Below are 229,950 nucleotides of genomic sequence, written 5' to 3'. Positions count from 1 at the left end.
GTAGATGTTGTGGTCGGTACCCACCCGCGCCGCTGCGGCACGGGCCAGGCTCATGTGCTCTTCCGAACGCTCCACCTGCTTGTTCCGCACCGCGGCGCTTCCCGCTCGGAGCATCAGGATTCCCCACACCGCCAGCTGTTCCGCCGAACCGCGGACGAAGTCGGGTCCGAGCTGTTCGGCCTTGCGCAGCGCCGCGGTTTCCGCGTCCGCAAGGCGCCCCTGCTTGAAGAACACCCACGACAGCGCGGAGACGTTCATCGCCTGCAACAGCTCGTCACCGGACTGCTCCGCGGCTTCCTGCGCCCGGATCAGCCCGATGTAACCGATGTCCGGCTTGCCGAGCGCTGTCAGCATGGTCGAAGCGATCTGGATGACCTCGGACAGCAGACCGTAGGCGGCCACCCGGTCGTCACCCTCCAGTTCGCGTATGGCCGCGCGTGCCTCGGCCACGAGGCCTGGCAGCATCACACCGAGCTGGGCGAACGAACCGTGTTGCCGGATGGACTCGGCATGCGCCAGGGCCATGCGCAGCCCGGCCACGGTGGGCGGTTCGTCGTTGAAGACCTCTTGGTCCGCCAGCCCGGGGAAGTAGGACAACGAGGTCAGCTCATCCCGGATCGCCAGGATGCCGACCGCCTCTTCGTCCACCATCGGTTCGATGGTCGACTTCTGCCCGAGGAGCTGCGGCACGTCGACATCGAGAGCGCGGGCGATGCGGGTCAACGAACTCATGCTCGCGGTGTGCCGGATCTCCTGCTCCAGCTTGCGCACCAGGTCGACGCTGACCTCTGCCTTCTCCGCGAGCTGTTCCTGGGTGAGTTGCCGGCGCTTGCGGGCGCGCTTGATGCGCAGGCCAAGGCTTTGGTCGCTCGTCATGGAGCTGTCCACCTCCTGCCACCGGGTGAGGCCGAGAGCCGTCACCAGGATACGCAGGGTCTGACCTCGGCAAATGGGTGATGGTGACCAGGACGTGGCGTCCTGGTCGCGATGCACCCGAACGAGCACGGCTCATCTCGGGTCGTTCTCGACATCACTCATTCGATCTGTGGGGAACGAGGACCAACGCGGAGCGCCGTGCCGTCGGTCAGCAGCCCACGCGGCGCGACCCCAGCGCGATGTCGTCGACCCACAGGTCGTAGGCGCCGTCGTTGGGCTGGTAGAGCTGCCACCCGATCTTCACCGTGTCGAACGCCGGGAACACGAAGTCCACCGGGTTGCCGCCGTGCGAGCGGGTCGAGACGGTCAGGTCGGGTTGCGGCTTGCCGTCGAACCACAGCTCGACGCGGTTGTCGGAGGCGTCCATCCGCCACTCGACGCACTGCCACACGTCCTCGCGCGAGGGCGCGGACTCCCGCCAGTTCGTCCAGTCACCGGTCGGGCCGCCGTCGGCACCGACGCCCCACAGCGCGCGGCCGGACGTGGGCACGTACTGGCCGCCCAGCGGTCGCACGACCTCCGCGCTGCCCTGGCCGGTGGCCTCGACGAGGGTGTAGTGCGCCCAGTCGGGCTTCTTCGGGAAGGCGTCCACCTTCAGCCGCATCCGGCCGTAGAAGCTGTTGCCCGGTGCGGAGAAGTCGTCGACCCGCAGGAACGCGCGGCCGTTGGCCTCGGTGTGCACGTGCAGCACCCGCTGGCCGCGGGCCGCCTTCTCCACGGTCAGCGTGCCGTGCCGGGTGTCGACGCCCCACCGCAGGCTGGTCGCGCCGCCCAGCGGCACGGACTGGAAGTCCTCGCAGAACAGCAGGTCCGCGCGGGCGCACGAGCGGGTGTGCGCGGTCGCGGACGGCAGGCCCGCCAGCAGGAGGGGGAGGACCAGGACCACGGACATCGCTTTCCGCAAAGGCATGCCCGGCAATCTACGAGATCGGCCGCAAACGGTGCCAGCAAAGGACTTCCGGCCCGCGATCTTCGAGTCGAATTCGACGGGGGCGGCCGGGCGAGCCATACGCGGACGTGACCGGCAGATTCGTGAATGCGGGCGGTTTGCCCGGTTCAGCGCTGCCGCCGGGGGTGTCCGGCCCGCTACCGTGCGGCACGTGGGCGGACGTGGCGAGGTCCGGATCCTCGGGCCGGTGGAGGTGTGCGGCCCGCTCGGCCGGGCCGAGCTGAACGGCGTCCGCCAGCGCAGCGTCGTGGCGGTGCTCGCCCTCCGCGCCGGCACACCGGTTTCCGTCGACCGCCTGGTGGACGTGCTGTGGGGGGACGATCCGCCGCGCACGGCCGTGCGGTCGTTGCACAGCCACGTCGCACGGGTGCGGCAGGCGCTCGCGGACTGCGGGATGCCCGGCGCGCTCGTCACCGGTCCCGGCGGCTACCGGCTGGACGCCTCCGTGGACGCCGACCGGTTCGAGCGGACCAGGGACCTGGCGCTGTGGCGGGGCGAACCGCTGGGCGGCACCGAGCTGTTCGGGTGGGGCCGCGCGGAGATCGGCCGGTTGCGCGAGCAGCGGCTCACCGCCCTGGAGGCGCACTGGGCGCAGCGGCTCGACCGCCAGGACGCGATCAGCGAGCTGGAACGGCTGGTGGTGAGCCACCCGACCAGGGAACGGCTCGTCGGCCTGCTGATGCGGGCGCTGCACCTGGACGGGAGGCACGCGGACGCGCTCGAAGCGTTCCAGCGCCTCAGATCCCGGCTCGCCGACGAGCTCGGCGCCGACCCCGGTCCCGAGCTGAGCGCCCTGCACACCGCCGTTCTGCGGCGCGACCCCTCCCTGCACAGCGCGAAACCCGTCACGCGCACCGCGAGACCGGCCCAGCTGCCCGCCCGTGCCGGGCACTTCACCGGCCGGGCCGCCGAGCTCGCCGCACTGGCCGGTCTGCCGCCGATCGTCGTGGTCTCCGGTGTCGCCGGCGTCGGCAAGACCACCTTCGCGGTCGAGTGGGCGCACCGGGTCGCCGACCGGTTCCCCGACGGGCAGGTGTTCCTGGACCTGCAACGGCTCACGCCCGCCCAGGCGCTGGCCGAGGTGCTGCACGCGCTCGGTGTCCCCGCTGACCGGACACCCGCCGACCCGGCCGCGCTGTACCGGACGCTCACCCACGGCAAACGGCTGCTGATCGTGCTCGACGACGTCCGCCGCGCGCGGGACGTGCTGCCGCTCGTGCCCGGCGACCAGGGCAACCTGCTGCTGGTCACGAGCCGCGACACGCTCTCCGCGCTCGGCACGCACCACGCCGTGCACACGGTGCGCCTCGGCCTGCTGAGCGAACCGGAGGCGCACGACCTGCTCGCCGACATCCTCGGCGCGCAGCGGGTGCACGCGGAGTCCGACGCGACCTCGGCCCTCGCCGTCCACTGCGGACGGTTGCCGCTCGCGCTGCGGATCGCGGCGGCGCGGCTCGCGGTGCGACCCGGCAGGCGGATCGCCGACCTGGTGCGGGAGCTGACCCGCAACGACCCGCTCGACGTGCTGGCGGTCGAGGGCGACGACCGCACCGTCCGCACGGTGTTCGCGAGCGCGCACCGCACGCTCAGCCCGCAGGCGGCCCGCCTGTTCCGCGTGCTCGGCGAGCACCCGGGGGCCAGCTTCCCCGCCGACCTCGCCGACGCGCTGGGACCGGGGCTCGACGAGCTGGTCGCGTCGCACCTCGTCAGCGAGGTCGGCGCCGGCCGGTACGCGCTGCACGACCTGGTCCGGCTGTTCGCCCGGCAGAGCGGTGACCTCGGCGACGGGCTGGAACGCCTGCTCGACCGGTACCTGACGATCGCGCACGCGGCCAACGCGGTGCTCAACCCGCGCCACGACCTCGTGACCCGCCCGCCGTGCGACGACCTGCCGTTCGCGGCCGACCGCGTCGAGGTGCTGGCCCACCTCGACGCCGAGCGCGACAACCTGCTGCACGTCATCCGGCTGGCCGCGAACGCCGGTCTGCGGCGGGAGACCTGGCAGCTGGCGTACCTGCTGACGAGCTACTTCGAGGCGCGCGGCAACTGGGCGGCGCGCGTGGAGCAGTGCGAGCACGCCGTCGCGGCCGCCCGCGCGCTCGGTGACCGGCGGGCGGAGGCGGAGATGTTGCGCGGCCTGGGGATCGCGTTGCAGATGACCTCGCGCATCGCGGAGGCCATGGTGGTGCAGCGGCAGGCGCTCGCGCTCGTCCAGGAGGCCGGTGACCTGCGCGGGGAGGCCCGGCTGCACAACAACATCGGCAACGCGCACTCCGAGCTGCGCGAGTTCGACCGGGCGCTGGAGTCTTACGAGGCCGCCATGCGGGTGCACGGCGCGGCGGGTGACGCGGTGGGCGTGGCGCTGGCGCGGCGCAACCTCGGCTACACCTGCGTGCGGATGGGCCGGGCGGACCGCGCGGTCGGGCCGTTGTTCGCGGCGCTGGAGACCTTCCGCGCGGAGGGGAACTCCCGGCTGGAGGCGGCGACCCTGATGTCGCTGGGCAACGCCTTCCACCAGCTCGCCGACCGGGCACCGGCGCTGCGCTACTTCGGGGACGCGCTGCGGATCAGCCGCGAGGTCACCGACCACCGCTTCGAGGCCGACGCGCTCACCCACCTCGGCGTCACGCAGCTCGCACTCGGCGATCCGGCGGTGGCGAGGGAGCACCTGACCGGTGCGTTGTCGATCTGCCGGGCACTGGGCGACCGCCACCGCGAGGCCTACGCGCTGCACCAGCTCGGCGAGACCGCGCTCGCCCTGGGCGACCTCGCCGCCGCCCGCGACCACCTCGTGGCCGCGCTGACCGCCCGCGCCCAGGCGCCGGACGCCTTCGAGGAGGCCTCGGTCCACCGCTCGTGCGCCGACCTGGAGGGCCGGTGCGGGCGGTGGACCGAGGCCCTGCGCCACTGGGCTCAGGCGCTCAGGCTGTTCACCTCGTGCCGCCGATCGTGAACACCGCGACCGCCTTGCCGACCTGACCCGGTCTCACCGCGGTGATCTGCAGGGTGAACTGCTTCTGCTGGGCACCGACCCGCAACACCGTGTAGGGCACCTGGGCGTAGCTCTGGCCGGCCTTGATCGTGACCGTTCCGCCCTGCGCGGACCGGTAGTCCTCGCCCTGCTTCGCGGTGCCGTCCACGAACCGGTACGACACCTCGACGTTCTCCTGCGTGGCGCCGTAGCGCAGTGCCAGCGTCGCCGCGTACGGACCCGTCTTCTCGTGCACCGGCCCGTCCTGCGCGTCCACCACCACCGGGCAGTCGGGCGGGTTGCAGTCCGGTGCTCCGTGTGCGGGCACGACTCCCAGCAACAGGAGCAACAACACCATGATCGTCTTCATTGACCACCCCTTCGGCGGGTCCGTCTCCGTTCAACGGAGTCGGACCCGCCGGGGCTGATACTCACTCCTTGTCGTTGATCCGGTACTGCGCACCACCGAGGTCGAGGCCCTGCGCGTCGATCTGGTGCACCTCCAGCACCGCCGGTGCGGCCTCCACGTCGGTCGCGAAGGTCACGCCGATCTGAATCCGCTCCTCCGCCTTGAGCGTGAGCCCTTCGAAGCGGGCGAGCTTCGGCTCGACGACCTGGAACTGCGTCTCACCGACCTGCCGCACACCGGTGCCCCGCTGACCGGTCGCCTTCCACCTGGCGGCGAGGTCAGGGCCGAGGTCGACCGTCACCGTGCCGGTGAACTGCCGCTCCGGCTGCTCCAGCACCAGCGCCTGCCTGGTGTCGAACGCCTCCGGGTTGCCGATCGTGTACGGCCGGGTGATCGGCCGGCCGGGGAGGACCCGCACCGAGTCGACGTTGCGCCACGCGATGTTGTTGTTGCGCTGGGCGTTGAGCTGCGTGTTGGACCCCTCGGCGAACGTCATCGGGTCGGCGCTGGACACCCAGCGGGCGAGCAGGCAGAAGTGCGCGGGACCGGGCACGTTCCAGCCGGGCCAGGTGATCATCACGGTCGAGCCGCTGACCGGCACGCTCGCGCCCACGCCGCCGATGTAGGTCCAGCCGCCCGGCCACGCCGTGCCGCCGCCGAGGTTGCTGCGGTACAGGTGCAGGGCGCCGTCCACGTTGCCGAGGCCGTTCGGCTTGCGGCGCAGGTTGACGAACACGTAGTTGGTCGCGCCCACGATCGGCTGCTGCGAGGTCGCGCACGGCGTCGGCGTGTAGCAGACCCGGATGTCGGGGCTGTGGTAGATGCTGCCGCTGCTGGGTTCGTTGCCGATGTCGCTGCCGTTGTCGCGGATGTAGACGTCGCGGTAGGCCGGTGTGGCGTTCGCCGTCGGCACGACGGCGAGCCCCACGATCGAGAGAAGTGCGACCACCATCGCGGCCAGCTTGGTTCTCACCATGTCCTCCTCGGTTGTGCTCTGCTACCGAAGGAGTACCGGCGCGCTGTTGTGGAGCGGTTGTCGTGCTGTTGTCAGCCGGCCGGCGCTGCCTGTCCGCCGGGGCCGGAGAGGTGCCACACCTCCCGCATCGGCACCCACCAGTGCCCGGAGTCCGGCTCCGCCAGCGACTCCTGGCACGGGTCGGTGAACGTCCACCACCGTTGCGTCTCCGGGTCCGCCGCGATGCGGGCCTGGTCGGCGTCGTGGTCGTCGCCGACGTACTCGTAGTAGCCGAACAGCAGGTCGCCGTGCAGGAAGATCGTGAAGTTGCGCATGTTCGCGTCGAGCAGCGTCTGCTCGACCGCGGGCCAGACGGCCGAGTGCAGCTCCAGGTACTCCTCGCGCTTCTCCGGGCGCAGCCGGATCAGCATGCCGAAGCGCTGTGGTTCCATGCGGGGGAGCTCTCCTTCGCGGGCGGCGGGGTCTTCGTTCTACGCGTTGAGCACGGGACTTTCCACGTCCTGCCCGACCTCCACCGCGTGCAGGCGGTGCCCGGCGCGTTCGGGCCGGATGTGCGGGCCACCGGACAGGGCAGCGGGCAGCAGGTCACCGGCCGCGGCGATCCTCTCCTCGTCGACGCGCAGCCCGAGGCCGGGGGTCTCGCTCAGGACGTACGCCCCGTCCGCCACGGTCAGGTCGATCTCCACGCCCACCGGCGGGCGGAGGTCCTGCAGTTCGCTCACCAGGTGGTTGGGCACGGACGCGGCGGCGTGCAGCAGCCCCACCGGGCTCGTGCCGATCGGGCTCACCGGCAGGTCGTGGGCGTGGGCCAGCGCGGCGACCCGCAGGAAGTGCGTGATCCCCCAGACGGCGGCGGTCTGCACGACGTCGACGGCACCGGCGGCGATCAGCGGGCGGTGCTGTTCGAGTCCGGTGAGGTTCTCGCCGGTGGCGACCGACGCGCGGATGCCGCGCCCGACCGCCGCGTGGCCCTCGACGTCCCAGCGCCGCACCGGTTCCTCGACCCAGGTCAGGTCGAAGGTGCGTTCCAGCTCGCTGACGTAGCGGACCGCCTGCTTGCGCGTCCAGGTCTCGTTGACGTCCAGCATCAGGCTGGGCCGGGCGCCGCCGCCCGCCTCGGTGAGGACGTCGCGGACCAGGGCGAGGCGGTGCCGGTCGCGGTCCACGTCGAGGCCGCCCTTGAGCTTCGCCGCGCGCAGCCCGTGCGCGGCGTACTCCTGGTACACCGCGACCAGCTCGTCATCGGGCAGCGCGACGCACAGCCCGGAGGCGTAGGCGGGCACACGGCGGTCACGGCCCCCGAGCAGCCGCCACAGCGGTTCGCCCGCCGCCTGCGCCTTGATGTCCCACAACGCGGTGTCGACCGCGCCGATCGTGCCGAAGACCGCGCCGGCGTGGCCCGCCTTGAACACCCGGCGCAGCATCCGGTCGTAGAGGGCGGTGACCGAACGCGGGTCCTCGCCCTCGATGGCGGCGAAGACGGTGTCGGCCTCCACGTGCGGGCCGAGCCCGACCCCGGTCAGGCCGGTGTCGGTCTCCACGACGACGACGGGGACCCGGACCAGGCCGTCGGGGTGGACGCCGTTGGCGTCCCCGACCGGGCGGCCCCAGTCCTGGACCGTGGTGAGGGTCCGCAGACCAGTGATGCGCATGTCAGCCCTTCGTCGACCCGGCGGTGACCCCGTCGGCGATCTGTCGTTGCAGGAAGAGGTAGACGAGCAGGACGGGGACCGCGGCGATGAGCACGCCGGAGGCGAACGTGGGGATGTCGTCGGAGTACTGCCCGCGCAACGACGTCACGCCCACCATCAGCGTGCGGTGCTCGGCCGACGGCATCACCAGCAGCGCGATGAGCACGTCGTTCCAGCAGAAGAGCGCGTTGAGCACCCCGACCGACAGCAGCGCGGGCGCGCCTATCGGCAGCATGATCCGCCAGTAGACGCCGTAGACGGAGTTCCCGTCGATCCGCGCGGCGTCCACGATCTCCGCCGGCACGGTCGAGTAGTAGCTCGTCAGCAGGAAGATCGTGAACGGCAGGAACTGCGCCACGTAGGCCAGCACCAGCCCCGGGTAGGTGTCGACGAGCCCGGTGTCGGCCATGATCCGCGCCAGCGGCACCATGATCACCTGGAACGGGATGAACAACGCCGCCAGCACGCCCAGGAACAGCGCGGAGGAACCGCGGAACCGCAGCCGGGCCAACGCGAAGCCCGCCATCGACCCGAGCAGCAGCAGCAGCGCGACCGAACAGGTCACGACGACCACCGAGTTGAGGAAGTAGCGCGACATCCCGACGCTGGTCCACGCCTTGACGACGTTGTCGAGGCTGAAGGAGCCGGCGGGGGAGAACCGGTCGAGCACGTACTCGCGCCGCGTCTTCACCGCCACGTTGGCCGTGAACACCAGCGGGTAGACCGTGGCCAGCGCGAGCAGCGCCATCGGGACCGCGACCACCCACCTGCTCAGCCGGGAACCGGTCATCAGTCGTCCCTCCCGGTGCGCCGCAGGACCGCGACCTGGGCCAGCCCCACCACGAGCATGATCAGGAACAGCGCCGTGGAGGCCGCGGAGGCGAGCGCGGGCTGGTTCAGCTGCCCCTGCTGGATCCACACGTAGTACTCGGGCAGGTAGGTCGACCCCTCCGGGCCACCGCTCGTCATCACGTACACCAGGCCGAACATCGACGTCAGCAGCCCGATCATCGTCGTGACGAAGACGAACTGGATCGTGCGGGACAGGCCGGGCACGACCACGTGCCGGATCCGCTGCACCAGCGACGCGCCGTCCACCTCGGCGGCGTCGAGCAGCGAGCGGTCGAGGGTCGCGAACCCGGCCAGGAACACCACCAGCCCCATGCCGAACGTCGCCCACACGTGCACACCGACGACCGCGAAGATCGCCACGCCGGGGTCGCCCAGCCAGTCCACCGGCCCGAGGCCCGCGAGGCCGAGCAGCGCGTTGACCGGGCCGTCGAACGCCAGCAGCAGCGTGAAGATCGCGCCGACGATCACCGGGGACAGCACGGCGGGGAAGAAGTACACGCCGCGGTAGACGCGGTGGCCGGGCACCTTCAGGAAGATGAACGTCGCGAGCAGCCCGGGGACCGCTACGGCCACCGGCAGCAGCAGCACGAGCAGGCCCACGTTGCGCAGCGCCGTGCGGAACAGCGGGTCGTCGAGCAACGCCAGGTAGTTGGCGAACCCGACGGCCTGGCCGTTGCGGTCGCCGTCGCCGGTGAAGGAGAAGTTGATCCCCAGCACCAGCGGCCACAGCCGCAGCCCGACGATCACCAGGACGGCCGGGGCCAGCAGCACCAGGGGAGCCAGGCGCTCGGACCGCGGGCCACCGCGGCGTCGCCGGGTGGGCGGGGCAGCGGGCCGGACGGGCCCGGTGGTGGCCGGGCCCGCGGGCGAGAGGGAGGGTGCCGTCACGCCGTCAGCCCGTCTTGTCGGAGGCCGCGAGCTGCTGCAGCACCTCGTCCACCGTGGCCGAGCCGCTGAGCAGCTGCTGCGAGAGCCGGCCCATGAGGTCGACCGTCTTGGACGACAACGCCACGTGCAGGGCGGGCTTGCCCGACTTCACCTCGCCGACGATGGTCTTGACCGCGGGGCCGCCGGCTGCGGTGTCGATCGTCGTGTCGGCCGCGATCGCGCCGCCGTCGAGGTAGAACGCCTTCAGCGCCTCGGTGGAGGTCAGCGACCGGACGAGGTCGGCGGCGACCCCCTGGTCCTTCGTCCACTTCGCGACGGCGTAGCCGATGCCGCCGTCGTAGGCCAGGCTCGGCTGCGCGGCCGGGTTGACCAGGGGTGCGGGCCGGACGCCGACCTTCTCCGGGGTGAGGAACTCGGCGAAGTCCTTCCAGTGCCCCACGTCCGACATCAGGCCGATGACGTTGGCGGCCTTGGCGGCGTTGAAGGCGGCGAACGCGTCGTTGAACATGGCGGTCGAGTTGGCGCCGTCGGTGTTCAGCCCGCTGTCGCCGGTCTGCTTCCACAGCTCGAAGACCTTCTTGACGTCCGGTGAGGACCAGTCGCGCTTGCCGGCGATCCAGGCGTCGTACTCCTGCGGCGTCAGGACGGCCGATCCCATGGCGGATAGGAAGAACTGGATCCCGATGCCCTCCTTGTTGCCCAGCGCGAAGCACTTCGCGCCGGTCTTCTGGGTGATGACGCCGCAGTCGCGCACGAAGTCGTCCCAGGTCTTCGCGGGGGAGTCGGGGTTGAGCCCGGCCTTCTGGTAGAGGTCCCTGTTGTAGTAGATCGGGTGGCCCTGCAGGGTCACCGGTGCGGCGTAGACCTTGCCCTTGTCGGTGAACGCGTCCCAGCCCGCTAAGCGGCCGCGGTCCTCGGAGACGAAGGAGTCGAGCGGGGCGAGCGCGTCGGAGCGGTCGCGGATCTGGCCGCCGCCGTTGAACAGGACCACGTCCGGTCCCTTGCCCGCCTGGATGGCCGCGCCGAGCAGCGTGTAGTACTGGTCGAACGGCTGCGCCACGAACTCGACCTGCACGCCGGGGTGCTTCTTCGCGAAGTCGGCCTTGGCCTTCTCGACGTAGCCGCGCGTCTTGGCGTCACCGGACTTCCAGTCCCACACCACGAGCTTGTCGCTCGCACCGCCGGAGGACGTGCCCGGCCCGGAGGCGCTCCCGCAGCCCGCTGTCAACGCGAGACCCACCACCAGGGCGGCCGACCACAGTGTGCGCTGCTTCATCGCTGCTCACTTCCCGAGACGGTTGGCCGGGGGAGACCGGCCCGACGAGGTCTGCCTGAACGTAAGTCGTATGACGTATTACGTCAACGGGTCATTCGGGGTACGCTCCGCAGCGCGCTCCAGCGCATCGGCGGAGCGCGACCGGAGGAACGGATGACGGCATCAGGCCAGCGGCCGGGCGCGGCCGTGGGCGCGCACCCCGCCCCGGGCTGGGTGCGCGGACCGGCGAACCTGGCCAGGGCGATCACGACCGAGTTCGTGGAGCGGATCGTGCGCGGCGACCACCCGCCGGGCACGTCGCTGCCGCCGGAGCCGGTGCTGTGCGAGACGTTCTCGGTGAGCCGCACGGTGGTCCGCGAGGCCGTGAAGGTGTTGCAGGAGAAGGGTCTCGTCCAGGTGCGACAGGGAGCGGGCACGCTGGTCACGCCGCCGTCGATGTGGAACATGCTCGACGAGCTCGTGCTGGGCGCCGTCGTCGCCGAGGACGAGACGCTGGGGGTCCTCGACGACCTGGTGGTCACCCGCAGGCTGCTGGAGTCCGACATGGCCCTGGTCGCCGCGCGGGTCGCGGACGACGCCACCGTGGCCGCACTGCGCGACCTCGTGGACCTGATGGACCGGCTGGTGGACGACCCCACCGCCTACCGCGAACAGGACCACGTCTTCCACGACACGATCATGCGCGCGTCCGGCAACCGCATTGCCAGAGGCGTCGTGCGGTCGTTGGAGAGCCAGGTGTTCAACACCGCCCGCTACACGGGCAGGACCGACAGCGAGCTGTGCGCGGCCTCGAACCGGGGACACCGCCGCATCTGCGAGCGCATCGCGGCGCACGACCCGGAAGGCGCCGCCGAGGCCATGTTCACCCACATCACCGAGGCCTGGCTCGTGCGCCGCACGGACGTGGGCGAGCCGGGCCGCCTGGACCGCTGATCTTCTCGCACCTCCTGGCGCACACCGGTTCCGCCGCCGCCGTGCGCCGCTCCTCCCACAGGCATTCGACGAACGGAGCGACTGGGCCATGGGTGACTTCGACGGGAGCACGGCGGAGCTGCCGGCCGGAAGGGCGGGCACGCCCGCACCACGCCGGATCGACGCCCACCACCACCTGTGGGACCTCTCCGCACGCCCGCAGGGCTGGCTCGACGCGCCGGAGGTCGCGCGGATCCGCCGCGACTTCGGGCTCGCGGACCTCGCGGAGGTGACCGGACCGGCCGGGGTGGACGCCACCGTGCTGGTCCAGGTGCTCGCCGACACCGGCGAGACGGCCGAGTTCCTCGCACTGGCAGCGGAGTCCGGGCTCGTCGCCGGTGTCGTCGGCTGGGTCGACCTCACCGCGCCCGACGTCGCCGAGCAGCTCGACCGGCTGCGGTCGGGACCGGGTGGCGACCGGCTGGTGGGCGTGCGGCACCTCGTGCAGTCCGAACCCGACCCGGACTGGCTCCTGCGGCCGGAGGTGCTGACCGGGCTGCGGGCGGTGCGCGACGCCGGGCTGGCCTACGACCTGCTGACCCGCCCGCACCAGCTGCCCGCGGCGCTGGTGGCCGTGAGATCGGTGCCGGACATGGTGTTCGTGGTGGACCACCTGTCCAAACCGGACATCGCGCGCCGGGCGTACCAGCCGTGGGCGACCCACCTGTCGGCGCTGGCGGCCGAGCCGAACGTGACCGCCAAGGTGTCCGGGCTCGTGACGGAGGCCGGTCCTGACTGGACGGTCGAGGACCTGCGGCCGTGCGTCGACCTGGTGCTGGAGGTGTTCGGGCCGGACCGGCTGATGGTCGGCTCCGACTGGCCGGTGTGCCTGCTCGCCGCCGAGTACGGGGAGGTGCTGTCCGCCGCCGACGCGCTGCTGTGCGGGCTGTCCGCTGCCGAGCGCGCCGACGTCCTCGCCGGCACGGCCACCCGCGTCTACCGGCTGGGGGAGCGGTGATGGACGTCGTGCGGCTGGCCTACGGGGAGACCGGACTGGACCTGCGCGTCGACCCGGCGGTGACCACCGTCGTGACCCCGCGGCACCACCCGGTGCCGGAGCCGGCGGAGCAGGTGCTGCGGCGGGCGTTGCGCTCGCCGGTCGCGGGGCCGCCGTTGCGCGAGCGGGTGCGGCGCGGCCAGACCGTGGCGATCTCCGCCTGCGACGGCACCCGCCCGCAGCCACGACACCTGATGATCCCGGCGGTGCTGGCGGAGCTCGACGGGCTGGTCGACCTCGACGACGTCGTGGTGCTGGTCGCGACCGGCACCCACCGCGGCAACACGGACGCGGAGCTGCGGGCGATGTTCGGCGACGAGGTGGTCGACTCGGTGCGGATCGTCAACCACGACGCCCGCGACCGGACCGGCCTGACGTGGCTGGGGAAGCTCGCCGCGGACGTCCCGGTGTGGCTCAACAGCGAGTGGGTGGCCGCGGACGTGCGCATCACCACCGGGTTCGTCGAACCGCACTTCTTCGCCGGGTTCTCCGGCGGGCCCAAGCTCGTCGCACCCGGTCTCGCCGCGCTGGAGACGGTGCTGGTGCTGCACGACGCGCGCCGGATCGGCCACCCGCGGGCGACGTGGGGCGTCATCGAGGGCAACCCGGTGCACGACGACGTGCGCGCCATCGCGGCCGCGACCGGGGTGACGTTCGGGTTCGACGTGGTGCTGAACCAGGACAAGGAGGTCGTCGCCGCGTTCGGCGGGGACCTGCCGGAGATGCACGCGGCGGCCGTGCGCACCGCCCGCGAGGTCGCGATGCGGCCGGTGCCGCGGCCGTTCGACGTGGTGGTGACGACGAACTCCGGCTTCCCGCTCGACCAGAACCTCTACCAGGCGGTGAAGGGCATGTCGGCGGCCTACCAGGTGGTGCGGCCGGGCGGCACGATCGTGTGCGCAGCCGAGTGCCGCGACGGGTTCCCCGACCACGGCTCGTACCGCGAGGTGCTGGCCTCGGCCGGTTCGCCGGCAGAGCTGTTCGCGGAGATCTCCGCGCGCGAGGTCACCGTGCCCGACCAGTGGCAGGTGCAGATCCAGGCCCGCATCCAGGCCGACTGCCGGGTCGTCGTGCACACCTCGCACCTGACCGACGCGGAGCTGGCCACCGCGCACCTGGAGCAGACCGCGGACATCTCCGCGACGGTCGCGGAGGCGCTGGCGTCCGCCGGTCCCGGTGCCCGCCTGTGCGTGCTGCCGGAGGGTCCGCAGACCATCCCGTACGTGACGGGGGAGGGGCGATGAGCGGCACGGTGCTGGTCTGCCTCGACAAGTTCCGCGGCAGCCTGACCGCCGAGCAGGCCTGCGCCGCCGTCGTCTCGGGCGTCGTCGGCGCGGGCGGCACGGCGGTGGCGATGCCGGTGGCGGACGGCGGCGAGGGCACGCTCGCCGCACTGGCGCGGGCCGGGTACCGCGAGGTGCACGCCGACGTCACCGGTCCCACCGGACGGCCGGTGCGGGCGGCGTTCGCGGTGCGCGGCACGCGTGCGGTGGTCGAGCTGGCGCTCGCGAGCGGCCTGGGCGTGCTGCCGGACGGGGTGGCGGCGCCGCTGGTGGCCGACACCCACGGCACCGGCGAGCTCATCCGCGCGGCGCTCGACCACGGGTGCCTGGACATCGTGCTGGCGGTGGGCGGCAGCGCCACCACCGACGGGGGAGCGGGCCTGCTGCGCGCCCTCGGTGCCCGCATCACGGACGCGCGCGGCGTGCCGGTCGGTCCCGGCGGTGCGGCGTTGACCGGGGTCGCGCACGTGGACCTGTCCGGCCTGGACTTCCGGCTGCGGCTGGCGCGCGTGACGCTGGTGTCCGATGTGGACAACCCGCTGACCGGCCCGTCCGGTGCCGCCGCGGTGTTCGGCCCGCAGAAGGGCGCCTCACCGCGTGACGTCGAGGTGCTGGAGCGGGGCCTGGAGCGGTTCGCGGCCGTCGTGGAACGCGAGGTCGGCCGCGACCTGAGCGGTGCGCCGGGCGCGGGCGCGGCGGGTGGCACGGGGTTCGCCGCGCTGGCCGCCCTCGGTGCGCGGCGCAGCTCCGGCGCGGACTTCGTGCTGGGTGAGATCGGCCTGGAGGACGCGCTGCGCACGGCGGCGCTCGTCGTGGTCGGCGAGGGCCGGTTCGACGAGCAGAGCCTGCGCGGCAAGGCACCCGTCGGCGTGGCGGAGGCGGCCAGGCGCCACGGCGTGCCGGTCGTCGTGGTCGCCGGTGACGTCCGGCTCTCCGCGGACCAGCTGCGCGCGGCCGGGGTGAGCGCGGCGTGGTCGTTGCTCGACCGCGCGGGCGACGTCGCGACGGCGATGGCGCGGGCACCGGAGCTGCTGGCGCAGGTCGGCCGCGAGCTGCCGTCCGTCGTGGCCAGGGGAGGAGCCGCATGACCAGTCCCTCCGACGGCGTCTGCAAGTACCCCCAACTCAAGATCAACGAGCACTTTTCCGCTACCGACAGCGAGGCCGTGGACCTCGGCTTCGCCAGGGTCGACGTCGGCCGCGAGGCCCGCCAGGGGGTGCCGGAGGTCGTCTACGGCACCGGCAAGACCGCGGCCCAGGTCGTGGCGATCGTCCGGACCCTGCTGCGGCACAACGACGGCCCGGTGCTCGTCACCCGCGTGACCCCCGACACCGCCGGCGTCGTGCTGGACGCCGTTCCGGACGGCACCTACGACAGCGATGCCCGTCTGCTCACGTGGCGCCCGGCCCGGCCCACCGCGTTCACCGTCGTGGTCGCCGCCGCCGGCACCGCCGACCTGCCCGTGGCCCGCGAGGCCGCCGCGATCGCCGCTGCCGTCGGCTTGGACGTCACCTCGGTGACCGACGTCGGCGTGGCCGGCCTGCACCGCCTGCTGGCCGAACAGCACCGGCTGCGCGCCGCCGACACCGTGATCGTCGTTGCGGGCATGGAGGGCGCGCTGGCAAGCGCGATCGGTGGCCTGGTCGCCTGCCCGGTGGTCGCGGTGCCCACCTCCACCGGCTACGGCGCCGGTCTGGAGGGCATCACCGCGCTGCTGGCGATGCACGCCTCCTGCGCGGCCGGCATCACCGTGGTGAACATCGACTCCGGCTTTGGCGCCGCGATGGCCGCCTTCCGCCTGTCCGCGGTCCTGCGCAGGAGCACGCCGTGAACCGCATCTGCGTGATCACGCCGTTCACCGGCCTGGCCGGCGACATGCTGCTCGCCGCCCTCGTCGACGCGGGCGCACCACTCGACGCCATCCGCGCCGCCGTGGCCGAGACGGGCCTGACCGGGTGGGACCTGACCGTTCCCGCCGCGTCCACGCACGGCCTGGCCGTGCGCCGCGCCGTGGTGTCGGTGACGGACGGTGCGGCGAGCCGCAAGGCCGGCGAGCTGATCGCCATGGCCCGCCGGGTGTCGCCGGCGCCGGTCGCGGCACTGGCGGTCGCCGCGGTGCAGGCCATCGCCGAGGTCGAGGGGCGGCTGCACGGCGAGGACCCCGCCGAGGTGCACCTGCACGAGCTGGGCGGCCACGACACCCTCGTGGACGTCGTGGGTGTGGCCGCCGCCCTGCACGCCCTGGGGGTCAGCACCGTCCACTGTGAACCGTTGCCACTCGGTGCCGGTTCGGTCCGGACGGCCCACGGCGTCCTGCCGTGCCCGGCACCGGCGACCGCGGCGTTGCTGGAGGGGGCGGTGGTGACCGGTACGGCTTTGACCGGCGAGACCGTGACGCCGACCGCGGCGGCACTGCTGCGGGCGATGGCGGCGGACTACGGGGTCGCGCCCGCGATGCGGTTGGTGGCCACGGGGTACGGGGCGGGAACCCGGGTGTTGCCGGACCGGCCGAACGTCGCCGTCGTGCGGCTCGGCGAGCCGGTGGGGAGCTCCGCCGACCTCGTCGTGCTGGAGACGAACCTCGACGACGTCACCGGCGAGGTCCTCGGCCACGTCGTCGGCCTCCTGATCGACCGCGGCGCCCTCGACAGCTGGACCACCCCCGCGGTGATGAAGAAGGGCCGCCCCGCCCACGTGCTGCACGCCCTCGCCACCCCGGCCACCGCCGACGAGCTCGAACGGCTGATGCTCGCCGAAACCGGCACCCTCGGCGTCCGCCGCACCGCGGTCCGCCGCACCGCCGCCGCCCGCACCACCGACGTGGTCCACGTGCACGGCATGCCGGTGCGCCGCAAGCACGGCCCGCACCACGGCAAACCCGAGTACGACGACGCCGCCGCCGTGGCCCGGCAGACGGGACTGCCGTTGCGCACGGTGCTCGCCCTGGCCGCGGAACAGCCGAGGGAGCGCTGATGGCCGCCACCTGCGTCGCCACCACCCCACCCGCGCACCAGCCGAAGGAGTGCTGATGCACCCCGCCACCACCGCCACCCGCCTGGTCACGCACCTCGCCGACCTCGGCCCGGTCGCCGTCGCCTTCTCCGGCGGTGTGGACTCCGCCCTGGTCCTGGCCGCGGCCGTGCGCGCGAGTGGCCCGGACGCGGTGCTCGCGGTCACCGGCGACTCCGCCAGCCTCGCCGCGGCCGAACGAACGGCAGCGGCCGCGTTCGCCCAAAGCCTCGGCGTCCGCCACCTCACCCCCGGCACCACCGAGCTCGACCACCCCGGCTACGCCGCCAACGGGCGCGACCGCTGCTACTTCTGCAAGTCCACGGTCCTCACCGCGATCACCGAGGTCGCCCGCGAGCACGGCTTCACCGCCGTCGCGACCGGCACCAACGCCGACGACGCGCGCGACCGGTTCCGGCCCGGCATCCGCGCGGGGGACGAGATCGGCGTGCACACCCCGTTGCGGGAGCTGCGGATGACCAAGGCCGACGTGCGCGCGGTCAGCCTGCACTGGGGGCTGGGCACGTGGGACAAGCCGGCGCAGCCGTGCCTGGCGAGCCGGGTGCGGTACGGGCTCGCGATCACGCCCGCGCGGCTGGCCAGGGTGGAACGGGCCGAGGTGGCGGTGCGCGCCTGGCTCGCCGGTGCCGGTACGCCGTCGCGGGACCTGCGGGTGCGCGACCTCGGTGGGGTCGGGCGGGTCGAGCTCGATCCGACGCTGGTCGAGCTGCCGCAGGTCAGGGCGGGGGTGGCCGAGGTGGTGAAGGACGCGGGGTTCGACGGTGCCGAGGTCGCGGAGTTCCGGTCGGGGGTGCTCAACCTCGAGTGAGCAGCCGGTCGACCAGGTCGTGCCAGCCCGCCTCCACCCGCTCCACCGCCGTGCCGTGCACGCGGACCAGGTGGTCGACCAGCACCAGGTCCACGGAGGCCAGCAGCGTGTGGGCGAGCAGTTCGGCGTCGGCCTCCGGGAGCAACGTGCGCACCAGCGCCACGACGTGGGCGTGCCGCAGCCGCTTGGCCGGAACCGCGTACCGGCGGCCAGCGGTGGGTTCCGCGGCCAGGTAGAGGTCGAGGTGGGTGCGTTCGTGGCGGAGCAGGGCCGGGCCGAACGCGTGCAACCGGTCGGCTGCGGGCGCGCCGGAGCCCAGTGGTGGCCGGCCGGTCAGGAACTCCTCCTGGAACTGCCGCTCCGCGTGGTCGAGCAGGGCCAGCAGCAGGCCACCGCGGTCGCCGAAGCGCCGTGACACCGTGCCCTTGCCGACGCCGGCCGCCGCCGCGACCGCCTCCATCGTGAGCGCCGCCGCGCCGCGTTCGGCCGCCAGCCGCGCCGCCGCCTCCAGCAGCCGCGCCTGGTTGCGCACCGCGTCCGCACGCAGGGGTTTTCCCGCCCCGACGAGGGGCAGGGGTGTGCTGTCGATCACCTCCGCAGCCTAACCCGGAAGATAACCGGGACGCGTCCCGTTTAATCGGGTGACCCTGTACGACCTGCACCCCCAGGAGCTCTTGATGGCCGTTCGCATCCTCACCCTCGTCGGCAGCCTCCGCGCCGGATCGCACAACCGCAGGCTCGCCGAGGCCGCCGTGCAGATCGCGCCGGAGCACGTCGAGGTCGAGCTGTTCAACGGGCTGGACGCGGTGCCGTTCTACAACGAGGACATCGACGTCGAGGGCACCGTGCCCGCGCAGGCCGCGAAGCTGCGCCAGGCCGCCCAGGACGCCGACGCCCTGCTGCTGGTCTCGCCCGAGTACAACGGCACCATCCCCGCGGTGCTGAAGAACGCCATCGACTGGCTGTCCCGCCCCTACGGCGCGGGCGCGCTGGCCGGCAAGCCGGTCGCCGTCGTCGGCACCGCGTTCGGCCAGTACGGCGGCGTGTGGGCGCAGGACGAGGCCCGCAAGGCCGTCCGGATCGCCGGCGCCGAGGTCGCCGAGGACCTGACGCTGTCCATCCCGGGCTCCGTGGTCCGCTTCGCCGAGCTGCACCCGGTCGACGACCCCGAGGTCACCGAGAAGCTCGGCGCGGTCATCGAGGGTCTGGCCGCCCGCACCGGCGTCACCGTCTGACGAACCCACCTCGGCCGCGGTACCCCTCACGAGGTACCGCGGCCGAGTCGTGTCACGCGCAGGCGGACCGGTTGAGCGCGACCGCCGTGGGCGCGCTCGCCGTGCCGTTGGCGGTGAAACCGAGCGACACGGCCGCTCCCGCCGCCAGCGACGGGCTGTGCGCCGGCGCCGTCACGGTGACCGTGGTGCCGCTCTGGCTGAAGGTGCCGTTCCAGCCGTTCACGATCGTGGTCCCCGCGGGCAACGAGAACGTGACCGTCCACGGGTTCGCGGCGCTCGAAGCCGTGTTGGTCACGGTCAACGCGCCCTGGAACCCGCCCTGCCACGAGTTGTCGAGCTTCCACGCGCTCCGGCAGCCGCCCGTGCCGCCACCGGTGGTGGTCGTCGTGGTGGTCGTGACCGGCCCGCTGGCCGGCGGGACCAGGTACGGCTGCAGGACGCTCTGCTTCGCCTGGTTGACCGTGGTCCAGTCGTCGCCGACGATGCCGCCCGTGTCACCGCTGTTCGGGTTCCACGACCAGTACGTGAACGACATGCCGGTGACGCCGGTCCCGGTGTGGGCCATGAGGTTCTCCAGCCACACCTTGTCGACCGGGTTGGCGAGCGTGGTGCCGAACTCGCCCATCATGATCGGCGCGATGTCCTGCTTGTACAGGTAACCCCAGTACCTGTCCCAGATCGCCGGCATGTTCGCCGGGTAGTCCGGAGCGCTGAACCACGGCTGGTCGTAGACCGAGGTGGCGTACTCGTGCGGGGAGTAGACGAGCCGGCCGGGAACGGACAGCCGCACCGGGAACTGGCCCGCCCTCGACAGGTTCCCGCCCCACCAGCCGCAGTCCTCGTCGTTGGTCGGGTCGCCGTCCCACACGTTCGACAGCCCGCCGCTCGGGCAGCTCACGCCCTCGACGAAGATCAGCCAGTTCGGCTGCACGGCGAGGATCGCGTTGCCCGCGCGTTCCGCGGCCAGCCGCCAGTCGCGGGCGGTGTCACCACAGCCCCAGCACGCGCCGGTCGCCGCCGGGTTCGTGCCCTCGGCGTGCGGCTCGTTGTGCAGGTCCGCGCCGATGACCGTGGTGTTGCCCGCGTAGCGCTGGGCGAGCATCTTCCAGTCGTTGATCCAGGTGCTCTCCGGGACGCCCGCCGTGTACCAGAGGGCGGTCTGCCCCGCGCTCGTCGGCCGGTGCCGGTCGAGGATGACGCGCATCCCCTTCTGCCCCACGTGGTCGATGACCTTGTCGAGGATCTGCAGCGGGGACAGGCCGATGAGGTCGGGGTTGGTGTAGTCGTTGATGCCGGTCGCCTTGGCGTCGGCCTTCAGCGCGTCGTTGGAGAACGGGATCCGCAGCGTGTTGTAGCCCAGCTGCGCCATCTGGTCGAGCTGCTGGCGCCACGTCCGGCTGGCCCACAGGCCGTGGAAGGTCTTGTTGTCGGTCTCCATCCCGAACCAGTTGATGCCGGTCAGCCGGACCGTCGCACCCGTGCTGTCGAGGATCTTGCTGCCGCTGGTGTGCAGGTAACCCGTGCCCGTGCCGCCCGCCGCCGCGGCCGTGACCTGTCCGGCGGCGCCGGCGGCGACCACCCCGCTCACGGCCACCGCGGCGGCGAGCACCGCGCCGGCGATCCTGTTGTGCCGCTTCATCCGTTCTCCTCCGAGCAACCGCGCGTGGCTCATGCCGCGGTGCGGCAGAGCGTTCCGTTGAGGGTGAAGGCCGTCGGCAGGACGTTCGGGCCGGTGTAGGCGCCCACGAAGCCCGTCGAGACGGTCGCTCCCGGTTCGATCCGGGAGGTGCCGGTGACCGTGACCGCGGTCCCGGTCTGGTTCCACGTCGCGTTCCAGCTCGACGACACCTGCTGCAACGCCGTGGGCCAGCGGAACGTCAGCGTCCAGTCGGCCACCGGTGCCGTGCCGTCGTTGGTGATGTCGACGGAACCGACGAACCCGCTGCTCCAGTCCGTCACGTTGCCCATCCGCACCGAGCAGGTGCTCGTGGCCGGGCTGCCGGTGGTGATCGTGAGCGGGGGAGAGGACCACGACAACCGCCCGGCCCCGTCGCGCGCCAGCACGTTCACCGCGTAGCGGCTGCCGGGGTCGAGGTTCCGCACGGTCAGCTCGGTCCCGGTCGTCTCGCCCCACTGCTCGCTGGTCGTGCCGAGCTGGCGGTGGACCTCGTACTTCACGCCACCGGGCACCGCGGGCCAGCTGATCGTGGCGGTCCGGTCGGTGACCGCGCTCGCCACCGGCTGTCCCGGTGCCGGCGGCAGCGCGCTCGCCGCCGCCGGCTTCAGGACGAGGGTCGTGAGCGAGAACGGCGGCAGCGTCCGGCTGGTCGCGGTGCCGTCGGCGGTGGTCACGACACCGTTGGCGCCGTTGGTGAACGTGTGCACGGTGGGCGTGCTCGCGGACGGCGTGTACCCGGCGTAGTCGATCGCGACCGTGCGCGCGTTGTCCGGGTCGGCGTTGAGCAGCAACACGGCGAGGTCGCCGTTGGGCCTGCGGACCGCGTGCGCCCGGACCGACGGGTCACCGGAGCCGGCGCGGACGAGCTGGTCGCCGGGCCGTGCGAACAACCCGAGCACCTTGAGCGCGTGGTAGGGCGCGAACGGCGTGTTGAGCGGTGGTTCGCAGGCGCCACCGGGCAGGCAGGTGCCGCTGGAGAGCAGGCCGAAGTCGTGGAAGTCGGGTTGACCGGCCACAGTGGACGCCGTCTCCGCCCCGTTGTGGGTGTTCCACCAGTCGACGGTGAAGACACCGTTCTCCAGCAACGAGGTGTAGGCCTCCGCGGCGAACAGCGCGCCCGGCTGGGTGTTGCGGCCGTAGGTGGTGTTGAGCTCGGTCATGGCGATGCCCAGCCGGTCCGGGTCCGGTCCCGCGTACCTGGTGATCTGCTGGCGCAGCAGGTAGGTCATGTCGGCGATCTGGTCGGTGCTCGCGAGGGTCTGCGCGGCCGTCGACCCGCTCGGGTACCAGTGCACGACCACGAAGTCCACGTGCGGTCCCGCGATCGAGAGCACCGTCTGGTTCCAGCTCGCCGCGTCCCCGGTGCCGACGATGCCGTCCGGCCAGTTCGCGGGCGTGGTCAGCACGGCACCGACCTTGACCGTGGGGTCGACCGCCTTCATGGCCTGCGCGAACGCGACCGTCTCCCGCGCGTACCCGGCCGGGCTCTTGTCGGGGTGGTCGTCGGCCTCCCACGCGGAGCCGTAGTGCCCGTTGCCGTAGAGCTCGTTGCCGATCTCCCAGTACTTCACGCCGTAGCCCTTGGTGACGTTGGCGTAGCGCACCCAGTCCGCGGCCTCCTGCGGAGAACCGGTGCCGTAGTTGGCGATGACGATCGGCTGCGCCCCCGCGCGGCGGACACCGGCCATGAACGTGTCGAAGTCGGTGTTCGGCGCGACGTACCCGCCGGGCGCCGTGTGGCTCTCCCAGTGGTAGATGTCGCCGTAGGAACCGCCGGGATAGCGCATCATCCGCACGCCCGCGTCGCCGAGCAGGCCGGACACCTCGGGAGTGCCGAGCTGGCTGTCCCAGATGGCGTGGTTCACGCCGAGCGCGGTCTCGGGAACGGTGGCGAGACCGGCCTTGGCGTTCACGACGACCGTCGCGTCCGCGGGTGGGCCGGTCGGCGGTGGCGCCGCGGTGGCCACCGCGGGCAGGCAGGCCGCGACGAGCGCGGAAACCAGGAGGAGCCGGCGTCTTGCCATGCGCATCACGTCCTCGGCGACGGATCTGGGAGCGCTCCCAGGTTCGTTGTCCGAACGGCCGGGGACAAGACGGCGTTCGGAGTCTTCGCCGGAGGGCTACCGCCGCTCAGTCCACATTCGACGGTCGATTCGACTCGAAGGCGGCCCGAGCGGTCCCAGGTCGCGAATCCCGCTCACGGCACGTCACTGCTCCGGTTCCGACGCGTCCCGGCCCGGCCGGTTCTCCTGCTACCAGGCCATGATTCACCGCCGGCCCTCGTCGGTGACGTGGTGGCCGAGGTGGTCGCCCACCGGTGCCCGGAGCAGCTCTGCGGAGTCGTCCCCCGAGCCGTTCGCCACCCGGGCGGATCAGGCGCTCGACCTGCGCACGAGCGAGGTGGGCAGCAACATCGAGAGGGGGAGCTTCTCCTCGCCCGCCAGTTCGGCGAGCAGCCGCCAGGTCATGGTGCGGCCGAACTGCTCCAGGTCCTGGCGCACGGTGGTGAGCGGCGGCACCGCGGTCGAGGCGAGCACCGAGTCGTCGAACCCGACCACCGCCACGTCGGTGGGGATGCGGTAGCCGCGGGCCTGGAGGACGCGCAGGGCACCCAGCGCCATGATGTCCGCCGCCACGAACACCGCGTCGAGGTCGGGTGCCCTGCGCAGCAGCTCCTCCATCGCCAGTGCACCGGCCTCCGGCGTGAAGTCGCTGTGCACCACCAGCGAGACGGCCATGCCGTGTTCGGCGAGCCCGCACCGCCACCCGCTGAGCCGGTCCATGCCGACCGCCATGTCGCGCGGGCCGGCGATCGTGGCGATCTTCTCGCGGCCCAGCGAGACGAGGAACCGCACGGCCTCCAGCGAGCCGTTGAAGTTGTCCGAGTCGACGAACGGGACGGTGCCGCCCGCGAGGGGGCGGCCGCCCACCACGATGGGCAGCCCCGCCTCGTGCAACGTCCGCGGCAACGGGTCCTCGCCGTGCAGGCTCACGACGAGCGCCCCGTCCACGTGCCCACCGGTGAGGTAGGCCACCTGGTCCTGGCCGTCCAGCGGCTGGTTCATCATCAGCAGCAGCTGGACGTGCCGTCCCGCGAGCTCGGCGTGCACCCCGCGCAGCACGCCGGCGAAGAACGGGTCCGCGAGGACCCGGCTGCCCTGCTCGGAGATCACCAGCGCGATCGCGTTGGCCTTCGAGCCCGCCAGCGTGCGCGCGGCGTGGTTGGGGCTGTAACCGAGCAGGGCGATCGCGCGGTGCACGGACTGGCGCGATCGCTCGCTCACGTACTTCTCGCCGTTGATGACCCGCGAGACGGTGGACTTCGACACCCCGGCCACGCGCGCCACTTCCTCGATGCGCGGGCCGGGGCGACGGGTCCGTTCGGTCATGAGACGGCGACCAGCGCGTTGTCGCGGGCCACTCGGGAGAACCACCTCGCACTCATCTTCGGCGTGCGGATCTGCGTCGCGTAGTCGACGTGGACGATGCCGAACCGCTTCGCGTACCCCTCTGCCCACTCGAAGTTGTCCAGCAGCGACCAGCAGAAGTAGCCGCGCAGGTCGACCCCCGCCTCGATGGCCGCGTGCGCCGCGCGCAGGTGCGACGCGATGAACCCGGTGCGGTCGACGTCGTCGATGGCGCCGTTGCCGGAGAAGTCGTCGCGGAACGCCGCACCGTTCTCGGTGATGTAGAGCGGCAGGCGCGGGTAGTCGTGGTGCAGCCGCAGCAGGACGGCGGTGAGACCGTCCGGGTGCACCTCCCAGTCCATGTCGGTGCGCGGGGCGTCCCGGCGGGGGAACGACGCGTGCTGCACGCCGACCCACGGCGACGGCGCGCTGTCACTGCCGTTCGGCGACGCGCTGACGTAGTGCTCGGAGTAGTAGTTCACGCCGAGCATGGCCATCGGTGCCGAGATCACGGCGAGGTCGCCGTCGCGCACGTGGTCGCTGAACCCGAACGGTTCGAGGTCCGCGACGATGTCGGCCGGGTACTCGCCGCGCAGCAACGGGTCCAGGAAGATCCGCTGCTGCAGCCCGTCGAGCCGGCGCGCGACGTCGAGGTCGGCCGGGTCGCTCGGGTCGACGGGGATGATCGGGTACATGTTGAGCGTGATGCCCACCTTGGCGTCCGGCACCGCGGTGCGGATCGCCTCGGCCGCGAGCCCGTGGCCGAGCAGCAGGTGGTGCACCGCGGCGACCGCGGCCTTCGGGTCGGTGATGCCGGGGGCGTGGACACCCGAGGCGTACCCGAGGAAGGCCGAGCACCAGGGCTCGTTCAGCGTCGTCCAGGTGCCGACCCGGTCACCGAGCGCCTCCACGGTGGCGGCGGCGTAGTCGGCGAACCGGTACGCGGTGTCGCGGTTGGTCCAGCCGCCCGCGTCCTCCAGCGTCTGCGGCAGGTCCCAGTGGTACAGCGTCGGCCACGGGGTGATGTCGTGCGCGAGCAGCGTGTCCACGAGCCGCTGGTAGAAGTCGAGGCCCTTCTGGTTCACGTCGCCGCCGTCCGGCCGCACCCGCGGCCAGGCGATCGAGAACCGGTAGGCCTTCAGGCCGAGCTCGGCCATCATGGCCACGTCCTGCTCGAACCGCCGGTAGTGATCGGCAGCGGGTTCACCGCAGTCGCCGCCGACGACCTTGCCGGGTACCCGGCAGAAGGTGTCCCAGATGGAGTCGGTGCGGCCGTCGACGGCCGTGGCACCCTCCACCTGGAACGCCGCGGTCGCAGCGCCCCACAGAAAACCCTGCGGGAAAACAATGTTCTCCATTTTCACCCCTTGACGGCGCCCTGCATCACACCGGCGACGATCTGCCGCCCGAGCACGAGGAAGACGATGAGCACCGGAACCGTCGCGAGCGTGGTCCCGGCGAGGACGAGCGAGTAGTCGACGTAGTAGCCGCTCTGCAGCTTCTCCAGTGCGACCTGGAGCGTCGGGTTGTCGGCGTTGAGCACGACGAGCGGCCAGAGGAAGTCGTTCCACGACTGCATGAACGTGAACACGCCCAGCATCGCGGCGGCCGGCCGGGCCGCGGGCAGTGCGACGTGCCAGAACGTGCGCCACAGGCTGCAGCCGTCCATCCGCGCCGCCTCGACGAGCTCGTCGGGGATGGCGTCGAGGAGGAACTGCCGCATCCAGAACACGCCGAACGCGGTGACCAGGTTCGGCACGATCACGGCCTCCAGCTCACCGGCCCAGCCGAACTCGGCCATCGCCATGTAGAGCGGGATGATGCCGAGCTGGGTCGGCACTGCCAACGTTGCCACCACGAACAGGAACAGCACGCCCCGGCCGCGGAACCGCAGCTTGGCGAACGCGAAACCGGCGAGCGTCGACAGCAGCACCACCGACAGCGTCACGGTCCCGGACACGATGAAGCTGTTGGCCAGCGCCTTCCAGAACGGGACCGTGTCGAACACCCGCACGGCGTTGGACCAGAAGTTCCCGCCGGGCACCAGCGTGAAGTCACCGGTCAGCACCGAGTTGTCGCGGCTCGCGACGAGGAACGACCAGTAGAACGGGAACGCGGAGCCGAGCACGAACGCGGCGAGGATGCCGTAGATCGCGAAGGACGGTCGCTTCGTCATTTGACGGCCCTCCTGGTGAGGAAGAAGTTGAGGACCGCGACACCGATCACGACCAGGAACAGCACCCACGCGATGGCGGAGGCGTAGCCGAGGTCGAGCCCCTGGAAGGCCGACTGGTAGAGGTAGAGCACGACGGTCTGGTACTGGTGCTCCGAACCGCCGCCGCTGCCGCCGGAGGGCTCGAACAGCTTCGGCTCGGTGAAGATCTGCAGGCCACCGATCGTCGAGGTGACGATCACGAAGATCAGCGTGGGCTTCAGCATCGGGAGCGTGATGCTGAAGAACCGCCGCAACGCGCTCGCGCCGTCCACCAGTGCCGCCTCGTACACGTCGCGCGGGATCGCCTGCATCGCGGCGAGGATGATCAGCGCGTTGTAGCCGGTCCACCGCCAGTTGACCATCGAGGCGATCGCGACGTGGCTGCCGAAGGTGCTGGCCTGCCAGTCGATCGGGCTGATGCCCAGCAGGCCGAGCACGTCGTTCACCAGGCCGTACTGCGGGCCGAACAGGTTGCCGAAGATGATCGTCAGCGCCACGAGGCTCGCCACGTAGGGCAGCAGCACGCCCATCCGCCAGCCGGTGCGGGCGCGCAGGTTGGCGTTGAGCAGCGCGGCGATCACCACCGCGACGACGATCTGCGGGACGCTCGAGAGCAGGAAGATGCTGAACGTGTTGAACAGCGCGTTCCAGAACTGGTCGTCCTCGAACAGCGTCCGGTAGTTCTCCAGGCCGATGAACAGCGGCTCGTCGGCGCCCACCTCCCAGTCGAACAGGGAGACGTAGGCGGTGTAGAGCAGCGGGAACAGCCCGATGGCGCCGAAGAGCACGAAGAACGGTGCTACGAACAGGTAGGGCGAGACCTTGGCGTCCAGGTTGGACAGCCGGTACCGCCGCGGAGGCCGCGGGCCAGCCTCCTGCGCTGGCCCGCGGTCCACCTCGGAGAGAGTGGCGGTCACTACTTGGCCGCCTTCTGAGCGCCTTCGACGGCGGCCTTCCAGGCCTCCTCGGCGTTCTTGCCCTGCTCGACCGACTGCAGCGCCGGGCTGAACACGGTCTCCTGGATCTGACCGTCGGCCGGGCCCTTGTACTGCGCGGCCTTGATCTTCTTGGCCTGGGTCGCGAACAGCGCGCCGGCCTTCACGTCACCGAAGTAGGCGTTGGTCTGCTCCAGCAGCTCCGGCGCGTCGAGCGCCTTGACCTGGCTGGGGAAGGTGCCCTTGGCCTTGAACGCCTTGATCTGCTGCTCCGGCGCGGTCAGCCACGCGGCGAGCTCGGCGGCCTTCTTGGCGTTCTTGCTCTGCTTCGGCACGGTCAGGTACGAACCGCCCCAGTTGCCGCCACCGTTCGGGAACGCGTCGGTGACCGCCCACTTGCCCTTGTTCTCCGGACCGGCCTGGGTCTCGACGACGCCGAGCATCCACGACGGGCAGGTCTTGGTGGCGAACTTGCCGAGCTTGAAGCCGGTGTTCCACTCGGGGCTGAACGCCCCGAGCCGCGCCGACTGCCCCTTCGCGACGGCAGCGGTCACCGTCGTCCAGTCCTTCTTGATGTCGGCGTTGGTGTCCACGACGAGCTTGTCGGACTTGTCGTAGTAGCCGGTCTCGAGCTGGTTGTGCATGGCGTTGTAGACCTGGGCCGCGCTGTCGAACCACGCGACGCCCGGGACCTTCGCGATGAAGGTGTCACCGGCGGCGAAGTAGCTGTCCCACGTGGCGAAGAGCGCCTTGACGCCCTCGGGGTCGGACGGCAGACCGGCCTGCTCGAACAGGTCCTTGCGGTAGCACATGGCCAGCGGACCGATGTCGGTCCCGTAGCCCATGAGCTTGCCGTCCTTGGTGGTGATCGCCTCGGTCTTCCACTTCAGCCAGCGGTCGTCCTCGATCTTCGGGCCGATCTCCTTGAGATCGTTGAACTGCCCGGCCTTCGACATGAACTGGCTCAGGTAGCCCTCTTCGACGCCCTCGATGTCCGCGAGGCCAGACCCGGCACCCAGCTTGGTGAACAGGTTCTGGTGGTGCGGCTGACCCTGACCGGTCTTGCGCTGCGTGATCTTGACGTCCGGGTGGGCTGCTTCGTACTCCTTGAACAGCTCCTCGTACCCGAACTCGTTGAACGTGGCGATCGTCAGCTCGGTCTTGCCGTCTGCGGACTGAGTGGCGCCGCCGGAACCGCAGGCGGTTGTGGCGGCGGCGGACACGGCGGCACAGATCAGCACGCTGACCCAACGGTGTCGCACGGGAGAACTCCTCTGGTCTCGGCGGGCGGATTCTGGGAGCGCTCCCAGGTGCCGAGGAGTGTCGTACTGGTGTCGAGAGTGTGTCAAGACACACTCCGGCCCGGATCAGGCAGTTCCGGCCCTGTGGAGGGGGATGACCTCGGGGTTCGGGGCGCAGGTCACAATCGGGAAAACTGGGAGCGTTCCCGGAAAAATGTCGTTTGGGTTAACGCTCCGTGCGGGTACAGGTACGGACCGCTTCAACCGGCCCGCGACCGGTTGGCGCAGCAGGGGTTGCGGCGGGTGGTGCAGGCGGCGTGGGCCGGGGTGGAGCGGGGGTCGCTCGAATGCGCGGCGTGCCGTCCGGTCCGCGAACGTCCGGTGCGCGCTCACGGCTCGGACCGCGCCGCCGCTCGCGTCAGGCGCTCACGGCTCAGGCCGCGCCGCTGTTCGCGTCAGGCGCTCGCGCCGGCCGTGACTCCTCAGCCGCCCCTGCGGCCCGTCGGCCTACGCGCTCGCCCGCCGCACCAGCGACGTCGGCAGCAACAGCGACGGCGGCAACCCCGCCTCCCCGGCCAGCTCCCCGAGCAACCGCCACGTCAGCGTCCGTCCCAGCTGCTCCACGTCCTGCCGCACCGTCGTGAGCGGCGGGGTGGCCGTGGACGCCAGCAGCGAGTCGTCGAACCCCACCACGGCCACGTCCTGCGGCACCCGGCGGCCACGCGCGTGCAGCACCCGCAACGCGCCCACCGCGATGATGTCCGCCGCCACGAACACCGCGTCGAGGTCCGGTGCGCGGTCGAGCAGGTCGGCCATGGCGGTCGCGCCGCTCTCCGGCGTGAAGTCCGCCTCCGCCACCAGGTCCGCGGGCAGCCGCGCCTCGCCCAGGCCGCGGCGCCACCCGCTCAGGCGGTCCTGGCCGGCCGCCATGTCGCGGGGGCCGGTGACCGTCGCGATGCGGCCGCGCCCGAGCGACACCAGGTGGCGGGCGGCCTCCAGGCCGCCGGTGAAGTTGTCCGAGTCGACGAACGGGACGCCCGCCGAGCCGAGGGGGCGGCCACCGACGACCACGGGCAGGCCCAGCTCGTGCAGGCGGTGGGGGAGCGGGTCGTCGCCGTGCAGGCTCACCAGCAGCGCGCCGTCGACGTGGCCGCCCGCGAGGTAGGTGACGAGGTCGTCGTGGTCCTGCGGGCGGCTCAGCATCAGCAACAGCTGGACGTGGCGGCCGGCGAGCTCGGCGTGCACACCCCGCAGGACGCCCGCGAAGAACGGGTCGCCGAGCACGCGGCTGCCCTGTTCGGAGACGATCAGCGCGATGGCGTTGGCCCGGTTGCCCGCGAGGGTCCGCGCAGCCTGGTTCGGGCTGTAGCGCAGGCGGGTGATCGCGTCCTGCACGGCGTCGCGGGACTTCGCCGACACGTACGGCTCGTCGTTGATCACGCGGGAGACCGTCGACTTGGACACCCCTGCCAGTCGCGCGACCTCCTCGATGCGCGGGCCCGGTCGGCGCTGCCGGTCGATCTCCGTCATGCGCTCATCGTAGGAGTGGGCACGTGCCAGTTCGAAAACGGGCGAAACACCCGTGGGAGCGCGTCCCCGGCACGACGTTGTGCCGGGGACGCGGCGGGAGCCGGCCGGAGGCCGGGGTTGGGATCGGCGCGGAACGCCTGGGCGCGCAGAACGCCCCGCACCGAAGCTCGGTCAGGGTTCGGCACCCCACGACAGCGCGCCGCCCGAGTAGCCGGTGACCCGGTCGAAGTCCGACAGCGCGCTGCTGACCCGGTAGCTGTGGTCGTCGCTCTGGTCGAAACCGGACCAGTCGGACTTCGCCACCCGCACCTGGATCTCACCGGTGCCCGCACCGGCGGCGAGGCTCCCGGACGCGAACGACACCTCGACGTAGGCGTCCGCACCCGGCCGGGCCGTCGCCAGCTTCACCACGCGCAGCGTGACGTTGGCGCACCCGATCTGCGCCCAGTCGCACCACACCTGGTAGCCGGCCGCCGCCGAGTCGCCCGTGAACCAGTACCGCGCGGTCGTCGTGCCCAGGCCCACGGCGGTCGTGCCGCGGTTCGTCAGCTGCAGCGCGGCGGTGATCTGGTTGGACCGGGCGGCGCTCGAACCCTTGTGCTGCACGGTCAGCGTGCTGCGAACACCGGGCAACGTCCTGGTGCTCACCGGCGTGCTCGCCGCGGAGACGTTGCCCGCCGCGTCCCTGGCCCGCACCGCGAACGAGTACGCCGTGTCCGGCGTGAGGCCGGTGAGCAGCAGGCTCGTCGTGCTGCTCGACCCCACGACCGTGGTGCCGTCGAGCACCTCGTAGCCGGTGACGCCGACGTTGTCGGTCGAGGCGGTCCAGCTCAGCGTCACGCTGGAGCTGCCGGCACCGGACGCGGTCAGTCCACCCGGGACGGATGGCGCCTCGCTGTCCTCGACACCGCCGCCGCCGGGCTCCTGGCCCCACACGATCCGGCCGTCCTGGCGCAGCACGAGCCGGTCGGTCTGCGCGACCGTGTTGCCGCTGCCGAGGCCGACGTGGGACCAGTCGTTCGCCGGGTCCCACGTGCCGGCGCTGGTGATCCGGAACTGGACCTCCTTGCGGAACGCGGACTGCCCGGCCGGTGCCACACCGGTGCACGCGATCTCCACGTAGTACACCGCGCCCCGGTACTGCGCGGGCGGGCTCGCGGCACCGCACTGGTTGTAGTTCGTGGTGACGCTGATCTGGCTCGGCGTCGTGGCGCCGTCGAGCGTGAAGTAGTAGCGCAGCGAGCCGTTGAACGTCCTGGCCGGCCACGCGGTCTTGTTCAGGATGAACGCCTTGACCTCGGTGAACTGGGTCGCGGCCTGGTTCACCGACGCCTGCACGGTCAGCTCGGGACCGTCGGGCGTCTCGGTCACCGGGAAGTTCGCCAGCGGGGTGCCGCCGTACTCCTGGTACAGCCGGGCCAGCGCCCCGGTGAAGCCCGCGTTGTAGTCGAGCGCGACCTCGTTCATCACGTAGTCGCTGCGGCTGTCGGTGTAGGCGTCGTTGTTCGTGCTGGGCCCGCCGACCAGCGCGCCGTAGAGCACGTGCCGGCTGACGGCCGGCTCCTGGATGGTGTCGGCCCACGACCCGTGCGCGGTGCGGTGGTGCGGGTTGCGCGGCGGATTGGTGCCGAAGCCGACGACGTAGCTCGCGTTGCGCGGGTTGTCGCCCAAGGCGTAGTTCACCTGCCGCACGCCGAAGTCGTGGTAGGTCTTGGCGCGCGTGCTGTCGCGAGTGGACAGCCAGTCCGAGTAGACCAGGGCGGCGAACGCCGTGTTGGCGGCGTAGCGCAGCGAACCCCAGCTGTCGAGCACCGCCTGGCCGCCGGGGGAGTAGCGCACTCGGTTGCCGTTGTAGCCGGTGGTCCAGAAGTCCAGCCACCGGTTGGCGTCGGTGACGTAGACCTGCTCGCCGGTCAGCTTCGCCATCAGCACGTACGCGCCGTAGGACTTGTCGTCCCACGCGATCGTCCACTTGTAGGAGCGCTCGGTGCTCTGCTGCTCCGTGCTGAGCTTCAGGTACTCGGTCTTCGCCTTGGCCAGGTAGCTCGCGTCACCGGTCGCGCGGTGCAGCCAGATCGCACCCCACACCAGCTCGTCCTGGTAGCCGCTCCACGAGTTGTAGAAGCTCGCCGCGTCCGTGATGCAGGAGCTGTACTTGCCGCGGTAGGTGTCGGCGAACGAGTACAGCTGCTTGGCGTGCGTCAGCAGGGTCGCCGCGTAGGCCGGGTCGGTGTCCTTGAAGACCATCGACGCCGACGCCGTGGCCGCCGCGTACTCGCCGGCCAGGTCGGAGCCGGGGCAGGAGGCGTCGACCTTGTAGGAGGGCCGTGCCATCGTCATGACCTCAGCCGAGCCCCACCACGCGTGGTCGGGGTTGCCCGCGCCGACCTGGCCGTAGACGACGTTGGGCGACGGGTGCGCCTTGATGATCCAGTCGGTGCCCCAGCGGAGGTTCGACATCAGGTGCTGCAGCTGGCCGGAGCTCGCGTAGGCGGCGCGGTTCTCCACGGCGCCCCAGGCGAGCATCGACATGCTGAACGCGAACGGCAGCCCGAACTTCACGTGGTCGCCCGCGTCGTAGAAGCCACCGGACAGGTCGAGGCCCACGTCGGAGCCGTCGCGCAGCGCCGAGTCCGCGCGCCAGCTCACCCGGTTGTCCTGCGGCAGCTTGCCCGACCGCTGGGCGTCGTAGAACCAGACCGACTTCTGCAGCGCCTCGGCGTAGTTGAACGCGGGGGCGGCCGTCGCGCCCGGCACCAGCGGACCGGTCAGCGCCACGAGCAGGGCGACGAGCGCGGCTGTCGCAGCTCTCGACATGCGACCGTGCATGTGAGCCTCCGTTGGCAGGGGGAGAGATTCTGGGAGCGCTCCCAGGTCCGGGACTGTAACGGTCACGAAACCGCTCCGACAGACCTCCGGTGCTGATTTCTTCACACATTCGGCCGTTTGCCGCAACTTTCGCTTAACGCCCGCGTGCTCATTTCGATCATGATTGCTAAGGCCGTCCCTGAAATGGCTCAGTGGCAACAAAAATCCGGCGACCAAGCGTGACCGGAACTCGTCGTCGCAGCTCCGCCGCTGCTCGCATCGCGTGAACGAACGGCATTTCGCCGATCACGCGAAGTGCAATGTGAGGTTCGCTTTCGTATCGACCACAGTTCGACAGGTCTTCCCGACCGGCGGTTGGCGTGGTTACAGTCCGGCCACCGACTGGGAGCGCTCCCAGTCCATGATCCAGGGGTCGAACAGGGCGCGGATCGCCACGGTGCGGCGTCGTGGCGGGCTGCGACGGCCCCTTTCGAGCACTCCCTCCGAGCGTGCGGTTCGGAGGGGGTGCTCCTGGACCGCGCCGCCGAGCCCGGGAGGTGTGCCATGAGCGGATTCCGCGATCGGCTGCAGGCGATCCGCCGTGGAGGTGCGGCGCTGGCGGCGGCACTCGTGGCGGTGGCCGGCACGGCGGGGCTGGCGGCGGTCACCCCCGCGGCGGCGGCACCCGGCTGCGAGGTCGACTACACCGTCCCCAGCCAGTGGTCCGGCGGCTTCACCGCGAACGTGGCGATCACGAACGTCGGCGACCGGGTCGACGGCTGGCGGCTGACCTGGACGTGGCCGTCCGGGCAGCAGGTCAGCCAGGCCTGGAACGCGACCGTCACCTCGACGGGCAGCCAGGTCACGGCCGTGAACGCGGGCTACAACGCGGTGATCGAGCCGAACGCCAAGGTGTCCTTCGGGTTCAACGCCAGCTCGTCCGGGGCGAACACCCCGCCCGCGTCGTTCGCGCTCAACGGCGTCACCTGCACCGGCGCCCCCGTCACCACGACGACCACGACCACGACGACGACCACCGGGAACCCCGTGCCCGGCGACGCGATGGCCCAGGTGGCCGCGATGCAGCCGGGCTGGAACCTCGGCAACACGCTCGACTCGACCGGCGCCGACGAGACGTCGTGGGGCAACCCGCGGGTCACGGAGGCGTTGCTGGACAACGTGAAGGCGCAGGGCTTCAAGAGCATCCGCATCCCGGTGACGTGGGGCCAGCACCTGGGCGCCGCGCCGGGGTACACCATCGAGGCCGCGTACCTGGCCCGCGTCAAGGAGGTCGTCGGCTGGGCGCTGGCCGACGGCTTCCACGTGCTGATCAACATCCACCACGACTCGTGGCAGTGGATCAACACCATGCCCGCGGACCGCACCGGGGTGCTGGCGAAGTACAACGCGATCTGGACGCAGCTCGCGACCGCGTTCAGGGACTCCCCGGCGCGGCTGGTGTTCGAGAGCGTGAACGAGCCGCAGTTCACCGGCAGCTCCGGTGACGCGCAGAACGCCCAGCTGCTGCACGAGCTGAACGCCTCGTTCCGCGACATCGTCCGGCGCTCCGGCGGCGGCAACACCGCCCGCCTGCTCGTCCTGCCCACCCTGCACACCTCGTCCGAGCAGGCCCGGCTCGACGAGCTGACCGCGTCGCTGACGACCTTCAACGACCCCAACATCGCCGCGACCGTGCACTACTACGGCTACTGGCCGTTCAGCGTGAACGTCGCCGGCGGCACGCACTTCGACGCCACCGCCCAGAAAGACCTGACGGACTCGTTCGACCGCGTCCACAGCACGTTCATCGCACGCGGCATCCCGGTGATCCTCGGCGAGTACGGCCTGCTCGGCTTCGACCGCCACATCGGCACGATCGAACAGGGCGAGAAGCTCAAGTTCTTCGAGTACTTCGGCCACTACGCCCGTGCCAAGAAGATCACCACCATGCTCTGGGACAACGGCCAGCACCTCGGCCGCACGTCGTTCCAGTGGAGCGACCCCGAGCTGGTCGCGCAGATCAAGTCGAGCTGGACCACGCGGTCCGGCACGGCCTCCACGGACCAGGTGTTCAGCGCGAAGTCGAGTGCGATCAGCGCCAAGACGATCACGCTGAACCTCAACGGGACCACGTTCAGCGGCCTGCGCCAGGGCACCACCGAGCTGGTGCGCGGCACCGACTACACCGTCTCCGGCGACCAGCTCACCCTGACCGCGTCCGCGCTGACCCGGCTGAGCGGCTCCCGCGCCTACGGCACCAACGCGACGATCACCGCGCACTTCTCCCAGGGCGTGCCGTGGCGGATCAACCTGGTCACCTACGACCCGCCGGTGCTGCGGAACGCGACCGGCACGACCGCCGCGTTCGCCGTCCCGACCGCGTTCCGCGGCGACCTGCTCGCCACCATGGAGGCCAAGTACGACGACGGCTCGAACGCGGGCCCGCACAACTGGACCTCCTTCAAGGAGTTCGACCGGACGTTCGCGCCGGACTACACCGCGGGCACCACCACGTTCACGCCGGAGTTCTTCGCCGAGGTCACCGACAACCGCCGCGTCACGCTGACGTTCCACTACTGGAGCGGCGCGAAGGTGACCTACTACGTGACGAAGTCCGGCAGCGCGGTCATCGGCACTGCCGCGTGACCCCGGCCGCCCGGGCCGCGCGGCGCGACAACGCGGCGAACGCGTCGCGCAGCTCGGGCGGGCCGACTACCTCGACCTCGGTGTCGAACCGCAGCAGCCGCGCGGCGAGGGCGGCCCACGACCAGGACCCGGTGACCAGCCGGGTCCGGCCGTCGCCGAGCTCCTCCGCGGTGTCGTCCCCGGCGAACGGCGCGACCTCGGCGACCGGCAGGTCCAGCACGACCTCGCCGCGGCACGGCCAGCCGGGCGCGTCCGACCCCTTGAACCGCGCCGACAGGAACGCGCCGACGTCACCGCCGGGCACCTCCCGCGGTGTGAACCGCGGCCCGTTCGGCACCCGCAGCACCATCCGGTCGGCCCGGTAGGTCCGCCAGTCCTCCCGCTCCGCGCTCCACCCGACGACGTACCACCGCCCCGCCCGGCTCACCAGGTGGTGCGGCTGCACCCGCCGCGGCGGCCCGCCGGCGTCCGGACGGCCCGGTGCGCGGTAGTCGAACCGCAGCTCCTCCCGCGCCCTGATCGCACTGCTCACGGCGAGCAGCACCCCGATGTCCACCTGCGGTCCGGCGCCGGCCGTCCCGACCTCCAGCACGTCGACCCGCCGCCGCAACCGGGACGGCAGCACCTGCCGCACCGTGACCAGCGCCCGTGCCGCGGCCTCCTCGATGCCCGCACCCGTCCCGACCGCGATCCGCAGCGCCACGGCCAGCGCGACCGCCTGCTCCTCGTCGAACAGCAACGGCGGCACCTCGCTGCCCGCCTCCAGCCGGTACCCGCCGTCGGGTCCCTTGACCGCGTGCACGAGGTACCCCAGCTCCCTCAACCGGTCGACGTCACGCCGCACGGTCCGTTCGCTGACGCCCAACCGGCCGGCGAGCAACCCGCCCGGCCAGTCGCGGCGGACCTGCAGCAGCGACAGCAACGACAGCAGGCGCGCGGACGTCGTCGTCGAGGGGGAAGTCGGCATGAATCCACTCTCGCACAAGTAGCGGACGTTCCCTGTCCGCTACTACCGGCATTGTCGTCCTCAACGCCGGAGACCTCCGGCACGGAACCACTCGCACAGGGGACGTCGATGTCGCTCAACGCAGTCACCCACCTGAACTTCCGCGGCCAGGCGCGGGAGGCCCTGGAGTTCTACGCCTCCGTGTTCGGCGGCAAGGCCACCATCGCCACCTACGGCGACTTCGGCATGCCCGCCGACCTGCCCGGCGCGGACAGGGTGGTGTTCGGCCAGGTGGTCGCGGACAACGGCTTCCGCGTCATGGCCTACGACGTGCCCGGTGCGGACGAGCCGGTGTCCGGTGCGGGCACGACCCGCCGTGAGAACGGCACCACGATCACCACCGAGCCGTTCTTCCTGTCGGTGCGCGGCGAGACCGTCGAGGAGGTCCGCGGCCACTGGGACGCGCTGGCCGACGGCGCCACCGTGGTGGAGGAGTTCGGGCCCGCGCAGTGGGCGCCGGCGTTCGGGATGCTGACCGACCGGTTCGGCGTCACCTGGATCGTGGACGTCGCAGCCACCTACTGACCGCCCCGCATCTGCAAGTACCACCAATCCATGATCAAACCGCCGCCGACCACACCCAACCTGTTCGCCGTCCGTCGAACCACGTGTGCGGGACGGCGAGTTGGTGGTGGAAAAGTGCTTGTTGACGTTGAGTTGGTGGTACTTGCAGACGCCGGTGAGCGGTCTCCGGCGAGAACCGTGCGGCTAGGCGCGGGGGACGGGGTCACTTCTCCTCGGACTGCTCCTTGCCGCTGCCGCGCAGCGAACCGGGGTGCGCCTTGACCGACGGGTCGTTGCGCGTCTTGACCAGGCTGGCCACGGTGACGACCACCAGGATCGAGATGATCACGCCCAGGCTGAGCGGAGTGGGCACCTCGGGCACGCGCGGGTCGATGTCGACGTGCGCCCAGTGCAGGATCAGCTTCACGCCGATGAACGCGAGGATGATCGCGAGACCGGCCGACAGGTACACCAGGCGGTCGAGCAGGCCCTTGACGAGGAAGAACAACGCGCGCAGGCCGAGCAGTGCGAACGCGTTGGCGGTGAAGACGATGTAGGGCTCCTCGGTCACGCCGAACACCGCGGGGATCGAGTCGAGCGCGAACAGCAGGTCCACGCCACCGATCGCGACCAGCACGACGAACAGGGGAGTGGCCATCCTGCGGCCGTCGACGCGGGTGAAGATCTTGCCGCCCACGTAGTCGTCGGTGACCGGCAGCAGCTTGCGGGCCGTGGTGACGACGACGTTGTTCTCGACGTCGGGGTCCTCGTTGCGGTGCCGGAACAGCTGGATCGCCGTGTAGATCAACAACAGGCCGAACAGCAGGAACATGAACGAGAACAGCGAGAGCAGCGTGGCGCCGACCGCGATGAAGATGCCGCGCATGATCAACGCCAGCACGATGCCGAACGTCAGCACCTTGTGCTGGTGCTCCTCGGGCACCAGGAACGTGGTCATGATGATCACGAACACGAAGAGGTTGTCGACCGACAGGCTCTTCTCGACGATGTAGCCGGCGAAGTACTCCGTGCCGGGGCCACCGCCGTGCGTGAGCATGAACCAGACGCCGAAGCCGACCGCGACCAGGATGTAGAACACCGACCACAGGCTGGCCTCGCGGAACCCGACCTTGTGCGGGCGGGCGGCGGCGAGCACGAGGTCGACCGCCAGCAGGACGACGATCACCCCGATCGTGACCGCCCACGTCAGTCCGCTGATCTCAAGCACAGGTGCCCTCTCCTCTGGTGGTCGATTTGTCTGAATTGGACGTTACCGGATCGTGCGTATCCTCGGCTGGTGGACTTGGTGAACGTGCTCACGAACAGGGTCGTCGTGCTCGACGGCGGGCTGTCGACCGCGCTGGAGCAGGCCGGTCACGACCTGTCCGACGAGCTCTGGACGGCCCGTCTGCTGCTCTCCGACCCCGACGCGGTCAGGGCGGCGCACGCCGGCTACCTCCGCGCGGGCGCGGACGTCGTGATCACCTCCAGCTACCAGGCCTCGTTCGAGGGGTTCGCCCGCCGCAGTCTGACCGATGAGCAGACCGTCGGCTTGATGAAGGCCAGCGTGTCGATCGCCCGATCCGCCGCGTCCGAAGTGGACGGCCCCCGCTGGGTCGCCGCGTCGGTGGGCCCGTACGGCGCGGTGCTGGCCGACGGCTCGGAGTACCGCGGCCGCTACGGCAGGACCACCGACGAGCTGGAACGGTTCCACCGCCGCCGCATCGAGGTGCTCGCCGACGCCGGACCGGACCTGCTCGCGGTCGAGACGATCCCGGACGCGCAGGAGGCGGAGGCGGTCCTGCGGGTGGTCGTGGGCAGCGGCGTGCCGGCGTGGCTGTCCTACAGCGTGCGCGACGGGAAGACGTGCGCGGGCCAGTCGCTGGAGGAAGCGTTCGGCCTGGTCAAGGGCATCGACGAGGTCGTGGCCGTGGGCCTCAACTGCTCAGCGCCCGAGGAGGTCGCCGGAGCCGTCGCCACCGCCCGCGCGGTGACCGGGCTGCCGGTCGTGGTTTACCCGAACACCGGCGAGCAGTGGAACGCCGCCGCACGCGCGTGGTCCGGCGGCGTGGAGTCGTTCGCGGTGACGGAGTGGGCCGAACAGGGCGCACGCCTCATCGGCGGCTGCTGCCGCGTCGGCCCGGCGGGCATCGCCGAGATCGCCCGCGCTCTCCGCTGAAACCGCATCAACGGGCATGGGCGGTCGTGTAGGGAAAATGTAGACCTGCTCGGAAAGCTGATGAGCGTTGTGCGAGCAAATCAGTGAAGTGACCTTCGGTATCTGGTTGCGGGAAACGGAATGGCAATGCGTTCTCCTGTTGTCTCATTCTGTTGCCCGCGGTGACACGAACACCAGAGATGGGATGGTTCAGCCGTCATGCAGAAGGACCAACGAAAAGGCCTGCTCCGCAGGACGTGGCGCATCACGGGCGGGACCGCGAAATCTTCGCCGCGGTTCGTCCAGCGGGTTTTCTCCCTCCTCGTGATCGCGCTGCTGGCCGCCGCGACCCCCGCCGCGGTCCCCGCCGCCGCGGCCGGTGAGCTTCCCGGTGGGCGGGCCAACTTCGTGGTGTCAACCGGAAGCCTCACCACCGGCTCGACCGCCAACTGGTTCCGGCTGGGCACCTACGCGTTCGACGCGGCCACCGGGAAGGTGTCAGCGAGCATGTACGTGTGGGAGCAGACGAAGCCCACTCAGCGGACCGGTATCGGGGTCACACCGGACTCGTCGTGCTCGTCCACCGATCCGAAGGCGACCGACAAGGTCCGCCCGTGCGAGATCATGACGGCGGGTGGGTTCACCGGCGCTCCTGACGACGTCCGGCAGGGCACCTACGTGCTGGGCACCCAAGATGGCAAGCAGACCGTCACGATCACCTGGTCGCCGACCTGGACGGACAAGTGGTCAGTGGACACCCAGCAGGCGCTGGCGCGGTTGAACTTCGTGAGTTCCACGCGGGTCAACAGCGGTTATGGCTACGGCAGCAACGCGGCGCTGACCGACCGTCGTGCGATGTCGAGCGTGCAATCGCACCAGGGTGGTCTCCGTTATGTCGGAAAGGGCTGGACGGCTGGTACGGCGAGCGATGTGACCAGTTCGTTCGCGGTCGGCTCCTTCACCGCCTGCACGACGGTGACCTGGTGCCTGACCTATTTCCAGCCTTCGTCGACGAAGGTGTGCCAGGCGGCCGGTGGCTGCCCGCATTACGGCGGCGGCACCCCGGCGAACGTCAGCTCCCTGCAGTACTACCTCGGCCGGGTGAACTCAGGCGACCGCCGCGACGCGCTGTGGCACTGGTGCACTTGCCTGGCGATGGAACGCGACGAGCCGTGCTACACCGGTAATTCGCACGTGAAGCCGTTGTTGCAGATCCTCGACGACAGCGGCACGTTCCGCGGCTGGGTGGGCGTCGAGGGCTCCTTCTCGACCAACGGCGTCCGCAACAGCGACATGCTCGCCGTCTTCGTCCAAGCCGACTGGGTCGCTTGACCGGTGCCTGGGGGGGTCTCGGACGAGTGCCCCGGCCGCAGCGGCCGGGGCACTCGGTCATCCGTTCGTCACGGGCAGTTCGTGCTGCGCGCGAGGTCGCGCGTGCCCCAGTAGGTCGGGTTGCCGTCCCGGAACGTCACCCGCTGCACGGAGCCGTTGAGCTTCTGCTCGTAGTGCAGGTGCGGGCCGGTGGAACCACCGGTGTTGCCGACCCGGCCGATCATCGTCTTCTCGGACACCGACTGGCCGACGGACACGTCCTGCGAGCTGAGGTGCGCGTACAGGGTCTGCCAGCCGCCCGCGTGGTCGATCACGATGTAGCGCCCGTAGGAGGTGCTGCCCAGGTTCGCGACCTTCGACACCGTGCCCGGCGCGGACGAGTAGACCTTGTAGCCGTTGTCCTCGGGGTAGTGGTTGAAGTCGACGGCGTTGGCCGGGCTGTGGCCGGAGCGGGTGCTCGCCGCCCAGGTCTCCCCGCAGGGGAACGGCAGCCAGAAGCGGCCGGTCGTGCCGGGGTTGAACTGGTGCGAGGCGTTGTTGTTCTTCAGCGTCGAGTTCAGGTTGGTCTTCGCGCCGGACGCGAAGTCCTGGGTGGCGCCGGCGTAGCCGGAGTTGAAGTACACCCGGACCGTGCCGCCGGTGCGGTTCCACACCGACGCGGCGTTGTTCTTGACGCACAGCCCCTGCCCGGCGCCCGCGCTCTTGAAGTCGTAGCAGGAGGGCTGGGTGGAACCGTAGTCGGAGATCGACCCCGCGAAGTCGGAGACCGAGCCCGCGTGGTCGCTGTTGTAGAAGTAGCAGAACTCGCCGCTGTCGCAGACGCCGTCCCTGGCCGCCGCGGCCGCCGGGGTCACCGTCAACGCGGTGAGGCTCGCGGCGGCGAGCACCGCGGCAGCCGCGGCGAGGGCCATTCGTGTCCATGTCCGTGGTCTGGGCATGTGCTTCCTCACTGGTGCGGGGATTCTCGAGCGGTCAGGCGGCGCGGAGGTACTGCTCCCACGTCACCTTCGTCACCTGGGGCCCGTCGTCCTGGCCGTTGCCGGCCAGCCCGTCGCGCCCGAGGTAGTACTGGCCGACCTGTTTCTGCGCGGGTGTCGACAGGTCGGTGTCGTTCACCGCGATGCCGTGGACGTGCAGCGGCCAGTTGCCCTGGCTCGGTCGCCGCAGCCACGCCGCGAACCCCACCCGCCGCAACGCCGTCACGAGCGCGGTGCGCTGCGCCGAGGTCAACGCCTCGGCGTCCAGGTCGACGGCGCCACCTCCGTCGTGCGTGCCGGCGGAGGTGGGGTCCTCGCCGGGGGAGTAGGAGCCCTGTTCCACGACGAGCGGAACTCCGCAGAGCCGCTGCGCCTCCCGCAGCATCGCGACCGTGCGCGCGTTGAACGGGAAGCCCTGGAACGTGGTGCGCGCGCCCGGCGTGAGGGTGCGGGTGAGGGTGAACCGCCCGTTGGCGAGCGCGGTGAGCGATGCCCGGCCGGGAAACCCGTTGGCGGCGGCGCCCGCGTACCCGAGCGACTCCTGCCACCGCCCGTAGGCGGTGCGGGTGACCGTGCCGAAGTGCCCGTCGACGTACTGCGCGGCGAGCAGCCCCTCGGCGACGAGCGCCTGCTCGACGAGCCGCACGCTCGCCCCGGCACCCGGCGTGAGCCCGGTGTCGGGCTTGACGGGGTCGCACTGCGCGGCCAGGACCACGAGCTCCATGTCCGCGGTTCCCGCGGCGGCCGCCACCCCGGGGACCAGCACACCCCCTGCGGCGATCCCGCCCAGAACGGCCAGGAACCCACGACGTCCAAGACGATCCGACATGCCGGACATCCTCGGCCAGGCACATATAAAACCGATATATTTTCGACCGGCCCCCGGTTCGATCAAGCCGTTCACCTGGAACGATGCCGGTCGCGCGGGGTTGGCAGACCGCTCGTGCGGGGACCGGGGACGTCTGCGGACTTGTGCACGGCGAACCGACAGCGGCCGCCGGATCGGTGGTGCCAGACCCCGCCCTCACCGGAGCCTTCCGGCCAGATGAACATCCGGCCGCCGAGCCCGGGCAGGGTGCGGTCGGCAAGGCTACCGGCGTGGGTCACTCCCGAAGTCGGTCACGGGGTGTGCGAACCGGGGGCACCCACGCCGTCTGCGACCCGTTCACCTGGGCGGCAGTGCCTCGTCCACCGTGGTCACGGTGCCGGTTCGGGCGATCAGTCGCAGCGCCGCCTCGTGCAGGTCGGAGGTGGCGGAGGCGGTGGCGTCCGCCAGCACCTGCACGGCGTAGTCGCGGTCGTGGGCATCTCGTGCTGTGGCCAGCACGACCAGATCGGTGGAGACGCCGGTGAGCAGCAACGTGTTCACGCCTCGCGTGCGCAGCACCAGGTCCAGCTCCGTGCCGAAGAAAGGGCTGATGCGCCTTTTGACGACCACGGCGTCGCCTTCGGCGGGTTTCACGGCGTCGTGCACTTCGGTCGCCCAGGTACCGATGACCAGCTTTCCCGCGTCCTTCGCTTCGGCGAAGACCGGGGAGTTCGACGGCCATTCCGAGAAGTCGGGGGAGAATCCCACCACCACGTAGATGACCGGGATGTTCTCCGCTCGTGCGCGGGCTATCGCGGTGGCGGCCCGTTCGAGCACGCCCCGGCTGGCGACCTGCTGCTCGTAGCCGTGGGAGGCGTACTGGCCGTCGGGGTGCACGATGTCGTTCAGCAGATCGAGCACGAGAAGTGCCGGTGAACTGGTCATGCCGCCCAACCTATTCGCGTGCCGGACACCGGCGGGAAATCTGTCGGCGCATCTTGCATGAGCGAACCAGATGGCTGCATGAACGAGTTCTTCTTCCCGGTGCCCGCCTGCCGGTCATAGCTTTCTCGGCGGTTGCAGGACTCGGGGAAGGTGTGTCCATGGAGGCGTTCGGACCGCTTCGGATCGCCGTGGTCGGCAGCGGGCCCCGCGGGCTCGCGGTGCTGGAACGGCTCGTCGCCAGGATGAACGAGCAGGCGCCGGCGGTGCCGGTCACGGTGTACCTGGTGGACGCGGTCGAGGTCGGCTGCGGCCGCATCTGGCAGTCGGGACAGCCCGAGTGGTTCCTCATGAACACCCCCTGCGGTGAGGTGACCATGTTCTCCGGGCCTCCGGACGAGGGGCGTGCGCGGCCGGGTGCGGGGCCGTCGCTCGCCGAGTGGTGGAGTGCGCATGCCCCGGGGTTCGAGGGACGTACGGGCTATGCGCCGAGGGCCTTGCACGGCAAGTACATGCGGTGGGTCACGGACGTGATCGAGGCTTCGCTGCCGGCCACGGTGCGCTTGCACCGGGTGACGGCGGCGGTCGAGGACCTGGAGCCCACGTCGCTCGGGTACCGCCTCGACCTGTCCACCGGCGATCACCTGCTGGTCGACAAGGTCGTGCTGACGACCGGGCACCCGAGGCTCCACCAGGTGGGGATGTTCCGCGAGTTCGAGGAGTTCGCCGCCACACGACCGGACCTGCGCTACTTCGCCGCCGACTCCGCGGTCACGATGCCGCTCGACACCATCCCCGACGGCTCCGCGGTGGGGCTGCTCGGGCTCGGGCTCACCTTCTACGACCTCATGCTCGCCCTGACGGTCGGCAGGGGTGGGCGGTTCGTCGAGGAAGGCGACGGTCTGCGGTACCTGGCCAGCGGCCGGGAACCGCTGCTGGCCGGCGGTTCCCGCAGCGGGATCGCCCTGTCCGCGCGCGGCATCAACCAGAAGCCCGCGACGCTCAAGTTCCGGCCGACGCTCTTCACCACCGAGAACGTCTGTCGCGGCCGGGTGTTCGGCGAGATCGACTTCGGTGCGCACGTGCTGCCGTGGATCCTCGGCGAGATCGAGTACGTCTACTACCTGACCGAGGTGCGCGAAACCCTCGGAGCCGAGGCGGCCGCGGAGTTCACGGCGGCCGTCGTGGCGGCGACCGGCGCGCGACCGCCGGACATCAGGCCGATCGCCCTCGCTCAGGGCCTCGGGCACCTGACGCCGTTCGACTTCGAGGGCCTGGCCCGTCCGTTCGCGGGCCGGACCTTCGCGTCGCGGGCCGAGTTCGAACGTGCGCTGGACGACCACGTCCGCGCCGACATCGAGCACGCCGTGCGCGGCAACTACGCCTCGCCGCTGAAGGCCGCGCTGGACGTGCTGCGCGACACGCGCTGGGTGGTGCGCGAGATCACCGACTTCGGCGGGCTCACGCCGGACACGCACCGCGACTTCCTCACCTGGTTCTCGCCGCGCAGCTCGCTGCTGGCGGCCGGCCCGCCGCTGGTGCGGATCAGGCAGGCGGAAGCGCTGCGCAAGGCCGGAATCCTGAGGTTGGTCGGGCCCGACGCGGAGTTCTCGGTGGACCGCGGGCGGAACGCGTTCGTACTGTCCTCGCCCGCCGTCGCCGGATCGAGGGTCGAGGTGCGGACGCTGATCGACGCCCGCATCGCCAATCCCAACGTGTACCTGGACAGCTCGCCGCTGACGCGGGCACTCGTGCGCCGCGGAATCTGGAACGGCTTCACCAACGGCAAGGGCGACAACGCGTTCCACACCGGTGGCGTCGCGGTCACGCGCAGCCCGTTCCACCCGCTGGACCGCCACGGCAGGCCCGACACCGATCTCTACGTGCTGGGCGTGCCGGCCGAGCACACGCGCTGGTTCACGTTCGTCGGCAGCGGCAGGCCCGGTCCGTGGAACGAGTTCACCAGGGACGCAGACGCGATCGCCCGGCACGCGCTGACCGCCGTCCACGCCATGACATCACCGGTTCCGGCCGGCTGACGAGGAGGAACACCATGACCGACACCCAGCTCCGATCGGTCCGCGTCCTGCGGGACGTCCTGTCCGCCGGTCTCGACACCGTGCAGTGGACCCGCTGGGAACAACCAGGTCGCGCCGGGGTGGAGATCCACCCGCTGTTCACCACCGGCGATCCCCAGAACGCCACGGCCTTTCTCACGAGGATGGAGCCGGGCGCTCACGGGGACCTGCACGAACACCTCGGCTACGAGCTGATGTTCGTGCTGCAGGGCGAACTCGTCAACGACAACGGCGACCGCTACGGAGTCGGTGACCTGATCGTCGAGGAGCCCGGCAGCGTGCACCAGGTGACCAGCGTCGCCGGCTGCACGGTGCTCGGGGTGCGCACCGCTGCAACCCGGCCGCTGGGCTGACCGGACGCGTGAACCGGTCGGTGCGGACCGGTTCACGCGCTCAGCGGCTCGTCCACGGCTCGCCGGGCGAGCTCGCGGACGAGCCGCACGAACGCCGAGACCGCCGGAGTGCTCCTCGCGGTCTCCCGGACGCCGAGCGCGACCGTCCTCGTCAGCGCCGGCGTCAGCGGGACGACCGCCACCCCGGACATCCCGCCGGGCAGCAACGACATCGGCAGCACCGTCGGTCCGACGCCGGCGGAGACCATGGCGAGCAGTGCGTGCAGGTCGCGGATGCGGTACGCCACAGCGGGTTCTGCGCCCTCCGCCAGCAGGACCGCTCGCAGCAGGGGTTCCACCCCGCCGACCGGTAGCACCAGGGGCTCGCCCGCCAGCTGGCCGGCCCGCACCGCGGTCTGCCCGCAGAGGCGGTGCCCCGCGGGCAGCACCGCGCACAGCTCGTCCCGCCACAACGGGGTCGTGACCAGGTCCGGTTTCGGCAACGTCACCACGCCGACGTCCACGGCACCGGACCGCAACCACGCCGCGATCTGCTGGTCGGTGCCCTCGCGCAGCACGATCTCCCCTGAGGGGAACCGGGTGCGGAACTCCTCCAGGAGCACGGGCAGCAGTCTGCCGGCGAAGGTCTGGCTGGTGGCGAACCGCACGGTCCCGCGCAGTCCCGTGACGACCGCCGAGGCGGTCAGCCGGATCTGCTCGGCGTGCGTCACGATGGCCCTGGCGTGGACGACCACGTCGCGTCCGGCATCGGTCAGCCGCACGCCCGCGCGACCGCGCAGCACCAGCTCGCACCGGAGGTCCGACTCCAGTCCCGCGATCGCGTGGCTGACGGCGGACTGCGAGACGCCCAACGCCTTGGCGGCCTTGGTGAAGCTGCCTTCGTCGGCGACCGCGACGAAGGCAGCGCACTGGGTGAACCTCACCGCGTGCCCCCGGTGACGGGCAGCGTGGGGCGGCGGTTCGCTTCGTAGGTCTCGATGTCGCCGGCGTGCGTCAGCGTGGCGCCGATCAAGTCGGTGCCGGTGAGCAGCCGCTCCCTGGCGCGCGCGTCGACGCTGAACGACTCGGCCAGCGGTCCGCACCGCACCTCGAGCCGTTCCAGGTCGACGGTGACGGGCACCGCGGGATCGGTTTCCACGGCCTGCCACAGCCGCTCGACCACCGCGGCCGGCAGCACGACCGGGAGCAGGCCGTTGAGCAGCGCGTTGCCGCGGAAGATGTCACCGAACCGCGGGGCGATCACCGCACGGAAGCCGTAGTCGAGCAACGCCCACACGGCGTACTCACGTGACGATCCCGTGCCGAAGTCGTTGCCCGCGACCAGGATCGTCGATCCCCGGTGGACGGGCCGGTTGAGCACGAACCCGGGATCCTCCCGCCAGTCGGCGAACAGCGAGTCGGCGTGACCGGTGCGCTCGGAGAGCGTGAGGAAGCGGACGGGGATGATCTGGTCGGTGTCCACGTCGCTGCGCCGCAACGGAACCGCGGTTCCGGTGTGGACGGTGAACTGCTGCACGGGTGCGCTCCTGGAGGCGTGGGAAGGCGGTCAGAGGTCGGCGGGGGCGGCGATCCGGCCGCGCACGGCCGTGGCGGCGGCAACGGGCGGCGACACGATGTGCGTGCGCGATCCCTTGCCCTGCCTGCCCTCGTAGTTGCGGTTGTTGGTGGACGCCGCCCGCTGACCCGGTCGCAGGCGGTCCTCGTTCAGCGCCGCGCACATCGAACACCCTGCTGCCGCACGGAAGTCCGCGCCGGCCGCGGCGAACACCTCGTCCAGCCCCTCCTCGCAGGCCTGGCGGCGGACCGCGGCCGAGCCGGGCACGATGATCATCTCCACGGAGTCGGCGACGCGCCGTCCCCGCAGCACCTCCGCGGCCGCGCGCAGGTCCTCGATCCGGCTGTTCGTGCACGAGCCGATGAACACCGCGTCCACCGCCACGTCCCGCAACGCCGTGCCCGGCTTGAGATCCATGTACTCCAGCGCCCGCTCGGCCGCTGCCTGCTCCTGCGCGCCGGCGAACTCGTGCGGATGCGGCACGTGCGCGTCGATCGGCACGCTCTGGCCGGGGTTCGTGCCCCAGGAGACGTGCGGGCGCAGCGAGCTCGCGTCCAGCACGATCTCCTTGTCGAACACCGCGTCGGCGTCGGTGCACAGCGTGCGCCAGTGGGCGACCTCGGCGTCGAAGTCGGCCGGCATGCCGGGACGGAGCCGCAGGTAGTCGAACGTCGTCTGGTCCGGCGCGACCATTCCGGCGCGCGCACCGGCCTCCACCGCCATGTTGCACAACGTCATCCGTCCCTCCATCGACAGCGCCCGCACGGCCTCGCCGCGGAACTCCACGAGGTGGCCCTGTGCCCCGGCCGTGCCGATCCTGGCGATCAGCGCGAGCACCAGGTCCTTCGCCGTGCACCCGAAGGGCAGCTGTCCGGTGATGGTGACGGCCATGTCCCGAGGCCGTGACATCGGCAGCGTCTGCGTGGCCAGCACGTGTTCCACCTGGCTCGTCCCGATGCCGAACGCCAGCGCGCCGAACGCGCCCTGCGTGGTGGTGTGCGAGTCGCAGCACACGATCGTCATGCCCGGCCGGGAGAGTCCCAGCTCCGGCCCGATCACGTGCACGATGCCCTGCTGTTCGCTTCCCAGGCGGTGCAACGGGATCCCGAACTCGGCGCAGTTGGCCCGCATGAGCTCGGCCTGCCTGCGCGCGGCGGGGTCGAGAATTCCGCGCGTCAGGGACGTCGTCGGCGTGTTGTGGTCCTCCGTGCCCACGGTCAGGTCGGGGCGGCGCACCGTGCGGCCCGCAGCCCTCAGCCCGTCGAACGCCTGCGGTGTGTTCACCTCGTGCAGCAGGTGGAGGTCGATGTAGAGCAGGTCCTCGCCCGACGAGTCACTGCGCACCACGTGTCCGGCCCAGATCTTCTGCGCCATCGTCGTACCCATGCGATTTCCCCCGCGCATCCGGTGTGTCGATTCACGTCGAGGCAACCACACGACCTTCGCGAGCAGCAAGACAATGCACCGAAGGGGAATCCGGCTCCACCGGCGGACTAGGCGGTGTACCTCGTTTCCACCGGACTCCACCTCCTGCACCTAAGGCAAGACGCGGAGGATCCCGATTCCTCCGGCGGCCGATGACTCGCCCGTCCCCGGTGGCGAAGCTTGTTCTCAGGATCTCCGCCAGAGCAGGGAAGGAACCATGAAGCCGATCCACATCTTCACCGACGAGCAGTACGAGGAGCTCTACCGCGCTCTCGGAGACGTCGACAAGAACCCCTACGACGACTACGAGGCGTTCTCGCAGGCCGTGGCCGACCTGGTGGACAGGGGCGACGTGCCGGCGTTCTTCCTCGAGGTCTGCGCCCGGATCCGCGCGGACCGGGAGAGCGGGACCGTCGACGCGCACGTCCTGCGCAACGTCCCGATCGACGCGGAACTGCCGGACCTCGGCAACGAGGACCCGGTGTCGGTCAAGCACGCCGAGAAGAAGACGTTCATCGGGGAGACGCTGCTGGAGCTGTTCGGCAAGCTCATGGGCAACCCGCTGCTGGCCTACGCCCGAAACCGCGGCGACTTCTTCACCGACGTGGTCGCGTTCGACAAGTACAGCGGAAAGCTCACCGGCTACAGCGACAGCGAGCTCTACTTCCACAACGACCGCACGGCGCACGAGGTCCGCGCCGACTACATCGCGTTGCTCGGCATGCGCTGCCCGGAGGGCGAGCTGATCTACACCGGTTTCATCGACGGCCGGGAGATGCTCGTCCACCTCGGCGAGCAGGAGCAGCGACTCCTCCGCGAACCGTTCTACATCACGCCGTTCGACGTGTTCTCCAAGGACAAGAACGCGAGCCTGACCGACTCCGGAGCGCACCCGATCCTCGAGAACGACCACAGCTTCCGCTACCTCGACACCGCGACCACGACCGCGCCGGGCAGCCCGGTGGAGGCCAAGGACGCGCTGATCGCCATGAAGAACGCGCTGGCGAAGGCGAGCAAGGTCCGGCACCGCATCCTGGAGCGCGACCTCTTCGTCCTGTCCAACCAGGACGGTCTGCACAGCCGCGAGAAGATCGAGATCAACGACCCGGCGCAGGCCCGCAAGCGGTGGCTGCTCAAGACCTACGCGTTCCGCGACGACGCCGCGGCGGACCGCCACGGCGACAAGTGGCTGGACGGCGTGCGAGGACGGGTCGCGGACTAGGGCCTGTGTCGAAGTCCATGTTCGCGATAGCCGGGCCTGAGGCGGCCCCAGGAACCACCTCAGGCGCGACTCTCATCGAACGGGACCCCGACACAGGCCCTAGGTCTGGTCACTCCTGCAACGCGGACACGGTGGAAGGAAGAGTCATGCCCAGGGTGGCGACGCGGTTCGACCACATCCAGAAATCAGCGACCTACGCGGTGCTCGACCTCGTGCGCGAGCTCCGCGCACAGGGCGCCGACGTGCTCGACCTCGGCGGAGGGGAGCCGGACTTCGACACCCCGGAGCACATCTCGGACGCGGCCGTGTCCGCGCTGCGCGAGGGGTTCACGCACTACACGCCCAGCCGGGGGACACCGGAGCTGCTGGAGGCCATCGCCGAGAAGCTCGCCAAGGACAACGACCTGCTGGTGGACCCGATGCGGGACGTCGTCGTCACACCGTCGGCCAAGCACGCGCTGTCCAGTGCGGTGCTGACCGTCGCAGGACCCGGTGACGAGCTGATCGTCCCGACACCGAGCTGGGTCAGCTACGCGGCGATGGCGCACCTCGCGGGGGCCCGTCCCGTGCCGGCGCCGTTGAGCGCGCGGGACGGGTTCCGGCTCACCGCCGGCGCACTGGAACAGGCGCTGACCAGGAGGACGAGGGCGGTGCTGGTCAACACCCCCAACAACCCGACCGGCCGGCTGCTCGACGCCGACGAACTGACCACCCTCGTCCGGTTCGCGCGGGAGCACGACCTCGTCATCATCTCCGACGAGATCTACGAGAAGATCACCTATGCCGACCGGCCGCACCTGAGCCCGGCCGCGCTGCCCGGTGGCGCCGAGCGGACGCTCACCGTCAACGGGTTCTCCAAGGGGTACGCGATGACCGGCTGGCGGCTGGGGTACGTGGCCGGTCCGACCGAGATCATCGCCGAGCTGCTCAAGGTGCAGCAGCACACCGTCGGCTGCGCGAGCTCGTTCGCCCAGCGCGGCGCGGTCGTGGCGCTGACCGGGCCCCAGGAACCGATCACGGCGATGACCACCGAGTACGCCGCACGGCGCGACCTGCTCGTGGCCGGCCTCAACGGTCTGCCCGGGGTGACGTGCGCGGTGCCGGACGGTGCGCTGTACGTGTTCCCCGACATCCGCGGGACCGGCCGCGGCGACTCGGCGCGGTTCACCGAGTGGCTCCTGCGCGAGGCGGGCGTCGCGGTGACGCCGGGGTCGGCGTTCGGAGAGGGCGGCGAAGGCCACGTCCGGCTGTCGTTCGCCACGTCCCGCGAGGTGCTGGCCGACGCCGTCGGCCGGATCGGCACCGCGCTCGGGGCAGACCGATGACCCGCCCCGCCACCGCGTCCGGGGAGACCCCGATCGCGGCACACCGCACGCCGCAGCGCCCGTCCGGAATGCCCTTCCGCCGCTACGTCCCCGCCCAGCGGGTTGACCTGCCCGGCAGGGCCTGGCCGAACCGGACCATCACGGCCGCGCCCCGGTGGCTGTCCACCGACCTGAGGGACGGCAACCAGGCCCTGATCGACCCGATGGCGCCCGGACGCAAACGTGCGTTGTTCGACCTGCTGGTCAGCATGGGCTACAAGGAGATCGAGGTCGGCTTCCCGGCGGCGTCGCAGGCCGAGTTCGACTTCGTCCGGTCGATCATCACCGACCGGCTGGTCCCCGCCGACGTGACGATCTCGGTGCTGACCCAGGCCAGGGACGACCTCATCGAACGCACCCTGCAGTCGCTGCGGGGCGCGCCGAAGGCCACGGTGCACCTGTACAACGCCACGGCCCCGCTGTTCCGGCGGGTCGTGTTCCGCGCGGACCGCGAACAGGTCAAGGACATCGCCGTCTCCGGTACCAGGACCGTCCTCAAGCACGCGGACCAGATCCTCGACGACGGGATCGCGCTCGGGTTCGAGTACTCGCCGGAGATCTTCACCGACACCGAGCTCGACTTCGCGCTCGAGGTCTGCGAGGCGGTGATGGACGTCTGGCAGCCGGAACGCGACCGGGAGATCATCCTCAACCTGCCCGCCACCGTGGAGCGGTCGACGCCGAACGTCTACGCGGACCGGATCGAGTGGATGTCGCGCAACCTGTCACGCCGCGAGTCGGTGTGCCTGTCCGCGCACCCGCACAACGACAGGGGCACCGCGGTCGCCGCCGCCGAGCTCGCGATCATGGCCGGCGCGGACCGCGTCGAGGGCTGTCTGTTCGGCCAGGGCGAGCGCACGGGCAACGTCGACCTGGTGACGCTGGGGCTGAACCTGTTCGCGCAGGGCGTCGACCCGATGATCGACTTCTCGGACATCGACGAGGTGAGGCGGGTCTACACCTACTGCAACCAGATGACGGTGCCCGAACGCCACCCGTACGCGGGCGACCTGGTGTTCACGTCGTTCTCCGGGTCGCACCAGGACGCGATCAAGAAGGGCTTCGAGGCGCAACGCGCGAACGCCGCGCTCACGGGTGTACCGGCCGAGCACGGCCCGTGGGAGATGCCCTACCTGCCGATCGACCCGCACGACGTCGGACGCACCTACCAGGAGGTGGTCCGGGTCAACAGCCAGTCGGGCAAGGGCGGTGTGGCCTTCCTGATGAAGGAGCACCACGGGTTCGACCTGCCCAGGCGGATGCAGATCGACTTCTCGGCCGTGGTCCAGGCCAGGACCGACGCGGTGGGCGGAGAGGTCACGCCCGAGCTGATCCGCGAGCTGTTCGACCGGGAGTACGGGCTGGGGCTCGATCCCGCCGTCGTCCTCGGTGTGCCGGACGTGACCGGTCAGGCCGAAGCGCTCGCCGCACTCGCGGCACGCGGCCGGCCCTGCCGCGTGCTGGACAGGGTCGAGCACGCGATGGGAGCACGCACGGCCGTCTACCTGGAGGTGTCGCTGGGCGACTCGGTGCACTGGGGTGCCGGCGTCGCGGAACACGCTGACCACGCCGCGCTCTCGGCGCTGGCCAGCGCCGTCGCCCGGTACGGTCGCCGATGACCGCACCCGGTGCGGAGCGGGCGGGTCACGCGGTCCGCGAGTTCCGCGCCGGGTGGTACGGCCTCGTGCTGTTGCGGATCAGGAGAACGGCTTCGAGCCGGTTGCGCGCTCCCAGCTTGGGCAGCGCGTGGGAGACGTGGCTCTTGATCGTCGCCGGGGAGACGCCCAGCGACCGCGCCGCCTCGACGGTGCTCATCCCGTCGGCCAGGAGGCTGAGGACCTCGTGTTCCCGGTCGGTGAGGCCGGCGTTGGGCTGCTGGAGCAGGACGGGCGGCGCGACACCCATCGGCCCGCGGTGTGCGGCCAGCTCCGGTGAGAACAGCAGATAGCCACCCGCCACCGCGTGCACGGCGTCGGTGAGGCCCCCCATTTCCGTGTCTTTCACGACGCATCCGGTGGCGCCGATCGACAACGCCCATTCGACCGATTGCCGGTCGACCCTCGAGACCAGGAGAAGAATCCGAATTCCACGTGAGGAGAGTTCGAGGACCGTCCGCTCGACGTCCTCACGCGAATACACCGACATGACGACGACGGTCTTTTCGGTCAATCGCGGCCAGTGCGACACCGGAACCAGGCTGTCCACGCTTCCGATCAGCTTCATCCGGTTGCAGCAGGTCCTGAGCCTGGCAGCGAGCACGTGCCGGGAGATGGGATCGTGATCGGCCAGCAGCACGGAGCACGTGGATGAATCGGATAAGACGTCGGTTCTCGTGTACAATTCAGACACTTCTCGATTCCCCCCGCGAAGGTTTTCCCCACCACTGCCCGAATCGATTCTGAAGTTACCACGGGTAGCACTTCGAGTGCTCTCCGGAACCGAAGTGTGAGCTACCGCACAAGAGTGCGCTCGGGCTGGTCGGGCAATTCTGCGGGCACCATCTCGAAAGGCCGTCCGAAAGTCCGGGAAAGACCGCTGGCGCCCGCCTTGGTGAGGTGCACGACCCGCGGGCTCACGCCGTGCCGAACCCATTCGAGGGTGAACAGCCTGTGTGCGATGGCCGCTCCGAGGGCCCCCGACAGGTGGTGGCGTTCCTCGCTCCAGTCCACGCAGTAGCGGACCAGTGGTCGCCGCCGAGCGTGTTCCCGCACGTCGATCCCCAGTGTCTGCAACGTGTCCGCGCCCTCGTCGGTGAGCTCGTACCGGTGGTCGCGGCCGTAGGAGGCCGCGCGGTCGTGTGCCGCGGTGGCCGGGTGGTGCGTGCCGTCCGCGCCGTCCGCGCCGACGAGGACCTTCGTCTCCAGCAGGACGCCCATGAGGTGGACGCCGAGCTGGCCGGCGAGGTGGTCGTAGCAGGTGCGCGACCTGCGCAGAGCGTCCGCGCGGACGCTCTGCTTGAGCGACCTGACCCGCAGCGGCGGTGCGATCACCGCGAGTGCCTCCAACGCCTCGGCGACCTCGGCGCGGGCCAGCCGGTAGCGGCGGTTGCGGCCGTCGCGGTGGGAGGTGACCAGACCCGCGTCGACGAGCTTCGCCAGGTGGGCGCTCGCCGTGGGGCCGCTGACACCCGCTTCGTCGGCCAGCACGGTCGCGGTGATCGCCCTGCCGTCGCACAGCGCCTTGAGGATCCGCGCACGAGAACCGTCCGCGATGAGCGCCGCCGCTCGCGCGATGTCAGGGTCGGACTTCGTGTCTTCGGAGTGCACACCTCGACGGTACGACATCGATACTTAGACGGGCGACGAAGTGTTTTCGTCACAGACTGGCCGCATGAGCATCCGCGTCCCGCAGCGCACGGAGCCGCCCGCGCTGGCACTGCCCCCACTCATCGCGCTGAGCCTCGGCTACTTCCTCGTGATGCTGGACGTCACCGTGGTCACCGTCGCGGTGCCGGACCTCCAGCGGTCGTTGCAGGCGGGCCCGTCGGCGTTGCAGTGGGCGGTCGACGGCTACAGCGTCGTCTTCGCCGCGTTGCTGCTCCTCGGTGGCGGCCTCGGGGACCGGCTGGGCCACCGGAGGATCTTCCTCGTGGGTCTCGCCGGGTTCACCGCGGCGTCGGTGGTCTGCGCCCTCGCGGCGTCACCGGGCGCGCTGATCGCGGGAAGGCTCCTGCAGGGAGCGGGTGCCGCGCTGCTCGTGCCGACCTCGCTCGCCCTGCTCGCCGCCGCCTACCCCGACCGCGCCGTCCGGGCCCGCGCGCTCGGCTTCTGGGCCGGTGTCGCCGGGGTGGCGTTCGCCGCGGGACCGGTGCTGGGCGGCCTGCTCGTGTCGGGCCTGAGCTGGCGCGCGGTGTTCTGGCTCAACGTCCCGGTGGCCGCGCTGGCGGTCGTGCTGACCCTGCGGCACGTGCCGTCCCCCGCGACCTCCGGCACCGCCCGGCGGATGGACGTCCTCGGCCAGGTGCTCGCCGTCATCGGCCTCACGGGCATCGCCGGAGCCCTCAACGAGGCGAGCACGTCCGGCTGGACGTCCACCGTCGTCGTGGTCTCCTTCGTCATCGGCGCCGCGGCCGTCGTGGCGTTCGTGCTCACCGAATGGCGTCTCGACCGCAACGACGCCTCGCCGCTGCTGCCGCCGTCGTTGTTCGCCGACGGCGGTTTCGCCGCTACGGCAGCGATCGGGGTGCTGCTGAACCTCGGCTACTACGGCATGTTGTTCGTCTCCACGCTGTACTTCCAGCAGCAGCGGGGCTACGACGCCATGACCACCGGCCTCATGCTGCTGCCCACGGTCTGCATGGCGCTGGTCGCCGGTCCTGTCTCGGGGAGGCTCACCGCCCGCTACGGGCCCTACAAACCCATGGCCGCCGCGATGCTGCTCGGCTCCGCGGGGTTCCTCGGCTGGCTCGTCGCCGGGCCCGACACCCCGTACGTCGCGCTGCTGTTCGCCTTGGTGGCGACCGGTCTGGCCACACCGTCCACGGTGCCCGCCGCCACCGCCGCGATCATCGAGTCCGCGCCGAGCGAGAAGGCCGGTGTCGCCTCGGCGGTCTTCAACGTGTCCCGCCAGATCGGCAACGCCGTCGGTGTCGCCCTGTTCGGCACGCTGACCGTCGCCTCGGCGAGCATGTACGACGGCCTGCACACCTCGGCGTTGATCGCCTCGGTGGCGTTCTTCACCGGCGCGGTGCTCGCACTGCTCGCCGGTCGGCGCCGGTCCGTCCGCACCTCCACGGCGCCGGCGACCGCGCGCCCCTGATTTCTTCTCCGCACCAGTGAACTCGAAGGGACAGTCGCTTGACTCGCATCGCCATCAACGGGTTCGGCCGGATCGGGCGCAACGTGCTGCGCGCCTTGCTGGAACGCGACAGCGTCCTCGAGGTGGTGGCCGTCAACGACCTGACCGAACCCGCCGCCCTGGCGCGGCTGCTGAAGTTCGACACCACCTCCGGCCGTCTCGGACGGCCGGTGGAGGTCGACGGCGACACCCTCGTCGTCGGCGACCGCCGGATCCAGGTCCTCGCCGAACGGGACCCGGCACAGCTGCCGTGGAAGGAGCTGGCCGTCGACATCGCGCTGGAGTCGACCGGCCGCTTCACCGCGGCGAAGGCCGCCACCGCCCACGTCGACGCCGGTGCCCGCAAGGTCCTGGTCAGCGCGCCCTCGGAAGGCGCGGACATCACCCTCGCCTACGGCGTGAACAGCGACCTGTACGACCCGGAGTCGCACGTGATCGTGTCGAACGCCTCGTGCACCACCAACGCCCTGGCACCGCTCGCCGCCGTCCTGGACGACCTCGCCGGCATCGAACACGGCTTCATGACCACCGTGCACGCCTACACCCAGGAGCAGAACCTCCAGGACGGCCCGCACCGCGACGCCCGCCGTGCCCGCGCCGCGGCCGTCAACATCGCACCGACCACCACGGGCGCGGCCAAGGCGATCGGACTGGTCCTGCCGAACCTGGACGGCAAGCTGTCCGGCGACGCGATCCGCGTTCCCGTCCCGGTGGGCTCGATCGTGGAGCTGAACACCACGGTGACCCGCGACGTCACCCGGGACGACGTGCTCGCCGCCTACCGAGCCGCGGCCGAGGGCGACCTCGCCGGAGTCCTCGAATACTCCGAGGACGACCTCGTGTCGTCCGACATCACCGGCAACCCGGCCTCCTCGATCTTCGACTCGAAACTGACCCGCGTCGACGGCCGTCACGTCAAGGTGGTCGCCTGGTACGACAACGAATGGGGCTTCTCCCACCGCGTGGTCGACACGCTGGAGCTGCTCGCTCGTCGATGAGGTGGGACGGACGTCGTGGAGCGGCTGACCGCGCCAGGGGACGGCCGCGTGGAACAGGTGTGAGCGGGCTGTCCCACGCGGCCCTTTGGTAGAAATGCGGCCATGATCGATGTGGTCGCGACGCTGCGTGCGGCGGGGTGCGTGTTCGCGGAGGACGAGGCGCGCCTGCTGCTCGACGCCGCCGCCACGCCCGCCGAGCTGGACGGGCTGGTGCGCCGCCGGGTGGCGGGCGAGCCACTGGAGGTGATCGTCGGCTGGGCCGAGTTCCGGGGCCACCGGGTGCTGGTCGACGCCGGGGTGTTCGTACCGCGGCAGCGGTCGGTGTTCCTGGTCGAGAACGCCGTGGCGCTGGCCGGGCCAGGAGCGGTGGTGCTCGACCTGTGCTGCGGCGCCGGGGCGCTGGGGCTGGCGGTCGCCGCCGAGGTCGAGGGCGCGCAGCTGCACGCGGCCGACATCGAGCCCGCGGCCGTCGCCTGCGCCCGCCGCAACCTCGCCGGGCGGGGCCGGGTCTACGAGGGTGATCTGTTCGGCCCGGTGCCGGAGACTTTGCGCGGCACGGTGGACGTCCTCGTGGTGAACGCGCCGTACGTGCCGACCGACGAGATCGCGCTGATGCCTCCCGAGGCCCGCGACCACGAGCCGCTGGTCGCCCTGGACGGCGGTTCCGACGGCGTGGACGTGCACCGGCGGGTCGCCGCCGCCGCACCGGGGTGGCTGGCGCCCGGTGGTCACCTGCTGATCGAGACCAGCGAGCACCAGGCACCGCTCACCGCCGCGGCGATGACCGAGCACGGGCTGGTGGCGCGTGTGACGACGTCGGATGACTACTACTGCACGGTGGTGATCGGGACAAAGCCCGTGTGAGAGCGGCGGAAGTGTGATGAGCAAGACCTACCTCGGCACCGCCGAGGCCGCCTGGCGGTGGGTGCTGGACCAGGTCCGGTACGACGAGGGCACCGCGGCCGTCCCGCCGTCGCCGGGCGCCGAGGCCGACCCGGACCACCGCGACGGCATGTACGACGGCGTCGGCGGACTGGCGCTGACCCTGGCGGAGGTCAGGGCCGTGCGGGCGTGGACGGCGGAGGAGCAGCGGCTGGCCGACGCGATTCGCGCCCAGGTCACCGCGGGCATCGCGACGAGCGCGGACTGCAGCCTGTTCCACGGCCTGGTCAGCACGATCGGCACGCTGACCGCACTGGGCGAGCCGGCCCCGGACGCCGCCGTGGCGCGGCTGCTGGCGCTCGTCACGCCGGACGGCTGGCCGCAGACCGCCATCGGGCCGCCGCGCTACCTCGACGGCGCACGGGTCAGCGACGTCGTGCTCGGCACCGCCGGGGTGCTGCTCGGCGCGGTGTGGGCGCGGCGGCACGGCGCGGAGGCGGACGAGCTGGCCGAGGTCGCGGCCGGAATCCTGCTGGCCGAACGCGAGGAGGTGCCGTCCGGGCTGAACTGGCGCATGGTGCCGCCGCGGTTCTCCCCGGTCGAACGGCAGATGCCGAACTTCTCCCACGGGCTGGCGGGCGTGGCGACGGCGCTGGCACTGGCCGGGGCCGAGCTCGGCCGGCCGGAGTGGGTCGCTGCCGCCCTCGACGGTGCCCGGCACCTCGTGGCGCTCGCCGACCTCACCGGCGGCGGGTTCCGGGTGCCGCTGCGGATCCCGCGGCTCGGCGACGACTTCGAGGAGTACAGCTACGGCTGGTGCCACGGACCGGCCGGGACGGCGTTGCTGTGGAACGCCCTGGAGCACGCCGGGGTGTCCGAGGTGGCCGGTCGGACGACCGCGGAGCTGCGGCGGCGGTGCACGCGCACCGTGCGCACCTGCGGGTTGCCCGAACGGCTGCGGCCCGGCTTCTGGGACAACGACGGGCGGTGCTGCGGCACGGCGGGCGTGGGGGCGCTGCTGCTCGACGCGGGGGAGCGGGACTTCGCGCTGCACCTCGCCGACGTGCTGGTCGACCGCGCGGTGCCGGACGGGGGCGGCGTCTGCTGGCGGTTCACCGAGCACCGCGCGCAGGAGCCGCTGCTGCCGCCCGGCGTCGGCTGGATGCAGGGCGCGGCCGGGATCGCCGGGTTCCTGTTCCAGGCGGGCCGGGGCGGCACCGCCGTGCCCGGCATGACCAACTGGTGGGCCCTCACCGGCCCTGACCAGCCCTGACAGTCGCTGACAGCTCGTTACCAGCGCGCTGACAGCGCGCGGGCGCACAGTTGCTCCCGACACAGGGAGGAACGCGAGATGTCACTGGCGATCAGGGCAGAGGGCCTGGTCAAGCACTACGGGGAGACCAAAGCCCTCGACGGGGTGGACCTGGAGGTGCCGGAGGGGAAGGTCGTGGGCGTGCTCGGGCCGAACGGCGCGGGCAAGACCACGGCGGTGCGGGTGCTGGCCACGTTGCTGCGCCCGGACGCGGGACACGCCACGGTCGGCGGGCACGACGTGCTGAAGGACCCGGTGGCGGTGCGCAGGCTGATCGGGCTGACCGGGCAGTACGCGTCGGTGGACGAGGACCTCTCCGGCACGGAGAACCTGGTCCTGCTGGCGAGGCTGATGGACTACTCCCGAGCGGGGGCACGGGCGCGGGCGGCCGAGCTGCTGGAGCAGTTCGAGCTCACCGGCGCGGCGGGACGGGCCGCCAAGACGTACTCGGGTGGCATGCGCCGGCGGCTCGACCTGGCGGCGAGCCTGGTCGGCGACCCGGCGGTGCTGTACCTCGACGAGCCGACCACCGGCCTGGACCCGCACGCGCGCAACGAGGTGTGGGCGGTCGTGCGGCGGCTCGTCGCGAACGGCACGACGGTGCTGCTGACGACGCAGTACCTGGAGGAGGCCGACCAGCTGGCGGACACGATCACGGTGTTCGACCACGGCCGGGTGGTCGCGGAGGGACGTCCGGACGAGCTGAAGCGCCGAGTCGGCAGCCAGACGCTGCAGGTGCGGCCGACGTCGGTGCACGACCTCGACGTGGTGCAGCGAATCCTCGGCGACCTGACCGGCACGCGGCCGTCGCGCGACGACGACACCGGGCTGCTCACCGCGCCGGTCGACGACCCGGTGCTGCTGTCGACGCTGGTCCGCAAGCTCGACGAGGCCGGCATCACCGCGGACGAGCTGGCGCTGCGGCTGCCGTCGCTCGACGAGGTGTTCCTGGCGCTGACCGGCAAGAAGACCGACGCCGCCGGCACCGCCGCGCCGGAAGGGAGCCTGGTGTGAGCACGATCGCGTTCGACAAGGGCGTGCGCCACGGGTTCTCCCTGGCGTGGCGGGGGATTCTCAAGATCCGCAAGAACCCGGAGCAGCTGATGGACGTGACGCTCGCGCCCATCATCTTCCTGCTGATGTTCACCTACCTGTTCGGCGGGGCGCTGGCCGGCAGCACCGACGCGTACCTGCAGGTGCTCGTGCCGGGCATCATGGTGATGAACCTGTTGCAGGGCAGCATGACCGCGGGCGTGCAGCTCAACACCGACGCGTCCAAGGGCGTGTTCGACCGGTTCCGCGCCATGCCGATCGCGCGGTCCGCGCCGCTGATCGGCGCGGTGCTGGCCGACGTCGTGCGGTACGTCGTGTGCGTCGTGGTGCTGCTGGTGGTCGCCACGATCATGGGCTACCGGGTGCAGACCGGCCCGGTGGAGCTGCTGGTCGCGGTGGCGCTGGGCATCCTGTTCGCCCTGTGCTTCTGCTGGGCGTCGGTGTTCGTCGGCATGCTGCTCAAGACGCCGCAGGCCGTGCAGGGCATGATGTTCGTGCTGATCATGCCGTTGACGTTCGGCAGCAACGTGTTCGTCGGCACCGCCACGATGCCGGGCTGGCTCAAGGCGTGGGCCGACATCAGCCCGGTGACGCTGATGGCCGACGCGCTGCGCGGGCTGCTCAACGGCGGGCCGATCGCGGGGCCGCTGACCGGGTCGCTGATCTGGATGGTCGGCGTGGTGGCGGTGTTCTTCCCCGCGGCGATGTGGGCCTACCGCAGGCGGGTCTGAGCGGAGGAGGGGCGGGCCGCTCAGCCGGGCAGGCCCGCCTCCTTGCGGATCTCCCGCAGCGCGTCGTCCTTCGGCACCTGCGCCGCGTCCGGTTCCCCGAGCTCGGCGATCAGGCCCCGCACGCCGGGGTCGCCGAGGTCGAGGCCGCCGCGGAGGAGCTTCACGAGCGCGAGCAGCCGCAGCGCCACGTCGCCTGCGCCCTGGCCGTGCCGCACCTGGGCGAGGATCTCGGTGACCGCGGCGAGGTCGGGCATGTCGCTGCGCGCCGACGTCGTCTCCACCGCCACCGCGACGCCCTGCTCGGCGTCGGCGAAGCGGTGCTCGGCCAGCGCGATGCGGGCCTCCAGCATCGCCGACCACTCCTCGCCGAACGCGCCGAGCGCCGCCGCGGTGCCGCGCACGCGGAAGCTCTCGGCCAGCTCGCGGGCCTCGGTGACGGCACCGCACCGCAACCGGATCTCCGCCTTGGCGTAGAGGATCATCGCGGACATCTGCTCGTTGCCAGTCTCCTGCACGAACCGCTCGGCCTCGGCGAGCTGCCGCTGGGCCGCGCCGAGGTCGCCCAGGCGCGCGTACTCGACGGCGAGCCGCCAGTGCTGCTGCACGGCGTCCTCCGTGGACCGCAGCTCCTGCGCCAGTGCGAGACCCCGTTCGTACAACGCGATCGCGCCGAGGTTGTCGCCGGTCTGGGAGACGAACGCGGCCTTCATCCCGAGCGACATCGCCGTGCCCCACCGGTCGCCGGTGGCGCTGAACAGCTCGTAGGCCCGCTCGCGGGCGGCCGCCGCGCCGTGCAGGTCGCCGTCGTCGACCAGCAGGAAGCTGCGCGCCCACTCCGCGCCCGCCCGTGCCCACGGGTCGGAGCTGCCCGCCGCCCGCTGGACCTCCCGGTGCGCGAGGTCCTTGTTCTTGCTGACGAACGCGAGCATCGGCAGGGCGATCGCCAGCGCGGGGAACCTCTCGATGGACTCGGCGCGCACGCAGTCCTCGATGACCGCCGCCGTCTCCGCCGCGTCCGGCACTCCCGGCATCACCCGCATCATCAGCCGCATCGCGGTCAGCGCCGCCCGGACGTCGGCGGGCAGCCGGTCGCCGAACGCGAGCACGTCGTCCACCGCCGTGTCCGCCCGCTTGCTGTCGCCCTTCACCATCCAGTACCAGAAGACCGCGGTGAGCAGGCCCGCGGCCGCGTCGGCGTCCTGGTCCTCGACCGCCCCGCGCAACGCGGCCACGATGTTGTCGTGCTCGGCCTCGTAGCCGGCGATGACCTCCAGCTGCCGGGCGGTGCGGGTGAGCGGCTCCCAGTCCTCGGTCAGCCTCCGGTAGTGGTCGCGGAACCGGGCGACCACCTCGGCGGTCTCGCCGGACGCGGCGAGCTGCTCGGCCGCGTACACCCGGATCGTCTCCAGCATCCGGTAGCGCGGCTCGTCGTGGTCGAGCACGTCCACGATGGACTTCTCGACCAGCGACGTGAGCACGTACAGGTCGTGCCGGCAGATCTGCTCGATCGCGGCGAGGTCGGCGCCTGCGGGGAACACCGACAGCCGCCGCGCCAGCTCCCGTTCCTGCTCGGTCAGCAGGTCCCAGCTCCACTCGACGACCGCGCGCAGCGTCCGCTGGCGGGGGAGCGCGGTGCGGCTGCCGGAGGTGAGCAGCCGGAACCGGTCGTCGAGCCGCTGGGTGATCTGGTGCACGGTCATCGACCGCAGCCGTGCGGCGGCCAGCTCCAGCGCGAGCGGCATGCCGTCGAGGCGGCGGCAGATCTGCGCGACGGCGTCCGCGGTGGACTCGTCGAGCCGGAAGCCGGGCTTCACCGCGGTCGCCCGGTCCAGGAAGAGCCGCACCGAGCCGTACCCGGAGAGGTCGGCGCGGCCGTCCGGCACGGCGAGCGGTCCCACCGGGCACAGCGACTCGCCCTCGATGGCCAGCGGTTCGCGGCTGGTGGCGAGCACCCGCACGGACGGCACGAGCCGCAGCAGCCGGCCGGTGAACTCGGCGGCCGCCTCGACCAGGTGCTCGCAGTTGTCGAGCACCAGCAGCGACTCACCCGCCGCGAGCGCCTCGGCGATGCGGTCCATGCCGTCGCTGCCCCTGCGCAACGGGTCGCCGGTGGTGAAGTTCGGGTCGAACGCGCTGAGCACCGCGCCGACCAGGTCGTCGGCCGCCCGCACGCCGGCCAGCGGCAGGAACCAGACCCGGCCCCTGGCGTGCAGCCGGTGCCGCACCGCCGCCTCGGTCGCGAGCCGCGTCTTGCCCGCACCGCCGGGCCCGACCAGCGTGACGAGCCGCGCCCGGTCGAGCTGGTCGCCGACGCGGCGCAGCTCCTCGTCCCGTCCCACGAAGCTGGTGAGCCGCACCGGCAACCGGTCGGCGACCGGCTTGGGCGCGAGCTCGCCCCGCAACGCGGCGAGGTGCACGTCCCGCAGCTCCCGCGACGGGTCGACACCGAGCTCGTCGGCGAGCGTGCGGCGCACGTCCTCGTAGACCTGCAACGCCTCGGACTGCCGCTGGTCGGCGCACAGCGCCCTGATCAGCAGCCCGGCGAGCCGCTCGCGCAACGGGTACCGCTCGTGCAGCGCGGCGAGCTTCGCGACGTCCAGCTCACCGCGGTCGAACCGGTCCTCCTCGGCGCTCAGCCGCGCCTCGTCCAGCTCGGCCGCCGCGATCCGCGCGAACGGCGCCTCCCGCACGTCCGCCAGCGCCTCGCCCCGCCACAGCCCGAGCGCCTCGTCGAGCCGCCCGGCCGCGCGCAGCCGTTCGAACCGGACGACGTCCACGTCCTCCGCCGCGACCGCGAGCCGGTACCCACCGGGCTCCAGCGCCACGTCCGGGCAGACCTTCCGCAGCCGCGAGACCAGCGACTGCAGCGCGTTCGTGGCGTCCGCGGGCGGCTGCTCACCCCAGAGGTCGTCGATGAGCGTGGCCGGCGAGACCGGCCGGCCGGGGTCGAGCGCCAGCCGGGCGAGGAGCATCCTGACCCTGGCACCACCGATGTCGACCGGTGTGCCGTCGTCCTCCTCGACCCTGAGCGGTCCCAGCAACGCCACGCGCACACGTCAAGCTTCCCAGATCCGCTCCGCGCGCCGGGGCGGGCCGATCTTGCCGGTGCTACCCGAGCTCGCGGACGGCCGCGTCGAGCGCTTCGGCGATCACGCGCTCGAACCCGTCGTCGGTGCTGCCGCGCGGGACCCGTTCGGTGAGCATGATCGCGTAGAGGTACGCCCGGTAGGCCGCGAGGCGCACGTGCTCGCTGTCGGTCAGCGCCCGCCCGTACCCCTTCAGGAAGCTCTCGCCGACGGTCCCGAACAGCGCCGGCGACACGAGGTCGGCCACCGGGTCACCCCAGAACGCGCGTTCGCCGTCCACGATCCCGGTCAGCCCGCGGTCGACGAGCACGTTGCCGTCCCAGAGGTCGAAGTGCACCAGCACCGGTGTCCGCACCTCGTCGAACAGCCGCCGGTCGACCGGGATGCGGGGCAACGCGACGCCGTAGCGCTCCGCGTCGGCCTGCACGGCCTCGACCATGGCGGTGAACGCCTGCGACCACGTCTCGTGCAGCCCGAGCTGCGGGTAGCCGAACCCCGGTCCCTCGACCGTGTGCAACGCCCGCGCGGCCGCACCGAGCTGTTCCTGGACGGCATCGCGGTCCACACCGGACCGTCCGAACAGGGGAGTCCCTTCGAGCTTCGTCGTCACCAGCACGTCGCCGTCGACGTGGGAGCGCGAGAAGTCGGTGCGCACGACCTGCGGCACCGGCGCGACCCGCGCCCCGAGCGCGCAGAACAGCGCCTCGGTGCGCACCAGGTCCCGCTCGTAGGTCAACCCCGGCTGCTCACCCGGACTGATCTTGACCACGAGCTCGCCCTCGGCCGCCGTGACGAGGAAGACCCGGTTGTAGGTGCCGCCGCCGAGCGCCTCGACGCGGTGGACGGTGGCTTGCGTGATCTGCTCTATTACTTCAGTGTTGACCAAAACCAATGCCTCATCTGTCGGTCACCTTCGTGCAGGTCACCGCCTGTCCGGGAGCAGCAGTGGCGCTCGCCCACACCCGTTCGCCGTCGAGCAGGATGCGGCACGTCAACGCCTCGTTCCCGGACGGCGTGGCGGTCACCTCCGCCTTCTGCCCCGAGTTGATCACAACGTCCGTCGTCCACGGAACCACCCCGGTGGCGTCGACGGTCCGCGGTGCGTCCCGTTTGCGGGTGTCGGGGTTCTCGGTGTAGCGGAGGGCGACGGGCGCGGACCCCGGCCCGGTCACCTCGTAGGTGACGGACCAGGCCTTGCCGGTGATCTCCGACCAGCCGAAGTAGCGGATCGCGACCACGAACCCCGCGCCGACGAGGACGAGGGCCGCGACCACTGCGAGCGTCTTCACGGCTTCCCACGGTATGGGGTGCGGCGTTCGGCGGCATCGTTCGGTGGGCTGAACGGCCGTCATCCCGCGGTGTCAGGCGGGGGATGACGGCCGTCGGAGCGTCCTAGGCCGGAACGGTCCAGCGCTGGTTGGCCCCTCCCGTGCAGGTCCAGATCTGCAGCTTCGCGCCGTTGGCCGTGTTGTTGCCGGTGACGTCGAGGCACTTGTTGCTGCCGGCGTTCACGAGGGTGCCGCCGGAGGCGGTCCACCGCTGGTTGGGTCCGCCGAAGCAGTCCCACAGCTGGACGGGGGCGCCGTCGGCGGTGGAGTTGCCGGTGACGTCGAGGCACTTGCCGAGGCCGCGGACGGTGCCGTCGGTGGCGAGGGTCCAGGTCTGGTTGGAGCCGGGGGAGCAGGTCCACAGCTGGGGCTGGTTGCCGTTGGCGGTGGAGCCGTCGGTGACGTCGAGGCACTTGCCGCCCAGGCCGGTGATGGTGCCGGTGCGGGTGCCGGGTTGGCCGGGGTCGAGGGTGCCGGGCCAGGTGAAGGTGGCCATGGCGCCGGCGGGGAGGCGGTAGCCGAAGGTCTGGCCGCCGTAGGAGACCTGGAAGTTCTGGTCGGCGCCGGTGTTGAGGGCGACCAGGGCGATGGAGCCGTCGGGGTTGCGGAAGGCGACGTTCTGGATGCCGCCGTCGCCGTAGCCGGTGGAGTCGATGCGGACGGCGCCGGGTTTGACGAACTTGGCGAGGTGGCCGAGGACGTAGTACTCGGCGTTGTAGGCGGTGGTGGAGCCGTTGGTGGTCACGACGCCGGTGCAGTTGGTGCAGCTGCCGATGACGGGGCCGTTGTTCTGGTCGAGTGCCATGTTCCAGAGGGCGACGGTGCGGGCGTGGTTGCGGGTGGCGCCGATGGCGAGGTTGGTGCCTTGCCAGCGCAGGGTGTCGCGGAAGGTGGCGGCGTCGGTGGCGGAGCGGGTGCCGGAGCACTCGGTGAAGAAGATGTCCTTGCCGGGTTGGTTGTTCTTGACGACGGACTGGCCGCCGGGGTTGCCGCCGTAGCAGTGCCAGGCGGAGCCGATGACGTTGGTGCCGGCGCCGTTGTTGACGGTTTGGGGGTAGGTGGTGTCGTCCCAGTTGTGGTCGTAGCCGAGCAGGCGGGGCTGTTGGCCGGCTGCGCGCAGTTTGGGGGCGAGGGTGTTGATGACGGTGACCTGTTGCTGGGCGGACATGCGCATGCCGGGGTAGCCGGGGGGTTCGAAGTTGGGTTCGTTCTGGACGCTGAGGTAGTCGATCGGTACGCCTGCTGCCCGGTAGGCCTGGGTGAACTTGACGAGGTAGTCGGCGTAGGTGCTGATCTGGCTGTCGTTGAGGGAGCCCTGGATGAGGCTGTTGTTGTTCTTCATCCACGCGGGGGCGCTCCACGGTGTGGCCATGGTGCTGATCTGCGGGTTGAGTGCTTTGGCCTGGCGCAGGAGCGGGAGGACGTAGGCGTTGTCGCGTGCGGTGGAGAACCGGGACAGCGTCGGGTCGGGTGCGCCGTCGTCGTAGGTGTAGAAGCTGCGGGAGAAGTCGGAGGCGCCGATCGGCTGGCGCAGGAAGCTCAGGCCGATGCCGGTGTTCGGGTGGAACAGGTTGGTCATGATCTCGTCGCGGCGTGGTGAGTTCCAGATGTTCCACGCGGCCGAGTCGGTGAAGGAGGCTCCGAACCCGATCATGGACTGGTGGGTGGAGTTGGGGTTGACGGTGATGACCGGTCCGCTGCCGCCGTTGCCGAATGCGACTCCTGCTTGCTGGCGCAGGAGGTTGGAGCGGTCGGCGGTGGTCAGCCAGACGTTGGCGGTGGTGGCTGCTGTTGCCGGGGTGGCGAGGTGGGTGCCTGCCGTGACGGCCAGGACGGCGGAGATCAGCGCGGCGCTGTGCCAGCGGTGTTTTTCTCGGGACATGAGCGCTCCTTGCAGGGGTTCGGGCGCTGGTGGGTGTTATCGGTAGAGCCGGATGTCGGCGATGCTCCACCAGTTGTTCGCGGTGCCGGTGGAGGTGATCCGCAGGAATCGGGCGTTCCCGCGGACGTCGATGTTCGTCAGCTGGCCGGTGCTCTGTCCTTTTGCGACGGTGTGCCAGGTGGTGCCGTCGCGGCTCACGTCCAGTTGCCAGGTGCGGACGTGGTCGCCGAGGTTGGCGCCGCTGTCGACGGCGACGCGGCGGAAGTCGCGGTTGCGGCCGAGGTCGATCTGCAGGTACTGGCCGGGTGCCTGGGTGGTTTCGGTGGTCCAGCGGGTGGAGGCGTCGTCGTCGACGGCGAGTGCGGCGTTCTCGCCGGTGGAGGAGGTGGCGGTGGCGCCGGTGAGCGGGACGGGGTCGTGGTTGCCGCGGAGTCGGTGGTGTGCGGGCCAGGTGAACGTGGCCAGTGCGCCGCCGGGCAGGGTGTACTCGAAGGTGCGGTCGCCGGTGTTGACGGCGAAGGTGCGGGGGTCGTCGTTCTGGTTGTGCACGACCAGTGCGGTGGAGCCGTCGGGGTTGCGGAAGGCGGTGTCCATGATCTGGCCGTTCCAGCCGGTGGTGCCGAAGGAGGTGCTGGCGATGCGGCGGGCGCCGGGGCGGACGAACTTCGCGAGGTGGCCGATCGTGTAGTACTCGGCGTCGGTGGTCACGGTGCCGTCGGGGTGTGCGGTGACCAGGGCGGTGCAGGTGGTGCAGCCGCCGTTGTGGGGGCCGCCGGTGCTGTCGAGGGCGATGTTCCAGGTGACGGCGCTGCGGGCCCAGTTGCGGGTGGTGCCGAGGACGACGTTGCGGGCGTGCCAGCGCAGCGTGTCGCTGAAGACCTTGGCGGGTGGGTCGGTGGCGTTCTTGGAGCCGGAGCACTCGGTGAACCAGATGCCCTTGTGCGGGAAGGCGTTGTGCAGTGCGGTCTGGGCGCTGGGGTCGCCGTAGTAGCAGTGGTAGGCGGTGCCGGCGACCCACCTGGCGGCTTTGGCGCGCAGGACCTGGTGGGGGTAGTCGGCTTCGGCGGTGCCGTCGTTGGGGTGGGTGGCCCAGTTGTGGTCGAAGGCGAGGATCTTCGTGCGGGGGCTGGCGGCCCGCAGTTGTGGTCCGAGGGCTTCGATGACCTTGAGCTGGTCGGCGACGGGCATGTCGGTGCCGGGGTAGGCGTCCGGTGTGCGGTTCTGCGGTTCGTTCTGCACGGAGAGGAAGTCGATCGGCACGCCGGCGCGGGTGTAGGCCTGGACGAACTTGACCAGGTAGCGGGCGTAGGCGTCGTGGATGCGCGGGTCGTCCTTGAGGCGGCCGCCGATGAGCGAGTCGCCGGTCTTCATCCACGCGGGCGGGCTCCAGGGCGTGGCCATGACCTTGAGCTGTGGGTTGAGGCGTTTCGCCTCGCGCAGCAAGGGGAGGATCTTCGCTTCGTCGTGGCGGATGGTGAAGTGCCGGAGGGGGAAGTCGGTCTGCCCGGGCGGTACGTCGTCGTAGGTGTGGTGCTCGGGGGCGGCGGTGAAGTCGGAGGAGCCGATGGGCTGGCGCAGGAAGCTGATGCCGATGCCGGTGTGGGGGTCGAAGAGCTTGCGCATGGTGTCCGCGCGCAGGGCGGGGGTGAGGCCGTGGAGGACTTCGGCGCTGGAGTCGGTGATGGACGCGCCGAAGCCGTCGACCGCTTGGTGGTCGCGGCCGGGGTCGACCACGATCGTCGGGTGGTCCGACGGCGTGGTGCCGAATGCGACGCGGGGGCGTTCGTGCAGGAGTTCGGCGCGGTCCGGGGTGGTGACCCAGACGCGTGCTTCCGGCGTGCTGGAGGCTTCCGCCGCAGGTGCGGCGGTGAGGCCGAGGACCAGGGCCACGATCGCGGTAGTTCTCATCGCCGTCCTTGTAACAGAGGTTCATCACTGTGAAACAAAGTCTTTCCAGGATGAAACACCCCGGCGTGGCGACGGTCAATGGCCTGCCCCAGTTCCGGTACAGTGACCAGGTGGAACGTGCTTCCGGTTCGATGAAACAACGGGCCAGTCTCCGGGCCATCGCCGCCGAGACCGGTGTCTCGGTCGCGACCGTCTCGCGGGTGCTCAACGACCACGTCAACGTCGCCCCGCGCACCCGTGACCTGGTGTTGCAGGCCCTCGAACGGCGCGACCAGCCGCCGGGGCAGCGGACGGTGTACGTGCGGTGCCCGTACGTCCTCACGGACTACTTCGGCCTGATCGTCTCGTCGGTCGCGGAGACGCTGAAGCTGCACGGTGTGCGCCTGCTGCTCGACGCGGGGGAGTCGGCGCAGCACAGCGAGGCGGTGCGCGGCCTGCCCGGTCAGCAGGACGTCAACGGCGCGATCCTCATCCTGCCGCCGGAGGAGGGTGACGAGCTGGTGGCGTTGGCGCAGGCCGGTTTCCCGTTCGTCGTCGTCGACCCGCGCACGCCACCGCCGCCGGACATCGCCTCGGTGTCGGCCGCGCACTCCACCGGTGCCCGCGCGGTCGCGGACCACCTGATCGCGCTGGGGCACCGCGACATCGCGGTGATCGCGGGCCCGTCGGAGTGGCTGGCCGGTGACGCGCGGCTGGCCGGGCACCGCTCCGCGCTGGCCCAGGCGGGGGTGCTGCTGAGCGCGGACCGGGTGCGGTGCATCGAACCCACGACCGCCGAGGGCCGTCGTGCGGCGCTGGACCTGCTGGCGGCGGACCCGCGGCCGAGTGCCGTCGTGTGCTTCAACGACAAGGTCGCGGTCGGCACGATGCAGGCCGCGCGGTCACTCGGGCTGCGGGTGCCCGAGGACCTGTCGGTGGCGGGCTTCGACGACATCGACCTGAGCGAGGCGACCGATCCGCCGCTGACGACCGTGCGGCAGCCGTTGCAGGAGATGGGCAGCATCGCCGTCACGCAGCTCATGCGGATGCTCGACGGTCACCGGTCCGAGGCGTTGCACATCGAGCTCGCGACCTCGTTGGTGGTGCGCGGGTCGACCGCTAGTGCACAACGCCCCACACGCGCGTGACCGGGTCGACGAGTACCGGCAGTTGCTGCTCACCGTCGTAGCGGTGGCACCAGTGGCCGACCTCGAACCCGCCGCCGGGCACCGGGACCCACAGCGTCAGCAGGTGTGAGGTGCTCTCCCCGTCGTCGTGCGCCTCGCTGCCCAGGACGTCGGCGAGCACCGTCGTGCCCGTGGCGCGCAACGCCGTGGTCTGCTTGGCGTCCTCCGCCGCCGACGACCAGATCGCCATCATGATCAGGGCGATGAGCACCACGCCCAGCTCGGTCAGCGCGATGCCCCACCACGGCAGGTCGGACAGGGCGACCACGACGCCGATCGCCGCGATGCCGACGAGCGAGGCGCCGGCGATCACGCGCTGGGCGGTGGCCGAACCGCGGCTGGTGAGGACGACTTCGGCGGGGTTCGTGGTCACCGGCTGATCTTAGGTGCGCATCCCGCCCCTGTGCGGGGTTGCGGGGTCTTGGCCGGCCGCACGGGTCAGGCCAGCAGCAGCCGCACGGTCAGCTCCAGCCGGTTCGCCACGTCGGTGGCCGTGGCCCGCCGGGTCACCCACGCGACGAGGTTCGACAGCCACACGTCGCTGATCACCCGCGCGATGGCCTTCTGCTCCTCCGTCGGCTCCTCGTCGGTCATCGCGCGCGTGAACATCGTCTCCATCAGCAGCGCGACGCGGTCGATCTCGGCACCGGCCGAGGCGTCGGCGAAGGTGAAGGCGCGGGTCATGGCCTCGGTCAGGTGCGGGTTGCGCTGCAGGCCGCGGGTGATGCGGCCGAGCACGAACAGCACGCGGTCGTAGGCGGTGTCGCCGGGGACGGCGGCGCGGTCCATCTTCTCCTGCGCGCGTTCGAGCTCGACGGCGAGGCTGGAGACGAGGAGGTGGATCTTCGAGGGGAAGTAGCGGTAGAGGGTGCCGAGTGCGACGTCCGCCCGGTCGGCCACCGCCCGCATCTGGACGGCGTCGAACCCGCCCTTGGACGCCAGCGCGATGGTCGCGTCGACGATCCTCTTGCGCCGCTCGCGCTGGGCGGCCGAGCTCAGCTCCTCGCCCGCCATCAGGGCGTCCGCGCGCGACTTCGAAGGTGACACGGAGATGGTCCTCCTGGAACGTGTTGCAGCAGCCTCCACATCGTACCGGAGTGGGTTTCCCGGCCATGATCTCTTGCCGGAATTAGAACACGTTCTATAAAGTTCCTCATGTATTGGAGGAGGCCGCATGCCGATCGCCACGACCGACGAGCACCGGGCACTCAGGAACAGCGTCAGCGCGGCCCGCGGGACGTGGGAGGACCTGGTCCGCGTCGGGTTCTTCGACGTGCTGCGCGACGGCGGCACGACCCTCGACCTCGCGGTGATGCTCGAGCAGGCCGCCGAGCACCTCGTACCGGGCCCGCTGCTGCCCACGGCACTGGCCTGCGCCCTCGTCCCGGACTTCGACGGGATCGCCGGGTTCGGGTTCGGCACCGGGCACGTCCTGGGCGCCACCGAGGCCACCCACCTGCTCGTCAAGGACCAGGACTGGATGTTCGTCCCCGCCGGGCACACGACCGTCACCGCGCTGGACGCCGTCGACCTGACCCGGTCACTCGGGGCGGTCACCGTCCACACACCGGGCGAGACGATCGCCGACCCGACGGACCTCGCCGTCACGCTCATGGCCGCCGAAGCGAGCGGCATCGCCCAGTGGTGCCTGCGGACCGCGGTCGAGCACGCGCGCCGCCGCGAGCAGTTCGGCCGGGCCATCGGGTCCTTCCAGGCCGTGAAGCACCTGTGCGTGGAGATGCTGTGCCGGGCGGAACAGGCCGCGAGCGTCGCGTGGGACGCGGCACGGGCGGCCGGCCACGCCGAACACCCGTTCGCGGCGGCGGTCGCGGCGGCCGTGGCGTTCGACGCGGCGGTGCGCAACGCCAAGGACTGCATCCAGGTGCTCGGCGGCATCGGGTTCACCTGGGAGCACGACGCCCACCGCTACCTGCGGCGTGCCCTGGCGCTGCAACAGCTCGCGGGCGGCCGGGAGCGGTGGCGCAGGACGACGGCCGAGCTCGCGCTGCGCGGTGCGCGGCGGCACCACACCGTCGAGGTCGAGGGCGACCCGGAGGTGCGCCGGTTCGCCGCGGAGGTCGCCGCCCTCGAACCGGACGAGCAGCGGGCACGGCTGGCGGACAGCGGATACCTCGTCCCGCACTGGCCACGGCCCTACGGCCAGGACGCCGGCCCCGCGCGGCAGCTCGTGATCGACGACGCGCTCGCCACGGCCGGGGTGCGCAGACCGGACCTGGTCATCGGGGCCTGGGCCGCGCCGGCGATCCTGCGCCACGGCACCCCGCAGCAGCAGGAGCGGTTCGTGTGGCCGACCCTGCGCGGCGAGCTGACCTGGTGCCAGCTGTTCAGCGAACCCGAGGCCGGTTCGGACCTGGCGTCGTTGCGCACCAGGGCGCGCAGGGTCGAGGGCGGGTGGCGGCTGACCGGCCAGAAGGTCTGGACGTCGCTCGCCCACCAGGCCGACTGGGCGATCTGCCTGGCCCGCACCGACAGCGACGTCCCCAAGCACAAGGGCATCACCTACTTCCTCGTCGACATGCGGTCCGCGGGCATCGACGTGCGGCCACTGCGGGAGATCACCGGCGAGGCCCGGTTCAACGAGGTCTTCCTCGACGACGTCCTCGTGCCCGACGACTGCGTGGTCGGCGCGGTGAACGACGGCTGGCGCCTGGCCCGCACCACCCTGGCCGACGAACGCGTCGCCCTGGGCCGCGGCTCGTCACTCGGCGAGGCACTGGAACAGGTTCTGGCCACCGGCCCCGCACCGTCGGAACGGCTCGGCGAACTGGTCGCCCGGGGGCTCGCCGTGTCGCTGCTCGACCTGCGCGCCGGACTGCGCCGCCTTGACGGACAGGAACCGGGCGCGGAGTCCAGCGTGCGCAAGCTCGTCGGCGTGCGGCACCGGCAAGACGTCGCCGAGTTCGCCGTGGAGCTGGACGGCGGGCTGGTGCACGGCGACGCCGTCCACGAGTTCCTGCTGACCCGCTGCCTGAGCATCGCGGGCGGCACCACCCAGGTCCTGATGAACCTCGCGGGCGAACGGATCCTCGGCCTACCCAGGGAGAGTTGATGGACTTCACCCTCGACGACACCCAGCAGGAGATCGTGCGCCTCGCCGCCGACGTGCTGGGCCGGGAGAGCACGACGCCCTGGAAAGCCCTGGGGGAGGCCGGGTTGCTGGCCCTCGCCGTTCCGCAACGGCTCGGTGGCCACGGCCTCGGCGTGCTGGAGACGGCACTGCTGCTCACCGAGGTCGGCCGCAGCGCCGCGGACGTGCCGGCGTTCGCCACCCTCGCCCTGGGCGTCCTGCCGATCGCCCGGCACGGCACCCCGCACCAGCAGGACGAACTGCTCCCCCTGGTCACCGAACAGCACGCCGTCTTCACCGCCGCACTCAGCGAACCCTCCACCCCGCTGCCGGCCACGCCGTCCACCAGGGCCAACCCCGACGGCACCGGGCTGACCGGCCTCAAGGTCCACGTCCCGCGCGCCGCCGAGGCCGGCAGAATCCTCGTCAGCGCCCTGCTGGGCGACCGGCCGGGCACCCTGGTCGTCGACCCCGCCCAACCCGGGGTGTCCACAACGGACAGCACCGTCCGGTTCGACAACGCCCACGGTGACCCGCTCGACGGTGACCTCACGAAGTACGCGCTGGCCGGCGCCTGCGCGGTCGGCGACGGTGTGCTGGCCGGAGCCCTCGACCTCACCGTCACGCACGTCGGCACCCGCCACCAGTTCGGCGCACCGCTGTCGACCTTCCAGGCCGTCGCGGGCCAGGTCGCCGACGTCCACATCGCCGCCCGCACCCTGCACCTCGCCACCCTCGCCGCCTGCTGGAGCCTCGACGACGCCGACCTCGCCATCGCCGCCCACTGGCTCGCCGCGGAAGCGCTCCCGGCCGTGCACACGTGCCACCACCTGCACGGCGGCCTGGGACTCGACATCACCTACCCGATGCACAGGTACTACGGCCTGGCCAAGGAGCTGACGAGGTTCGTCGGCGGAGCGGAGCACCGGTTGGGGCAGATCGATGTTCATTGACCTCACGAGCGACCAGCGCAGGCTGCGCGAGGAGCTGCGCGAGTACTTCTCCGGCGTCATGACCGAGCAGCAACGCGAAGCCGTGCTCACCGAACGGCACGGCACCGCCTACCGCGACCTGGTGCGCCGCCTCGGCGCCGACGGGTGGCTCGGCGTCGGCTGGCCCACCGAGTACGGCGGCCGCGGCTTCGGCCAGGTCGAGCAGCAGATCTTCGTCAACGAGGCCGCACGCGCCGACGTGCCGCTGCCGTACGTGACGCTGCAGACCGTCGGCCCGACCCTGCAGCGCTACGGAACCCAGGAGCAGAAGGACCTCTTCCTCCCGCGCATCCTCAAGGGCGAGCTGCACTTCGCCATCGGCTACACCGAACCCGAGGCCGGCACGGACCTCGCGGCGCTCACGACCAGGGCCGTCCGGCAGGGCGACCACTACGTCGTCAACGGCCAGAAGGTATTCACCACCGGCGGCCACGACGCCGACCACGTGTGGCTCGCGGTCCGCACCGGAGCACCCGAGGACCGCCACCGGGGCATCACCATCCTGATCGCCGACACGACCGACCCCGGCTACTCGTGGACTCCGATCATCACCTGCGACGGCGCGCACCACGTCAACGCCACCTACTACAGCGACGTCACGGTGCCCGTCGGCCTGCGCGTGGGCGAGGAGAACAAGGGCTGGCGGCTGATCACCACCCAGCTCAACCACGAACGCGTCATGCTCGGCCCGTCCGGCCGGATCGGCGCCCAGTTCGACCGCGTGCACGAGTGGGCGCGCGAGCACGACCTGCTCGGCCTGCCGGACGTGCGCAGGGCGCTGGCCGAGGTCAAGGCCGTGCACCGGGTCAACGAACTGCTCAACTGGCAGGTCGCCGCCCGGGAGGTGGAGGTCGCCGACGCCTCCGCCACCAAGGTCTTCGCCGCCGACCGCACCCAGCGCGTCGGCCGCCTGCTGGAGGAGGTCGTGAGCCGCCACGGCGATCCCACCGAACCGGGCACCGCGCAGCTCGTGCGCTGGCTGGACGTCCAGGCCCGGCGCAATCTCGTGCTCACCTTCGGCGGTGGCGTCAACGAGGTGCAGAAAGAGCTGATCGCGTCCCTCGGGCTCGGACTGCCGAGGGTGGTGCGATGACCGACGTCGAGAAGGCAGCGGTCGAGATCGCCGGCCGGGGCGAGTCCGCACCGCGCCTGGCCCGCGACCCGGTGAACCTGCCGATGATCCGCACCTGGCTGGAGGCCATCGGCGACACCCACCCCGGCTACACCGAGGTCGCGCCACCGGCGATGGTGCAGGTGTGGACGATGGCCGGGCTGCACGGCCAGCGCGCGCTGGACGACCCGCTCGGCGCGATGATGCGGGTCCTCGACGAGGCCGGGTTCACCTCGGTCGTCGCCACCGACAGCGACCAGACCTACCACCGCTACCTCAGGGTCGGCGAACAGCTCGCGGTCACCACCCTGCTGGAGGACGTGACCGGCCCGAAGAGGACCGCACTCGGCGAGGGTTGGTTCGTCACCACCCGCAGCACCTGGTACGTCGGTGACGAGCCGGTCGCCGAGATGCGGTTCCGCGTCCTGAAGTTCCGCCCAGCCGAGAAACCCGCTGCCCCGGCGCAGATCCCGAAGGCGCAGGCGATCCGGCCCTCGGTCAACCGCGACACCGAGTACTTCTGGAACGGCACCAAACAGGGCGAGCTGCGCATCCAGCGCTGCGGCGGCTGCGGGCTGCTGCGGCACCCACCGGGCCCGATGTGCCCGGAATGCGGTGCCACCACACCGAAGTACCTGGTCTCGGACGGTCGCGGCGTGGTCTACAGCTACGTCGTGCACCACCACCCGCAGGTGCCCGGCAAGCGGACGCCGTTCGTGATCGCGCTGGTCGAGCTGGACGAGGGCGTGCGGATGCTGGGCGAGCTCGACGGCGAGCCGCGCGTCGGGCTGCCCGTCGAGGTCGTGTTCACCGAGGTCGACGACGACCTGACGATGTTCGGCTGGAGGCCTCGTGCGGACCGGTGACCCCCTGCCCGAGTGGCACGTCGAGGCCACGCCCACGTTCGTGATCAGCACCGCGCTCGCGACCCGCGACTTCCAGGACGTGCACCACGACCGCGACCTCGCCGTCCGGCGCGGCTCGAAGGACATCTTCATCAACATCCTCACCACCACCGGACTGGTCCAGCGCTACGTCACCGGCTGGGCGGGCACCGGGGCGCTGGTCCGGCAGATCGACATCCGGCTCGGCGCACCCTGCTACGCCTACGACACGCTCAAGTTCTTCGGCCAGGTGGTCGAACGCCACGACAACGACGTGGTGGTCGAGGTCGTCGGCCGCACCGGCCACGGCGACCACGTCACCGGCACGGTCAGGATCGAGGTGCCCGCGTGAACGCCGCGATCGCCGGCATCGGCGCGACCGAGTTCTCCAAGGACTCCGGCCGCACCGAACTGCAGCTCGCCGCCGAGGCCACCAGGGCCGCACTCGCCGACGCCGGACTCGAACCGTCCGATGTGGACGGCCTGGTCAGCTTCACCATGGACACCAACGCCGAGATCGCCGTCGCCCGCGAGCTCGGCATCCCGGAGCTGACGTTCTTCAGCCGCGTCCACTACGGCGGCGGCGCGGCCTGCGCGACCGTCCAGCAGGCCGCCATGGCGGTCGAGACCGGGATGGCGCAGGTCGTCGTGTGCTACCGGGCGTTCAACGAACGTTCCGGGCACCGGTTCGGCCAGGTCCAGGCCGCGGCGGCGGCGAACGTCGACAACAGCTGGTCCTACCCGATGGGCCTGGGGACCCCGGCCGCGATGGTCGCCATGTTCGCCCGCCGGTACATGCACTCCTACGGTGCCACGAGCGAGGACTTCGGCCGGGTCGCCGTCGTGGACCGCAAACACGCCGCCACCAACCCCCACGCGTGGTTCCACAACCGCCCGATCACCCTCGACGACCACCAGTCCTCGCGCTGGATCGCCGAACCGCTGCGGCTGCTCGACTGCTGCCAGGAAAGCGACGGGGGAGTGGCGCTCGTCGTCACCTCCGCCGCGCGCGCTCGCGACTTGAGGAACACGCCCGTGCTGGTCAAGGCCGCCGCCCAGGGCAGCGGCACCGACCAGTTCACGATGACCAGCTACTACCGCGACGACCTGACCGGCCTGCCGGAGATGGGCGTGGTGGCGCGGCAGCTGTGGCAGCGGTCGGGCATCGGGCCGTCCGATGTGGACGTGGCCGTGCTCTACGACCACTTCACCCCGTTCGTCCTCGTGCAGCTGGAGGAGCTCGGGTTCTGCGGCAAGGGCGAGGCGAAGGACCTCGTGGCCTCCGGCGCGTTGGAGCTCGACGGCTCGCTACCGCTCAACCCGCACGGCGGCCAGCTCGGCGAGGCCTACCTGCACGGCATGAACGGCATCGCCGAGGCCGTCCGGCAGGTCCGCGGCACCGCCGTGAACCAGGTCGCGAGAGCGGCCCACGTCCTGGTCACCGCCGGCACCGGCGTTCCCACCAGCGGCCTGCTCCTGAGCCCCTGACCCCCCTTGCAGAAGCCGGGTCAACGGCTCAGCAGCACCGCGTCGGCGAGAACGGGACGGTCCGCGGAAGAGGTGGTCAGCACCAGGCGGGAGCCGTCCCGCCACACCGACGTCCGCAGCGTCTCACCGGGGAACACCACGCCCGCGAACCTCGCCCCGAACGACACCACCTGCTCCGGCCCGTCCAAGAACGCGTCGACCACCGCCTTGCACACCACGCCGTAGGTGCACAGGCCGTGCAGGATCGGCCGGTCGAACCCGGCCGCACGGGCGAACCCGGGATCGGCGTGCAACGGGTTGCGGTCCCCGCACAACCGGTACAGGTGGGCCTGCTGCGGCAACGTCGGCGTCTCGATCACCGCGTCGGGTTCGCGGCCGGGCAGCTCGACCCGGTTCGACGGCCCGCGCTCACCACCGAAACCGCCCTCGCCGCGGGCGAAGATGCTCGACCGGGTCGTGTAGAGCACCGTTCCGTCCGGTGCCACGGCGGTCGACTCCTGCACGATCACCGCCGCCGTGCCCTTGTCCCACACGTCGGTGATCCGCGTCCGCAGCACCGCCTGGCCCTCGGCGGGGATCGGCCCGTGCGCGGCGATCTCCTGCGTGCCGTGCAAGACGCGCGCCAGGTCGACGTTAACGCCGGGGAACGACACGACCGGCGGCGCGGTCTCGTGGAACCGCGGCGCCACCACCCCGAACGTCGGCAGGACCGCCAGCCCCTCCTCGTAGACGTACCGCAGCTCGGTCGCACCCAGCGCCAGGTGGTAGAGCAGCACGTCCGACGACGTCCAGGAGAACTTCAGCTCGGGCAGTTCCGCCCCCACCGCAACGGCCGGATCGATCGGCATCGCACGCCCTTCACTCGTAGGTGATCGTCACCGCGTCGGTGACCGGAACCGACTGGCACGCCAGGACGATCCCGTCGGCGATGTCGCCGGAGTCGAGCACGTCGTTGCCGAGCATCTTGACCTCGCCGGAGACCAACCGGCACGCGCACGCGCCGCACGCACCCTCCCGGCACGAGAACGGCGCGTCCAACCCCTTCTCCAGCAACAGGTCCAGCAGCTTCATCCGGGCCGGCCAGGCGAAGCGGTGGGTCTCCCCGTCCAGCGACACCTCGACCTGCGCGTCCGGCCGGTCGTCCACCACCGGCACGGCCTCGGCGAACGGATCACCCGACAGCGACACGAACTTCTCGACGTGCACCACCGGAACGTCGTGCAACGCCGTGCGGGCCGCCTCCATGAACGGTGCCGGCCCGCACACGAACGCCTCGTCGCACGGACGCACAAAGGCCCGCAGCCCGTGCGGCAGCCCCTGCACCGACTCCAGCCAGTGCACCACCGCCAACCGCTCCGGGAACTCCCGCGACAACCGGTCCAGCTCGCGGGCGAAGATCACCGACTCCGCGTCCCGGTTGGCGTAGAACAGGAACACCGACCCGGTCCCGCCGGACAGCACCGCCCGGATGATCGACATCACCGGCGTGATCCCGCTGCCCGCCGCGAACGCCAGCACCGAGGAGTCCAGCGACCGCGGCGTGAACACCCCGGCCGGTGCCAGCACGTCCAGCTCCATCCCGGTGCGCAGCTCGGAGCACATCCACACCGACCCGCACCCGTCCGGCGTGCGCTTGACCGTGATCTTCAACGGTTCACCGGGTGCGCTCGACAGCGAGTAGCACCGCGCCACCTCACCCGCCCGCACGGTCAGGAACTGACCCGGCCTGGGCTCGAAAGACGCCCCCGACAGCACGAACGACCGCGCGTCGTGCGTCTCCTCGATGACCGACTCGACGCGCAACCGGTGCACCTCAGCCATCGGCGACCTCCACCGTCCCGTCGCGCACGGCCTTCTCGATGCCGTCGCGCAACCGCAGGCACGTGCGCACCAACGGCGCCCGCGGTCCCAGCTCCGGGCACGCGCTGGTGTCGGCGAGCCACTGCACGCTGGTGTGCCGGGGGCTGTTCTTCTTCACCAGCACCCGGTTCCCGCAGTCGCACGTCACCGGTGCCATGCCGCCGGACAGGAACTCGTCGCGCTCGCTCATGAGCTCGTCGGCTGCCGGCGGGCGAGGTTCTCGGCGACCTCCCTCTCCCACACCTCGACCGCCCTGCTCGTGTCGACCTCGAACTCGAACCGCCGCACCATGTCGTCGGTGACGTCCTCGACGTCCACGTAGAACTGCTCGTACCAGCGCCGCAGCTGGTAGACCGGCCCGTCCTCCTCGCACAGCAGCGGGTTGTCGATCCGCGTCTTGTTCTGCCAGATCTCCACGTCCTGCAGGAACCCCGCGCCGATGCCGCGCGCGAACTTGCGGGCGATCTTGTCCGCGTGCTCGTCCGACACACCCGGCAGCTTCTTCACGATCGCGCCCCACTGCAGCCGGAACGAGTTCGGCGTGATGGGGTAGTGGCAGTTGATCAGCACCGTCTCGATCTCGATGCCCTTGTAGTCGTTCCACAGGTAGTCGATCATGTACGACGGCCCGTAGTACGAGGCCTCCGAGCGCACCTCGACGTCACCGGTGTAGTTCGACGCCATCGCCACGTCCGGCCGCCCGCGCGTGGTCAGGTACTGCGAGGCGATGTGGCCCTCCATCACGTTCTTGAAGTACGTGGGGAACGCGAAATGGATGTAGAAGAAGTGGGCCATGTCGACGACGTTGTCGATGATCTCGCGGCAGTTCGCGTTCTCGATCACGACCGAGTCCCACGTCCAGTTGCTCCACTCACCGCTGAACGCCTGCTCGATCCGCGGGATCGTCACGTGCTCGGGCGGCGGGTTGCCCTGCGGGTCGTTCCACACGAACAGCTGCCTGTTCTCCTCCAGCGTGGTCCACGACCGGGTGCGGGCCCGCAGCGGAACCCGCTTGGCGTAGGGGATCTCGACGCACCGGCCGTTGCCCGCCCAGCGCCAGTCGTGGAACGGGCACGCGATGGTGCTGCCCTTCACCGTGCCCTGGGTGAGGTCACCGCCCATGTGCCGGCAGTACCCGTCGAGCACGTTGAGCGTGCCGTCCTCGCCCTGGAACACCACGAGCTTCGTGCCGAACGCCTCGACGGCGTGCGGCTGCCCGTCGCGGAAGGTGTCGGCCAGGCCCAGGCAGTGCCAGCCGCGCGCGAACCGCGCGGGAGGCGCGCCGGTGTCGATCGAACGCACGGAGTCCTGCGTCATCACATGCCTCCACGGTGGTCTTGGCTGGAGATGTCGAGTCCGGCCAGGTACCCGAAGGTCATCGCCGGTCCGAGGGTGGCGCCCGCGCCCGCGTAGGTGTGGCCCATGACCGACGCGCTCGCGTTGCCCGCCGCGTACAGGCCGTCGATCACCGAACCGTCCTCGCGCAGCACCCGCGCGTGCGCGTCGGTGCGCAGCCCGCCCTTGGTGCCCAGGTCGCCGGGGACGATCCTGGCCGCGTGGAACGGCGGCGTGAGCAGCGGCGCGAGGCACGGGTTCGGGTGGACGCGCGGGTCGCCGTAGTAGCGGTCGTAGGCGCTGTCACCGCAGCCGAAGTCGGGGTCGGTGCCGTTGAAGGTGTTGAACCGCGTGACCGTGTCGGCGAGGCCGGGGAGTCCCGCTTTCGCACCCAGCTCGTCGAGGCTGGGGGCATTGAGCACGACCTCGTCCCACCGCCGGGGCAACGGCCGGCGGGGCGGGAAGCCCGCGAACGGGTAGCGGTTGCGGTAGGTCTGGTCGAACACCAGCCAGGTCGTCCCGGTCATCGCCTTGACCACGTCGATGTAGGGCGCCGCCTCGTTGACGAAGCGCCGGCCGGACCCGTCGACCAGCACACACCCCGGCAGCGCGCGTTCGGCGAGCAGGAAGAACGGCCCGCGCGGCAACGGGACCGCCGGCCCCCACCAGGCGTCGTCCATCAGATCCACGGCCGCGCCCGCGCGCAGCCCGGCCTCGATGCCGTCACCGGTGTTGGCCCGCGCGCCGACCGTCCACTCGGTACCGATGTCCTGGTGCTGCTTGCGCAGCTGCTCGTTGTGTTCGAACCCACCGGAGGCGAGCACGACGTGCGGAGCCTGAATCAGCTCGTCGCCCACGCGGATGCCGGCGACCCGGCCGTTCTCGAAGTGCAGGTCGGTCAGCGCGGTGTTGAGCCTGACCTCGACGTCCAACGCGGTCAGGCCCGCACGCAGCCCGGCGGCCAGCGCCTGGCCCATCGCGAGCCTCCGGCCCGGTGTGAACCGCTGCGCGACCAGTTTGGCCGCGGTGAGCACCCCGCGCGGGTGGCGGGCGGCCAGGGTGAGCCACCGGTAGTCGACCTGGGTGATCACGATTCCGGCCGGGGTCGGCACGTACGGCGGTTCGAGGTGCTCCAGCTCGGCGCCGAGGACGTCCGCCCTCATCGGCACCGGCTCGACCGACCGCCCGCGCGGACGGCCGCCGGGTGCCTCCGGGTAGTAGTCGGGATAGCCGCGCACCCAGCGGAACCGCAACGGCGTGTGCGCGCACACGAACCCGAGCATCGCGGGACCGGCGTCGAGGAACGCCTCCCGCAGCTCGGCCGGCACGTCACCGGCGATGTGCGCGAGGTAGGCGGAGGCGTCCTCGGGCGTGTCCCGCACACCGGCCTCGGCGAGTACGGGGTTGTTCGGCACCCAGATGCCGCCGCCGGACCGGGCGGTCGAGCCGCCGAAGCGCGCCGCCTTCTCGACGACCAGGGTGCGCAGTCCCCGGTGGGCCGTGCACAGGGCGGTGGTCATGCCCGCCGCGCCGCTGCCGACGACGATCACGTCGTACATCCGCACCTCCGGAGTCGAGACTAGAACAGGTTATAGTTCTGGAGTGGTTTGGCGCTATGGTGTAGGAGTTCCAGGCGGTTCGGATCACCAAGAACGTGTTCCGGGAGGGTTGCGTGGAGGTCACCGCTGACGTGGTCGTCGCCGGCTTCGGCGCCGCCGGTGCGTGCGCCGCGCTCGAAGCCGCGGCCTCCGGTGCGTCCGTGGTGGTGCTGGACCGGTTCGCCGGCGGTGGCGCGACGGCGTTGTCCGGCGGGGTCGTCTACGCCGGTGGTGGCACGCGCCAGCAGGTCGAGGCCGGGGTCGCCGACACGCCCGAGTCGATGCACGCCTACCTCAGGCACGAGGTCCGCGACGCGGTGTCGGACGAGACACTGCGCCGGTTCTGCCGGGACAGCGCGAAGATGCTGGCCTGGCTGGAGGACCAGGGCGTGCCGTTCGGCGCGCGGCTGTGCCCGTTCAAGACCTCCTACCCGACCGACGACTACCACCTCTACTTCTCCGGCAGCGAGACCGCCTGGCCCGACCCGGTGCCGCGCGGGCACCGGACCAGGGCGAAGGGCACGTCCGGGAGCGTCTTCTTCGCCCGGCTCGCCGAGGCCACCCGGCGAGCGGGGGTGCGGGTCATGACCCAGACGCGGGCCGTGGAGCTCGTCGTGGCCGACCGGGTGACCGGCGTGCGGTGCCGGACGCTGACCGGCCTGCCCCGAGCGCTGCACCGGGCGTTGTCGAGGGCCGCGGCCAAGCCGTGGCTCTACCTCCCACCGCTCGGGCGCGCACTGCACCGGGTCGCGGCGGCCGTGGAACGCCGGTTCGGCCGTGAGCTGACGGTGCACGCCCGGCGCGGCGTCGTCATCGCCGCCGGCGGGTTCATCGCGAACCGGGCGATGCTGCGCGACCACGCACCGGCCCACCGCGGCGGTCTCGCCCTGGGCACCCCCGGTGACGACGGCAGCGGCATCCGGCTCGGCACCGCCGCCGGTGGCACGACCGACCGGCTGGACAAGATCTCGGTGTGGCGGTTCGTCACGCCGCCCAGCGCGTTGCAACGCGGCATCCTCGTCGACATCGACGGTCAACCGTTCGGCGACGCCACCCGCTACGGCGCGGCGATCGGCGACGAGATCATCCGGCGCGACGGCAAGGCGTGGCTGCTCGTCGACGATGACACGCTGAGCGTCGCCAAGGCCCAGGTCAGCACGCAGACCGCGCGCTTCCAGCGCTTCCAGGCCCGCTACCTGCTCTCCCGCGGCCTCGTCACCGCGCCGACGATCGAGGCCGCCGCCGAGAAGGCGGGCATCAGGGCACCGCAGGTCGAACCGTTCGGGCGGCCACCGTACTCGCTGATCGACGTCTCGGTGCGGTTCGACTCCTTCCGGCGCGGCTTCGGTTACCCCTGCCCGATGCTCACCCTCGGCGGCCTGGTCGTCGACGAGCAGACCGGTGCGGTGCGGGGGGTGCGCGGCCTGTACGCGGCGGGCCGATCCGCGGTCGGGGTGTGCTCGGAGTCGTACGTCAGCGGCCTCGCGCTCGCCGACTGCGTCTTCTCCGGCCGGCGCGCCGGCCACCACGTGGCGAAGGAGGACCGGTGCTGACGATGGAGAAGAGGGCGGCGGCCGCACAGCTGCTGCGCACCGCCGAACGCGAGCGCGTGCCGATCACACCGCTGGTGGAGCTGTACCCGGACATCGACGTGGTCGACGCCTACGAGATCCAGCTGCTCAACGTGCGGCACCGCAACCGCGACGTCATCGGCCACAAGGTCGGCCTGTCGTCGCCGGCGATGCAGCAGATGATGGGCGTGGACGAACCCGACTACGGGCACCTGCTCGACGACATGCAGCTGCACGGCACCGCGGACGCCTCGGCGTACCTGTACCCGCGGGTCGAGGTGGAGATCGCGTTCCTGCTCGGCCACGACCTGCCCGGCGAGGGCTGCACGGTCGCGGACGTGCTCGCCGCCACCGAGTTCGTGGCACCCGCGATCGAGCTGATCGACAGCCGCATCGCCGACTGGCGGATCACGCTCCCCGACACCATCGCCGACAACGCCTCCTCCGCGGCGTTCGTGCTGGGCGACGAACGCGTGCGGCCGTCCGATGTGGACATCCGCGGCGTCGAGGCGACCCTGGCGCGCAACGGGGAGCCGGTTGCTCAAGGCCGTGGTGACGCGGTGCTGGGTGATCCGGCGATCGCGGTGGCGTGGCTCGCGCAGAAAGTGGCCACGTTCGGTGTGCGGCTGCTGGCCGGCGACATCGTGCTGCCCGGCTCGTGCACGCGGGCGTTCGACGCGAAACCGGGGGACGAGTTCCGCGCCGAGTTCGCCGGACTCGGTTCTGCCGACCTGAAGTTCGAGTGAGGTGAACGGGTGAAGGCGGCCATCGTCGGGTCCGGCAACATCGGCACCGACCTGCTCTACAAGCTCCTGCGCTCACCGGCGCTGGAACCCCGCTGGATGGTGGGCGTCGACCCGTCCAGCGAGGGCCTGCGGCGAGCGCGCGAGGCGGGTCTGGAGGCCACGGCCGAGGGCGTGGACTGGTTGCTGCGCCAGGACGAGCTGCCCGACGTCGTGTTCGAGGCGACCTCGGCCGCGGTGCACCGGGCCAACGCCCCGCGCTACGCCGAGGCCGGCATCCGGGCCGTCGACCTGACCCCCGCCGCGGTCGGCCCGTACGTGGTGCCGCCGGTCAACCTGCGCGAACACCTCGGCGCACCGAACGTCAACCTGATCACCTGCGGCGGCCAGGCCACGATCCCGGTGGTGCACGCCGTGTCGCGGGTCGTGCCGGTCGAGTACGCGGAGATCGTCGCCAGCGTCGCGTCGGTGTCGGCCGGACCGGGCACACGCGCGAACATCGACGAGTTCACCCGCACCACCAGCCGCGGCATCGAGACGATCGGCGGCGCCGGCCGCGGCAAGGCGATCATCGTGCTCAACCCGGCCGACCCGCCGATGATCATGCGCGACACCGTCTTCTGCGCGATCCCCGAGGACGCCGACCCGGACCCGATCACCGACTCGATCACCCGGATGGAGACCGACCTCCGCGCGTACGTCCCGGGGTTCCGGCTGCTGCGCGAGCCGCAGTACGACCCCGGCCGCGTCGCGATCTTCGTCGAGGTCGCGGGAGCGGGCGACTTCCTGCCGCCCTACGCGGGGAACCTCGACATCATGACGGCCGCCGCGACCAAGGTGGGGGAGGAGATCGCCGATGCAGTTGCGGCTGACCGACACGTCTCTGCGTGACGGCTCGCACCACAAGCGCCACCGGTTCACCGTCGACGACGTGCGCTCGATCGTCGGCGCGCTCGACGACGCCGGGGTGCCGGTCATCGAGGTCACCCACGGCGACGGGCTGGGCGGGTCGTCGTTCACCTACGGCTTCAGCCGCACACCGGAGCAGGAGCTGATCAAGACCGCGGTGGCCACGGCCCGGCAGGCCAGGATCGCCGTGCTGATGCTGCCGGGCGTCGGCGTCAAGGACGACATCCTGGTGTCGCAGGACAACGGCGCGTCGATCGTGCGGATCGCCACCCACTGCACCGAGGCCGACGTCTCGGTGCAGCACTTCCAGCTCGCCCGCGAACGCGGGCTGGAGACCGTCGGGTTCCTGATGATGGCGCACTCGCGGCCACCGGAGGCGTTGGCACGTCAAGCGAGGATCATGGCCGACGCCGGGTGCCAGTGCGTCTACGTGGTCGACTCGGCCGGCGCGCTGGTGCTGGAACAGGTGTCCGACCGGGTGGCCGCGCTGGTGGCGGAGCTGGGGGACGACGCGCAGGTCGGGTTCCACGGGCACGAGAACCTCGGGCTGAGCGTCGCGAACTCGGTCGCCGCGGCACGGGCGGGCGCGAAGCAGATCGACGGCAGCGTGCGCGGGTTCGGCGCGGGAGCGGGCAACACGCCGCTGGAGGCGTTCGTCGGCGTCTGCGACAAGCTCGGGTTCACCACCGGCGTCGACTTCTTCAAGATCGTCGACGCGGCCGAGGACGTCGTGCGGCCGGTGATGCCCGAGGAGTGCCTGCTCGACCGGATGGCGCTGATGATGGGCTACGCGGGCGTCTACTCCAGCTTCCTCAAGCACGCCTACACCCAGGCGGAGCGCTACGGCGTGTCCGGCGCGGAGCTGCTCGTGCGCGCCGGTCGGCGCAAGCTCGTGGGTGGCCAGGAGGACCAGCTGATCGACATCGCACTGGAGCTGAGCAGGGAGGAGGTCCGATGAGCGAGGAGATCCTCGGCAAGGTGCGGGAGCTGCTGCCCGCGCTGCGCGAGCGCGCGGCGGAGGCCGAACAGCTGCGCAGGGTGCCGCCGGAGTCGGTGAAGGCGTTGCAGGAGACCGGGTTCTTCCGGATGCTGCAACCCGTGCGCTGCGGCGGGTTCGAGACGCACCCGGTCGCGTTCTACACCGCGGTCAAGATGATCGCGAGCGCCTGCGGGTCCACGGGCTGGGTCTCGTCCGTGCTGGGAGTGCACCCGTGGCACGTCGGGCTGTTCGACGTGAAGGCGCAGGACGAGGTGTTCGGCGAGGACCAGGACACCCGCATCTCCTCCTCCTACGCACCGACCGGCAGGGCGACCGCCGTGGAGGGCGGGTTCCGGTTCAGCGGCAGGTGGAGCTTCTCCTCGGGCTGCGACCACGCCACGTGGGTGCTGCTCGGCGGACTGGTGATGAACGACGAGGGCAAGCCCGTCGACTTCCGCACGTTCCTGCTGCCGATCGCCGACTACACGATCAACGACGTGTGGGACACGGTCGGCCTGCGCGGCACGGGCAGCAACGACATCGTGGTGTCCGACGTGTTCGTGCCCGAGCACCGCACGCTGAGCATGGCGCACACCGCGCGGTGCCAGTGCCCCGGCCAGGAGGTGAACCCCGGACCGTTGTTCCGCATGCCGTACGGGACGATCCACCCGTACGCGATCACCGCGCCGATGATCGGCATGGCGGCCGGCGCGTACGAGCTGCACGTCAACGCCACGCGCGAGCGCGTCCGTGCCGCCTACCTGGGCGAGAAGGCCGTCGACGACCCGTTCGCGCAGGTCCGGATCGCCACGGCGGCCAACGACATCGACACCGCGTGGTGGCAGCTCGAGAAGGACGTCGACGACGAGTGGGAGCACGCCGTCGCCGGCACGAGGATTCCGGTCGAGCTGCGCCTGCGGGCGCGCAGGGACCAGGTGCTGGGCAGCGCGCGGGCCCTCTCCGCGATCGACCGGCTCTTCGAGAGCGCGGGCGGCAAGGCGATCAACGCGAACCTGCCGTTGCCCCGGTTCTGGCGTGACGCCCACGCCGCACGGGTGCACGCGGCCAACGACCCGGAACGCTCGCTGGTGATGTTCGGCAAGAACGAGCTCGGCATCCCAGTCCGCGACGGCCTGTTCTGACCGCAACGGGAAGCTGCAGAGGAGAGACATGGTTCGGTTGCACTACCACGAGGCCGGCGCCGACCACGCCGAGACGCTGGTGCTGCTGCACGGCGGCGGGCCGGGTGCGTCGGCGCTGAGCAACTTCGGCCGCACCATCCCGGTGCTCGCCAAGTCGTTCCGGGTGCTGGCGGTGGACCAGCCGGGGTTCGGTGAGTCGGAGAAGCCGACCGAGCACGGCCAGTACTTCACCCACGCCGCCGAGGCGCTGCGCGGGCTGCTCGACGACCTCGGGGTGGAGAAGGCACACCTCCTCGGCAACTCACTCGGCGGCGGCACGGCCGTGCGGTTCGCACTGGACCACCCGCAACGCGCCGGACGGCTGGTCCTGATGGGACCGGGTGGCCTGTCGCTCAACGTCTTCGCACCCGACCCGACCGAGGGCGTGCGCAAGCTCAGCGCGTTCGCCAAGGACCCGACGCGGGAGCGGATCGAGGAGTTCCTGCGGATCATGGTGTTCGACCAGTCGCTGATCACCGACGAGCTGATCGACGAACGGTTCGCCGCCGCGTCCCGGCCGGAGTCGCTGAAAGCCATGGTCGCGATGGGGAAGTCGTTCTCCGGACCGGACTTCGAGCAGGGCATGCTCTGGCGCGAGGCCCACAGGCTGCGCCAACGGGTGCTGCTCGTGTGGGGCCGCGAGGACCGGGTCAACCCGCTCGACGGCGCCCTTGTCGCGTTGAAGCTGATCCCACGCGCACAGCTGCACGTGTTCGGCGGCTGCGGGCACTGGGCGCAGCTGGAGAAGTTCGACGAGTTCAACCGGCTCGCGGCAGACTTCCTCTTGGAGACGTGATGGGCATCCGATCGCTGGGCTACCTGCGGATCGAGGCCACCGACATCGGCCGGTGGCGCGAGTTCGGGCTGAAGGTGCTCGGGCTCGTGGAGGGCAAGGGCTCGACCGAGGGCGCGCTGTACTTCCGGATGGACGACTTCCCGGCCCGGCTGGTGATCGTGCCCGGTGCGGCCGACCGGCTGCTCGCCTCCGGCTGGGAGGTCGCGACCGAGGCCGAGCTGGACGAGGTCGCGAAACGCCTGGCGTCCGCGGGCGTCGCGGTCGCCGAGGGCACGGCCGAGGAGCTCGCCGAACGCCGGGTCACCGGGATGGTCAAGTTCGAGGACCCGTCCGGCAACACGCTGGAGGTGTTCCACGGCGCCGCCCTGGAGCACCGGCGGGTGGTGTCCCCGTACGGGCACCGGTTCGTCACCGAGGACCAGGGCCTCGGCCACGTCGTGCTGTCCACCTCGGACGACGAGGCCGCGCTGCACTTCTACCGCGACGTGCTCGGGTTCCGGCTGCGCGACTCGATGCGGCTGCCCCCGCAGTTCGTCGGCAGGCCCGCCGACGGGCCACCGGCGTGGCTGCGGTTCTTCGGCTGCAACCCGCGCCACCACAGCCTCGCGTTCCTGCCGATGCCCACCCCGTCCGGGATCGTGCACCTGATGATCGAGGTGGAGAGCACCGACGACGTCGGGCTGACGCTGGACCGGGCGTTGCGGCGCAAGGTGCCGATGTCGGCGACGCTCGGCCGGCACGTCAACGACCTGATGCTGTCGTTCTACCTGAAGACACCCGGCGGGTTCGACGTCGAGTTCGGCTGCGAGGGACGGCAGGTGTCCGATGAGGACTGGATCGCGCGAGAGAGCACGGCGGTGAGCCTGTGGGGTCACGACTTCAGCGTGGGGCACCGGGGATAGCGCGCTTCCGGTCGGTCCTGGGGCACTTCTGCACCGGCGTGACCGTGGTGACGGGCATGTCCGCGACCGGCCCGGTGGGGTTCGCCTGCCAGTCGTTCGCGGCGTTGTCACTGGACCCGCCGCTCGTGCTGTTCTGCCCGCAGCGCACGTCGGGCAGCTGGGCGGCGATGTCCCCGGCCGGGGCGTTCTGCGTGAACGTGCTCGCCGAGGACCAGCGGGAGCTGTCGGCGGTGTTCGGCCGGGCAGGGGCGGACAAGTTCGCCGGCGTCGCGTGGTCCCCGTCGGGCACCGGTGCTCCGGTGCTCGGCGGGGCGCTCACGTGGGTCGACTGCCGGGTCACGACCGTGCACGAGGCCGGCGACCACTACGTCGTGATCGGCGAGGTCGTCGAGCTCGGACCGCAACGCGACGCACGACCGTTGCTGTTCTACCGCGGCCGGTACGCCGCGCAGGCCGATCTCGACCCGCGCGGCCGGTCCGGCGAGGTGCTCGACACCCTCCTGACCTGGCAGCGCCAGTCAGAGTGGAGCTGACGCCGTGACCCGCCAGGTCGCCGTCGGGAAGCTGACCTCGCCGTCGTGCACGAACTCGTCGAACGCGCCGCGCACCCGGTCGAGAACCCGGTCGCGGTCCCGCTCGGGCACCTCCCGCAGGGCGCGGCTGACCGGGCCCATGTTCGTCAGGTACGGCAGCAGCACCTCCTCGGGCAGCCGGGTGGTGCGGTCGATCGGCGTGACCTCGACGTCCGCCCAGCCGTCGAGGACCTCGCGGACCCGCGCCGGATCGGCGAGCGAGAACGGCCCCGGCCCGTCCAGGTCACGCGCGGGCATGCCGGGCAGGATCTCCCTCGCCACGCGGTCGCCGGTGAGCATGAACGGGTTCTCCTCCTGCGCCCGCCACGTGATGAAGCACAGCTCACCACCCGGTTCGACGGCCGTGCGCAGGTTCGTGAACGCCGCGCCGGGGTCGGCGAAGAACATCACGCCGAACCGCGACACGACCAGGTCGAACCGCTGCTCGAACACGTGCGTCTGCGCGTCGGCCAGCAGGAACTCCGCCTGCCCGTGCTCCCGCGCCGCCGCGACCATCGACTCGGCGATGTCGACCCCGACGCACTCCGCACCGGTGGCCGCGGCGACCGCCCGCGTCACCCCGCCGGTGCCGCACCCGACGTCGAGCACCCTCCTGCGCGGCCGCTCCGCCGCCTTCTCGACCAGCAGTTCCTCGAACGGCCGCATGAGTTGGCCCACGGTGTCCTGCACCCGCGCCCAGCCCTGCCCCGACGTGTTCCACAGCGCCGCCTGCTCGGCGTTGACCTCTGCCATGCTCCTACCGTCCTACTTCAAGTCGACTTGAGGTCAAGTGTCGTGGACGAGATCGCCATCGGCGAGGTGGTGCGCCGCTCCGGCGTGCCCGCCTCCACCCTGCGCTACTACGAGGAGCGCGGCCTGATCGCCTCGACCGGCCGTCGCGGCCTGACCCGCGTGTTCCCGGCGTCGGTGCTCGGGCAGCTCGCGCTGATCGCCGTGTGCCGCAACGTCGGGTTCTCGCTCGACGAGATCGCCCGGATGCTGGCCCGCGACGTGTCGAACCTCGACCGGGCGATGCTGTCGGGCAAGGCCGACGAGCTGGACGCGATGATCACCCGGATGACGGTGATGCGCGACCGGCTCCGCCACGCCGCCGCCTGCCCCGCTCCCAGCCACGCGGAGTGCCCCGCGTTCCAGCGGATGCTGCGCGAAGCCGGCCCAGGCGCGTGAGGTGCTGTTGCGGGCTGCCGAACAGCTGCGCGCTGCCGTGCGCCCGCTTGAAGTACAGGTGCGCGTCGTGCTCCCAGGTGATCGCGATGCCGCCGTGCAGCTGGATCATCTCGGCGGCGACCTTCTGGAACGCCTCCGAGCAGTAGACCTTCGCGACCGCGGCCGAGACCTCGTCGGACGCCGCCTCCGCCGCCGACCGGGCGGTCTCGACGAGGACGTGCAGGTCGGCCATCCGGTGCTTGAGCGCCTGGAACGAGCCGATCGGCTTGCCGAACTGGACGCGGGTCCTGGTGTGCTCGACGGTGAGCTCCAGCGCCCGTTGCGCCGCACCGACCTGCTCCGCGGCCAACGCCGCATACGCGACGTCCTGCACACGCGGGTCCCACGGCCCGAGCCGCGCGCCTTCGGCATCGGCGAGGTGGACGGCCGCGAGCCGCCGGGTCGGGTCCATCGCCGGGGTGTGCCGCCGGGTCACGCGCGGCTGGCAGGGGTCGACCTCGTAGAGCGAAGTGCCGTTGACGACCAGCAGCACCTCTGCGAGGTCACCGTCCACGACGTGGTTCGCCGTCCCGGTCAGGTCGCGGATCTCCGCTTCCCACGGCCACACGAGCGCCGCGACCGCCCCGCCGGCGATGCGCGGCAGCAACCGGGCGCACGCCTTGGCGTTGCCGGTGGCCAGCAGTGCCTGGCTCGCCAGCGTCGAGGACAGCAGCGGCGCCGGGGTCAGCGTGCGCCCGAGCTCCGCCAGCACCACGTGCGTCTCGGCGAGCCCCGCCCCGGCCCCGCCGTACTCCTCGGGCACCGCGAGCCCCGCGACGCCGACCTCCCCGCACAGCTTCGCCCACAACGCCGTGTCGTACCCGGCCGGTTCCTCGATCGCCGCCCGCACGTCGGAGTGCTTGGCCAGCAACGCGCGCACGGAGTCCCGCAACGCGACCTGCTCCGGTGTCACAACGCCTCCAGCACGCGGTTCCGGTGGAACGACAGGCTTCCCCACGCGGTGCGCAGGGCCCGGGTCCGCACCAGGAACCGGCTCAGCTCGTACTCGGCGGTGTAGCCGATCGCGCCGTGCACCTGCAACGCGGTCCGTGCCGCCCGCCAGGCCGCCTCGGAGGTGGCGACCTTGGCGGCCGACACGTCCCGCGGGGCCATCGTGACCGCCGCGCCGAACACCAGCGGCCGGGCCAGCTCCAGTCCGATGAGGACGTCCGCGAGGTGGTGCTTGACCGCCTGGAACGACCCGATCGGCCTGCCGAACTGGACGCGGGTCTTGGCGTGCGCGGTCGTGAGCTCGAGCATCGCACGGCCCAGGCCCAGCAGCTGGGCCGAGCACGCCAGGACGCCGAGGTCGAACGCACGGGCGGCGGGGACGTCGGTGGCGACCACCGGGCCGCCCGTCACCTCGACGAGCGTCCGCGCCGGGTCGACGGACGCATGGGTGGTCACGGGCGTGGCCTCGCGCAGGGTGGTGCCCTCGACCAGGTGGTACCGGTCCGCCTCGGCGGCGTGCGGCACGTGCGGCGGGAACGCCACCGAACCACCGATCCCGAGCGCCGGTCCCACCGCGTACGTCTCCACCACCGGCCCGTCCACCGCGTGGTGCCCCAGCTCCTCGAACACCACCACCAGGTCCACCGGGTCCGAGACGTCCCCGACCCCCACCGCCGCCAGGTCCCGCCGCCCCTGCGCCAGGAACCCGTGCAGCACCGCCCCGAAGTCGGCCTGCTCGGCCGAGAGCGCGAACCTCATCGCGGCAGCCCCAAGATCCGCTCGGCGACCACGTTGCGCTGGACCTCGTTGGTGCCCGCGTAGATCGGGCCCGACAACGAGAACACCCACCCGTCCCGCCAGTCCGGCGCCACCTCGCCGAGCAGGTCCAGCGCCGTCTCGTGGATCGCGACGTCCAGCTCCGACCAGAACACCTTCGTCACGCTCACCTGCGGCCCCGACGGCGGGGCCTCCACCGCGCCGAACGTGCGCAGCCGGTACGCCTGCGCCCCGATCCACGCGTCCACCACCCGGTCGCGCACCGCCGGGTCCGGCCGTTCCCGGTACAGCTGGACCAACCGCGCCGCCGCCGCGACGAACCGCCCCGGACTGCGCAACGTCAGCCCGCGTTCGCTGCTCGCCGTGTTCATCGCGACCCGCCACCCGTCGCCGGGCTCGCCGATCACGTCCTCGTCGGGCACGAACACGTCGTCCAGGAAGACCTCCGCGAACCCCGGCTCACCGCCGAGCTGCCGGATCGGCCGCACGGTGACCCCGGGCGCGCGCAACGAGAACATCAGGTACGTCAGCCCGCGATGACGGCCCTCGGGACCGGTGCGGAACAGGCCGAACGCCCGGTCCGCGAACGCCGCCCGCGAGCTCCACGTCTTCTGCCCGCGCACCGACCAGCCGCCGTCACAACGCACCGCCGTGCTGCGCAACGACGCCAGGTCGCTGCCGGACTCCGGTTCCGACCACGCCTGCGCCCACACCTCGTCCGCGCGGGCCATCGCGGGCAGCAGCCGCTCGCGCTGCTCGTCGGTGCCGAACGCGAACAGCGTCGGCGCCAGCAGGAAGATCCCGTTCTGCGACACCCGGCCCGGCGCGCCCGCGGCGTGGTACTCCTCCTCGAACACCAGCCACTGCAGCAGCGACGCGTCCCGGCCGCCGAGCTCCGCCGGCCACGACACCACCGACAACCGCTCGGCGGCCAGCTCCCGTTCCCACGCCCGGTGCTCCTCGAACCCGGCCGCGGTGTCCATGGAGGACAACGGCCGGACGTGCGAGCGCAACCACGACCGCACCTCGTCGCGGAACTCGGTCGTCGCGTCGTCCAGGTCGAGGTCCATCAGCCCGACGCCTCCTTCATCGACCGCGCGTCCATCCCCGCCAGGGCGTCCGCGCCGACCTCGGCGTTGTGCGCGTGCGCGAAGTGGTGCAGCCCGAACACCGAGTCCATGCCGGCGCGCATCCCCATCAGGTCCTCCGACTGGTTCACCGCCCGTTTCGCGAGCGCCAGGCCGAACTGCGGCATCGCCGAGATCCGCCCGGCCAACGCGAAAGCCGCTTCTTCCAGCTCCGCGCGCGGCACGACCCGTGACACCATGCCCCACTCGTAGGCGCGTGCGGCGGAGAAGCGGTCACCCGTGAACAGCACCTCCTTCGCCGCCCGCGGCCCCAGCACCCACGGGTGCGCGAAGTACTCGACGCCGGGAATTCCCATCCGCACCACCGGGTCGGCGAAGAACGCGTCCTCGGCGGCCACGACCAGGTCGCACACCCACGCCAGCATCAGCCCGCCCGCGACGCACGCCCCCTGCACCATCGCGATCATCGGCTTCGGGATCTCCCGCCACCGCCGGCACATGCCCAGGTAGACCTCCATCTCCCGCGCGTACCTGAGGTCACCGCCGGGACGGCCGACGTGGTCCCACCACATCACCGCGCGTCGCTCGAACGACCGGTCCACGTCCCGGCCGGGCGAGCCGATGTCGTGGCCCGCGGAGAAGTGGTCACCGGCACCGGCCAGCACGATGACCTTGACCTCGGCGTCGTCCACCGCGCGCGCGAAGGCCTCGTCCAACGCGTAGGTCATCGCCGAGTTCTGCGCGTTGCGGTACTCCGGCCGGTTCATGGTCACGACGGCGACCGCGCCCCGCCGCTCGTACGAGACAGTCACGCGTTCTCCTTGCGCAGTAGGCTCTTCAGGACCTTGCCGCCGGCGTTGCGGGGGAGTGCGGGCACGAACTCGACCGCACGCGGCACCTTGTAGTTCGCGAGCAGCGACCGGCAGTGCTCGACCACCGCCGGCTCGGTGAGCGACCGGCCGGGTGCGGTCACCACGAACGCCTTCCCGACCTCGCCGAGCCGCCCGTCGGGCATGCCCACGACCGCCGACTCGGCCACCCCCGGCAACCGGGCCAGCGCCTGCTCGACCTCGGCCGGGTAGACGTTGAACCCGCCGCAGATGTACATGTCCTTCAGCCGGTCCGTGATCGACAGGTACCCGCGCGAGTCGACGCGCCCCACGTCGCCGGTGTGCAGCCAGCCGCCGGCGTCGACCGCCAGCGCCGTCGCCTCCTCGTCGTCCAGGTACCCGAGCATCACGTTCGGCCCGCGCAGCAGCACCTCGTCCCGCTCGCCCAGCCGCAGTTCGAACCCGGCCACCGGCGCCCCGCACGTGGTCGCCACGGTCTGCGGCGAGTCGTCCGGCCGGCACATCGTCGCCACCACGGCCTCGGTCAGCCCGTAGGCCGTCAGCACGGTCTCGAACAGCTCCCGCATCCGTTCGACCAGCACCACGGGTACCACCGCGGCCCCGGTCACGGCGAGCCGCAGCGACGACAGGTCGAACGACGACCGCTCGGGGTGGTCGAGCACCGACTGGAAGATCGTCGGCGCCCCCGGCAGCACGGTGATCCGCTCCCGTTCGACCAGCCGCATCGTCTCGACGACGTCGAACACCGGCTGCGGCACGATCGTCGCACCCGTCAGCAGGCAGGCGAGGATTCCGGCTTTGTACCCGAAGGTGTGGAAGAAGGGGTTGACGACCAGGTACCGGTCACCCGCCGACAACGCCCCGCAGTCCGCCCACGCCTGCGCCACCCCGAGCGACTGCCGGTGCGCGCTCATCGCGCCCTTGCTGCGCCCGGTCGTGCCCGACGTGAACATGATGTCGCAGACCTGGTCGGGCTCGATCGCAGGCAGCTCCACCGCAGCGCCCGGCCACTCGAACGGCAGCCGCACCACCACCTCCGGCAGCCGTGACCCCTCCAGCTCGGCCAGCCGGTCCCGCCCCAGGAACGACCCCTCGACGACGAACGCGCGCACCTTGCCGCGCACCAGCACGTCCAGCGTTTCGGCAGCGGTGAACCGGGTGTTGATCGGCACCAGCGCCGCGCCCGCGCACAACGCCCCCAGCGCCGCCACGACCCAGTGGTGGCTGTTCGGCGCGCACAACGCCACCCGGTCGCCCGGCCGCACACCCATCCCCGCGAGCGAGCGCGCTGCGACGTCAACCGCCGAACGAAGCTCGGTGAAGGTGAGCCGGACTTCCCCGTCCACCAACGCTTCCGCTTCACCGTGCAGTGCCGCCGCCCGGTCGAGCACCGCTGAAACCGTGTGCCTGCTTGGATCGATCGCCATCGCGCCTCCAAAGCAAGTGCTTGGTAGGTTAGAGTATGGCGCATGGAGCACTTCCGGCGCGAGGTGCGGGAATGGTTGTCCGCCAACCTCGTCGGCGAGTTCGCCGACCTGCGCGGCCTGGGCGGGCCGGGTCGTGAGCACGAGGCGTTCGAGCAGCGGTTGAGGTGGGACCGGCACCTGGCGGCCCACGGGTGGACGGCGCTCAGCTGGCCCGGCGAGCGCACGATCGATGAACAGGTCGTGTTCCACGAGGAGTACGCGAGGGCGAACGCGCCGGCGCGGGTGAACGTCGTCGGCGAGGGCCTGCTGGGTCCGACGCTGTGCGCGTTCGGCACGCCGGAGCAGCAGCGGCGGTTCCTGCCGAAGATCCGCGCGGTGGAGGAGCTGTGGTGCCAGGGCTACTCCGAACCCGGCGCCGGCTCCGACCTCGCGTCGGTCAGCACGCGGGCCGAGCTCGTGAACGGCCGGTGGGTGGTCACCGGCCAGAAGGTCTGGACCTCGCTCGCGCACGTCGCCGACTGGTGCTTCGTGCTCGCGCGGACCGAACCGGGCTCGCGGCGCCACCACGGCCTGTCGTACCTGCTCGTGCCGATGGACCAGCCCGGCGTAGAGGTCCGCCCGATCCGCCAGCTCACCGGCACCTCGGAGTTCAACGAGGTGTTCTTCAACGGCGCCGTGACCGCCGGGGAGAACGTCGTCGGTGAACCCGGTGAGGGCTGGAAGATCGCGATGGCGACCCTCGGGTTCGAACGCGGTGTCGCGATGCTCGGCCACCAGGTCGCGTTCCGGCGCGAGCTGGACGAGCTGATCGCGCAGGCACCCGGTGAGCCGGTGCTGCAGGACCGGCTCACCAGGGCGTGGGTCGACCTGCACGTCATGCGCTCGCACACGCTGCGGACCCTCGGCGACGAACCCGGCCCCGAGGCGTCGGTGCTGAAGCTGTTCTGGTCCGGCTGGCACAGGAGGCTCGGAGAGCTCGCCATGGACGTCCTCGGCCCGGCCTCGATGCTCGACGGCAACCCGCACCAGGCGCTGTTCCTGTTCAGCCGCGCGGAGACGATCTACGGCGGCTCCGACGAGGTCCAGCGCGAGATCATCGCCCACCGCGTGCTGGGACTGCCCCGGTGAAGGGCCACGACCTGCTCGTGGGCAAGGTCGTCGTGGTCACCGCGGCGGCGGGCACGGGCATCGGCTCGGCCACCGCGCGCCGGTGCCTGGAAGAGGGCGCGACCGTCGTGATCAGCGACTGGCACGAGCGCCGGCTCAGGGAAACCCACGAGTCGCTCGGCGCCCACCACGCGGTCCCGTGCGACGTCACGAACGAGGACCAGGTGCGGGCGCTGGTCGACCAGACCGTCGAGCGGTTCGGCCGGATCGACGTCATGGTCAACAACGCCGGCCTCGGCGGCGAGAGGTCGGTCGTGGACATGACCGACGACGAGTGGTCGCGCGTGCTGGACGTGACGCTGAACGGCACCTTCCGCTGCACGAGGGCGGCGTTGCGCCGAATGGTCGCCCAACGAAGCGGTGTCGTCGTCAACAACGCGAGTGTGATCGGCTGGCGGGCGCAGAGGGGTCAAGCCCATTACGCCGCAGCGAAAGCGGGTGTGATGGCGTTGACGCGGTGCGCCGCGATGGACGTGGCCGAGCACGGCATCCGGGTGAACGCGGTCGCTCCGAGCTTGGCCGCGCACCCGTTCCTGAGCAAGGTCACCAGTGAGGAGTTGCTGACGGAGCTCGCGTCCAGGGAGGCGTTCGGGCGCGCCGCCGAGCCGTGGGAGGTCGCGAATGTGATCGTGTTCCTCGCGAGCGACTACTCGGCCTACCTGACGGGCGAGGTCGTCTCGGTGAGCAGTCAGCACCCGTGAGAGAGGAACGAACGATGAGTGGGCGGCGCCAGGAGCTGCTCGCGTTGGCGGCGAGGATGTTCGCCGAACGCGGGTACGGGCAGACGACGGTGCGCGACATCGCGGACGCGGCGGGCATCCTGTCCGGCAGTCTCTACCACCACTTCGACTCGAAGGAGTCGATGGTGGACGAGATCCTGCGGTCGTTCCTCGACGAGCTGTTCACCCGCTACCGCGAGGTCGTCGACGCGGGCCTCGGGCCGAAGCAGACGCTGAAGGCGCTGGTCGTGGCGTCGTTCGAGGCGATCGACACCCGGCACGCCGAGGTCGCGATCTACCAGAACGAGTCGAAGCACCTGGCCGGCCTGGAGCGGTTCTCGTACGTGGACGACCGCAGCGTCGAGTTCCGCAAGCTGTGGACCGTGCTGCTGGAGGACGGCATCCGGGCCGGGGTGTTCCGCGCCGACCTCGACGTGGACCTGGCCTACCGCTTCATCCGCGACACGGTGTGGGTGGCCGTGCGCTGGTACCGGCCCGACGGCGAGCTGTCCGCGGAGACCGTCGCCGAGGAGTACCTGGCGATCTTGCTCGACGGAATTGCAACAGGGCGCCGGAGGGCGAAGACGTAGAGGAGGGCCCTCGTGGCCGAGGCGTACATCATCGAAGCTGTGCGGACCCCGGCGGGACGGCGCGGCGGCGTGCTGAGCCACGTGCACCCGGCCGATCTCGGCGCGCACGTGATCACCGCGCTGCTCAACCGGGTCGACGTCGACCCGACCGACGTGGACGACGTGGTGTTCGGCTGCGTCGACACGGTCGGGCCGCAGGCGGGGGACATCGCGCGCACGGCATGGCTCGCGGCCGGGTTCCCCGAGCAGGTGCCGGGGGTGACGGTCGACCGGCAGTGCGGTTCCAGCCAGCAGGCCGTGCACTTCGCGGCGCAGGCGGTGATGAGCGGGACGGCCGACTTCGTGGTCGCGGGCGGCGTGCAGAACATGTCGCAGGTGCCGATCGGGTCGGCCATGACGGTCAACCCGCACGCCGGCTGCCAGGGCTGGCAGCACCGCTACGGCGACGAGGAGGTCAACCAGTTCCGCTCGGCCGACCTGATCGCGGTGCGGTGGGACCTGTCGCGCCGGGAGATGGAGGAGTTCGCGCTGCGGAGCCACCTGCGGGCGTTGACGGCGATCAAGGAGGGCCGGTTCGACCGGGAGATCGCACCGGTCGACGGGGTGGTGCACGACGAGTGCCCGCGACCGGACACGAGCGTGGAGAAGATGGCGGCGCTCAAACCGCTGCGGCCCGACGGGCGGACGACGGCGGCGTTGTCGAGCCAGATCTCCGACGGTGCCTCGGCGGTGCTGGTGGCGTCGGAACGGGCCGTGCGCGAACGCCGGTTGACCCCGCGGGCCCGCGTGCACCACCTGTCGGCGCGCGGGTCCGACCCGATCTACATGCTGACCGCGCCGATCAGGGCGACGAGGTACGCGCTGGAACGGACCGGAATGTCCATTGCGGACATCGACCTGTTCGAGGTCAACGAGGCGTTCGCGTCGGTGCCGCTGGCATGGGCCAAGGAGCTGGGCGTCGACCTGGCGAAGGTCAACGTCAACGGGGGAGCGCTCGCGCTGGGCCACCCGATCGGCGCGACCGGCACGAAGCTGTTCACGACGTTGCTGCACGAGCTGGAGCGCACCGGCGGCCGGTTCGGGTTGCAGACGATGTGCGAGGGCGGCGGTCAGGCGAACGTGACGATCATCGAACGACTCGGGTGAGGTCGCCGATGATCGCCTCGGCGTCGGTGACGATGCCGGAGATCAGCTCGGCGCAGGTCGGCAGGTCGTCGAGCAGCCCGACGACCTGACCGGAGGCGAGCACGCCGGCGCCGGTCCGGCCCTCGACGAGACCGGCGCGCAGCAGCATCGGCGTGTTCGCGGCCATGACGACCTGGGACCAGGTGAGGTCCCTGCCGTGCTTCAGCGCCAGGCCGTCGCGGAGCATCGCGCGCCAGGACAGGCCGGTGTGGGAGCGGAACCTGGCCGCGTTGGTCAGCGCTCTGACCAGGCTGCTGACGCGGCCGGACCGTTCGAGGTGGTCGACGAGGTCGGTGCGCAGGACGCGGTGGGGCAGGCCGTCGACGCGGGTGGTGACGACCGTGCCGCCCAGGTCCCGGTGCAGGTAGGCCTGCTTGACGGCGTCCGGCACGGTGCTTTCCCGCGTGAGCAGGAACCGGGTGCCCATGGCGATGCCCGCCGCGCCGTACGCGAGGGCGGCGGCGAGGCCCCGGCCGTCGAAGAAGCCACCGGCGGCGATCACCGGGATGTCGACGGCGTCCAGGACGCTGGGCAGCAGCAACGTCGTGGCGACGCCGCCGGTGTGCCCGCCGCCCTCCCCGCCCTGCACGACCACGGCGTGCGCACCCCACCGCACGACCTTCTCGGCGTGCCGGGCCGCGCCGACCGACGGGATGACGACCGCGCCGGCGTCGGCGAGCTTGGCGATCATGTCGGGTTTCGGGGCGAGCGCGAAGGAGGCGACCCTCACCCGTTCGCGGATCAGCAGGTCGACGCGTTCGCCCGCGTCGTGCGCGTCGGCGCGGAGGTTGACGCCGAACGGTTGCGCGGTGCGGGCGCGGGTCTCCTTGATGGCGGCTTCGAGCTCGGTGCACGTCATGGTCGCCGAGGCGAGGATGCCGAGGCCGCCCGCTTCGGCCGTGGCGGACACCAGCCGCGGTCCGGCGACCCAGCCCATCCCGGTCTGCACGACCGGGTGGCGCACGCCGACGAGCTCGGTCAGCGCGGTTCTCACCGGACCTCCCTCTCCCGCTCGGCGTCCGGGTCGAGCCGGGTGCGGATCAGCTCCAGCTCCTCGCCGGTGGGCAGGCGGGTCTCGGTGACGTCGCCGGCGGTGAGCGGGAACGACGTCTGCTGCTGCACCTCGTCCACGGAGGCGCCGGGGTGCACGGAGACCAGCCGCATCGAGTGGTCCGGGGTGGCGAAGTCGAGCACGGCGAGGTTCGTGACCACCCGGTGGACGTCGTGGAACGGGCCGACCGCGCGGTCGTAGCCCACGCCGGAGACCACGTCGACCTTGTCGACGAACACCCGGGTGCTGTGCTTGGGCACCCAGTAGCTGGTGCGGTGGTTGATCGTGTTGCCGGGTGCGCCGCGGAACCCGAGCAGCTGCCGCGTGGGCCTGGCGTGGTCGCCGATCGCGGAGATGTTCTGGTTGCCGAACCGGTCGACCTGGTTCGCGCCCATCACGACGTGCCGGCGGCCGTGCGCGACGACGTCGAACACCTTCCGGTACGGCAGCCATCCCTCCACAGTGGACTCCGGTGTGAGCAGGAACGCCTCACCGTCGCTCAGCAGCAGGTCCGGTTCGGTGGTGAGCCGCGCGAGGCGGGCACCGAGCGAGGGGATGAGGCCCATCGGGCTGGCGAGCACCTCCCCGGCACCGGCGAACAGGTCGGCGCAGGCCACGACGCAGACCTCGGCACGCGTGACGTCGCTCATCCCAGGAACCTCCGGTAGAAGTCCGGCCACTGCTCGGGGTTGGCCGCTGCGGCGGCGTACTCGCGTTGCGCGGCCTCGTCACGGGGGTAGTCGGGCACGCAGCTCGTGAACCCCGCGCCGCCCGGTGCCTCGACGACGCCGTCGACCATCATCCGGTTGAGCAGCAGGGTCTGCGGTGCTCCGTCGAACCGCTCGACGATCCGCTCGCACGAGACGTACCGGCGGTCGGCGGCCAGGCAGAACAGGTCGTCGAAGTACGGGTCCGGCCCGAGGTACTGGGCGTTGCCGTGCCGGTCCGCGCGGTTGAGGTGCACGAGCGCCACGTCCAGCTTGATGGCGGGCATGGCGACGAGCTCCTCGCCGTCGTCGTAGGGGGAGCGGACCGTGCGGATCTCGGGCGCGCACCTGAGCACGTCCGACCCCAGCCCGGCGCGGATCGGCAGGAACGGCAACCGGTGCGCTGCCGCCCTGAGCCCGACCTGGAACATGCCCTCGTCCAGCTCCAGCACCGCGATCGCACCGGTCTCGCGCGCCCGTTTGAACCACGGGTCGTAGGCGATGGTGTCGAGCGAGACGAACCCGTAGACCAGTTTGCGGACCTTGCCGGCCGCGCACAGCAGACCGACGTCCGGGCCGCCGTAGGAGACGATCGTCAGGTCCTTGGCCGGTGTTGTGAGGAGCGCCTTGACCAGGGCCATCGGTTTGCGCCGCGAGCCCCAGCCGCCGATGCCGACGGTCATCCCGTCCTCGATCTCGCCGACGACCTCGTCAGCCGTCATTCGCTTGTCGCGCATGGTTCCCGTCCACGAAGGCCTGCCGGGCGCGGTCGGACGCCCCGGTGAGGTTCAGCTCGAAGGTGAAGCCCTGCTCGAAGCGGTAGCTCGTGTGCACCCGCTGCGGGTCGATGCCGTTGATCGCCTCCTTGGCCCTGCGGATCACCGCGGTGTCCTTCCGCGCGATCTCCCGCGCCAGCTCGCGAGCGGCGCCGCCGAGTGCGTCTCCGGGTACCACCCGGTACACGCTGCCGTGGTGGTGCAGCTGGGCGGCGGTAACGGTGGACGCCGTGTAGTAGAGCGCGCGCATGAGGTGCTGCGGCACGAGCCGGGCCAGGTGCGTCGCCGCACCGAGCGCACCACGGTCGACCTCGGGCAGGCCGAAGTAGGCGTCGTCGGAGGCGATGACGACGTCCGCGTTGCCCACCAGCCCGACCCCGCCGCCGAGGCAGAACCCGTGCACCGCCGCGATGACCGGCACCGCGCACTCGTACACCGCCCCGAACGCCTTGGCGCAGCCCCGGTTCGCCGCGACCAGCGCGTCGTACCCCGGCGTCCGCTGCATCTCCTTGAGGTCGACCCCGGCGCAGAACCCGCGGTTCTCGGCCCGCAGGACCACCACCCGCGCGTCCTCGTCCTCGCCCGCGGACGTGATCGTCTCGGCCAGCTCGAACCACCCGCGCGCCGGCAGTGCGTTGACCGGGGGGAAGTCGATGGTCACTTCGACGACGCCGCTTTCGGTGTGGCTGCTGGAGATCCCCATCGCGCCGCCTTCCAAACCAAGCGATTGCTTGGTAACTTAGCAGCGCCGGAGCGACCGGGGTAGGTGCGGAGTGGAACTCGACCTCGACGGATCAGTGGTCCTGGTGACGGGCGGAGTGCGGGGTGTCGGCGCCGGCATCACCCGCGCGTTCCTGGCGGCCGGTGCCGTGGTGGTGACCTGCGCCCGCCGTCCCGCCGAGGTACCGGGCGCGTCTTTTGTCCCGTGCGACGTCCGGGACGCAGACCAGGTCGCCGCGCTGGTGTCCTCGATCGTCGCGCGGCACGGCCGGCTGGACGCCGTGGTGAACAACGCGGGCGGTGCGCCGTTCGCCCTCGCGGACCAGGCCTCGCCGCGGTTCCACGAAAAGGTCGTCGAGCTGAACCTCCTGGCGCCGCTGCTGGTGTCGCAGGCCGCGTACGCCGTGATGCGCGACCAGGAGGGTGGCGGCTCGATCGTGATGGTCAGCAGCATCAGCGGCCGCCGTCCCTCTCCCGGCACCGCGGCTTACGGTGCCGCCAAGGCCGGTCTGGAGAACCTGACCGCCTCGCTTGCCGTCGAATGGGCGCCACGGGTCCGTGTGAACGCTCTGGCCGTGGGTCTCGTACGCACCGAACAGTCCCACCTGCACTACGGCGATGAAGCCGGTATCGCGGCGGTCGCGCGCACCGTGCCGTTGGGGCGTCTCGCGTCACCGGACGAGGTCGGCGCGTGTGCCGTGTTCCTCGCTTCACCGCTTGCTTCTTATGTCACGGGCGCGACCCTGCCGGTGCACGGCGGGGGAGAGATGCCCGCCTTCCTGGCCGCCGCCCAGACCGACGGGGGTTCGTCATGACGTTGTGCGAGGACCGGGTCGTGGTCGTCACGGGTGCGGGCCGCGGCATCGGCCGCGCGCACGCCTTGGCGTTCGCCGAAGCCGGTGCGCGGGTCGTGGTGAACGACCTGTCGGCTGAGGTGGCCGGCGAGGTGGCGGCTCAGATCGGTCCGCGGGCGGTGGTGAACACCGACGACGTGGGCACCTGGGCGGGCGCTCGCCGGGTGGTCGAGGCGGCTGTGGACGCGTTCGGCGGCGTGGACGTGCTCGTGAACAACGCGGGCGTCGTGCGCGACCGCATGATCGTGAGCTGCGCCGAGGACGAGTGGGACGAGGTCGTCCGCGTGCACCTCAAGGGCCACTTCGCACCCCTGCACCACGCGGCGGCGCACTGGCGCGCCGTGGCGAAGGACGGCGGCACGGTGTCCGGCCGGGTGATCAACACGTCCTCGGGCGCGGGCCTGTTCGGCAGCGTCGGCCAAGCGAACTACTCGGCCGCCAAGGCGGGCATCGCGGCGCTGACCCTGGTGGCGGCGGCGGAACTGGCCCGCTACGGGGTCACGGTGAACTCGATCGCCCCCGCCGCCCGCACCCGCATGACCGAGCACGTGTTCGACACGATGGCCGCGCCGGACCACGGCTTCGACGCGATGGCACCGGAGAACGTGTCACCGCTGGTGGTGTGGCTGGGCAGCGCGGAGTCCGGTGACGTCACCGGGAAGATGTTCGAGGTCGACGGCGGGCGGATCTGCCTGGTCGACGGGTGGCAGCGGGGGCGGGAGGCCGACAAGGGGGAGCGGTGGGCGCCGGAGGAGCTCGGGCCGGTGGTGCGCGACCTGGTGGCCGGCCACCGGCCGGTGCCGGTGTACGGCGCCTGACCCGCGCGCGGGTACAAGATCCGGTAGCGTCCTCCGCAACTCCTGGGAGGTGCGCCGAATGACTCACACGCTGGACGTCTGGTACCACCGAGCCGATGACGCCGATGGTCAGGACGACCCGGTGGAGGTCACCTCCGGCCCCGAACTCGAAGCCGTGCTGACCCACGTCCTCAACCTCGCGCAGCCGCACCCGGTGCGGATCACCGCCCGGGAACGCCCGGACGCGCTGGTCGAGCTCGTGGTCGCCCCGCTGGAGCAGGTCGGGGCCCTGCTGTTCCACAGCCCCGAGTCCCGTGCGCCTCGCCCCGCTGATGACACCTCCACCGGCGTGTACGCGACCCGCGCCGAAGCGCCCGTTCCCGGCGCCCCGACGCTCTACGTCGACACCGACACCAAGACGCCGTTCCCGACCGACGCGGCCCTGCCCGTCCCGCACCTGCTCGCCGCCCTGGAGGAGTTCCGCCAGACCGGCGAGCGCCCGACGTGCGTGGAGTGGCAGGAGACCCAGGTCTCCTGACCGGCGGCTCCGGCCTCAGTCGTACTCGACCTGGAACTCCTTGATCCCGTTCAACCACCCCGACCGCAGCCGCCGCGGTGCCCCGGCCTCCCGGATGTCCGGCATGTGGTCCGCGATGGCGTTGAAGATCAGGTCGATCTCCAGCCGCGCCAGGTTGGCCCCGATGCAGAAGTGGGCGCCGTTGCCGCCGAACCCCAGGTGCGGGTTGGGGTCGCGGGTGATGTCGAACCGCTCCGGGTGGTCGAAGACCTCCTCGTCGAAGTTCGCGGACGAGTAGAACAGGCCGACCCGCTGGCCCTTCTTGATCTCCACGCCGCTGAGCGAGGTGTCCTGGGTCGCGGTGCGCTGGAACACGACCACCGGCGTGGCATAGCGGACGATCTCGTCGGCGGCGGTGGCCGGGCGTTCGGCCTTGAAGAGCTCCCACTGGTCGGGGTGGTCGAAGAACGCTTTCATGCCGTGCGTGATGGCGTTGCGGGTGGTCTCGTTGCCGGCGACGGCCAGCAGCAGCACGAAGAAGCCGAACTCCTCCGACTTGAGGCCCGCACCGTCCACATCGGCCTGGACGAGCTTCGTGACGATGTCCTCGCGCGGGCACGAACGGCGGTCCTCGGCCATGGTCCAGGAGTAGCCGAGCAGCTCGGTCGCGGCGGTCAGCGGGTCGTCGTCGATCTCCGGGTCGTCGTAGGAGATCATCTGGTTCGACCAGTCGAAGATCTTGCGGCGGTCCTCCTGCGGGACGCCGATCAGCTCCGCGATCGCCTGCAGGGGCAGTTCGCACGCGACGTCGGTGACGAAGTTGCCGGAGCCCTTCTCCTTCGCCTCGGTCACGATCTGCTCGGCCCTCGCGCTCAGGGCCGCGCGCAGACCGTTGATCGCCCTGGGCGTGAAGCCGCGGGAGATGATGCCGCGCTGCTTGGTGTGCACCGGCGGGTCCATGTTCAGCAGCAGGAGCCGCTGCATCTCGATGCGGTCGCGCGGCAGGTCGTCGGCGAACCGGATGATCGCGGTGTTCTCCCAGCTCGAGAAGAGCTCGCTGTTGCGCGACACCTCCTTGACGTCGGCGTGCTTCGACACGACCCAGAACCCGTCGTCGGCGAACCCGCCCTGGCCGTGCGGGTGGGCGTTCCACCAGATCGGCGCGGTCTGCCTGAGCTCGGCGAACTCCTCGAACGGCAGGCGGGTCGCGTACATGTCGGGGTCGGTGAAGTCGAAGCCCTCCGGGATGCGCGGCTTGCTCACGAGCACCTCCTAGCTGTAACGCGTTCTAACCGATTCAAACACGGTTGTAGCTTGTGGTGAAGCCCCCATGCGGCCAAGCTGGTCAGCAAAAGGAACGTGTTCTAGTTCTTTGGCGAGGGGAGGCCCGCGTGGGGAGTCCGGTGATCGTGGGAGCGGTGCGCACGCCCATCGGCAAGCGTGACGGCTGGTTGTCCGGTCTGCACGCCGCCGAGCTCCTCGGTGCGGCACAGCGGGGTCTGCTCGACCGGACCGGAGTCGACCCGTCCGCTGTAGAACAGGTCATCGGCGGCACGGTCACCCAGGCGGGTGAACAGTCCAACAACATCACGCGCACGGCCTGGCTGCACGCCGGACTGCCGCGGACGACGGGCTGCGCCACCGTCGACTGCCAGTGCGGGTCGGCGCAGCAGTCCACCCACCTGGTCGCCGGCCTGATCGCCACCGGCGCGATCGACGTGGGCATCGCCTGCGGCGTCGAGGCGATGAGCCGGGTGCCGTTGCGGGCCAACATCGGCGACTCCGGGATGCCGCGGCCCGAGTCGTGGAGCATCGACCTGCCCGACCAGTTCGTGGCGGCCGAACGGGTGGCCGCCCGCCGCGGCATCGGGCGCGAGGAGGTCGACCGGTTCGGCGTCGCCTCGCAGACCAAGGCCCGCCGGGCGTGGGCAGAGGGGCGGTTCGCCGCCGAGGTGGTGCCGGTCAAGGTCGGGCAGGAGCTCGTCGACACCGACCAGGGCCTGCGCGAGACCAGCCTCGAGAAGCTGGCGGCGTTGAAACCGGTGGTCCCCGGCGGCGTGCACACGGCGGGCACGTCCTCGCAGATCTCCGACGGCGCCAGCGCGGTGATGGTCGTCGACGAGGCCTGGGCGCGGGCCCACGGGCTGCGGCCGCGGGCCCGCATCGTCACGCAGTGCCTGGTCGGGTCGGACCCGTACTACCACCTGGACGGGCCGGTGGACGCCACGAACCGGCTGCTCGACCGCAGCGGCATGAAGATCGGCGACATCGACCTGTTCGAGGTCAACGAGGCGTTCGCGTCCGTCGTGCTGTCGTGGGCGGCGGTGCACCGGCCCACCCTCGACCGGGTCAACGTCAACGGCGGCGCCATCGCGCTCGGGCACCCCGTCGGCAGCACCGGCACCCGGCTGATCACCACGGCGTTGCACGAGCTGGAGCGCAGGGACGGCACGACGGCGTTGGTCACGATGTGCGCGGGTGGTGCGCTGGCGACCGGGACGATCATCGAACGGCTCTAGATTGGGCGCATGGCCCGAACCGCCCGTCGCATGCACGACCTCCTCGAACCGATCTGCCTCGTCACCTACCTGGCGGACGAGGTCGGCGAGGAGTACGCCGCCGTCGGCCACCGCAACTACTGGAGCGGCTACTTCGCCAGCCGTGCCGCACCGCTGGGCCGCGTGCCGGCGGAGGTCGTGCACGCGGCGTTCTACAACTTCGGTCCCGGCGAGGCCGCGCGGCACATCCCGAGCGCGTGGGAGAAGATCCCGGCTGAGGAGTCCCTCGCCGCACGGGAACGCGGCAGCGTGGCCTCCCTGCGCCGAATCCTGGGCGACCTGGCCGGCGCGGAGGGCGTGCACCGGGCCGCCGACCTCACCACGAAGGCCGCCACGAGCGCGCCCACCGACGGCCGGGTCATGTACGCCGGGCTGCGCGCGCTGCCGATTCCGGCCGACCCGCTCACCCGGCTGTGGCACTCCGCGACCGTGCTGCGCGAGCACCGCGGCGACGGGCACGTCGCGGCCCTCGTCACCCACCGCGTCGGCGGCACGGAGGCGCACGTCATCAGTGCCATCGCGATGGGCGTCCACCCGCCCGAGTCGTTCGGCCGCATCCACCACCTGCCGCAGGAACGGCTGGCGGCGGTCATGGCGGGCCTGCGCGACCGGGGCCTGGTCGAGGACGGCCGGTTCACCGACGCCGGTCGCGCGCTGCAGCAGAGCATCGAGGCCCTCACCGACGAGCTCGCCGAGGCGCCCTACGAGGCCCTCACCCCGGACGAGCTCGACGAGCTGGTCACCGAGCTGGAACCGATCAGCGCGGTGCTCGCGGCTGCCGGGTCGCGGTGACCGCCCTGCTGCTCGACCGCCTCCACACCGCCGGACTGACCGACGTCACGGCCGTGGAACCGGTCGAGGGCGGCCTCGCGGCGGTCGCGGGCATCGCCGTCAGGGACCCGGGCCCGCCGCTGTTCGTGAAGTCGTTCGCCGACGTGCCCGCGGACGACCTGTTCGCGGCCGAGGCGGACGGGCTGCGGGCGCTGCGGGAACGCGGCGGGCTCACCACGCCCGAGGTCGTCCTCGTGACCCGCGACCTGCTGGCGCTGTCGGTGCTGCGCGAACGGCCGACCGAGGAAGCGTTCTGGGAGCAGCTCGCCCACGCGCTCGCCCGGCTGCACACCTCGACGGTGCACGACCGGTTCGGCTGGGAGCACGACAACTGGCTCGGCCGCTACCGGCAGGTCAACACCTGGACCGCCGACGGGCACGAGTTCTTCGCGCGGCACCGCTTGCTGCGCTGGCTGCCGGAGCGGCGGGTCAGGGCGGCGCTCGACGAACGCGACCGGCGCGCCCTGGAACGGCTCTGCGACCGGCTGCCCGAGCTGCTGCCGGCGAACCCGGCCTGCCTGACCCACGGCGACCTGTGGACCCAGAACGTCCTGGCCACCGCGGACGGCCGGCCCGCGGTGATCGACCCGGCGGTGTCGTACACGTGGGCCGAGGTCGACCTGGCCCACCTGTGGTGCTCCCCGCACCCGCCGGAGGCGAAGCGGTTCTTCGCCGTCTACGCGGAGCTGACCGGCCTGGACGACGACTGGCGCAGCCGGATGCCGGTGGTCCAGCTGCGCCAGAGCCTCGCCCTCATCGCCATGTTCGACCACGGCTGGGGCGCCGCGGACCAGGTCCGCGCCCTGCTCAAGCCGTTCCGGGCTGGGTGAACGTGGCCATCGCGCGCTCGGTCTCCCAGAACGCGCGCACCGACCTGATCAACCCGTCCTCGCCGGCGTTGTAGACGAACACGCCCTCGGTGTCGACGCGCGCGCCACCGGGCAGGAACGCGGAGATCACGCCGACGTTCGCGCACTCCGATCCCGCCGCGAACGAGTCGTGCACCGTGAACTCGAACCGCTCGACGTTGGCGATGGCGAGGTCCCAGAACGCGGAGATGGCCTCCTTGCCGTGGTGGCCCTTGCCCTCCGCGTCGAACATCGACGGGCCGACCGGGTCCTCGACCACCGCGTCCTCGGCGAACAGCGCGAGCCACTCGTCCTTCGCCCCGCGCGTCACGGCGTCCATCGACCTCCACGACGCCACCCGCGCCGGGGTCTCCGCCTTCGAGGCGTTCCAGGTCACCGCGGTCATGAGAACTCCTTCAGCACCTCGTCGGCGAACCGCCGCAACCCGTCCTTCTTCGCCTCCACCGACCCGTCGAACCCGACGCCGTGGAACAGCCACGGCAGCACGATCACGTCGGTCACGCCGATCTCCTCCAGCTGCCGGTACCCGTCGAGCCCGAACCGGTCGACGCACACCGCCTGGACCTCGAACGGCCGCTCGAACGCCCCGAGGTCCCCGAGCTGCGCGATCACCGACCTCAGCTCCTCGAACTTGATCATCGCCGAGGTCCAGCCGTCGCCGACGCGTGCCGCGCGCTTCAACGCCGCAGGGGAGTGGCCGCCGACATAGAACGGCACAGGCGCGGTCGGTGCCGGCGACATCTGCAACCGGTCGAAGTCGAAGTAGTCGCCGTGGTACTCGACCATCCCACCGCCCAGCACCAGCTTGAGCACGTCGATCATCTCGTCGACCCGCGGTCCCCGGTTCTTGAAGGGCACACCGCACCACTCGAACTCCTCCGGCGACCAGCCGAGCCCGAGACCGAGCCCGAACCGGTTGCCGGTCAGGTGCGCGACCGAACCGATCTGGCGGGCCAGCAGCAACGGGTTGCGCGAGCCGAGCTTCAGCACCTGCGTGTAGAAGCGGATGCGCGAGGTCACCGCGCCCATCGCCGCCGCGGCCACGAACGGGTCCACCCACGGCGTCTCGGCGTTCCACATCCGCGAGCCGTCCGGGGTGTACGGGTAGTCCGCGGACACCTCCTCCGAGAAGAACAGCGAGTCCGGCAGCGCGATCGAGGCGTACCCGCACTCCTCGGCGCACCGGGCCAGCTCGGTCAGCTGGTCGAGCGGGCTCATCGCGATGCCGACGGTGAACTTCATGCTGGCTTCTCCGATCCGACGACCCACATGGCGAAGAACTGCGACCCACCGCCGTACGCGTGCCCCAGCGCACGCCGCGCCCCGTCGACCTGGTGGTCGCCGGCCGTGCCCATGACCTGCATCGCGGCCTCGGCGAACCGCAGCAGCCCGGACGCGCCGATCGGGTTCGACGACAGCACGCCGCCGCTCGGGTTCACCGGCAGCCGCCCGCCGATCTCGGTCTCGCCGGCCTCGGTGAGCTTCCAGCCCTGCCCGGCCTCGGTGAAGCCCAGGTTCTCCAGCCACATCGGCTCGAACCAGGAGAACGGCACGTAGATCTCGGCCGCGTCCACTTCGGACAGCGGGTCGGTGATGCCTGCCTGCCGCCACAACGCCCGCGCCGCGTCCTGACCGGCCCGCGGGTTGACCTGGTCGCGCCCGGCGAACGTCGTGGGCTCGGTGCGCATCGCGGTGGCGTGGACCCAGGCCGCGCGCGACGACGTCGGCTCGGCGGAGATCACGACCGCGCAGGCGCCGTCCGAGGACGGGCACGTCTCGTCGTAGCGGATCGGGTCCCACAGCATCTGCGACGCCCGCACCGACTCGACCGTGATGCCGGGCTGCTTCAGGTGCGCGTACGGGTTCATGGCACCGTTGCGGCGGTCCTTGGCGGCGACCATCGCGCCGACGTGCTCGGGTGCGCCGGAACGGCGGATGTAGGAGCGCACGTGCGGCGCGAAGTACCCGCCAGCGCCCGCGTGCACCGGCATCGTGAACGGCGTCGGCACCGACAGCGCCCACATCGCGTTCGACTCCGACTGCTTCTCGAACGCCACGGCCAGCACGCGCTCGTGCACCCCGGCCTGGACCAGCGACGCGGCCACGTTCGCCGTGCTGCCGCCGACCGAGCCCGCGGTGTGCACGCGCAGCAGCGGTTTCCCGACCGCTCCCAGCGCGTCCGCGAGGAACAGCTCGGGCATCATCACGCCCTCGAACAGGTCCGGTGCCTTGCCGAGCACCACGGCGTCGATGTCCGGCCAGTCCACGCCGGCGTCGGCCATCGCGCGGTCGACCGCCTCGCGGCACAGGCCCGCCATCGACACGTCGAGCCGTTTCGCGGCGTGGTGCGTCTGGCCGGTGCCGACCACAGCTGCCGGTCGCATCTAGTCCCGCCCTTCCATCACGCAGACCAGGTTCTGCTGCAGCAGCGGCCCGCTGGTGGCGTGCCCGAGCACCTTCGCGGCCGTGCCGTCGTGCACCCGGCGAGCCGCCTCGCCGATCCGCGACAGGCCCGCCGCGAACATCGGGTTGCCGGCGAGCACCCCGCCGGACGGGTTGACCGTGCTGTCGCCGAGCCCGAGCGCCTGGCTCAGCAGCAGCTCCTGGTGCGTGAACGGCGCGTGCAGCTCGGCGACCTCGACCCCGTCCGCACCGGCCGCCTTGCCCGCGGCCACCGCAGACGGGGACGCCGTGAGGTCGCGCGTGCCGAACGACGGCGAGTCGACCCGGTGCTCGAACCCGGTGATCCACGCCGGTCGCTCGCACAGTTCGCGTGCCCGGTCACCGGCGGCCAGCACGATCGTCGAGGCACCGTCGGTGATCGGCGCGCAGTCGTGCCGCCGCAACGGGTCCGCCACGTACGGCTCGTCGAGCAGGTCCTCCGGTGACACCGGTCCGGACAGCTGCGCCAGCGGGTTCGACATCGCCACCGCACGCGACCGCGCGGCCACCTCGGCCATCGCGCGTTCGCTCCACAGGCCGTTCTCGATGCCCATCCGCGCCTGGATGCCCGCCAGACCCAGGGAGTCCGGCCACAGCGGCGTCACGACGTACGGGTCGAGCTGCATCGCCATGACCCGCCGCAGCTGTCCGGCCGACGACTTGCCGAACCCGTACACCAGGGCCGTGTCCACCTCACCGCACTGCAGCTTCACCCACGCCTCGTACAACGCCCACGCCGCGTCCATCTCGACGTGCGACTCCATGATCGGCGGGAACGCGCCGATGGCGTCCACGGCGGACACGAACGAGAACGCCCGCCCCGCCAGGTAGTCCGACGAGCCCGAGCACCAGAACCCGATGTCGGACTTCGTGAGGCCGAGCCCGCCGAGCACCTCGTGGAAGATCGGCACCAGCATCTCGACACCGTTGGTGGTGCCGTCGGTCTCGCGCACGCAGGGCGTCTGCGCGAAACCGACCACGGCGACGTCACGCATGCGGGCCCCTCACAGGTGCTGGGAGTAGGAGTCGAACGGCGCGTCCGGCTCACCGGAGGGCGTGAAGTGGTCGATGTTCTGCATCGTCGGGCCCCACTCCGCACGCGGCTTCCACACCGCCTCGACGCGCATGCCCATCCGCACGTCCTCGGGCGCGACGCCCAGGAGCAGGTGCAGGAACGGGATGTCCGCGCCGTCGAGCAGCACGTACGCCGAGACGTACGGCGGCGGGATGCGCTGGCCCAGGAAAGGCACGTTGACCACGCAGAACGTCGTGATCGTGCCGTGGTCGGACAGCTCGACCGGATCGGTTGTGGGCACACCGTCGGTGGGGCAGGCCGGGCGCGGCGGGAAGTACACCTTCTCGCACGCGGGGCAGCGTTGCGCTACCAGCCGCCCCTCCATGAGCCCGCGCAGGAACGGGTCCTCGGTCGGCGACGCGGTGTGCGTGTAGTGCAGGTGCACCGGGGTCGTGACCATGGTGACGTCGTCGGCCTCGACCGGCTCGTCGCCCGGTTCGCCGGACAGCTCGAAGCACTCGATGTCGGTGATCGCGCCGACCCGGTCGTCGCGCCAGCACACCCGGACGCGGGCGCCGGTGGAGATCCGGTCGGGTGATCCCGCGTCGACGGCGTGCAGCATCGACGTGTCGGCGCCGTCGAGCTGGACCAGCGCCCACGCGAACGGGCGGTCCAGCGGCTGGCCTTCCAGCGGTTCGGGAATCCACGACCACCCGCGCACGACACCGGTCGAGGCCACGTCCACGAACTCGGTCAGCCGCTCGGCGGTCACCGGGTCGTACTCCAGCGGCGGCACGTGCACACGGCCGTCCGCGCCGCGGATGCCGGTGACCTTCCTGCGGCGGAGGTCGGAGAGGAAGCGGCCGAGCGTGGGTCCGGTCGAGCGCGTGTAGTCGAAGCCCACGTCCAGCGGAGCACTCAGGGGCCTAGGCACAGATCAAAGTGAAACAGGTTCTCGAAATGGTGGCAAGATGGCGGCATGAAGCTTGGTCTGCAGCTCGGCTACTGGGGCGCTGCGCCGCCCGCGAACGCCCCCGAACTCGTGGCGGCGGCGGAGGAGTGCGGGTTCGACGCGGTGTTCGCCGCGGAGGCCTGGGGCTCCGACGCCTTCACCCCGTTGGCGTGGTGGGGATCCGCCACCCGACGGGTCCGGCTCGGCACGTCGGTCGTGCAGATGTCCGCGCGCACACCGGCCGCGTGCGCGATGCACGCGTTGACCCTGGACCACCTGTCCGGCGGGCGGTTCGTCCTCGGGCTGGGCGTCTCCGGCCCGCAGGTGGTGGAGGGCTGGTACGGGCAGCCGTTCGCGAAACCCCTGGCCAGGACCAGGGAGTACCTGTCGGTGCTGCGGCAGGTGCTGGCCCGCGAGGCGCCGGTGACCAACGCCGGTCCGCACTACCCGTTGCCGTACCGGGGGCCGGGTGCGCTGGGGCTGGGCAAGCCGCTCAAGCCGATCACCCACCCGCTGCGCGCCGGCCTGCCGATCTGGCTGGGTGCCGAGGGGCCGAAGAACGTGGCGCTGGCAGCGGAGATCGCCGACGGGTGGCTCGCGATCTACTACGCGCCGCGCCTGGCCGGCATGTACGACGAATGGCTGGAGGAGGGACTGGCGAAAGCGGGGCGCACGCGGGCGGACTTCGAGGTCGCCGCCACCTGCCAGGTGGTCGTGACCGACGATCCCGTTGGCGTGCGCGGGTTCCTGAAGCCGTTCGTAGCCCTGTACATCGGCGGGATGGGTGCGCCCGGGATGAACTTCCACGCCGAGGTGTTCACCCGCATGGGATACGGCGAGGCCGTCGCCGACATCGGCAAGCTCTACCGGGCGGGACGCAAGGACGAGGCGGCGCAGGTGGTCCCGGACGAGCTGGTGCGGGAGATCAGCATCGTCGGCAGCGCCGAGGAGGTGCGCGCGGAGGTCGCCCGGTGGGAGGCCGCCGGGGTCACCCAGTTGCTCGTCGGCTGCCGCGACACCGACTCGATCAAGGCCGTCTCCGAGGCTTGTCAGTAGATGAAACACGTTCTACTTTGAGGAGGTGGCAGGACTCTGGAACACCGCGTCGGAGCAGCCGGACCTGACCGCGTTGGTCGACCCCGGCGGCCGTGGGACCACCTACCGGGAGCTGGCGGCGGAGGCGAACCGGTACGGCCGGGGGTTCCAGGCCCTGGGGCTGACACCCGGCGACAGCATCGTGCTGATGCTGCCCAACAGCGCCGAGCTCGTGGCGGTGTACTTCGCCGCCTACCAGACCGGTCTCTACGTCGTGATGGCGAACTGGCACCTGACCGGCGCCGAGGTGGCCTACCTCGTGCAGGACAGCGGTGCCAAGGCGTTCGTAGGTCATGAACGCTTCGCCGCCGCGGCGGTCGAAGCGGCGGCGGGTCTGCCGTCCGAAGCGAAGTTCGCGGTGGGCGAGATCGACGGCTTCCGGCCGTTGGGGAGTCTCGGCGAGGGCGAAGAGGGCCGGCCCGACGTTCGCACGACCGGGTCGCCGATGCTCTACACCTCCGGCACCACCGGGCGGCCCAAGGGCGTGCGCAGGCCGTTGACCGGCGCCGACCCGGACGTCGTACCCGGCTCGGCGCCGTGGTTCTTCGGCATCTTCGGCCTGCGGCCGTTCGACGGGCACGTGCACCTGTGCGGGTCGCCGCTCTACCACACGGCGGTGCTCAACTTCGTCGTCATCTCCATCCAGCTCGGGCACACCACCGTGCTGATGGACCACTGGGACCCCGAGGACATGCTGCGGCTGATCGAACGGCACAAGGTCACCCACAGCCACATGGTGCCGACCCAGTTCCACCGCCTGCTCGCGCTGCCCGACGAGGTGAAGGGCAGGTACGACCTGTCCTCGTTGCGCGCGATGATCCACGGCGCCGCGCCGTGCCCGGTCGAGGTCAAGCGCAGGATGCTCGACTGGTGGGGACCGGTCGTGATCGAGTACTACGCGGCGACCGAGGGCGGCGGCACGGTGATCAGCGCGCAGGAGTGGCTGCGCAAGCCCGGATCGGTCGGACTGCCGTGGCCCACGTCGGAGATCAAGGTGCTCGACGAAGACGGGAACGAGCTGCGCGCCGGTGAGCGCGGCTTGGTCTACCTGCGGATGGGCGACGCGACGTTCGAGTACCACAAGGACGCCGAGAAGACCCGCGCTGCCCGCGTCGGCAAGCTGTTCACGTTGCAGGACGTCGGGTACCTCGACGAGGACGGCTACCTGTTCCTGTGCGACCGGAAGAACGACATGATCATCTCCGGCGGGGTCAACATCTACCCGGCCGAGGTCGAGGGCGAGCTGGTGTGCCACCCGAAGGTCGCCGACGTGGCCGTCTTCGGCATCCCGCACCCGGACTGGGGCGAGCAGGTCAAGGCGGTCGTGCAGCCGGTCGACGGCGTCGAACCCGGCCAGGAGCTGACCGACGAGCTGCTGGAGTTCGCCCGCACCCGGCTCGCGAAGTTCAAGCTGCCGCGCACGATCGAGTACCTGGCCGAGCTGCCGCGCGACCCGAACGGCAAGCTGTACAAGCGGAAACTGCGCGATGCGTGACCGCATCAGGATGACCCCGGCCGAGGTCGACGCGTTCCTCGCCGGGCAGAAGACGTTGGTCGTGGCGACCATCGGGCGCGACGGCCTGCCGCACCTGGCGCCGATGTGGTTCGCGTGGCTGGACGGCGAGATCGTGTTCTGCACCGACCGCAAGTCGCAGAAGGTCGTGAACCTGCGCCGCGACCCGCGGTGCAGCGTGCTCGCCGAGGCGGGGGAGACCTACGACCAGCTGCGCGGCGTGCACATGGAGGGCGTCACCGAGTTCACACCCGACCTCGGCCGCGTGGTCGACGCGGTGGTGGCGCGCAACTTCGGCGAGGTCGGCTCGTCCGACGCCGAGCGGGACGCCCTGCGCAAGGCCATGGCGCGGCGCGTGGCCGTGATCTTCCGTCCGGCCAGGACGGCCAGCTGGGACCACCGGAAGCTGATGTCGGGAGTGACCCCATGACCCTGAACCGCCGTCAGGTGCTCGCCGGAGCAGGCCTCGCGCTGGCCTCCGGCCTCGTGCACACCGGTACCGCCGAGGCGGACCTCGGTGAGTACGACGTGGTGGTGGTCGGGTCGGGCGCCGCCGGCATGACCGCCGCGCTGACCGCCGCCAAACGCGGGCTGAGCGTCGTGGTGGTGGAGAAGGCGCCGACGTTCGGTGGTTCCGCCGCACGCTCCGGCGCGGGCATCTGGATCCCGAACAACGAGGTGATCCTCGCCGCGGGCGTCCAGGACACCCCGGCGAAGGCCGCGCAGTACCTGTCGGCCGTGGTGGGCGACATCCCGCCGGCACGACAGCAGGCCTACCTGAGCGCCGGGCCGCGGATGATCTCGTTCTTGCTGCGCAACAGCCCGCTGCGGTTCCGGTACATGGACGGCTACAGCGACTACTACCCGGAGTACCCCGGCGGCATCGCGCGCGGTCGTTCCATCGAGCCGGACGTGTTCGACGGCACCCTCCTCGGCGCCGAGCTCGCGAACCTCAACCCGCCGTACCTCGCCGTGCCGCCGGGCATGGTCATCTTCAGCGCCGACTACAAGTGGCTGGCGCTGGCCCTGGTGAACGCGAAGGGCGCCGCGGTGGCCGCCGCCGCGCTGGCCCGCGGTACCGCTGCCGCGCTGGCCGGGCAGAAGCCGTTGACCATGGGCCAGTCGCTGGCCGGCGCGCTGCGGCTGGGGCTGATGCAGGCCGGTGTGCCGGTGTGGCTGAACACGCCGTTGGTCGACCTGCACGTGGTCGGTGGTGCCGTGCGTGGCGTCGTGACCTCACGTGGACTCGTGCGCGCCCGTCGTGGCGTGATCATGGGTTCGGGCGGTTTCGAGCACAACGCGGCCATGCGCGCGCAGTACCAGCAACAGCCGATCGGCACCCAGTGGACCGTGGGCGCCAAGGAGAACACCGGCGACGGCCACCGCGCCGGCCAACGCCTCGGTGCCGCGTTCGACCTGATGGACGACGCCTGGTGGGGCCCCGCGATCCCGGTACCCGGCTCGCCGTACTTCTGCCTCGCCGAGCGCACGCTGCCGGGCGGGTTGATGATCAACCAGCTCGGGCAGCGGTTCGTCAACGAGGCCGCGCCCTACAGCGACGTCGTGCACGTCATGTACGACAAGAACCCCACCGCGCCGTGCATCCCGGCATGGCTGGTGGTCGACCAGAACTACCGCAACCGCTACCTGTTCGCCGACGTCGCGCCCGCGCTGCCGTTGCCGGACGGCTGGTACCAGAACGGCGCGGTGGTGAGGAACTGGTCGCTGGACGGCCTGGCATCGGCGATCGGGGTGCCCGCGGCCGCGTTGAAGGCGACCGTGAGCCGGTTCAACAACCAGGCGTTCTCCGGCCGTGACACCGACTTCCACCGCGGCGACAGCGCCTACGACCACTACTACACCGACCCGGCGGTCATCCCGAACTCGTGCCTGGCACCGTTGTGGGCGCCGCCGTTCTACGCGTTCAAGATCGTTCCTGGCGACCTCGGCACCAAGGGCGGCATGGTCACCGACGCGCGCGCTCGGGTGCTGCGGCCGGACGGCTCGGTGATCCCTGGCCTGTACGCGGCGGGCAACGTGAGCTCCGCGGTGATGGGCCGCAGCTACGCCGGTGCGGGTTCGACGATCGGCCCGGCCATGACGTTCGCCTACATCGCCGCGAACGACATCTAACCCGACCTTCCTTGCTGTTCTGGCATCTGCAAGTACTACTTGCAGATGCCAGAGCAGCAAGGGGGCTTGCGGGGAGGTGAGCGTCAGCGGCCTTGGAAGTCCGGCTTCCGCTTCGCCGCGAACGCCCGCGGCCCCTCCTTGGCGTCCTCGCTGCGGAACACCTCCATGCCCAGCCGGGCGTCCACTGTGAACGCGTCGTTCTCGTGCATGCCCTCGGTCACGCGGATGGTCCGCAGGATCGCCCTGATCGCCACCGGACCGTTCGCCGCGATCAGGTCGGCCAGCTCCATCGCCTTGGTCAACGCCTGGCCGTCCGGCACGACGTGACCGATCAGGCCGATCTCCTTGGCCTCCGGTGCCGTGATGTGCCGCCCGGTCAGCAGCAGGTCGGCCGCGACCGTGTACGGGATCTGCCGGGGCAGCCGGACCGCCGAACCGCCCAGCGGGAACAGGCCCCAGCGCGGTTCGGAGACGCCGAAGCGCGCGCTCTCGCCGGCCACCCGGATGTCCGTCGCCTGGAGGATCTCCGTGCCCCCCGCGATGGCCGGACCTTCGACGGCCGCGATGAGCGGTTTCGTCAACCGGCGACCCTTCAGCAGCGGTTCGATCACCGAGAAGTCGTACCCCGTGGTCTCGCCGGGGTGGTTCTGCGTCATCGCCTTGAGGTCCGCGCCCGCGCAGAACGCCCCGCCCGCACCGGTCAGGACGCACACGCGCACGTCGGGATCGTCGTCCACGCGGTCCCACGCCTCGCGCATGATGGCCATCATCGGGCCGGACAACGCGTTGCGCGCCTCCGGCCGGTTCATCGTGACCACGAGGACGTGCCCGCTGCGCTCCACCAGGCAATGCGGCTCTGCAGTGGTCGTCATCCGGGGTGCCTCCTGGATCGAGTCTGACCGCACGGGGGATTGTCCAGAACAGTAACACGTTCTACTTTGCAGGACATGGCCCTCAACGTCGCAGACCTCGTTGAACACGCCGCCGACACCGTGCCCGAACGCACCGCGCTCATCTGCGGTGCCAAGCGGGTCACCTACGCCGAGCTCGAGGCGCGCGCCAACAAGCTGGCGCACCACCTGGCAAGCAACGGCGTGACAGCGGGTCAGCACGTCGGCCTGTACGCGCGCAACTCCATCGAGCTGGTCGAGGCGATGCTCGCGGTCTACAAGCTGCGGGCCGTCGCGATCAACGTGAACTACCGCTACACCAAGAACGAGTTGCAGTACCTGTTCGGTGAGGCGGACCTGGTCGCGCTGGTGCACGAGCGCCGCTACTCACCGCTCGTGGCCGAGGTCGACGCGCCGGAGCTCAGGGTCGTGATCGACGACGAGTCCTCTGAGGACTTCGGCGGCACCGAGTACGAGGCCGCGCTGGCCGCCCAGTCCGGCGACCGGGACTTCGGCCCGCGCAGCGCCGACGACCTCTACATCCTCTACACCGGCGGCACGACCGGCATGCCCAAGGGCGTGATGTGGCGGCACGAGGACGTGTGGCGCACGCTCGGCGGCGGCATCGACTTCGTGACCGGCGAGCGCGTCACCGACGAGTGGCAGCAGGCCAACTCCGGCAAGGACTACGGGCTGGTGCGGCTGTGCCTGCCGCCGCTGATCCACGGTGCCGCGCAGTGGGCCGTGCTCGGCGCGTTGTTCGGCGGCAGCACCGTCGTGCTGGTGCCGAAGTTCGACCCGGCCGAGGTCTGGCGGGTGATCGGCAGGGAGAAGGTGCAGGTCGCCGTGATCACCGGCGACGCCATGGGCCGGCCGCTGATCGAGGAGTTCCAGCGCGGCGAGTACGACGGGTCGTCGTTGTTCATCATCAACAGCAGCGCCGCGCTCTTCTCCTACACCGTGAAGAAGCAGTACCACGAGCTGCTGCCGCACACGACGCTGCTGGAGTCGATCGGGTCGAGCGAGACCGGGTCCACCGGCATCGGCGCGGTGCCCAGGGAGATGGTGAAGACCGACGGCACGAAGGTGAAGCTGAACGAGGACACCATCGTCGTCGACGAGAACGGCACCAGGCTCGAACCGGAACCCGGCGTCGTCGGCAAGCTCGCCCGCGGCGGCCACATCCCGCTGGGCTACTACAAGGACCCCGAGAAGACCGCGAAGATGTTCATCGAGGTCGACGGCAAGCGCTACACGGTTCCCGGTGACTTCGCCCGGTTCGAGGCCGACGGCGACATCACGTTGCTGGGCCGCGGCAACACGTGCGTGAACACCGGCGGCGAGAAGGTGTTCCCCGAAGAGGTCGAAGGGGTGCTGAAGTCGCACCCCGGCGTGTTCGACGCGCTCGTGATCGGCATCCCCGACGACCTGCTCGGCCAACGGGTCGGCGCGCTGGTCCAGCCGCGTGACGGCGCCACCCCGACACTGTCCGAACTGGACGCTCACGTCCGCGAGACGCTGGCCGGCTACAAGGTGCCGCGCTCGCTCTGGCTGGTCGACGAGATCGGCCGCACCCCCAGCGGCAAACCCGACTACCAGTGGGCCCGGCGCCACGTGGAGGAGCATGCGCACCAACCTGTGTGACACGTTCGGCATCGAACACCCGGTCTTCGGCTTCACACCGTCCGAGCACGTGGCCGCCGCGATCAGCCGCGCCGGTGGTCTCGGCGTGCTGGGCTGCGTGCGGTTCAACGACGCCGAGGACCTCGACCGCGCGCTGACGTGGATGGACCAGAACACCGACGGCAAACCGTACGGCGTCGACATCGTGATGCCCGCCAAGGTGCCGACCGAGGGCACGCAGGTCGACCTGGACAAGCTCATCCCGCAGGGCCACCGGGACTTCGTGGACCGCACCCTGCTCTCCCTCGGCGTCCCACCGCTCCCCGACGGCGCCGGCGGCGAGGGTGTGCTCGGCTGGCTGCACTCGGTGGCCCGGTCGCACGTGGACGTGGCGCTGGAGCACCCCGTCCGGCTCGTCGCCAACGCGCTGGGCTCCCCGCCGGTGGACGTGATCGAACGCGTGCACGCCGCCGGTGTCCCGGTCGCCGCCCTCGCGGGCAAGGCCGAACACGCCCGCAGGCACGTCGAGAACGGCGTGGACGTCGTGGTGGCGCAAGGCTACGAGGCCGGCGGGCACACCGGCGAGGTCGCCACGATGGTGCTCGTGCCGGAGGTCGTGGACGCCGTGGACGTCCCGGTGCTGGCCGCGGGAGGCATCGGCTCCGGCCGGCAAGCCGCCGCCGCGCTGGCACTGGGCGCCTCCGGCGTGTGGATGGGCTCCTGCTGGCTCACGACCGCCGAGTACGCGCTGGGCAACTCCTCCACGCAGGAGGCGTTGCTGGCGGCCGGGTCCGGTGACACCGTGCGGACCCGGATCTACACCGGCAAACCCGCGCGGCTGCTCAGGACGCGCTGGACCGAGGCGTGGGCGTCGGCCCACGCACCCGACCCGTTGCCCATGCCGTTGCAGAACATCCTGGTCAGCGAGGCGCACCAGCGGATCGCGCGGTCCTCGGACCCGTCGGTGGTGTCGATGCCGGTCGGGCAGGTCGTGGGGCGGATGAACGAGGTGCGGCCGGTCGCCGAGGTGATCGCCGACCTGCTCGCCGAGTTCGAGGACACGGTGAAGCGGCTGGGCGAGCTCGCGCGGTGAGCGGGTCGGGGCCTGCCGGTCACATGGCCGCGCTGAGCCTGAGGAGCTGGGCGGTCGCCCCGCCCAGCTCGAACTCGGCGCGCTTGGCCGCCGTGAAGTACCGGTGCACCCCGTGGCCCATGTCGATGCCCGTCCCGCCGTGGACGTGCACGGCGGTGTGCGCCACCCGGTGACCGGCGTCCGCGGCCCAGAACTTGGCGGTCGCCACCTCGGCCTCGGCGGGCAAGCCCTCCGCCAGCCGCCAGGCAGCCTGCCACAACGTCAGCCGGATCGCGGAGACGTCGACGTAGGCGTCGGCCAGGCGTTGGGCCACCGCCTGGAAAGCCCCGATCGGCCGCCCGAACTGCACCCGCGTGCGGGCGTGCTCGGCGGTGAGCTCCAGCGCGCGTTCGGTGACGCCGAGCTGGTAGGCGCACAACCCGAGCGCGTAGCGGGTGGTGAGCCAGCCGGGGGTGACGCCCTCGACCGGCTCGCCGCCGCCGGTGAACGCGAACGTGCCCGCCTCCGACCCGTCGAGGAGCACCTGCGGTGCGATGTCGAGGTCCGCGGCCTGCACGAGGAACACCTCGTCGCCCGACGCCACCAGGAACGCCTCGGCCGATGTCGCGCACGGCACCGCGGTCTTCGCGCCCGCGGGGTCCTCGGCGAGCGCCACCGACAGCACGGTCGCGGGGTCCACGCGCCGGCCGGACAGGGCCAGGGCGGTCTGCGCGAGCGTCGCCGGCAGGTACGGGACGGCGGCGACCGCGCGCCCCAGCTCGACCAGCACCGCGCAGTGCTCCAGCACGCCGAGCTCGGCCGGGTCCTCCGGCACCACGCCCGCCTTCACGAGGTCGGCCCACGGTGCGCCGGAGGACTCGACGATCTCGCGGGTCAGCGCGGCCAGCTCCCGTTGCGCCTCGGTCAGCGTGAAGTCCACGTCTCCTCCTACCGAGGTACGGCGGGCAGCCCGAGGCCGGCCCGCGCGATGATGTCGCGCTGGATCTCGTTGGTGCCGCCGCCGAACGTCAGGATCAGTGCGGAGCGGTGCATGCGCTCGACCCGGCCGTGCAGCAGGGCGCCGGGGGAGCCCGCACGGACGATCCCGCCGGCCCCCAGCACCTCCATCAGCAACCGGTAGCCCTCGGTCGCGAACTCGGTGCCGAACACCTTGGTGGCGGAGGCCTCCGCAGGTGAGGGCGCCTCATCGCCGCCGGACGCGAGCTTCCAGTTGATGAGCTTGAGGTACTCGGTCTTGGCGTGCGCGCGCGCGAGGTGCAGCCGGACCCACTCCTGCCGGTCGGCACCGGTTTCCCGCGCCCACTGGCGGACCTCGCGCAGCGCGGTCTGCAACGGAGCGGCCGAGCAGAGCGCGACGCGTTCGTGGTTGAGCTGGTTGGTGATGAGCTTCCAGCCCTGGTGCTCGGTGCCGATGAGGTTCGCGGCGGGCACACGCACGTCGTCGTAGAAGGTCGCGCTGGTGGTGGGGCCGGACATCGTGGGCACCGGTGTCCAGGAGAAGCCCTCGGACGCCGTCGGCACGATGATGATGCTCAGGCCCCGGTGCCGTTCGGACCCCTGGTCGGTGCGGCACGCGAGCCACACGTAGTCGGCGTACTGGACGAGGCTGGTCCACATCTTCTGGCCGGTGACCACGTAGTCGTCGCCGTCGCGGACGGCCCGCGTGCGCAGTGCCGCCAGGTCGGTGCCCGCCTCCGGCTCGCTGTAGCCGATCGCGAAGTGGATCTCACCGCCGGCGATCCTGGGCAGGTAGAACGCCTTCTGCTCCTCGGTGCCGTACGCCATGATCGTCGGTCCGATGGAGTTCAGCGTCAGGAACGGCACCGGCGCGCCCGCCGCGGAGGCCTCGTCGAGGAAGACCAGCTGCTCGATCATGGGGCGGTCGCGGCCGCCGTACTCCCGCGGCCAGCCGATGGTGAGCCAGCCGTCCTTCCCCATCTGGCGGACGGTGTCCTTGTACACCTCGGCGTCGCCGTAGTCGCCACCGGAGCTCAGCGCGGCCCTGCGCTCCGGTGTCATGAGCGCCGCGAAGTACGCCCGCAGCTCGTCGCGCAGGCTCTCCTGCTCGGGCGTGAAACCGATGCGCATGCCCGCTACTCTAGAACAAGTTCTATTTTCTGTCAGGAGGCCGCGATGAAGGTCGACGTCGACCCGTCGCTGTGCGAGGCGCACGGCGTGTGCACGACAATCCTGCCCGAGGTATTCGATCTCGACGATGACGAAGTTCTGCAGATCCGGCCCGGTGCCGTGACCCCGGCGGAGGAGCCGGTGGCCGAGCGGGCGGTGGCGTCGTGCCCCAAGAGTGCGCTCCGGCTCTCACGCTGATGGACCTTGTCACGAACAGGAACAGATTCTAGTGTGCGACGGGTACCTCGGCCGTGAGCTCAGCGAGGAGTGATACCGGTGAAGGCTGCCGTGCTCAACCAGGTCGGCGACGACAAGCTCGAGCTCCGCGACGACGTGACCACCACCGCGCCGGGGCCGCAGGAAGTCCGCATCAGGATCAAGGCGTGCGGGGTGTGCCACAGCGACCTGTCCGCCATGGACGGAACGCTGCCGGCCCTCGTGCCGGGGGTGGTCGGGCACGAGGGCGCGGGGGAGGTCGTCGAGATCGGCAGCGCCGTGACGTCGCTCGCGGTGGGCGACCACGTCGTGATCACGTTCGTGCCGCCGTGCGGGAAGTGCGCGCAATGCGTGAGCTCCCAACCACATCTGTGCCTCGTCCACACGCTCTCCGCGTTCACGTCACCGCGGTTCGTGGTGGGTGGGAACCCGGCGTTCGGGTACGCGGGACTCGGTGCGTTCGCCGAGGAGATGGTGGTGCCGGCGGACGCGGCGCTGAAGATCGACGACGACATCCCGTTCGACGTCGCCGCGCTGCTGTCGTGCGGCATCCTGACCGGCGTCGGCGCGGTGCTCAACACCGCGAGGGTCGAACCGGGCGCGAGCGTCGCGGTGATCGGCTGCGGTGGCGTCGGCATCGCGGTGATCCAGGGCGCGCGGCTCGCCGCAGCCGCCAAGATCGTCGCCGTCGACCCGGTGACGGAGAAGCACGAGGTGGCACAACACTTCGGTGCGACGCACGCGACGACACCGGACGGCATCGCCGAGCTGAACAACCAGCTGAACACGGGCATGGGCTTCGACTACGTCTTCGACGTGGTGGGGCTGCCGGCGACGATCCGCCAGGCGTGGGACCTGACCCGGCGTGGCGGCCACACGGTGGTCGTGGGCGCGGGCAAGGCCGACGCGATGGTGTCGTTCAGCGCGCAGGAGCTGTTCCTGCACGACAAGACGCTGCACGGGTCGTTCTACGGGACGGCCAACTTCCGGCGGGACGTGCCGCGCATGCTGGCGCTGTGGCGGCAGGGGCGGCTCGACCTGGAGGGCATGATCAGCAAGCGGATCCGGTTCGAGGACCTCAACGAGGGCCTGCAGGCGTTGCGCGGCGGCGGATCGCTGATCCGGCAGGTAGTGCTGTTCGACTAGGAGTCTCTTGTGGACCTTGCGGGGAAGGTCGCCGTCGTCACGGGCGCCGGTGCCGGGCTGGGCAGGGCAGAAGCGCTCGCGTTGGCCGGCGCCGGCGCGTCGGTGGTGCTGAACGACCTGCCGGGAGCGGCCGACGCGGTCGTGGCCGAGGTCGAGGAGCGCGGCGCGAAGTGCGCGGTGGTCGAGGGCGACGTGGGGGAGCGCGACACCGCCGACGCCCTGGTGGCCGCGGCGGTGGAGCTCGGCGGGTTGCACGTCGTGGTGAACAACGCGGGCGTACTGCGCGACCGGATGCTCGTCAACATGTCCGACGAGGACTGGGACCTCGTGGTCCGCGTGCACCTGCGCGGCCACTTCCTGTTGTCGCGCAACGCGGTCGCACTGTGGCGGCAGCAGTCGAAGGCTTCGTGCGGACCGGTGTACGCGCGGATCGTCAACACCTCCTCCGAGGCGTTCCTGCTCGGGTCGGAGGGCCAGGCGAACTACGCGGCGGCCAAGGCGGGGATCACCGCGCTGACCGTCGCGACCGCCCGCGGCACCGGCCGGTACGGCGTGCGCGCCAACGCCATCTGCCCCCGTGCGCGCACCGGCATGACCGCGCACGTCTTCGGTGACGCGCCCAGCGGCGCCGACCCGCTGGACCCCGTGCACGTCGCGCGGTTCGTGGCGTACCTGGCCTCGCCCGCGGCCGCGGAGATCAGCGGGCAGGTGTTCGTGGTGCACGGCGGGATGGTCGCCCTGATGGCGCCCCCGGCCGTGGAACAGCGCTTCGACGCGCTGGAGGACGTCGCGGGGTACTTCGCCGCGCGTGATCCGCAGAGGACTTTCTCCTGTACCGAAACGCTCGCCCTGTAGGAGGAGCTGTGACGCTCACCGTGCAACCGCACCGCGAGACGCTGGGGTTGAAGGACGGCCGGCTCTTCGTGGGAGGTCAGTTCCGCGACGCGGAGGAGACCTGGACGCACCGCCACCCCGCGACCGGCGAGGAGATCGGCCGGTTCGCCGTCGCCACGCCGAGGGACGTCGACGACGCGGTGCTGGCCGCGCGCAAGGCGTTCGACGACGGCGTGTGGTCGCGCGCTCGGGTGCAGGAACGCATCCGGGTGCTGCTGCGGTACGCGAATCTGTTGCGGGAGAACGCCGACGAGCTGCGTGGACTGCAGGCGCTGGACAACGGGGTGCCGCTGTCGTTCGGGCAGATCTACGCGACCTCGGTGGGGATAGCGGCGGACATCTTCGAGCACCACGCGGGCTGGATCGACAAGGCCGGCGGCCAGACCCTGCCGCCGTACCAGGGCGGTGACCACCTGGCGATGACGTTCCGCGAGCCGGTCGGAGTGGTCGCGGCGATCCTGCCGTGGAACGCGCCGTTCGTGCTCTTCGCGCAGAAGCTCGCGCCCGCGCTGGCCGCCGGCTGCACGGTCGTGGTGAAGCCGTCGGAGTTCGCGTCGTTCTGCGTGATCCGGATGGTGGAGCTGCTGACCGAGGCCGGCCTGCCCGACGGGGTGGTCAACCTGGTCACCGGACCGGGAGAGCCGACCGGGCAGGCGCTGATCGCGCACCCGCTGGTGGACAAGATCAGCTTCACCGGGTCGCGGGCGGTCGGCCGCAAGATCGTCGAGGCGTCGGCGGGGACGATGAAGCGGGTGTCGCTGGAGCTGGGCGGCAAGAGCCCCGCACTGGTGTTCGCCGACGCGCCGAACGTGGGCCTCGCCGCGATGACGTGCATGGGCATGGTCACCATGGGGTTGTCGGGGCAGGCGTGCGTGGCCCACACCCGTGCGCTGGTCGCGCGCGAGGTGCAGGAGGAGTTCGTCGCGATGGCCACGATGATGGCCGGGGCCGTGACGTTCGGCGACCCGTTCGACCCGGCGGTGCTGGCGAGCCCGCTGATCAACGAGCGGCAGCTGGAGCGCGTGCTCGGCTACATCGACCGCGGCCAGGAGGAAGGCGCCCGGCTGGTCACCGGTGGCACCCGGCTGGACGGCGAGTTCGCGTCCGGCAACTTCGTGGCGCCGACGATCTTCGCGGACGTCTCCAACGACATGGCGGTGGCGCGCGACGAGATCTTCGGGCCGGTGCTGACCGTGGTGCCGTTCGACGACGAGGACGAGGCGGTCCGGCTGGCCAACGACACCGACTACGGGCTCGGTGCCGGCATCTACACCAACGACGTGAAGCGGGCGTTCCGGGTCGCGAAGTCGTTGCGCGCCGGGATGGTCGGCGTCAACGGGTTCCAGCTGGAGCCGCACGTGCCGTTCGGCGGGTACAAGCAGTCCGGGCTCGGCCGTGAGGGCGGGCAGAGCGCCTACGAGGCCTACACCGAGCTCAAGACCGTGATGATGCCGCTGACCGACGAGCTGATGTGATGCGGCTGTCCGGCAAGGTCGCCCTGATCACCGGCGCGGCCCGCGGCCAGGGTGCGGCAGCGGCCAGCCGGTTCGTCGCCGAGGGCGCGTCGGTGCTGCTGACCGACGTGCTCGACGAACCGGGCAAGGAGCTGGCCGCGTCGCTCGGCGCGCCCTACTTCCACCTGGACGTGTCGTCCGAGGACGACTGGGCGGCGGCGGTGTCGGCGGCGGGCGAGCTGGGCGAGATCTCCGTGCTGGTGAACAACGCGGGCGTGCTCCACTTCTCGCCGCTCGCGGACACCACCCTGGCCGACTACCAGCGGGTCGTCTCGATCAACCAGGTCGGGACGTTCCTCGGGATGCGCGCCGTCGTGCCGTCGATGAAGCGGGCAGGCGGCGGGTCCATCGTGAACGTGTCGTCGGTCGAGGGGCTCGCCGGAATGCCGATGCTGACCGCGTACACGGCGTCGAAGTTCGCGATCCGCGGCATGACGAAGGTGGCGGCGCTGGAGCTGGGGGAGCACGGGATCCGGGTGAACTCGGTGCACCCCGGCGCGATCGACACCCCCATGGTCAGCACGGCGCTGGGCCGCGAGATCGACGTGTCGCCGATCGGCAGGCGGCTGGCGCTGCGGCGGATCGGGCAGCCGGAGGACGTGGCGAACGTCGTGCTGTTCCTGGCCAGCGACGAGAGCGCGTACTGCACCGGCGGGGAGTTCGCGGTGGACGGTGGAGCGACGGCGACGCACGCCCTGGGCCGCTGACCTGGGCTTCCAAAATTGTCAGACCTCGTCGCTACCGTTGACGGTGCACGGTCGGAACGAGGGGTGCGGCAGTCCCCGAGCACTGGTCGTGTCCTCGTCGTCGGGGGTGGATGCCCCGGTCGTGCTCGTCGCGGCCGGGCCCCGGTGCCGATCCGGTCTGCGCCGCTGCCGGGCGGCATCAGGCGGTGAAGCGAGCGGCTTGGCCGTCGATGAAGTTCTGCGCGCGTTCGAGGGTGTGCGAGCTGTACGTCCCTCCTGCGCGGGCATCGAGCAGGGCGTTCTGCTGGGCGTCCAGGAGGAGGCGTTGGAGTTCCCCCTGCTGGTGCAGGGGGCTGTCCGGATCGCGGTCCGCGGTCAGCATCTTGTCGAGGATCTCCGCCAGGGCGAGACCTCGTGCCCGAGCCTGCTCCAGCACCGCCTCGTCGAACGGCGTGCCGTTCTGGCGTTCGAGCGCGGTGTTCTCGAGCACGGCCTGGGTCGCGGTCATCATCTCGGCGGCGAGGCGGGCGTACTCGCGGCGCTCGTGCTCCTCGTCGTTGCCGCGGATGCCGAGCAGCCGGATGAGCGCGGGCAGGGTGCCGCCCTGCAGGAGCAGCGTGACGATCGCGACGGTGAACGCGATCAGCACGAGCTCCGCGCGGTGGGGCACGTCGGTGGGCAGCGACTGGGCGGCGGCGAGCGTGACGACGCCGCGCATGCCCGACCACGCGAGCACCGCACCGCCACGCCAGCCGAGCCCTTCGCTGGCGAAGAACGTGGCGTCCGCGTGCTTGCGCTGCAACGCCCTGGTGGCGCGCTCGTAGCGCCTGCCGGGTTGCGGGCCGTGCTCGGAGATCCGGTCGAGCACCGCCTCGATCCGCCCGGTGAGCCGGTCGGCACGGCGCTGCTGGCGGCGCAGCAACGCGATCAGCGGCACCACGAACACCACCCGCAGGACGATCAGCAGCGCCGTCGCCAGCAGGCCGAGGGTGAACGCGGCCCACACGCTCTCACCCGATGCCCGCACGTCGCTGACGACCGCCGTGATCTCGAACCCCATCAGGAGGAAGACACCGTTCTCCAGCAACAACTGAATGGTGCGCCAGTTGGTGCGCTCGGAGATCCGGTCGTGCGCGGTGAACCGCTTCGCGCTCTGATGACCGGTGATCAGCCCCGCCGTCACGACGGCGATCACGCCGGACGCATGCAGCTCCTCTGCCGGGATGAAGGCGAGGAACGGTACGACGAACGAGATCGCGGTCGTCAGCACCGGCTGCCCCTGGATCCGCGACCGGGCCCAGACCGACACCACCCCGACCACAGCACCCACGACCACGCCGATGAGGACCGCTCGCCCGAAGTCGCCGAGCGCTCCCCAGAAGCTGACCGTGCCCGCGATCGCCGCCACGGCCGTGCGCAACAGCACGAGCGCCGTCGCGTCGTTGACCAGCCCCTCACCCTCCAGGATGGTGACGAGCCGCGGCGGCAACCCCAGCCGCTTGCCGATCGACGTGGCCGCCACCGCGTCCGGCGGGCTGATCACCGCACCGAGCGCGACCGCGGCCGGAAACCCGATCTCGGGCAACAACCACCAGATCAGCAACCCGGTGCCGAACGCCGACCCGACGACCAGCAACACCGACAACGCGCCGATCGTGCGGAAGTTGCGCCGGAAGTCCATCACCGGCACGTTCACCGCCGCCGAGTAGAGGATCGGCGGCAGCACCACCACGAGGATCCACTCGGGCTCCACGACCACGTGCGGCGCACCGGGCACCTGGCTGCACACCATCCCGACCACGACGAGCAGCACCGGCGCCGCCACCCCGACCCGCGGCGCGACGTACGACACCACGACGATGATCAGCACCGCGACGACGGCGAGCAACGCCAGCTCCTGCATGATCGTCAGTCTGGCCGCCCACGCCGCGTCCGGCCATGCGAGCCACGCCGCGGCGCAACTCGGCAACTGGCACGCCCGCTCCACTGCGCCCGGCGGGGCGTCGGCCGATTCGCGGCCGCCACGCCCGCTCGCGCCCCGCGCTCTGACGGGCCGCCGGCCGGTTCGCAGCCCAAGCGTCCACTCTGGCCTGGCGTCCGCCGGCACGCGCGCCCGCGTCCCACCGAGCCCTGGTGGGCGTCGGCCGGTTCACGACCGCAGCGTCCCTCCCAGCCCGGCGTCTGCCGGCACATCCGCTCGTGCCCCATCGCGCCCTGACGGGCTGCTGGCCGGTCCGCAACCGCAGCCTCCCCCCATCCGGCGTCCGCCGCCACGACCTGCTCACCCCAGCCGCCGCGCTCGCCTCACCGAGTCAGGCCGGGCCGATGGCCCGTTCGCAACCGCGGCGTCCACTCCGGCCCAGCGCCCGCCGGCACGTCCACTCGCACCCCACCGCGTCCTGACGGGTCGCTGACCCGTTCGCAACCGTGGCGTCCACCCCCGCCCGGCACCCGTCGCCACGCCCCGCTCACCCCCAGCCGCCGTGCCCGCTCTCACCCGCCCACACCAGCAGCACCGGGCAAGGCGCGTGGTCCACGACGTACCGGCTCGCCGGCCCGAGGCTCTTCGGCCCCGGACGCCCGTGGTCCCCGTCCCGCGCCACGACCAGCAGCTCCGCCCCCTCCGCCGCCGCGACGACCTCCCGCTCGACCCGGCCCGACCGCTCCAGCCGGGTGCACGGCCGCCCGAGTCGCGAAGCAGCCGAGGCGAGCAGGTCCGAGCCTGAGGTCGACGCCAGCGACTCCAGGGTCGTGCCGGGGTCGAGGCCGCGGCGGCCGAGCAGGCCGGCGAACGCGCCGTGGGCCGCGTGCGGCACGTCGTGACCGCTGACGTGCAGGAGGGTGATGTCGGCGTTCGGGTAGGCCTTCGCCGCGTCGACGCACGCGGGCCAAGTGCCCTCGACGACCCAGACCAGGACGGCCACTCAGCCTCCGATCAGCAGCAGGGAACCCCACAGTGCCACCACCGCGGCGACCAGGCTCGCCGGTACGGTCAGCAGGCCGAGCCTGGTGAACTCGCCGAGGTCCACGTCGTGGTCGTGCTGGTGGACGATCCGCCGCCACAGCAACGTCGCCAGCGAGCCCGCGTACGTCAGGTTCGGGCCGATGTTCACCCCGAGCAGCACCGCCAGCACACCGCCGGGGCCGGTGGCGGCCACCAGCGGCAGCAGCACCAGGACCGCGGGCAGGTTGTTGATCAGGTTCGCCAGCACCGCCGCCAGCGCCGCGACCGCGAGCAGGGCCACCAGGCCGTTCCCGTCGGGGATGACGCGGGCCAGCGCGGCGCCGAGACCGTTGTCCACGACCGCCTTCACGATGATCCCGAGCGCCAGCACGAACGCCAGGAACGGCAGCGACACCGAGGCCACGACCTTGCGGACCGTCGTCCGCCGCCGTGCCAGCGCCCGGACCGCCAGCACCGCGGCGCCCGCCGTCGCCGCCCAGGCCGGGTCCACGCCGACCGCCGAGGTCACCACGAAACCGGCGAGCGTGGCCACGACCGTCGCCAGCGCGAACACCGGCATCTCGGGCGCCTCCTCGTGCCGCGGTTCGGCGCTGCCGGCGAGCTCGTGCGCGAAGAACCGCCGGAACACCAGGTACTCGGCCAGCACCGCCACCACCCACGGGCCCGCCATCAGCCCGGCGAACCGCGTGAACGACAGGCCGCTCGCCGTGAACGCCAGCAGGTTCGTCAGGTTCGACACCGGCAGCAACGTCGAGGCCGTGTTCGACAGGTGCGTGCACGCGTAGACCGGCGCCTTGGGCCGCACCCCGGCCCGTGCCGCCGTCGCGAACACCACCGGGGTCAGCAGCACGACCGTCGCATCGAGACTGAGCACCGCCGTGATCACCGACGCGAGCCCGAACACCCCGGCCAGCAACCGCTGCGGCCGTCCCGCCGCCCACCGCCCCAGCCAGGCACCGCAGGCCCGGAACAGACCCTCGTCCGCGCACAGCTGCGCCAGCACCAGCACCGCCGCCAGGAACCACACGACCGGCGCCAGCCGCACCACCTCGTCCCACGCGTGCGGCAGCCCGATCGCCCCGGTCAGCACCGCGACCGCCGCCGCGGGCACCGCCACCACCGCCTCGGGCAGTCCACGGGGGCGCACCACCGCGCACACCAGCACCAGCACGAGCAGGACGACCGACACGCCCTCCGCCAGCCACCCGCTCAACACCCGGCACTCCCGTCTCGCACCCGTTCGCCGCAATCGAACCACGCGCGAACGGGCCGCCGCCGGACGAGCGCCCGTGGCCTTGACCACGGGCGCGAGGACCGGGTCAGGAGGCCGTGAACGTCAGCGTGAAGCTCGTCTTCTCCGCGTGCAGCCGGTGCCGGGGGAGGACACCGGGCCCGCACGACGCCGTTCCCAGGCCGTGCTGCGCCACGTCGAGGTTCAGGTGCACCCGGTCCCGTGCCCGCAGGTCGGTGGTGTGCGTGGCCGCGTCGAGGTCCTCGGACGTCCACCGGCGCGCGGCGAAGTCGAACACCGGCTCGCCCTCCACCCGCACCCGGCGCACGCCGTCGCTCAGCTCCAGCCACCGGGCGTCGGCGCGGTTGCCGTTCTCCTGCGGGAACACGTACGGCGTCTGCAGACCGTCCACGGTGGACGCGAACCGCCCGACGCGCACCGCCTGCCGGCTGTCGGCGTAGGCCTCGCCGGGCCCGCGGCCGAACCAGGACACGGCGTCCAGCGCCCCCGGCAGCGCCAGCCGCAGCCCGAGCCGGGGCAGCGTGCACGGCCACTCGCCGTCCGGTTCCACGTCCACCCGCAGCCGCAGCCGGTCGCCCTCGGCGGTCCACCGGTAGTCGGCGCGCATCCCGAACCCCCACGCGGGCGGCGCCACCCGCGTCCGCACGGTGATCGAGTGCTCCGCCACCTCCACGGCGGCCACCCGGTGCTGCACCCGGTGCAACCCGGCCGCGCGCCACGCCCGCTCGTCGGAGGCCTGGTCGCCGCCGCGGTCGTTGTCGGTCGGCGCCCGCCACAGGTCGAGGCGGGGGCCGTCCAGCTGCAGCGGGCCGAGCCGGGTCAGCAGGCCGGTGACCGGGGAGAACACGCCGGGACCGAGCCGCAGGACCCCGCCGCTCCGCACGACCGCGGCAGGCACGTCGCCACCGGCCGCCTCTCGACCGCGCGCACCGACGACCGCGACCTGCCCCACCGCCACCACGTGCCCGGCCGCTGCCCACCGCGTGCCCGCCGCCAGCACGGCCCGCACGGTCAGCCACCCCTCGCCAGCGACGTCCGGCAGCTCCGGCAACGGCACCTCGGCGTCCTGCCCCGGCCCGGTCGCCGGCACCGCCAGCACCCCGGACGCCACCGCGCCCCCGTCGTCCTCGTACACCCACTCGAACCGCAGGTGCTCCAGCGACACGAGGTCGTAGCGGTTCACCACCCGCACACCGCCGCCGGCACCGGCCGAGATCCGCACCGGCGCGAACACCGCAGCGAACTCCACCAGCCCCGGCGAGGGCACCCGGTCGGGGAACACGAGCCCGTCGATGACGAAGTTCCCGTCGTGCAGCGGTTCGCCGAAGTCGCCGCCGTAGGAGAACCGCCCGTCACCGGCGATCCCGTGGTCGATCCACTCCCAGACGAACCCGCCCTGCACGTGCGGGTACCGCTCGAACAGCTCCCGGTACTCCAGCATCCCGCCCGGCCCGTTGCCCATGGCGTGCGCGAACTCGCACAGCACGAACGGCAGCGCCCGGCGGCGTTCGTTCGCGTCCTCGCGCCGCCCGATCTGCTCGACCTCGGCGTGCGAGGCGTACATGCGGCTGTGGACGTCCACGTACTCGCAGTCGAGGTCGCCCTCGTAGTGCACCGGCCGGGACGGGTCGCGGTCACGGGTCCAGGCCGCCATCGCCGCCAGGTTCTGGCCCGTGTGCGACTCGTTGCCGAGCGACCACAGCACGATCGACGGGTGGTTCTTGTCCCGCTCGACCATGCGCCGCATCCGGTCCAGGTAGGACTCGAGCCACACCGGGTCGGCGCTCGGGTTCCCGGACCAGCCGAGCTCGGTGAACCCGTGCGTCTCCAGGTCGCACTCGTCGACCACCCACAGCCCGTACTCGTCGCACAGCGACAGGAAGAACGGGTCGGGCGGGTAGTGGCTCGTGCGGACGGCGTTGACGTTGTGGCGCTTCATCAGCTCGACATCCGCCACCGCGGACGCACGCGGCACCGCACGGCCCAGCGCCGGGTGGTGCTCGTGCCGGTTCACGCCGCGGAACTCGATCCGCGACCCGTTGACCGTCAGCACCCCGTCGACGATCGCGACCGTGCGGAACCCGATCCGCACCGGCACCCGTTCCGCGGCGGTGTGCACGACACCGTCGTACAACCGCGGCTGCTCAGCGCTCCACGGTTCCACCGCGACCGCCGCGCTCTCACCGGCGGGCAGGTCGTGCACGTCCAGCTCCGGCACGGTGACCAGCAGCCCGTCACCCTCCACCGACAGCGTGCCCAGTCCCGTGAGGTGGTCGTAGGAGGCGTTGAGCCGGTAGTCCGCGACGCCGCCGCGCGGACGGGACAGCAGCGCGACGCCGCGGAAGATCCCGGACAGCCACCACATGTCCTGGTCCTCCAGGTAGCTGCCGGAGGACCACTGGTGCACCCGCACGACGAGGACGTTGCGGTGCGGGCGGAGCACCGCGCTCACGTCGAACTCCGCCGGCAGCCGGCTGCCGCGCGTCACGCCCAGCTCGACGCCGTTGAGCCACACCCGCCCGCACGAGTCGACGCCGTCGAACCGCAGCACCGCCGGCTCGTCCGGCCAGAACACCGGCAGGTCGAACACGAGCCGGTGGTCGCCGGTCGGGTTCTCCGACGGCACGCGCGGCGGGTCGACGGGGAACGGGTACCGGACGTTCGTGTACGCGGGCGACCCGTGCCCCTGCAGCTGCCAGTGACCGGGAACGGTGATCGTGTCCCAGGAGCTGTCGTCGAAGTCCTCCGCGGCCACGTCGTCGGACAGCACGGCGGTGGGGGACAGGCGGAACCGCCACGCCCCGTCGAGCGGCAGTGCGGCCGCGTCGGAGGAGAAGTGCGCGCGCGGGGGCAGCGCGCCGTGGCCGGGACGGGGGTCTTCGAGGTAGGTCGGCTGAGACATGTGTTCCTTAGCCCTCGACAGCGCCTGCGGCGATGTTGCGGATGAGATCACGTGCGCTGATCGAGGAACATGACCACCAGCGGCACGACCGCCACTGGAGGACGGGTGTTCCACGTCGTGACGAATATCCGTGAGCGCTCCCGTGAGCGTTCACGGATCGGTGCGAAGGATGAGCGCCGCCGTCACGACCAGCTCGGCACCCGACAGCGGTTGCCCGCCGGCCAGCAGCAGGGCGGCCTGCTCGACGACGGTGCCGAGCTGCAACCCGTCGAACCCGACCACGGCGAGGTCGTCCGGCACCTTCAGACCGCGCCTGCGGGCAGAGCGCAGCGCCCCGATCGCGATGATGTCGTTGAACGCGAACACCGCGGTGACACCGGGATGCCGGTCCAGCAGCGCGGTGAGGGCCTCGGCGCCGCCGTCGACGGACTGGTGCGCGCCCGTGACGGCACGCGAGTCGAGCCCGTGCGTGGCCATCGCCGCGCAGAACCACGCGTGCCGGTCACCGGGGTCGGCGCGGTTGGCGTGGTCGAGCATGCCGACGTGCCGGTGCCGGCCGCGACGAGGTGGTCGACAGCGGCGTCGCGTCGAGGACGCGCCGTTTGGTGGCGCTGTCGATCTCGCCCTTGTCGTTGAGCGCGCGCGACACGGTCTGCCCCGACACGCCCGCGGCGCTCGCGACGTCGTTGATCGTTGCGCGCTTCATGACGACCGAGTGTGCCGCCCGTCCTAGCCGACCAGGCGGCGGCGCCAGTCCAGCGCGGTGACGGAGATGGCCCGGCCGGGGTCGCCGTTCCACTCGGTGCGCAGACCGGCCGCCTCGACCGCGGCGACGATCTCGGCGCCGACCGCGGCGGTGGTCTCGGCCGTGCCGTCGAAGCCGCCGTAGTACAGCGCCAGCCCGTGGCCGGCCGCGGCGGCGTCCGTGGACTGGGCGTGGAAGTAGACGAACCCGCGGGCGCCCGGAGCGGCCTCGTCGCCGATCTCGGCGTTGCCGCAGGTGCGGCAGCAGGTGAAGTTCTCGCGGGCGGTGATGCCCGCCTCGTCGAGCGCGGCGAACGCGCGGGTGAGCCGTTCCGGGTCGGTCTCGCCCTCCCAGGTCGCCTGTTCCTCGACCCGTTCCTGCCACAGCCGGTCGGCCAGTGCCCGCGCCTGCTCGGGTGAGACGGGCCTGCGGTCCTTCGTGGCCAGGTGGTCCTCAGCGAGCTCGGCCAGGTCCGCGCGGGAGGCGTAGCCGCCGGCCAGCACCTCGCGGACGCGCTGCTCCAGCGACGTGCGCTCCTCCTCGGTGAGGTCGAGCGACGGCACCTGCGCCGCGGGCGGCAGGTCCAGCGGCGACCAGGCCAGGCCGCGGTCCCAGCCGCTCTCCCGGCGGGCCCAGCCGACGAGGGTCGCGGCCACGGCGTCCGGCTCGCCGGCGGTCGCCGTGAAGTGCCGGTCCGCGGCGCCGTCGCGGTGCTCCACGGAGTAGTCGCCGCCGTTCTGGTGCCAGACCTGGGCGAACACCCCGGGCAGGTCGGGCACCCGCTGCACGACGAGGAACCGGTCACCGGCGCCGCCGATCCGGTGGACCAGCCCGGCCAGCTCCTGCTCGGACACGCGGACGTGCCGTTCACCGTTCTCCACCTGCACCGTGATCTCCAGCATGCGCAGACTCTGGCACACGCCCCTCAGCCCGCCGCGGAGGCCAGCGCGTCGAGCACGGTTGTGATCGGGGCGCGCGAACCCCGCCGCACGGCCGCCGTGATCCGGCGGGTCACCGGCAGCTCGCGCGCCACCACGTCGAAGCGCGGGTGAACGGCCAGCGCGGGCAGCAGCGCGACCGCCAGCCCGGCCTCGACGTGCTGCAACGTCAGCACGTAGTTGCTGAAGCGGGCCACCACCCGCGGCTCGAACCCGGCCTGCCGGCACAGCCGCGTGGCCAGGTTCGCCATGTACGAGCCGGGCACGTCGAACACCCACCGCTCGTCCTTGCACGCCTTCAGGTCCGTCGCGGGGTGACCGGGCGGGGTCAGCAGCACCACCGGGTCCTCGCCGAGCGGCACGACGTCGACGTCCGGCGGCACCGGCAGCTCCACGAAGTCGGTGGTCGTGATGATCACGTCGACCTCGCCGGCCAGCAGCGCGGGCATGCTCGCGTGCGGTTCCAGCTCGACCAGCTGCACGTCCAGGTGCGGGTGGTCCAGCTGCCCGATCGCGGGCACGGCCAGCGTGTGGATCGAGCTCTGGAACGCCCCGAGCCGCACCCGCCCGGACGGTTCGGCGTTGAGCCCGCGCAGCTCGGCCTCGACGGCGTCCATGTGGTCGAGGACCGCCCGCGCCCGCCGCGCCAGGATCAACCCGGCCGACGTGAGCCGCACCCGCCGCCCGGTGCGTTCCAGCAGCTGCGTGCGCGTCTCCGCCTCCAGCACCGCCAGCTGCTGCGACACGCTCGACGCACTCATGTTCGCGGCCTGCGCCACCGCGCGCACGGTGCCCAGCGCGTCCAGCTGGCTCAGCAGCTTCAGCCGCCACGGGTTCAACGTCATGCTGTGCAGTATTTCCGAACAGCGAGCGTGGGATTGTGAGATGGACCTGATGCTCGCGCGCTCGTAGCGTCCCGGTCCATGGAGACCTTCTGGGAGGACGTGGACCGCCACCTCGTGCGCTACGGCGGCACCTTCACGCGAGAGATCATCGACAGCGCCGCGGGCAGCTTCCTGTTCACCGAGGACGGCCGCCGCATCCTGGACTTCACCTCCGGTCAGATGAGCGCGATCCTCGGCCACTCGCACCCGCGGATCGTCGCGACCGTGCAGCGCCAGATCGCGAACCTCGACCACCTCTTCAGCGGCATGCTCAGCCGCCCGGTCGTCGACCTGGCCCGCCGGCTCGCCGGGACGCTGCCGGACCCGTTGCGGAAGGTGCAGCTGCTCACCACCGGTGCCGAGTCGAACGAGGCCGCGCTGCGCATGGCCAAGCTGGTCACCGGCAAGCACGAGGTCGTGGCCTTCGCCCGGTCCTGGCACGGCATGACCGCCGGTGCCGCGGCCGCCACCTACAGCGCGGGCCGCAAGGGCTACGGGCCGGTGGGCGGCAACTTCGCGATCCCGGTGCCGACCGCCGACTGGCAGGCGCAGCTCGACCTGGCGTTCGACCTGATCGACGCCCAGTCGGTGGGCTCGCTGGCCGCGTGCATCGTCGAGCCGGTCCTGAGCTCCGGCGGCATCATCGAACCGCCGCTGGGCTACTTCGCGGCCTTGCAGGCCAAGTGCCGCGAGCGCGGCATGCTGCTGATCTTCGACGAGGCGCAGACCGGCCTGTGCCGCACCGGCACCTGGTACGCGTTCGAACGCGACGGCGTGGTGCCCGACATCCTGACGCTGTCCAAGACCCTGGGCGCCGGCCTGCCGCTGGCCGCCGTCATCACCTCCGCCGAGATCGAGGAGGAGGCGCACGCCCGCGGCTACCTGTTCTTCACCACCCACGTCTCCGACCCGCTGGTCGCCGCCGTCGGCAACACGGTGCTGGACGTGCTGGTCGAGGAACAGCTGGACGAGCGGGTGGTGAAGCTCGGGGCGCACCTGCGCACCGGGCTGGACGACATCGCCGCGCGGCACGACCTGGTGACCGACGTGCGCGGACGCGGGTTGCTGGTCGGGGTGGAGATCGGGGACGAGTCGCTGCACGCGCCGATCACGCGGAGGTGCCTGGAGCTGGGGCTGCACATGAACATCGTGCAGACGCCCGGGATGGGCGGGGTGTTCCGGATCGCACCGGCGTTGACCACGACGGAGGAGGAGCTGGACCTCGGCTTGAGCATCCTCGACGAGGCGATCGGATCGACGACGGCCTAGGTTGGAGGGCATGGCGCTCACCGAGGACGAGACCGCGATCGTCGCACTGGCCGGCGAGTTCGTCGACCGCGAGGTGCGGCCGGTGGCACGGGAGCTCGACCACACCGACACCTACCCCGAGGCGCTCATCGACCAGATGAAGGAGATGGGCGTCTTCGGGCTGGCGGTGCCGGAACCGTGGGGGTCGGTGGCGGTGTCGGCCGAGTGCTACGCGATGGTGACCTCGGAGCTGGCCCGCGGGTGGATGTCGCTGGCCGGTGCGATGGGCGGGCACACGGTCGTCGCCAAGCTGCTGGTGGCGTTCGGCACCCGCGAGCAGCAGGACGCCTACCTGCCGCGGATGGCCACCGGTGAGCTGCGGGCGACGATGGCGCTGACCGAACCCGGCGGCGGCTCCGACCTCCAGGCCATCCGCACCACGGCGCGCAGGGACGGCGCGGACTACGTGGTCAACGGTTCCAAGACGTGGATCACCAACGCGCGCAGGTCGGGGCTGATCGCGTTGCTGTGCAAGACGGACCCGTCGGCGTCGCCGCCGCACAAGGGCGTGTCCGTGCTGCTGGTCGAGAAGGGGCCGGGGCTCACGGTGTCGCGCGACCTGCCCAAGCTCGGCTACAAGGGCGTGGAGAGCTGCGAGCTGTCCTTCGACGACTTCCGCGTGCCCGCGACCGCGGTCCTCGGCGGTGTGGAGGGCCAGGGGTTCGCGCAGATGATGCGCGGCCTTGAGATCGGGCGCATCCAGGTCGCGTGCCGGGCCCTCGGCGTCGCGCAGGCGGCGCTGGACGACTCGCTCAGGTACGCCCAGGAGCGCGAGAGCTTCGGCAAACCCATCTGGCAGCACCAGTCCATCGGCAACTACCTCGCGGACATGGCCACGAAGCTCGAAGCCGCCCGCCAGCTCACCCTGCACGCCGCCCGCCGGTACGACTCGGGGGAGCGCGCGGACCTGGAGGCCGGCATGGCGAAGCTGTTCGCCTCGGAGACCGCGATGGAGGTGGCGTTGACCGCCGTGCGCATCCACGGCGGCTACGGCTACTCCACGGAGTTCGACGTCGAGCGCTACTTCCGCGACGCACCGCTGATGATCGTCGGTGAGGGCACCAACGAGATCCAGCGGACCGTCATCGCCCGCCAGCTGGTGAAGAGGGCGAAGTGACCACCGACCTGCTGCTCCCCGACCCCGCGCACGCACTGGGCGCGCTGCTCGACGTGCCGGTGCCCGACCTCGCCGAGGAGGGCCTGCCGCTGCTGTGGCACTGGCTCTACCTGCTCGACCGCCCGGCGCAGGCCGACCTCGGGCCGGACGGGCACCCGTTCCGCAACACCGTCCCGGTCCCGCCACCCGGACGGCGCCGGATGTGGGCGGGTGGCCGCGTGCGCCGCTCGGGGCCGCTGCGCTGCGGCGAGACGGCCACGCGGGAGACGACCGTGCTGTCCACCGAGGACAAGCAGGGCCGGTCGGGGCCGTTGACGTTCGTCGTGGTGCGGCACCAGATCTGGCAACGCGGGGAGGTCGTGGTCGAGGAGGAGCAGGACCTCGTCTACCGCGAACCCGGAACGACCCCGGACTTCCCGGAGACACCGGAGGTGCCCGCCGCGGAGCACGAGTGGGCCGTCGACGTGACCCCGACGCTGCTGTTCCGGTTCTCCGCGCTGACCTACAACGCCCACCGCATCCACTACGACCGCGACTACGCGCGGGACGTGGAGGGGTATCCGGGCCTGCTGACGCACGGGCCGTTGCAGGCGCTCGCGATGGCCGAGGCGGGGAGGAGGGCGGGGCTCGCCGGTGACTTCGAGTACCGGCTCGTGGCCCCGTTGTTCGACCACCAGGGGATGGTGGTGACGCCGACGTCGGTGCGCGACCGGTACGGCCGGCGCACCGCGACCGGCGGGTTCACCGGAGCGCCCCGGTGAACCCGCCGGTCCTCAGACGGCGGTGAGCTCCGCGGTCCTGCGGCGCCGCAGCCGCAACACCACCGCCACCGCGAGCAGGACGACCAGCACCGCGTAGCAGACGGCCGCGAACGGGCTCGCCACCAGCGCGGTCAGGTCGCCCTCGCTGATCTGGAGGGTCCGGCGCAGCTGCTCCTCCGCCAGCGGGCCGAGGATCATGCCGACCACCAGCGGTGCCACCGGGTAGCCGTGGCGGCGCATGAAGAAGCCGACCACGCCGATCACCAGCAGCACGACCAGGTCGTCCACCACGAAGTTCACCGCGTAGGTGCCCAGCGCGGCGAACAGCAGGATGCCCGCGTACAGGTACGGGCGGGGGATCTGCAGCACCTTCACCCAGATCCTGACCAGCGGCAGGTTCAGCACGAGCAGCATCACGTTGCCGATGTACAGCGACGCGATCAGCGCCCACACCATCTCGCTGTTGTTCGTGAACAGCAGCGGTCCCGGCTGGATGCCGTAGCTCTGGAACGCCGCCACGATCACCGCGGCCGTCGCCGTCGTCGGCAGGCCCAGCGTCAGCAACGGCACCAGCACGCCCGCCGCGGCCGCGTTGTTCGCCGCCTCCGGGCCCGCCACGCCCTCGATCGCGCCCTTGCCGAACTCCTCCGGCCGCGTGGAGAGCTTCTTCTCCGCCGCGTACGACAGGAACGTCGACACGTCCGCGCCACCGGCGGGCACGGTGCCGATCGGGAAGCCGATCACCGTGCCGCGCAGCCACGGCTTCCACGACCGCGACCAGAACTCGCGGGTGAACCACTTGCCGCCGACCGGGATGACCTCGATCGGGCCGTGCCGCAGCCGGGAGGCGACGTAGAACGCCTCGCCCACCGCGAACACGCCGACCGCCACCACGACCACGTCGACGCCGTCGGCCAGCGTCGGGATGCCCAGCGTGAACCGGGACTGCCCGGACAGCGTGTCCGTGCCGATCAGGCCGATGAACAACCCGAGCGCCAGCGACGCGAGACCGCGCACGGGGGAGGACCCGAGCAGCGCGGCGACCGTCGTGAACGCCACGACCATCAGCGCGAAGTAGTCGGCAGGGCCGAGGGTGACCGCGACGTCCGCGATCGTGGGGGCCAGCGCGGTCAGCAGGACGGTGGCGATGGTGCCCGCCACGAACGACCCGATCGCCGCCGTCGCGAGTGCCGCCGCGCCCTTGCCCGCGCGGGCCATCTTGTTGCCCTCCAGCGCGGTCACGATCGACGCGGACTCGCCGGGCGTGTTCAGCAGGATCGACGTGGTCGACCCGCCGTACATGCCGCCGTAGTAGATGCCCGCGAAGATGATCAGCGCGGCCGTCGGTTCGAGCGTGTAGGTCAGCGGCAGCAGCAACGCCACCGTCATCGCGGGCCCGATGCCCGGCAGCACGCCGACCGCGGTGCCGAGCGTGACGCCCAGCAGCGCGTAGAGCAGGTAGAGGGGCTGCGCGGCGGTCGCGAAACCGTCGATCAGCGCGGTGATGTCACCCATCGAGGAGGGGCACCCCCTCGAAGATCCCGGCGGGCAGCGACAGGCCCAGCCCGGACGCGAACACGACCTGCACCACCAGTGCCAGCACCACGGCGACGATCAGCGCGCGCCACCACACGGCACCCAGCGCCCAGGCGGCGCCGAAGAACAGCACGGTCGCGGCCACCGGCCACCCGGCGATGTCGATCAGCGCCAGGTGCGCCACCAGCACGACCACCAGCTTGGCCACCGTCGCCCAGTCGGTGCGGACGCCGGTGTCGACGTCCTCACCGTCCTCGGCCTGGCCGAGCTTGCCGCGTGCGGTGGCGATGATCGCCGCGATGCCGGTGACGACCAGCAACGCACCCACGGCGTAGGGGAAGGCACGCGGCCCGACGGAGGTGTCGGTGCCGCGCGAGGCGATCGTGGTCGCGTCGACCAGGACGAACGCCCCGATCGCCACGACCAGCCCGCCGAAGCCGTACTCCTCGGCCTTCTCCGCACTCACTTCGCGAGGCCCATCTCCTCGAGCGCGGGCTTGATCCGGCCGATCTCCTTGGTGAGGAACGTCGAGAACTCGTGACCGGTGAGGAACGTGTCCGTCCAGCCCTTCTTCTTGAGCTCCTCCTGCCACTGCGGGCTGTTGCGCATGTCGGTGACCAGCGTGATCAGCCGCTCCTTGGCCGCGGGCGAGATCGAGCCGGGCGCCACCACACCGCGCCAGTTGATCAGCTCGACGCCCTTGCCGACGCCCTTGAGCGTGGGCACGCTGCCGCCGAGGTCCGTGTGCTCCTTCGGACCGGACGTGCCGAGCGCGCGCAGCTTGCCCGCCTTGATCTGCTCGCGGTACTCGCCGATGCCGGAGATGCCCGCGTCGACCTTCTTGCCCAGCAGCGCGGCCAGCGACTCACCACCGCCGGAGTACGGGATGTAGTTGAGCTTGAGCGGGTCGATCTCCTTGGCGGCCAGCAGCATGGCCGCGAGCAGGTGGTCGGTGCCGCCCGCCGAACCGCCGGTGATCGAGACGCCCTTGCCCTTCTCGTTCACGGCGTTGAGCAGGTCGTCGATCGTCTTGTGCGGCGAGTCGGCCGGCACGACGACGACCTCGTCCTCCGCGGTGAGCCGCGCGATCGGGGTGGTGTCCTCCAAGCGGGTGTCGACGTTGTTGGTCTCCACCGCGCCGACCATCACCAGACCGGTGACCATCAGGTACTGCTCGGAGCGCTCGTTCGCGAGCTTCTTCAGCCCGACCGTGCCGCCCGCGCCGCCGACGTTGCTGACCTGGATCGATCTCACCAGGTTCGCGCCGTTCATGGCCGTCTGCATCGCGCGCGCCGTCTGGTCCCAGCCACCGCCGGGGTCGGCGGGCGCCATGATCTCCAGCTTGGCGAGCGCGTCGGAGCCGCTCTGCCCCTTCTGGCCGCACCCGGTGACCAACAATCCCGCTGCGGCCACCACCGCGACCCATTTCCTGCTCATCGTCCACACACCCGTTCCCTCGGCGACGTTGGGCGGGAACGCTAAGGAGGGGTGCGTTCACACGTAAGCAAACGGTCGTAAGACTCGTATTGGTCGTTTAGTTTGTGGCGCCGACCACAGCTCTTGCATTAGAAACGTCAGCCATGCGCAGCCGTCGCCGCGTCTCACTGGGCGTCTCCCTGCTGGTACTGCAGGTGGTCATCGTCCTGGTGACCACCTGCGCCGCCGGCCTGCTCGCGGCCAAGCTGCAGAGCGACCGCATCCGCGACTCCTACCAGGACCGGATGCTGGCCGTCGCCGAGAGCGTCGCCCGGCTGCCGACCGTGGTCGGCGCGTTCGGCAGCCCCGATCCGGCGGCGACCATCCAGCCGCTGGCCGAGCTGATCCGCACCGCCTCCGGCGTGACGTACGTGGTGGTCACGAACGACAGGGGCGTCCGCTACGCGCACCCCGACCCGCGCCGCATCGGCGAGCGCGTCTCCACCGACCCGTCCACGGCCCTGTCGGGCAACGTCTTCGTCGGCACCGAGACCGGCACCCTGGGCACCTCGCTGCGGGCGAAGGTCCCGATCCGCTCCGAGGACGGCAGGATCATCGGCATGGCCTCGGTCGGCATCCTGGAGAGCCAGCTGTCCGCCGACCTCGCGGAGGACCTGCCCGAGCTGATCGGCTGGCTCGCACTGGCCGCCCTGGTCGGCGTGCTGGGCGCCGCCCTGGTCACCCAGCTGGTGCGCCGCCGCACGTTCCGGCTCGAACCCGCCGAGATCGCCCAGCTGCTGGAGACCCGCGACGCGATGCTGCACGGCATCCGCGAGGGCGTCGTGGCCGTTGACGAACACGGCCGCCTCGCGCTGGTCAACGACGAGGCCATGCGCCTGCTCGGCCTGGGCGCCGACCCCACCGGCCGCCCCGCCGACGAGGTGCTCGACTCCGGCGTCCTCGACCTCGCCCGCGGCGACGACGTCTCCGACCGCCTCGTCCTCGCGGGCGAACGGGTCCTGGTCGCCAACCGGATGACCGCGAAGACCGCGGGCCGTGCCGTCGGCGTGGTCCTCACCCTGCGCGACCGCACCGAGCTGCACGACGCCCTGCGCCAGCTCGACGGCCAGCGCACCGTCACCGAGGTGCTCCGCGCGCAGGCCCACGAGTTCTCCAACCACCTGCACGTCATCGGCGGACTCGTGGAGCTCGACCGCCGCGACGACGCCGTCGCCTACATCGAACGCGTCGGCGGCGCCGGCTCGCTCACCTCCGACATCGTCACCGGCGCGGGCGCAGACCCCGCGCTGGCGGCGTTGCTGCTCGCGAAGTCCTCCACGGCCCACGAACGCGGCGTGGCCCTGCGCCTGGACGCCACCTCGTCGGTCGACGTCCGCGCCGGCGACGACGCGCTGACCGTGCTCGGCAACCTCCTCGACAACGCCGTCGACGCCGTGGACACCGGCGGCACCGTCCGGGTGCTGGTCCGGTCGTCCGACGCCGGTGTGCGGGTCGTGGTCGACGACGACGGCCCCGGCATCGCCGAACCCGACCGCAACCGCGTCTTCGACCTCGGTGTCAGCTCCAAGGCGGTGGCCGGCGCGCACGGCAGGGGCATCGGCCTCGCACTGGTCTCCCGCGTGGTCACCCGCCGCAACGGCAGGGTCGACGTCACGGACTCTTCGCTCGGCGGCGCGTCGTTCGACGTGTGGCTACCGGAAACGGGGAACAGATGACCGTCCGCACGCTCGTGGTCGACGACGACTTCGCCGTCGCCGCCATCCACCGCGAGTTCCTCACGGCCCTGCCCGAGTTCGAGGTGGTCGGCGAGGCCCACGGCGGCGGCGAGGCCCTGCGCGCGGTCGAGGTGCTGCGCCCGGACCTGGTGCTGCTCGACATCCACCTCCCCGACATCTCCGGCCTGGAGGTGCTGGCCCGCCTGCGCGCCCGTTCCGTCCCGCCGGTGGACGTCATCGCGGTGACGGCCGCCCGCGAGCTGGAGACCGTGCGCCAGGCGATGTCCCGCGGCGTCGACCACTACCTCGTGAAGCCGTTCACCCGCACGGCGTTCCTCGACCGCATGCAGCAGTACGCGGTGCGCCGCACCGAGGTGCAGCGCCTCGGCCAGTGGCTCGACCAGGACGAGGTCGACCAGCTGCTGCAACACCGCCCGCGCTCGGCCGGTGTGCCGAAGGGCCTGTCCGCACTGACCCTGAAGCTGGTCATCGCCGCGTTGCGCGACTGCGAGAGCGACCTGTCGGCGCAGGAGGTCGGCGAACGGGCCGGGTTGTCGCGGGTGAGCGCGCGGCGGTACCTGGAACACCTGGTGAGCATCGGCAAGGCCGAGGTGCAGCCGCGGTACGGAATGGCGAACCGGCCTTCACACGGTTACCGCCTGACCTGAGGAAATTGCGGTGCCGCGGCGAAGCCGGATGATTCCGCTAATCGTGCAGCAACCGGTCGACCAGCAGCTTCACGTCGGGTTCGCCGAAACCGCGCGGGAGTTGCACGTACTGCGCCGCGGCGAGGTGCTCCAGCTCGGGCGGAAGTGTCGCGGCTGTGAGCTTCAACCGGGCGCCGAGCAGCACCGGAACCACCGGTACACCGCTCTCGTGCGCCAGGACGAGCTCTCTGCGCACCCAGTCGGCGGGGTTCTCCAGCAACGGCACGCCGTTCTCGTCGGCCTCGTTCTCCCAGCGGCGCCCGATCACCGCGAGGACCGTCTCGCAGTGGCGCACGTTGTCCTCCAGGGCGGTGGCGAAGTCCGGTGTGCCGGGCCGGATCGAGCGCACGTCCCGGAAGACCGCCTTCTCACCGAGCCGGCGGCTGAGCTCCCGGTGCAGCAGCTCCGGCGCCTCCTGGCCGTCGCCGGTGCGGTAGTTGATGAAGAACCGCGGCCAGGGCGCCGGCTCCTCCACCTGCACCCGGTAGGGGCTCAGCAGGTCGCGCAGCCAGGGGAGCTCGGCGTCGTCGTCGAGGACGTGCCGGACACCGGTCGGCACGGGCGCGGCGCAGCGGTCGTCGAAGAGCACCAGGGTGTCGCGAGGCATGTCCGCGATGGACTGCCAGAGGATGCCGTCCGCCCACGGGACCTGGTCGTGCAGCCACGTCGCCCACTCCCTGGTGAACGGGAAGTGCTCCGGGGGACCGGTGACGAGCCGGCTGTCCTGGTGCACCTCGGCGAGGTCGTGGGCGCTGTACAGCCGGACCAGGGCCAGGTCACGGGAGGTGCGCACCTCGGTCAGCACCTGACCGGCCAACGCGGCCCGGGGCAGCACCCGTTCGGTGCCCGGCGTCAGCGCGAACTCGCGCAGGAACCGCTCCGCGACGGTCGTCTCCGGCGCGGCCGACAGGCACAGCGTGCGGTAGCCGCAGGCAGCGGTCGCGTCGAACCGGCCGCCACCGGCGAACAGGCTGGTCTGCGGCCGGTCGAACAGCAGCGGGTCGTGGGCAGCGGCGTGCACCCGGTGCAGCACCGTGCCGACGGGAACGGTCGCGCGTGACGGCGTGCCGGTGAGGGTCGCGGGAGGCGCGTGGTGGATCACGGTTCAGCCCTCCACCACGGCCGCGGCGGCGGCCACGAGCCGGTCGTCGGGGGTGCGGCCGAGCAACCGGACCGGCCGGTCGCGCAGCCAGGCGTTCGCGCTGAACCACCAGTCGGCGGCACCCCAGGGGTCCTGCTGGGCCTGCAGCAGCAGGTTGATCCGCAGCACCACGTCGAGCGGTTCACCCGCGGCGTCGAACTGGAACGTCGGCACGGAGGCGCTGCCGTCGTCGCGGTGCAGCTTGATCACCCCCGCCACGTCCGGGTTGTGACCGCGTTCGCGCAGGTCGGCCGCCGACTCCCACTCGTTGGTCAGAATTCGCTCCCTGGCGCTGCGCGGCCGTCCGCCGAGCCTGACGTCGTCGGAGAGGTGGACCAGCGCGAGGTCGAGGTCGGCCAGCTCGGCGCTGCTCGCGTACCGGACGCCGGCGTCGGCGAAGATCCGGTCGTCGTGCGGCAGCAGGTCGCCGAGCAGCTTCGTCACCTCGTGCGCGGCCGCCGCCCGTTCCACCGGGGTGACCGCGCCGCGCATCTTGTCGACCAGTGAGCGCAACCGCGTGCGCCCGTCGTGCCCGAGCAGGTCGTTGACCCGAGCCCAGTCCTCGACGAGCGCGTAGATGAGGTGCTGCACCGCCACGCGACCACTCCGAATCCGTAGGCCGACAATTCTTGCCGTAAAAGTCGCTGCGGAAGTGGACAAAAAGAGGTCAATTCCTGTTCATCGCTCTGAATTGCCGGTCGCGCACGTATTTTTCCTGCACGGTCCGATGACAGTAGACAGCCGTGAGGTCTGATGAGCTCCTCCGTCGGGTACTACCTCTCGCCCGCTGACTTGGAGGCCCAGCGCCGGCGCCAATTGCGCGCCGACATCGCGGGCACGCTGGCGCGGCTGGCGGAAATGCGCGCACACGCCCGTGCGGTCGGGGTGAAGGTCCCGGCCGTCGCCGGCGAGCACCGGGCGGACGGCGTCACCGACCTCACCGAGCTCGAAGAGCTGCGGGCGCGGGCCTCCGCCGCGGTGGCCGACGCGACCGAGGCGGTCGACGCGGGGTGGTCGCAGCGGTGGCGCGCGACCATCGGCAAGGCCACCGGCGGGACCGCCGCGACCACCGCGTCGGCCGCCCAGGAGCTGGCTGCCCGCCGGGTACCGGCCCAGCACACGCCGGCCCGGCGGGAGGGCGACGCGGTGGCCGCCGCGCTGGCCGACGCCGAGACGCTGCTGGCGGGCAACGGCCACCGCTGCGACGCGGACGGCCTCGCGGCGGCGCAGGCCGTGTACGAGGAGATGAAGGCGGTGACGTCGCTGCAGCGGGCCAGGACGTACTCGCTGGAGGTCGCCGTGCTCGTCCGCGAGTCGATCGAGCGCCGCAAGCGGCTGGTGGCGCAGGAGGAACAGCGCGCCAGGCTGCGCCAGCTGCTCGCCGACGTGCTGGAGGAGGAGCAGCCGGCGCTGCTGGCGCTCGTGGCCGGTGCGGCCGATCCGGACGAGGCCGAGGACGCCGTGCACCGCGCCGTCGAACGCGCCGACCTCGCCCGGCACCGCAGGCGGGTCGCCGCCGCGGCGGCGGAGGCGCTGAGCGAGCTCGACTGCGTCGTGGGGGAGGAGTTCGAGTCGCTGCTGGTCGAGGAGACGCAGGCCGTGGTCGCCTTCGACGGCGCACAGCGGGGGTACGGGCTGCTGGTGCGCCTGCCGGGCGACGGGACCGCCCTGCTCACCGCCGTGGTCCGCGCCGCAGACCAGGACGCGGAGGGCGAGCACGCGAAGGCCGTGCAGTCGCACTACTGCGACGAGACGCTGCCCCAGCTCGACTCCGCGCTGCGCGAGCGCGGCGTCGAGCTCGACCCGGCACCGTTCCTGCGGCTTGAGCCGGGCCGTCCGGTGCCGGCGGCACCGGCCCCGTTGCCGCCGTCGCGGCGCAAGACCAGACCCGCCGTCCGCCGCCGGGCGACCGAGGTGCCGGGGGTGAGGCAGCGTGAGCGCTGAGGAGCCTGCGTGGGTCCGCGAGCTCGACCTCTCCCTCGTCACCCACCCGCAGCTGCTGTTCGTGGGCAACGTCCGCGACCGCTACTTCCTGCCCGCGGGCGCGGGGAGCGACGTGCTGGTGCCGCTGGGACTGCCGCAGGTGGTCGAACGCGCGTGCCGGGCCCGCGGGTTCGGGGCGCTGGCGGTGCTCGACATCGCCCGCGACCGCCTCGAGGTGTGGCCGTTGAGCGAGGACGGCTCGGCGATACCGCAGGCGTTGCGGGAGTTCGTCGCCGACGACGCGTTGTCGAGGCCGGAGCGCGACGACGGCAGCGCGCCCGACGACCTGGTGCTGCGCAGGGCCCGCCGGGCGCTGCGGGAGATCGTGATGTCGCGCGGCGCCCCCATCGGCCTGCTGATCCCGTTCGCGGCACGGCTGGGCTCGCCGCGCTCGGAGCTCACCGGTGAGGGCAAGCTGCTGATGGCGACGGCGGAGGTGCTCGGCCACGAGGCCCGCCCGGTGCCCGGAACGGCGCCGGTGATGCCGTTCAACACGGTGTTCTGGGTGGTGGAGAAGCAGGAGCAGCTGCCGGTCGAGTTCGCGATGTCCCCGCGCACGGTCAAGGTGATCACCGTGCCGCCCGCGTCCGCCGACCAGCGGCTCGCCGCCGCCCGCCACGCCGTGCGGGTGGTCATCAGCAAACGCCCCGACGCCGCCATCGATGACAACGCTCGCGAGGCCGCGGCGCAGAACCTCGTCTCGGTCACGCACGGGATGAGCAACGGCGAGGTGCTCGCCGTCGGCAGCGTGGCGGTCGACCGGGCCATCCCGGTGAACCGCCTCGACGAGGCGGCCCGGCTGTACCGCGTCGGCGTGCGCGACAACCCGTGGGCGGTCGCGTCCCTGCGGGACACGATCGCGTCGGCGGGTCCGGCGTCGATCGGGGTGTTCGGGCAGGACCACGCCGTGCGCAAGGCGGTGGAGATCTTCATGCGGTCGGCCGCCGGGCTGACCGGCGCGCAGTCGTCGAGCTCCCCGAACCGCCCGCGGGGCGTGCTGTTCCTGGCAGGGCCGACGGGCGTGGGCAAGACCGAGCTGGCCAAGGGCATCGCCCGGATGATCTTCGGGCGGGACGCGGAGCCGATCCGGTTCGACATGAGCGAGTTCGCCCAGGAGCACGCGCGGGAACGGCTCATCGGCGCGCCACCGGGCTACATCGGCTTCGACGCCGGCGGTGAGCTGACCAACGCGGTGCGGTCCAACCCGATGAGCGTGCTGCTGTTCGACGAGATCGACAAGGCACACCGGCTGGTGTTCGACTTCTTCCTGCAGGTGCTGGAGGACGGCCGGCTCACCGACGGCCGCGGCTCGACCGTCTACTTCACCGAGTGCGTGCTGATCTTCACCTCGAACCTCGGCGTCGTCGACCCGGACGCCCCCGCCGGCACCGCGCCGCGGCTCAGCTACCGCACCGACGTCGCCGAGGTGCGCAAGGTGCTGCAGCAGTCGTTCGAGCACTTCTTCGACCACCGGATCGGCCGGCCGGAGCTGCGCAACCGGCTCGGTGACGCGTTCATCGCCATGGACTTCATCCAGCCGGAGGTCGTGCCGGAGCTGCTGGACAAGGCGCTGCGGTCGGTGGCCCGCCGGATGGACGTGGTGCACCGGGTCCGGCTGGAGGTCGCGCAGGCGGCGCGCCGGACGTTGTACGACCGGGCCGTCGAGAACCTCGACCACGGCGGTCGCGGCGTGAACAACGCCGTGGAGTCGGCGCTGATCAACCCGTTGTCCGAGATGCTGCTGCGCGACCCGCCGCGCCAGGGCGAGACGTGGCGGGTCGACCAGGTCGTCGCCGAACCGGACGGCTGGCGGGCCGAGGTGACCCGGTGCTGAGCGACCGCGGGCCGAGGACGGACGGGGTGCTGAGGACCAGCAGGGTCCTCTACCCGATCACCGCGCTGGGACCGGGCCGGCGGCTCGGGATCTGGTTGCAGGGCTGCACGCTGGCCTGCCGGGGCTGCATGTCGCGGGACACCTGGGACGCCGCCGGCGGCACCGAGGTCACCGTCGACGACCTGCTGCGCACGTGGCACGGGGCGGTGCGCGCGGGTGCGGAAGGGCTGACGATCAGCGGCGGGGAGCCCCTGCAGCAGGCCGCGGTGCTGGCGGAGTTCCTCGACGCCGCCTCCGTCGCGGACCGCGACGTCCTGCTCTACACCGGCTACGAGCTCGACGAGCTGAACGGGCAGCAGGCCGACGTCCTGCACCGGGTCGACGCGGTGGTCACCGGGCGGTACTCGGCGGGCGAGCCGACCAGGTTGATCTGGCGTGGCTCGGCCAACCAGCGGCTGGTCCCGCTCACCCCGCTCGGCGAGCAGCGCTACCGGCACTTCGTCGACCTCGCACCCGTGCGGGCACCGGTGCAGGTGCGGGTGGACGACGGGGTGCTGTGGGTCGTCGGGGTACCGCCGGCCGGCACGTTGCCCAAGGTCGAGCGGAACCTGCGCGACCAGGGGATCGTCTTCGAGGAGGCCGCATGGCGACCGTGACCTACCAGTGCCCCGACGACCCGGACGGCTGCCCGCGGACCACGTCGCCCGGTTTCTGCGCCGTCCACCCCGCGGCCGAGCTGGAAGCGGTGCGCGCCACGGCGTTCGCGGACGCGCCCGCCGACCGGCCGGAGGCGGGGCGCCCGCCGGTGACGGTGGAGATGCCCCTCCCGCAGGAACAGCTGCACCTGCGCTTCCTCGACCGGGTCGTGCCCATCCCCGCGCTGGGCATGCGGCTGGGCCGGGAGTGCGGCCCGCTGGCGGACCTGCCGGGCATGGCCGAGCTGACCCAGGTCTCGCGGCAGCACGCCACGCTGTACCCGCTGAACGGCCACCTGTACGTCCGGGACGACGACTCGACGAACCACACCTACGTGGACGGCCGGATGGTGGTGACGCCGCAACGCCTGCGGGCGGGCCAGGTGCTGCGGCTGGGCCAGGACGTCGAGCTGCGGGTGGAGGCGGCCGGGTTCGACGAGTTCGGGTTGCCGCTGTGACGCGGGTCCACGTCGCGGCGGTGACGTGCAGGGGGCTGGTCCGCGAGCACAACGAGGACAGGATGGGTGTCCTCGGCTGGCTGGCGCCGGTGGAGATGCCCGCACCGGTCGTGCTGGCGTGCAAGGACCCCGCGGCGGCACTGGTCGTGGTGGCCGACGGGCTCGGCGGGCACCGGGCGGGTGAGGTCGCGAGCCGGCACGTCGTCACCCGGCTGACGACTGCGCTGCCCGAGCCGGCGGACGGCGAGTCGCTCGCCCGTGCGTTCGTGGACGCCCACGAGGAGCTGCTGGAGCTCGGACGGCGGAACCCGGAGCTGGAGGGGACCGCGACGACCGCGACCGCGCTGCTCGTGCGCCCCGACCGGAGCTACCTGTGCCACGTGGGCGACAGCCGCGCCTACTACGCCGAACCAGGGCTGGTCATGCCGCTGACCGTCGACGACGTCGACGAGGACGCCGCGGGCGCGCTGACCCAGGTGCTCGGCGGGGTGCAGGGCCGCCGTGTCGATCCGCACGTGCGGGTGGTCGAACCGGCTGCGCGGCAACGGTTCCTGCTGTGCACCGACGGCCTGCACTCCTATGTGGACGAGGACGTGCTGAAGGACGCCGTGGTGCTGGACTCGGCGCACGACGCCGCCGAGGCCCTGCTCGCCGCGGCGATAGCGGCCGGTGCGCCCGACAACGTGTCGTTGTGCGTCGTGGACGTGTGGCGCGAGGGAGAGAACGATGACTGAACCCGTGCGACGGCCGAGCACCCCGACGGTGCAGCAGGGCGCCACGCGCAAGTCGGCGCCGACGGTGCAGCAGGGCGCCCGCCGCGAGTCCGTGCCGACCAGGCAGCAGGGGTCGAACCCCACCGTGCAGCAGGGTGAGGCGCCACCGCCGGCGGCGGACGACGGCGGGCCGGTGTTCCCCGACCAGCTGCGGAACCGCTTCGAGCCGCTGCGGGTGCTGGGCACCGGCACCGAGGGCGTCGTGTGGTGCTGCCGCCGCACGGCCGAGGGCGACGAGGTCGCGGTCAAGGTGCACTGGGCGGGGCACCCGATCGACGTGGACCTGTTGCGGCACCTCGACGACGAGCGCTTCCACCGGCACGTGCCGCGGTTGTTCGGCTACGACTCGTTCATCGGCCCGCACGGCCGGGTCGGCTGGGTGGCGATGGAGCTGCTGGAGGCCACGCTCGACCAGGTCGTCGCCCGCAGGCCGGCCTCCGTGCGCAAGGCGGAGGAGGTGCTGCGGGAGCTGGCCGGCGGGCTGAACTTCTGGCAGCAGGTCGTCGGCCGCAACCCCATCGACTTCAAGCCGGACAACCTGATGTACCGGGCCAACGGCGAGTTCGTCATCGCGGACTTCGGCGGTGTCACCGGGCTCACCGCGAGCAAGCAGATCGGCGGCACGATCATGGCCGCCGTCGCCTACACCCCGCCGGAGCAGCACTGGGAGGAGAAGGGCTGGCCGTGGCCGTGGTGGAGCCTCGGTGAGATCGCCTACCTGCTCGTCACCGGCCACGGCCGGTTCCAGCGGCGCACCGGCGAGATGCTGTCCGACCAGGCGATCCGGCGGATGCGCACGCTCGACGAGCTGGACCTGACCGAGATCACCGACGAGCGCTGGCGGCTGCTGGTCAGCGGCCTGCTCACGAAGGACCCGCGCGACCGGTGGGGGTGGCCGCAGGTCGAGAGCTGGCTCGGCGGCGGCAGCCCGCCCGTGGCGGCGCACGCTCCCGCGCAGGCGGCGCAGCCGGAGCACTCGCCGATCACGTTCGTCAACGGCCGGTCGTTCACCGACCCCGCCGAGCTGGCCGTGGCGATGCTCGACGACCCGCACGCCGCCGAACGCTGGCTGACCGGCACCGGCGCGGACGCGCTGAGCACGTGGATCCGCAAGGAGAAGCTGCACAACCGGTTCGACACGATGCGGCTGACCGGCCTGCACGGCAGCTCGGCACGACTGCACAGCGCCGTGCTCGCGTTCGGCCAGGCCTTCGCGCCCGACGTGACGCCCCGGTACCGCGGCCGCCCGGTCGACACCGACGGGCTCGTCGCCGCGCTCGCCCAGCCGGACGGCTTCGAGTTCGCGGGCGAGGTCGTGCAGGGCGACCTGCTCGGCACCGCCGCCGGCTACCGCTGCGGCCACGGCGGCTGCGGGCCGCGGTGCGGGGTGCTCGACCAGGCGGCGGCCGAGCTGCCGGTGCTGGTGCAGAACGCCGAACAGCTCGTGCACTCGACCGGCTCCGGCGGGTTGACCGCGGGCGAACGGCAACGGCTGCACGGCATGGCGTTGCTGCTGGTGCTCAACCGGCGGCAGGCGGCGCGCGCCCTGCAACCCCCGGTCCGGCTGCGGCTCGCCGACGTGCCGTGGTGGCGTCCGCTGGCCAAGCAGCTCGCGAACGCCGACACCCGCGAAGGCCGCGTTCTCCTGCTGGCACAGGGGGTGTTGCAGGAACGGGTGGTCCGCGAACGCCGGCCGAAGCGCGCACCGGTGTCGTTGCGGGCCGTGGGCACGACCGCCGGCACGATCGTGCTGCTGACCCTCGCCATGACCGGAGTCGCGTGGGTCGTGGTGGTGCTGCAGAACGGTGCGGTGGCGTTCGAGGGCGGACCGGACGGCGCGCGTGCGGCGGTCACCCTGGCGGCCGCAGCGCAGCTGGGCCTGCTGCCCCCGTTCGCCCTGCTCGCGACCGAGCTGGTGCTCCTGGTGCGCACCAAGGGCGCCGTGGCCGGCGGCGTGCTGCTCGCCGTCGTGCTGGCGTTCTTCGCGTCCGACCTGCCGCTCTTCACCGCGGTGACGTCACCGGACCTCGTCGCCGACCTGGTGTTCTCGCTGGCGGGCAAGTGGGCCGACGGCCTGGTCGTCGGACTCGTCGTCACGGCACTGGCCAGCCTCGGCCTGTGCCTGTGGGCGCGGTCCTGGCTGCCGCAGACCGCGCAGAGGAGCACCCGGCGCGCACTGCCGCCCACCCCTCTGCGCCGCGTCGCCGTGTTCGGCCTGGCCTGGGCCGCGCTGGGACTCGTGTACTGGGCCGCGACGGTGCTGCGGCTGACGGTCCACTCCGAGGACCTGTTCGTCACGGCACCGGAGTTCGGTCTGCGGGCGGCCGCGCTGCTGAGCGGCTACCTCCTGCTCCTCGGCGTCGTCGCGGCCATCGCGGCGATGTGGCGGGCGAACACCTTCGGCGTCGTCACGATCGGGATGCTCGCGGTCCTCGTGGCGGGCGGCTTCGCCCAGGTCGTGCCGCAGACGAAGGCGCTGTGGCTGCCGTTCCTGCAGGACCCGCTGCTCTGGGCAGCCGGTCTCTGGGGCGCCGCCGCGTTCTGGGCCGCCCTGCTCGTGCACGTGCCGCTCGCCGTGGTGTGCCTGCGCACGATGCGCCGTCTCGTTGACGCCTGATGGAGGGTGAGTTCCGCGACCGCCTGGAGGCGGCCGAAGTCCTGCTGGCCCAGTTCGAGGCCGGCCTGGACGACGCGGCGCCGGTCGACGTGGCCGTGGTCGAGGACATCCGCTACTACCTCGACTGGGTGCTCGCGGTCGCGGACCGGTCGTCGTTCGACTGGGTGTGGGCGCAGTACCTGAGCGCGGCGTGGTTCCGCTGCCAGGGCAGGGCGCTCGCCGACCCGTCGCGGCTGGACGAGGCGATCGAGGCGATGCGGATCGTCGTCGATCGGCTCGACGCCACACCCGGCTTCCGCATCGAGCTGGTCGACCTCATCCAGCTGCGGTACGCCTCGACCGACGTCGGTGACCGGGAGCTGCTCGAAGCCTCCGTCCACGAGCTCCGCCTGCTGGTCGCCATGGAGCTCGACGAGGAGGACCGCGCCCTGGCCGAGGCGGTCATGGGGATGTCCCTGCGGGAGCAGTTCCGCCGGGCCCGCGCCGATGCCGAGGAACCGCCGCCGGAACTGCTCGACGAGGCCCAGCGCTACCTCGACAACAGCCTCGACCTGCCCGGCATGGACGACGGCCTGCGCGTCGAGACGATGCTGGAACTGGCCCGCCTGCGGTCGTTCCGGTCGGTCATGGGCGGCACGCCCTACGTGCTGGACGCCGCCGCCGAGGAGGAAGAGGCGATCCCGCTCTACGAGCAGGTGGCGCCCAACGACCCGAACGCGGCGTTCGAGCTCGCGGAGATGATGATCTCCCGGTTCGCTGCCTCCGGTGACCTGCGGGAACGCAACGGCGCCCTGCGCTGGCTGACCAGGATCGAAGGCGACCCGCGGCTGGAGCAGGACCCGGCGGAGGTCGCGGCGCTGCGCGGGGACCTCCTGCTCGACCGGGCCAGGAAGGCGCGCGACGAGCTGCCGGCGCTGATCGGCTACCTGACCGGGGCCGTCGCCGCCGCACCGGGGAACGCACAGCTGGCCTCCGAGCTGCTGGAGGCCTACTACCTGCACGACGACGTCGACGGCATGCTCCGCGCCGTCGAGCAGCTGGCCGCCGCCGGTGAGGACGCGCCGGACCCCGTGCTGCTGCTGCCGTACCGGGCGCTCGCCCTCGCGACCAGGGCTCTGCGCGGGCGGGACGACCTGGTGGAGGCCGAGCGCGTGCTCAGGGCCGCTGCCGGCGAACCCACCGTCTCCGGCTGGACGAAGCACCTGGTCATCGGGCTCCTCGCGGTGGTCGAGGTGGTCCGTGCGAACCCCGGTGCGGTGCTGGGCGACATCGCCGACATCGGGATGTCCGACGGGTTCGGCCAGGACGCGGCGACGACGCTGCTGACGTGGCTCGTCGAGCACGGGACGGGCGGTGTGGACCAGCGGTGCGCGATCGCGTTGCTGCGGAGGCTGCTGGCACAGGGGTCGAGCGAGCAGTTGACGGCGTTGACCGCGCTGGACGCCGTGCGCCGGGAGCTGGACCGCACGGACGACGTGGCGGTGGTGCTGCTGTTCCAGCAGGCGGTGGCGGCGTGCAACCTGGCCCTGGACTCCAACGACCAGCGGCGGGTGGAGGCCGTGGTCGGGCTCCTGGACGAGTTCTTCGCGGTCGCGGGGGAGTCGCACCCGCTGCGGTCGACCGCGCTCGGGCTGTACGGCACGACGCTGTCGCACGCCCACCTGGTCGGCTGTGAGGCGACACCGAGCCGTCACGCCGTCGCCGCCCTGACCGCGGCCGTGGCGGACGAGGACCAGGACCCGGACATCAGGGCCAGGTTCCTGGTGATGCTGTCCCAGGCCGAGATCCTGCAGAGCACGCAGGAGCGGGTGGACCTGTACGAGTCCGCCGCCGGGCACTGCCGGCAGGCCATGAACCTGGTCGAACCGGGCACCGAGGAGCACGACCTGGCCTGGCAGGCGTTCGCCGCCGTGCTGCTGACCCGGTTCCAGCAGACCGGGGACCTGCGCGACCGGCAGGCCGGGCTGAGCCACGTGGAGGCGCTGCGTGCCGCACGCGTCGCGAGGGGCGCCGGCGTGTCCGAGATCGACGACATGCGAGACCGGATGAACGTCCTGACCGGCGGAACCGACGGGACCGACGACCTCGCCGCCATCCGGGCGCAGCTCGACCGGCTCGCCCGAGCTGACGAGCACGTGGACGCGGTGGCGCTGGCGGGGGAGAGAGCCGTGCTCGCCCAGCGGCTGCTCAACCTCGGCGCGGGGAAGATCGACCAGGCCGTGCTGGACGAGGCCCTGCAGTTGCTCGTCGACGCGGTGGAGGGGATCGACCGCAGCTCGGCCATGTTCGCCCCGCTCGCCCTGACCTCCGCGCACGGGCGCATGGGGGTGGCACTGCTGCGCCGCGACTGGGCCCTGTTCGACGCCGCCATCGCCGAGCTCGAGGCGCTCAGGGACGACGCGGACGTCCTCGACGTCCACCGCGCCGCCGCCGTGTTCGGCCTGGCGATGTTCTGGCACGGCCGCCACCTGACGACGAGGACCAGCGCGGACCTCGACGAGGCGCTGCGCCGTTACGCGCACGTGGAGCTCGCCCCGATCGGTGGCAGGGACGTCACCGGGGTGCTCGACGGTTTCGCGGACAGCTGCTGGAAGCTCGCCACGCTGGGCTACGGGGACGACGCCATCGCGATCGGGTTCGACTCCCTGCGGCGGCGGGCGAGCGACGTCCTGCTGCAGAGCGACAGCGGGCACGCCGTGGAACGCGCAGCGGACGCCGCCGCCCGTGCCCGGCGGGTCGCGTTGCGCTGTGCGGACTCCGGCGACTGGGAGCGGGCCGTCGAAGCGGTCGAGTGGGGTCGCGGTCTGGTGCTGCACAGCACGACGGCGTTCTCCGGCATCGGCCCCCGGCTGCGCGCGCTCGGGCACGACGACCTCGCCGCGGACCTCGCGAAGCCGCAGCCGCCGGTGCCGATCGCGTCGATGGAGCTGCAGCCCAGCGACCTGCGCAGGCGGGCGGTGGCGGCGCTGGGCGGCGAGCTGGAGCTGCTCCGGCCGCCACCGGTGGCCGATGTCGCGAAGGCGTTGCGGGCGCTGGAGGCCGACGTGCTCGTGCACCTCGTGCCGGGACTGGACAAGCACGACGGACGTGCCCTGGTGACGACGTCGGAGGGCATCGTGCGGGAGGTGCTGCTGCCGCTGCTGCGCGCCGAGGAGGACGGCGAGGTGGGGCGCTATCTCGCGATGGACGACCAGGCGCGGCGGGCGGCACTGCCGTCGTTGTGCGCGTGGGCCTGGCGTGCGGTCGTCGAGCCGCTGCTGCGGGAGATCGGCCGGCACCAGCCCTGGATCGTGCTCGTGCCGACGGGCGTGCTCGGCGTCGTCCCGTGGCACGCGGCAGCGGGATCAGGCCGGACCGCGGTCCGGGAGGCCGGCTTCACCTACGCCACCTCGGCGCGGCAGCTGTGCGACCTGGCGGCACGGCGGCGCCTGCCGTTCGACGCGGACCCGGTGGTCGTGAGCAACCCGGACGGCACGCTGGTCGCGGGCCAGTACGAGGCCCAGTTCCTGCACCGGCTGCACCCCGAAGGCCGGTTCTACGGCCAGCCGGGACCGGGCGTGCCGGTGAGCGGTCCGGGAACACCCGACGAGGTGCTCGCGGCCTGGGACGGCGGCGTGTCGTTGCTGCACCTGGGCTGCCACGCCCGCGCAGGGACGACTCCCGCCCGGTCCGCGCTCGTGCTCGCCCGCGCCGAGCTGTCGGTCGAACGCGTGCTGCGGCACGCGGCCGGCCGTGACGACGACCGCGCGGGCGGACTGGTGGTGCTGGCGGCGTGCGAGAGCGACCTGACCGCGGGCCTGCACGACGAGGCGCTGACCCTGGCAGCCGCGTACGTGGCGATCGGCGCGGCCGGCGTGGTCGGTACGAGGTGGAAGGTCGACGACATCGAGTCCGCGCTGCTCATGTGCGTGTTCTACGACTTCCTCCGATCGGGCGCCCGCCCGCGGGACGCGCTCAGGTCGGCCCAGCTCTGGGCGTTGGACGAGGACCGGGAGGCACCGGAGGGGGTCGACACCCTGCTGCGCGGGCGGGCCCGTGACCGTGCGCTCGCCGACCCGGTCAAGTGGGCCGCGTTCGCTCACCACGGCTGGTGAACCAGTTGTGACATGGGTCACTTTGTTTCGTGCTTTGTGTGACTTGGGGTGAGATGCGCCGGTCTCCGTTTCCGAACGGGTGGCGTCGGCGAAGTGAGGGTGTTGGTCGTGACGGTGCGGGAGTGGCTGGGGCAGGTGTCCCCGGAACTGGTGGTGGCTGCGCGGGAGGGGGACCGCGCGGCGCTGGACGCGGTGGTCGAGGCCTACCTGCCGCTGGTCTACAACATCGCTGGTCGCGCGCTGTCCTCGGATGCCGACGTCGACGACGTGGTGCAGGAGACGATGGTGCGGGTCATCCGCGGCATCGGCGGCCTGCGTGAGCCGGAGCGGCTGCGGTCGTGGCTGGTGGCGGTGACGGTCAACCAGCTCCGCGAGCACTACCGGCGCCGGGAGACGGCACCCGCGCCGCTGGAGGAGTACGACCGGGCGGACCCGGAGGCGGAGTTCGTCGAGGTGGCGTTGTCCCGGCTGCACCTGCTGGAGCAGCGGCGGGAGGTCGACGAGGCGGCGCGGTGGCTGGACCCGGCCGACCGCGAGCTGCTGGCGGTGTGGGCGCTGGAGCGGTCGGGGCAGCTCAGCCGCGCCGAGGTCGCCGACGCGCTGGACCTCAACGCGCACGCCGTGACGGTGCGGGTGAGCCGGTTGAAGGGCCGGCTGGAGACGATCCGGCTGCTGGTGCGGGCGGTGCAGCACGACCCGCGCTGCGCGGGCCTCGCGCGGGCGGCCGAGGAGTGGAACGGGCAGCCGAACCCGTTGTGGCGCAAGAGGTTGCTGCGGCACGTCGACGAGTGCGGCCGGTGCCGGCGCGGAGTTGCCGACGCCATGCCGGTCGAGCGGATCCTGACGGGCGCGGCCCTGCTGGTGGTTCCGGCGGGCTATCTGCCGCTGCTGCTGGACAACCTCAGCCGACCGGCCGTCGAGCCGGCGGCGCACCTGCTGGAGATGACCGTGCTGCAACGGATCGGTGGTTTCCTCTCGGCCAAGCCCGCCCTCACCGTCGCGGCCGCCGTCGTGGTCTGCGCCGCGGTCGGCGTCACGGGCGCCTGGGTCTTCACACCCGGCAACCCACCCGCGCCACCGGCGGCACAGGCCCCGGCCGCGCTGACGCCTGCGGTGACGACGTCCGAGGTCCCTCCCGGCACCTCCGCGGCTCCCAGCACCTCTGCGGCTCCCAGCGGCTCCGCCACGCCGACCAGCTCCGCCGCCCCGACCACGACGTCCGCCGCCCCACCTCCACCACCCCCGCCTCCCGCAACCCCGGCCGAACGCGTGCTCGCCCACCTCAACGCCGCACGGGCGGAGGAGGGCCTGCCGCCGTTGACGATGGACCCCGCGCTGGTCACGGCAGGCGAACGGCACAACCAGGCGATGATCGCGGGCTGCGGGCTCTCACACCGCTGCTCCGGCGAGGCCGACCTGGGCGACCGCATCACCGCGGCGGGCGCGCGGTGGAGCTCGGTCGGCGAGAACGTCGGCATGGGCGGCCCGGTCGCGAACGCCGCCGACCCGATCGCGGCCATGGCCATCAAGCTCAACCAGGGCATGATCGACGAGAAGCCGCCGAACGACGGCCACCGCAAGAACATCCTGAGCCGCTCGTTCACCCGCGTCGGCATCGTGGTCACCCGCGACGCCAAGGGGACGGTGTGGATGACCCAGGACTTCGCCGGCTGAGGTCCTGGGCCAGGCATCTCACGTTCGCCGGGTCACCGCCTCGCCGCCAGGTACAACCGGGTGCACGCCGGTAGCCCCGTGGAGGCGGTGGCGAAGCCGTCGGCGCCCGAAGACCCGCGGTTCTGGGCTGGGCCGGTGGGCCGAGTTCCGGCAACCGTCAAGATCCTTCGACGGTACCGCCGCACGTTCCCGCATCGGTGAGATTCCGGTGTGCCCGGTCACCCCTGCTCGGCCGGGCTCGCACCGGAGGAACCCATGCGAACCCTTGTCCCCGCCGTGCTGGCAGCACTGCTGTCGGCCGGCGTACCCGTGAGCGTTGCCGCCGCCCCTGTCGCGGCCGACATCACCGAGACCGTCTACGTCGAGTCGTCAGTGGACAGTGACGGCGACGGTGTGCGCGACCGCATCGCCGCCGACGTCAAGCGCCCCGGCCAGGCGGGCAAGGTCCCGGTGGTCATGGAGGCCAGCCCCTACTACGGGCTCGGCACGACCGCCGCGGCCGGCGTGCCGCGCGGGTTCGGGCGGTGGTACGACGAGTACTTCGTGCCGCGCGGTTACGCCGTGGTCGAGGTGGAGATGCAAGGCACCTCGCGCTCGACCGGCTGCCCGACCACCGGCGGGCCGGAGGACACCGCCAGCGTGCGCGCCGTCGTCGACTGGCTGAATGGCCGCGGCACCGCGCGGTACGCCGACGGACGTGCCGCCGTGGCGTCGTGGAGCACCGGCAACGTCGGCATGCTCGGCGTCTCCTACAACGGCACGCTGCCCAACGCCGCCGCGGCCGCGAACATCCCCGGCGTCAAGACGATTGTGCCCATCGCCGCGATCTCCAGCTGGTACGAGTACGCGCGTGACCAGGGCATCGGCTACCGCGGCTACACCACCGACTACCCGACCGTGCTCGCCAACTACGTGATCAGCTCCGCGCAGAAGGCGAAGTGCCGCGCGGTGCTCGACGCCATGGCCCGCAACGACGGCGACGAGTCCTACGACTACACCTCGTTCTGGCGCACCCGCGACTACCGGCCCTCGGCCGGCAACGTGAGCGCGTCCGTGTTCGTCGTCCACGGCCAGGCAGACTGGAACGTCAAGCCCTCCCAGTTCGGCCGCTGGTGGGACGCGCTCGCCGCACAGGGCGTGCCCCGCAAGCTGTGGCTGCACCGCGGCGGCCACCTCGACCCGATCTCGTTCCGCCAGGCCGAGTGGCAGCGGGTCATGGGCCTGTGGATGGACCACTGGCTCAAGGGGATCGACAACGGCATCATGAGCGAGCCGATGGCCGACATCCAGCGCCCCGACGGCTCCTGGGAGCAGCACGCGTCCTGGCCTCAGCCCGGCACGGCGACCACCACCCTCCACCTCGGCCCCGCGGCCGGCGGCTTCACCGGCTCGCTGACCGCGTCGCCGACCGGCACCGGCCAGACCCAGCGCCTCGCGGACAACACCAACCTCAGCGAGTCCGCCATGATGGCCAACCCCGAGGTCGCCGACACCCGCCGCCTCGCCTACGTCACCGCACCCCTGACCCGCGAGGCCCGGCTCTCCGGCGAGGTCCAGGTGACCGCCCGCATCGCGGCCAACCGCACCTCCACTCCGCTCACGGCACTGCTCGTCGACTACGGCCCGGCCACCCAGGCCGTCCTCACCGAACGCACCCCGCTGCAGCTGTCGACCGAGAAGTGCTCCCGCGACGACCTGCGCAACCGCACCGGCTGCGCCCAGCCGCCGGTCGTGTCGACCCAGGCGGTCTCCGCGACCATGCTCACCAAGGGCGCCATCGACACGAAGAACCGCAACTCGCTGGAGACCGCGACCCCGTTGCCGACCGGCACCGCCGTCGACGTGACGTGGAAGCTGCACGCCCGCGACGCGGTCATCCCGGCCGGGCACCGGATCGGGATCGTGCTCGTGACCAACCACAGCGGCTACATCGGCACGGACACCGGGTCGAGCGGCATCTCGATCGCCGTGTCGCTCGGTGTCAGCAAGGTCGTGCTGCCCGTGGTGGGCGGCACGATCAGCACCTGACCGGCTGAACCGTTGCCCGTCCCGGCCGCCCTGAGCGGTGGGGACGGGCAACGCTCGTTTCAGGGCACCAACAGCGCCTCCAGTGCCAACGCCGTGTCCGGGTGCTTGGCCAGCAAGGCCACGCCGGACGGAGCGGCCGCCTGCCAGGAGCCCGTGCAGCCCAGCAGGTCCGCCACCGCGTCGCAGGTCGCCGGGTGGGCGGCCAGCAGCGCCACGCCCCGGGGTGCGGACGTGCGCCGGGGCGCGGCGGGGGTCGGCTCGGCGAGCCAGGGCGGGGTCCAGGCGTCGAGGGCCGGGAGGCGGGCCGGGAAGAGGCGGGCGGCCTCGCGGATCAGGGTCGGGACGTGCTGCGCGCCCTTGGTGCGCAGGGTGGTGATGAGGCTGGGCAGCCACGGCAGGAGCAGGTGGTCGGGGAGGTGGGCGAAGGCGGTGGAGATGGTCTCCACCACGAAGTCCACCAGCGACGGGGCCGGTTCCAGGGCGTGGACGAAGCCGCTGAGGTAGCGGGGGTAGCTCGGCAGGGTCAGCGGGTTGGTGAGCAGGTCGTGGCACCGGGTGCGGAGGTCGGTGCGGGTCAGGCGGCCCAGCTGGACCTGGGCGGCCCACAGCAGTGCGACCTTAGCGGGTTCCTCCGGGTGGGACTGGGCGACGGCCAGCTCCAGCTGGGTGCGGTCGCAGCCCAGCGACAGCGCCAGCGACTCCATGCTGAACAGGAAGCCCAGGGTGGCGGCGACCTGGTCGACGGTGGCGTCCTCCTCGGTGAACGCGGTCGGCAGCAGCGTGCAGTAGTGGGCGTAGCCGGTGCGGACGAACGACTCGATCCACGGCGGCAGGGCCGGGTCGTTGGTGCGGTAGTAGGCGAGCAGGCGGCGGGCGCGGCGCAGGACCTCGGGGGCGCTGTCGACCGTGCGCTCGCCGGCCAGGACCTCCAGGGCGCGGGTGCCCAGCTCGGCGGCCAGGCGCGGGCTGTGCAGGTAGCGGATGGCGTCCTCGACGGCTTCGAGGACGCGGGCCGTCGTGGCCTGCGGGTCGTGGGCGGCGCGGCGCAGGCGTTGCTCCACCACCTGTTCGACGCTCACGCCCTCGTAGCCGAGCTCGATCAGCGAGCGCTGGTGGGTGCCGAGGGCGAGGTCCCAGGACTCCTGGATCGGGCGTTCACCGAGGCTGCGCTCGCCCATGATCGGGCGGGCGGCGCCGTGCGGCATCAGGTAACGCAGCATCCACAGCAGATCGGAGCACGCTTCGAGCTCCGGCCGGCCGGCGATGTCGAGCAGGGCCCGCTGCACGCCGCGCTGACCCAGCTTGAGGTCGAGCGGCGCGAGCCGGTCGTGCACGTCGCGGGCCAGCGGCGGCAGCGCGTCGTAGCCGACCTGGCCGATCCGGTCGCCGCCCATCATGATCTCGACGATGCGGCGCACGTCGCGGCGGCCGGGCACGACGTCCTTCTCGATGCACGTGACCGCCGCGTCCTGGAAGTCGTACGGCGTGGGCCGGGCCCGGTCGCGCATCCCGGCCAGCAGGATCGACGTCTCGAACACGGCGATCGCGTCGGCGGTGGAGGACAGGTAGCCGTTGCGGCGGGCCGCGCGGACCACCTCCACCGACCAGCCCAGCAGCTCGGCCTCGTCCAGCCGGTCGAGGACCGGCGGGCGCTGCAGGAAGCCGGAGAGCTGGTCGGCCGCCGCCAGCTCGGCCACCGGCTCCGGCAGCGGTTTCCTCGGCTTCTTCGCGCCGGCCTGACCCTCCAGCGCGAACGGCTTCACCTTGGTGCGCTTGAGGTTCTTCGCCCACTCGGTGGCCGCGATCGACACCGAGCCCGACGCGAGGCCGAACTGCGCCTCGATCGCGGCGTGGCTGGACGGGATCAGGCCGTACTGCCACCTGCTCGCGCTGCGCGGGCTGATCTCGAAGTCGCCGGAGCCCTCGACGCCGAACTCCGCGACGTGGCTCGCCGCGTGGAAGGCACCGCAGACGTACAGGCAGTCTGCCGGGTCCGCGCCGCTGGCGGCCAGGTGCTCGCGCATCCGGGTCCACATGTAGCGCTCGCGGTCCTCGTCCACGGTGACCCGGTGCGGGTCGCCGGGTGCGAGCCGCCGGAAGAGGCTGCCGATCAGGAACATCACCTGGCGGTAGGTGTCGTGGTCGCTGCCGCCCAGCGGCTGCTCGACGTACTGGTGCCACCACTCCGACCAGTGCCGCACCTTGCCGTGGTGCAGCAGGTGCTCCTCCAGCTCGGCGAACCGCGGGCGCAGGTCGCCGATCTCCACGCCCACGGCGTCGCCGTGCAGCGCTTCCTCGTCGGCCGGCCCCGCTTCCGGTGCCTGCCACTGGAACACGTGGTCGGACGACCGGTCGACCAGCACCAGCTCGACGCCGGGGGTGTCGAGCGCGTACGAGATCGCCTGGTACTCCGCGGACGCCTCGGTGATCGGCGCGACCACCGACAGCGGTGCCCACTCCGCCGGGAAGCCCTCGACCTCGCTCGCGAACGCCTGCACCGCGACGGGCAGGCGGCAGTTGCGCAGCTCCGTCAGCAACGGCGCCATGTCCTCGCACAGCTCCAGGTACACGACCTTCGGCTGCTTCTCCCGCAGCCGCCGCGCCATCGCCACGGCCGAGGCAGGGGAGTGGTGGCACACCGGGAAGATCTCCAGCGGCTCCCGCACGGCGCGGTCGACGTCGTCGACCATGCCGCGCAGGATGCCCTCCAGCGCGCCGGGCCCGTCGGCGAACTCCGTCGCCGCCTCGTGCAGCTGCGTGCGCAGCGCCTCGAAGACCCCGGCGGTGGTGCCCTTTGCGGGCGCGCTGGTCGTGGAGGGGCTGGTGGACGTGTGGGCTGCTCTGGTGGTGGCCGGGGCGTTGTCTGCAGTGGGGCTGGTGAGCGTGCGCTCCGCCCTGGCGGTCACCGGCGCGTTGTCTGCAGTGGGGCTGGCGGACGTGCGTGCCGCTCCGGCGGTGGCCGGGGCATTGTCCGCAGTTGGGTTGGTGAGCGTGCGCTCCGCCCTGTCGGTGGCCGGGGCGTTGGCCGGGGTGGGGCTGGAGGACGTGCGGGCCGCCCTGACGGTCGCTGGCGCGTTGTCCCCGGCGGGGTTGGCGGGCGTGCGGGCCGCTCCGGCGGTGGCCCGCGCGTTATCCGCGGTGGGGCTGGTGAGCGTGCGCTCCGCGGTAGCGCTGACGGGCGCGTGGTCCGGGCTGCCGCTCGCCGGTGCGGGGCGGGGGAGAGCGCTGGCCGCGGCGGGACCGGTGGACGCGCTGTCCGTTGCTGGGCCCGCAGGTGGGGTGTCCGGCCCGGGCGTGGGGGCGCCGCTCACGAGAGCGTGGCGATCGTGTCGCGGCCGCCGGTCAGGAACTCGGGCCAGTGCCCGCCCTCGTCCTTGCTGCGCGGCTCGACGACACCGTGCAGGTACTTGTTCATGATCGCCAGGTCCTCCGGTGCCCGCCGGGAGAGCGAGCCGACCAGCGACGCCCCCAGCGTGTGCGCGGTGAGCGCGCGCTCGCCGAAGAAGTTGCTGTGCAGGATCGCGTCTTCCAGCACACCGATCTGCTCGGCCGTGGACAGGGCGGACTCGAGCTTCTCGTCCTCGCTGGCTGCTGAGGCGGAGGCGGCGCGCAGGTCGGCGAAGCTGCGCAGCAGCACGTCGAGCAGCGTGGGCGGCACGTCCAGCTCGATCTGGTGGCGGTGCAGCAGCTCCTCTGTGCGGAAGCGGACGATCTCGGTCTCGCTCTTCTTGTTCGTCACCACCGGGATGCGCACGAAGTTGAACCGGCGCTTCAACGCCGACGACAGGTCGTTGACGCCCCGGTCGCGGCTGTTCGCGGTGGCGATGATCGAGAAGCCGGGCTTGGCGAACACGATGTTCTCGCCGCCGGCGCTGTCGAGCTCCGGCACCGAGATGTACTTCTCCGACAGGATCGAGATGAGAGCGTCCTGCACGTCGCTGGTCGAGCGGGTGAGCTCCTCGAACCGGCCGATCGTGCCGGTCTCCATCGCCGTCATGATCGGCGACGGGATCATCGACTGCCGCGACTGCCCCTTCGCGATCACCATCGACACGTTCCACGAGTACTTGATGTGGTCCTCGGTCGTGCCCGCCGTGCCCTGCACGACCTGGGTGGAGTTGCGCGAGATCGCGGCGGCCAGCAGCTCGGCCAGCCAGCTCTTGCCGGTGCCGGGGTCGCCGATCAGCAGCAGACCGCGGTCGGAGGCGAGCGTGACGATGGCCCGCTCCACGATGCTGCGGTCGCCGAACCACTTCTGGGCCACCTCGCGGTCGAGGCCGTCGGACCGCTCGGCACCGAGCACGAACAGCCGGATCATCTTGGGCGACAACCGCCACGCGAACGGCTTGGGGTTCGCGTCGATCGACTCGAGCCAGTCGAGCTCCTCGGCGTACTTGATCTCGGCGGGGGCGCGCAACAGGTCGGACATGGTGATGTGGTGCCTTTCAGAAGGTCAGGAAGGTCTTGAGTTCGTGGACGAGCTTGCGGACGTGGCCCGAGATCACCGGGGTGCCGAGGTCCTTGAAGCGTTCGCGGAACCACGGGTTCACGCTGCCGCGGCCGGAGCTCGTGACGGAGCCGACCGGGATGAACTTCGCGCCGGAGCGGTGGATGGCCGCCATGTTGTCGAAGAGCTGCTCGATGCGGGTCTCGTAGAAGTCGGAGATCCAGACCACCACGGTGTTCGCCGGCTCGGCGATCTTCGCCTGCGCCAGCGCCATGGCGACCATGCCGTCGTTGCCGCCGCCCAGGTTCGTGCGCAGCAGCGTCTCGAACGGGTCACCCACCCACGGCGTGAGGTCCAGCGCCTGGGTGTCGTACGCGATGAGGTGCACGTCCACCTTGGGCAGCCCGGCGAAGATCGACGCCAGGATCGCGCAGTTGACCATGGAGTCGACCATCGAACCGGACTGGTCGACCACCGCGATCAACCGCTGCGGCGTGGTCTTGCGCGCCGTCTGCCGGTAGTAGAGGCGGTCGACGTAGAGCCGTTCCTCCTCCGGGCTCCAGTTCGTCAGGTTCTTCCAGATGGTGCGGTCGAGGTCGAGGTTGCGGAACACCCGCTTGGGCGGCACCGACCGGTCGATCCTGCCGACCGAGGCCTTCTCGACCTCGGTGCGCAGCACCTCGGCGACCTCGTCGACGTACCGGCGGATCAGCGACTTGGCGTTGGCCAGCGCGACCCCGGACAGGTTGTTCTTGTCCCGCAGCAGCTGCTCGATCAGCGACATGCTCGGCGTCAGCTGGGCGGCCAGCGCCGGGTCGGCGAGCACCTCGCGCAGGTGCATGCGCTTCACCAGGTCCGCTTCGAGCGCACCCAGCTCGGGCCCGATGCCGGGCAGCAGCGTGCTCAGGTCCGGTGTCGGCGCGCCGCCGCTGGTGCCGTGGCCGCTGCGGCCACCGCGCAGCTCACCAGGCCGGCAGCCCAGAGCGCGTTCCAGCCAGCCGGCGTCGGACTGCCAGCGGGCCAGCTGCCCGGCCGTGACCGTGCCGGAGCCGGTGCCGAAGACGTTCAGCAGCACCTTCGACACCAGGGCCGCGCGGCGCACCTCGGCCGCGGAGTCCCTTTCCTCGTCGGGGGAGCGGGCCATCAGCCCGTCGAACTCCGCCTCCAGGCCGGGGTGGCGCTGCACCACGTTGTCGACACCGGTGTGCGGGTCCAGCAGTGCGGGCGGCAGGCCGACGTCCTGCAGCACGGCGAGGCTCGCGGCCTCCAGCGAGGACTGCTCCTCGTGGTCGAACAGGCGCGACAGCAACCGCCAGTACAGGACCTGCCTGCGGTTCTCGTCGTTCGCCGACGTGGTCTCGTCGGTCATTTGCGCAGCAGCCTTCCAGCGCGCTCGCGCAACACGGCCACGGCGTCCGTGGCGGCCTTCTCCGCCTTGACCCCGGCCTTGTCGGTGCCCGCGCCACCGGCCCACGCACCCGCGTGCAGCGCCACGGACTTCTTGCGCGCCACCGTGAGCACGGCCAGCGGCTGCACGCGGAACGCCCCGTCGTCCCAGCGCACCAGGCCGATGCACTCAGCGGAGGCGGCCACCGCCTCCGGCGTCAGCGGCCCGGCCGCCGGGATGCGGTCGGCGTCCACCGCGACCTGCTGCCCGGACACGACGAACGCCAACGGGTCGGGCTCCACGCCGTACCCCTCCAGGAACACCGGCGCGGCGATGCGGGCCGGGTGCCGGTCCAGCGCCGCCGTCGGCAGCGCGGCCGCGGTCGGCAGGACCACCCGCGCGGTCGTGAACGGGTCTGCGGCCTCGGCCGGCCGTGCGCACGACTCGACCCACAGCAGGTCGCCCTCACCGGTCATCGGCATGTCGGTCAGCTCCACCGCCCTGCCCTCGCTCACCGCGGTCAGCAGGCTCAGGTGCGGCCGCAGCAGCTGCCAGATCCCCGCGCCCACCACGGTGTCCGGCTTCGGCGCGGACACGCTGGCCCGCACCAGCACCGGCACTCCGCCGTCCGCGGGCTCCAGCACCGCGTGCACCTGCGCCTGCGCGGCCGTGGCGTGCTCCTGCAGGTCCACCCCGAGCGGCAGCAGGCGGCCGCTCACCGTCGTCGTCCCCGTCCGCAGCGCGCCGGGCAACGTCAGCAGCATCGCCCGCGACCACAGGTCTCCCCAGCGCCGCGCGGGAACCCGCTCCAGCGCCGAGCCGGGGCAGGACGCCGCCAGCTCCGCCGCGAACCCGTCCAGCAGCGCGGCCAGCCTGCGCAGCTCCGGCACCGGCAGCAACGCCGACACCACCGGCGCGGCACCGGCGACGAGGTCGTGGTCGATGCCCTGCCACCCGGCCCGCGCGAGGTCGGACAGCCAGGACCGCGCCGCCAGCAACAGGTTCACCGGCACCTCGGCGGTGCCCGCGGGAACCAACTCCTCCGCACGAGCCCGCCCGGTCGCCTGGTCGAGCCGGTGCACCACCGCGTCGTGCACCGAGCCGAGCAGCGCGACCCGTGCCGCGGCAAGGGACACGAAGTGGTCCTCGCCCGCCGCACCGGCCGCGACCTTCTCGGCCGCCTCCGCCACCCGCTCCGCCAGCGGCGATCCCGCCACGGCCTCGGCCAGCGCGGTCACCCCGGCCACCTGGGCGGCCTGCGGGCGCAGCAACCCCGCCGCCAGCGCCTGGTCGGCACCGGCCACGGCCGCCAGCGCCTCGTCGAGGCCCTCGACCTCGTCCGCCAACAGGTCGGCACGCATCACACCACCGCCCTGGTCGGCGGGAACCACTGCATCTCCGGCAACGGCGCCGTCGTCGGCGACAGCTCCAAATAGGCCAGATGACGCAGGAACCGGCTGAACACCTGGGCCGCCGCGGCACTGTCCCCCTGGGACGGTCCGGCCGCCCGCATGTTCGCGGCGATCTGGTGGCCGTCCTCGCCCTCGACGCGCAGGTACCGCGCGACCCGCTCGGCTCCGTACTGCAGCACGGCCTCGCCGATCAGCCCGAGGACGTGGTTGCAGAACCCGCCCCGCGCCCCACCACACGGCCGATTGTTGTTGGTGCTGCAGGAGAAGTCGTACGAGCCGGCCGCGACCGACGACACGTACACCCGCTCGACGTCCGAGCCGCTGGAGACCACGCCCTGCAGCCGCCCGTCCGCCAGTTCGACGAACGGGACCTTGGCCAGCTTGCGCGGCCGCGCGGGCCACAGCACCCGCGCCGTGCTCGAACTTTCCCAACCTGACAACGCGTCATCTCCTCACCCCGGGGCCCGATCCGACCGGTCCGGCCCGACAGGGGAGACGTTAGCGACGACCACTGACAATTTCTGACGATCACCACAACCTTGCAGGTGGTGAGCACATCACCACGCTGGGTGGGCGGTCGGGGAGGGGCTCAGCGGCACCAGGACTGGACGGTTTCGGCGAAGTCCGGGAACTCCGCCCGCGCCGCCGCCAGCACCTCGGCGGGCGTGCGCGGTGCGGTGCCGGAGTGCTGTTCGGCCACCGCGCGCAGCTCCGGGTGCGGCACGCCGGTGTCCGTGCCGAACTCGACCGCCTCCTGCGGTCCGACGCCGCCGGCCAGCAGCCACAGGAACGAGCCCAGGTCCGTGGCGACCACGCCGACCTCGCCCTCGGAACCGAAGAACGCCACCGGTTGCTCGGTCAGCGGTCGGCCGGGTCGCACGAGCCAGCTGGTGACCAGGCCGCCGGTGCCGTCCTGCGCGAACACCCGGAATGCGGCGCCGTCGAGCTCGTCGTTGCCCGTCCAGGCGCGGATCCAGTCGGTGGTCTCGTCGGCGGGGTCGAACTCGTCGTAGGGCTCGTAGTCGATGTTCGTCGGCGCCGGCTCCTCGTCGTGGCTCCAGGGGAACTCGATTCCCGACAGGGCGACGAGGGCGGGCGGGAACGTTCTGTCGGTGATCTCCACGCGCGCACGGTACTTCTTCAGGCCGCACCGGCCAGCACGGCCCTGATCGCGTCGCGCAGCAGGTCGTCGTCGCGGATGCCGCACCGCCGGTCGGGCCGTCCCGGCCGGGTGTCCTGCTCCAGCAGCTCGCGCAGCACCGGCACCGCGGGCTCCGCGAGCGGACCGAGTTCGGCCAGCCGGCCGATGCACTCGATCAAGTACCGGCCGAACGGTCCGCCGGTGGTGAGCGCCCGCCACACCGCCATGGCCGCGCCGGTGGCGTCGGCCGGGTCGCCGGTGATGCGCCACAGGGTGCGCAGCCGGCGTGCGTCGTCCCATCCGGAGGTGCGGGTGGTGCGCAGCACGGCGGCCAGATCGGCTGCCGCGGGGCCGAGCTCCGCCAGGACGTCGAGGTGCCGGACGAGTGTGGGGTCGTCGGCGCGGAGGCGGTCGAGGAGGAGCTCGGTGTCGCCGGTCGCGCGCCAGTACCGCACGGCCGACCTGACCGGCGCGTCTGGTTCGGGCCGTTCGCAGATGTCGCTCAGCCCGAACGAGACCAGCGCGTCGAGAGCCCACTCCTCGACGTCCGTGCCGATTTGGGCGGTGACCTCCGGTGCCGCCTCCACGGCGTCGGGGCCCCAGTGTGCGAGCACGAGGAGGTAGTCGCGCCGTTCCGCGAAGTCGTCTGCCTCGGCAAGGCGGCGGCGCAGCAGCGGCAGCAGCGTCGCGGCGAAGGGCCGCAGCGGGCGCAACAACCGGCGGAGGTCGTGGTCCACCGGGCCGTGGTCGAGCAGATCTGCCACCAGGGCAACGGATTCCGGCGCTCCGGCCAGCGCCAGCACGGCCGCCTTGCGCACCGCGGGCACCTCGTCCCGGGCCGCGGCGACGAGGTCTGGATGCCACGGTTCGGCGGCGCGGCCGGTGGCGCCGAGCACCTCGGCTGCCTGCTCGCGTCGAGCCGGGTCCGGATCGGACAGCCGTTCCGCGACGAGCGGCAGCAGGGTGGCGGCCGGGGAGCGCCAGCGGCTCAGCACGTCCCAGGCCGCGGTCAAAGCCTGCTCGTGGCCGAGGCGCAGCAGTGCCGCGGCCAGACGGGTCCGGCCGTCCCGGTCGTCGTCGAGCACGTCGGCGGTCCACCGCACCAGCCGGGCGATCGGTCGGCGCGCGGCCCAAACGTGGTGCCACAGCAAGGGATCGGCCGTCGGCAGGTAGGCGATGGCCTCATCGACGTGCCGTGGGTCGCGTCCGCCGAGACCGGACCTGCGGTGGGCCATCGCACCGGCGAAGCGGTGCACCGCGTCGGGGTGCGAGCGGAGGTCCGAGAGCCAGTCGACGACCGGCGCCGGCCACTCGGTGGCCATGTCGCGCAACAACTCCGCTGCCGCGCACACGAACCCGACCCGAGCGGCCTCGTCGGTGTCGCGGTGCCAGCCGTTCACCAGCGCGGGCAGCACCAGGCAGGCGTGCTCGTGCGCCTGGGCGAGGGGGAACGCGACCCGCCGGCGGACCACCGGGTCGGGGTCGGTGATCAGGTCGAGCAACCGCGGGACGGCCGCCGCCCACGCCGCCGGCCAGGTCGGTGTGACGTACCGGGGTTCCGCCGTCCGCCCGGCCTCCGCCAACCGGCCGACGAGGTCGACCACGGCGGCACGGTGCCCGACCGCCGGATCGGCGGCACAGCGCAGAAGTGCCGGCAGCACCGGGGGCGCGGCGGACAGGACGCAGCCGCCCTGGTGGGAGATCCTGTTGTCCAGCTCGCCGAACGCGCGGGCGTCGGTGGCGGCGGCGCGCAGCAGGGCGGGAACGTCCTCCGCGGTGCCGTAGTGGTGGTGCAGCCGGTCCCACGCGACGGCGGGAACGAGGTCCTGGGACATCCAGGCGACTTCTTTTCGGATCAGAACCGACGAGGTGCCCGAACCCTACGTCATCGCCAGTACGCCGCGCAGGTGTTAGGACGTGCTGACAGCCGCGTTCCGCCGGAGCGGGCCGCGGTAGGTCACGGCGAGCACCCCGAGCGCGCCCGCCCACGCCGCGAGGGTCGCGCCCCAGCTCGGCTGCCAGCCGACCTCGCCGAGCCGCAACGCCCAGCTGGTGCCGAAGAGCAGGAGCACGAAGGCGATCCCGACGTCGCGCGCGGACGTGTGCTCGGCCGGCTCGGCGAAGATCCGGTCGAGCCACTGGGCGGCGGCGACGGCGATGCCGAGCAGCAGACCGGCGGTGATCAGGTGCCACGCGAGCGCGGCTGCGGTGGTGCTGCCGCTCAGGACGTGCAGCAGGTCGAGGCAGGCCGCCACCACGAGCAGGACCAGTGGCAGCGCGGCCATCCGGCGCAGGGGCCTGGACGAGGGCATGGTCGGAACTTCCTTTCCCGGGGACGCGTCTGTACCCCGGAGAAGGCCGGTTAAACCTGGTTCGGTCAGCCCAGTGCGGGTGAGGCCAGTGCGGCGGACCGCTGCAGCACCCCGTGGCCGCCCACCCAGCCGGCCACCGCGACGGCGCGCAGCCCTGCGTCGCCCTCGCTGAGCTGGCCGTGCGGGCCGAGGACGTCGGCGGGCGCGTCACCCTCGTGCCAGCGCACCGGCACCCGGTCGTGGCTCTGCAGCAGACCGGCGAGACCGCTGGTCAGCTTGGCCCGGCCGATGTGCACCCAGCGGCTGGGGAACACGTCGAGCACCTCGGCGAGCGACCTGCCGATCTCGGGCACGATCGTCACGCCGTTGGCCAGCGCGTACTCCACGAGCTCGCGCAGCTCGTGCTGGTTGCCGTCCGGGCGCAGGTGCAGGACGTTGAGCTTGTAGGCGGCCATCCGGTCGATGGTCGCGCGCATCTCGGCGGCCGGCAGCAGCGGGCTGGTCACGCCGCGCCACGCGAACGCGGGGGAGTCCTGCACGTCGGCGGCGCGCACGGTGCCGTCCGGGGTCATCAGCTGGCGGAACGACTGCACGCCGTGCCGCAGACCGGCCTGGGCCCGCGCCCGCAGCATCACGGCGCTCGGGCTGACCAGCAGCGCGTAGCCCTCGGGGCCGAGTCCGCGCAGTGCCGGGTCGAGCGTCACCATGAGCCTGCCGTCGGGCGACTCGGCCAGCGTGTGGCCGGTGTGGCGGAAGATGTGCTCGCGCAGCATCGCGGCCGCCGTGCGGGCCTGACCGGTCACCCTGATCGTGACGTCCTCGGTCAGTGCGAACGCACCCGTGCGACGGGGTGCGTTCGAGGGCATGGGGACGATCACCGCGTTCCTCTCCGGCGGACTGCCTGCACCCGCTCAACGCGGCACGGCTCAGGTGAGTTCCACGTGACCCGGCAGCCGCACGGTGGTGCCTCGACCAGGTGCGGCGGTCACGTCGACGGAACCGCGGTGCACCTCTTCCAGTGTGCGCACGGCAGGCCCTCGCGGCGATGCCCACGGTGGTGTCGGTGATCGAGATCACCCGCTCGGCGGCCCCCTGAGCGGCGGGGGCTGACTGATCTCCGGGGTCGACGTCGAGGCGCCGCCGGGTGAACCGGTGTCGGCACTGGTGGCGGCGGCCCGGCAGGAGGTTGCGCGACCACCGGATGATCAACGTCATCCTCAGGTCGTACGCCCGGCAGCGACCGCGGGGTGACGCGGGACGATCTGTCCGGAAAGCACTGTCTGTTCCGTGCAGACGGCAACGGCGGCCCTTCCCCGCTCACTGGCACCCGCTCCCGAGGCGGAGGTGCTGCGCTGGACCGGCACCGGCGGTGCGGTGCTCCTGACCGGCGGGGCGTGGGCGGTCACGGCGGGAGCGGGCGCCGCCGGGCTGGCCGCCGCCATCGCGGGCGCGGGGCTGGTCGTGCTGGCGTGGGTGCTGCTCGGCCGCACGAAGCGCCCGGCCACGTGGCTGCGCCGCACGCTCGCGTGGTGGTGTGCCCCGTTGGTGCCGGCACCGCCGCTGTTCAGCCTTGATGTGTACAGCTACCTCGCGCAGGGGGAGGTGGCCGCCCGCGGGTTCGACCCGAACGTCGTCAGCCCCGCGGCCGGTGCGAGCGCCGAGGCCGTCGCACGGGTCAGCGGCCACTGGCGGGAGACGCCGTCTCCGTACGGGCCGCTGTTCGGCACGGTCGAGCGCGGCATCGCCGAGATCACCGGCGGAGATCCGGTCGCGGGCATCGTCCTGCACCGGCTCGCCGCGGTGCTGGGCCTGCTGCTCGTCGTGTGGGCGGTGCCGCGGCTGGCCGCGCATGCGGGCGCGTCGCAGCGCACGGCGTTGTGGCTGGGCGTGCTGAACCCATTGGTGCTGTGGCACCTCATCGGCGGCATGCACAACGACGCCCTGATGCTCGGTCTCATGCTCGCGGGCACCGTGGTCGCGCTCGACGCACTCGACGACGCCCGCTGGTGGTCGGTCACGGCCGGGATCGTGCTCATCGCGCTCGGTGCGCAGGTCAAGCTGCCGGCACTGGCCGCGCTCGCGATCGTCGGCACGGCGCTGGCCCGCCGGTTCGGCGGCGGGCTGCTGAGGTTCACGCTCAGTGGTGCCGCCATGGTCGCCGCCGCCGTCCTGGTGTCCGTGGCGACCTCACTGGCCGGTCGGGCCGGATTCGGCTGGGTGCAGGCCCTCGGGACGCCGTCGAAGGTGCCCAGCTGGATGGCGCCGAGCAACTGGCCGGGCTTCCTGGCCGGTGCGGTGTCCGGTGCGGAGAGTGGTCAGGCGATGATCTCCGCGGGACGGGTCGCGGGGCTCGTGCTGGTCCTGTGCGGCGTCGCGGTGGTGCTGACGCGCCAGCTGCGCGGCGGGATCTCCGAGGTGAGGGCGCTGGGGCTGGTGATGGGCGTGATCGTGGTGCTGGGCCCGGTGGTGCAGCCGTGGTACCTGCTGTGGGCGGTGGTGCCGCTCGCGGCCGCGGGGTTGTGGCGGACCGGCCTCACCGCGGCCGTGACGGTGTTCGCCCTGCTCGTGCCGCCGCTGGCCGGGGACTTCACCGGCCGGGTGGGCGAGCTGGTGGTCGGCTACGGCGCCGGCCTCGCGCTCGTGGCCTGCGCGTTCCTCGTCCTGCGCCGCCTCGTCGCGAGCCGGGTGCCCGGTGCGCGGGGCTGACCTGGGCCGGTACGGCGCCGCGGCACTGGCCGGCGGCGCACTGGCGTCGAGCTTCCCGCCGCGCACCCTGTGGTGGCTGGCGGTGCCCGCGTTCCTCGTGCTGTGGCTGACCCTGCGGAACGGGCGTCCCGGCCGCCTGGGCTTCGTCTTCGGGCTGGCGTTCTTCCTGCCCCACCTGTGGTGGATCCAGCACTTCCTCGGCACCGAGTTCGGCCCGTGGCCGTGGCTCGTGCTCTCGGCGTTGATGGCGCTGTTCGTCTCGGCCGCGTTCGCGCTGTACCCGCTGGTCGCCCGGCTGCCGGGAGCACCGGTGTGGGCGGCGCTGCTGTTCGTGCTCCAGGAGACAGCGCGCGGGCTCATCCCGTTCAACGGCTTCCCGTGGGGCCGGGTCGCGTTCGGGCAGGTCGACGGGCCGTTCGGGCGGCTGGCGTCCCTCGGTGGCGCACCGCTGGTGACGTTCGCCGTGGTGGTGACCGGGTTCGGGCTGGGCGCATGGCTGCGCCGGCCGCGTGAGTGGCGCCGGTCGTGGGCGCTGCTGCCGGTGCTGGCCGCGCTGCTGGTCACCGTGCCCGTCGCCGCCGAGAACGGCACCCGCACCGTCGCCGTCGTGCAGGGCAACGCACCCGACATCGGCCTCGGCCTGCTCGACGCCGGCGCCGAGCTGCGCGCCAACCACCTGCGCAAGACCGCGGAGCTGGCCGCACGACCGGGACCGAAGCCCGACCTGGTGGTGTGGCCGGAGAGCGCGACCCGCACCGGCGACCGCGACCCGGTGCTCGACCGGATGGTCGACGACCTCGGCGTGCCGGTGCTCGTGAGCGCGTTGAAGAACGGCGAGAACTCGGTGATCGCGTGGCGTCCCGGCAGCGGCCGGGGGGAGTCCTACGCGAAGCAGGAGCTGGTGCCGTTCGCGGAGCACATCCCGCTGCGCCCGCTCGCCCGGCTGGTCACGCCGTTCGCCGACCAGCAGGACCTGAAGGCGGGCAGCGAACCCGGCCTGCTGGACGTCGCGGGCACCCGCGTGGGCGTCGGCATCTGCTACGAGGTGGCCTACGACTACGTGCTGCGCGAGTCCGCGGCCGAGGGCGCGCAGCTGCTGGTCGTGCCGACGAACAACGCCTGGTACGGCCGCGGCGAGATGACCTACCAGCAGCTCGGCATGGCCCGGCTGCGGGCGGTCGAGCACGGCCGTGCGGTCGTGGTCGCGGCCATCAGCGGCGTGAGCGCGGTCGTGCGCCCGGACGGCAGCGTCGTGCGGTCGACCGGGATGTTCACCGACGACCTGCTGGTGGACACCGTGCCGTTGCGCTCGTCGCTGACGATCGCCACCAGGTTCGGCGGCGCGTTGCACGTCGTCTTCACCGGTGCCGCTTTCGTGGCGTGTCTCGCCGGGCTGTGGCAGCGCCGTCGTCGACGCGGAGTGACCGAGGATCACCCGATGAGGTCGCCGTTGCCGGAAACCGGCGTCCCCTCCTGAGAAACGGGTACCTGACGGCCGTCTGCACACTCCACAAAGGACGGCGATGATGAACAAGACCGCTTTGGCCGCAGTGTTCGCGACGGTTCCCCTCATGCTCGCGCCCACCGCGTCGAGTGCGATCGCCTGCTACGACAACCTCTCCAGCTCGGTCGGGACCATGGCCACGATCGTGCGCGACGAGTTCATCAAGCCCGTCTGCCAGGCGCAGCTGCAACCGGGAGCAGAGCGCCAGGACGTGACACAGCTGCGGGAGGTCGTGATCCCGCAGGCGATCAACAACCTCGCCGGCATGAAGCTGATCTTCGAGCGGTCCAAGCCGGTCCTCGACGGCCTGGTGGAGAAGTGCTACTCGCCGCAGGACTTCTGCAGCCCGGACGCGGTGGGCCGGGCCGTGCGGTGCATCAAGTCCGAGCTGCCCGACATCGCGGCGGCGACGCTGAGCGCGACCACGCTCTCGGAGTCCTGCGACGGGTTCGAGGCGGTGGCCAAGACCGATCCGCAGGGACTGCGCGAGCGGGCCCGCGCCGCCGCCGACTCCTACATCACCTACCTGCGCGGGTAGTCCCCTGGTTCAGTCGCCGTGCGGGTCCTCGGCGTTGAGGGCGGCCACGACCTGGTCGTAGTCGCCGCGGGCCTCGCCGTAGCGCAGGAACTTGACCCGCTCCACCTGGATCTCCCGCACGTCGGGCCGGGCCTCGACGATCCCCATGACCTCGGTGACGTACTCGTCGAGCGGCATGGCGTGGTCGTTGTCGGCCTGGCCCGGCAGCAGGTCCGTCTGCACCGACGGCGGCTCCAGCTCGGTCACCTGCACGGAGGTGCCGGCCAGCTGCAGCCGCAGCGTCTCGCTGAGCATGTGGATCGCGGCCTTGGTGGCGTTGTAGCTCGGCGTCACCTTGAGCGGCGCGAACGCGAGCCCGGACGACACGGTCATGATGGTGGCGTCCGGTCGCGTCTGCAGGTGCTCCACGAACGCCGCGATGAGGCGGATCGGCCCGAGGAGGTTCGTCGTCACGGTCGTCTCCGCCGACTCCAGGAAGGTCTCCGGCCGGCGCCAATCCTCCACGCGCATGACACCCGCCATGGTGATGAGGACGTTCAGCTCGGGGAAGCGCGCCAGCACGTCCTTGGCCGCGTCCTTGACGCTGTCCGCGTCGGCCGTGTCGATCCGCACGGTCTCGACACCGGGGTGCTCGGCCGCGATGCGCTCCAGCAGCTCGGTGCGGCGGCCACCGACGACCACGGTGTTGCCGCGTTCGTGCAGGGCCAGCGCGAGCGCCAGGCCGATGCCGCTGGTGGCGCCGGGGATGAAGACGGTGTTTCCGGTGATGTCCATGAGTGAAAGCTTCTGCCGTTGCCGTCGCACGCGGCAGAGAGCGCTTATCGGGGGATCGGCGATCCCTGGCTCACGGCGCACACACGCCGATACTGAAGCCATGGACCGTGTGGAACTCGCAGCCTTCCTCCGCCGCCGACGCGAAGAGCTCCGGCCGGAGGACGTCGGTCTGCCCGTGGGCGCACGTCGGCGAGCGGCGGGCCTCAGGCGCGAGGAGGTCGCAGCACTGGCCGCGATGTCCACGGACTACTACACGCGCCTTGAACAACAACGCGGCCCGCAACCGAGCGAGCAGATGCTGGCGGCACTGGCCCGCGCGCTGCGCCTGACCGACGACGCCCGCGACTACCTGTTCCGCATCGCCGGCCGCAACGCGCCGTCCCCGTCGGTCACCAGCACCCACGTCGCCCCCGCGCTGCAACGCGTGCTGGACCGCCTCACCGACACCCCGGCGTTGATCCTCTCCAACCTCGGCGAGGTGCTGCTGCAGAACCGGCACGCGGCCGCGCTCTACGGCGACTCGTCGAAGTTCACCGGCCTGGCGCGCAGCGGCATCTACCGCTGGTTCACCGACCCGGACGAACGCCTGATCTACCCCGAGCACGACCGCGACCGCCAGTCCCGCGCCCAAGTCGCGAACCTACGAGCTGCGTACGGCGCTATGGGCGCACGTTCGCGTGCAGGCGAGCTGGTGCGTGTGCTGTCGCGAGAGAGTGCCGAGTTCGCGGAACTGTGGGAACGCCACGAGGTCGCGAAGCGGTTCGAGGACCACAAGGTGCTGGTGCACCCGCAACTGGGCGAGATCGAGGTCGACTGCCAGGCGCTGTTCACGGAGGACCAGTCGCAGGCGCTGCTGGTGCTGACCGCACCGCCGCGCACGGAGGCGTTCGACAAGATCCAGCTGCTGGGCGTGCTCGGGCACGAGACGTTCGAGGACGTCAGGTAGGCCGGCACTCGGTCGTGCTGGCGCCACCCCCGGACGGTGCGGCCACGGTGACGGTGACCTGCACGCAGCCGTCCGCGGTCAGCAGGATGTTGCCGAACACGGCCTGCCCGTCGAACTCGGTGCTGTAGGGAAGTCCCTTCGTCGTCGTCCGCGGACGCTCGGCCGCGATCGTGACGGTCGCGCTCCTCAGGAACGTGACCCGGTCGCTCGGCGTGAACCGGCCCCACGCGACCCGGCAGCGCGGGGAGTAGCGGAGCTCGGCGGTGCCCAGGAAGTTGCGCTGGGCGGTGTTGATCTCGACGCTGTCCAGCGTGGTGACCTCCGGGTCGTAGGCGCACCCGGACTCCTTCGGGTCGGCGCCGTCGGCGACCGGAGCCGCGGTTCCGGCGAACCTCGGCGTCGTGTCCGCCGACGGGGCGAGGTCTCCGGTGGAGTGCGGTTCGCGCCCCACCACCGGGCGGTTCCGAACGCCGCCGCGACCAGGACGGCGACCACCGCGGCGATGGCCGGTCCGGCGCCGGCCTTCCCGGCGGCCCGCTCGGGTTCGCGGGGAGCGGCCGGGGCCGGTTCGTCCGGCGGCAGGCCGAGGTCCGCGCGGGCCTGGACCCAGCGGCGCCGCCAGCCTTAGTGACGTCCCAGGTGGGAGGCGGTGACCGCTGGCAGCGGACGACGGGGTCGCTTTGGAGAAGTGGACCCTGGCCGCCATGGAGCGGCAGGACTCGCCACCGGCCGCGTCCCTCAGCTTCCTGAGCTCGGCGGCGAACAGCTGGGCCGGACCGGTGGACCCGTCGATCGGCCGTTCGGGACGAGGCATGCGCATCCCTCCGGTTGTCCGGACCTGTTGTCCACGCCTGGACAGCGTGTTGGCCAACCCGGTCCGCGCTTAGACCTGAATGGCGATTCCCTTCACTGGTCCACATGTCCGACAGCACGGCGCATTACGCGCAACACCCGGACGGGCAGCGATTCCACTGACGGAGGAAAGGACCGACGATGAGAAGTCTTGTCCGCGGTGTGGCTGTGCCGGCAGCGGTGGTCCCGCGAACGGCACGGCGAGCACCGTGCCGATCCTCCACCCGGAGATCAGCGGCAACGTCCTCGGCTGGGTGGACCTGCGGTGGAGCACCGGCTGCCAGACCAACTGGGCCAGGGTGCGGATGAACTCCGGTGCCGCGTACGCCGTGCCCTCGCTCGGCATCCGGGTGTGGGCGGTGCGCCCCGGCGACGGCACCAGCACGTGGGGCCACGCCTGCAACCCCGTCTGCGACCCCGGCCCCTGCTACGCGTCGTCCGCCTTCTCCGGACAGCTCAACGGGAGCTCCAACCAGGTCGTGTGCGCCTACGGGGGGCTCGCCTACCAGCCGGTCAACGGCCCGGTCGGTTGGCGGCAGGCGAGCTACTGCTTCTGACGGCGAGAGGTGGGCCCGTGGCCGCGAGCCCACCCCCGGCTGTGCCTAGAAGGTCAGCTTCCAGGCGTTGATGTAGCCGGTGTCGCTGCGGTACGTGTCCCGCACCTGCAGCTTCCACACGCCGTTCGCGACCTCGCTGGAGGCGTTGGTCGTGTAGGTCTCCACCACGTTGTCCGCGGAGTCGGAGGTGCTGGAGTCCTTCAGGCGGTACGCCGTGCCGTCCGGGGCGATGAGGTCGATGACCAGGTCGCCGCGGTAGGTGTGCACGACGTCGACGCCGACCTTGAGCGTGGCCGGGGCGTTGCCGGTGAGGCCGGAGACGGTGATCGAGCTGGTCACGGCCGAGCCGGCGTCGGGGATGGCGACGTCGGCGGTGTTCTCGAAGGTCTGGCCGGGCGGGGTGGTGCCGGTGTCGACCGCGGCGAACGCGTCGACGCGGCCCTCGCCGAAGAAGTTGTTCTTGGCGGTGGTGCCGCTGCACCGGGTGTCGGAGCAGGACAGGTCGTCGGCCTGGGTCGCGAGCAGCGTGCGCAGCTGCGCGGGGGTGGCCGTCGGGTTGACCGACTTCAGGAGTGCGGCGACGCCCGCGACGTGCGGGGAGGCCATCGACGTGCCGGACTTCGAACCGAACCGGCCGCCGGGGACGGTCGAGTAGACGCTGTCACCGGGGGCGGCGACGTGGATCTTGTCGGTGCCGAAGTTCGAGAACGACGACTTGGCGTTCGAGGAGGTGATCGACGAGACGCTGACGACGCCGGAGAGCTCACCGGGCACGCTCAGGCAGGCGTTGCTGATCGTGCGGGTCGCGGGCGTGGAGTCGTTGGGGCTGGTCGTGTCCGTGGACTTGGCCGCCAGGTTGTAGTTCTCGTTGCCGGCGGCGGCGACGGTGAGCACGCCCTTGCCCTCGGCGTAGGCGACGGCGCGCTTCACGCCCTCCAGGATCGCGTCCTGGTCGGCGTTGCTCGGGCAGTTGAACAACCAGGGATCGGTGTAGTAGCTGTTGTTGGTCACCTCGAAGCCGCGGTCACCGGAGAAGACCATGGCGCAGATGGTGTTCTCCGCGAAGAACAACCCGCTCGGCTTCTCCGCGATGCGCACCGACGCGATCTTCACGCCCGGCGCCACGCCGACCATGCCCACGCCATTCTTGGCGGCCGCGATCGTGCCTGCGACGTGCGTGCCGTGCGTGTCCGTGTCACGCCACGAGCCTGTGCGCGTGTCGAGCTTGCCGTAGGCGCACGACGCCGAGTTGGCCGCGTCGAAGTTGGCCTTGAGGTCGGCGTGCTGGTCGTCGACACCGGTGTCGAGCACACCGACGGTGACGGTGGGCGAGCCCTGGTTGACCGCCCACGCGCGGTCGGCGCCGATCTGGCTCATGTCCGTGCGCACCGGCTCACCGGCGGCGGGTGTGGCCTGCGCCGGGGCGGCCGGGACGGCCGGGTTCGCCGCCTCGGCGGGCACGTCGGAGGTGCGGGTCGCGCCGACCTTCTGCACGCCGCTCACCGACCGCATCCGGGTCGCGAAGTCCGCGGAACCGGAGTGGGCGACGACGACGCCGATCGCGTCGTAGGAGGCCCAGACCGTGCCGCTGTTGCTCGCGACCGCGGACTTGGCGCCCGCCGTGTCACCGGGTGCGGTGATGACCAAGTACGACCGGTTGCCCGCCGCGGGTGCCGCCACTGCCGGGGTTGCCGCCGCCAGGACCCCGGCGCCCACGACCGCGGCGATGACCGCTGCACGCAGGCGTGTTCTTGTACGCACGAACACGATTCCTCCAACACTCTCGCGGGCTGTCCCCGCGCAGTGTGCGCGGGGCGCAGGGGCCCGTCACGAGCTGAAGAGGAGCATCGCAGGCGTCAGGGACGCGCGGAGTTCAGAAACCCTACGAAAGTCGTGCCAGCCGGTCAGCCAGCCAGGCCAGCGAGAGCGGGTAGCGGTAGTCGATGGCGGCGTGACCGGCGTCGAACAGCTCGAAGTGGACGCGCTCGTCCGGCACGCCCACCGCGGCCAGCTCGGCGCGGAACGCCTCGGCGCCCAGGTCGAGGTGGTACTCGTCGCTGCGGCCCGCGTCGATCCACACCGCGTGCAACGAGCGCACCGCGCCGGCGTGGGTCGCGACCATGCGGACCGGGTCCCGGTCGAGCCAGCGCTGCCACACGTCGGGGCGCAGGACGCCGGTCACCGGGTCGAACGGCAGCTCCGGGGTGCCGTCGTCGAGGGCGGAGAAGCAGGCCGCGACGCCGAGGGTGCTCAGGAGGGTGGCGTCCGCGGGCTTGGTGAAGGCCGGACGGCCCTGGAAATCGGCCCACCACGCGCGGATGTCGTGGTCATAGGCGCGTAGGAAACGCACAGCCTTGGCGAAGTCGGGCAGGTAGCAGTACTCGTAAAGCGTGTCGCCCGCGTGCGTGGCCAGTGCGCCGAACAGGTCGGGGCGCAGCATCGGGGTGATCATCGCGCCGAAGCCGCCGGAGGACTTGCCGGCGATGGCACGGGACTGCGGGGCCGGGATCGTGCGGTAGTGCGCGTCGACCCACGGCACGATCTCGTCGCACAGGTACGAGTGGTAACGGCCGGTGCCGGGGGAGTCGACGAACTGCGAGCCGCCGTAGGTGGTCCAGGCGTCGACGTAGACGACGACGCACGGCGGGGCGCCGTTCGCGAACACGGCGTCCGCGGTCTCGACGAACGGCTGGCGGAACGGCGTGCGGTTGGCCCACATGCCCAGGTGGCCGGTGTAGCCCTGGATCACGTACACGGCCGGGTAGCGCTCGTCGGACGAGTCGTAGCCCGGCGGCACGTACACCCACAGCGGGCGCTCGTGCGGGTCGCCGAGCGGGTTGCCGCGCAGCAGCTCGGATTCGACGGTGTGCCGGTCGAGCCGGCCGGCGAGTTCGCCCTCCCACGGAAGCATGCGACCGAGTCAACCACGATCTTGCTGTTGGCTCGCGAACCTCGCTACGCGCGCACGGTTGCCGCACGACGCTTTGCACCACTGCTGGCGGCCGTGCTGCTGCACGAAGTACCGCACGCACCTGGGGGCCTGGCACGAACGCAGGCGGGGTGCGAGCGGGCCGGTGAGGAACTCGACGACCGCGAGGGCCAGTGCGCCCTCGACGAGCGCGGGACCCCGTGCCGCGGTCTGCAGCCGGCGCCGGACGCCGTCCTCGATCGTCACGACGGTCTCGGCTCGCAGCGCGTTGACGGCGTTGTGCAGGACGGCGGCGGCCTCGGTGTCGCTCATCCGCCGCGTCCGCTCGACCCGGCTCGGCGGGTGCGGGAACACGGAGGCGGCAAACGCCGAGCGCGCGGCGAACCGCAGGGTGCGCACGCGGTCCGGCACCACGAGCGCGCCGGGGAAGCGGTTCGCGACCCAGTTGTGCACCTCCGCGTCGGTGGCGAGGTGGTCGGCCACGCCGCCGTTGCCGTCGTCGGCGATGGTGCTGACCAACGCCAGCGCCGTCACGCCGTCGGTGCCGTCCGGCAGTGTGAACACCAAGCCTCCGCTAACGGTAAATGCAGATTTACCGTTAGCCTAGCTCGGGTGACGACTCTCCTGCACCTCAGCGACTGCCACCTCGACGGGTCACCGGAGCGGGCGGACCGGCTCCGCGCGGTGCTCGACCTGCTGCCCGCGAACCGGCAGCCGGACGCGGTCGTGCTCACCGGGGACATCGCCGACAACGGCGTCGAGCCCGAGTACGAGCAGTTCAGCGCGGTGATGGAGGGTCGGCTGCCGTGGCTCGCGGTGCCGGGCAACCACGACGTGCCCGCGCTGGTGCCGTCCGTGCCGGTGCTCGACGTGGGCGAGCTGCGGGTGATCGGCGTCGACGTGGTCGTACCGGGGGAGAACCACGGAGTGCTGCGGGAGGAGGAGGCCGATCGGGTGGCCGCGCTCGCCGCGGGCGCCGAGCGGACGGTGCTCGCGTTCCACCAGCCCCCGATGGAGATCGGCCACACCTACGTCGACCCGATGCGGCTGCTGAACGCGGACGCGCTGGCCGCGCTCGTCGACCGCATCGGCACCGTCACGGCGATCCTCTGCGGACACGTCCACACCGCCTGCGTGGCGCAGTTCGCGGGCGTGCCCGTGCTCGTGGCGCCCGGCATCGTCTCCGCGGCGAACCTCGACGGCGACCACCCGACCGCGAACCGCGAGCACCCGCCGGGCATGGCACTGCACCAGTTCACCGGGCACGGCATCGTCACGACGTTCCACTACGCGTGCTGACCGGCCCGGTCCGTCACACGGGACGCCACAGCCGCAGCTGCAGCATCGCCGCGAACCGGGCGTCCGGGTCGGTCAGGTCGAGCTCGCCCACCTCGGCCAGGCGCCGCAGCCGGTAGCGGAACGTGTTGGGGTGCACGAAGACGGCGGCCGAGGCGGCGGCGACGTCGCCGAAGGCGTCCAGCCACGCGCTGAGCGTCTCCACGAGGTTGCCGTTGTGCCGGAGGTCGTAGTCGATCAGCCGCGCCACCGGGCCGGTGAGGGTGTCGCCGCGTTCGGCGATCAGGTCGGCCAGCTCCAGCAGCAGGCCCTCGCTGTGCACGTCGGACACCCGTGCGACCGCGCGCTGCGACCGGCCGGCGCGCAGCACCCGCAACGCCAGGTCGGCGCCCGCCTTGGACCGGGCGAGGGTCAGCCCGTCGGCCACCGGCCCGACGCCGACGACGACCCGGTCGCCGATGCGGGTGCGGAAGTCCGTGGCGATCCGCAGCGCCCGGTCCTCGGACTCGGTGGGCAGGATCGCGTAGGCGACGTCACCGACGAGCGCGGCGGCCGCACGCGGGTGGACGGCCGTGAGGTGCATGGCGAACGCGTCCGCGACCTGCTGGCGTTCGGCCAGCAGCCGGGCGTGCTCCGCCGGGTCGTCCACGTGCGAGTCGGCGAGCGCGAGGACGAGCACCACGCACTCCTGGTCGGTCAGCCCGAGCCGGCGCACCGCCTCCGCCGCACCCGCACCGCCCTCGACCGCGGTGCTGACCAGGTCCGCGCGCAACCGGCGTTCGACGTCGGCACCCGCACGCTGCCGCATCAGGTGCAGCGCCACGAGCTTGGCCGCGTCGCAGAACGCCAGCTCGCGGTCCGCGGGCAGCGGCGCCCGCACCGCCGCCCAGATCGAGCCGAGCACCTCGTCGCCCGCCCGCACCGCGACCGCGACCCTGGGCAGGCACACACCCCCGTCGTCATCGGGCAGGTCCGCGATGTAGACGGGCTGGTCGCTGCGGTAGAGCCGGCGGAACACCCCGCGTGCCTCCAGCAGCTGCGAGTACCGCGCAGGCACCTGCCGCCCCAGGATCGTCTGCACGCGCGAGGCGTCCGCCTGCTCCTGCCGCCCGGAGAACGCGAGCACCCGCGAGCTGCGGTCCTCGATCGTCACCGGCGCGCTGATCAGCGACGCGACGGCGTTGGCCAGCGCGAACAGGTCACCGGCCGGGGTGCCGCCCAGTGTCTCCGAGTCGGTGACCTCGCCCTCGGCCAGCAACGACCGCAGCAGCGCGGCCAGCTGCGTCCACGACGCCCCCGGCGCGAGCCCGAGCAGCGCCACACCGGAGCGGTCGGCCGCCGCGGCGACCTCGTCGGTCAGCACGACCGGGCCGCGCACGACGAGCCCGGCCGCGCCGAGCACGCCCAGCTCGTCGAGGCGGGCCCGCACGTCCGCCGGTTCCCGCACGCCGACGCCGAGCACCAGCGCGCGCGGCGGCAGCACCTGGTCGTCGTGCGGGTCGTCGATCACCACGCCGCCGATGCCACCGGCCCGCGCGGGGTCGCCGCGGACCAGGTCGATCAGCGTCGTGCCGAGGTCGTCGAGCACGCGGGCGAGGCCGGTTCGGTTGCTCACCCCGCCACCGTGCCACGGGAACCGTCTACAGAGGAATCCCTTGCGCGTCCGACGTCCGCTGCCTCACCGCACGGCACCCCCGGCGCTCCAGCGAGCGACGACGGCGATGGTCGACAGGACCAGGGCGGCCGCGACCCAGGTGATGCCGCGAAAGGCCCCGGTGAGCGCCTCGGCCGCGGCGGCGGAGCTCCGGGCGTCCAGCAACGAGGCCGATCCTCCGGCCCCCTCGCGGTAGAACACCGCGGTCACGGTGCCGAGGACGGCGATCCCCACCGCCGCGCCGGTCTCGTACGACACGGACTCGATCCCCGCGGCCGCCCCGGCCTGCTGCTCCGGCGCGGTCGTCATGACCAGGTCGGACGCGATCATCTGGACCAGGCCGTGGCCGAACCCGACAAGCACGAGTCCTCCCGCGAACACCACGTCCGACGCCACCAGCGCGTAGCCCGCCGCGGCGAGGGCCAGGCCACCCGGTACCGCCAGGCGTGCGCCCAGCCGCGGCAGGAGCCATCCTCCGATCGGGCCCGCGAGCACCGCCGCCACCGGCATGGGCAGCAGCCGCCACGCCGCCTCGGCCGGCGACAGACCGAGCGCCAGTTGCAGGTACTGCACCAGTTGCAGCTCGAACCCGACCATCACCAGCACCGGCAGCACCGAGATGACGACCCCGGCCCGCAACGGTGGCAGCCGGAACAGCGACAGGTCGAGCAGAGGGTGCTCCAGCACGCGCTGCCGGCGCAGGAACACCACGATCGCCAGGACTCCGGCCGCGCCCGGTACGACCACCTCCGCCACCCCCACCCCGTCGTGGGTGAGAGCGATGACCGCGTAGGCGGTCCCCACCGAACCGATCACCGCCAGCACCGGCGACAACGCCTCCCACGGCCGCGGCTCCGGTTCCGGGTTGTTGCGCAGCACCAGCAGCACCGCCGGTACCGCCACCGCCACGACCGGCAGGTTGACCAGGAACGTCGAGCCCCACCAGAAGTGGTGCAGCAGGAACCCGCCGGCCACCGGCCCCAGTGCCGACGCCCCCGCCGCCACCGCGCTCCACCCGCCGATCGCGACGGCGTGCTCGCGCGGATCGGAGAACGTCTGCCGGATCACCGCCAGCGTCGCCGGGATGATCATCGCCGCTCCCACCGCCAGCAACGCCCGGCCGGCGACGAGCGCGAGCGGCGTGCCGGCCAGTGAGGAGAACGCGGAAGCCACCCCGAACACACCCAGCCCGATCAGCAGCAGCCGCCGATGACCGATGCGGTCTCCCAGCGGCCCGGTGACCAGGACCAGGCCGATCATCAGCAACGAGTAGACGTCCACCACCCACAGCAGTTCGGTGGTGGAGGCGTCGAGCGCTTCGGCGAGCGTGGGCACCGCGATGGTCAGGATCGTGACGTCGACGGCGGCGGGGAGGAAGCAGAGCAGGACCACCGCGAGCACCAGCCACCGCCTGGCAGCGCCGACACCGGTCGCCGACGTCACCGGAAGAGTCCCAGGGCCGTCCTGGTCTTCGCGATGAGGTCGTGCAGCTCGGCGATGCCGGGGGCGAAGAACATGCAGCTCAGTCTGCCGCAGCCGAGGTCGGTCAACTCAGCCGGAACCACCCCGCGGCCGGCGTGCCTGGGCGAGGCGACCAGGTTTCCGAGCTGCCGCAGCAGTTCCGGCAGCGTCAAGCCGGTCGGCAGACCGTAGAAGTCGTAGTTCGCGACGGTCGTCGTTTCCAGGTAGTCCGGCCCGATCAGCTCGTACCCGAACTCGTGCACGTGCGTGGACCCGGTCCGGCGGGCGTTGAGGTCGTGGGCGTACACGACGCCGTCGCGGGCGATCGCGTCGATGCCGAAGTGGCCTCGGTAACCGCGCCGCTGAAGCTCCCGCGCCAGCCGCATCCCGCCGTCGACCAGTGCCCGGTACCACCAGCGCGTGCGCAGCTCCCGCGAGGTGACGTTGCCGCGCAGGTGCGTGGCACCCTCGAACAGCATCTCGGTGGTGTAGCAAAGGCGTGGTTCCGCGGTTTCGGGCACCACGTACTCCACGGACGGGAACTCGACGTCGCCGTCGAGGAACTCCTCGACCACGACCGGTTCGTCCGCGTAGAACTGGCTGCCGGCCAGCGTGCGCGCCACGTGCTCGGCGGTGTCGCCCGGCTGGAAGATGAGCAGCCCGAGACTCGCCTCGCCCCGGTCGGCCTTCACGATGCACGGCGTCCCCGCGGCGAGCATCGCCGTCACAGCGGCCGTGACCGCCTCCTGGCCGGCGTGGTGCTCACCCGCCGGAACGCGGAACGGGCCTTCGAGCATGCCGAGGTCCGCGGCGAGGTCGCGCAGCCCGGTCTTGGTGTCGGCCAGGTCGCGCAGGGACTGGTCGGGAGTGCTCTCCGGCAGCTCGGCGGTGACCCCGTGCCGTTCCCGCATCACCTCGGCGAACAGCCACAGGTCGGCGGTGGTGGTGTGCGGGATGATCCGGATCCGGCGACCGGGGCCTGCGTGGTCCGCGAGCGCGGCCATCAACGCCGGGTCGGCGATCATGTCGGCGAACAGCGAGCCCGTCGACCGCGACGGCCACAGGTTCACCACCCCCGGGAGCTCCAGGAACTCCTGGTGCCAGGCCAGGTCGCCGATCGGTTCGTAGGTGACGAGCACCTTGTCCAGCGGGCCCCAGAACAGTGCCTGGTCCTGCTGGGCGTAGCACTCGGCGAGCAGCGCATCGACGTCGTCCGCGCGGATCGCGAAGTCGCGCAAGGTGTCCACGGCGTTGCACACGCAGACGGTGGGCACGTGCTGATCGGTCACGGTTCCTCCTCGGTCGGTGTGCGCAGCAGTCCGTCTCCTCGGGACACCAGGTCGACCGCGGACGACACCACGTGCCAGAACAGCTCCTCACCGAACGACGCGGAGGCGCCGGAGGTGCTGGAGAGGATGCCGCGGGTGGTCATGGTGGTCACGTCCGCGGGGTGGAGGTAGACGCCTGCGCGTGGTGGGTGGTCGTGGTCCAGGCGCAGCCCGGACACGAGGTCGGGGCGCAGGAACAGCATCAGGCTGGTCTCGGTGAGCCCGGCGTGCTCGGCGTGCCAGCCGGGGAAGGCGGGGACGCGCTCGGCCAGCCAGCTGTCGTCGACCAGGCTCCACCAGCTCAGCGCCATGAACTCCTTGCCGTGGGCGGCCGGGCGCCTGGCGACGTCGTCGAGCGCCTCGAACACGAAGGGCTCGTTCTCGAAGTGCCCGTTGACGACCAGCAACCTCTTGAACGGCAACGCGCACAGCGATTCCAGCGCGTCCACCAGGAAGTCCAGCAACGACCGCCCGCGCACGTGGACGGTGCCGGGGAACGACAGCCCGCCACCGCTCTGCGGTAGCGACCGGGCCGCGATGGACTGCACCGGCAGCGTGAGCGCGGTGAGCTCGTAGGCGATCTGCTGGGCGAACGCCTCTGCCAGCACGAAGTCGACGGACAGCGGCAGGTGCGGCCCGTGCTGCTCGATCGAGCCGATCGGCCACACGACCGTGCGCCCCGCGGTGGCCTCGACCACCTCGGCGCTGCTGACGTCGCAGAGCCGGGGCCCGGTCGACCGGGGCGTCACGACGGCACCCGCCGGGTCCGGTCGAGCACCTCGGTCTCGGCGACGATCCTGGTCAGCGTCGGGTAGAGGTCGGTGTGCAGCGCGGTGTAGACCTGGGCGGCGCACGCGCCGACCCGCAGGTAGTCGTGCACGTCCCGGCCGGACTCGACACCGCCGGAACCGAGCACCGGCAGGGTGAAACCCGCACGCCGCAGGCGCCAGATCGAGGCGAGCACCAGCGGTTTGATGCCGGGGCCGGAGTACCCGAACGTGCCACCGAGGCGCAGCAGGCCGGTGTCGGGATCGACGGCCGCGGCGGGCAGGGTGTCGCTGAGCGTCAGCGCGTCCGCGCCCGCGGCCTCGGCGGCCGCCGCCCTGGCCGGCAGCCCTTCGCCGCTGGCGAGCTTGACGGCGAACGGGATCGTGGTCGCGGCACGGGCCGCCGCGGTGTAGGCGTGGACGCGTTCCGGGGTGTCCTCCAGGCCGTCCTCCTCGTTGAGGCACGAGATGCCCAGCTCCAGGGCGCGGCAGCCGGTGCCCTCGACCTCGGCGGCCAGCTCGGCGAGCTCCCCGGGGCTGTCGGCGTGCAGCGAGGCGATCACCGGCAGGCCGTCGGCCGCCATCCCGCGCAGCACGGAAAGCCAGTGCCCGACAGGGCGCTTGGAGTAGGTGGTGCTGTTCATCATGCCGGTGGGCAGCCGGATGATGCGCTCGTCGAGGCCCGCCGGCGGGCTGGGGTGGATGGTCTTGGTGACCACCGCGCCCGCGCCCGCGTCCAGCATCCTGCGCAGGGTGCGTTCCTGGTCGGTGAGCAGTCCCGAGCCGACCAGCACCGGCGACGTCACGTCGATGCCGAGCACGGTGGTGCCCACCTCAGGCCGCCGTCCTGGCCCGGCCGAGGGCGGCGAGCACGCCGTCCACCAGCAGGCCGGGCGCCTCCGCGAACTCGGCCGCGGACAGGAAGACGGCGTCGGCGACCCGTGCCAGGCCTTTGAGCAGGTGGCTGGCCGAGTCGGCGAAGGGCTGCTCGGTGATCCCGACGATCGGGCGGCCCAGAGCGCTGGCCCAGCCCAGCTCGATGTGCGTGCCGTCGGTGCGCAGCAGGGTGCCGTCGGCGAGCACCGGCAGCACCGGCACGAACACGTCGCACGCGCGCATCCAGCCGAAGTCGCGTTCGGACACCTGGTCCGGGGTGAAGTCCGCGGTGGTGACGCCGAAGCGCTCGGCGACGTGCGCGGACAACACCGCGCCGCCCGCCCGCTCCACCTGGTCGATGGCCGCGTGCAGCCGGTCGCTGACCGCGCCGAGCATGCCGCCCGGCACCAGCGCGTGCTGGATCGGACCGCCGACGAACACGGTGGCGCCCGTCAGCGGGCGCGAAGGGGGAACCATTCCGGCAGCTCCTTCGGGTTTCGCGATGCCGGGCCGCGGGAGTCGGCGGGTATCGCGATCCGGTTGACAGAAGATGTGGGCACTGAATTGCCCGTTCGGGCATTGGTGGGTGAGGCGCGAGAGCGTGGCCGCGGGGACCGCAATTGCGGATCGCCTGTCACGGCCTTCGTTGTCCACAAGGCCTCGGCCTCGATCAGGCTGGCACGAGTCGCCGATAGCCGCAACATCAACCACGAACACTTTTAACGGCAACAGAATCCACTGCTCAGCAGTAATCAGGGCTTCTACGTGCGCAAATATCGAGTCCACAAAGGAGTTACGAAACCCGAAAAACACCCGTTCGGATCATATATGAGACCGATTGAACTATGAAAACTCCTAGTACACCCCACTGGGCGTTGACCGTCGGCGAAGTCGATGCGTAGCTTCAGGACATCGAGCTGCGCGCGACCATTACCGGCTTATTCCACCTCATCGAGCCTGGGGTCTGACAACTCGCACGCACGACGACACAACCCCTCCCGGAATTGGGTGAAACCCCCGGAAGAAGTAGGGAAACTGCTCATGAATTCGTTGCAGACGATCAAGCGCATCCTGTCCGCCGACGTGCTGGTCGAGATCCCCGAGGACCGGATGGGTCTCGACGACCAGCTCCGCGAGGGCTACGGCATGGACTCGCTCGGGTTCGTGGAGCTGCGCGTGCGCTGCGAAGAGGTCTTCGGCGTGGAGATCGAGGACGGGGCACTCGCCGGGCTGATGACGCTCGGTGACGTCCTCGCCCTGGTCGAGCGGCTGACCAGGGCGCAGCACTCGACCGCGGGCGCCTGACCCGCCCTGGACCACGACACGAAAGGGCGACCAGTGGCCGCACCTGTTGATCATCCCCGGACCGACGAGGTCACGGCGCGTCTGCTGCGCGGCACCGAGCTGCACCTGAACCACTACGGTGCGCCCCGGTTGCCGTTCGCCTGCACCGGCGGACGTGGTCTCGAACTCGACGTCATCGACCTCACCCCGGAACACCGGGGCAGGCGGATGCGGTTGCTCGACGCCAGCGGCGGGTACGCCAGCGCCGCGCTGGGCGTCGGCCACGAGGTGGTGCTCCGGGCGCTGGCGCGCGGGGTGACCGGAGCAGGCAGTGCGACCGACGAACTCGGTTCGCTGGAACGCGCGGAGCTGCTCGACCGGCTGTTCGGCCCTGGCGGGCTGTGGACCGGCCACTTCCCCACCGGCGAGTACCACGTCAGCGGGCGCAACTCCGGGTCGGAGGGCAACGAGCTGGCGCTGCGGCTGGTGCTGGAGTCGCGGTACGACCCACGCCGGCTGCGCCGCCGCCCCGGCAAGGAGCACCGGGACACCGTCCTCGCCTTCGAAGGCGCCTGGCACGGGTGGACCGACGGGCTCGTGCCACTGCTCAACCGCCGCCACTACCAGGCCGGTCTGCCGGGACAGGTGCCGCCCGAGCACGGCGGGGTGCGCGTCGAGCACCTCCCCTTCGGCTCCACCGAGGCACTGACCGGGTACTTCGCCGCCCACGCCGACCGGTTGCTGGCCGTGGTGGTCGAGCCGGTGCAGGGTGACGCGGGCGTGCTCCGGCCGCCGCCGGGCTACCTGCGCGGGCTGTCCGAGCTGTGCCGGGCGGAGGGCGTGCTGCTGGTCGCCGACGAGGTGCTCACCTTCGCCAAGACCGGCGACTGGTTCGCCATGCGCGACGACGCGGGCCCGGTGCCCACCGACGTGACGGTGATCGGCAAGTACCTGGGCATGGGGGCGGTCTCGACCTCGATGGTGATCGCCCGGCGCGACCTGACCGTGCGCGCGTCCGGTGCGGTGGCCACGTCCGACCTGCGCCCGCTGACCTGCGCGGTGATCCGCGACGGGGTCGAGCACGTGGTGGCGGAGGGCCTGCTGCCGGCTTCGGCGGAGGTGGGCGCGCACCTGGCGGAACGGCTGCACCGGGACCTGGTCGAACGGTTCCCCCGCGTGTTCACCGAGGTGCGCGGCACGGGCGTGATGCTGGGCGTGGAGCTCACCGCGGAAGCGGGCACCCGGATCGGCGCGCTGCGCCGGGCGCTGCTGGACGCCGGCGTCTACGTGGAGTTCATGGCGGGAGCGGGCAGGCGGTCCGGCGGACTGCGGTACGTGCACCCGACGATGCGGGTCGCGCCACCGCTGATCACCGGTCGCGCCGACGCCGACGAGATCGCCGCCCGGCTGGCCGCGGGCACCGAGGCGCTGCTGGCGGCGTGGTGAACCCGTCGCTGCGGACCCGCATCGAGCACGTCGACACCGACGCGACCGGGATCGTGCACTTCTCCCGCTACACCTCGCTCATGGAGACCGCGGGCACCGAGTACCTGGAGGAGCACGGCGCCGGGCTGACCGCGTTCACCGCGACGGGGATCGACGTGGTCCTCACCGACCTGCGGGTGCGCTACCTCGCCAGTGCCGTCCACCGGGACCGGATCGTCGGTGAGGCCAGGGTGGCGCAGGCCGGCGCGGCCCGGCTGCGCCTGGCGGTGACCCTGTCGCGCGAGGAGCCCGGCGGCGCCCGCACCCCGCTGGTGTCCGGCGAGCTGACCTTCGGCGCGGTCGATCCCGCGACCCGCCACCCCGTCCCGCTCCCACCCCCGATCCGAGCCATCCTGAAAGGACTGCACGCGGATGCGCAACTCCACGCAGCTCCCGGCACTGGCGCGCACGGCGCGACCGCTGGGCATCTCCGAGATCAGCCGCCTGGTGCGCGGACGGCACCCGAGGCTGTTCATCGACCGGGTCCTCGACCACGAACCGGGTGAGTTCCTGCACAGCATGTTCGCCGTGTCGGCGGAGATGGGTGCCCTCTCGGGACATCTGCCCGAGCGCGGCCTGGTCCCGGGGGTGATCCTGCCGGGCAGCCACACGATGCAGGCGTTCGCACAGTCGGGGGTGCTGCTCTACCAGCTCAGCAGCTCACCCCTGCAGGAGGACGAGGTCACCCTGGTCGGCACGGTCAAGTCCCGCTTCCTCGCCCCGGTGGTGCCGGGTGACCAGGTGGTGCTGGACGTGCGCGCCGACCGCTTGTCCGGGTCCACGTTCACCTTCTCCGCCACCGCGAAGGTGCAGGGGCGGTCGGTGGCGGGCTTCCGCGGTGCGATGAGCAGGGCGAAGGTCGACTCGTCCGGCGGGCACCTGTGGTGAACCCGGTCGTCACCGGCATGGCCTGGGACACACCGCTGGGTGACTCGCTGGACGGGGTGTGGACGCGCCTGTGCGCGGGGGAGTCGGGAGTGGCACCGGTGCCCTCCGCGCACCCGCTGCGCAACGCCGAGGCGGCGCTGGTCGACGACCTGCCCTACGACGGCACACCCGGCGAGCGGCAGCGCGCATTGGCCGCACGAGTGCTCCTGGCCGCGTTCGCCGACGCCGGCCTGTCCCCGGCGGACTCCGGGGTGGGCCTCGTGCTGGGCACGAGTTTCGGCGCGGCCCTCGACGAGGAGGAGGAGTCGCTGCACGCCTGGGCCGACGACGCCGTCGCGGCGATCGGGCACCCGGTCGCCCCGGTGTGCGTGGCCACCGCGTGCTCGGCGGGATCGGACGCCATCGCCGTGGCGCACGCGCTGGTGTCGTCAGGTGCGCGGCGGATCTGCGTCGCGGGCGGGGTGGACGTGGTGACGGAGGCGAAACGCCTGGGCCACAGCGCGTTGGGCACGATGAGCCCCACCGGTTCCCGCGCCTTCGACAAGACCCGTGACGGCATGGTCCTCGGCGAGGGCGCCGCGTTCCTCGTCCTGGAACACCCGGACTCCGCACGGGAACGCGGCGTGCGGGTGCGCGCGACCCTGGCCGGCGTGGGAGCGGCGAACGACGCCACCGGCCTCACCGCTCCGGACCCGACGGGCCGCAGCGTGGTCCTGGCCCTGCGTCGCTGCCTGGCCTCGGCCGGCCTCGGCCCCGCCGAGGTGGCGGTGGTGAACGCGCACGGCACCGGCACCGCCCTCAACGACGAGGTGGAGGTGACCGGTCTGCGCGAGGTCTTCGGTGAGCGAAGCCCGACGATCTTCGCCACCAAGGGAGCACTGGGCCACAGCCTCGGCGCCAGCGGGGCGATCGAGGCGGTGGCGACGATCCTGGCCCTGCGCGAGCGGGTGGTGCCCCCGATCTTCGGCCTCCGCGAGCCCGCCTCCTCGCTGACCTTCCCGGTGGGGTCGGCGGCACCCGTCACCGCGGGCGCGGCGGTGAGCACCACCCTCGGCTTCGGGGGCTTCGACACGTGCCTGCTCTTCACCGGGGAGGCGGTGTGACCACGCTTCCCGCCGGGACGACGGTGGTCGGCTCGGCCACCATCACCACCGGTGACCTCGCCGAGCACACCGCCAACAAGCCCTCGTTCTACGCCGACCCCGCGGCCTGGCTGGTCGCCGCCACGGCGCACCGGGCGCTGACGGACTCGCCCGCCGACGTCCTGGCCGGAGCCGAGGACACCGGTGTGCTGGTCATGAGCGCGAACGGCAGCCGCGACACGCTGCGCGCCATCGCCCGTTCGCTGCCGAGGGTCTCACCGCTGCGCTTCGCGGGTGCCAACCCCGGTGTGCTGGCGGGCCTGCCGTGCCTGCGCTGGGGCCTGCGCGGCCCGTCGCTGCTGCTGGCCGCACACCCGGACGCGGCAGCGGGCGTGGCGTTCACCGTGGCCGACGGCTGGCTGCGCACCGGCCAGGCGCGGCACGTGCTGCTGATAGGACTGCAAACCGAACCGGGCGGCCACCTCTGCCGGTGCCTGGTGCTCAGCACCGAGGAGGTGCCACCGTGCCCGAGTTGACGTTCGAGGGCGTCGCGGAGTTCATCGACCGCACCCGGGACGTCGGCGGTCGCTCCGGCCCGGGACTGGCCGAGGTGCTCGGGGACCTCGACGGCCTCGGCCTGGCGCCGGGTGACGCCGTCCTGCTGGCGATGACCAACGGTGTCGACCTGGTGCGGGTCCACCTGGCGACACTGCTGCTGGGCCTGGTTCCGCTGGCGGTGTCACCGGGAACCCCTTGGGAACGCGTGCAAGCGCTGGCCGGACACGTGGGCGCGCGGGTCGCCGTGACGACCCGGCTGGTGGGCTCCGGCGGGGGCAGGCCGGTCGGCGGAGCCACCGCGCTGCCCACCGGGGCGGCGGGCATCCGGTACGAGCCGGGCGAGGTGCTGCTCTCGACCTCCGGCACCTCGGGCATGTTCAGCGCGTGCGTCCACCGCGTCCCCTCCCTGTTGCGCAACGCCGTCCGTCACGCCGGGGCGACGGGACTCACCTCATCGGACGCGGTGCTGGCGAACCTGCCGCTCTACTACTCCTACGCGATGGTCGCCCAGGTCCTCGCGGCGTACTGCGCGGGAGCACGCCTGGTGATCTCGGGTCCGCCCTTCTCTCCCGCCGGCTACCGCGACGCGGTGTCGAAGCACGGGGTCACCCACTCGGCGCTCACCCCGACCGTGGTCCGGCAGCTCCTCGCGGACGGAGCGGGTCTGCCGCCGGTCAGGGCACTGGCCGTCGGCGGGGATCGGCTGGCCCCGGCGGAGGTGGCCTCCCTGCTGGCCGCCAGACCTCACGGGGAGCTGTACCTGACCTACGGTCTGACCGAGGCAGGCCCCAGGGTGTCCACGCTCGCCGCACACGCGGAGCCGACGCACCGCCACGACTCGGTCGGCCTGCCGCTGCCGGGTGTCCAGGTGTCGTTGCGCGACGTGCGGGACGGGGTGGGCGAACTGCTGGTCACCTCGGACACCGCGCTGATCCGCCGAGTCGGCCCGCGAGCGGCCAGGGGCCTGGTGGCGCCGGGTGTGATAGCCACCGGGGACGCCTTCTCCGTCGTCGACGGCTACCTCAGGTTCAAGGGCAGGCTGTCGGACTTCGTGGTGCTCAAGGGCGAGAAGGTCTCCCTGGCGACGGTTCGCCAAGCGGCCTTCGCCATCCCCGGCGTGGTCAGCTGCACCCCGTCGGTGATCCAGGGCGACGACGGCACCCCGGTCCTCGACGTGCACCTGGGGATGACCGACCCCGCGCCCGGTGCGGAACGCACAGCCCTCCGAACCCTCAACTCGCTCCTCCTGCCGGCCGAACGTCCCCGTTCGGTCCACGTGCGGCCCGCCGACCCCTCCGCTCTCCGAAAATGAGCCTCCGCCTGGGCGTCACCGTCCCGGAAGGGCTTTCCGGCAGGGAGCTGCGCGAGTTCGCGCGGAGAGCGGAGTCGTTGGGGTACGACCACCTGTCGGTGGCGGAACACCTGTCGTCGCACACACCGGCGTACGAGTCGGCGACCCTCGTGGCCCACCTCGCCGCGGTGACCACCAGGATCGAACTGTGCACGTGCATGCTGATCCTGCCCCACCGGCCGGTGGTCCTGGCGGCCAAACAGGCCGCCCAGCTCTCGGACCTGGCCGAGGGCCGGCTCCGCCTGGGCGTGGCCGCGGGCGGCGACCCCGCGGAGTCAGCCGCGCTGGGTCTCGGCCCCGCCACCCGCGCTGCCCTGTTCGGCGAACAACTGGCGGCCCTGCGCCGTTTGTGGACCGGTGACGAGGTGAGTGCCGAAGGTGCCCACGTGACCTTCGGCCCGGTCACCCTCACCCCTCGCCCGACCCACCACATCCCGCTGTGGCTGGGCGGAGGCTCTCTTCGCACGGCAGGACGACCCGGCCAGGAGGTGCTCCTCCGAACAGCAAGGCACGCTGACGGCTTCACGATGTCGCGGCTCCTGGCCAACAGGGTCGAACGCGGCTCACGAGTGGTCGAAGCCCTCCGCGGAGCACTCAGCGCGGTGGGTCGCGATCCGTCGGCCTTCGGCGTGGAAGCCCGCCTCCTCCCCGAACGGTCCCCGGACTGGAGAACGCAGGCACGTTCCTGGAAAGAGGCAGGAGCCACCCACCTCACCGTCACCACGGACGACTCGGACCTGCTCGCCCAGGTCATCGCTGCGATGACGTGATCGCTCCACGCGTCGTTACGCCGGGTGAGCAGCCAGGAGGCGCGGTACGAGGAGTTCTTGCCCGAAACCGAGGGAGTCACGATCGGGGATCGCGTCGGGCGAGAACCAGCGGAAGTCGATGGCCTTCCCGCGAGGACGCGGGTCACCCGACATGACACAGGTGTAGGTGAGGGCGACGGCGTGCTTGCGGGGGTCGAAGAACTCGCCGGTGTCCGGATCGGGGAAGTACTCCACCACTTCCTTCAGCTCCAGGGTGTCGAGGTCGAGTGAGACCCGGTCACCCAGCGCCCAGTCGAAGACCCTCTCGACGGCGTTCGGCAGTGGTTCGCCGTGCTGGACCCCGCCGCCCACGAGGCACCACCGACGGCGGCCCCAGAAGGTGTCGCGGAGCATCAACCCCACCAAGCGCTCCGGCCCGGGGTGGATCGGCAGCACGTCGACGCACAGGATCGGGATCTTCTTGGTGATCTCGTCGTACTCGGCCTCGGGAATCCACTTCCCCTTGGCGGAAGAACTGCTGCTCATGACGTCATTCCTCGATGGGTGTGCTTGCCGGAAGCCATGCGGCGGGAACGCCGATGTCCACAGAGGACACTGGAACGAGAGTGGCCGGACCCTGCTCGTTGAGCAGTGGCCCGATGGGGACTTCCTGCTCCGCCGCGTCCGCCTCGGTTCGCGTGCTCCGGATCCGGCGCTCGATGGCGGCCTTGATCTCGTCGGTCCTCAGCTTCAACGGGCCGACCCAGCAGGGCAGGAGCTGCTCGGGCTCGGCTTCGTCGCAAGGGAGTTTTTCGACCCAGCTGCCGCTCGGGGTCAGGTACGTGAACCGCTCGGCTTCGGCAGGACGCATCAGCACGACACCGACTGCCGGAGCGGCGGCCTGCGCGATCTTCTCCGCGTCCCGGACGGACACCACGTTGTCGCCGAGGAGGACCTGGACCTCGGGCGAGGTGACAAGTCGAAGACCCGTGAGGAGCGCGTCTCCTGGTCCGTTCGGCTGACGCTGGAGGACGATCTCCGCCGGGAGGTCGCCCAGCACCTGGCAGAGGAGCAGCGCGTTCTCCGGGGCGGCGACGATCACGATCCGCCCACTCGAGATGCGCAACGCCGTCCGGACGAGCCGGCGGATGAGGGGTTCGCCATCAACGATGACCAACGGCTTGAAATAGGGCGGTGTGATGTCCTTGAGTCTGCTGCCGCGTCCGGCGGCGAGGATCACGACATCCATGCCGTGCTGATCTCCTTGATCAACTCTGCCTCGGTCTGGTCGCGGAAGTGCACCAGTTTCCACGTGCTTCCTCCGGTGACCTTGACGCCCAGGTCGTGGTTGTCGTCGACGTACACGCCGCCCGCAGGAGAAATCCCGTCGAGCGCTCTCCGTTTGCCCGTGCTGTCCAGATCGGTTCCGGCCAGGAACCCGCTCAACGACGGATCGGCGGAGTCGAGCGTCCTCCGCACGACTTCGCGGGTGCCGGAGGTGATGAACTTGACGGTCCATCCGCGGGAGTGCAACGCGCGGGCGGCTTCAGCGCCCGCGAGCGTGGCGACCCTGGTCTCGCTGAGCAGGTCGAGGTGGGCCTGGGTTTTCTGGTCGTGGACAGCCTGGGCGCGCAGGAGGTCTCCTCCGCAGAGCTCGGGAAGCCAAATGCGCCATGAACTGCCCCAGAGCCGGTCGGGCAGCTCGATGCCGACCTCGGCATAGGCTCGCCGCACGATCTCCCGGGTGTCGACCAGCACCCCGTCGATGTCGAACACCGCTACAGCCGACATGTCGCCGCTCCGATCAAGCTGTCCACGCATTCCTCCAGGAGGTGCTTCGCCTTCCGGGCCGAGACGTACACCATCGAACGGAGGAGGTGCACGATTCCGAAGTACAGAGCGGCGGTCAGGTCGTCGTGCGACAGTTCCGCCATCGAAATGACCACGTCGAGCGGGACGTCGTCGGGCGCCGGCAGTTCGTAGGTCACCCGCTCGTACCCCACGCAGGACTGGAAAATCCGGCCGACGTCCAGGGCGATCACGTCGGGAAGGCCCGGGGTCGACGGGATCGGATCGGTCAAGACCATCGAACCGTCGCGAGCGAAAAGAACGTTGTCGAAGATCGGATCACCATGGGTGAGACCCCGGGACAGTCGATCCCATTCTATTCGGTCGCGAAGCTGGTCGAACACGTCTCTCCTGCGCCCGGTCAGCGGTGCCGTGATGGGGGACAGGCGATCGGCATGTGCCGCCTCGTCGAACTCAGCCTCTGGTGTCCGGTGCCAAAGACTGGTTTGCAGCAGCTGGATGATGGACGTCGCAAGCTTCCGGCCGTCGAGCAGCTCAAGGGGGACCGTGTCGAGCCGCTCCATGGTGTACCCCCACCGCGCGTTGTTCCGGAAAACACCGTGAACCTTCGGCAGGGCTTGATTGCTGTGTCGTAAAATCCACTCGCCTTGAGCGACAACGCGGCTGCCGAGCGCGGTGTTCGGCGGACCGTACTTGATCACCTGGTCTTGGAGTTCCGGTGCGATGTCCGCGCCCGATCGGCCCCGTTGGTCCGGCACACGGCAATGCGGCTCCGGTCCTGGTGAACTTGATGACCCGTAAGTCTCCATGATCCTGCGTACTGATGCCGGCTCGCGTGCTGCGGTGTTCAATCATGACTCCGTGCTTGCGGGAGTCCAGGCTGCTGCCCGGTGTCCGTCTTTCGACTATTTCAAAGTTCCGGGCGGTCGCCAGCGAAGTCTTGTCTTGCTACCCCTCTGTGCTCGTTCCGTTGCCCTTCTTGCTCGGATCGCCGATGGGGCCGGATCGCGATCCGCGGTTCTGTCCATTTCGTTGTCGAGGTCCCGCAACCGGCACCGACGCCGACACGGTCCGCCGCCGGGAACTGCTCGAACCCGCTGCCGCACCAGGGCACGCTGCTGCACGTGCCCGGTGCGGTCACAGCGAGGCGAGCCGCTGCTCCAGCGCGTCGGCCTCCGCGAGCCCGCGCCCGCGGAACACCTCCAGCGCCTGCGTCCACGCCTGCCGCGCCCCCGTCCGGTCGCCCTCGGCGGCGAGCACGCCGCCGAGGCGTTCCAGCGTGACCGCCGCCTCGAAGTGGTGGCCGACCTTCCAGAACATGTCCGCGGACTCCCGGTAGGCGACGGCGGCCTCGGCGGGTGCGCCGCGCTGCTCGTGGATGTAGCCGATGCTGTCGAGGGTCTCGCCGACGCCCGCCCAGCGGCCGGCCGCGCGGTGGATCGGCACGGCAGCCGCGCAGTGGGCGAGCGCCTCCTCGTACTCGCCGAGGTTGGCGCAGATCCAGCCGAGGTTGTTCAACGCCAAGGCCTCCACGCCCGGCTCGCCGGAGGCCCGGTAGAGCTCCAGGCCGGTGCGCGCGTGCTGCTTGGCCCGCCGGTAGTCGCCCTGCTGGCCCCAGACGCGGGCGAGCACCAGCTGGGCGTGGCCCTCGGAGAGGGGGTCGCCGAGGGCGGCGCTGGTCGCCGCCGACTCCTCCAGGTGGGCGAGGGCCTCGGTGTTCAGGCCGGCGCGGGCGCACATGTGACCGAGGGTGTGCAGCAGGCGGGCCGTGATCGACTGCTCCCCGGCGCTCTTCGCGGCGGCGACGGCGAGGCGCAGCACCTGCAGCGGCTCGGCGCGGTGGCCCTGCTGCCAGTGGTAGGACGTGGTGGTGGAGGCCAGCGCCCACACCCGGCGGTGCCAGCCGTGGTCGGCGGCGATGCGCTGCACCGCGAGGACCATGGCGTGCTCGGCGTCGAACCACGCGAGCGCGGACTGCTTGTCCGCCAGCGGGACCGGCACCACACCGGGTGCCGGGTCGGGCAGGTCGTAGGGCGGCCGGTCGGGTTCCAGCAGCCGTTCGCCGATGTGCGCGGTGTGCAGGTAGAGGTCGACCAACCGGGTCAGCGCGGCCTCCCCGCCGGACACGGGCTGTTCGCTGGCGTAGAGGTGGATCAGGTCGTGCATGCGGTAGTGGCCGGGACCGGTGCGCACGACCAGGTGCGCGGCCTCCAGCTCCGCCACCGCGGCCGAGGAGTCCGCCGCGGCCAGTGCGTCCAGCGCGGCGACGCTCAGGTCCACGGCGGGCGCCAGCCCTACCAGTCCGAAGAGGACGGACGCCGGCGTGCTCAACGCCCGGTGCGACCAGGAGATCGTGGCCCGCAGGCTCAGGTCACCGGTGTCCAGCGCGTCCAGTCGGGCCGACCGCAGCTCGGCGGCGATCTCGGCCAGGCGGAGGTTCGTGCGCACGGCGGCACGTGCGGCCACGATGCCCAGCGCCAGCGGCAGACCACCGCAGTGCCGCACGATGTCGGCCATCGCCTCCGGCTCACGCGCGCCCAGCCGGGCCGTGAGCAGCTCGAACGCCTCGTCGTCGGTCAGCACGTCCAACGGCATCGGCACCGCGCCGTGCGTGGCCACCAGCCCGGTCAACGGCTGCCGGCTCGTGACCAGCGTGCGGCACGACGCCGTGCCCGGCAGCAGCGGCTCGACCTGGGCGGTGTCGGCCGCGTTGTCCAGCACCACCAGCATCCTGCGGTCCGCGACCGCGCTGCGGTACATCGCGGCGAGCGTGTCCACGTCGTCGGGCAGGCTGTCCGGCGCGGTGCCCAGCGACGTGAGGAACCCGCGCAGCACCACGGCGGGCGCGGTCGGCGCCGCCGTCGGGTCGAAACCGCGCAGGTTCACGTAGAGCTGCCCGTCGGGGAACTCGCCGGCGTGCCCGTGCGCCCAGTGCAGCGCCAGCCACGTCTTGCCGATCCCGCCAGCGCCCCGGATCGCCGTGATCAGCACGGTGTGCCCGGCCGACAACGCGTCCAGCTCGTGCACCCGGCCCTGGAAGTGCGCCGGTGCCAGCGGGAGCTGCCGCGGCACGTCCCGCGACGGTGCCTCCGCCGGTGACAGCAGCCGCCGGTGCAGCTCCCGCAGTTCCTGGCTCGGGTCCACGCCGAGCTCGTCGACCAGGTGCCGGCGCAGGGTCTCGTAGTGCGCCAGCGCCTGCGCCTGCCGGCCGCTGCTGGCGAGCGCCTCGATCAGCTGGTGTGCGACCCGTTCGTCCAGCGGCCTGGCCGCGGCGAGCGTGCTCAACGGCGCCACCAGCTCGGCGTGCCGCCCGAGCCGCAACCGGACGTCGTGGTCGTCCAGCCGCACCGCCAGCTGTTCCCCCTCCAGCGCCTCGCGCACCGCCGTCGCCCACGCCGAGTCCACGCCGGTCAGCGCCTCACCGCTCCACAGCCCGAGCGCCTGCGCCAGCAGATCGGCCCGCACCTGGTCCGGCTGCCCGGCCGAGTCCGCCACCAGCGCGCGGAACCGGTGCAGGTCGATGCACGCCGGATCGGTCCGCAGCACGTACCCGCCCGAACGCCGCGCGAGCTCCACGTCCCGCGCCCCGGCCAGCACGACGCGCAGCCGTGACAGGTAGCTGTAGACGGCGTCGCGGGGCTGCCGCGGCAACCGCTCGCTCCACACCCGTTCGACCAGCGCGTCGGCCGACACCGTCCGGTTCGCGTCGACGAGCAGCGCCGCGAGGACGCACCGCACACGTGCGTGCTTGATCGGAACCGGCTCACCGGCCATCGTGACGCCGACTTCCCCCAGCAGTTGAAACCGTGCTCCCACCGATGCCCTCCCCCCAGTGAGTTCGTGTCTATCAGACCCGTGACAGGTCCGTGCAAGGTCGGCCGAGCAATGTTCGCCCCGGCTCGGGTGTCAGAGGGAGGCATCCGGTGGCACTGGGGGCTTTGTCATGCACAGACGTGTCGTTGTCGCGCGCCGTTTTCTCGCTGTTGTGGTCGTGTTGCTGCTCATCGCATCCGGTTCGACCGGTTCGATTCCAGTGTCCATTTTGTCCGGAGCACTGCCCGCGGGCGCGTCGACCGAGGCGCCGCAGCAGGTCAGCGGGACAGCGGACGGCGTGGCGCACGAGGCCCCCAGCGCCGCGGCCGCGCTGACCGGCCCCCGACGCGAACAACCACGACCGCCGGGCGCCGTGGCGGACCGGACAGAACTGTCCAAAGGCGACGCTCACCCCGACGTGGCCGCGCCGCAGCAGGTCGCACCACAGCTGACCCGTGGTCCAGCCCTACCGGGCATCGACCCCGCCGCGAAGGAACGCCCCGGCGACCGCACCGCCACCACCGAGACGTTCGACAACCCCGACGGCACCCGCACGCTGCGCCTGCACGGCACACCGGCCAACGTCCGGCAGCCCGACGGCACCTGGCAGCCCGTCGACCTCACGCTCACCCCGCGCGGCGACCGGTGGGAGCCCAAGGCCAGCGCGGTCGGCACCGCCTTCGCCCGCACCGCCACCGGCGCCACGGCCATCGCGTTCGACGAGCGCCACCGCATGGAGTTCACCCTCGACGACGCCGCGGCCTCACCCGGCCAGGTCACCGGCGCGTCGATCACCTACCCGCAGGTCCGCCCCGGCGTCGGCCTGCGCCTGACCGCCCAGCACACCGGCCTGAAGGAAGAACTGGTCCTCGACCGCGCCGACGCCGCCACCACCTACACGTTCACGTTGCGCCTCACCAACCTCGAACCCCGCCTGACCGGCAGCGGCGCCATCGAGCTGCGCGACGGTGACCAGGTCATCGGCGTCATCCCGGCCGGCTTCATGGACGACGCCGCGGGCGCGCGCTCGACCGGCGTCCGCTACCGCCTGTCCACAGTGGACAAGGGCTGGCGGCTGGAGGTCGGCCTGGACCAGGCCTGGCTGCACGACCCGGCCCGCGCCTACCCGGTCGTCGTCGACCCGTCGGCCGCGCAGTTCAACGCCAACGCGGACGACCTGTACGTCCAGAAGGGCCTGAACCCCGGTGCCGGGGCGGAGGAGCTGCGCACGGGCCGCCTTTCCGGTGGTCTGGCGCGGTCCTACCTGCGTTTTTCCGACGCCCTGGGCACGCTGCGCAACCAGTTCGTCCTCGGCGCCTCGCTGAACGTCTTCGCCGTCGAGTCCACCACCTGTGCGCCGCGGTCGGTCTCGGTGTTCGAGGTGACGAGGCCGTGGGACGCGAGCACGACCTGGCCGGGCGCCGACGTCGGTCAGGTGCTGTCCACCAGGTCCTTCGCCCACGGCGCCGCGTGCGGCGGGTCGGCCTGGGAGGCGTTCCCCCTCAACTACGAGCTGATGACCAGGTGGACCCACGGCACGGCGGTGCCGCACGGGTTCGGGCTGCGGGCGTCCGACGAGGCGGACCCCAACGGCATGCGCTTCGGCTCGGCCAACTCGCCGAAGAAACCGTTCCTGGACGTGCGCTACTCACCGGAGGGCGCCGGGTTCGAGGTTCCCGCGATCACGCTGCCCACCGCCGCGACCGCGGGCAAGCTCACCGCGAAGGTCACGAACCTGGGCACCACGACGTGGACGCCCACCAACGGTTTCGAGTTCGGCTACATCATCCAGCAGAACGGCGCGAAGATCCGGACCGCGCGCGGCTGGAAGGCCACCGTCGCGCCGGGGCAGACGAACACCTTCGAGGTGCCGATCGACCCGCTGACCCCCGGTGACTACCGGGTCTTCCTCACGATGTTCACCCCGCAGGGCAACGACTTCTTCGTCGCTCACGAGGTCCCGTACGGCGAGTTCGCGCTGAAGGTGAACAACGTCGCGCCCACGTCGAACCTGCAGCAGCCCGGCGCCGGCGCCGTCGTGGAGACGCTCACCCCGACGCTGTACGCGGAAGGCACCGACCCGGACGGCTGGCCGGGCAAGGGGCTCACCTACCGGTACCGCGTCTGCTCCGATCCCGATCTCACGCGCGACTGCCAGGAGTCGGGCTGGACCGCCCAGTCGTGGGCGCCGCCGAACCTGTTCTGGGGCCGCACCTACTTCTGGGGCGTCAAGGTCTTCGACACCGTCAACGAGACGCCGTTCTGGGTGAGCGTCAAGGACGGCGTGCGGCTGTCGTTCACCACCCGCGTGCACCAGCCGGAGATCACCTCGCACCTCGCGGGCAGCCCGGACGGCAACGAGGGACCGGGCCTGGACCCGCAGATCGGCAACTACTCGACCGTCGTCACCGACGCGTCCGTGGCCACGGTCGGCCCCGACCTGACGATCACCCGCACCTACAACAGCCTCGACCCGCGCCGTGACACCGCGTTCGGCGCCGGGTGGGCGTCACGGCTCGACATGCGGCTGCGCCACGACGACGACCGGTCCGGCAACGAGGTGCTGACGTTCCCGACCGGGCGGCAGGTGCGCTTCGGCCGCAACCCCGACGGCGGCTACGCCTCCCCGCTCGGCCAGAACGTGGACCTGGTGCACCGCACGGACACCGGCACCTACACGATGCGCGACGTCTCCGGCAGCCGCTGGACGTTCGACCAGCTCGGCCGGCTGATCACCATCACCGACCCGGCCGGGCTCACCGAGACGCTGTCCTACGACACCTCCGACCGGGTCTCGGTGATCACCAACGACGTCAGCAAACGCACCCTGCGCATGACCTGGCAGGGCACGCACGTCACGGCCGTCACCGCGGGCGGCGACCAGACCTGGACCTACACCTACGACGGCGACAAGCTGACCAAGGCGTGCGCGCCGGGAGCGGCGCCGAACTGCACCACCTACGGCTACCAGCAGGGTTCGCACTACCGCAGCACCGTGCTCGACAACAAGCCCCGCGCGTACTGGCGGCTGGGCGAGACCGGCGGTGACACCGTCGGCAACGCCGTGGCCCGCCGCGACGGCGCGGACGCGGGCAAGCAGCACGGTGTGCTGTTCGGCGGTACCGGAGCGCTCGGCGGCACGGCGGACAAGGCCAGCACGTTCGACGGCAACAGCAGCTACGTCACGCTGCCCGAGCAGCTCACCACCTCGACCATGTCGCTCGCGGTCGAGCTGTGGTTCAAGACCGGCGGCCAGGGCACCCTGCTGAGCTACTCCGACCAGGCGTTCCCCGCCGGCGGCAAGTCAACGCCGATCCTGTACGTGGGCACGGACGGCCTGCTGTACGGCGGTTTCTCGTTGCGCGACACCGGCGGGCCGCGTCAGATCGTGAGCACGCGGCAGGTCGACGACGACAGGTGGCACCACGTGGTGCTGTCCGCGGCGATCGACCGGCAGGTCATGTACGTCGACGGCGTCGCGGTGGGCCAGGAGCTGCTCGGGTTCGTCGACCACCGCGGACAGGGCCGGTTGACGCTCGGCGCGGGTAACGCCAAGGGCTGGCCCGCCACCAACGGCGGCGACTTCTACTTCTCCGGTGCCATCGACGAGGTGGCGCTCTACCAGCACACCATTGGCTCGCTCGCGGCCGCCACGCACTTCCGCGCGGGCGGGCCGGCCGAGCAGCTGAGCAAGGTCGAGCTGCCGCAGGACCAACGCCGGTTCGCGGCCCTGACCTACGACGACGTCTTCGACCGGGTGCGCACGCTCACCGACCACGGCGGCCGCCTGTGGACGCTCGACACCCCGGTGGTGCTCGACGCCGTCCGGACCGTCACGACGCGCGGCCCGTCCGGCTACGGCGACTGGACCTACGCGTTCGACGTCGACAACGGCGGCCGGCTCACCTCGCGGACCCACGACGGGGAGGTCTCGCGCTACGAGTACAACACCGCCGGGTTCCCGTCCGCATCCGTCGACGAGAACGGGTTCCGCACCGAGCAGACCACCGACGAACGCGGCAACGTGCTGAGCCGCAAGACCTGCCGCACCGCCGGTTCGTGCAACACGGAGTACTTCACCTACGTCAAGTCCGACGTGGTGCTGGACCCGCGCCGCGACAAGCTGGAGTCCTCTTCGGACGCCCGCTCGTCCGGACCGGCCGACACCCGGTACCGGACCTCGTACACCTATGACACCGCCGGTCGGCCACTGCGGGTCACCCGCCCGCTCCCGGCCGGGCACACGACCGCGCCGACCGAGTCGACGACGTACACGACCGGCGCGGAGGACGCCGCGGGCGGCGGCAAGGTGCCCGCCGGCCTGCTGCTGACCAGCACCGGGCCGCGCGGCGAGCTGACCAGGCGGGTCTACCGCGCCAACGGCGACCTCGACGAGCTGACCGGACCGACCGGGCTGCGCACGCGCTACGGCTACGACCAGTTCGGCCGCCAGACCACCGAGTCGCTGGTCAACAGCGGCGACGGTGCCCTGGGCACGACCACCTACGAGTACTCGCCGCGCTCCGAGGTCGTGAAGGTGACCGCACCGGGCGTCCGCAACGAGGTCACCGGCGTCACGCACACCGCGGTGACGGCGCACCGCTTCGACGGCAACGGGAACCTGGTCGAGACCACCCTGTCCGACAGCACCGGCGGCGATCCGGCGCGGTCGACGAAGTACGGCTACGATGCGGCGGACCGCCTGTCCCGCACCGAGTTCGCCGACGGTGGTGTCGAGGAGCGGTCGTACCCCGACAACGGCCTGACCCAGGTCGTGAAGGACGTGCGCGGAACGTCGTGGTCCGACCGCTACGACGAACGCGGCCGGCTGCTGTCCCGCGCCGCCTCCGGTCCCGGTGTGAACCCGGAGGACCCGGCCGCCACCTCGATGACACTGGAGGCGCGGGCCTACGACCCGGCCGGCCGGCTGGCCTCGGTCACGGACGCCATGGGCCGGCTGACCTCCTACAGCTACTACGACGACGACCTCCTCGCGAACGTGCGCCGCACCGTCCAGGGCCGCAGCGTCACCCTCGACGAACGGGCCTACGACCCGGCCGGCCAGCTGACCGAGCAGACCACGGCGGGCGGGCGCAGGACGACGTTCACCCACGACGCGGCGGGCAACGTCGTGACGGCCGCGTTCGACCCGGCCGGGCTGAACCGCGTCACCACCAACCAGTACGACCTCGGCGGCAACGTCACGCGCACCGAGCTGCGGGGCGCGGCAGACCCCACGCGGGTCGAGACGACGGTCTTCGGTTACGACGCCGCGGGTCTGCAGGTGCGCGAGGACGCGTTCCTCGACGGTTCCACCACCGTCTCGGCGTCGGTGGACCGCGACGAGCGCGGTCTGGTCCGCAGCTCGACGGACCGGCGCGGCATCACCACGTTCTACGACTACGACCTCGCCGGTCAGCTGGTGCGCACGACGCACCCCGCGGCCGACGCGTGGGTCGCGGGTGTCCGCACGACCGGCTTCAGCCGTGCGGAGGTGCTGGGCCACAACGCCTTCGGTGAGGTCACGCAGACCAGGGACGGTTCCGGGAACGTGACCACGACCGTGCGCGACCTGATGGGGCGTGCGGTGTCCGGTGCGCTGCCGGACTACACACCGGCGGGCGGGCAGCCGATCAAGGGTGCCGGCACGCGCACCGAGTACGACCACGCCGGCAACCCGGTCAAGACGACCGATGCGTTGCAGCGCACCGCCTCGCGGACGTTCGACCCGTACGGCCGCGTGTCGACCGTGACGCTGCCGCAGGTCGGCTCCTCGCCGAGCGTGCTGTCGTCGCGGTACTCCAAGAACGGCGAGCTGCTGCTCAGCACGGACGCCGGCGGTGCGCAGACGTCGTTCACCTACGACGAGCTCGGTCGCCGGGTCACCGTGACGCAGGCGGACCGCACACCGTCGGGAACCCTCTACTACACGACCCGCACGGGCTACGACGACGCCGGCAACGCGGTGTCCGTGGAGACGCCGCAGGGCAACGTCTCCACGGCGGCCCACAACGCGGCGGGCGAGGTGACCTCCAGCACCGACGCCACGTCCCGTGCGATCAGCTACGGCTACGACATCGCCGGCCGGCGGAGCTCCGTCACCGACGCGACCGGGCTCACCACCACGACGTCGTTCGACCTGCTGGGCCGGGCGGTGCGGACCGCGCAGTCCGTCGCCGGGCAGGAGAAGCGCGCCTCGGTCACCGACTACGACCCCAACGGCAACGTGACCGCGACCCGCAGTGCCGAGGACCGGCTCGTCACCTACGGCTACGACGCGCTCGACCGCGTCGTCCGGCAGACCGAACACGTCTCCGCGACCAAGCAGGTCGTCACGACCACCGGGTACGACGCGCTGGGCAACCGCAGCCGGTTCGTCGACGGTCGCGGCAACGCCACCACCTACACCTTCACGCCGTGGGGCCTGCCCGAGTCGGTCGTCGAACCCGGTGGTGCCACCTGGACGTCGTCCTACGACGCCGGGGGACAGGCGGTCCGGCTGGCGAAGCCCGGTGGCGTCGAGGTGACCCGCACGTTCGACGCGCAGGGCAGGGTGACGCTGGAGAAGGGCTCCGGTGCCGAGTCCGAGACCGCCGACCGCACCTTCGGCTACGACGCCGCGGGCAGGCTCGCCTCCGCCGGATCGGACCTCTACCGCTACGACGACCGCGGCAACCTGCTGACCGCGCGCGGCCCCGGCGGTGACACCACCTACACCTACAACGGCGACGGCACGGTCGCGAGCCGCACCGACGCCTCCGGCACGGCCGCGTTCGGTTACGACAAGGCCGGCCGGCTGACGTCGGCGGCCGATGCCCTGACCGGCCGCACCGCCGACTACGGCTACGACAAGGCAGGCCGCACCGCCTCGGTCGCGGACCGCGCGCTCGGCGGCTACACCGTGCGGCGCATGGCCTACGACGAGCTCGGCCGGCTCGTCTCCGACCAGGTGCAGCAGACCATCGACGTCGGGGTGCCGCCGCGGGTGCTGCTCGGCACCACGTACGGCTACGACCGCGACAACCAGGTGACGGCCAAGAACGCCGACACCTACGGCTACGACGGCGCCGGCCGCCTGACGTCGTGGACCGACCAGGCCGGCAAGGCCACCGCCTACGGCTGGGACGACGCCGGCAACCGGACGTCCGCGGGCGACCGGACGTTCGCCTTCGACGCCCAGAACCGGCTGACCTCCGGCGACGGGGTCACCTACGACTACACGGCGCGCGGCACGCTGTCCTCGCAGACCCGTGACGGCGTGGTGAACAGCTCGTCGTTCGACGCCTTCGACCGGCTCACCGCGATGGGTGCGGCCCGCTACACCTACGACTCGCTGGACCGGGTGGCCGCGCGCAACGGCACCGGGTTCCGCTACCTCGGACAGACCAACGAGGTGGTGTCCGACGGTGCGCGGACGATCAGCCGGTTGCCGGACGGGTCGGCGTTCTCCGACAAGGGCACCGGTACCGCGCGGATGCTCTACGCCGACAGCCACGGCGACGTGGTGGGCCGGTACCTGAGCAACACCGTGGACGGCAGGCGGTCCTTCGACCCGTTCGGTGCGGTGACCTCGTCGTCGGGTGACACGGCCTCCGTCGGCTTCCAGGGCGACTGGACCGACTCCGGCACCGGCGCGGTGAACATGTCGGCGCGCTGGTACCTGCCGGAGACCGGCCGGTTCGCCAGCAGGGACGACTGGACGCTCGACCCGACGCCGTCCTCGGCCGCCAACCGGTACGCCTACGGCAACAGCAGCCCGCTGTCCGGAGTGGACGAATCGGGCCACGACATGGCGCAGTGCCTGTACAACGTGGGCAAGGACGTGAAGACCCCGTGGGACGCGTTCTGGGAACCGATCAAGCACACGCTCTTCGACTCCGACTGCGCCGGGCGGCTGGCAAACGGGGAATGCCCCCGGTACGGCTGCTACAACGCCAAGGCCGGTGGTGACGAGGACCCGATCCCGGTGGGCCGCAACTGCAGGTACTACATCGGCGGGTGCAACCGGGGTGGGCAGAAGGTCGCGCCGCCTCCGCCACCCAACTGCCGGCAGAAGAAGACGTGCGTGGCCGGTCCCGGTGGGTACAAGGGACCCGGCGCGCGCAAGCCGAAGCCGATCTCCAGGCCCGCACCGCCGCCCCCGCCGCGCTGGTGGACCGACCTGCACAAGCCCGCGTTCCGGCCACCACCCGGCGGCACCGTCGTGCGGCCGCCGACCTCGTACGACCCGACCAGCCCGCTGACCGTCATCACCGACCTGGCGAACACCCTGATCGACATCGCGACCAAGGTGACGCCGACCGTGGTCGACATCGTCGGTGACCTGATCGGCCAGCCGTACGACGCGGTGATCGGCGCCGACGAGAAGCGCAAGCCCGACGAGGAGGGCTGTCTCGAAGGCGATCCGGGAGTCGCGGTCAACGAGGTGTTCAACGACGAGATGGAGGACATCAAGAACTGGAACGGACCCTACGCGGGCAAGAGCCGCGGCTGGCCCGCTCAGCGCGCGACCGCGGGCACGGTGTGCCTGACCGACCTCAAGCCCAAGGGGCCGCGCTACGAGCAGAAGCCGGTCGGCTACGTGCACGGGCAGCACAACAAGAGCCACCTGATCGGCTACCAGTTCTTCGGCAAGGGCGGACGCGAGAACATCGTGCCGCTGGACGCCGACGTGAACCAGACGGACATGCTCGGCGTGGAGAACGAGATCGCGGACGCGGTCAGGAGCGGCCAGCGGGTCTTCTACCGCGTCGAGGCGATCTACGCCCGGCCGGAGGACGCGGTGCCCTCCGCCATCGACATCTACGCCGTCGGGGACAAGGGCTTCGCCTGTGGCCAAAGGATCTTCAACCCGCACCCGGCGTCCGGCTACCCAAGGGGAAAGCTCAATGGCACACGACCCGCGTGTTGACGAACTGGCCGCACTGGTCGGTTGGCAGGGCACCGTCGACGCGGACGAGGCGGTGCGGGACGTGGAACGCACGCTCGGCATCGGCCTGCCGCCGGACTTCCACGCGCTGGTGAACCGGTTCCCGACCGGGTACTTCAGCTCGTTCGTCACGGTGCCCTCGCCGGTGCGGCTGGCCAACGGGAACTCGCCGTTCCTGTGGGAGGCGCAGGACGCACTGGCCGTCCTGCGCGAGGCGGCGGACACCGCGCATCCGGCGTACCCGGCGCCCGGCGGCCTGCTGCCGTGGGCCAGCAGCACCGAGGGGCACGTCTTCTTCTGGCGCACCGGGGACGAGGACCCGGCGCGCTGGCCGACGGTGTTCTGCGACGACGAGCTCACCGGCTGGGGCGAGTACCCCGGCACGGCGTCGGAGTTCCTGCGCGATGTGCTCACCGGCCGGTTCACCCACGAGTTCTTCGACCCCTGCCTGCAGGGCGTCGAACCCGACTTCGAGCCCGAACAACGAGAAGGAAACGCATGAACCGCATGAGACGCGTGGTCGTGGGAGGTGTCGCGCTGCTGCTGGGGACGGCGGGCGTGGCAACGGTTCCGACGGCCGCCACAGCCGACGTCCCGCAGTCGATCAGCGCTCCACGGCCCGGTGAGGCGGTCCCGAAGGACCGCGACGGCAAGGTCCTGCTCTACGTCGACGGCCGCGACCAGAAGGCCGTCCGCACGGCGGTCACCAAGCTCGGCGGCGAGGTCACCGCCACCCAGGGTTCACGCGCGCAGGTCGCCGTCCCGCAGGACAAGGTCGCGGCTCTGGGCAAGGAGCAGTCCATCGTGGAGGTGAAGCGGCCGGAGCGGGCGATCCCGATGGCCGTCACCTCCGAAGGCGTGCAGGCGTCGGGGGCCGACGGCTGGATCAACGCGGGCAAGAAGGGGCAGGGCGTCAAGGTCGGCGTCATCGACGTCGGCTTCGCCGGGCTCGGCGACGCGCAGCAGGAGGGTGAGCTGCCGGCGAACGTCGCCGTCGACAACTCCGGCTGCCACGACGCCACCAGGTCGTCGAGCCACGGCACCGCCGTGGCCGAGGTGGTGCACGACATGGCACCCGACGCGCAGCTGTTCGGGGCGTGTGTCGACGGGCCGCTCGACTTCGAGAACGCCACGAACTGGTTGCGGCAGCAGGGTGTGCAGGTGATCACCGCCGCCATCGGGTTCCTCAGCTCCGGGCGCGGTGACGGCACCGGCGAGGCCGGCAGTCCCGCCGACGTGGTCCGCAAGGCCCGCGAGGCGGGTGTCACGTGGTCCGTGGCGGCCGGCAACCTGGCGCGCGACCACTTCGCCGGCAACGCGGTGGACGCCAACGGCAACGGGTTCGTCGAGTTCGACGGCACCGCGCAGAACAACGGGTTCAACGTCGCGGCCGGTGTCACGACCACCGTGGCGTTGCGGTGGGACGGCTGGCCCAGGACGAACGAGGACCTCGACCTCTACGTCATGTCGCAGCCCAAGGCGCCGACCGGTCCCACCGACTCCGCGGTCGTGGCGGCGTCGACGACCAACCAGCGCGACGTCTCGGGTGGTGCGCGGCCGACCGAGGAGGTGACGTTCACCAACTCCTCCGGGGCGGCGCAGTTCTACTACCTGTACGTGCGCAACCACAACGCGAAGTTCACCACCCGGCTCGACCTGTTCGTGTCGGGGCCGAGCGACCCGTTGCAGTACAACACCCCGGCCGGCAGCGTCACCGAGCCCGCCACCTCGCCGTACGTCATGGCGGTCGGCGCGACCCGGCCCGGCAGCGGCACCCTGGAGAACTACAGCGGCCAGGGCCCGACGATCGACGGCAGGCTCAAGCCCGACCTCACCGGGTTCGCTCGCGTCAGCACCTCCACCTACGGCGGCCAGAACCTCAGCGGCACCTCCGCGGCGGCGGCGCACGTCGCGGGCGCGGCGGCGTTGCTGAAGTCCGCCAACCCGCAGCTCGACGCCGCGCAGATCCAGACGGCGCTGCAGACGCGCACCAACCCGCGCAAGTCCGACAACCAGTGGGGCACCGGAGTTCTCGCGATGGGCACACCGGACACCGTCCCGGTCGTGACCGGGTCCGGGTACACGCCGTTCCCGAAGGTCTCGGTGATCCAGGGCAGGGCGTTCGCGGCCGGCGAGGTCTTCACCCTGCCGATCCCGGACATCCCCACCGACACCACCGCGGTGGCGCTCAACATCTCACTGCGCACCAACCCGGCGTCGGGTGCGGTCGACGTGCCCAGCGGGCTTGACGTGTTCCCGGAGAACTCCTCGACCAGCAAGGCCACGACGCTGCGCGTGCAGCCCGGTGACGGCTGGGTCAACGCACTGGTGATCGCCAAGCTCGGCGCCGACCGCGCCGTGCGGCTGCGTGCCGGTGCGGGCCCGGTGTTCGACAACGTCGACCTGCTCGGCTACTTCAGCCCGAACAGCGCCTCGACCTACTTCCCGCAGCACAGCCCGGTCCGGGTGCTCGACACCCGCGGCCTGAACGGCGGCCCGCGCACCACCCCGCTCGGTCCCGGCGAGGTCGTGACCGTGAAAGCCCGTGGCGCCAACGGTGTCCCGGACAACGCCACGGCGGTCGCGGTCAACCTCACCGCCGTCGAGTCGACTCTGGGCACCGCGATGGGCCTGTTCGGCACGGAGAACGGCGGCACGGCGCTGAGCGCCAACCGCACCGAACGCCGCTCCAACGCCTCCATCGTCGCCATCGGCGAGGACGGCAACATCCGGCTGCGCAACAGCACCGGCCGCGCGCACGCCGTGCTCGACGTCGTCGGCTGGTTCGCCGCCGGTGCCGGTGGCAAGTACGTCCCGCTCGACGAGCCGGCCCGCATCGCCGACACCGCGACGGGCAGCCAGCGCACCGGCCCGCTCGGCGAGGGCGAGACCGCGCGGTTCCAGGTCACCGGCCTCGCCGGAGTCCCGGCCACCGCCACCGCCGCTGTGCTGATGCCGTCGGCCGCCGAGAACCTGCTCGGCACCGAGGTGTCGGTGGCACCGGCCGAGATCGGCTGGTCGCCGGTGACGAACCTGGCCGTGAAGCAGCGCGGCCGGTCGTCCTCGACCGTGCTGACGCCGCTGGGCGCGAGCGGCAAGGTGGCCGTGCGCAACGAACGCGGCAACGCCCAGTTCGCGCTGGACGCCCAGGGCTACTTCCTCGGCGGCACGCAGTTCACCGACGACGGCGCGTGCGCGCTGCCGGTCGGTGAGGCCGGGTACACCAGCATGTTCGACGGCAGGGCGGAGACGAACCTGTCGGCGTGGCGGGTCGCGGGCACGACCCCGTTGTCCGTCAACGGGTGTGAGCTGCAGACCACCGAGGGCAACGACGTGTCCTGGTACGCCGCGCACTCGTTCGGCAACGACTACACGGTGAAGTTCGACTTCCGCGGCAACCAGTCGCTGGCGCGGACGGGCCTGTTCGTGATGTTCCCCGACCCCGGTACCAACCCGTCCGTGCCGCGCGGCAACGGCGTGGAGGTCGAGATCGGCACCGACGGCAGCGCCGGCTCGATCACACCGGGCAAGGCGCGCAGCGGCGAGGCCCCGTCACCGGGCAACTGGCACACCGCCGAGGTGACGGTCGCCTGGAACACGGTCATCGTCAAGATCGACGGCGCGGAGGTCAACCGCCACACCGTCACCGACGCCGGACGGGCGTACGTCAACAGCTTCATCGGCTTCAAGAACGACGGTGAGTACCGCACCACGTACCTGCGCAACCTCCGCGTCAAGAACAACACCGCGGTGCGCAACGGCGAGATCAGGGGCGTCAACGACCGCTGCCTCGACGTGCCCGGCTACGACCCCAACGTCGCCGAGCTGCAGATGTGGGACTGCAACAACTTCCCCAACCAGCGCTGGACCACCACCGTCGACGGCCTGGTCACCAACGTCGGCAAGTGCCTCGGCGCGCAGAACAACGGCACCGCCGCCGGAACCGCTGTCGTGCTGGTGGCGTGCACGCCGGGCGAGTACTCCCAGCAGTGGGTGGTGCGCCCGGACGGCGCACTGGTCAACGTCCGATCCGGACGGTGCCTGACGCCGGCGACCACCGACCGTTCGGCTGCGTTGCGGCTGCAGGACTGCGCGGCGCGGTCGGACCAGGTCTGGCGGCTGCCCGACCAGCACGGCCAGCAGGGTGCACTCGTCAACGCCGCGTCCGGTCGGTGCCTGGACATCGCGAGCGGCGACCCGCGCACCAACAAGGCCCAGTCGTGGGACTGCTACGGCAACGCCGCGCAGCAGTGGGCGATCACCGGTGACGGCCGGATCACCAGCAGCGGCAAGTGCCTCGACATCGTCAACGCCGCCACGACCGCCGGCAGCGCGGTGAACCCGTTCGACTGCAACGGCCAGCCCAACCAGCAGTGGCAGTCACGGCCGGACGGCACCATCGTCAACCCGGCGTCCGGCCGCTGCCTGACCGCGGCCGGCACCGCCAACGGCGCCGGACAGTCCATCCAGGACTGCACCGGGGCACCGGCGCAGGTCTGGCGGCTCAGCGCGCAGACGCAGTGGGTCGGCAACCTCGTCGGCATGGGCAAGTGCGCCGACATCAAGGGGGAGAACCCGGCCAACGGCACGGTGTGGCTGTGGCAGTGCTTCGGCCCGCAGGGCGAGACCTGGGCGGCGATCGGCGACGGCGCCATCCGGTCCATGGGCGCGTGCCTCGACATCGGCGCACTGCCCAACGGCACCCCGACCGTGGTGGCCACCTGTCACAACGGCCTGAGCCAGCAGTGGACCGCTCGCCCGGACGCCACGTTCGTCAACGTCGAGGCCTCGCGCTGCCTGGACGTGTACGCGGGACTCGTCGACAACGGCACGAAGATCCAGATCTACGACTGCGTCGGCACGCCGCAGCAGCGGTGGTCGGTGCCGCTCAGGGCGAGCTAGCAGAACAGGCGGTGGTGGGCGGCGGGATTCATGACCGCCGCCCACTGCCACATCTCGTCGGGCCTTGTTCAGGTGGCGCGAGCAGCAGCAGCGCGTCAGTAGACGCAGTACCAGCTGTAAGGGTCGCTGTAGTTGCGGTAGGTGCTGTAGGCGTTCGGGTTGCGGTACTGCGTGCGGCACTGTCGCGTCACGTCGATCTGCCCGTCCGCCACCGGGACGACGCCCGTCACGCACCTCCAGCCGAGCACGTTCCAGGTCCTGATCTTCGCCACCCGGCCCTGCCCGGGGTACTGGTTGTCGCACGCCGCCTGCATGCTCACCGAGCCGGTCGCCGCAGACGCCGGTGATGTCGACACGACGGCGCCCGTGATGCTGATCAACGCGCCTGCCGCTATTGCTGCCACTCGTCGTGCTTGCATGGTGAATTCCTCCTTGGAATGGAGCCGGAATCGACTCGCGATTTCGTGCGTGAACTTGTCCGGTGCGTGAGCTTCACCGGCTGCCGTACTCCGGGCAGAACGCGGCCACCGAGACGTTCAGGAATGCTCGTTTTGCGTTGATGTTGTTGCCGAAGTCGCCGTACATGGCCATGAGGTCGCCGGCCCCGTATCCCTGGTCGAGCTTGGCGCAGAGGGACTTGGCCAGCGTTTCGGCCTCGGTCATGTCGTGGGGTGCGATGCCCTTGTGCGCGAGCAAGTCGTGGAACTTCGACGTCGCGTTGTTCGTAGGACTGCAGGCCGCGGTGAGCACAAGCGTCACGACGGCCAATGTCGTCTTCATCGTGCGCCTCCTTTGTCGTTCCCCCATGGTGTGGAAGGCGTTGTGGGTGACGCGTGGGTCGTTCACCCGACACGTTCGGCTCGGCTGGTCCGACACAGTGGGTGGTGGCTCGCGGGAGGAGGGCGTTGTGGACGGCAGGCGCATGCGGGTGGTCGTGCTGGACGACCACCCCGCGGTGGTGGCGGGTGTGACGGTGTGGTGCGAAGCCGCTGATCCGCCGATCGACGTCGTGGATGCGGGTGACCACCTGTCGCTGGTGTGGACCGGACGCGGCGCCGAAGCCGATGTGGTGGTGTTCGACCTGCAATTGGGCGGCAAGCCGCCCGCGTTCGCCGAGCTGGAGGCGCTGGTGAAGGCCGGACGCCGCGTGGTCGTCTACTCGCAGCACTTGGCGTCGGCCACGGTGATGCGTTGCCTGGACCTCGGCGCCTTGGCCTACGTGACGAAGGCCGAGGGGCCGGAGCACCTCGTTCCCGCTCTCCGAGCCGCGGCGGAGGGCGTCCACTACCTCTCGCCGTCGCTGAGCGGCGCTGTGTGCGCGGTGCCGGACGGTCGCGCGCGGCTCACGCCGAGGGAGGTCGAAGTGCTCACCGCCTGGTTCGAATGCGCCTCCAAGGACCTCGTCGCGGCCAGGCTGCACATCACGCGCAAGACGGTGGAGACCTACATCGAACGGGTCCGGGCCAAGTACGCCGAGTTGGGGCGTCCCGCGACGACCAAGCAGACGCTGGTGAAGCGGGCGCTGGAGGACGGGCTGGTCAGCTTCGACGACCTGCCGTGACGATCCTGTGCTCCGCGCGCACCCAGCACAGTTCCGCAGTCGCCAGGTGCGTCACGACGACCTGTGAGTCGTCGCTGGTCTCCTGTGGTGTGACGGGAGGGCAGTCGCCCACGGCGCTGACCGACACGGCGTCCGGAGTCCCGAGCACCACCAGGCGGAGGGTGGAGCGTGCCGTGGTGACGACGACGAGTGGTGCCTCGGTCAACAGGTGGCGCACCGAACGTGGCAACGGGGGAATCGGTCCGTTGACCTCCAGGTGGACCTCGATGCCCCGTCGTTGCGCCAGGTCGATGCACGCGTCCAGTTCGTGCAACAACGGGTTTTCGGCGTCGTCGGCCTCCGCGAACAGCCGCCGCATCCGGGCCGCCTCGATCCCGCATCGTCGTCGCACGTCGGGATCGGCGGGATCGAGGGCGCGGCTCAGCAGCCCTTCGAGCAGGGGCAGCGCCGACGTGGACAGCTCCGCGCACCTGACCTTCCTCGCCTCGTGGAGGCCGACGGCCACGCGATGAGCGGTTGTCGTCTCCTCGAGTGCCCTGCGGGCAGCGCCGGCGGCCGCAGCGAGGCGGACCAGGGCTGCGGCCGTCGCGCCGACGCAGAGCTGGAACGCCAGGACCGCCGTGAGCGCCACCAAGCCGCCGAAAAGCCTGTCCTCGTCGGCGTGAGCCACGGTGACCAGGCTCGCGGCGCTGATGCCCAGCTCCACCAGCAGGACCGGGAGCAGTGTGGACAGGGGGTGGCCGAACAGCACGCACAGCGTGACCCACCCGACCACTCCGGTGCTCCAGTCGGCCTGTTCGAGCACCTGGCTCGGGGCGAGGGTGGCGGTGGCGGCGATGTGTGTGAGGACGAGGGTGGCGGCGACCGGCCAGCCGGCCTCGGCCCACGAGCGCCCCCGTCGCACCAGCAGCCATTCGACGACGAGGAGGAGGAACACGTACAGGTAGGCGGCGATCTGGACAGCGGGGACGGCGAAGTCCCGCAGGGCGGGGAACAGCGACGGCGCGTTGAGCAGCAGCAGGACGGCGCTGGCGATCACCGCGGTCGACAGCCGCAGCTTGCGGAGGAACTCGTCTTGGACCTCGTGTGCTGCGAAGGCGGGCGAGGGCAGGTCAACCATGGCCGTGAACCAACCGCACGATCGACCCGTGGCCGGGGTGTGAGATGACCGATGCCTGGCCGCCCGCCTCCCGCATCCGGCCGATGATCGAGCTCGTGATGCCCCGGCGCGATGCCGGGACCGTCGCCGGGTCGAAACCACGCCCGTGATCGATCACCTCCACGGTCACCGCTGTTCCGCGCTTGTGCGCCAGCACCGTGGCGGAAGCAGCTCCGGAGTGCCGGGACACGTTCGTCAACGCCTCGCGGACGCAGTGGGCGAACGTCGCTCCCAACGCCGCGGGCACTGCCAGGCCCGGGGCGATGTGGAACTCGACGTGCAGCCTGGACGCCGATCCGGCGCGGCACAGGACGTCGTCCAGTTCCACGACGCCGCCCGCGTGCGGAGGGTGTTCATCGATGGCGTCGATGTCGACGCGCAGTTGGGGTCTCAGCCACTCGTCGTGCCGGCCGACCTGGCCGAGTGCGACCATCAGCAAGGTGGTGGCGGCCGTGTCGTGGAGCAGCGCGGCTGCCCGGCGCTCGTCGGCACGGACGGCCTGGGCGATCGCCGACTCCGTTCGCTCCCGCTCTGCCAGGGCTGCGGCGTGGTCGGCCTGGGCGGCGCTGCGGTTCACGAGCGACCAGAGCAGTCGTGACAACGCGGCTTCAACACAGATCCAGCCGGCGAGGGGAAGCGTGGCGGTGACGGCCGCGGGGCCGAGGACTGCGGCTCCGATGACGTGCGTCGCCGACAAACCCGCTGCGACCACCATTCCGGCGACGGGGCGTGAGGTCCACTGGATCGCGACCGCGACGAACGAGGCGAACACCAGCGCCCAGCTGTGACCGTTCGTCAACGCCTCCACCGGCACCGTCCACCGCTGTGTCAGGCAGGCCAGTGCCGCCAGCAGGACTTCGAGGGCCGGTGGCCACCACGCCCACGGCCATCGGAGCAGGACCGCGTTCAGCAGCACGACGCCCGCGACGGCGACCAGCAGCACCAGGGGGACAGGCGCCACAGGCATCCCGAACCCGGCGACGACGAGGATGAAGGCCGCTTTCCCGAGCACGGCGTACCGGGCCCCGAGGCGCGAAAGTCTTCGCTGGAACTCGCCGTCAAGCATCCCGACCGCCCATCAACGTCGTTGTTGATTTCGACAACGAGGCGGGCGTGTTACTCCTGGAACAGCACTACCCCCTGAACGGGTGACATTCGAGCAGGGCGATGTCAGGCGTCGCCGTCGCCCGTGCAACAAGTTCCCGCAGTCGTGGCTGTCGGGTGAACGACCGACGCGTTGCCCAAGGCGCCCTGCCCAGACTGAGGTGGTGGAAGCGGAGGTCACATCGGCCACCACCAGGTGATCGCCGGGCTCCCGAGATCGTCTCGGTTCACACAGGGGCCAGCCATCTCCGTCGGCCGGCTTCTGCACGGATGTCGTGGAGGGCGTCATGCACTGGAGCGCGTACGAGGTCTTCTCGGTTCTGAGCGGGGTCACGGTGCTGATCCTCGCGCTGGTGGCTCGTGGAATGAATGGCAGGAGTCGGGCTCTGGCTGTGTTCAGCGGCCTCTTCTGCATCGTCCTCGGATTCTGCGTAGCGGCTCAAACGAGCGGAACCTACTACTTCCCGAGGCGCATTTTCTTCATCCCGTTCGTCGCTGTGGGCTGCACGATTTATGAGGTCGTCAAGCGCAAGCGTGGAACAGGCGCGCGGCGATACTGAAACAGGTGGGGAAAGCATTCAGGATCTTCGCGTGCTCGTGATGATCGACTGCATGAACGCTTTGCGAATTCTGGTCTGGTAACAGTTGGGGCCCGTTGAGCGGGCGGTGTCCACCGACGAGCAAGTGCCGCGGTCGAGTGACCGAGGTGGACGTGGTGCCGGACCTTGCCCCTGTCACGCTCTGCCAGGGAGAAGTCCTCGGTGAAGTCCACCCGCGAGGCGGTCCGAACCTCGTGAGGAGATGCCGCCGATCCACGTCCCGCCGCTCTCCGTGCTGGTTGGATGTGCGAGTGGTCTGGCTTCCCGTAGACGCGATCTGGTGCACCATCGGCACGGTCTGGTTCACCGAAGATGACGTGTTCGCACGTGCGGACATCGACCGCTACGAGTTGGGCCAGGAACTCTGCGAGCAGGTCGGCCCGTTCCAGGTGCTGGCGGGTCAGGTGGTCGCTGTCGTGTGTGACCGTCAGGTGCGGTTGACCGGCGCCGATGGCCGGTTGACCGGCGAGTGTTCCTGCCCGGCGGGGCTCGGCGGTGTCTTCTGCGAGCACTGCGTGGCCGTCGCGGTGCTGGCTGTCGACGTCGTACGTCCACTGGATGCCAAGGCGCTGCTCACCGCGGTGGACTCGGTCGGCAGGACACGTCCGGACGCCACGTACCCGGACCGCTGGGCCGATGACGCCGAGAAGCTCCTGCTCACCTTGGAGGAGGCCACCATCGGCCACCCGGCGGTCACCAGGCCGCTGTACCAACGGCTGGTGCGGCGCTTGGCGCGCAACGGGTCGAACCTCGGCTCCCACGAGGCGTACTCCCTGTGGTCGGACGCGGTGGAGCAGGCGACCACGGGTCTCGTCCAGGCGTGCGTGCGCGAACCGGCGGACCCCGACGAGCTGGCCGTCTGGGCTTTCGACCTGCAGGCGGAGGAACCTGCGCACTTCTTCGACGTCGCCGATCTGGTGGAGGCGCTCGGTCCGCGCGGGCTGGCCACCTACCGGCGGCGGTTGGACCAGGCGCACCGGAACCTGGCCCCTGAGGACCCCTATGACCACCACTCGGTGCACCAGCACGGTGTGATCGCCTACATCCGCGAACAGTTCCTGGTGGCGTTCGAACCGGATGTCGAGGTCCTGAGCGCTTTCTACGCCGAGAACCCACGCCCCGGCAGTGCCGTGTCGATCGCCAAGGCGTTGCGTTCCGCTGGCCGGGTCGACGAAGCCCTCGCCTGGCTCGAAGACGTGCCACGGAGGAGCCACGAAGGCGACGACGAACTCGCGCGGCTGTACGAGGTGCGCGGCCGGTACCGGGACGCGGCCAGGGTCCGCTGGGACATCTTCGAACGCTTGCCCCATTCGGGTCACTACCGCGCGCTGCTGGCCGTCGCCGAACCGCTGGACGCCGTGGAGTACGCGACGGACCGCGCCATCTCCTGCCTGGAAGGCCTGCGGCAAAGGGACGAGAACGCCGACGACCTGCTCGCCGAGCTGTACGGGACGCGCGGCCGGTACCGGGACGCGGCCAGGATTCGCTGGAACATCTTCGAACGCGTGCCCCACGGCCACTTCGACCGGAACCGGGAACGAGCGTACTGGGCGCTGCTGGCTGCCGCCGAACCGCTGAACGCGGTGGAGTACGCCAAGAACCGCGCCTTCGCGCATCTGCGCGAACAGGTGGCGCGGTCCGGAGCTGACGCCGCCACGTCACTGGTCCACCTGCTCTTCGTCGCCGGCGACGAAGAGCAGGCGTGGCGAGTGGCGCGGGAACACGACCTCGACGACCGTCAGCTCGCGCACATCGCACGTGCGCTCGCACACCGGCATCCGACCGCCGCGATCCCGGTCCTGGTGCGGGCGGCCGAGCTCACGATCGACCGTCGCACGGACAAGGCCAGGTACGCGCGGGCCGGTGAGGTGCTGGCCGAGATCGAGGTGCTGCACCACCGGGCCGGGTTGGACTTCGCTGACTGCCTGGACCAGTTCACCGCCGCGCACCACCAGCCGGCGCTGCTGGCTGCCTTGGCCAAGGCCGGCCTGTGAAGGCGACCTGCCGCCACGCTCGACATGACGGCCAGCACCGGCACCGGACAGGGGTGAACCGGGTGTCGCCCGTGGCCGGCCCGGTGTTCTAGTCGGTCGGCGCCATCGCCCCCGCTCGGTGGCGTGCCGCCGACACCCCGGTGTTGGCGCTCGCCGCAGACCTGGTCACCGCCGCGATGTCGGCCCTGCTCACGCGGTCGTCGGTGTTGTCACCGAGTACCGCGATCTGCTCGGCCAGCGGCAGCTCCTGCCACTGCGGCGACACCGGCCCGACGTGCCCGGGAAGGGCGGGCTCGTCCTTCGTCACCGCCAGCGTGTCACCGACCGAGCCACGCGCCGCGACGGTGCCGTACATGTTGCCGGTCCACTGGCGGACGCCGTAGTACTCCGATCCGACCCATTGCGACAACAGGATGTGGGAGTTCGCCAGCGTCGAGTACGGATGCACGATCGGCGCGTAGATGTTCTGGGCCTGCGCGTAGGTCACCTGGGTCTTCGGGGCGGTCCACAGGCCTGTCGGGTACGTCGCCGTCTGGGTGACCGCGCCGCGGCCGCCGTTGAGGAACGACAACACGACCCGACCCTCGATGACCTGTGCCGACAACTCGCCGATGGCCTCGGTGCGACTCGGCGCGTTGATGATCGGCGTGATCGGCCCGTACTGGCGCCAGTCCCAGCGACCGGAGCCGTCGACGCCCCAGAAGCGGTACTGGCTGTAGTTCCACATCTTGTCCCACGGCACCCGCATGAGGTGGATGCCACCGCCGTTCCACCGGCCCTCGTTGGTCCCGTAGATGTAGACGAAGTTCTCACCCGGCCACATGATCATGGTGTTGTTCTGGAACAGGCTCATGTCGCCGCTGTTCCAGTAGTCCATGTTCTCCCGGTTGGTCTCCAGGTTCCACGTGGTGGTCCAGTTCTCCGCGTGGGTGTCGGTGGACGTCCACAGCCGGGAGTACCAGGTGCGCCAGCTGCCACCGGCGCTCGGGATGCCACCCTGCTCCGGGATCGCCCAGTCCCGCACGCCGAACGTGCTCATGATGTAGCGGCCGTCGGGCAGGTGGATCAGGTCGTTGGGGATCTCGGTGACGACCTGCCCCGGCGTGTTCCTGGCGTAGTTGGGGTCGTTGTGCCGATAGAGGATCAACTGCTTGGCCTGTGAGCCACCGATGGCGTTGTCCCAGCGGATGCCGTTCTGCAGGTCGGTGTTCGACTGGCGCAGCCCGACGGGCGAACGCCAGCCGGTGACGTTGACCGGCACCGGCTGGTCGAAGGTGTCGCCGAAGATCGAGATGCAGTAACCGTGGTTGGTCCGTGCCGTGAACCCGAGGTCGGTGCCCCGGAAGCCGAACCGGGCCGTCTCGTTGCCCGTGAGGTCCTTGAGGTAGCCGGCCCGCGGGGTGCCGGCTGCGCCGGCCGTCCCGGCGCCGAGCCCGCCGAGCCCGCCGCCGAGCAGTGCGCCGGCGGCCCCCTTCAGGAACGTCGCACGGCTGAAGCCGCGGCCCGTCCGTGTTGTCGGATCGGTGCCATCGCCGCTGGTGTGGTCGTCGCGTCGCATTCCGCTCCTTCAGGAGTTCGCGCTGTGTGACCACGACGCTACCTACTGTTCCGGAAAACCGGAATGACCAGAGCTCACCGGTTCCGGAACGTCGGTCCCGGAACCGGTGAGCAGGTCAGCGCGGCGCTCACGCCAGAGGAACCCACTCCGTCTTCACCGTCACCTCGTCGAGCACCTCCTGGAGCGGCTCGACCCCGAGCCCTGGCCCGGTGGGCACCCGCAGGTGCCCGTCCCGCAGCACGAACGGCTCGGTGACGTCCAGCGCGTAGTACCGGTCCGACGCCGAGGTGTCACCGGGCAGCGTGCACCCCGGCAACGCCGCGAGCGCCACGTTCGCCGCCCGCCCGATGCCGGTCTCCAGCATCCCGCCGCACCACACCGCGATGCCGTGCGCCGCGCACACGTCGTGGATGCGCCGCGCCTCCAGGTACCCGCCGACCCGGCCCGGCTTGATGTTCACGACCTGGCACGCGCCCAGCGTGATCGCGTCGGCGGCCGACCGGGCGGAGGTGATCGACTCGTCCAGGCAGATCGGGGTCCGCACCACCTTGGCGAGCTCGGCGTGGGCGAGGATCTCCTCCTCGTCCAGCGGTTGCTCGATCAGCAGCAGCTCGAACGGGTCGAGCTTCGCGAGGTGGCGGGCGTCGGCCAGGGTGTAGGCGGTGTTCGCGTCGACCTGCAGCAGCACGTCGCCGAACCGCTCCCGCACCGCGCGCACCGGCTCGACGTCCCAGCCCGGCTCGATCTTCAGCTTGATCCGGACGTACCCCTGTTCGACGTACCCGGTGACGGCGTCGAGCAGCTCGGGGATCGAGTTCATGATCCCCACCGACACGCCGCACGGCACGGACTCGCGCGTCGCCCCCAGCTCGCGGGCGAACGACCGGCCGGCCGCGCGCAGCTCGGCGTCCAGCACGGCCATCTCCAGCGCGCCCTTGGCCATCCGGTGGCCGCGGAACTTCGCGAGCCGCGGTCCGACGGACACGGCGTCGACCTCACCGGTCAGCGCCGGCACCAGGAACCGCCGCAGCACGTCCGCGCAGCCCTCGGTGTACTCGGGCGAG

Annotated in this window: 198 protein-coding genes and 1 pseudogene (2 of these 199 only partly in view); 95 read left to right on the top strand and 104 right to left on the bottom strand. The window is 71.6% G+C overall.

Features of this window, described 5'->3' with window-relative positions; genetic code table 11:
- Positions 1-1,005 carry the 5' portion of a helix-turn-helix transcriptional regulator gene (locus tag AB0A63_RS12745; RefSeq protein ID WP_360389304.1) on the bottom strand. 345 nt of this gene lie to the left of the window's left edge, so only the first 1,005 of its 1,350 coding nucleotides appear in the window; its start codon is at positions 1,003-1,005; its stop codon lies beyond the left edge, outside the window.
- Positions 1,006-1,084: 79 nt separating this feature from the next.
- The gene (locus AB0A63_RS12740) at positions 1,085-1,846 is read right to left on the bottom strand and encodes a hypothetical protein (RefSeq protein WP_360389301.1); all 762 of its coding nucleotides are present in this window, start codon (positions 1,844-1,846) and stop codon (positions 1,085-1,087) included.
- Positions 1,847-2,036: 190 nt separating this feature from the next.
- On the opposite strand from AB0A63_RS12740, the gene AB0A63_RS12735 reads away from it, so the two are divergent.
- Positions 2,037-4,838: a BTAD domain-containing putative transcriptional regulator gene (locus tag AB0A63_RS12735; protein WP_360389299.1), complete on the top strand. Its 2,802-nt coding sequence runs from the start codon at positions 2,037-2,039 to the stop codon at positions 4,836-4,838.
- On the opposite strand, the gene AB0A63_RS12730 is transcribed toward AB0A63_RS12735, so the two are convergent.
- The 7 genes from AB0A63_RS12730 to AB0A63_RS12700 all read right to left on the bottom strand — a co-directional run bounded on the left by AB0A63_RS12730 (position 4,816) and on the right by AB0A63_RS12700 (position 10,948).
- Positions 4,816-5,226 (bottom strand): Calx-beta domain-containing protein, encoded by a 411-nt coding sequence (locus tag AB0A63_RS12730; protein WP_360389296.1) that lies wholly within the window; start codon positions 5,224-5,226, stop codon positions 4,816-4,818. The two genes, AB0A63_RS12735 and AB0A63_RS12730, sit on opposite strands and share 23 nt — an antisense overlap.
- A gap of 61 nt (positions 5,227-5,287) precedes the next feature.
- A complete protein-coding gene (locus tag AB0A63_RS12725; RefSeq protein ID WP_360389293.1) occupies positions 5,288-6,241 on the bottom strand; it encodes a hypothetical protein in 954 nt (317 codons plus the stop codon).
- 71 nt (positions 6,242-6,312) lie between these two features.
- Positions 6,313-6,672 carry an L-rhamnose mutarotase gene (locus AB0A63_RS12720; RefSeq protein WP_360389291.1) on the bottom strand — a complete coding sequence of 120 codons (360 nt, stop codon included), beginning with the start codon at positions 6,670-6,672 and terminating at the stop codon, positions 6,313-6,315.
- 39 nt (positions 6,673-6,711) lie between these two features.
- Complete coding sequence (locus tag AB0A63_RS12715) at positions 6,712-7,893, bottom strand: mandelate racemase/muconate lactonizing enzyme family protein (RefSeq protein ID WP_360389288.1); 1,182 nt, start codon at positions 7,891-7,893, stop codon at positions 6,712-6,714.
- 1 nt (position 7,894) lies between these two features.
- Positions 7,895-8,722, bottom strand: a complete 828-nt coding sequence (locus AB0A63_RS12710; RefSeq protein WP_360389285.1) for a carbohydrate ABC transporter permease — start codon at positions 8,720-8,722, stop codon at positions 7,895-7,897.
- Positions 8,722-9,672, bottom strand: a complete 951-nt coding sequence (locus tag AB0A63_RS12705) for a sugar ABC transporter permease (protein WP_360389282.1) — start codon at positions 9,670-9,672, stop codon at positions 8,722-8,724. Before AB0A63_RS12705 ends, AB0A63_RS12710 begins: the two co-directional genes overlap by 1 nt.
- 4 nt (positions 9,673-9,676) lie before the next feature.
- On the bottom strand, positions 9,677-10,948 hold the full coding sequence (locus AB0A63_RS12700; RefSeq protein ID WP_360389280.1) for an extracellular solute-binding protein: 1,272 nt from the start codon (positions 10,946-10,948) through the stop codon (positions 9,677-9,679).
- Between the two features lie 153 nt (positions 10,949-11,101).
- Here AB0A63_RS12700 and AB0A63_RS12695 point away from each other — a divergent pair, with 153 nt between their 5' ends.
- The 7 genes from AB0A63_RS12695 (at position 11,102) to larE (ending at position 18,038) form a co-directional block, all read left to right on the top strand.
- Positions 11,102-11,881 carry a FadR/GntR family transcriptional regulator gene (locus AB0A63_RS12695; RefSeq protein ID WP_360389274.1) on the top strand — a complete coding sequence of 260 codons (780 nt, stop codon included), beginning with the start codon at positions 11,102-11,104 and terminating at the stop codon, positions 11,879-11,881.
- 88 nt (positions 11,882-11,969) lie between these two features.
- Entirely contained in the window at positions 11,970-12,878 is a 909-nt protein-coding gene (locus AB0A63_RS12690; protein WP_360389272.1) for an amidohydrolase family protein, read from the top strand.
- Positions 12,878-14,161 carry a nickel-dependent lactate racemase gene (gene larA, locus AB0A63_RS12685; RefSeq protein WP_360389269.1) on the top strand — a complete coding sequence of 428 codons (1,284 nt, stop codon included), beginning with the start codon at positions 12,878-12,880 and terminating at the stop codon, positions 14,159-14,161. The genes AB0A63_RS12690 and larA overlap by 1 nt, the downstream gene beginning before the upstream one ends.
- On the top strand, positions 14,158-15,288 hold the full coding sequence (locus AB0A63_RS12680) for a glycerate kinase (protein WP_360389266.1): 1,131 nt from the start codon (positions 14,158-14,160) through the stop codon (positions 15,286-15,288). Before larA ends, AB0A63_RS12680 begins: the two co-directional genes overlap by 4 nt.
- On the top strand, positions 15,285-16,031 hold the full coding sequence (gene larB / locus AB0A63_RS12675) for a nickel pincer cofactor biosynthesis protein LarB (RefSeq protein WP_360389264.1): 747 nt from the start codon (positions 15,285-15,287) through the stop codon (positions 16,029-16,031). Before AB0A63_RS12680 ends, larB begins: the two co-directional genes overlap by 4 nt.
- On the top strand, positions 16,028-17,173 hold the full coding sequence (larC, locus tag AB0A63_RS12670; protein ID WP_360389261.1) for a nickel pincer cofactor biosynthesis protein LarC: 1,146 nt from the start codon (positions 16,028-16,030) through the stop codon (positions 17,171-17,173). The genes larB and larC overlap by 4 nt, the downstream gene beginning before the upstream one ends.
- Before the next feature lie 55 nt (positions 17,174-17,228).
- A complete protein-coding gene (gene larE / locus AB0A63_RS12665; protein ID WP_360389259.1) occupies positions 17,229-18,038 on the top strand; it encodes an ATP-dependent sacrificial sulfur transferase LarE in 810 nt (269 codons plus the stop codon).
- Here larE and AB0A63_RS12660 read toward each other — a convergent pair.
- Positions 18,025-18,630: a TetR family transcriptional regulator gene (locus AB0A63_RS12660; RefSeq protein ID WP_360389256.1), complete on the bottom strand. Its 606-nt coding sequence runs from the start codon at positions 18,628-18,630 to the stop codon at positions 18,025-18,027. The two genes, larE and AB0A63_RS12660, sit on opposite strands and share 14 nt — an antisense overlap.
- An 85-nt stretch (positions 18,631-18,715) precedes the next feature.
- Between AB0A63_RS12660 and AB0A63_RS12655 the strand changes: the two genes are divergently transcribed.
- Positions 18,716-19,273, top strand: coding sequence for an NAD(P)H-dependent oxidoreductase (locus tag AB0A63_RS12655; protein WP_360389253.1), 558 nt, complete (start codon positions 18,716-18,718; stop codon positions 19,271-19,273).
- A 52-nt stretch (positions 19,274-19,325) separates the two neighbouring features.
- Here the strand turns inward: AB0A63_RS12655 and AB0A63_RS12650 are convergent, their stop codons facing one another.
- The 9 genes from AB0A63_RS12650 to AB0A63_RS12610 all read right to left on the bottom strand — a co-directional run bounded on the left by AB0A63_RS12650 (position 19,326) and on the right by AB0A63_RS12610 (position 33,096).
- Positions 19,326-20,912 (bottom strand): cellulase family glycosylhydrolase, encoded by a 1,587-nt coding sequence (locus tag AB0A63_RS12650; RefSeq protein ID WP_360389250.1) that lies wholly within the window; start codon positions 20,910-20,912, stop codon positions 19,326-19,328.
- 29 nt (positions 20,913-20,941) lie between these two features.
- On the bottom strand, positions 20,942-22,975 hold the full coding sequence (locus AB0A63_RS12645; protein ID WP_360389247.1) for a cellulose binding domain-containing protein: 2,034 nt from the start codon (positions 22,973-22,975) through the stop codon (positions 20,942-20,944).
- A 348-nt stretch (positions 22,976-23,323) separates the two neighbouring features.
- Positions 23,324-24,340 carry a LacI family DNA-binding transcriptional regulator gene (locus AB0A63_RS12640; RefSeq protein ID WP_360389244.1) on the bottom strand — a complete coding sequence of 339 codons (1,017 nt, stop codon included), beginning with the start codon at positions 24,338-24,340 and terminating at the stop codon, positions 23,324-23,326.
- Positions 24,337-25,716, bottom strand: a complete 1,380-nt coding sequence (locus AB0A63_RS12635; protein ID WP_360389241.1) for a GH1 family beta-glucosidase — start codon at positions 25,714-25,716, stop codon at positions 24,337-24,339. Before AB0A63_RS12635 ends, AB0A63_RS12640 begins: the two co-directional genes overlap by 4 nt.
- A 2-nt stretch (positions 25,717-25,718) precedes the next feature.
- The gene (locus tag AB0A63_RS12630; protein WP_360389238.1) at positions 25,719-26,534 is read right to left on the bottom strand and encodes a carbohydrate ABC transporter permease; all 816 of its coding nucleotides are present in this window, start codon (positions 26,532-26,534) and stop codon (positions 25,719-25,721) included.
- Complete coding sequence (locus AB0A63_RS12625; protein ID WP_360389235.1) at positions 26,531-27,469, bottom strand: sugar ABC transporter permease; 939 nt, start codon at positions 27,467-27,469, stop codon at positions 26,531-26,533. The genes AB0A63_RS12630 and AB0A63_RS12625 overlap by 4 nt, the downstream gene beginning before the upstream one ends.
- Before the next feature lie 20 nt (positions 27,470-27,489).
- Entirely contained in the window at positions 27,490-28,770 is a 1,281-nt protein-coding gene (locus tag AB0A63_RS12620; protein WP_360389232.1) for an ABC transporter substrate-binding protein, read from the bottom strand.
- A gap of 486 nt (positions 28,771-29,256) precedes the next feature.
- Positions 29,257-30,279 carry a LacI family DNA-binding transcriptional regulator gene (locus AB0A63_RS12615; RefSeq protein WP_360389229.1) on the bottom strand — a complete coding sequence of 341 codons (1,023 nt, stop codon included), beginning with the start codon at positions 30,277-30,279 and terminating at the stop codon, positions 29,257-29,259.
- Between the two features lie 171 nt (positions 30,280-30,450).
- Positions 30,451-33,096 carry a glycoside hydrolase family 9 protein gene (locus AB0A63_RS12610; protein WP_360389226.1) on the bottom strand — a complete coding sequence of 882 codons (2,646 nt, stop codon included), beginning with the start codon at positions 33,094-33,096 and terminating at the stop codon, positions 30,451-30,453.
- A 555-nt stretch (positions 33,097-33,651) separates the two neighbouring features.
- Between AB0A63_RS12610 and AB0A63_RS12605 the strand changes: the two genes are divergently transcribed.
- The gene (locus AB0A63_RS12605; protein ID WP_360389223.1) at positions 33,652-35,733 is read left to right on the top strand and encodes a cellulase family glycosylhydrolase; all 2,082 of its coding nucleotides are present in this window, start codon (positions 33,652-33,654) and stop codon (positions 35,731-35,733) included.
- On the opposite strand, the gene AB0A63_RS12600 is transcribed toward AB0A63_RS12605, so the two are convergent.
- The gene (locus tag AB0A63_RS12600) at positions 35,714-36,700 is read right to left on the bottom strand and encodes a WYL domain-containing protein (protein WP_360389220.1); all 987 of its coding nucleotides are present in this window, start codon (positions 36,698-36,700) and stop codon (positions 35,714-35,716) included. The two genes, AB0A63_RS12605 and AB0A63_RS12600, sit on opposite strands and share 20 nt — an antisense overlap.
- 108 nt (positions 36,701-36,808) lie before the next feature.
- On the opposite strand from AB0A63_RS12600, the gene AB0A63_RS12595 reads away from it, so the two are divergent.
- On the top strand, positions 36,809-37,264 hold the full coding sequence (locus AB0A63_RS12595; RefSeq protein WP_360389217.1) for a VOC family protein: 456 nt from the start codon (positions 36,809-36,811) through the stop codon (positions 37,262-37,264).
- A 202-nt stretch (positions 37,265-37,466) separates the two neighbouring features.
- Here AB0A63_RS12595 and AB0A63_RS12590 read toward each other — a convergent pair whose 3' ends face one another.
- A complete protein-coding gene (locus AB0A63_RS12590; RefSeq protein WP_360389214.1) occupies positions 37,467-38,471 on the bottom strand; it encodes a TerC family protein in 1,005 nt (334 codons plus the stop codon).
- Positions 38,472-38,540: 69 nt separating this feature from the next.
- On the opposite strand from AB0A63_RS12590, the gene mmuM reads away from it, so the two are divergent.
- A complete protein-coding gene (gene mmuM, locus AB0A63_RS12585; protein WP_360389211.1) occupies positions 38,541-39,422 on the top strand; it encodes a homocysteine S-methyltransferase in 882 nt (293 codons plus the stop codon).
- A 198-nt stretch (positions 39,423-39,620) separates the two neighbouring features.
- A complete protein-coding gene (locus AB0A63_RS12580) occupies positions 39,621-40,733 on the top strand; it encodes a hypothetical protein (protein ID WP_360389209.1) in 1,113 nt (370 codons plus the stop codon).
- Positions 40,734-40,801: 68 nt separating this feature from the next.
- Here AB0A63_RS12580 and AB0A63_RS12575 read toward each other — a convergent pair whose 3' ends face one another.
- The 3 genes from AB0A63_RS12575 to AB0A63_RS12565 form a co-directional block, all read right to left on the bottom strand.
- On the bottom strand, positions 40,802-41,644 hold the full coding sequence (locus AB0A63_RS12575) for a peptidoglycan DD-metalloendopeptidase family protein (protein WP_360389206.1): 843 nt from the start codon (positions 41,642-41,644) through the stop codon (positions 40,802-40,804).
- Positions 41,645-41,705: 61 nt separating this feature from the next.
- The gene (locus AB0A63_RS12570; RefSeq protein ID WP_360389203.1) at positions 41,706-42,539 is read right to left on the bottom strand and encodes a peptidoglycan-binding protein; all 834 of its coding nucleotides are present in this window, start codon (positions 42,537-42,539) and stop codon (positions 41,706-41,708) included.
- Positions 42,540-42,875: 336 nt separating this feature from the next.
- The gene (locus tag AB0A63_RS12565) at positions 42,876-43,463 is read right to left on the bottom strand and encodes an isochorismatase family cysteine hydrolase (protein ID WP_360389200.1); all 588 of its coding nucleotides are present in this window, start codon (positions 43,461-43,463) and stop codon (positions 42,876-42,878) included.
- Positions 43,464-43,621: 158 nt separating this feature from the next.
- Between AB0A63_RS12565 and AB0A63_RS12560 the strand changes: the two genes are divergently transcribed.
- Together AB0A63_RS12560 and AB0A63_RS12555 are read left to right on the top strand one after the other, a co-directional pair.
- Positions 43,622-45,499 carry an FAD/NAD(P)-binding protein gene (locus AB0A63_RS12560; protein ID WP_360389198.1) on the top strand — a complete coding sequence of 626 codons (1,878 nt, stop codon included), beginning with the start codon at positions 43,622-43,624 and terminating at the stop codon, positions 45,497-45,499.
- A gap of 14 nt (positions 45,500-45,513) precedes the next feature.
- Complete coding sequence (locus tag AB0A63_RS12555) at positions 45,514-45,891, top strand: cupin domain-containing protein (RefSeq protein ID WP_360389196.1); 378 nt, start codon at positions 45,514-45,516, stop codon at positions 45,889-45,891.
- Positions 45,892-45,923: 32 nt separating this feature from the next.
- Here AB0A63_RS12555 and AB0A63_RS12550 read toward each other — a convergent pair whose 3' ends face one another.
- The 3 genes from AB0A63_RS12550 to leuC are packed head-to-tail and all read right to left on the bottom strand — an operon-like array spanning position 45,924 to position 48,832.
- The gene (locus AB0A63_RS12550) at positions 45,924-46,814 is read right to left on the bottom strand and encodes a LysR family transcriptional regulator (protein ID WP_360389193.1); all 891 of its coding nucleotides are present in this window, start codon (positions 46,812-46,814) and stop codon (positions 45,924-45,926) included.
- A complete protein-coding gene (gene leuD, locus AB0A63_RS12545) occupies positions 46,811-47,407 on the bottom strand; it encodes a 3-isopropylmalate dehydratase small subunit (RefSeq protein ID WP_360389191.1) in 597 nt (198 codons plus the stop codon). The genes AB0A63_RS12550 and leuD overlap by 4 nt, the downstream gene beginning before the upstream one ends.
- 30 nt (positions 47,408-47,437) lie before the next feature.
- Positions 47,438-48,832, bottom strand: a complete 1,395-nt coding sequence (gene leuC / locus AB0A63_RS12540; protein WP_360389189.1) for a 3-isopropylmalate dehydratase large subunit — start codon at positions 48,830-48,832, stop codon at positions 47,438-47,440.
- Between the two features lie 256 nt (positions 48,833-49,088).
- Between leuC and AB0A63_RS12535 the strand changes: the two genes are divergently transcribed.
- From AB0A63_RS12535 to leuA, 3 genes are all read left to right on the top strand, one after another.
- On the top strand, positions 49,089-50,093 hold the full coding sequence (locus AB0A63_RS12535; RefSeq protein ID WP_360389186.1) for a TauD/TfdA family dioxygenase: 1,005 nt from the start codon (positions 49,089-49,091) through the stop codon (positions 50,091-50,093).
- 146 nt (positions 50,094-50,239) lie between these two features.
- Positions 50,240-51,418 (top strand): pyridoxal phosphate-dependent aminotransferase, encoded by a 1,179-nt coding sequence (locus tag AB0A63_RS12530; protein ID WP_360389184.1) that lies wholly within the window; start codon positions 50,240-50,242, stop codon positions 51,416-51,418.
- A complete protein-coding gene (leuA, locus tag AB0A63_RS12525) occupies positions 51,415-53,076 on the top strand; it encodes a 2-isopropylmalate synthase (protein ID WP_360389181.1) in 1,662 nt (553 codons plus the stop codon). Before AB0A63_RS12530 ends, leuA begins: the two co-directional genes overlap by 4 nt.
- A 25-nt stretch (positions 53,077-53,101) precedes the next feature.
- Here leuA and AB0A63_RS12520 read toward each other — a convergent pair whose 3' ends face one another.
- Positions 53,102-53,752 (bottom strand): response regulator transcription factor, encoded by a 651-nt coding sequence (locus AB0A63_RS12520; RefSeq protein ID WP_360389178.1) that lies wholly within the window; start codon positions 53,750-53,752, stop codon positions 53,102-53,104.
- A gap of 155 nt (positions 53,753-53,907) precedes the next feature.
- Positions 53,908-54,723: a metalloregulator ArsR/SmtB family transcription factor gene (locus AB0A63_RS12515; RefSeq protein ID WP_360389175.1), complete on the bottom strand. Its 816-nt coding sequence runs from the start codon at positions 54,721-54,723 to the stop codon at positions 53,908-53,910.
- Between the two features lie 64 nt (positions 54,724-54,787).
- Between AB0A63_RS12515 and AB0A63_RS12510 the strand changes: the two genes are divergently transcribed.
- From AB0A63_RS12510 to AB0A63_RS12485, 6 genes are all read left to right on the top strand, one after another.
- Positions 54,788-56,215: an MFS transporter gene (locus AB0A63_RS12510; protein WP_360389172.1), complete on the top strand. Its 1,428-nt coding sequence runs from the start codon at positions 54,788-54,790 to the stop codon at positions 56,213-56,215.
- A 38-nt stretch (positions 56,216-56,253) separates the two neighbouring features.
- Complete coding sequence (gene gap / locus AB0A63_RS12505) at positions 56,254-57,252, top strand: type I glyceraldehyde-3-phosphate dehydrogenase (RefSeq protein ID WP_360389169.1); 999 nt, start codon at positions 56,254-56,256, stop codon at positions 57,250-57,252.
- Between the two features lie 102 nt (positions 57,253-57,354).
- Entirely contained in the window at positions 57,355-58,116 is a 762-nt protein-coding gene (locus tag AB0A63_RS12500) for a putative protein N(5)-glutamine methyltransferase (RefSeq protein WP_360389166.1), read from the top strand.
- Positions 58,117-58,132: 16 nt separating this feature from the next.
- The gene (locus tag AB0A63_RS12495) at positions 58,133-59,407 is read left to right on the top strand and encodes a lanthionine synthetase LanC family protein (RefSeq protein ID WP_360389163.1); all 1,275 of its coding nucleotides are present in this window, start codon (positions 58,133-58,135) and stop codon (positions 59,405-59,407) included.
- A gap of 78 nt (positions 59,408-59,485) precedes the next feature.
- The gene (locus AB0A63_RS12490; protein WP_360389160.1) at positions 59,486-60,460 is read left to right on the top strand and encodes an ATP-binding cassette domain-containing protein; all 975 of its coding nucleotides are present in this window, start codon (positions 59,486-59,488) and stop codon (positions 60,458-60,460) included.
- Positions 60,457-61,230, top strand: a complete 774-nt coding sequence (locus AB0A63_RS12485) for an ABC transporter permease (RefSeq protein WP_360389157.1) — start codon at positions 60,457-60,459, stop codon at positions 61,228-61,230. Before AB0A63_RS12490 ends, AB0A63_RS12485 begins: the two co-directional genes overlap by 4 nt.
- Positions 61,231-61,250: 20 nt before the next feature.
- Here the strand turns inward: AB0A63_RS12485 and AB0A63_RS12480 are convergent, their stop codons facing one another.
- The 5 genes from AB0A63_RS12480 to AB0A63_RS12460 all read right to left on the bottom strand — a co-directional run bounded on the left by AB0A63_RS12480 (position 61,251) and on the right by AB0A63_RS12460 (position 69,434).
- On the bottom strand, positions 61,251-64,277 hold the full coding sequence (locus AB0A63_RS12480) for a BTAD domain-containing putative transcriptional regulator (protein ID WP_360389154.1): 3,027 nt from the start codon (positions 64,275-64,277) through the stop codon (positions 61,251-61,253).
- 61 nt (positions 64,278-64,338) lie between these two features.
- Positions 64,339-65,208: an aminoglycoside phosphotransferase family protein gene (locus AB0A63_RS12475; RefSeq protein WP_360389151.1), complete on the bottom strand. Its 870-nt coding sequence runs from the start codon at positions 65,206-65,208 to the stop codon at positions 64,339-64,341.
- Positions 65,209-65,212: 4 nt separating this feature from the next.
- The gene (locus AB0A63_RS12470; RefSeq protein ID WP_360389149.1) at positions 65,213-65,605 is read right to left on the bottom strand and encodes an MmpS family transport accessory protein; all 393 of its coding nucleotides are present in this window, start codon (positions 65,603-65,605) and stop codon (positions 65,213-65,215) included.
- Between the two features lie 103 nt (positions 65,606-65,708).
- The gene (locus AB0A63_RS12465; RefSeq protein WP_360389147.1) at positions 65,709-67,526 is read right to left on the bottom strand and encodes a lectin; all 1,818 of its coding nucleotides are present in this window, start codon (positions 67,524-67,526) and stop codon (positions 65,709-65,711) included.
- A 36-nt stretch (positions 67,527-67,562) separates the two neighbouring features.
- Positions 67,563-69,434, bottom strand: coding sequence for a discoidin domain-containing protein (locus tag AB0A63_RS12460; RefSeq protein WP_360389144.1), 1,872 nt, complete (start codon positions 69,432-69,434; stop codon positions 67,563-67,565).
- 110 nt (positions 69,435-69,544) lie between these two features.
- Between AB0A63_RS12460 and AB0A63_RS12455 the strand changes: the two genes are divergently transcribed.
- On the top strand, positions 69,545-70,561 hold the full coding sequence (locus tag AB0A63_RS12455; protein WP_360389141.1) for a substrate-binding domain-containing protein: 1,017 nt from the start codon (positions 69,545-69,547) through the stop codon (positions 70,559-70,561).
- Here AB0A63_RS12455 and AB0A63_RS12450 read toward each other — a convergent pair.
- Together AB0A63_RS12450 and kstR are read right to left on the bottom strand one after the other, a co-directional pair.
- Positions 70,533-70,973, bottom strand: coding sequence for a hypothetical protein (locus AB0A63_RS12450; RefSeq protein ID WP_360389138.1), 441 nt, complete (start codon positions 70,971-70,973; stop codon positions 70,533-70,535). The two genes, AB0A63_RS12455 and AB0A63_RS12450, sit on opposite strands and share 29 nt — an antisense overlap.
- Positions 70,974-71,038: 65 nt before the next feature.
- The gene (kstR, locus tag AB0A63_RS12445) at positions 71,039-71,614 is read right to left on the bottom strand and encodes a cholesterol catabolism transcriptional regulator KstR (RefSeq protein WP_360389854.1); all 576 of its coding nucleotides are present in this window, start codon (positions 71,612-71,614) and stop codon (positions 71,039-71,041) included.
- A 160-nt stretch (positions 71,615-71,774) separates the two neighbouring features.
- Here kstR and AB0A63_RS12440 point away from each other — a divergent pair, with 160 nt between their 5' ends.
- From AB0A63_RS12440 to AB0A63_RS12415, 6 genes are read left to right on the top strand one after another with little or no spacing between them, the layout of a single operon-like run.
- Entirely contained in the window at positions 71,775-73,670 is a 1,896-nt protein-coding gene (locus AB0A63_RS12440; protein WP_360389135.1) for an acyl-CoA dehydrogenase family protein, read from the top strand.
- Positions 73,670-74,641 (top strand): acyl-CoA dehydrogenase family protein, encoded by a 972-nt coding sequence (locus tag AB0A63_RS12435; RefSeq protein WP_360389132.1) that lies wholly within the window; start codon positions 73,670-73,672, stop codon positions 74,639-74,641. The genes AB0A63_RS12440 and AB0A63_RS12435 overlap by 1 nt, the downstream gene beginning before the upstream one ends.
- Positions 74,631-75,773, top strand: coding sequence for an acyl-CoA dehydrogenase family protein (locus AB0A63_RS12430; protein WP_360389129.1), 1,143 nt, complete (start codon positions 74,631-74,633; stop codon positions 75,771-75,773). The genes AB0A63_RS12435 and AB0A63_RS12430 overlap by 11 nt, the downstream gene beginning before the upstream one ends.
- On the top strand, positions 75,770-76,657 hold the full coding sequence (locus AB0A63_RS12425; protein ID WP_360389127.1) for a bifunctional MaoC family dehydratase N-terminal/OB-fold nucleic acid binding domain-containing protein: 888 nt from the start codon (positions 75,770-75,772) through the stop codon (positions 76,655-76,657). The genes AB0A63_RS12430 and AB0A63_RS12425 overlap by 4 nt, the downstream gene beginning before the upstream one ends.
- Positions 76,644-77,027: a MaoC family dehydratase gene (locus AB0A63_RS12420; RefSeq protein ID WP_360389125.1), complete on the top strand. Its 384-nt coding sequence runs from the start codon at positions 76,644-76,646 to the stop codon at positions 77,025-77,027. The genes AB0A63_RS12425 and AB0A63_RS12420 overlap by 14 nt, the downstream gene beginning before the upstream one ends.
- Entirely contained in the window at positions 77,024-78,163 is a 1,140-nt protein-coding gene (locus AB0A63_RS12415; RefSeq protein WP_360389122.1) for a lipid-transfer protein, read from the top strand. Before AB0A63_RS12420 ends, AB0A63_RS12415 begins: the two co-directional genes overlap by 4 nt.
- Positions 78,164-78,183: 20 nt before the next feature.
- On the opposite strand, the gene AB0A63_RS12410 is transcribed toward AB0A63_RS12415, so the two are convergent.
- From AB0A63_RS12410 to AB0A63_RS12390, 5 genes are read right to left on the bottom strand one after another with little or no spacing between them, the layout of a single operon-like run.
- Entirely contained in the window at positions 78,184-79,011 is an 828-nt protein-coding gene (locus AB0A63_RS12410) for a MaoC/PaaZ C-terminal domain-containing protein (protein ID WP_360389120.1), read from the bottom strand.
- Between the two features lie 10 nt (positions 79,012-79,021).
- The gene (locus AB0A63_RS12405) at positions 79,022-79,984 is read right to left on the bottom strand and encodes a ferredoxin--NADP reductase (protein ID WP_360389117.1); all 963 of its coding nucleotides are present in this window, start codon (positions 79,982-79,984) and stop codon (positions 79,022-79,024) included.
- Positions 79,977-80,213, bottom strand: coding sequence for a hypothetical protein (locus AB0A63_RS12400; protein WP_360389115.1), 237 nt, complete (start codon positions 80,211-80,213; stop codon positions 79,977-79,979). Before AB0A63_RS12400 ends, AB0A63_RS12405 begins: the two co-directional genes overlap by 8 nt.
- Positions 80,210-81,340 (bottom strand): Rieske 2Fe-2S domain-containing protein, encoded by a 1,131-nt coding sequence (locus AB0A63_RS12395; RefSeq protein ID WP_360389112.1) that lies wholly within the window; start codon positions 81,338-81,340, stop codon positions 80,210-80,212. The genes AB0A63_RS12400 and AB0A63_RS12395 overlap by 4 nt, the downstream gene beginning before the upstream one ends.
- Positions 81,340-82,917, bottom strand: coding sequence for an FAD-dependent oxidoreductase (locus AB0A63_RS12390; protein WP_360389110.1), 1,578 nt, complete (start codon positions 82,915-82,917; stop codon positions 81,340-81,342). The genes AB0A63_RS12395 and AB0A63_RS12390 overlap by 1 nt, the downstream gene beginning before the upstream one ends.
- A gap of 113 nt (positions 82,918-83,030) precedes the next feature.
- Here AB0A63_RS12390 and AB0A63_RS12385 point away from each other — a divergent pair, with 113 nt between their 5' ends.
- The 8 genes and pseudogenes from AB0A63_RS12385 (at position 83,031) to hsaB (ending at position 90,570) form a co-directional block, all read left to right on the top strand.
- Positions 83,031-84,509 carry an FAD-binding protein gene (locus AB0A63_RS12385; RefSeq protein ID WP_360389107.1) on the top strand — a complete coding sequence of 493 codons (1,479 nt, stop codon included), beginning with the start codon at positions 83,031-83,033 and terminating at the stop codon, positions 84,507-84,509.
- A 2-nt stretch (positions 84,510-84,511) separates the two neighbouring features.
- Entirely contained in the window at positions 84,512-85,273 is a 762-nt protein-coding gene (locus tag AB0A63_RS12380) for a 2-keto-4-pentenoate hydratase (protein ID WP_360389851.1), read from the top strand.
- Positions 85,274-85,282: 9 nt separating this feature from the next.
- Entirely contained in the window at positions 85,283-86,161 is an 879-nt protein-coding gene (locus AB0A63_RS12375; RefSeq protein WP_360389105.1) for an acetaldehyde dehydrogenase (acetylating), read from the top strand.
- Entirely contained in the window at positions 86,127-87,137 is a 1,011-nt protein-coding gene (dmpG, locus tag AB0A63_RS12370; RefSeq protein WP_360389102.1) for a 4-hydroxy-2-oxovalerate aldolase, read from the top strand. The genes AB0A63_RS12375 and dmpG overlap by 35 nt, the downstream gene beginning before the upstream one ends.
- Positions 87,134-88,300, top strand: a complete 1,167-nt coding sequence (hsaA, locus tag AB0A63_RS12365; RefSeq protein ID WP_360389099.1) for a 3-hydroxy-9,10-secoandrosta-1,3,5(10)-triene-9,17-dione monooxygenase oxygenase subunit — start codon at positions 87,134-87,136, stop codon at positions 88,298-88,300. Before dmpG ends, hsaA begins: the two co-directional genes overlap by 4 nt.
- 7 nt (positions 88,301-88,307) lie before the next feature.
- Positions 88,308-89,135, top strand: a pseudogene (gene hsaD, locus AB0A63_RS12360) (4,5:9,10-diseco-3-hydroxy-5,9,17-trioxoandrosta-1(10),2-diene-4-oate hydrolase); the annotation flags it as partial.
- Entirely contained in the window at positions 89,135-90,037 is a 903-nt protein-coding gene (gene hsaC, locus AB0A63_RS12355; RefSeq protein ID WP_360389096.1) for an iron-dependent extradiol dioxygenase HsaC, read from the top strand. The pseudogene hsaD and the gene hsaC, both read left to right, overlap by 1 nt.
- Entirely contained in the window at positions 90,001-90,570 is a 570-nt protein-coding gene (gene hsaB, locus AB0A63_RS12350; protein ID WP_360389093.1) for a 3-hydroxy-9,10-secoandrosta-1,3,5(10)-triene-9,17-dione monooxygenase reductase subunit, read from the top strand. The genes hsaC and hsaB overlap by 37 nt, the downstream gene beginning before the upstream one ends.
- Here the strand turns inward: hsaB and AB0A63_RS12345 are convergent.
- The gene (locus AB0A63_RS12345) at positions 90,556-91,362 is read right to left on the bottom strand and encodes a methyltransferase domain-containing protein (protein WP_360389090.1); all 807 of its coding nucleotides are present in this window, start codon (positions 91,360-91,362) and stop codon (positions 90,556-90,558) included. The genes hsaB and AB0A63_RS12345 overlap by 15 nt on opposite strands.
- Positions 91,363-91,404: 42 nt before the next feature.
- On the opposite strand from AB0A63_RS12345, the gene AB0A63_RS12340 reads away from it, so the two are divergent.
- Positions 91,405-91,797: a helix-turn-helix domain-containing protein gene (locus tag AB0A63_RS12340; RefSeq protein ID WP_360389086.1), complete on the top strand. Its 393-nt coding sequence runs from the start codon at positions 91,405-91,407 to the stop codon at positions 91,795-91,797.
- Here AB0A63_RS12340 and AB0A63_RS12335 read toward each other — a convergent pair.
- Genes AB0A63_RS12335 through AB0A63_RS12315 form a run of 5 tightly spaced genes read right to left on the bottom strand, consistent with a single transcriptional unit; the run spans position 91,679 to position 96,930 of the window.
- Positions 91,679-92,749 (bottom strand): acyl-CoA dehydrogenase family protein, encoded by a 1,071-nt coding sequence (locus AB0A63_RS12335; protein WP_360389084.1) that lies wholly within the window; start codon positions 92,747-92,749, stop codon positions 91,679-91,681. The genes AB0A63_RS12340 and AB0A63_RS12335 overlap by 119 nt on opposite strands.
- Positions 92,746-93,546: an acyl-CoA dehydrogenase family protein gene (locus AB0A63_RS12330; protein WP_360389081.1), complete on the bottom strand. Its 801-nt coding sequence runs from the start codon at positions 93,544-93,546 to the stop codon at positions 92,746-92,748. Before AB0A63_RS12330 ends, AB0A63_RS12335 begins: the two co-directional genes overlap by 4 nt.
- Entirely contained in the window at positions 93,543-94,634 is a 1,092-nt protein-coding gene (locus AB0A63_RS12325) for an acyl-CoA dehydrogenase family protein (RefSeq protein WP_360389078.1), read from the bottom strand. The genes AB0A63_RS12330 and AB0A63_RS12325 overlap by 4 nt, the downstream gene beginning before the upstream one ends.
- Positions 94,634-95,464: an enoyl-CoA hydratase gene (locus tag AB0A63_RS12320; RefSeq protein WP_360389075.1), complete on the bottom strand. Its 831-nt coding sequence runs from the start codon at positions 95,462-95,464 to the stop codon at positions 94,634-94,636. Before AB0A63_RS12320 ends, AB0A63_RS12325 begins: the two co-directional genes overlap by 1 nt.
- A complete protein-coding gene (locus tag AB0A63_RS12315) occupies positions 95,461-96,930 on the bottom strand; it encodes a FadD3 family acyl-CoA ligase (protein WP_360389073.1) in 1,470 nt (489 codons plus the stop codon). Before AB0A63_RS12315 ends, AB0A63_RS12320 begins: the two co-directional genes overlap by 4 nt.
- Before the next feature lie 42 nt (positions 96,931-96,972).
- On the opposite strand from AB0A63_RS12315, the gene AB0A63_RS12310 reads away from it, so the two are divergent.
- The 4 genes from AB0A63_RS12310 to AB0A63_RS12295 are packed head-to-tail and all read left to right on the top strand — an operon-like array spanning position 96,973 to position 100,552.
- A complete protein-coding gene (locus AB0A63_RS12310) occupies positions 96,973-98,058 on the top strand; it encodes an acyl-CoA dehydrogenase family protein (protein WP_360389070.1) in 1,086 nt (361 codons plus the stop codon).
- Positions 98,055-98,798 carry an SDR family oxidoreductase gene (locus AB0A63_RS12305; protein WP_360389067.1) on the top strand — a complete coding sequence of 248 codons (744 nt, stop codon included), beginning with the start codon at positions 98,055-98,057 and terminating at the stop codon, positions 98,796-98,798. The genes AB0A63_RS12310 and AB0A63_RS12305 overlap by 4 nt, the downstream gene beginning before the upstream one ends.
- 14 nt (positions 98,799-98,812) lie before the next feature.
- Positions 98,813-99,406: a TetR/AcrR family transcriptional regulator gene (locus AB0A63_RS12300; protein WP_360389064.1), complete on the top strand. Its 594-nt coding sequence runs from the start codon at positions 98,813-98,815 to the stop codon at positions 99,404-99,406.
- A gap of 12 nt (positions 99,407-99,418) precedes the next feature.
- Positions 99,419-100,552 carry an acetyl-CoA C-acetyltransferase gene (locus AB0A63_RS12295; protein WP_360389061.1) on the top strand — a complete coding sequence of 378 codons (1,134 nt, stop codon included), beginning with the start codon at positions 99,419-99,421 and terminating at the stop codon, positions 100,550-100,552.
- Here AB0A63_RS12295 and AB0A63_RS12290 read toward each other — a convergent pair.
- The 4 genes from AB0A63_RS12290 to AB0A63_RS12275 are packed head-to-tail and all read right to left on the bottom strand — an operon-like array spanning position 100,533 to position 103,828.
- Positions 100,533-101,585 carry a nitronate monooxygenase gene (locus tag AB0A63_RS12290; RefSeq protein ID WP_360389059.1) on the bottom strand — a complete coding sequence of 351 codons (1,053 nt, stop codon included), beginning with the start codon at positions 101,583-101,585 and terminating at the stop codon, positions 100,533-100,535. The genes AB0A63_RS12295 and AB0A63_RS12290 overlap by 20 nt on opposite strands.
- Complete coding sequence (locus tag AB0A63_RS12285; RefSeq protein WP_360389056.1) at positions 101,582-102,292, bottom strand: CoA-transferase; 711 nt, start codon at positions 102,290-102,292, stop codon at positions 101,582-101,584. Before AB0A63_RS12285 ends, AB0A63_RS12290 begins: the two co-directional genes overlap by 4 nt.
- Positions 102,289-103,086: a CoA-transferase gene (locus AB0A63_RS12280; protein ID WP_360389053.1), complete on the bottom strand. Its 798-nt coding sequence runs from the start codon at positions 103,084-103,086 to the stop codon at positions 102,289-102,291. Before AB0A63_RS12280 ends, AB0A63_RS12285 begins: the two co-directional genes overlap by 4 nt.
- Complete coding sequence (locus AB0A63_RS12275; RefSeq protein ID WP_360389050.1) at positions 103,061-103,828, bottom strand: enoyl-CoA hydratase family protein; 768 nt, start codon at positions 103,826-103,828, stop codon at positions 103,061-103,063. Before AB0A63_RS12275 ends, AB0A63_RS12280 begins: the two co-directional genes overlap by 26 nt.
- A 70-nt stretch (positions 103,829-103,898) precedes the next feature.
- Here AB0A63_RS12275 and AB0A63_RS12270 point away from each other — a divergent pair, with 70 nt between their 5' ends.
- From AB0A63_RS12270 to AB0A63_RS12260, 3 genes are read left to right on the top strand one after another with little or no spacing between them, the layout of a single operon-like run.
- The gene (locus AB0A63_RS12270; RefSeq protein ID WP_360389047.1) at positions 103,899-104,660 is read left to right on the top strand and encodes an SDR family oxidoreductase; all 762 of its coding nucleotides are present in this window, start codon (positions 103,899-103,901) and stop codon (positions 104,658-104,660) included.
- Entirely contained in the window at positions 104,657-105,517 is an 861-nt protein-coding gene (locus tag AB0A63_RS12265) for an SDR family oxidoreductase (RefSeq protein ID WP_360389044.1), read from the top strand. The genes AB0A63_RS12270 and AB0A63_RS12265 overlap by 4 nt, the downstream gene beginning before the upstream one ends.
- A 58-nt stretch (positions 105,518-105,575) precedes the next feature.
- Entirely contained in the window at positions 105,576-106,034 is a 459-nt protein-coding gene (locus AB0A63_RS12260; RefSeq protein WP_360389042.1) for an Imm1 family immunity protein, read from the top strand.
- Positions 106,035-106,049: 15 nt separating this feature from the next.
- On the opposite strand, the gene AB0A63_RS12255 is transcribed toward AB0A63_RS12260, so the two are convergent.
- Positions 106,050-107,276, bottom strand: coding sequence for a cytochrome P450 (locus AB0A63_RS12255; protein WP_360389039.1), 1,227 nt, complete (start codon positions 107,274-107,276; stop codon positions 106,050-106,052).
- A 128-nt stretch (positions 107,277-107,404) separates the two neighbouring features.
- On the opposite strand from AB0A63_RS12255, the gene AB0A63_RS12250 reads away from it, so the two are divergent.
- Genes AB0A63_RS12250 through AB0A63_RS12240 form a run of 3 tightly spaced genes read left to right on the top strand, consistent with a single transcriptional unit; the run spans position 107,405 to position 110,232 of the window.
- A complete protein-coding gene (locus tag AB0A63_RS12250) occupies positions 107,405-108,532 on the top strand; it encodes a steroid 3-ketoacyl-CoA thiolase (RefSeq protein ID WP_360389037.1) in 1,128 nt (375 codons plus the stop codon).
- Positions 108,533-108,541: 9 nt separating this feature from the next.
- Positions 108,542-109,363: a MarR family transcriptional regulator gene (locus AB0A63_RS12245; protein WP_360389034.1), complete on the top strand. Its 822-nt coding sequence runs from the start codon at positions 108,542-108,544 to the stop codon at positions 109,361-109,363.
- Positions 109,360-110,232, top strand: coding sequence for a fructosamine kinase family protein (locus tag AB0A63_RS12240; RefSeq protein WP_360389031.1), 873 nt, complete (start codon positions 109,360-109,362; stop codon positions 110,230-110,232). Before AB0A63_RS12245 ends, AB0A63_RS12240 begins: the two co-directional genes overlap by 4 nt.
- Here AB0A63_RS12240 and AB0A63_RS12235 read toward each other — a convergent pair.
- Genes AB0A63_RS12235 through AB0A63_RS12215 form a run of 5 tightly spaced genes read right to left on the bottom strand, consistent with a single transcriptional unit; the run spans position 110,210 to position 114,662 of the window.
- Complete coding sequence (locus AB0A63_RS12235) at positions 110,210-110,656, bottom strand: nuclear transport factor 2 family protein (RefSeq protein WP_360389029.1); 447 nt, start codon at positions 110,654-110,656, stop codon at positions 110,210-110,212. The two genes, AB0A63_RS12240 and AB0A63_RS12235, sit on opposite strands and share 23 nt — an antisense overlap.
- Positions 110,653-111,513 (bottom strand): TIGR03619 family F420-dependent LLM class oxidoreductase, encoded by an 861-nt coding sequence (locus tag AB0A63_RS12230; RefSeq protein ID WP_360389026.1) that lies wholly within the window; start codon positions 111,511-111,513, stop codon positions 110,653-110,655. The genes AB0A63_RS12235 and AB0A63_RS12230 overlap by 4 nt, the downstream gene beginning before the upstream one ends.
- The gene (locus AB0A63_RS12225; RefSeq protein WP_360389024.1) at positions 111,510-112,655 is read right to left on the bottom strand and encodes a thiolase domain-containing protein; all 1,146 of its coding nucleotides are present in this window, start codon (positions 112,653-112,655) and stop codon (positions 111,510-111,512) included. The genes AB0A63_RS12230 and AB0A63_RS12225 overlap by 4 nt, the downstream gene beginning before the upstream one ends.
- Complete coding sequence (locus tag AB0A63_RS12220) at positions 112,656-113,708, bottom strand: thiolase domain-containing protein (RefSeq protein WP_360389021.1); 1,053 nt, start codon at positions 113,706-113,708, stop codon at positions 112,656-112,658.
- A 9-nt stretch (positions 113,709-113,717) separates the two neighbouring features.
- Positions 113,718-114,662: an OB-fold domain-containing protein gene (locus AB0A63_RS12215; protein ID WP_360389018.1), complete on the bottom strand. Its 945-nt coding sequence runs from the start codon at positions 114,660-114,662 to the stop codon at positions 113,718-113,720.
- A gap of 45 nt (positions 114,663-114,707) precedes the next feature.
- Between AB0A63_RS12215 and AB0A63_RS12210 the strand changes: the two genes are divergently transcribed.
- The 4 genes from AB0A63_RS12210 to kstD are packed head-to-tail and all read left to right on the top strand — an operon-like array spanning position 114,708 to position 119,421.
- Positions 114,708-115,736, top strand: coding sequence for an LLM class F420-dependent oxidoreductase (locus tag AB0A63_RS12210; protein WP_360389015.1), 1,029 nt, complete (start codon positions 114,708-114,710; stop codon positions 115,734-115,736).
- 25 nt (positions 115,737-115,761) lie between these two features.
- On the top strand, positions 115,762-117,270 hold the full coding sequence (locus AB0A63_RS12205) for an acyl-CoA synthetase (protein WP_360389012.1): 1,509 nt from the start codon (positions 115,762-115,764) through the stop codon (positions 117,268-117,270).
- The gene (locus AB0A63_RS12200) at positions 117,263-117,718 is read left to right on the top strand and encodes a TIGR03618 family F420-dependent PPOX class oxidoreductase (protein WP_360389009.1); all 456 of its coding nucleotides are present in this window, start codon (positions 117,263-117,265) and stop codon (positions 117,716-117,718) included. Before AB0A63_RS12205 ends, AB0A63_RS12200 begins: the two co-directional genes overlap by 8 nt.
- Entirely contained in the window at positions 117,715-119,421 is a 1,707-nt protein-coding gene (gene kstD / locus AB0A63_RS12195) for a 3-oxosteroid 1-dehydrogenase (RefSeq protein WP_360389007.1), read from the top strand. Before AB0A63_RS12200 ends, kstD begins: the two co-directional genes overlap by 4 nt.
- 83 nt (positions 119,422-119,504) lie before the next feature.
- On the opposite strand, the gene AB0A63_RS12190 is transcribed toward kstD, so the two are convergent.
- Positions 119,505-120,293, bottom strand: a complete 789-nt coding sequence (locus tag AB0A63_RS12190) for a crotonase/enoyl-CoA hydratase family protein (RefSeq protein WP_360389004.1) — start codon at positions 120,291-120,293, stop codon at positions 119,505-119,507.
- A gap of 75 nt (positions 120,294-120,368) precedes the next feature.
- Here AB0A63_RS12190 and AB0A63_RS12185 point away from each other — a divergent pair, with 75 nt between their 5' ends.
- Positions 120,369-121,955, top strand: coding sequence for an acyl-CoA synthetase (locus AB0A63_RS12185; RefSeq protein ID WP_360389001.1), 1,587 nt, complete (start codon positions 120,369-120,371; stop codon positions 121,953-121,955).
- On the top strand, positions 121,936-123,027 hold the full coding sequence (locus tag AB0A63_RS12180; protein WP_360388998.1) for a nitronate monooxygenase family protein: 1,092 nt from the start codon (positions 121,936-121,938) through the stop codon (positions 123,025-123,027). Before AB0A63_RS12185 ends, AB0A63_RS12180 begins: the two co-directional genes overlap by 20 nt.
- A 19-nt stretch (positions 123,028-123,046) precedes the next feature.
- Here AB0A63_RS12180 and AB0A63_RS12175 read toward each other — a convergent pair whose 3' ends face one another.
- Together AB0A63_RS12175 and AB0A63_RS12170 are read right to left on the bottom strand one after the other, a co-directional pair.
- Entirely contained in the window at positions 123,047-123,946 is a 900-nt protein-coding gene (locus AB0A63_RS12175; RefSeq protein ID WP_360388996.1) for an acyl-CoA dehydrogenase family protein, read from the bottom strand.
- Positions 123,947-123,954: 8 nt separating this feature from the next.
- Positions 123,955-125,115 carry an acyl-CoA dehydrogenase family protein gene (locus AB0A63_RS12170; RefSeq protein ID WP_360388993.1) on the bottom strand — a complete coding sequence of 387 codons (1,161 nt, stop codon included), beginning with the start codon at positions 125,113-125,115 and terminating at the stop codon, positions 123,955-123,957.
- A gap of 45 nt (positions 125,116-125,160) precedes the next feature.
- Between AB0A63_RS12170 and AB0A63_RS12165 the strand changes: the two genes are divergently transcribed.
- The 5 genes from AB0A63_RS12165 to AB0A63_RS12145 all read left to right on the top strand — a co-directional run bounded on the left by AB0A63_RS12165 (position 125,161) and on the right by AB0A63_RS12145 (position 129,631).
- Complete coding sequence (locus AB0A63_RS12165) at positions 125,161-125,352, top strand: ferredoxin (RefSeq protein WP_360388991.1); 192 nt, start codon at positions 125,161-125,163, stop codon at positions 125,350-125,352.
- A 78-nt stretch (positions 125,353-125,430) separates the two neighbouring features.
- A complete protein-coding gene (locus AB0A63_RS12160) occupies positions 125,431-126,516 on the top strand; it encodes a Zn-dependent alcohol dehydrogenase (protein ID WP_360388988.1) in 1,086 nt (361 codons plus the stop codon).
- Positions 126,517-126,525: 9 nt separating this feature from the next.
- Positions 126,526-127,371, top strand: a complete 846-nt coding sequence (locus AB0A63_RS12155; protein WP_360388985.1) for an SDR family NAD(P)-dependent oxidoreductase — start codon at positions 126,526-126,528, stop codon at positions 127,369-127,371.
- An 8-nt stretch (positions 127,372-127,379) separates the two neighbouring features.
- Positions 127,380-128,885 (top strand): aldehyde dehydrogenase family protein, encoded by a 1,506-nt coding sequence (locus AB0A63_RS12150; RefSeq protein WP_360388982.1) that lies wholly within the window; start codon positions 127,380-127,382, stop codon positions 128,883-128,885.
- Positions 128,885-129,631 (top strand): glucose 1-dehydrogenase, encoded by a 747-nt coding sequence (locus AB0A63_RS12145; RefSeq protein ID WP_360388980.1) that lies wholly within the window; start codon positions 128,885-128,887, stop codon positions 129,629-129,631. The genes AB0A63_RS12150 and AB0A63_RS12145 overlap by 1 nt, the downstream gene beginning before the upstream one ends.
- A gap of 178 nt (positions 129,632-129,809) precedes the next feature.
- Here AB0A63_RS12145 and AB0A63_RS12140 read toward each other — a convergent pair whose 3' ends face one another.
- The 8 genes from AB0A63_RS12140 to AB0A63_RS12105 all read right to left on the bottom strand — a co-directional run bounded on the left by AB0A63_RS12140 (position 129,810) and on the right by AB0A63_RS12105 (position 139,257).
- A complete protein-coding gene (locus tag AB0A63_RS12140; protein ID WP_360388977.1) occupies positions 129,810-131,513 on the bottom strand; it encodes a sodium:proton antiporter in 1,704 nt (567 codons plus the stop codon).
- Positions 131,514-132,078: 565 nt separating this feature from the next.
- Positions 132,079-132,534: a universal stress protein gene (locus AB0A63_RS12135; RefSeq protein ID WP_360388974.1), complete on the bottom strand. Its 456-nt coding sequence runs from the start codon at positions 132,532-132,534 to the stop codon at positions 132,079-132,081.
- Positions 132,535-133,791 (bottom strand): SLC13 family permease, encoded by a 1,257-nt coding sequence (locus AB0A63_RS12130; protein WP_360388971.1) that lies wholly within the window; start codon positions 133,789-133,791, stop codon positions 132,535-132,537.
- A 103-nt stretch (positions 133,792-133,894) separates the two neighbouring features.
- Entirely contained in the window at positions 133,895-136,729 is a 2,835-nt protein-coding gene (locus AB0A63_RS12125; protein WP_360388968.1) for a glycoside hydrolase family 2 TIM barrel-domain containing protein, read from the bottom strand.
- Between the two features lie 150 nt (positions 136,730-136,879).
- Positions 136,880-137,266 carry a substrate-binding domain-containing protein gene (locus AB0A63_RS12120; protein WP_360388965.1) on the bottom strand — a complete coding sequence of 129 codons (387 nt, stop codon included), beginning with the start codon at positions 137,264-137,266 and terminating at the stop codon, positions 136,880-136,882.
- Positions 137,232-137,435, bottom strand: a complete 204-nt coding sequence (locus AB0A63_RS12115) for a LacI family DNA-binding transcriptional regulator (protein ID WP_360388962.1) — start codon at positions 137,433-137,435, stop codon at positions 137,232-137,234. Before AB0A63_RS12115 ends, AB0A63_RS12120 begins: the two co-directional genes overlap by 35 nt.
- Positions 137,436-137,458: 23 nt before the next feature.
- Positions 137,459-138,376 (bottom strand): hypothetical protein, encoded by a 918-nt coding sequence (locus tag AB0A63_RS12110; RefSeq protein WP_360388959.1) that lies wholly within the window; start codon positions 138,374-138,376, stop codon positions 137,459-137,461.
- 23 nt (positions 138,377-138,399) lie between these two features.
- Positions 138,400-139,257 (bottom strand): LysR substrate-binding domain-containing protein, encoded by an 858-nt coding sequence (locus AB0A63_RS12105; RefSeq protein ID WP_360388956.1) that lies wholly within the window; start codon positions 139,255-139,257, stop codon positions 138,400-138,402.
- A 78-nt stretch (positions 139,258-139,335) separates the two neighbouring features.
- On the opposite strand from AB0A63_RS12105, the gene AB0A63_RS12100 reads away from it, so the two are divergent.
- The 3 genes from AB0A63_RS12100 to AB0A63_RS12090 are packed head-to-tail and all read left to right on the top strand — an operon-like array spanning position 139,336 to position 142,482.
- Positions 139,336-140,565: an aspartate aminotransferase family protein gene (locus AB0A63_RS12100; protein ID WP_360388953.1), complete on the top strand. Its 1,230-nt coding sequence runs from the start codon at positions 139,336-139,338 to the stop codon at positions 140,563-140,565.
- Positions 140,566-140,575: 10 nt separating this feature from the next.
- Entirely contained in the window at positions 140,576-141,721 is a 1,146-nt protein-coding gene (locus AB0A63_RS12095) for an acyl-CoA dehydrogenase family protein (protein WP_360388950.1), read from the top strand.
- Positions 141,718-142,482, top strand: a complete 765-nt coding sequence (locus tag AB0A63_RS12090; protein ID WP_360388948.1) for a MaoC family dehydratase N-terminal domain-containing protein — start codon at positions 141,718-141,720, stop codon at positions 142,480-142,482. Before AB0A63_RS12095 ends, AB0A63_RS12090 begins: the two co-directional genes overlap by 4 nt.
- Positions 142,483-142,494: 12 nt before the next feature.
- Here the strand turns inward: AB0A63_RS12090 and AB0A63_RS12085 are convergent, their stop codons facing one another.
- The 3 genes from AB0A63_RS12085 to AB0A63_RS12075 are packed head-to-tail and all read right to left on the bottom strand — an operon-like array spanning position 142,495 to position 145,455.
- Entirely contained in the window at positions 142,495-143,997 is a 1,503-nt protein-coding gene (locus AB0A63_RS12085) for a tripartite tricarboxylate transporter permease (protein WP_360388945.1), read from the bottom strand.
- On the bottom strand, positions 143,990-144,484 hold the full coding sequence (locus AB0A63_RS12080; RefSeq protein WP_360388943.1) for a tripartite tricarboxylate transporter TctB family protein: 495 nt from the start codon (positions 144,482-144,484) through the stop codon (positions 143,990-143,992). Before AB0A63_RS12080 ends, AB0A63_RS12085 begins: the two co-directional genes overlap by 8 nt.
- A complete protein-coding gene (locus AB0A63_RS12075) occupies positions 144,481-145,455 on the bottom strand; it encodes a tripartite tricarboxylate transporter substrate-binding protein (RefSeq protein WP_360388941.1) in 975 nt (324 codons plus the stop codon). Before AB0A63_RS12075 ends, AB0A63_RS12080 begins: the two co-directional genes overlap by 4 nt.
- Positions 145,456-145,598: 143 nt before the next feature.
- Between AB0A63_RS12075 and AB0A63_RS12070 the strand changes: the two genes are divergently transcribed.
- Entirely contained in the window at positions 145,599-147,170 is a 1,572-nt protein-coding gene (locus AB0A63_RS12070; protein WP_360388938.1) for a sensor histidine kinase, read from the top strand.
- Complete coding sequence (locus tag AB0A63_RS12065) at positions 147,167-147,838, top strand: response regulator (RefSeq protein ID WP_360388935.1); 672 nt, start codon at positions 147,167-147,169, stop codon at positions 147,836-147,838. Before AB0A63_RS12070 ends, AB0A63_RS12065 begins: the two co-directional genes overlap by 4 nt.
- A gap of 37 nt (positions 147,839-147,875) precedes the next feature.
- Here AB0A63_RS12065 and AB0A63_RS12060 read toward each other — a convergent pair whose 3' ends face one another.
- Both AB0A63_RS12060 and AB0A63_RS12055 read right to left on the bottom strand, forming a co-directional pair.
- Positions 147,876-148,979 carry an RES family NAD+ phosphorylase gene (locus tag AB0A63_RS12060; protein ID WP_360388932.1) on the bottom strand — a complete coding sequence of 368 codons (1,104 nt, stop codon included), beginning with the start codon at positions 148,977-148,979 and terminating at the stop codon, positions 147,876-147,878.
- Positions 148,980-148,982: 3 nt separating this feature from the next.
- Complete coding sequence (locus AB0A63_RS12055; protein WP_360388930.1) at positions 148,983-149,615, bottom strand: hypothetical protein; 633 nt, start codon at positions 149,613-149,615, stop codon at positions 148,983-148,985.
- A gap of 156 nt (positions 149,616-149,771) precedes the next feature.
- Here AB0A63_RS12055 and AB0A63_RS12050 point away from each other — a divergent pair, with 156 nt between their 5' ends.
- From AB0A63_RS12050 to AB0A63_RS12010, 9 genes are all read left to right on the top strand, one after another.
- Positions 149,772-150,962 carry a hypothetical protein gene (locus tag AB0A63_RS12050; protein WP_360388927.1) on the top strand — a complete coding sequence of 397 codons (1,191 nt, stop codon included), beginning with the start codon at positions 149,772-149,774 and terminating at the stop codon, positions 150,960-150,962.
- Positions 150,952-152,835, top strand: coding sequence for an AAA family ATPase (locus AB0A63_RS12045; RefSeq protein ID WP_360388924.1), 1,884 nt, complete (start codon positions 150,952-150,954; stop codon positions 152,833-152,835). Before AB0A63_RS12050 ends, AB0A63_RS12045 begins: the two co-directional genes overlap by 11 nt.
- Entirely contained in the window at positions 152,829-153,491 is a 663-nt protein-coding gene (locus AB0A63_RS12040) for a 4Fe-4S single cluster domain-containing protein (RefSeq protein WP_360388921.1), read from the top strand. The genes AB0A63_RS12045 and AB0A63_RS12040 overlap by 7 nt, the downstream gene beginning before the upstream one ends.
- Positions 153,479-153,988: an FHA domain-containing protein gene (locus tag AB0A63_RS12035; protein ID WP_360388918.1), complete on the top strand. Its 510-nt coding sequence runs from the start codon at positions 153,479-153,481 to the stop codon at positions 153,986-153,988. The genes AB0A63_RS12040 and AB0A63_RS12035 overlap by 13 nt, the downstream gene beginning before the upstream one ends.
- Positions 153,985-154,722, top strand: a complete 738-nt coding sequence (locus tag AB0A63_RS12030) for a protein phosphatase 2C domain-containing protein (RefSeq protein ID WP_360388915.1) — start codon at positions 153,985-153,987, stop codon at positions 154,720-154,722. Before AB0A63_RS12035 ends, AB0A63_RS12030 begins: the two co-directional genes overlap by 4 nt.
- Positions 154,715-157,378 carry a hypothetical protein gene (locus tag AB0A63_RS12025; protein ID WP_360388912.1) on the top strand — a complete coding sequence of 888 codons (2,664 nt, stop codon included), beginning with the start codon at positions 154,715-154,717 and terminating at the stop codon, positions 157,376-157,378. The genes AB0A63_RS12030 and AB0A63_RS12025 overlap by 8 nt, the downstream gene beginning before the upstream one ends.
- Complete coding sequence (locus AB0A63_RS12020; protein ID WP_360388909.1) at positions 157,378-161,472, top strand: CHAT domain-containing protein; 4,095 nt, start codon at positions 157,378-157,380, stop codon at positions 161,470-161,472. Before AB0A63_RS12025 ends, AB0A63_RS12020 begins: the two co-directional genes overlap by 1 nt.
- A 108-nt stretch (positions 161,473-161,580) precedes the next feature.
- Entirely contained in the window at positions 161,581-163,146 is a 1,566-nt protein-coding gene (locus tag AB0A63_RS12015; RefSeq protein WP_360388906.1) for a sigma-70 family RNA polymerase sigma factor, read from the top strand.
- A 255-nt stretch (positions 163,147-163,401) separates the two neighbouring features.
- Positions 163,402-165,174: a CocE/NonD family hydrolase gene (locus AB0A63_RS12010; protein WP_360388904.1), complete on the top strand. Its 1,773-nt coding sequence runs from the start codon at positions 163,402-163,404 to the stop codon at positions 165,172-165,174.
- 59 nt (positions 165,175-165,233) lie between these two features.
- Here the strand turns inward: AB0A63_RS12010 and AB0A63_RS12005 are convergent, their stop codons facing one another.
- The 9 genes from AB0A63_RS12005 to AB0A63_RS11965 all read right to left on the bottom strand — a co-directional run bounded on the left by AB0A63_RS12005 (position 165,234) and on the right by AB0A63_RS11965 (position 176,739).
- On the bottom strand, positions 165,234-168,080 hold the full coding sequence (locus AB0A63_RS12005) for a hypothetical protein (RefSeq protein WP_360388902.1): 2,847 nt from the start codon (positions 168,078-168,080) through the stop codon (positions 165,234-165,236).
- 401 nt (positions 168,081-168,481) lie between these two features.
- The gene (locus AB0A63_RS12000) at positions 168,482-169,603 is read right to left on the bottom strand and encodes an AAA family ATPase (RefSeq protein ID WP_360388900.1); all 1,122 of its coding nucleotides are present in this window, start codon (positions 169,601-169,603) and stop codon (positions 168,482-168,484) included.
- A gap of 16 nt (positions 169,604-169,619) precedes the next feature.
- The gene (locus AB0A63_RS11995; protein WP_360388897.1) at positions 169,620-170,990 is read right to left on the bottom strand and encodes a VWA domain-containing protein; all 1,371 of its coding nucleotides are present in this window, start codon (positions 170,988-170,990) and stop codon (positions 169,620-169,622) included.
- Positions 170,987-172,369, bottom strand: coding sequence for a hypothetical protein (locus AB0A63_RS11990; RefSeq protein ID WP_360388895.1), 1,383 nt, complete (start codon positions 172,367-172,369; stop codon positions 170,987-170,989). The genes AB0A63_RS11995 and AB0A63_RS11990 overlap by 4 nt, the downstream gene beginning before the upstream one ends.
- Complete coding sequence (locus AB0A63_RS11985; RefSeq protein ID WP_360388893.1) at positions 172,369-172,860, bottom strand: hypothetical protein; 492 nt, start codon at positions 172,858-172,860, stop codon at positions 172,369-172,371. Before AB0A63_RS11985 ends, AB0A63_RS11990 begins: the two co-directional genes overlap by 1 nt.
- 149 nt (positions 172,861-173,009) lie before the next feature.
- Positions 173,010-173,543, bottom strand: a complete 534-nt coding sequence (locus tag AB0A63_RS11980; RefSeq protein ID WP_360388891.1) for an SMI1/KNR4 family protein — start codon at positions 173,541-173,543, stop codon at positions 173,010-173,012.
- Between the two features lie 17 nt (positions 173,544-173,560).
- Positions 173,561-175,396: a HEAT repeat domain-containing protein gene (locus AB0A63_RS11975; RefSeq protein WP_360388888.1), complete on the bottom strand. Its 1,836-nt coding sequence runs from the start codon at positions 175,394-175,396 to the stop codon at positions 173,561-173,563.
- Between the two features lie 75 nt (positions 175,397-175,471).
- On the bottom strand, positions 175,472-175,873 hold the full coding sequence (locus AB0A63_RS11970; RefSeq protein WP_360388884.1) for a hypothetical protein: 402 nt from the start codon (positions 175,871-175,873) through the stop codon (positions 175,472-175,474).
- A gap of 65 nt (positions 175,874-175,938) precedes the next feature.
- On the bottom strand, positions 175,939-176,739 hold the full coding sequence (locus tag AB0A63_RS11965; RefSeq protein ID WP_360388878.1) for a glycoside hydrolase family 20 zincin-like fold domain-containing protein: 801 nt from the start codon (positions 176,737-176,739) through the stop codon (positions 175,939-175,941).
- 421 nt (positions 176,740-177,160) lie between these two features.
- Between AB0A63_RS11965 and mptB the strand changes: the two genes are divergently transcribed.
- From mptB to AB0A63_RS11950, 3 genes are read left to right on the top strand one after another with little or no spacing between them, the layout of a single operon-like run.
- A complete protein-coding gene (gene mptB, locus AB0A63_RS11960; protein WP_360388875.1) occupies positions 177,161-178,579 on the top strand; it encodes a polyprenol phosphomannose-dependent alpha 1,6 mannosyltransferase MptB in 1,419 nt (472 codons plus the stop codon).
- Positions 178,566-180,056 (top strand): apolipoprotein N-acyltransferase, encoded by a 1,491-nt coding sequence (lnt, locus tag AB0A63_RS11955; RefSeq protein ID WP_360388872.1) that lies wholly within the window; start codon positions 178,566-178,568, stop codon positions 180,054-180,056. The genes mptB and lnt overlap by 14 nt, the downstream gene beginning before the upstream one ends.
- 46 nt (positions 180,057-180,102) lie before the next feature.
- On the top strand, positions 180,103-180,621 hold the full coding sequence (locus AB0A63_RS11950) for a hypothetical protein (protein WP_360388869.1): 519 nt from the start codon (positions 180,103-180,105) through the stop codon (positions 180,619-180,621).
- Between the two features lie 9 nt (positions 180,622-180,630).
- On the opposite strand, the gene AB0A63_RS11945 is transcribed toward AB0A63_RS11950, so the two are convergent.
- Complete coding sequence (locus tag AB0A63_RS11945) at positions 180,631-181,395, bottom strand: SDR family NAD(P)-dependent oxidoreductase (RefSeq protein WP_360388866.1); 765 nt, start codon at positions 181,393-181,395, stop codon at positions 180,631-180,633.
- Positions 181,396-181,495: 100 nt separating this feature from the next.
- Between AB0A63_RS11945 and AB0A63_RS11940 the strand changes: the two genes are divergently transcribed.
- Positions 181,496-182,341, top strand: coding sequence for a helix-turn-helix domain-containing protein (locus tag AB0A63_RS11940; protein ID WP_360388864.1), 846 nt, complete (start codon positions 181,496-181,498; stop codon positions 182,339-182,341).
- Here AB0A63_RS11940 and AB0A63_RS11935 read toward each other — a convergent pair.
- Positions 182,334-182,792, bottom strand: a complete 459-nt coding sequence (locus AB0A63_RS11935; protein WP_360388861.1) for a DUF2690 domain-containing protein — start codon at positions 182,790-182,792, stop codon at positions 182,334-182,336. The two genes, AB0A63_RS11940 and AB0A63_RS11935, sit on opposite strands and share 8 nt — an antisense overlap.
- A 610-nt stretch (positions 182,793-183,402) precedes the next feature.
- Here AB0A63_RS11935 and AB0A63_RS11930 point away from each other — a divergent pair.
- Positions 183,403-183,750 (top strand): hypothetical protein, encoded by a 348-nt coding sequence (locus AB0A63_RS11930; RefSeq protein WP_360388860.1) that lies wholly within the window; start codon positions 183,403-183,405, stop codon positions 183,748-183,750.
- Positions 183,751-183,795: 45 nt separating this feature from the next.
- Here AB0A63_RS11930 and AB0A63_RS11925 read toward each other — a convergent pair whose 3' ends face one another.
- From AB0A63_RS11925 to AB0A63_RS11915, 3 genes are all read right to left on the bottom strand, one after another.
- Positions 183,796-185,511, bottom strand: coding sequence for a S8 family serine peptidase (locus tag AB0A63_RS11925; protein ID WP_360388857.1), 1,716 nt, complete (start codon positions 185,509-185,511; stop codon positions 183,796-183,798).
- Positions 185,512-185,632: 121 nt separating this feature from the next.
- Entirely contained in the window at positions 185,633-186,661 is a 1,029-nt protein-coding gene (locus tag AB0A63_RS11920; protein ID WP_360388855.1) for an alpha/beta hydrolase-fold protein, read from the bottom strand.
- A 9-nt stretch (positions 186,662-186,670) separates the two neighbouring features.
- On the bottom strand, positions 186,671-187,243 hold the full coding sequence (locus tag AB0A63_RS11915) for a CGNR zinc finger domain-containing protein (RefSeq protein WP_360388852.1): 573 nt from the start codon (positions 187,241-187,243) through the stop codon (positions 186,671-186,673).
- Between the two features lie 48 nt (positions 187,244-187,291).
- Here AB0A63_RS11915 and AB0A63_RS11910 point away from each other — a divergent pair, with 48 nt between their 5' ends.
- Complete coding sequence (locus AB0A63_RS11910) at positions 187,292-187,978, top strand: metallophosphoesterase (protein ID WP_360388849.1); 687 nt, start codon at positions 187,292-187,294, stop codon at positions 187,976-187,978.
- A 13-nt stretch (positions 187,979-187,991) separates the two neighbouring features.
- On the opposite strand, the gene AB0A63_RS11905 is transcribed toward AB0A63_RS11910, so the two are convergent.
- From AB0A63_RS11905 to AB0A63_RS11880, 6 genes are all read right to left on the bottom strand, one after another.
- A complete protein-coding gene (locus tag AB0A63_RS11905; RefSeq protein WP_360388847.1) occupies positions 187,992-189,590 on the bottom strand; it encodes a helix-turn-helix domain-containing protein in 1,599 nt (532 codons plus the stop codon).
- 63 nt (positions 189,591-189,653) lie between these two features.
- Positions 189,654-191,072 (bottom strand): MFS transporter, encoded by a 1,419-nt coding sequence (locus AB0A63_RS11900; protein ID WP_360388844.1) that lies wholly within the window; start codon positions 191,070-191,072, stop codon positions 189,654-189,656.
- Complete coding sequence (locus AB0A63_RS11895; protein ID WP_360388841.1) at positions 191,069-192,379, bottom strand: hypothetical protein; 1,311 nt, start codon at positions 192,377-192,379, stop codon at positions 191,069-191,071. Before AB0A63_RS11895 ends, AB0A63_RS11900 begins: the two co-directional genes overlap by 4 nt.
- Positions 192,376-193,167 carry a creatininase family protein gene (locus tag AB0A63_RS11890; protein ID WP_360388839.1) on the bottom strand — a complete coding sequence of 264 codons (792 nt, stop codon included), beginning with the start codon at positions 193,165-193,167 and terminating at the stop codon, positions 192,376-192,378. The genes AB0A63_RS11895 and AB0A63_RS11890 overlap by 4 nt, the downstream gene beginning before the upstream one ends.
- On the bottom strand, positions 193,164-194,018 hold the full coding sequence (locus AB0A63_RS11885) for a hypothetical protein (protein WP_360388836.1): 855 nt from the start codon (positions 194,016-194,018) through the stop codon (positions 193,164-193,166). The genes AB0A63_RS11890 and AB0A63_RS11885 overlap by 4 nt, the downstream gene beginning before the upstream one ends.
- Before the next feature lies 1 nt (position 194,019).
- On the bottom strand, positions 194,020-194,538 hold the full coding sequence (locus AB0A63_RS11880; RefSeq protein WP_360388833.1) for a hypothetical protein: 519 nt from the start codon (positions 194,536-194,538) through the stop codon (positions 194,020-194,022).
- Between the two features lie 564 nt (positions 194,539-195,102).
- Between AB0A63_RS11880 and AB0A63_RS11875 the strand changes: the two genes are divergently transcribed.
- Genes AB0A63_RS11875 through AB0A63_RS11840 form a run of 8 tightly spaced genes read left to right on the top strand, consistent with a single transcriptional unit; the run spans position 195,103 to position 201,479 of the window.
- Positions 195,103-195,366: an acyl carrier protein gene (locus AB0A63_RS11875; protein WP_360388830.1), complete on the top strand. Its 264-nt coding sequence runs from the start codon at positions 195,103-195,105 to the stop codon at positions 195,364-195,366.
- Positions 195,367-195,399: 33 nt separating this feature from the next.
- The gene (locus AB0A63_RS11870) at positions 195,400-196,791 is read left to right on the top strand and encodes an aminotransferase class III-fold pyridoxal phosphate-dependent enzyme (protein WP_360388827.1); all 1,392 of its coding nucleotides are present in this window, start codon (positions 195,400-195,402) and stop codon (positions 196,789-196,791) included.
- Positions 196,785-197,336 (top strand): thioesterase family protein, encoded by a 552-nt coding sequence (locus AB0A63_RS11865; protein WP_360388824.1) that lies wholly within the window; start codon positions 196,785-196,787, stop codon positions 197,334-197,336. The genes AB0A63_RS11870 and AB0A63_RS11865 overlap by 7 nt, the downstream gene beginning before the upstream one ends.
- A complete protein-coding gene (locus tag AB0A63_RS11860; protein WP_360388822.1) occupies positions 197,278-197,718 on the top strand; it encodes a hypothetical protein in 441 nt (146 codons plus the stop codon). The genes AB0A63_RS11865 and AB0A63_RS11860 overlap by 59 nt, the downstream gene beginning before the upstream one ends.
- Positions 197,715-198,821, top strand: coding sequence for a beta-ketoacyl synthase N-terminal-like domain-containing protein (locus tag AB0A63_RS11855; RefSeq protein WP_360388819.1), 1,107 nt, complete (start codon positions 197,715-197,717; stop codon positions 198,819-198,821). Before AB0A63_RS11860 ends, AB0A63_RS11855 begins: the two co-directional genes overlap by 4 nt.
- Entirely contained in the window at positions 198,818-199,336 is a 519-nt protein-coding gene (locus AB0A63_RS11850; RefSeq protein ID WP_360388816.1) for a beta-ketoacyl synthase N-terminal-like domain-containing protein, read from the top strand. Before AB0A63_RS11855 ends, AB0A63_RS11850 begins: the two co-directional genes overlap by 4 nt.
- A complete protein-coding gene (locus AB0A63_RS11845; RefSeq protein WP_360388813.1) occupies positions 199,324-200,670 on the top strand; it encodes a class I adenylate-forming enzyme family protein in 1,347 nt (448 codons plus the stop codon). The genes AB0A63_RS11850 and AB0A63_RS11845 overlap by 13 nt, the downstream gene beginning before the upstream one ends.
- Positions 200,667-201,479, top strand: coding sequence for an LLM class flavin-dependent oxidoreductase (locus AB0A63_RS11840; protein ID WP_360388810.1), 813 nt, complete (start codon positions 200,667-200,669; stop codon positions 201,477-201,479). The genes AB0A63_RS11845 and AB0A63_RS11840 overlap by 4 nt, the downstream gene beginning before the upstream one ends.
- Before the next feature lie 15 nt (positions 201,480-201,494).
- On the opposite strand, the gene AB0A63_RS11835 is transcribed toward AB0A63_RS11840, so the two are convergent.
- From AB0A63_RS11835 to AB0A63_RS11815, 5 genes are all read right to left on the bottom strand, one after another.
- Positions 201,495-202,004, bottom strand: a complete 510-nt coding sequence (locus tag AB0A63_RS11835; protein ID WP_360388808.1) for a DUF4916 domain-containing protein — start codon at positions 202,002-202,004, stop codon at positions 201,495-201,497.
- A gap of 4 nt (positions 202,005-202,008) precedes the next feature.
- Positions 202,009-202,707 (bottom strand): NTP transferase domain-containing protein, encoded by a 699-nt coding sequence (locus AB0A63_RS11830; protein ID WP_360388805.1) that lies wholly within the window; start codon positions 202,705-202,707, stop codon positions 202,009-202,011.
- On the bottom strand, positions 202,695-203,234 hold the full coding sequence (locus AB0A63_RS11825) for a hypothetical protein (protein WP_360388802.1): 540 nt from the start codon (positions 203,232-203,234) through the stop codon (positions 202,695-202,697). The genes AB0A63_RS11830 and AB0A63_RS11825 overlap by 13 nt, the downstream gene beginning before the upstream one ends.
- A 2-nt stretch (positions 203,235-203,236) precedes the next feature.
- Complete coding sequence (locus AB0A63_RS11820) at positions 203,237-203,968, bottom strand: hypothetical protein (protein ID WP_360388799.1); 732 nt, start codon at positions 203,966-203,968, stop codon at positions 203,237-203,239.
- 436 nt (positions 203,969-204,404) lie between these two features.
- Complete coding sequence (locus AB0A63_RS11815) at positions 204,405-207,083, bottom strand: BTAD domain-containing putative transcriptional regulator (RefSeq protein ID WP_360388797.1); 2,679 nt, start codon at positions 207,081-207,083, stop codon at positions 204,405-204,407.
- Positions 207,084-207,300: 217 nt separating this feature from the next.
- On the opposite strand from AB0A63_RS11815, the gene AB0A63_RS11810 reads away from it, so the two are divergent.
- From AB0A63_RS11810 to AB0A63_RS11800, 3 genes are read left to right on the top strand one after another with little or no spacing between them, the layout of a single operon-like run.
- On the top strand, positions 207,301-215,991 hold the full coding sequence (locus tag AB0A63_RS11810; RefSeq protein ID WP_360388794.1) for a LamG-like jellyroll fold domain-containing protein: 8,691 nt from the start codon (positions 207,301-207,303) through the stop codon (positions 215,989-215,991).
- Positions 215,969-216,511, top strand: a complete 543-nt coding sequence (locus AB0A63_RS11805) for a hypothetical protein (protein WP_360388792.1) — start codon at positions 215,969-215,971, stop codon at positions 216,509-216,511. Before AB0A63_RS11810 ends, AB0A63_RS11805 begins: the two co-directional genes overlap by 23 nt.
- The gene (locus tag AB0A63_RS11800) at positions 216,508-220,911 is read left to right on the top strand and encodes a ricin-type beta-trefoil lectin domain protein (RefSeq protein WP_360388789.1); all 4,404 of its coding nucleotides are present in this window, start codon (positions 216,508-216,510) and stop codon (positions 220,909-220,911) included. Before AB0A63_RS11805 ends, AB0A63_RS11800 begins: the two co-directional genes overlap by 4 nt.
- Before the next feature lie 95 nt (positions 220,912-221,006).
- Here the strand turns inward: AB0A63_RS11800 and AB0A63_RS11795 are convergent, their stop codons facing one another.
- Together AB0A63_RS11795 and AB0A63_RS11790 are read right to left on the bottom strand one after the other, a co-directional pair.
- Positions 221,007-221,330, bottom strand: coding sequence for a hypothetical protein (locus AB0A63_RS11795; RefSeq protein ID WP_360388786.1), 324 nt, complete (start codon positions 221,328-221,330; stop codon positions 221,007-221,009).
- A gap of 73 nt (positions 221,331-221,403) precedes the next feature.
- Positions 221,404-221,691: a DUF732 domain-containing protein gene (locus AB0A63_RS11790; protein ID WP_360388783.1), complete on the bottom strand. Its 288-nt coding sequence runs from the start codon at positions 221,689-221,691 to the stop codon at positions 221,404-221,406.
- Positions 221,692-221,818: 127 nt separating this feature from the next.
- On the opposite strand from AB0A63_RS11790, the gene AB0A63_RS11785 reads away from it, so the two are divergent.
- Positions 221,819-222,472 (top strand): response regulator transcription factor, encoded by a 654-nt coding sequence (locus AB0A63_RS11785; RefSeq protein ID WP_360388781.1) that lies wholly within the window; start codon positions 221,819-221,821, stop codon positions 222,470-222,472.
- Here AB0A63_RS11785 and AB0A63_RS11780 read toward each other — a convergent pair.
- Complete coding sequence (locus AB0A63_RS11780) at positions 222,450-223,592, bottom strand: hypothetical protein (RefSeq protein WP_360388778.1); 1,143 nt, start codon at positions 223,590-223,592, stop codon at positions 222,450-222,452. The genes AB0A63_RS11785 and AB0A63_RS11780 overlap by 23 nt on opposite strands.
- Entirely contained in the window at positions 223,585-224,592 is a 1,008-nt protein-coding gene (locus AB0A63_RS11775; protein WP_360388775.1) for an ATP-binding protein, read from the bottom strand. The genes AB0A63_RS11780 and AB0A63_RS11775 overlap by 8 nt, the downstream gene beginning before the upstream one ends.
- A gap of 430 nt (positions 224,593-225,022) precedes the next feature.
- Here AB0A63_RS11775 and AB0A63_RS11770 point away from each other — a divergent pair, with 430 nt between their 5' ends.
- Entirely contained in the window at positions 225,023-225,295 is a 273-nt protein-coding gene (locus AB0A63_RS11770; protein WP_360388772.1) for a hypothetical protein, read from the top strand.
- A gap of 356 nt (positions 225,296-225,651) precedes the next feature.
- Positions 225,652-227,328 carry a hypothetical protein gene (locus AB0A63_RS11765; RefSeq protein ID WP_360388770.1) on the top strand — a complete coding sequence of 559 codons (1,677 nt, stop codon included), beginning with the start codon at positions 225,652-225,654 and terminating at the stop codon, positions 227,326-227,328.
- An 88-nt stretch (positions 227,329-227,416) separates the two neighbouring features.
- On the opposite strand, the gene AB0A63_RS11760 is transcribed toward AB0A63_RS11765, so the two are convergent.
- Both AB0A63_RS11760 and menC read right to left on the bottom strand, forming a co-directional pair.
- Complete coding sequence (locus AB0A63_RS11760; RefSeq protein ID WP_360388767.1) at positions 227,417-228,886, bottom strand: DUF4185 domain-containing protein; 1,470 nt, start codon at positions 228,884-228,886, stop codon at positions 227,417-227,419.
- Positions 228,887-229,013: 127 nt separating this feature from the next.
- Positions 229,014-229,950, bottom strand: partial view of an o-succinylbenzoate synthase gene (gene menC / locus AB0A63_RS11755; protein ID WP_360388764.1) — the 3' portion only. It continues 164 nt past the right edge of the window; 937 of the gene's 1,101 nt are visible here — the last part of the coding sequence; its start codon lies beyond the right edge, outside the window; it ends in the stop codon at positions 229,014-229,016.

Origin of the sequence: Lentzea sp. NPDC042327 (assembly GCF_040647275.1) — a bacterium.
Classification (GTDB): Bacteria; Actinomycetota; Actinomycetes; order Mycobacteriales; family Pseudonocardiaceae; genus Lentzea.
The sequence above is the reverse complement of the archived record's forward strand: the minus strand, read 5'-3'. Positions and strand labels throughout refer to the sequence as shown.

Bases quoted from the DNA above. Each gene is read 5' to 3' on its own strand.
- AB0A63_RS12740 (WP_360389301.1), bottom strand. From the start codon at position 1,846: ATGCCTTTGCGGAAAGCGATGTCCGTGGTCCTGGTCCTCCCCCTCCTG.
- AB0A63_RS12730 (WP_360389296.1), bottom strand. From the start codon at position 5,226: ATGAAGACGATCATGGTGTTGTTGCTCCTGTTGCTGGGAGTCGTGCCC.
- AB0A63_RS12725 (WP_360389293.1), bottom strand. From the start codon at position 6,241: ATGGTGAGAACCAAGCTGGCCGCGATGGTGGTCGCACTTCTCTCGATC.
- AB0A63_RS12720 (WP_360389291.1), bottom strand. From the start codon at position 6,672: ATGGAACCACAGCGCTTCGGCATGCTGATCCGGCTGCGCCCGGAGAAG.
- AB0A63_RS12715 (WP_360389288.1), bottom strand. From the start codon at position 7,893: ATGCGCATCACTGGTCTGCGGACCCTCACCACGGTCCAGGACTGGGGC.
- AB0A63_RS12710 (WP_360389285.1), bottom strand. From the start codon at position 8,722: ATGACCGGTTCCCGGCTGAGCAGGTGGGTGGTCGCGGTCCCGATGGCG.
- AB0A63_RS12700 (WP_360389280.1), bottom strand. From the start codon at position 10,948: ATGAAGCAGCGCACACTGTGGTCGGCCGCCCTGGTGGTGGGTCTCGCG.
- AB0A63_RS12695 (WP_360389274.1), top strand. From the start codon at position 11,102: ATGACGGCATCAGGCCAGCGGCCGGGCGCGGCCGTGGGCGCGCACCCC.
- AB0A63_RS12690 (WP_360389272.1), top strand. From the start codon at position 11,970: ATGGGTGACTTCGACGGGAGCACGGCGGAGCTGCCGGCCGGAAGGGCG.
- larA (WP_360389269.1), top strand. From the start codon at position 12,878: ATGGACGTCGTGCGGCTGGCCTACGGGGAGACCGGACTGGACCTGCGC.
- AB0A63_RS12680 (WP_360389266.1), top strand. From the start codon at position 14,158: ATGAGCGGCACGGTGCTGGTCTGCCTCGACAAGTTCCGCGGCAGCCTG.
- larB (WP_360389264.1), top strand. From the start codon at position 15,285: ATGACCAGTCCCTCCGACGGCGTCTGCAAGTACCCCCAACTCAAGATC.
- larE (WP_360389259.1), top strand. From the start codon at position 17,229: ATGCACCCCGCCACCACCGCCACCCGCCTGGTCACGCACCTCGCCGAC.
- AB0A63_RS12655 (WP_360389253.1), top strand. From the start codon at position 18,716: ATGGCCGTTCGCATCCTCACCCTCGTCGGCAGCCTCCGCGCCGGATCG.
- AB0A63_RS12650 (WP_360389250.1), bottom strand. From the start codon at position 20,912: ATGAAGCGGCACAACAGGATCGCCGGCGCGGTGCTCGCCGCCGCGGTG.
- AB0A63_RS12645 (WP_360389247.1), bottom strand. From the start codon at position 22,975: ATGGCAAGACGCCGGCTCCTCCTGGTTTCCGCGCTCGTCGCGGCCTGC.
- AB0A63_RS12640 (WP_360389244.1), bottom strand. From the start codon at position 24,340: ATGACCGAACGGACCCGTCGCCCCGGCCCGCGCATCGAGGAAGTGGCG.
- AB0A63_RS12635 (WP_360389241.1), bottom strand. From the start codon at position 25,716: ATGGAGAACATTGTTTTCCCGCAGGGTTTTCTGTGGGGCGCTGCGACC.
- AB0A63_RS12630 (WP_360389238.1), bottom strand. From the start codon at position 26,534: ATGACGAAGCGACCGTCCTTCGCGATCTACGGCATCCTCGCCGCGTTC.
- AB0A63_RS12615 (WP_360389229.1), bottom strand. From the start codon at position 30,279: ATGACGGAGATCGACCGGCAGCGCCGACCGGGCCCGCGCATCGAGGAG.
- AB0A63_RS12610 (WP_360389226.1), bottom strand. From the start codon at position 33,096: ATGTCGAGAGCTGCGACAGCCGCGCTCGTCGCCCTGCTCGTGGCGCTG.
- AB0A63_RS12605 (WP_360389223.1), top strand. From the start codon at position 33,652: ATGAGCGGATTCCGCGATCGGCTGCAGGCGATCCGCCGTGGAGGTGCG.
- AB0A63_RS12600 (WP_360389220.1), bottom strand. From the start codon at position 36,700: ATGCCGACTTCCCCCTCGACGACGACGTCCGCGCGCCTGCTGTCGTTG.
- AB0A63_RS12595 (WP_360389217.1), top strand. From the start codon at position 36,809: ATGTCGCTCAACGCAGTCACCCACCTGAACTTCCGCGGCCAGGCGCGG.
- AB0A63_RS12580 (WP_360389209.1), top strand. From the start codon at position 39,621: ATGCAGAAGGACCAACGAAAAGGCCTGCTCCGCAGGACGTGGCGCATC.
- AB0A63_RS12575 (WP_360389206.1), bottom strand. From the start codon at position 41,644: ATGGCCCTCGCCGCGGCTGCCGCGGTGCTCGCCGCCGCGAGCCTCACC.
- AB0A63_RS12570 (WP_360389203.1), bottom strand. From the start codon at position 42,539: ATGTCGGATCGTCTTGGACGTCGTGGGTTCCTGGCCGTTCTGGGCGGG.
- AB0A63_RS12565 (WP_360389200.1), bottom strand. From the start codon at position 43,463: ATGACCAGTTCACCGGCACTTCTCGTGCTCGATCTGCTGAACGACATC.
- AB0A63_RS12560 (WP_360389198.1), top strand. From the start codon at position 43,622: ATGGAGGCGTTCGGACCGCTTCGGATCGCCGTGGTCGGCAGCGGGCCC.
- AB0A63_RS12555 (WP_360389196.1), top strand. From the start codon at position 45,514: ATGACCGACACCCAGCTCCGATCGGTCCGCGTCCTGCGGGACGTCCTG.
- leuC (WP_360389189.1), bottom strand. From the start codon at position 48,832: ATGGGTACGACGATGGCGCAGAAGATCTGGGCCGGACACGTGGTGCGC.
- AB0A63_RS12535 (WP_360389186.1), top strand. From the start codon at position 49,089: ATGAAGCCGATCCACATCTTCACCGACGAGCAGTACGAGGAGCTCTAC.
- AB0A63_RS12530 (WP_360389184.1), top strand. From the start codon at position 50,240: ATGCCCAGGGTGGCGACGCGGTTCGACCACATCCAGAAATCAGCGACC.
- leuA (WP_360389181.1), top strand. From the start codon at position 51,415: ATGACCCGCCCCGCCACCGCGTCCGGGGAGACCCCGATCGCGGCACAC.
- AB0A63_RS12510 (WP_360389172.1), top strand. From the start codon at position 54,788: ATGAGCATCCGCGTCCCGCAGCGCACGGAGCCGCCCGCGCTGGCACTG.
- AB0A63_RS12500 (WP_360389166.1), top strand. From the start codon at position 57,355: ATGATCGATGTGGTCGCGACGCTGCGTGCGGCGGGGTGCGTGTTCGCG.
- AB0A63_RS12495 (WP_360389163.1), top strand. From the start codon at position 58,133: ATGAGCAAGACCTACCTCGGCACCGCCGAGGCCGCCTGGCGGTGGGTG.
- AB0A63_RS12490 (WP_360389160.1), top strand. From the start codon at position 59,486: ATGTCACTGGCGATCAGGGCAGAGGGCCTGGTCAAGCACTACGGGGAG.
- AB0A63_RS12465 (WP_360389147.1), bottom strand. From the start codon at position 67,526: ATGTCCCGAGAAAAACACCGCTGGCACAGCGCCGCGCTGATCTCCGCC.
- AB0A63_RS12460 (WP_360389144.1), bottom strand. From the start codon at position 69,434: ATGAGAACTACCGCGATCGTGGCCCTGGTCCTCGGCCTCACCGCCGCA.
- kstR (WP_360389854.1), bottom strand. From the start codon at position 71,614: ATGGCGGGCGAGGAGCTGAGCTCGGCCGCCCAGCGCGAGCGGCGCAAG.
- AB0A63_RS12440 (WP_360389135.1), top strand. From the start codon at position 71,775: ATGCCGATCGCCACGACCGACGAGCACCGGGCACTCAGGAACAGCGTC.
- AB0A63_RS12435 (WP_360389132.1), top strand. From the start codon at position 73,670: ATGGACTTCACCCTCGACGACACCCAGCAGGAGATCGTGCGCCTCGCC.
- AB0A63_RS12430 (WP_360389129.1), top strand. From the start codon at position 74,631: ATGTTCATTGACCTCACGAGCGACCAGCGCAGGCTGCGCGAGGAGCTG.
- AB0A63_RS12425 (WP_360389127.1), top strand. From the start codon at position 75,770: ATGACCGACGTCGAGAAGGCAGCGGTCGAGATCGCCGGCCGGGGCGAG.
- AB0A63_RS12410 (WP_360389120.1), bottom strand. From the start codon at position 79,011: ATGCCGATCGATCCGGCCGTTGCGGTGGGGGCGGAACTGCCCGAGCTG.
- AB0A63_RS12405 (WP_360389117.1), bottom strand. From the start codon at position 79,984: ATGGCTGAGGTGCACCGGTTGCGCGTCGAGTCGGTCATCGAGGAGACG.
- AB0A63_RS12400 (WP_360389115.1), bottom strand. From the start codon at position 80,213: ATGAGCGAGCGCGACGAGTTCCTGTCCGGCGGCATGGCACCGGTGACG.
- AB0A63_RS12395 (WP_360389112.1), bottom strand. From the start codon at position 81,340: ATGACGCAGGACTCCGTGCGTTCGATCGACACCGGCGCGCCTCCCGCG.
- AB0A63_RS12390 (WP_360389110.1), bottom strand. From the start codon at position 82,917: ATGTACGACGTGATCGTCGTCGGCAGCGGCGCGGCGGGCATGACCACC.
- AB0A63_RS12380 (WP_360389851.1), top strand. From the start codon at position 84,512: ATGGAGAAGAGGGCGGCGGCCGCACAGCTGCTGCGCACCGCCGAACGC.
- dmpG (WP_360389102.1), top strand. From the start codon at position 86,127: ATGCAGTTGCGGCTGACCGACACGTCTCTGCGTGACGGCTCGCACCAC.
- hsaA (WP_360389099.1), top strand. From the start codon at position 87,134: ATGAGCGAGGAGATCCTCGGCAAGGTGCGGGAGCTGCTGCCCGCGCTG.
- hsaC (WP_360389096.1), top strand. From the start codon at position 89,135: ATGGGCATCCGATCGCTGGGCTACCTGCGGATCGAGGCCACCGACATC.
- AB0A63_RS12345 (WP_360389090.1), bottom strand. From the start codon at position 91,362: ATGGCAGAGGTCAACGCCGAGCAGGCGGCGCTGTGGAACACGTCGGGG.
- AB0A63_RS12330 (WP_360389081.1), bottom strand. From the start codon at position 93,546: ATGAGGTTCGCGCTCTCGGCCGAGCAGGCCGACTTCGGGGCGGTGCTG.
- AB0A63_RS12325 (WP_360389078.1), bottom strand. From the start codon at position 94,634: ATGGACCTCGACCTGGACGACGCGACGACCGAGTTCCGCGACGAGGTG.
- AB0A63_RS12315 (WP_360389073.1), bottom strand. From the start codon at position 96,930: ATGGCGATCGATCCAAGCAGGCACACGGTTTCAGCGGTGCTCGACCGG.
- AB0A63_RS12310 (WP_360389070.1), top strand. From the start codon at position 96,973: ATGGAGCACTTCCGGCGCGAGGTGCGGGAATGGTTGTCCGCCAACCTC.
- AB0A63_RS12300 (WP_360389064.1), top strand. From the start codon at position 98,813: ATGAGTGGGCGGCGCCAGGAGCTGCTCGCGTTGGCGGCGAGGATGTTC.
- AB0A63_RS12285 (WP_360389056.1), bottom strand. From the start codon at position 102,292: ATGAGCGACGTCACGCGTGCCGAGGTCTGCGTCGTGGCCTGCGCCGAC.
- AB0A63_RS12280 (WP_360389053.1), bottom strand. From the start codon at position 103,086: ATGCGCGACAAGCGAATGACGGCTGACGAGGTCGTCGGCGAGATCGAG.
- AB0A63_RS12275 (WP_360389050.1), bottom strand. From the start codon at position 103,828: ATGGGGATCTCCAGCAGCCACACCGAAAGCGGCGTCGTCGAAGTGACC.
- AB0A63_RS12265 (WP_360389044.1), top strand. From the start codon at position 104,657: ATGACGTTGTGCGAGGACCGGGTCGTGGTCGTCACGGGTGCGGGCCGC.
- AB0A63_RS12260 (WP_360389042.1), top strand. From the start codon at position 105,576: ATGACTCACACGCTGGACGTCTGGTACCACCGAGCCGATGACGCCGAT.
- AB0A63_RS12245 (WP_360389034.1), top strand. From the start codon at position 108,542: ATGGCCCGAACCGCCCGTCGCATGCACGACCTCCTCGAACCGATCTGC.
- AB0A63_RS12235 (WP_360389029.1), bottom strand. From the start codon at position 110,656: ATGACCGCGGTGACCTGGAACGCCTCGAAGGCGGAGACCCCGGCGCGG.
- AB0A63_RS12230 (WP_360389026.1), bottom strand. From the start codon at position 111,513: ATGAAGTTCACCGTCGGCATCGCGATGAGCCCGCTCGACCAGCTGACC.
- AB0A63_RS12225 (WP_360389024.1), bottom strand. From the start codon at position 112,655: ATGCGACCGGCAGCTGTGGTCGGCACCGGCCAGACGCACCACGCCGCG.
- AB0A63_RS12220 (WP_360389021.1), bottom strand. From the start codon at position 113,708: ATGCGTGACGTCGCCGTGGTCGGTTTCGCGCAGACGCCCTGCGTGCGC.
- AB0A63_RS12210 (WP_360389015.1), top strand. From the start codon at position 114,708: ATGAAGCTTGGTCTGCAGCTCGGCTACTGGGGCGCTGCGCCGCCCGCG.
- AB0A63_RS12200 (WP_360389009.1), top strand. From the start codon at position 117,263: ATGCGTGACCGCATCAGGATGACCCCGGCCGAGGTCGACGCGTTCCTC.
- kstD (WP_360389007.1), top strand. From the start codon at position 117,715: ATGACCCTGAACCGCCGTCAGGTGCTCGCCGGAGCAGGCCTCGCGCTG.
- AB0A63_RS12190 (WP_360389004.1), bottom strand. From the start codon at position 120,293: ATGACGACCACTGCAGAGCCGCATTGCCTGGTGGAGCGCAGCGGGCAC.
- AB0A63_RS12185 (WP_360389001.1), top strand. From the start codon at position 120,369: ATGGCCCTCAACGTCGCAGACCTCGTTGAACACGCCGCCGACACCGTG.
- AB0A63_RS12180 (WP_360388998.1), top strand. From the start codon at position 121,936: ATGCGCACCAACCTGTGTGACACGTTCGGCATCGAACACCCGGTCTTC.
- AB0A63_RS12170 (WP_360388993.1), bottom strand. From the start codon at position 125,115: ATGCGCATCGGTTTCACGCCCGAGCAGGAGAGCCTGCGCGACGAGCTG.
- AB0A63_RS12165 (WP_360388991.1), top strand. From the start codon at position 125,161: ATGAAGGTCGACGTCGACCCGTCGCTGTGCGAGGCGCACGGCGTGTGC.
- AB0A63_RS12145 (WP_360388980.1), top strand. From the start codon at position 128,885: ATGCGGCTGTCCGGCAAGGTCGCCCTGATCACCGGCGCGGCCCGCGGC.
- AB0A63_RS12140 (WP_360388977.1), bottom strand. From the start codon at position 131,513: ATGCAGGAGCTGGCGTTGCTCGCCGTCGTCGCGGTGCTGATCATCGTC.
- AB0A63_RS12125 (WP_360388968.1), bottom strand. From the start codon at position 136,729: ATGTCTCAGCCGACCTACCTCGAAGACCCCCGTCCCGGCCACGGCGCG.
- AB0A63_RS12120 (WP_360388965.1), bottom strand. From the start codon at position 137,266: ATGCTCGACCACGCCAACCGCGCCGACCCCGGTGACCGGCACGCGTGG.
- AB0A63_RS12115 (WP_360388962.1), bottom strand. From the start codon at position 137,435: ATGAAGCGCGCAACGATCAACGACGTCGCGAGCGCCGCGGGCGTGTCG.
- AB0A63_RS12110 (WP_360388959.1), bottom strand. From the start codon at position 138,376: ATGCTGGAGATCACGGTGCAGGTGGAGAACGGTGAACGGCACGTCCGC.
- AB0A63_RS12105 (WP_360388956.1), bottom strand. From the start codon at position 139,257: ATGACGTTGAACCCGTGGCGGCTGAAGCTGCTGAGCCAGCTGGACGCG.
- AB0A63_RS12100 (WP_360388953.1), top strand. From the start codon at position 139,336: ATGGAGACCTTCTGGGAGGACGTGGACCGCCACCTCGTGCGCTACGGC.
- AB0A63_RS12095 (WP_360388950.1), top strand. From the start codon at position 140,576: ATGGCGCTCACCGAGGACGAGACCGCGATCGTCGCACTGGCCGGCGAG.
- AB0A63_RS12085 (WP_360388945.1), bottom strand. From the start codon at position 143,997: ATGGGTGACATCACCGCGCTGATCGACGGTTTCGCGACCGCCGCGCAG.
- AB0A63_RS12075 (WP_360388941.1), bottom strand. From the start codon at position 145,455: ATGAGCAGGAAATGGGTCGCGGTGGTGGCCGCAGCGGGATTGTTGGTC.
- AB0A63_RS12070 (WP_360388938.1), top strand. From the start codon at position 145,599: ATGCGCAGCCGTCGCCGCGTCTCACTGGGCGTCTCCCTGCTGGTACTG.
- AB0A63_RS12065 (WP_360388935.1), top strand. From the start codon at position 147,167: ATGACCGTCCGCACGCTCGTGGTCGACGACGACTTCGCCGTCGCCGCC.
- AB0A63_RS12050 (WP_360388927.1), top strand. From the start codon at position 149,772: ATGAGCTCCTCCGTCGGGTACTACCTCTCGCCCGCTGACTTGGAGGCC.
- AB0A63_RS12035 (WP_360388918.1), top strand. From the start codon at position 153,479: ATGGCGACCGTGACCTACCAGTGCCCCGACGACCCGGACGGCTGCCCG.
- AB0A63_RS12025 (WP_360388912.1), top strand. From the start codon at position 154,715: ATGACTGAACCCGTGCGACGGCCGAGCACCCCGACGGTGCAGCAGGGC.
- AB0A63_RS12020 (WP_360388909.1), top strand. From the start codon at position 157,378: ATGGAGGGTGAGTTCCGCGACCGCCTGGAGGCGGCCGAAGTCCTGCTG.
- AB0A63_RS12010 (WP_360388904.1), top strand. From the start codon at position 163,402: ATGCGAACCCTTGTCCCCGCCGTGCTGGCAGCACTGCTGTCGGCCGGC.
- AB0A63_RS12000 (WP_360388900.1), bottom strand. From the start codon at position 169,603: ATGTCCGACCTGTTGCGCGCCCCCGCCGAGATCAAGTACGCCGAGGAG.
- AB0A63_RS11995 (WP_360388897.1), bottom strand. From the start codon at position 170,990: ATGACCGACGAGACCACGTCGGCGAACGACGAGAACCGCAGGCAGGTC.
- AB0A63_RS11990 (WP_360388895.1), bottom strand. From the start codon at position 172,369: ATGCGTGCCGACCTGTTGGCGGACGAGGTCGAGGGCCTCGACGAGGCG.
- AB0A63_RS11975 (WP_360388888.1), bottom strand. From the start codon at position 175,396: ATGTCCCAGGACCTCGTTCCCGCCGTCGCGTGGGACCGGCTGCACCAC.
- AB0A63_RS11970 (WP_360388884.1), bottom strand. From the start codon at position 175,873: ATGCCCTCGTCCAGGCCCCTGCGCCGGATGGCCGCGCTGCCACTGGTC.
- AB0A63_RS11965 (WP_360388878.1), bottom strand. From the start codon at position 176,739: ATGCCCTCGAACGCACCCCGTCGCACGGGTGCGTTCGCACTGACCGAG.
- AB0A63_RS11950 (WP_360388869.1), top strand. From the start codon at position 180,103: ATGATGAACAAGACCGCTTTGGCCGCAGTGTTCGCGACGGTTCCCCTC.
- AB0A63_RS11945 (WP_360388866.1), bottom strand. From the start codon at position 181,395: ATGGACATCACCGGAAACACCGTCTTCATCCCCGGCGCCACCAGCGGC.
- AB0A63_RS11940 (WP_360388864.1), top strand. From the start codon at position 181,496: ATGGACCGTGTGGAACTCGCAGCCTTCCTCCGCCGCCGACGCGAAGAG.
- AB0A63_RS11920 (WP_360388855.1), bottom strand. From the start codon at position 186,661: ATGCTTCCGTGGGAGGGCGAACTCGCCGGCCGGCTCGACCGGCACACC.
- AB0A63_RS11880 (WP_360388833.1), bottom strand. From the start codon at position 194,538: ATGGTTCCCCCTTCGCGCCCGCTGACGGGCGCCACCGTGTTCGTCGGC.
- AB0A63_RS11875 (WP_360388830.1), top strand. From the start codon at position 195,103: ATGAATTCGTTGCAGACGATCAAGCGCATCCTGTCCGCCGACGTGCTG.
- AB0A63_RS11840 (WP_360388810.1), top strand. From the start codon at position 200,667: ATGAGCCTCCGCCTGGGCGTCACCGTCCCGGAAGGGCTTTCCGGCAGG.
- AB0A63_RS11835 (WP_360388808.1), bottom strand. From the start codon at position 202,004: ATGAGCAGCAGTTCTTCCGCCAAGGGGAAGTGGATTCCCGAGGCCGAG.
- AB0A63_RS11830 (WP_360388805.1), bottom strand. From the start codon at position 202,707: ATGGATGTCGTGATCCTCGCCGCCGGACGCGGCAGCAGACTCAAGGAC.
- AB0A63_RS11805 (WP_360388792.1), top strand. From the start codon at position 215,969: ATGGCACACGACCCGCGTGTTGACGAACTGGCCGCACTGGTCGGTTGG.
- AB0A63_RS11800 (WP_360388789.1), top strand. From the start codon at position 216,508: ATGAACCGCATGAGACGCGTGGTCGTGGGAGGTGTCGCGCTGCTGCTG.
- AB0A63_RS11795 (WP_360388786.1), bottom strand. From the start codon at position 221,330: ATGCAAGCACGACGAGTGGCAGCAATAGCGGCAGGCGCGTTGATCAGC.
- AB0A63_RS11790 (WP_360388783.1), bottom strand. From the start codon at position 221,691: ATGAAGACGACATTGGCCGTCGTGACGCTTGTGCTCACCGCGGCCTGC.
- AB0A63_RS11780 (WP_360388778.1), bottom strand. From the start codon at position 223,592: ATGGTTGACCTGCCCTCGCCCGCCTTCGCAGCACACGAGGTCCAAGAC.
- AB0A63_RS11770 (WP_360388772.1), top strand. From the start codon at position 225,023: ATGCACTGGAGCGCGTACGAGGTCTTCTCGGTTCTGAGCGGGGTCACG.
- AB0A63_RS11760 (WP_360388767.1), bottom strand. From the start codon at position 228,886: ATGCGACGCGACGACCACACCAGCGGCGATGGCACCGATCCGACAACA.